At 67.8% G+C, this 227,530-nt stretch carries 210 protein-coding genes, 4 pseudogenes and 1 riboswitch (2 of these 215 only partly in view); of the genes and pseudogenes, 100 read left to right on the top strand and 114 right to left on the bottom strand.

The window, feature by feature from the left end:
- Positions 1-2,265, bottom strand: the 5' portion of a protein-coding gene (locus JWS14_RS09170) for an ATP-binding protein (RefSeq protein WP_206012953.1). Its footprint begins 57 nt before the window's first position; only the first 2,265 of its 2,322 coding nucleotides appear in the window; its start codon is at positions 2,263-2,265; its stop codon lies beyond the left edge, outside the window.
- 278 nt (positions 2,266-2,543) lie between these two features.
- Between JWS14_RS09170 and JWS14_RS09165 the strand changes: the two genes are divergently transcribed.
- The 9 genes from JWS14_RS09165 to JWS14_RS09125 all read left to right on the top strand — a co-directional run bounded on the left by JWS14_RS09165 (position 2,544) and on the right by JWS14_RS09125 (position 11,648).
- On the top strand, positions 2,544-3,455 hold the full coding sequence (locus JWS14_RS09165) for an AraC family transcriptional regulator (RefSeq protein ID WP_241031661.1): 912 nt from the start codon (positions 2,544-2,546) through the stop codon (positions 3,453-3,455).
- 91 nt (positions 3,456-3,546) lie between these two features.
- Entirely contained in the window at positions 3,547-4,971 is a 1,425-nt protein-coding gene (gene pdxR, locus JWS14_RS09160) for a MocR-like pyridoxine biosynthesis transcription factor PdxR (protein WP_241031660.1), read from the top strand.
- A 65-nt stretch (positions 4,972-5,036) separates the two neighbouring features.
- On the top strand, positions 5,037-5,447 hold the full coding sequence (locus tag JWS14_RS09155) for a cupin domain-containing protein (RefSeq protein ID WP_206012952.1): 411 nt from the start codon (positions 5,037-5,039) through the stop codon (positions 5,445-5,447).
- A 53-nt stretch (positions 5,448-5,500) separates the two neighbouring features.
- Positions 5,501-6,454, top strand: coding sequence for an NADP-dependent oxidoreductase (locus JWS14_RS09150; protein ID WP_206012951.1), 954 nt, complete (start codon positions 5,501-5,503; stop codon positions 6,452-6,454).
- Between the two features lie 38 nt (positions 6,455-6,492).
- On the top strand, positions 6,493-7,713 hold the full coding sequence (locus JWS14_RS09145) for an MFS transporter (protein ID WP_206012950.1): 1,221 nt from the start codon (positions 6,493-6,495) through the stop codon (positions 7,711-7,713).
- 55 nt (positions 7,714-7,768) lie between these two features.
- On the top strand, positions 7,769-8,608 hold the full coding sequence (locus JWS14_RS09140) for an NmrA/HSCARG family protein (protein WP_095865889.1): 840 nt from the start codon (positions 7,769-7,771) through the stop codon (positions 8,606-8,608).
- A gap of 106 nt (positions 8,609-8,714) precedes the next feature.
- On the top strand, positions 8,715-9,569 hold the full coding sequence (locus JWS14_RS09135) for a tryptophan 2,3-dioxygenase (RefSeq protein ID WP_072944043.1): 855 nt from the start codon (positions 8,715-8,717) through the stop codon (positions 9,567-9,569).
- On the top strand, positions 9,566-10,801 hold the full coding sequence (locus JWS14_RS09130) for a kynureninase (RefSeq protein ID WP_206012949.1): 1,236 nt from the start codon (positions 9,566-9,568) through the stop codon (positions 10,799-10,801). Before JWS14_RS09135 ends, JWS14_RS09130 begins: the two co-directional genes overlap by 4 nt.
- Positions 10,785-11,648 carry a PaaX family transcriptional regulator gene (locus tag JWS14_RS09125; protein ID WP_072944047.1) on the top strand — a complete coding sequence of 288 codons (864 nt, stop codon included), beginning with the start codon at positions 10,785-10,787 and terminating at the stop codon, positions 11,646-11,648. The genes JWS14_RS09130 and JWS14_RS09125 overlap by 17 nt, the downstream gene beginning before the upstream one ends.
- A 5-nt stretch (positions 11,649-11,653) precedes the next feature.
- Here JWS14_RS09125 and JWS14_RS09120 read toward each other — a convergent pair whose 3' ends face one another.
- From JWS14_RS09120 to JWS14_RS09075, 10 genes are all read right to left on the bottom strand, one after another.
- Entirely contained in the window at positions 11,654-12,103 is a 450-nt protein-coding gene (locus tag JWS14_RS09120; protein WP_072944048.1) for a flavodoxin domain-containing protein, read from the bottom strand.
- 34 nt (positions 12,104-12,137) lie between these two features.
- Complete coding sequence (locus JWS14_RS09115; RefSeq protein WP_206012947.1) at positions 12,138-13,907, bottom strand: sulfite reductase subunit alpha; 1,770 nt, start codon at positions 13,905-13,907, stop codon at positions 12,138-12,140.
- Complete coding sequence (locus JWS14_RS09110; protein ID WP_206012945.1) at positions 13,904-19,396, bottom strand: glutamate synthase-related protein; 5,493 nt, start codon at positions 19,394-19,396, stop codon at positions 13,904-13,906. The genes JWS14_RS09115 and JWS14_RS09110 overlap by 4 nt, the downstream gene beginning before the upstream one ends.
- A gap of 407 nt (positions 19,397-19,803) precedes the next feature.
- On the bottom strand, positions 19,804-20,199 hold the full coding sequence (locus JWS14_RS09105; protein ID WP_206012944.1) for a nitroreductase/quinone reductase family protein: 396 nt from the start codon (positions 20,197-20,199) through the stop codon (positions 19,804-19,806).
- Between the two features lie 42 nt (positions 20,200-20,241).
- On the bottom strand, positions 20,242-21,624 hold the full coding sequence (locus tag JWS14_RS09100) for a dicarboxylate/amino acid:cation symporter (RefSeq protein ID WP_206012943.1): 1,383 nt from the start codon (positions 21,622-21,624) through the stop codon (positions 20,242-20,244).
- Positions 21,625-21,815: 191 nt separating this feature from the next.
- Positions 21,816-22,802, bottom strand: a complete 987-nt coding sequence (locus JWS14_RS09095; protein WP_206012942.1) for an isopenicillin N synthase family dioxygenase — start codon at positions 22,800-22,802, stop codon at positions 21,816-21,818.
- Between the two features lie 31 nt (positions 22,803-22,833).
- Complete coding sequence (locus JWS14_RS09090; RefSeq protein WP_206012941.1) at positions 22,834-23,322, bottom strand: GNAT family N-acetyltransferase; 489 nt, start codon at positions 23,320-23,322, stop codon at positions 22,834-22,836.
- Positions 23,323-23,501: 179 nt separating this feature from the next.
- Complete coding sequence (locus JWS14_RS09085) at positions 23,502-24,995, bottom strand: aldehyde dehydrogenase (protein WP_206012940.1); 1,494 nt, start codon at positions 24,993-24,995, stop codon at positions 23,502-23,504.
- Between the two features lie 27 nt (positions 24,996-25,022).
- On the bottom strand, positions 25,023-25,388 hold the full coding sequence (locus JWS14_RS09080) for a cupin domain-containing protein (RefSeq protein ID WP_072944063.1): 366 nt from the start codon (positions 25,386-25,388) through the stop codon (positions 25,023-25,025).
- An 11-nt stretch (positions 25,389-25,399) separates the two neighbouring features.
- Complete coding sequence (locus JWS14_RS09075; RefSeq protein WP_095865935.1) at positions 25,400-27,517, bottom strand: oxidoreductase; 2,118 nt, start codon at positions 27,515-27,517, stop codon at positions 25,400-25,402.
- Between the two features lie 209 nt (positions 27,518-27,726).
- On the opposite strand from JWS14_RS09075, the gene JWS14_RS09070 reads away from it, so the two are divergent.
- The 3 genes from JWS14_RS09070 to JWS14_RS09060 all read left to right on the top strand — a co-directional run bounded on the left by JWS14_RS09070 (position 27,727) and on the right by JWS14_RS09060 (position 31,099).
- Positions 27,727-28,344 carry a TetR/AcrR family transcriptional regulator gene (locus JWS14_RS09070; RefSeq protein ID WP_072944279.1) on the top strand — a complete coding sequence of 206 codons (618 nt, stop codon included), beginning with the start codon at positions 27,727-27,729 and terminating at the stop codon, positions 28,342-28,344.
- 200 nt (positions 28,345-28,544) lie between these two features.
- Positions 28,545-30,086 carry an APC family permease gene (locus JWS14_RS09065; protein WP_072944065.1) on the top strand — a complete coding sequence of 514 codons (1,542 nt, stop codon included), beginning with the start codon at positions 28,545-28,547 and terminating at the stop codon, positions 30,084-30,086.
- Positions 30,087-30,172: 86 nt separating this feature from the next.
- Entirely contained in the window at positions 30,173-31,099 is a 927-nt protein-coding gene (locus JWS14_RS09060; RefSeq protein ID WP_206012939.1) for a LysR family transcriptional regulator, read from the top strand.
- On the opposite strand, the gene JWS14_RS09055 is transcribed toward JWS14_RS09060, so the two are convergent.
- Positions 31,096-32,301 (bottom strand): enhanced intracellular survival protein Eis, encoded by a 1,206-nt coding sequence (locus tag JWS14_RS09055; protein ID WP_206012938.1) that lies wholly within the window; start codon positions 32,299-32,301, stop codon positions 31,096-31,098. The genes JWS14_RS09060 and JWS14_RS09055 overlap by 4 nt on opposite strands.
- A 119-nt stretch (positions 32,302-32,420) precedes the next feature.
- Here JWS14_RS09055 and JWS14_RS09050 point away from each other — a divergent pair, with 119 nt between their 5' ends.
- Positions 32,421-33,098 (top strand): hypothetical protein, encoded by a 678-nt coding sequence (locus JWS14_RS09050; RefSeq protein WP_072944070.1) that lies wholly within the window; start codon positions 32,421-32,423, stop codon positions 33,096-33,098.
- On the opposite strand, the gene JWS14_RS09045 is transcribed toward JWS14_RS09050, so the two are convergent.
- The gene (locus JWS14_RS09045; RefSeq protein ID WP_095865934.1) at positions 33,056-33,964 is read right to left on the bottom strand and encodes a dienelactone hydrolase family protein; all 909 of its coding nucleotides are present in this window, start codon (positions 33,962-33,964) and stop codon (positions 33,056-33,058) included. The two genes, JWS14_RS09050 and JWS14_RS09045, sit on opposite strands and share 43 nt — an antisense overlap.
- Positions 33,965-34,156: 192 nt before the next feature.
- On the opposite strand from JWS14_RS09045, the gene JWS14_RS09040 reads away from it, so the two are divergent.
- Genes JWS14_RS09040 through JWS14_RS09020 form a run of 5 tightly spaced genes read left to right on the top strand, consistent with a single transcriptional unit; the run spans position 34,157 to position 38,466 of the window.
- Positions 34,157-34,777 carry a flavin reductase family protein gene (locus JWS14_RS09040; protein WP_072944074.1) on the top strand — a complete coding sequence of 207 codons (621 nt, stop codon included), beginning with the start codon at positions 34,157-34,159 and terminating at the stop codon, positions 34,775-34,777.
- The gene (locus tag JWS14_RS09035) at positions 34,774-36,234 is read left to right on the top strand and encodes a 4-hydroxyphenylacetate 3-hydroxylase family protein (protein ID WP_072944075.1); all 1,461 of its coding nucleotides are present in this window, start codon (positions 34,774-34,776) and stop codon (positions 36,232-36,234) included. The genes JWS14_RS09040 and JWS14_RS09035 overlap by 4 nt, the downstream gene beginning before the upstream one ends.
- The gene (locus JWS14_RS09030) at positions 36,231-36,644 is read left to right on the top strand and encodes a RidA family protein (protein WP_072944076.1); all 414 of its coding nucleotides are present in this window, start codon (positions 36,231-36,233) and stop codon (positions 36,642-36,644) included. The genes JWS14_RS09035 and JWS14_RS09030 overlap by 4 nt, the downstream gene beginning before the upstream one ends.
- A complete protein-coding gene (locus tag JWS14_RS09025) occupies positions 36,641-37,312 on the top strand; it encodes a DUF1028 domain-containing protein (protein ID WP_206012937.1) in 672 nt (223 codons plus the stop codon). Before JWS14_RS09030 ends, JWS14_RS09025 begins: the two co-directional genes overlap by 4 nt.
- Positions 37,309-38,466, top strand: coding sequence for a M20 family metallopeptidase (locus tag JWS14_RS09020; RefSeq protein ID WP_206012936.1), 1,158 nt, complete (start codon positions 37,309-37,311; stop codon positions 38,464-38,466). The genes JWS14_RS09025 and JWS14_RS09020 overlap by 4 nt, the downstream gene beginning before the upstream one ends.
- Here the strand turns inward: JWS14_RS09020 and JWS14_RS09015 are convergent.
- Positions 38,463-38,876 (bottom strand): VOC family protein, encoded by a 414-nt coding sequence (locus JWS14_RS09015; RefSeq protein ID WP_072944081.1) that lies wholly within the window; start codon positions 38,874-38,876, stop codon positions 38,463-38,465. The two genes, JWS14_RS09020 and JWS14_RS09015, sit on opposite strands and share 4 nt — an antisense overlap.
- A gap of 273 nt (positions 38,877-39,149) precedes the next feature.
- Between JWS14_RS09015 and JWS14_RS09010 the strand changes: the two genes are divergently transcribed.
- The 3 genes from JWS14_RS09010 (at position 39,150) to JWS14_RS09000 (ending at position 41,207) form a co-directional block, all read left to right on the top strand.
- Entirely contained in the window at positions 39,150-39,893 is a 744-nt protein-coding gene (locus JWS14_RS09010; protein ID WP_072944082.1) for a DUF429 domain-containing protein, read from the top strand.
- 107 nt (positions 39,894-40,000) lie between these two features.
- Positions 40,001-40,645 carry a DNA alkylation repair protein gene (locus tag JWS14_RS09005; protein WP_241031659.1) on the top strand — a complete coding sequence of 215 codons (645 nt, stop codon included), beginning with the start codon at positions 40,001-40,003 and terminating at the stop codon, positions 40,643-40,645.
- 106 nt (positions 40,646-40,751) lie between these two features.
- Complete coding sequence (locus tag JWS14_RS09000) at positions 40,752-41,207, top strand: tellurite resistance TerB family protein (protein ID WP_072944086.1); 456 nt, start codon at positions 40,752-40,754, stop codon at positions 41,205-41,207.
- Between the two features lie 41 nt (positions 41,208-41,248).
- Here JWS14_RS09000 and JWS14_RS08995 read toward each other — a convergent pair whose 3' ends face one another.
- On the bottom strand, positions 41,249-44,521 hold the full coding sequence (locus tag JWS14_RS08995) for an arabinosyltransferase domain-containing protein (RefSeq protein ID WP_206015952.1): 3,273 nt from the start codon (positions 44,519-44,521) through the stop codon (positions 41,249-41,251).
- Between the two features lie 124 nt (positions 44,522-44,645).
- On the opposite strand from JWS14_RS08995, the gene JWS14_RS08990 reads away from it, so the two are divergent.
- On the top strand, positions 44,646-44,816 hold the full coding sequence (locus JWS14_RS08990) for a hypothetical protein (protein WP_167372207.1): 171 nt from the start codon (positions 44,646-44,648) through the stop codon (positions 44,814-44,816).
- A gap of 29 nt (positions 44,817-44,845) precedes the next feature.
- On the opposite strand, the gene JWS14_RS08985 is transcribed toward JWS14_RS08990, so the two are convergent.
- Positions 44,846-45,481 carry a DUF4232 domain-containing protein gene (locus JWS14_RS08985; RefSeq protein ID WP_206012934.1) on the bottom strand — a complete coding sequence of 212 codons (636 nt, stop codon included), beginning with the start codon at positions 45,479-45,481 and terminating at the stop codon, positions 44,846-44,848.
- Positions 45,482-45,643: 162 nt separating this feature from the next.
- On the opposite strand from JWS14_RS08985, the gene JWS14_RS08980 reads away from it, so the two are divergent.
- A complete protein-coding gene (locus JWS14_RS08980) occupies positions 45,644-47,068 on the top strand; it encodes an aldehyde dehydrogenase family protein (RefSeq protein ID WP_206012933.1) in 1,425 nt (474 codons plus the stop codon).
- 161 nt (positions 47,069-47,229) lie between these two features.
- Entirely contained in the window at positions 47,230-48,027 is a 798-nt protein-coding gene (locus JWS14_RS08975; protein ID WP_072944092.1) for an SDR family NAD(P)-dependent oxidoreductase, read from the top strand.
- Here the strand turns inward: JWS14_RS08975 and JWS14_RS08970 are convergent.
- From JWS14_RS08970 to JWS14_RS08960, 3 genes are all read right to left on the bottom strand, one after another.
- Entirely contained in the window at positions 48,021-49,403 is a 1,383-nt protein-coding gene (locus JWS14_RS08970; protein ID WP_206012932.1) for a flavin monoamine oxidase family protein, read from the bottom strand. The genes JWS14_RS08975 and JWS14_RS08970 overlap by 7 nt on opposite strands.
- A 71-nt stretch (positions 49,404-49,474) precedes the next feature.
- Complete coding sequence (locus JWS14_RS08965; RefSeq protein WP_206012931.1) at positions 49,475-50,545, bottom strand: LLM class flavin-dependent oxidoreductase; 1,071 nt, start codon at positions 50,543-50,545, stop codon at positions 49,475-49,477.
- Between the two features lies 1 nt (position 50,546).
- On the bottom strand, positions 50,547-51,845 hold the full coding sequence (locus JWS14_RS08960; protein ID WP_206012930.1) for an O-acetylhomoserine aminocarboxypropyltransferase/cysteine synthase family protein: 1,299 nt from the start codon (positions 51,843-51,845) through the stop codon (positions 50,547-50,549).
- Positions 51,846-52,044: 199 nt separating this feature from the next.
- Between JWS14_RS08960 and JWS14_RS08955 the strand changes: the two genes are divergently transcribed.
- The 8 genes from JWS14_RS08955 to JWS14_RS08920 all read left to right on the top strand — a co-directional run bounded on the left by JWS14_RS08955 (position 52,045) and on the right by JWS14_RS08920 (position 60,875).
- A complete protein-coding gene (locus JWS14_RS08955; protein WP_206012929.1) occupies positions 52,045-52,743 on the top strand; it encodes an alpha/beta hydrolase in 699 nt (232 codons plus the stop codon).
- 43 nt (positions 52,744-52,786) lie between these two features.
- Complete coding sequence (locus tag JWS14_RS08950; protein WP_072944101.1) at positions 52,787-54,151, top strand: aminotransferase class I/II-fold pyridoxal phosphate-dependent enzyme; 1,365 nt, start codon at positions 52,787-52,789, stop codon at positions 54,149-54,151.
- 150 nt (positions 54,152-54,301) lie between these two features.
- Positions 54,302-55,693 (top strand): LLM class flavin-dependent oxidoreductase, encoded by a 1,392-nt coding sequence (locus JWS14_RS08945; RefSeq protein WP_072944102.1) that lies wholly within the window; start codon positions 54,302-54,304, stop codon positions 55,691-55,693.
- A 36-nt stretch (positions 55,694-55,729) separates the two neighbouring features.
- Entirely contained in the window at positions 55,730-57,253 is a 1,524-nt protein-coding gene (locus tag JWS14_RS08940; protein ID WP_072944104.1) for an ABC transporter substrate-binding protein, read from the top strand.
- Positions 57,250-58,275 (top strand): ABC transporter permease, encoded by a 1,026-nt coding sequence (locus tag JWS14_RS08935; protein ID WP_095865869.1) that lies wholly within the window; start codon positions 57,250-57,252, stop codon positions 58,273-58,275. Before JWS14_RS08940 ends, JWS14_RS08935 begins: the two co-directional genes overlap by 4 nt.
- Positions 58,276-58,281: 6 nt before the next feature.
- Complete coding sequence (locus tag JWS14_RS08930; RefSeq protein ID WP_206012928.1) at positions 58,282-59,139, top strand: ABC transporter permease; 858 nt, start codon at positions 58,282-58,284, stop codon at positions 59,137-59,139.
- The gene (locus JWS14_RS08925) at positions 59,129-59,995 is read left to right on the top strand and encodes an ABC transporter ATP-binding protein (protein WP_206012927.1); all 867 of its coding nucleotides are present in this window, start codon (positions 59,129-59,131) and stop codon (positions 59,993-59,995) included. Before JWS14_RS08930 ends, JWS14_RS08925 begins: the two co-directional genes overlap by 11 nt.
- The gene (locus tag JWS14_RS08920) at positions 59,988-60,875 is read left to right on the top strand and encodes an ABC transporter ATP-binding protein (RefSeq protein WP_241031301.1); all 888 of its coding nucleotides are present in this window, start codon (positions 59,988-59,990) and stop codon (positions 60,873-60,875) included. The genes JWS14_RS08925 and JWS14_RS08920 overlap by 8 nt, the downstream gene beginning before the upstream one ends.
- Here JWS14_RS08920 and JWS14_RS08915 read toward each other — a convergent pair.
- From JWS14_RS08915 to JWS14_RS08905, 3 genes are read right to left on the bottom strand one after another with little or no spacing between them, the layout of a single operon-like run.
- Positions 60,808-61,470 carry a methionine ABC transporter permease gene (locus JWS14_RS08915; protein WP_206012926.1) on the bottom strand — a complete coding sequence of 221 codons (663 nt, stop codon included), beginning with the start codon at positions 61,468-61,470 and terminating at the stop codon, positions 60,808-60,810. The genes JWS14_RS08920 and JWS14_RS08915 overlap by 68 nt on opposite strands.
- Positions 61,467-62,489, bottom strand: coding sequence for a methionine ABC transporter ATP-binding protein (locus tag JWS14_RS08910; RefSeq protein WP_072944113.1), 1,023 nt, complete (start codon positions 62,487-62,489; stop codon positions 61,467-61,469). The genes JWS14_RS08915 and JWS14_RS08910 overlap by 4 nt, the downstream gene beginning before the upstream one ends.
- The gene (locus tag JWS14_RS08905) at positions 62,490-63,362 is read right to left on the bottom strand and encodes a MetQ/NlpA family ABC transporter substrate-binding protein (RefSeq protein WP_095865865.1); all 873 of its coding nucleotides are present in this window, start codon (positions 63,360-63,362) and stop codon (positions 62,490-62,492) included. It abuts the gene before it with no gap.
- Between the two features lie 199 nt (positions 63,363-63,561).
- Here JWS14_RS08905 and JWS14_RS08900 point away from each other — a divergent pair, with 199 nt between their 5' ends.
- From JWS14_RS08900 to JWS14_RS08890, 3 genes are read left to right on the top strand one after another with little or no spacing between them, the layout of a single operon-like run.
- Positions 63,562-64,071 (top strand): NADPH-dependent FMN reductase, encoded by a 510-nt coding sequence (locus tag JWS14_RS08900; RefSeq protein ID WP_206012925.1) that lies wholly within the window; start codon positions 63,562-63,564, stop codon positions 64,069-64,071.
- Positions 64,068-64,568, top strand: a complete 501-nt coding sequence (locus JWS14_RS08895; RefSeq protein ID WP_072944120.1) for a flavin reductase family protein — start codon at positions 64,068-64,070, stop codon at positions 64,566-64,568. The genes JWS14_RS08900 and JWS14_RS08895 overlap by 4 nt, the downstream gene beginning before the upstream one ends.
- A 9-nt stretch (positions 64,569-64,577) precedes the next feature.
- Positions 64,578-65,288 (top strand): GNAT family N-acetyltransferase, encoded by a 711-nt coding sequence (locus JWS14_RS08890; RefSeq protein ID WP_095865863.1) that lies wholly within the window; start codon positions 64,578-64,580, stop codon positions 65,286-65,288.
- Between the two features lie 43 nt (positions 65,289-65,331).
- On the opposite strand, the gene JWS14_RS08885 is transcribed toward JWS14_RS08890, so the two are convergent.
- From JWS14_RS08885 to JWS14_RS08860, 6 genes are all read right to left on the bottom strand, one after another.
- Entirely contained in the window at positions 65,332-66,591 is a 1,260-nt protein-coding gene (locus tag JWS14_RS08885) for an NtaA/DmoA family FMN-dependent monooxygenase (RefSeq protein WP_206012924.1), read from the bottom strand.
- A complete protein-coding gene (locus JWS14_RS08880) occupies positions 66,591-67,517 on the bottom strand; it encodes a MetQ/NlpA family ABC transporter substrate-binding protein (RefSeq protein ID WP_206012923.1) in 927 nt (308 codons plus the stop codon). The genes JWS14_RS08885 and JWS14_RS08880 overlap by 1 nt, the downstream gene beginning before the upstream one ends.
- A 36-nt stretch (positions 67,518-67,553) precedes the next feature.
- Entirely contained in the window at positions 67,554-68,243 is a 690-nt protein-coding gene (locus JWS14_RS08875; protein WP_206012922.1) for a methionine ABC transporter permease, read from the bottom strand.
- Positions 68,240-69,256 (bottom strand): methionine ABC transporter ATP-binding protein, encoded by a 1,017-nt coding sequence (locus JWS14_RS08870; RefSeq protein ID WP_206012921.1) that lies wholly within the window; start codon positions 69,254-69,256, stop codon positions 68,240-68,242. The genes JWS14_RS08875 and JWS14_RS08870 overlap by 4 nt, the downstream gene beginning before the upstream one ends.
- A gap of 150 nt (positions 69,257-69,406) precedes the next feature.
- Positions 69,407-70,324 carry an LLM class flavin-dependent oxidoreductase gene (locus JWS14_RS08865; protein ID WP_206012920.1) on the bottom strand — a complete coding sequence of 306 codons (918 nt, stop codon included), beginning with the start codon at positions 70,322-70,324 and terminating at the stop codon, positions 69,407-69,409.
- A 43-nt stretch (positions 70,325-70,367) separates the two neighbouring features.
- Complete coding sequence (locus JWS14_RS08860) at positions 70,368-70,760, bottom strand: DUF3592 domain-containing protein (protein WP_206012919.1); 393 nt, start codon at positions 70,758-70,760, stop codon at positions 70,368-70,370.
- A 216-nt stretch (positions 70,761-70,976) separates the two neighbouring features.
- On the opposite strand from JWS14_RS08860, the gene JWS14_RS08855 reads away from it, so the two are divergent.
- The 7 genes from JWS14_RS08855 to JWS14_RS08825 all read left to right on the top strand — a co-directional run bounded on the left by JWS14_RS08855 (position 70,977) and on the right by JWS14_RS08825 (position 78,405).
- Positions 70,977-71,864, top strand: a complete 888-nt coding sequence (locus JWS14_RS08855; protein WP_095865856.1) for an LLM class flavin-dependent oxidoreductase — start codon at positions 70,977-70,979, stop codon at positions 71,862-71,864.
- A gap of 28 nt (positions 71,865-71,892) precedes the next feature.
- Positions 71,893-73,122 carry an acyl-CoA dehydrogenase family protein gene (locus tag JWS14_RS08850; RefSeq protein WP_206012918.1) on the top strand — a complete coding sequence of 410 codons (1,230 nt, stop codon included), beginning with the start codon at positions 71,893-71,895 and terminating at the stop codon, positions 73,120-73,122.
- A gap of 16 nt (positions 73,123-73,138) precedes the next feature.
- Positions 73,139-74,434, top strand: coding sequence for an LLM class flavin-dependent oxidoreductase (locus JWS14_RS08845; protein ID WP_206012917.1), 1,296 nt, complete (start codon positions 73,139-73,141; stop codon positions 74,432-74,434).
- Between the two features lie 26 nt (positions 74,435-74,460).
- Positions 74,461-75,192 carry an IclR family transcriptional regulator gene (locus tag JWS14_RS08840; RefSeq protein WP_206012916.1) on the top strand — a complete coding sequence of 244 codons (732 nt, stop codon included), beginning with the start codon at positions 74,461-74,463 and terminating at the stop codon, positions 75,190-75,192.
- A 114-nt stretch (positions 75,193-75,306) separates the two neighbouring features.
- The gene (locus JWS14_RS08835; protein ID WP_206012915.1) at positions 75,307-76,263 is read left to right on the top strand and encodes a TauD/TfdA dioxygenase family protein; all 957 of its coding nucleotides are present in this window, start codon (positions 75,307-75,309) and stop codon (positions 76,261-76,263) included.
- A gap of 76 nt (positions 76,264-76,339) precedes the next feature.
- Complete coding sequence (locus tag JWS14_RS08830) at positions 76,340-77,281, top strand: TauD/TfdA dioxygenase family protein (protein WP_072944144.1); 942 nt, start codon at positions 76,340-76,342, stop codon at positions 77,279-77,281.
- Between the two features lie 17 nt (positions 77,282-77,298).
- A complete protein-coding gene (locus tag JWS14_RS08825; protein WP_072944146.1) occupies positions 77,299-78,405 on the top strand; it encodes an ABC transporter substrate-binding protein in 1,107 nt (368 codons plus the stop codon).
- A gap of 51 nt (positions 78,406-78,456) precedes the next feature.
- Here the strand turns inward: JWS14_RS08825 and JWS14_RS08820 are convergent, their stop codons facing one another.
- Positions 78,457-79,284 (bottom strand): alpha/beta fold hydrolase, encoded by an 828-nt coding sequence (locus tag JWS14_RS08820; protein WP_179377900.1) that lies wholly within the window; start codon positions 79,282-79,284, stop codon positions 78,457-78,459.
- A 244-nt stretch (positions 79,285-79,528) separates the two neighbouring features.
- Here JWS14_RS08820 and JWS14_RS08815 point away from each other — a divergent pair, with 244 nt between their 5' ends.
- A complete protein-coding gene (locus tag JWS14_RS08815) occupies positions 79,529-80,122 on the top strand; it encodes a C40 family peptidase (RefSeq protein ID WP_095865853.1) in 594 nt (197 codons plus the stop codon).
- 34 nt (positions 80,123-80,156) lie between these two features.
- Here the strand turns inward: JWS14_RS08815 and JWS14_RS08810 are convergent, their stop codons facing one another.
- Positions 80,157-81,746 carry a GMC family oxidoreductase gene (locus tag JWS14_RS08810; protein WP_206012914.1) on the bottom strand — a complete coding sequence of 530 codons (1,590 nt, stop codon included), beginning with the start codon at positions 81,744-81,746 and terminating at the stop codon, positions 80,157-80,159.
- Positions 81,747-81,794: 48 nt separating this feature from the next.
- Entirely contained in the window at positions 81,795-83,531 is a 1,737-nt protein-coding gene (locus JWS14_RS08805; protein WP_206012913.1) for an aldehyde dehydrogenase family protein, read from the bottom strand.
- Between the two features lie 199 nt (positions 83,532-83,730).
- Here JWS14_RS08805 and JWS14_RS08800 point away from each other — a divergent pair, with 199 nt between their 5' ends.
- On the top strand, positions 83,731-84,912 hold the full coding sequence (locus JWS14_RS08800; RefSeq protein ID WP_206012912.1) for a PucR family transcriptional regulator: 1,182 nt from the start codon (positions 83,731-83,733) through the stop codon (positions 84,910-84,912).
- Positions 84,913-84,934: 22 nt separating this feature from the next.
- Complete coding sequence (locus JWS14_RS08795; RefSeq protein WP_206012911.1) at positions 84,935-86,236, top strand: type I glutamate--ammonia ligase; 1,302 nt, start codon at positions 84,935-84,937, stop codon at positions 86,234-86,236.
- A gap of 8 nt (positions 86,237-86,244) precedes the next feature.
- Here the strand turns inward: JWS14_RS08795 and JWS14_RS08790 are convergent, their stop codons facing one another.
- The 4 genes from JWS14_RS08790 to JWS14_RS08775 all read right to left on the bottom strand — a co-directional run bounded on the left by JWS14_RS08790 (position 86,245) and on the right by JWS14_RS08775 (position 90,097).
- Positions 86,245-87,675: an NAD(P)(+) transhydrogenase (Re/Si-specific) subunit beta gene (locus tag JWS14_RS08790; RefSeq protein ID WP_206012910.1), complete on the bottom strand. Its 1,431-nt coding sequence runs from the start codon at positions 87,673-87,675 to the stop codon at positions 86,245-86,247.
- A complete protein-coding gene (locus JWS14_RS08785; RefSeq protein WP_072944158.1) occupies positions 87,675-87,998 on the bottom strand; it encodes an NAD(P) transhydrogenase subunit alpha part 2 in 324 nt (107 codons plus the stop codon). Before JWS14_RS08785 ends, JWS14_RS08790 begins: the two co-directional genes overlap by 1 nt.
- Positions 87,998-89,146: an NAD(P) transhydrogenase subunit alpha gene (locus JWS14_RS08780; protein WP_206012909.1), complete on the bottom strand. Its 1,149-nt coding sequence runs from the start codon at positions 89,144-89,146 to the stop codon at positions 87,998-88,000. Before JWS14_RS08780 ends, JWS14_RS08785 begins: the two co-directional genes overlap by 1 nt.
- 144 nt (positions 89,147-89,290) lie before the next feature.
- Complete coding sequence (locus JWS14_RS08775) at positions 89,291-90,097, bottom strand: SDR family NAD(P)-dependent oxidoreductase (protein WP_259376073.1); 807 nt, start codon at positions 90,095-90,097, stop codon at positions 89,291-89,293.
- A gap of 401 nt (positions 90,098-90,498) precedes the next feature.
- On the opposite strand from JWS14_RS08775, the gene JWS14_RS08770 reads away from it, so the two are divergent.
- Together JWS14_RS08770 and JWS14_RS08765 are read left to right on the top strand one after the other, a co-directional pair.
- On the top strand, positions 90,499-91,650 hold the full coding sequence (locus JWS14_RS08770; RefSeq protein ID WP_206012907.1) for an ABC transporter substrate-binding protein: 1,152 nt from the start codon (positions 90,499-90,501) through the stop codon (positions 91,648-91,650).
- Between the two features lie 24 nt (positions 91,651-91,674).
- On the top strand, positions 91,675-92,439 hold the full coding sequence (locus JWS14_RS08765; RefSeq protein ID WP_206012906.1) for an SDR family NAD(P)-dependent oxidoreductase: 765 nt from the start codon (positions 91,675-91,677) through the stop codon (positions 92,437-92,439).
- Between the two features lie 62 nt (positions 92,440-92,501).
- Here JWS14_RS08765 and JWS14_RS08760 read toward each other — a convergent pair whose 3' ends face one another.
- From JWS14_RS08760 to JWS14_RS08745, 4 genes are all read right to left on the bottom strand, one after another.
- Positions 92,502-93,440, bottom strand: coding sequence for a PDR/VanB family oxidoreductase (locus tag JWS14_RS08760; protein ID WP_206012905.1), 939 nt, complete (start codon positions 93,438-93,440; stop codon positions 92,502-92,504).
- 66 nt (positions 93,441-93,506) lie between these two features.
- A complete protein-coding gene (locus JWS14_RS08755) occupies positions 93,507-93,707 on the bottom strand; it encodes a ferredoxin (RefSeq protein ID WP_206012904.1) in 201 nt (66 codons plus the stop codon).
- Between the two features lie 83 nt (positions 93,708-93,790).
- On the bottom strand, positions 93,791-94,960 hold the full coding sequence (locus JWS14_RS08750; protein ID WP_241031658.1) for a cytochrome P450: 1,170 nt from the start codon (positions 94,958-94,960) through the stop codon (positions 93,791-93,793).
- 244 nt (positions 94,961-95,204) lie between these two features.
- Positions 95,205-96,425, bottom strand: coding sequence for a fatty acid desaturase family protein (locus JWS14_RS08745; RefSeq protein WP_072944170.1), 1,221 nt, complete (start codon positions 96,423-96,425; stop codon positions 95,205-95,207).
- A 192-nt stretch (positions 96,426-96,617) separates the two neighbouring features.
- Between JWS14_RS08745 and JWS14_RS08740 the strand changes: the two genes are divergently transcribed.
- The 3 genes and pseudogenes from JWS14_RS08740 (at position 96,618) to JWS14_RS08730 (ending at position 100,110) form a co-directional block, all read left to right on the top strand.
- The gene (locus tag JWS14_RS08740; RefSeq protein WP_206015950.1) at positions 96,618-97,022 is read left to right on the top strand and encodes a hypothetical protein; all 405 of its coding nucleotides are present in this window, start codon (positions 96,618-96,620) and stop codon (positions 97,020-97,022) included.
- A pseudogene (locus tag JWS14_RS08735) lies at positions 97,019-99,370 on the top strand (WXG100 family type VII secretion target). Before JWS14_RS08740 ends, JWS14_RS08735 begins: the two are co-directional and overlap by 4 nt.
- Positions 99,367-100,110: a hypothetical protein gene (locus JWS14_RS08730; protein ID WP_206012902.1), complete on the top strand. Its 744-nt coding sequence runs from the start codon at positions 99,367-99,369 to the stop codon at positions 100,108-100,110. The pseudogene JWS14_RS08735 and the gene JWS14_RS08730 overlap by 4 nt, the downstream one beginning before the upstream one ends.
- 457 nt (positions 100,111-100,567) lie before the next feature.
- On the opposite strand, the gene JWS14_RS08725 is transcribed toward JWS14_RS08730, so the two are convergent.
- Positions 100,568-101,647, bottom strand: a complete 1,080-nt coding sequence (locus JWS14_RS08725) for an IS110 family RNA-guided transposase (RefSeq protein WP_241031290.1) — start codon at positions 101,645-101,647, stop codon at positions 100,568-100,570.
- Positions 101,648-101,853: 206 nt separating this feature from the next.
- Between JWS14_RS08725 and JWS14_RS08720 the strand changes: the two genes are divergently transcribed.
- Positions 101,854-102,333 (top strand): MaoC/PaaZ C-terminal domain-containing protein, encoded by a 480-nt coding sequence (locus JWS14_RS08720; RefSeq protein WP_206012901.1) that lies wholly within the window; start codon positions 101,854-101,856, stop codon positions 102,331-102,333.
- Positions 102,334-102,430: 97 nt separating this feature from the next.
- Positions 102,431-102,754: a hypothetical protein gene (locus JWS14_RS08715; RefSeq protein ID WP_095865841.1), complete on the top strand. Its 324-nt coding sequence runs from the start codon at positions 102,431-102,433 to the stop codon at positions 102,752-102,754.
- Positions 102,755-102,909: 155 nt separating this feature from the next.
- On the opposite strand, the gene JWS14_RS08710 is transcribed toward JWS14_RS08715, so the two are convergent.
- On the bottom strand, positions 102,910-103,272 hold the full coding sequence (locus tag JWS14_RS08710) for a VOC family protein (protein ID WP_072944180.1): 363 nt from the start codon (positions 103,270-103,272) through the stop codon (positions 102,910-102,912).
- A gap of 120 nt (positions 103,273-103,392) precedes the next feature.
- On the opposite strand from JWS14_RS08710, the gene JWS14_RS08705 reads away from it, so the two are divergent.
- The 3 genes from JWS14_RS08705 (at position 103,393) to JWS14_RS08695 (ending at position 105,926) form a co-directional block, all read left to right on the top strand.
- Positions 103,393-104,349: an ADP-ribosylglycohydrolase family protein gene (locus JWS14_RS08705; protein ID WP_206012900.1), complete on the top strand. Its 957-nt coding sequence runs from the start codon at positions 103,393-103,395 to the stop codon at positions 104,347-104,349.
- Positions 104,350-104,704: 355 nt separating this feature from the next.
- On the top strand, positions 104,705-105,406 hold the full coding sequence (locus JWS14_RS08700) for an alpha/beta fold hydrolase (protein WP_206012899.1): 702 nt from the start codon (positions 104,705-104,707) through the stop codon (positions 105,404-105,406).
- A gap of 79 nt (positions 105,407-105,485) precedes the next feature.
- Entirely contained in the window at positions 105,486-105,926 is a 441-nt protein-coding gene (locus JWS14_RS08695; protein WP_206012898.1) for an SRPBCC family protein, read from the top strand.
- 47 nt (positions 105,927-105,973) lie between these two features.
- Here JWS14_RS08695 and JWS14_RS08690 read toward each other — a convergent pair whose 3' ends face one another.
- Entirely contained in the window at positions 105,974-107,641 is a 1,668-nt protein-coding gene (locus tag JWS14_RS08690; RefSeq protein ID WP_241031297.1) for a plasmid pRiA4b ORF-3 family protein, read from the bottom strand.
- Between the two features lie 194 nt (positions 107,642-107,835).
- Between JWS14_RS08690 and nhaA the strand changes: the two genes are divergently transcribed.
- Complete coding sequence (nhaA, locus tag JWS14_RS08685; protein WP_206012896.1) at positions 107,836-109,704, top strand: Na+/H+ antiporter NhaA; 1,869 nt, start codon at positions 107,836-107,838, stop codon at positions 109,702-109,704.
- On the opposite strand, the gene JWS14_RS08680 is transcribed toward nhaA, so the two are convergent.
- A complete protein-coding gene (locus JWS14_RS08680) occupies positions 109,705-110,052 on the bottom strand; it encodes a GNAT family N-acetyltransferase (protein ID WP_095865926.1) in 348 nt (115 codons plus the stop codon).
- A gap of 94 nt (positions 110,053-110,146) precedes the next feature.
- On the opposite strand from JWS14_RS08680, the gene JWS14_RS08675 reads away from it, so the two are divergent.
- On the top strand, positions 110,147-111,043 hold the full coding sequence (locus JWS14_RS08675) for an LLM class flavin-dependent oxidoreductase (protein WP_206012895.1): 897 nt from the start codon (positions 110,147-110,149) through the stop codon (positions 111,041-111,043).
- A 35-nt stretch (positions 111,044-111,078) separates the two neighbouring features.
- Here JWS14_RS08675 and JWS14_RS08670 read toward each other — a convergent pair whose 3' ends face one another.
- Complete coding sequence (locus JWS14_RS08670; protein ID WP_206012894.1) at positions 111,079-112,254, bottom strand: serine/threonine-protein kinase; 1,176 nt, start codon at positions 112,252-112,254, stop codon at positions 111,079-111,081.
- A 61-nt stretch (positions 112,255-112,315) separates the two neighbouring features.
- Here JWS14_RS08670 and JWS14_RS08665 point away from each other — a divergent pair, with 61 nt between their 5' ends.
- Positions 112,316-113,713 carry a plasmid pRiA4b ORF-3 family protein gene (locus tag JWS14_RS08665; protein WP_206012893.1) on the top strand — a complete coding sequence of 466 codons (1,398 nt, stop codon included), beginning with the start codon at positions 112,316-112,318 and terminating at the stop codon, positions 113,711-113,713.
- Between the two features lie 23 nt (positions 113,714-113,736).
- Here JWS14_RS08665 and JWS14_RS08660 read toward each other — a convergent pair whose 3' ends face one another.
- From JWS14_RS08660 to JWS14_RS08645, 4 genes are all read right to left on the bottom strand, one after another.
- Positions 113,737-114,213 carry a hypothetical protein gene (locus JWS14_RS08660; protein ID WP_095865833.1) on the bottom strand — a complete coding sequence of 159 codons (477 nt, stop codon included), beginning with the start codon at positions 114,211-114,213 and terminating at the stop codon, positions 113,737-113,739.
- A gap of 78 nt (positions 114,214-114,291) precedes the next feature.
- On the bottom strand, positions 114,292-114,933 hold the full coding sequence (locus JWS14_RS08655; protein WP_095865832.1) for a hypothetical protein: 642 nt from the start codon (positions 114,931-114,933) through the stop codon (positions 114,292-114,294).
- 73 nt (positions 114,934-115,006) lie between these two features.
- Positions 115,007-115,405, bottom strand: coding sequence for a hypothetical protein (locus tag JWS14_RS08650; protein WP_241031296.1), 399 nt, complete (start codon positions 115,403-115,405; stop codon positions 115,007-115,009).
- 234 nt (positions 115,406-115,639) lie between these two features.
- Complete coding sequence (locus JWS14_RS08645; protein ID WP_095865831.1) at positions 115,640-116,257, bottom strand: DUF4352 domain-containing protein; 618 nt, start codon at positions 116,255-116,257, stop codon at positions 115,640-115,642.
- A gap of 205 nt (positions 116,258-116,462) precedes the next feature.
- Between JWS14_RS08645 and JWS14_RS08640 the strand changes: the two genes are divergently transcribed.
- The 5 genes from JWS14_RS08640 to JWS14_RS08620 all read left to right on the top strand — a co-directional run bounded on the left by JWS14_RS08640 (position 116,463) and on the right by JWS14_RS08620 (position 120,351).
- Positions 116,463-117,683: a sensor histidine kinase gene (locus JWS14_RS08640; protein WP_241031295.1), complete on the top strand. Its 1,221-nt coding sequence runs from the start codon at positions 116,463-116,465 to the stop codon at positions 117,681-117,683.
- 60 nt (positions 117,684-117,743) lie between these two features.
- Entirely contained in the window at positions 117,744-118,400 is a 657-nt protein-coding gene (locus JWS14_RS08635; protein ID WP_206012891.1) for a response regulator, read from the top strand.
- Positions 118,401-118,559: 159 nt separating this feature from the next.
- Positions 118,560-119,012, top strand: coding sequence for a hypothetical protein (locus tag JWS14_RS08630; protein WP_206015947.1), 453 nt, complete (start codon positions 118,560-118,562; stop codon positions 119,010-119,012).
- A gap of 37 nt (positions 119,013-119,049) precedes the next feature.
- Positions 119,050-119,238: a hypothetical protein gene (locus JWS14_RS08625; RefSeq protein WP_206012890.1), complete on the top strand. Its 189-nt coding sequence runs from the start codon at positions 119,050-119,052 to the stop codon at positions 119,236-119,238.
- A 69-nt stretch (positions 119,239-119,307) separates the two neighbouring features.
- Positions 119,308-120,351 carry a DNA polymerase IV gene (locus tag JWS14_RS08620; protein WP_206012889.1) on the top strand — a complete coding sequence of 348 codons (1,044 nt, stop codon included), beginning with the start codon at positions 119,308-119,310 and terminating at the stop codon, positions 120,349-120,351.
- Between the two features lie 39 nt (positions 120,352-120,390).
- Here JWS14_RS08620 and JWS14_RS08615 read toward each other — a convergent pair whose 3' ends face one another.
- On the bottom strand, positions 120,391-121,389 hold the full coding sequence (locus JWS14_RS08615; RefSeq protein WP_072944288.1) for an MBL fold metallo-hydrolase: 999 nt from the start codon (positions 121,387-121,389) through the stop codon (positions 120,391-120,393).
- A gap of 230 nt (positions 121,390-121,619) precedes the next feature.
- Between JWS14_RS08615 and JWS14_RS08610 the strand changes: the two genes are divergently transcribed.
- Positions 121,620-122,501: a glycine-rich protein gene (locus JWS14_RS08610; protein ID WP_241031293.1), complete on the top strand. Its 882-nt coding sequence runs from the start codon at positions 121,620-121,622 to the stop codon at positions 122,499-122,501.
- A gap of 101 nt (positions 122,502-122,602) precedes the next feature.
- On the opposite strand, the gene JWS14_RS08605 is transcribed toward JWS14_RS08610, so the two are convergent.
- Positions 122,603-123,115, bottom strand: a complete 513-nt coding sequence (locus tag JWS14_RS08605) for a CarD family transcriptional regulator (RefSeq protein ID WP_072944195.1) — start codon at positions 123,113-123,115, stop codon at positions 122,603-122,605.
- Positions 123,116-123,226: 111 nt separating this feature from the next.
- Here JWS14_RS08605 and JWS14_RS08600 point away from each other — a divergent pair, with 111 nt between their 5' ends.
- Positions 123,227-123,862: a TetR family transcriptional regulator gene (locus JWS14_RS08600; protein ID WP_206012888.1), complete on the top strand. Its 636-nt coding sequence runs from the start codon at positions 123,227-123,229 to the stop codon at positions 123,860-123,862.
- Between the two features lie 25 nt (positions 123,863-123,887).
- On the opposite strand, the gene JWS14_RS08595 is transcribed toward JWS14_RS08600, so the two are convergent.
- From JWS14_RS08595 to JWS14_RS08580, 4 genes are all read right to left on the bottom strand, one after another.
- A complete protein-coding gene (locus JWS14_RS08595) occupies positions 123,888-124,298 on the bottom strand; it encodes a YjbQ family protein (protein ID WP_206012887.1) in 411 nt (136 codons plus the stop codon).
- 69 nt (positions 124,299-124,367) lie between these two features.
- On the bottom strand, positions 124,368-124,664 hold the full coding sequence (locus tag JWS14_RS08590; protein ID WP_206012886.1) for a hypothetical protein: 297 nt from the start codon (positions 124,662-124,664) through the stop codon (positions 124,368-124,370).
- A 699-nt stretch (positions 124,665-125,363) separates the two neighbouring features.
- Complete coding sequence (locus JWS14_RS08585; protein ID WP_095865825.1) at positions 125,364-126,053, bottom strand: TerD family protein; 690 nt, start codon at positions 126,051-126,053, stop codon at positions 125,364-125,366.
- 112 nt (positions 126,054-126,165) lie between these two features.
- Complete coding sequence (locus tag JWS14_RS08580; RefSeq protein ID WP_095865824.1) at positions 126,166-126,585, bottom strand: CoA-binding protein; 420 nt, start codon at positions 126,583-126,585, stop codon at positions 126,166-126,168.
- A gap of 78 nt (positions 126,586-126,663) precedes the next feature.
- On the opposite strand from JWS14_RS08580, the pseudogene JWS14_RS08575 reads away from it, so the two are divergent.
- Positions 126,664-128,280: pseudogene (locus tag JWS14_RS08575) on the top strand (NERD domain-containing protein); the annotation flags it as partial.
- Positions 128,281-128,285: 5 nt separating this feature from the next.
- Here the strand turns inward: JWS14_RS08575 and JWS14_RS51720 are convergent.
- A pseudogene (locus tag JWS14_RS51720) lies at positions 128,286-128,432 on the bottom strand (pyridoxamine 5'-phosphate oxidase); the annotation flags it as partial.
- A 12-nt stretch (positions 128,433-128,444) separates the two neighbouring features.
- On the opposite strand from JWS14_RS51720, the gene JWS14_RS08570 reads away from it, so the two are divergent.
- Positions 128,445-128,588, top strand: a complete 144-nt coding sequence (locus JWS14_RS08570) for a hypothetical protein (RefSeq protein WP_206012885.1) — start codon at positions 128,445-128,447, stop codon at positions 128,586-128,588.
- A 126-nt stretch (positions 128,589-128,714) separates the two neighbouring features.
- Here the strand turns inward: JWS14_RS08570 and JWS14_RS08565 are convergent, their stop codons facing one another.
- Positions 128,715-129,983, bottom strand: coding sequence for an IS110 family RNA-guided transposase (locus JWS14_RS08565; protein WP_206012884.1), 1,269 nt, complete (start codon positions 129,981-129,983; stop codon positions 128,715-128,717).
- A gap of 312 nt (positions 129,984-130,295) precedes the next feature.
- Here JWS14_RS08565 and JWS14_RS08560 point away from each other — a divergent pair, with 312 nt between their 5' ends.
- On the top strand, positions 130,296-131,186 hold the full coding sequence (locus JWS14_RS08560) for an IS982 family transposase (RefSeq protein ID WP_206012883.1): 891 nt from the start codon (positions 130,296-130,298) through the stop codon (positions 131,184-131,186).
- A 273-nt stretch (positions 131,187-131,459) separates the two neighbouring features.
- Here the strand turns inward: JWS14_RS08560 and ribB are convergent.
- The 3 genes and pseudogenes from ribB to JWS14_RS08545 form a co-directional block, all read right to left on the bottom strand.
- Positions 131,460-132,632, bottom strand: a pseudogene (ribB, locus tag JWS14_RS08555) (3,4-dihydroxy-2-butanone-4-phosphate synthase).
- Positions 132,629-133,159 (bottom strand): flavin reductase family protein, encoded by a 531-nt coding sequence (locus JWS14_RS08550; RefSeq protein ID WP_206012882.1) that lies wholly within the window; start codon positions 133,157-133,159, stop codon positions 132,629-132,631. Before JWS14_RS08550 ends, ribB begins: the two are co-directional and overlap by 4 nt.
- A gap of 84 nt (positions 133,160-133,243) precedes the next feature.
- Positions 133,244-133,639: a nuclear transport factor 2 family protein gene (locus tag JWS14_RS08545; RefSeq protein WP_206012881.1), complete on the bottom strand. Its 396-nt coding sequence runs from the start codon at positions 133,637-133,639 to the stop codon at positions 133,244-133,246.
- Positions 133,640-133,962: 323 nt separating this feature from the next.
- Between JWS14_RS08545 and JWS14_RS08540 the strand changes: the two genes are divergently transcribed.
- Positions 133,963-136,632 (top strand): LuxR C-terminal-related transcriptional regulator, encoded by a 2,670-nt coding sequence (locus JWS14_RS08540; protein ID WP_206012880.1) that lies wholly within the window; start codon positions 133,963-133,965, stop codon positions 136,630-136,632.
- A 34-nt stretch (positions 136,633-136,666) separates the two neighbouring features.
- Here JWS14_RS08540 and JWS14_RS08535 read toward each other — a convergent pair whose 3' ends face one another.
- From JWS14_RS08535 to JWS14_RS08520, 4 genes are all read right to left on the bottom strand, one after another.
- Positions 136,667-137,503, bottom strand: a complete 837-nt coding sequence (locus tag JWS14_RS08535; RefSeq protein WP_206012879.1) for a mycofactocin-coupled SDR family oxidoreductase — start codon at positions 137,501-137,503, stop codon at positions 136,667-136,669.
- A 34-nt stretch (positions 137,504-137,537) separates the two neighbouring features.
- The gene (locus tag JWS14_RS08530) at positions 137,538-138,728 is read right to left on the bottom strand and encodes an acyl-CoA dehydrogenase family protein (protein ID WP_206012878.1); all 1,191 of its coding nucleotides are present in this window, start codon (positions 138,726-138,728) and stop codon (positions 137,538-137,540) included.
- A 248-nt stretch (positions 138,729-138,976) separates the two neighbouring features.
- A complete protein-coding gene (locus JWS14_RS08525) occupies positions 138,977-139,528 on the bottom strand; it encodes a hypothetical protein (protein WP_206012877.1) in 552 nt (183 codons plus the stop codon).
- Positions 139,529-139,658: 130 nt separating this feature from the next.
- A complete protein-coding gene (locus tag JWS14_RS08520) occupies positions 139,659-140,195 on the bottom strand; it encodes a hypothetical protein (protein ID WP_206012876.1) in 537 nt (178 codons plus the stop codon).
- Between the two features lie 328 nt (positions 140,196-140,523).
- Between JWS14_RS08520 and JWS14_RS08515 the strand changes: the two genes are divergently transcribed.
- Positions 140,524-140,925 carry a TM2 domain-containing protein gene (locus tag JWS14_RS08515; protein WP_206012875.1) on the top strand — a complete coding sequence of 134 codons (402 nt, stop codon included), beginning with the start codon at positions 140,524-140,526 and terminating at the stop codon, positions 140,923-140,925.
- Positions 140,926-141,089: 164 nt separating this feature from the next.
- Here the strand turns inward: JWS14_RS08515 and JWS14_RS08510 are convergent, their stop codons facing one another.
- The gene (locus JWS14_RS08510; RefSeq protein ID WP_206012874.1) at positions 141,090-141,899 is read right to left on the bottom strand and encodes a HugZ family pyridoxamine 5'-phosphate oxidase; all 810 of its coding nucleotides are present in this window, start codon (positions 141,897-141,899) and stop codon (positions 141,090-141,092) included.
- A gap of 139 nt (positions 141,900-142,038) precedes the next feature.
- Here JWS14_RS08510 and JWS14_RS08505 point away from each other — a divergent pair, with 139 nt between their 5' ends.
- The 3 genes from JWS14_RS08505 to JWS14_RS08495 all read left to right on the top strand — a co-directional run bounded on the left by JWS14_RS08505 (position 142,039) and on the right by JWS14_RS08495 (position 144,439).
- A complete protein-coding gene (locus JWS14_RS08505; RefSeq protein WP_206012873.1) occupies positions 142,039-142,506 on the top strand; it encodes an NfeD family protein in 468 nt (155 codons plus the stop codon).
- Entirely contained in the window at positions 142,503-143,375 is an 873-nt protein-coding gene (locus tag JWS14_RS08500) for a slipin family protein (protein WP_072944252.1), read from the top strand. The genes JWS14_RS08505 and JWS14_RS08500 overlap by 4 nt, the downstream gene beginning before the upstream one ends.
- A gap of 134 nt (positions 143,376-143,509) precedes the next feature.
- The gene (locus JWS14_RS08495) at positions 143,510-144,439 is read left to right on the top strand and encodes a phosphodiesterase (RefSeq protein WP_206012872.1); all 930 of its coding nucleotides are present in this window, start codon (positions 143,510-143,512) and stop codon (positions 144,437-144,439) included.
- Here JWS14_RS08495 and JWS14_RS08490 read toward each other — a convergent pair whose 3' ends face one another.
- Positions 144,440-144,793 (bottom strand): helix-turn-helix domain-containing protein, encoded by a 354-nt coding sequence (locus JWS14_RS08490; RefSeq protein ID WP_206012871.1) that lies wholly within the window; start codon positions 144,791-144,793, stop codon positions 144,440-144,442. It lies immediately after the preceding gene.
- Between the two features lie 57 nt (positions 144,794-144,850).
- Between JWS14_RS08490 and ppk2 the strand changes: the two genes are divergently transcribed.
- Entirely contained in the window at positions 144,851-145,792 is a 942-nt protein-coding gene (ppk2, locus tag JWS14_RS08485) for a polyphosphate kinase 2 (protein ID WP_072944257.1), read from the top strand.
- Here ppk2 and JWS14_RS08480 read toward each other — a convergent pair whose 3' ends face one another.
- The 9 genes from JWS14_RS08480 to JWS14_RS08440 form a co-directional block, all read right to left on the bottom strand.
- A complete protein-coding gene (locus tag JWS14_RS08480) occupies positions 145,793-147,289 on the bottom strand; it encodes a stealth family protein (protein WP_420855134.1) in 1,497 nt (498 codons plus the stop codon).
- Between the two features lie 167 nt (positions 147,290-147,456).
- On the bottom strand, positions 147,457-147,888 hold the full coding sequence (locus JWS14_RS08475; RefSeq protein ID WP_095865795.1) for a hypothetical protein: 432 nt from the start codon (positions 147,886-147,888) through the stop codon (positions 147,457-147,459).
- A gap of 43 nt (positions 147,889-147,931) precedes the next feature.
- The gene (locus JWS14_RS08470; protein WP_206012870.1) at positions 147,932-148,348 is read right to left on the bottom strand and encodes an acyl-CoA thioesterase; all 417 of its coding nucleotides are present in this window, start codon (positions 148,346-148,348) and stop codon (positions 147,932-147,934) included.
- Between the two features lie 10 nt (positions 148,349-148,358).
- Entirely contained in the window at positions 148,359-149,552 is a 1,194-nt protein-coding gene (locus JWS14_RS08465) for a DUF3322 domain-containing protein (RefSeq protein ID WP_206012869.1), read from the bottom strand.
- Positions 149,549-152,836 carry an ATP-binding protein gene (locus JWS14_RS08460; RefSeq protein ID WP_206012868.1) on the bottom strand — a complete coding sequence of 1,096 codons (3,288 nt, stop codon included), beginning with the start codon at positions 152,834-152,836 and terminating at the stop codon, positions 149,549-149,551. The genes JWS14_RS08465 and JWS14_RS08460 overlap by 4 nt, the downstream gene beginning before the upstream one ends.
- Positions 152,833-153,438 carry a DUF4194 domain-containing protein gene (locus JWS14_RS08455; RefSeq protein WP_206012867.1) on the bottom strand — a complete coding sequence of 202 codons (606 nt, stop codon included), beginning with the start codon at positions 153,436-153,438 and terminating at the stop codon, positions 152,833-152,835. Before JWS14_RS08455 ends, JWS14_RS08460 begins: the two co-directional genes overlap by 4 nt.
- The gene (locus JWS14_RS08450; protein ID WP_206012866.1) at positions 153,435-154,931 is read right to left on the bottom strand and encodes a DUF3375 domain-containing protein; all 1,497 of its coding nucleotides are present in this window, start codon (positions 154,929-154,931) and stop codon (positions 153,435-153,437) included. Before JWS14_RS08450 ends, JWS14_RS08455 begins: the two co-directional genes overlap by 4 nt.
- 15 nt (positions 154,932-154,946) lie before the next feature.
- The gene (locus JWS14_RS08445; protein WP_206012865.1) at positions 154,947-156,269 is read right to left on the bottom strand and encodes a DUF2786 domain-containing protein; all 1,323 of its coding nucleotides are present in this window, start codon (positions 156,267-156,269) and stop codon (positions 154,947-154,949) included.
- A 10-nt stretch (positions 156,270-156,279) separates the two neighbouring features.
- Positions 156,280-159,492: a DEAD/DEAH box helicase gene (locus tag JWS14_RS08440; protein WP_206012864.1), complete on the bottom strand. Its 3,213-nt coding sequence runs from the start codon at positions 159,490-159,492 to the stop codon at positions 156,280-156,282.
- 134 nt (positions 159,493-159,626) lie between these two features.
- Between JWS14_RS08440 and mddA the strand changes: the two genes are divergently transcribed.
- Complete coding sequence (gene mddA, locus JWS14_RS08435) at positions 159,627-160,409, top strand: methanethiol S-methyltransferase (protein WP_206012863.1); 783 nt, start codon at positions 159,627-159,629, stop codon at positions 160,407-160,409.
- Here the strand turns inward: mddA and JWS14_RS08430 are convergent, their stop codons facing one another.
- From JWS14_RS08430 to JWS14_RS08420, 3 genes are all read right to left on the bottom strand, one after another.
- Positions 160,410-161,138 carry an SDR family NAD(P)-dependent oxidoreductase gene (locus tag JWS14_RS08430; protein ID WP_072946142.1) on the bottom strand — a complete coding sequence of 243 codons (729 nt, stop codon included), beginning with the start codon at positions 161,136-161,138 and terminating at the stop codon, positions 160,410-160,412. It lies immediately after the preceding gene.
- 27 nt (positions 161,139-161,165) lie between these two features.
- Positions 161,166-161,654, bottom strand: a complete 489-nt coding sequence (locus JWS14_RS08425) for a hypothetical protein (RefSeq protein WP_095865789.1) — start codon at positions 161,652-161,654, stop codon at positions 161,166-161,168.
- A 79-nt stretch (positions 161,655-161,733) separates the two neighbouring features.
- Positions 161,734-163,245, bottom strand: coding sequence for an ATP-dependent DNA ligase (locus tag JWS14_RS08420; protein ID WP_206012862.1), 1,512 nt, complete (start codon positions 163,243-163,245; stop codon positions 161,734-161,736).
- 92 nt (positions 163,246-163,337) lie between these two features.
- Here JWS14_RS08420 and JWS14_RS08415 point away from each other — a divergent pair, with 92 nt between their 5' ends.
- On the top strand, positions 163,338-164,633 hold the full coding sequence (locus JWS14_RS08415; RefSeq protein WP_206012861.1) for an NtaA/DmoA family FMN-dependent monooxygenase: 1,296 nt from the start codon (positions 163,338-163,340) through the stop codon (positions 164,631-164,633).
- A gap of 105 nt (positions 164,634-164,738) precedes the next feature.
- On the top strand, positions 164,739-165,818 hold the full coding sequence (locus tag JWS14_RS08410) for an IS110 family RNA-guided transposase (RefSeq protein ID WP_241031290.1): 1,080 nt from the start codon (positions 164,739-164,741) through the stop codon (positions 165,816-165,818).
- Between the two features lie 457 nt (positions 165,819-166,275).
- Here JWS14_RS08410 and JWS14_RS08405 read toward each other — a convergent pair whose 3' ends face one another.
- Both JWS14_RS08405 and JWS14_RS08400 read right to left on the bottom strand, forming a co-directional pair.
- Positions 166,276-167,058 carry a DUF427 domain-containing protein gene (locus tag JWS14_RS08405; RefSeq protein ID WP_206012859.1) on the bottom strand — a complete coding sequence of 261 codons (783 nt, stop codon included), beginning with the start codon at positions 167,056-167,058 and terminating at the stop codon, positions 166,276-166,278.
- A 45-nt stretch (positions 167,059-167,103) separates the two neighbouring features.
- On the bottom strand, positions 167,104-167,763 hold the full coding sequence (locus JWS14_RS08400) for a DUF998 domain-containing protein (RefSeq protein ID WP_241031657.1): 660 nt from the start codon (positions 167,761-167,763) through the stop codon (positions 167,104-167,106).
- Between the two features lie 130 nt (positions 167,764-167,893).
- Here JWS14_RS08400 and JWS14_RS08395 point away from each other — a divergent pair, with 130 nt between their 5' ends.
- From JWS14_RS08395 to JWS14_RS08375, 5 genes are all read left to right on the top strand, one after another.
- On the top strand, positions 167,894-170,803 hold the full coding sequence (locus JWS14_RS08395; RefSeq protein WP_206012858.1) for an FAD-binding and (Fe-S)-binding domain-containing protein: 2,910 nt from the start codon (positions 167,894-167,896) through the stop codon (positions 170,801-170,803).
- Position 170,804: 1 nt separating this feature from the next.
- Complete coding sequence (locus JWS14_RS08390) at positions 170,805-171,233, top strand: pyridoxamine 5'-phosphate oxidase family protein (RefSeq protein WP_072945856.1); 429 nt, start codon at positions 170,805-170,807, stop codon at positions 171,231-171,233.
- Positions 171,234-171,375: 142 nt separating this feature from the next.
- On the top strand, positions 171,376-172,971 hold the full coding sequence (locus JWS14_RS08385) for an FAD-dependent oxidoreductase (protein WP_206012857.1): 1,596 nt from the start codon (positions 171,376-171,378) through the stop codon (positions 172,969-172,971).
- Positions 172,968-173,306: a 4Fe-4S dicluster domain-containing protein gene (locus JWS14_RS08380; protein WP_072945860.1), complete on the top strand. Its 339-nt coding sequence runs from the start codon at positions 172,968-172,970 to the stop codon at positions 173,304-173,306. Before JWS14_RS08385 ends, JWS14_RS08380 begins: the two co-directional genes overlap by 4 nt.
- A gap of 90 nt (positions 173,307-173,396) precedes the next feature.
- Positions 173,397-174,764, top strand: coding sequence for a bifunctional lysylphosphatidylglycerol flippase/synthetase MprF (locus tag JWS14_RS08375; protein ID WP_206012856.1), 1,368 nt, complete (start codon positions 173,397-173,399; stop codon positions 174,762-174,764).
- Between the two features lie 10 nt (positions 174,765-174,774).
- On the opposite strand, the gene JWS14_RS08370 is transcribed toward JWS14_RS08375, so the two are convergent.
- The 3 genes from JWS14_RS08370 to JWS14_RS08360 all read right to left on the bottom strand — a co-directional run bounded on the left by JWS14_RS08370 (position 174,775) and on the right by JWS14_RS08360 (position 176,907).
- Positions 174,775-174,927, bottom strand: a complete 153-nt coding sequence (locus tag JWS14_RS08370; protein ID WP_167372209.1) for a hypothetical protein — start codon at positions 174,925-174,927, stop codon at positions 174,775-174,777.
- Between the two features lie 128 nt (positions 174,928-175,055).
- Positions 175,056-175,463 (bottom strand): YybH family protein, encoded by a 408-nt coding sequence (locus tag JWS14_RS08365; RefSeq protein ID WP_206012855.1) that lies wholly within the window; start codon positions 175,461-175,463, stop codon positions 175,056-175,058.
- Positions 175,456-176,907: a purine-cytosine permease family protein gene (locus tag JWS14_RS08360; protein ID WP_206012854.1), complete on the bottom strand. Its 1,452-nt coding sequence runs from the start codon at positions 176,905-176,907 to the stop codon at positions 175,456-175,458. Before JWS14_RS08360 ends, JWS14_RS08365 begins: the two co-directional genes overlap by 8 nt.
- A gap of 121 nt (positions 176,908-177,028) precedes the next feature.
- Between JWS14_RS08360 and JWS14_RS08355 the strand changes: the two genes are divergently transcribed.
- Positions 177,029-178,540 (top strand): PucR family transcriptional regulator, encoded by a 1,512-nt coding sequence (locus tag JWS14_RS08355; protein WP_206012853.1) that lies wholly within the window; start codon positions 177,029-177,031, stop codon positions 178,538-178,540.
- A gap of 3 nt (positions 178,541-178,543) precedes the next feature.
- Here the strand turns inward: JWS14_RS08355 and JWS14_RS08350 are convergent, their stop codons facing one another.
- The gene (locus tag JWS14_RS08350; RefSeq protein WP_206012852.1) at positions 178,544-179,599 is read right to left on the bottom strand and encodes a 2,3-butanediol dehydrogenase; all 1,056 of its coding nucleotides are present in this window, start codon (positions 179,597-179,599) and stop codon (positions 178,544-178,546) included.
- 190 nt (positions 179,600-179,789) lie between these two features.
- Here JWS14_RS08350 and JWS14_RS08345 point away from each other — a divergent pair, with 190 nt between their 5' ends.
- Positions 179,790-180,431 (top strand): restriction endonuclease, encoded by a 642-nt coding sequence (locus tag JWS14_RS08345; RefSeq protein WP_072945870.1) that lies wholly within the window; start codon positions 179,790-179,792, stop codon positions 180,429-180,431.
- A gap of 252 nt (positions 180,432-180,683) precedes the next feature.
- Here the strand turns inward: JWS14_RS08345 and JWS14_RS08340 are convergent, their stop codons facing one another.
- A complete protein-coding gene (locus JWS14_RS08340) occupies positions 180,684-181,145 on the bottom strand; it encodes a 6,7-dimethyl-8-ribityllumazine synthase (protein WP_072945872.1) in 462 nt (153 codons plus the stop codon).
- 23 nt (positions 181,146-181,168) lie between these two features.
- Positions 181,169-181,681 (bottom strand): Lrp/AsnC family transcriptional regulator, encoded by a 513-nt coding sequence (locus JWS14_RS08335; RefSeq protein WP_072945874.1) that lies wholly within the window; start codon positions 181,679-181,681, stop codon positions 181,169-181,171.
- Between the two features lie 137 nt (positions 181,682-181,818).
- Here JWS14_RS08335 and JWS14_RS08330 point away from each other — a divergent pair, with 137 nt between their 5' ends.
- Positions 181,819-185,331, top strand: coding sequence for an indolepyruvate ferredoxin oxidoreductase family protein (locus JWS14_RS08330; RefSeq protein ID WP_206012851.1), 3,513 nt, complete (start codon positions 181,819-181,821; stop codon positions 185,329-185,331).
- 6 nt (positions 185,332-185,337) lie between these two features.
- Positions 185,338-186,432 (top strand): Glu/Leu/Phe/Val family dehydrogenase, encoded by a 1,095-nt coding sequence (locus tag JWS14_RS08325; protein WP_206012850.1) that lies wholly within the window; start codon positions 185,338-185,340, stop codon positions 186,430-186,432.
- Positions 186,433-186,500: 68 nt separating this feature from the next.
- Here the strand turns inward: JWS14_RS08325 and JWS14_RS08320 are convergent, their stop codons facing one another.
- The 6 genes from JWS14_RS08320 to JWS14_RS08295 all read right to left on the bottom strand — a co-directional run bounded on the left by JWS14_RS08320 (position 186,501) and on the right by JWS14_RS08295 (position 190,752).
- Positions 186,501-186,914: an ester cyclase gene (locus JWS14_RS08320; protein WP_095865777.1), complete on the bottom strand. Its 414-nt coding sequence runs from the start codon at positions 186,912-186,914 to the stop codon at positions 186,501-186,503.
- 91 nt (positions 186,915-187,005) lie between these two features.
- On the bottom strand, positions 187,006-187,470 hold the full coding sequence (locus JWS14_RS08315) for a winged helix-turn-helix transcriptional regulator (RefSeq protein ID WP_072945886.1): 465 nt from the start codon (positions 187,468-187,470) through the stop codon (positions 187,006-187,008).
- Positions 187,471-187,580: 110 nt separating this feature from the next.
- On the bottom strand, positions 187,581-188,156 hold the full coding sequence (locus JWS14_RS08310) for a TetR/AcrR family transcriptional regulator (protein ID WP_072945888.1): 576 nt from the start codon (positions 188,154-188,156) through the stop codon (positions 187,581-187,583).
- A 40-nt stretch (positions 188,157-188,196) separates the two neighbouring features.
- A complete protein-coding gene (locus JWS14_RS08305) occupies positions 188,197-188,709 on the bottom strand; it encodes an acetyl-CoA C-acetyltransferase (protein ID WP_241031288.1) in 513 nt (170 codons plus the stop codon).
- Positions 188,710-188,777: 68 nt separating this feature from the next.
- Positions 188,778-189,965, bottom strand: coding sequence for an acyl-CoA dehydrogenase family protein (locus JWS14_RS08300; protein WP_072945892.1), 1,188 nt, complete (start codon positions 189,963-189,965; stop codon positions 188,778-188,780).
- A gap of 43 nt (positions 189,966-190,008) precedes the next feature.
- Positions 190,009-190,752 (bottom strand): SDR family NAD(P)-dependent oxidoreductase, encoded by a 744-nt coding sequence (locus JWS14_RS08295; RefSeq protein WP_206012849.1) that lies wholly within the window; start codon positions 190,750-190,752, stop codon positions 190,009-190,011.
- Positions 190,753-191,051: 299 nt separating this feature from the next.
- On the opposite strand from JWS14_RS08295, the gene JWS14_RS08290 reads away from it, so the two are divergent.
- The 3 genes from JWS14_RS08290 (at position 191,052) to JWS14_RS08280 (ending at position 195,178) form a co-directional block, all read left to right on the top strand.
- A complete protein-coding gene (locus tag JWS14_RS08290; RefSeq protein ID WP_206012848.1) occupies positions 191,052-192,341 on the top strand; it encodes an MFS transporter in 1,290 nt (429 codons plus the stop codon).
- The gene (locus JWS14_RS08285; RefSeq protein ID WP_206012847.1) at positions 192,341-193,975 is read left to right on the top strand and encodes an AMP-binding protein; all 1,635 of its coding nucleotides are present in this window, start codon (positions 192,341-192,343) and stop codon (positions 193,973-193,975) included. Before JWS14_RS08290 ends, JWS14_RS08285 begins: the two co-directional genes overlap by 1 nt.
- Positions 193,976-194,056: 81 nt before the next feature.
- Positions 194,057-195,178 (top strand): methyltransferase, encoded by a 1,122-nt coding sequence (locus tag JWS14_RS08280; protein WP_206012846.1) that lies wholly within the window; start codon positions 194,057-194,059, stop codon positions 195,176-195,178.
- A gap of 287 nt (positions 195,179-195,465) precedes the next feature.
- Here JWS14_RS08280 and JWS14_RS08275 read toward each other — a convergent pair whose 3' ends face one another.
- From JWS14_RS08275 to JWS14_RS08260, 5 genes are all read right to left on the bottom strand, one after another.
- A complete protein-coding gene (locus JWS14_RS08275) occupies positions 195,466-195,756 on the bottom strand; it encodes a hypothetical protein (RefSeq protein WP_072945903.1) in 291 nt (96 codons plus the stop codon).
- Between the two features lie 346 nt (positions 195,757-196,102).
- Entirely contained in the window at positions 196,103-196,237 is a 135-nt protein-coding gene (locus JWS14_RS51145; RefSeq protein ID WP_255315001.1) for a hypothetical protein, read from the bottom strand.
- A gap of 95 nt (positions 196,238-196,332) precedes the next feature.
- The gene (locus tag JWS14_RS08270; RefSeq protein ID WP_083395813.1) at positions 196,333-197,691 is read right to left on the bottom strand and encodes a T3SS (YopN, CesT) and YbjN peptide-binding chaperone 1; all 1,359 of its coding nucleotides are present in this window, start codon (positions 197,689-197,691) and stop codon (positions 196,333-196,335) included.
- Between the two features lie 70 nt (positions 197,692-197,761).
- Positions 197,762-198,424 carry an ESX secretion-associated protein EspG gene (locus JWS14_RS08265; RefSeq protein ID WP_206012845.1) on the bottom strand — a complete coding sequence of 221 codons (663 nt, stop codon included), beginning with the start codon at positions 198,422-198,424 and terminating at the stop codon, positions 197,762-197,764.
- Positions 198,425-198,438: 14 nt separating this feature from the next.
- The gene (locus tag JWS14_RS08260) at positions 198,439-199,344 is read right to left on the bottom strand and encodes a PPE domain-containing protein (RefSeq protein WP_206012844.1); all 906 of its coding nucleotides are present in this window, start codon (positions 199,342-199,344) and stop codon (positions 198,439-198,441) included.
- A gap of 123 nt (positions 199,345-199,467) precedes the next feature.
- On the opposite strand from JWS14_RS08260, the gene JWS14_RS08255 reads away from it, so the two are divergent.
- Positions 199,468-200,679 (top strand): MFS transporter, encoded by a 1,212-nt coding sequence (locus JWS14_RS08255; RefSeq protein WP_206012843.1) that lies wholly within the window; start codon positions 199,468-199,470, stop codon positions 200,677-200,679.
- Between the two features lie 3 nt (positions 200,680-200,682).
- Here JWS14_RS08255 and JWS14_RS08250 read toward each other — a convergent pair whose 3' ends face one another.
- A complete protein-coding gene (locus tag JWS14_RS08250) occupies positions 200,683-201,228 on the bottom strand; it encodes a hypothetical protein (protein ID WP_072945910.1) in 546 nt (181 codons plus the stop codon).
- A 303-nt stretch (positions 201,229-201,531) separates the two neighbouring features.
- On the opposite strand from JWS14_RS08250, the gene JWS14_RS08245 reads away from it, so the two are divergent.
- Both JWS14_RS08245 and JWS14_RS08240 read left to right on the top strand, forming a co-directional pair.
- Positions 201,532-203,109 (top strand): FAD-binding protein, encoded by a 1,578-nt coding sequence (locus tag JWS14_RS08245; protein WP_206012842.1) that lies wholly within the window; start codon positions 201,532-201,534, stop codon positions 203,107-203,109.
- Complete coding sequence (locus tag JWS14_RS08240; RefSeq protein WP_095865769.1) at positions 203,106-203,450, top strand: 4Fe-4S dicluster domain-containing protein; 345 nt, start codon at positions 203,106-203,108, stop codon at positions 203,448-203,450. Before JWS14_RS08245 ends, JWS14_RS08240 begins: the two co-directional genes overlap by 4 nt.
- A 10-nt stretch (positions 203,451-203,460) precedes the next feature.
- Here JWS14_RS08240 and JWS14_RS08235 read toward each other — a convergent pair whose 3' ends face one another.
- On the bottom strand, positions 203,461-204,450 hold the full coding sequence (locus JWS14_RS08235; RefSeq protein WP_206012841.1) for an alpha/beta hydrolase: 990 nt from the start codon (positions 204,448-204,450) through the stop codon (positions 203,461-203,463).
- A 178-nt stretch (positions 204,451-204,628) separates the two neighbouring features.
- Between JWS14_RS08235 and JWS14_RS08230 the strand changes: the two genes are divergently transcribed.
- Positions 204,629-205,987 carry a WS/DGAT/MGAT family O-acyltransferase gene (locus JWS14_RS08230; protein WP_095865916.1) on the top strand — a complete coding sequence of 453 codons (1,359 nt, stop codon included), beginning with the start codon at positions 204,629-204,631 and terminating at the stop codon, positions 205,985-205,987.
- Between the two features lie 29 nt (positions 205,988-206,016).
- On the opposite strand, the gene JWS14_RS08225 is transcribed toward JWS14_RS08230, so the two are convergent.
- From JWS14_RS08225 to JWS14_RS08205, 5 genes are all read right to left on the bottom strand, one after another.
- Entirely contained in the window at positions 206,017-206,829 is an 813-nt protein-coding gene (locus JWS14_RS08225; protein ID WP_072945919.1) for an ABC transporter ATP-binding protein, read from the bottom strand.
- Entirely contained in the window at positions 206,822-207,643 is an 822-nt protein-coding gene (locus JWS14_RS08220; RefSeq protein ID WP_072945921.1) for an ABC transporter permease, read from the bottom strand. Before JWS14_RS08220 ends, JWS14_RS08225 begins: the two co-directional genes overlap by 8 nt.
- Positions 207,621-208,661, bottom strand: coding sequence for an ABC transporter substrate-binding protein (locus JWS14_RS08215; RefSeq protein WP_072945923.1), 1,041 nt, complete (start codon positions 208,659-208,661; stop codon positions 207,621-207,623). The genes JWS14_RS08220 and JWS14_RS08215 overlap by 23 nt, the downstream gene beginning before the upstream one ends.
- Complete coding sequence (locus JWS14_RS08210; RefSeq protein WP_206012840.1) at positions 208,646-209,368, bottom strand: TenA family protein; 723 nt, start codon at positions 209,366-209,368, stop codon at positions 208,646-208,648. The genes JWS14_RS08215 and JWS14_RS08210 overlap by 16 nt, the downstream gene beginning before the upstream one ends.
- Positions 209,362-209,457, bottom strand: a riboswitch (TPP riboswitch). (Overlaps the previous gene by 7 nt.)
- A 58-nt stretch (positions 209,458-209,515) precedes the next feature.
- Positions 209,516-210,193, bottom strand: a complete 678-nt coding sequence (locus JWS14_RS08205; protein WP_206012839.1) for an NUDIX hydrolase — start codon at positions 210,191-210,193, stop codon at positions 209,516-209,518.
- A 112-nt stretch (positions 210,194-210,305) separates the two neighbouring features.
- Here JWS14_RS08205 and JWS14_RS08200 point away from each other — a divergent pair, with 112 nt between their 5' ends.
- Positions 210,306-211,859: a carboxylesterase/lipase family protein gene (locus tag JWS14_RS08200; RefSeq protein WP_206012838.1), complete on the top strand. Its 1,554-nt coding sequence runs from the start codon at positions 210,306-210,308 to the stop codon at positions 211,857-211,859.
- On the opposite strand, the gene JWS14_RS08195 is transcribed toward JWS14_RS08200, so the two are convergent.
- From JWS14_RS08195 to JWS14_RS08170, 6 genes are all read right to left on the bottom strand, one after another.
- Positions 211,852-213,093 (bottom strand): MFS transporter, encoded by a 1,242-nt coding sequence (locus JWS14_RS08195; protein WP_206012837.1) that lies wholly within the window; start codon positions 213,091-213,093, stop codon positions 211,852-211,854. The genes JWS14_RS08200 and JWS14_RS08195 overlap by 8 nt on opposite strands.
- Before the next feature lie 83 nt (positions 213,094-213,176).
- On the bottom strand, positions 213,177-213,701 hold the full coding sequence (locus JWS14_RS08190; RefSeq protein ID WP_206012836.1) for a DUF3558 domain-containing protein: 525 nt from the start codon (positions 213,699-213,701) through the stop codon (positions 213,177-213,179).
- The gene (locus JWS14_RS08185; protein WP_072945934.1) at positions 213,698-214,237 is read right to left on the bottom strand and encodes a DUF3558 domain-containing protein; all 540 of its coding nucleotides are present in this window, start codon (positions 214,235-214,237) and stop codon (positions 213,698-213,700) included. The genes JWS14_RS08190 and JWS14_RS08185 overlap by 4 nt, the downstream gene beginning before the upstream one ends.
- Positions 214,221-214,496, bottom strand: a complete 276-nt coding sequence (locus tag JWS14_RS08180; RefSeq protein WP_072945936.1) for a GNAT family N-acetyltransferase — start codon at positions 214,494-214,496, stop codon at positions 214,221-214,223. Before JWS14_RS08180 ends, JWS14_RS08185 begins: the two co-directional genes overlap by 17 nt.
- 64 nt (positions 214,497-214,560) lie before the next feature.
- A complete protein-coding gene (locus JWS14_RS08175) occupies positions 214,561-215,679 on the bottom strand; it encodes a DUF4185 domain-containing protein (protein WP_241031287.1) in 1,119 nt (372 codons plus the stop codon).
- 182 nt (positions 215,680-215,861) lie between these two features.
- Complete coding sequence (locus tag JWS14_RS08170; RefSeq protein WP_206015940.1) at positions 215,862-217,235, bottom strand: FAD-binding oxidoreductase; 1,374 nt, start codon at positions 217,233-217,235, stop codon at positions 215,862-215,864.
- Between the two features lie 513 nt (positions 217,236-217,748).
- Here JWS14_RS08170 and JWS14_RS08165 point away from each other — a divergent pair.
- Positions 217,749-218,078: a hypothetical protein gene (locus JWS14_RS08165; protein ID WP_011594545.1), complete on the top strand. Its 330-nt coding sequence runs from the start codon at positions 217,749-217,751 to the stop codon at positions 218,076-218,078.
- A gap of 29 nt (positions 218,079-218,107) precedes the next feature.
- On the opposite strand, the gene JWS14_RS08160 is transcribed toward JWS14_RS08165, so the two are convergent.
- Complete coding sequence (locus JWS14_RS08160; protein ID WP_072945940.1) at positions 218,108-218,791, bottom strand: Type 1 glutamine amidotransferase-like domain-containing protein; 684 nt, start codon at positions 218,789-218,791, stop codon at positions 218,108-218,110.
- 5 nt (positions 218,792-218,796) lie between these two features.
- Positions 218,797-219,615: a maleylpyruvate isomerase family mycothiol-dependent enzyme gene (locus tag JWS14_RS08155; RefSeq protein ID WP_095865763.1), complete on the bottom strand. Its 819-nt coding sequence runs from the start codon at positions 219,613-219,615 to the stop codon at positions 218,797-218,799.
- A 168-nt stretch (positions 219,616-219,783) separates the two neighbouring features.
- Between JWS14_RS08155 and JWS14_RS08150 the strand changes: the two genes are divergently transcribed.
- Complete coding sequence (locus JWS14_RS08150; RefSeq protein ID WP_206012834.1) at positions 219,784-221,325, top strand: AMP-binding protein; 1,542 nt, start codon at positions 219,784-219,786, stop codon at positions 221,323-221,325.
- 11 nt (positions 221,326-221,336) lie between these two features.
- On the opposite strand, the gene JWS14_RS08145 is transcribed toward JWS14_RS08150, so the two are convergent.
- Positions 221,337-221,501 carry a hypothetical protein gene (locus tag JWS14_RS08145; protein WP_167372210.1) on the bottom strand — a complete coding sequence of 55 codons (165 nt, stop codon included), beginning with the start codon at positions 221,499-221,501 and terminating at the stop codon, positions 221,337-221,339.
- Positions 221,498-221,899: a DUF488 domain-containing protein gene (locus JWS14_RS08140; protein ID WP_072945947.1), complete on the bottom strand. Its 402-nt coding sequence runs from the start codon at positions 221,897-221,899 to the stop codon at positions 221,498-221,500. Before JWS14_RS08140 ends, JWS14_RS08145 begins: the two co-directional genes overlap by 4 nt.
- Positions 221,900-222,170: 271 nt before the next feature.
- Here JWS14_RS08140 and JWS14_RS08135 point away from each other — a divergent pair, with 271 nt between their 5' ends.
- From JWS14_RS08135 to JWS14_RS08125, 3 genes are read left to right on the top strand one after another with little or no spacing between them, the layout of a single operon-like run.
- The gene (locus JWS14_RS08135; RefSeq protein ID WP_095865761.1) at positions 222,171-223,283 is read left to right on the top strand and encodes a Re/Si-specific NAD(P)(+) transhydrogenase subunit alpha; all 1,113 of its coding nucleotides are present in this window, start codon (positions 222,171-222,173) and stop codon (positions 223,281-223,283) included.
- Positions 223,284-223,610: an NAD(P) transhydrogenase subunit alpha part 2 gene (locus JWS14_RS08130; protein ID WP_072945952.1), complete on the top strand. Its 327-nt coding sequence runs from the start codon at positions 223,284-223,286 to the stop codon at positions 223,608-223,610.
- Positions 223,610-225,034, top strand: a complete 1,425-nt coding sequence (locus tag JWS14_RS08125) for an NAD(P)(+) transhydrogenase (Re/Si-specific) subunit beta (protein WP_206012833.1) — start codon at positions 223,610-223,612, stop codon at positions 225,032-225,034. Before JWS14_RS08130 ends, JWS14_RS08125 begins: the two co-directional genes overlap by 1 nt.
- Before the next feature lie 68 nt (positions 225,035-225,102).
- Here JWS14_RS08125 and JWS14_RS08120 read toward each other — a convergent pair whose 3' ends face one another.
- A complete protein-coding gene (locus JWS14_RS08120; protein WP_095865759.1) occupies positions 225,103-225,735 on the bottom strand; it encodes a hypothetical protein in 633 nt (210 codons plus the stop codon).
- Between the two features lie 183 nt (positions 225,736-225,918).
- On the opposite strand from JWS14_RS08120, the gene JWS14_RS08115 reads away from it, so the two are divergent.
- Positions 225,919-227,530, top strand: partial view of a multicopper oxidase family protein gene (locus JWS14_RS08115; RefSeq protein ID WP_206012832.1) — the 5' portion only. The gene runs 176 nt beyond the window's last position; the window shows 1,612 of its 1,788 coding nt (coding positions 1-1,612); it begins with the start codon at positions 225,919-225,921; its stop codon lies off the right edge, out of view.

Below are 227,530 nucleotides of genomic sequence, written 5' to 3'. Positions count from 1 at the left end.
GCGCGTCATGATGTTCTCGATGTGGCTCTCCACGGTGCGCACGGAGATCACCAGAGCCGCCGCGATCTGTGGGCTGGTCAGCCCTTTCGCTATCAAGGCTGCGATCTCTTGCTGCCGACTGGTGAGCGCGGGTGGTTCATCCTCGGGAATCGAATCGACGACCTGTTCCGCCAATGCATAGGCGATGATTCCCGTCGGGGACCGCTTTGAGCCGGCCTGTAGAGCTGTCGACAGCGCCCGGGGTGCCATGGCCTGCTCGAGCAGACCGCGGCAGGCGGAGTTATAGCCCGTGAGTTTCGGCCCGAATGCCACCAATTCCGTACCGGTGCGTCGCCACAGGCTTCGAGAGGCCCCGATCAGTTGTGCCGCGTGCTCGAACTGACCGGTTGATCTCGCTATCCAGGCCAGAAGCTCGGTCATCAGGGCGGTGCCCAGGGACGGATCGAAGACGCGGTGATCACGAAGCGCGTCGAGCGCGGTCGCATGTGCCGCCGTGAAGTCGCCTTGCAGCCAGTGGTCGAGGCCTTGGCTCCACTTCAGGTACGAGCGCGCCCATCGTTCACCGCGCTGCCGGCATACGGCCAGCGCCGACGTGCTGACGGCCGATGCCTCCGCGCTGCGACCGTCGAGGGAAAGTGCGACGGCGTACTCGAACGACGCCATCAGCCATTCGGCGGTCTCGCCGACGTCGGCCAACTCTCGCAGCGCGAGCTCGAGATAGCTCTCGGCCTCGGCAAGGTCGCCGCGAAGCTGTGCGGCGAGTCCCCGCAGCCCGAGGCAGTGGGCAGCCGCATCAGCAAGGTGAAGCTGCGTCGCCGCTGCTTCGCATTCGTCGAGGCGCAGTGCGGCCGCCTCGTGGTCGCCTTGGAGAAGGCACACCCTGGCAGCGACCCAGAGCGCTTTTGCCCGGGCCGGCGTGGGCGCCCGGTCACCGTCGGGTGCGTCGAGCGCTTCATCCGCCCACCTGCGACCCTCGGCAATGTATCCATCGGCGTACCAGCGGTATCGCAGTCCGGCGATCAACTCGAGTTGATAGTTGTCGCCCGGGGCGGCGGTGTCCAGCGCGGCTCGGAGATTTTCCCGCTCGACGCGCATCCACTTGGCCGAGGCGGCTTGGCCGGGCCCGCACCAGGAACGTTCCAGGTCTGTGACCACGTCGAGAAAGTACTGACGGTGGCGGCTGCGGAATCTCTCGGAGTCTCCCGTCAGCGCGAGTATCTCTGCGCCGTACGCCCGGATGGTTTCCAGCATCCGGAAGCGCATCGTCGATTCTTGGTCCTCGACGCCGAGGACGGACTGATTCACCAGGGAACTCAGGAGATCGAGCGTGGTTGTCTTCGGGTGGCCGCCCTCGGCGTTTCCGTCGCCGCACACGCCTTCGGCCGACGTCAGGTCGAAACTGCCTGCGAAAACGGAGAGGCGTGCCCACAGATGACGTTCCGGTTCCGTGCAGAGTGCAAAACTCCAATCGACGAGCGATCGGAGGGTCTGTTGGCGCGGTGCGGCCGATCGACTTCCCATTGTGAGCAACCCGAATCGGTCCGGCAGTCGTTCCAGGATCTGGTCGAGCGAAAGAATGCGCATTCGGGCGACCGCGAGCTCGATTGCGAGCGGAATTCCCTCCAGCTGAATACACAAACGCGCCGCTGCGGCAGCATTGTGCTCGTCGAGGACGAAGCCGGGGGAGGCGGCCTCTGCACGTTCTTGGAGTAGTCGGATCGACTCGAATTGCGGCAAGGATTCAACGCTGACCGGCGCCGCGTCATCGGGAATGGTGAGTGGAGGCACTGGATAAAGGAATTCTTCGGTCACCATCAGCGACGTGCGGGTAGTGACAAGAATTCGCGTCGACGGCGCATATCGCAGAATTTCGCTGACCAGTGCGACGGACCCGGGGAGTACGTGTTCGCAATTGTCGAGGATGAGCAGTATCTCGCGATCGCGAAGATATTCGATCAGCTTCGCTGTGGCGTCACGATTCGACTGATCGACAATTCCCAGTGTGTGAATGACTGCAGCCGGAACGTCGCCTCCGTCCGAGACGGACGCCAATTCGACGAAATACACACCGTCTTCGACAAGGTGGTTCATCTCGTCGGCGACTTGCAACGCCAATCGGGTCTTGCCGACTCCGCCCGGCCCGATCAAGCTCACCAGCCGTCCGCTCGCCAAGCGGTCGCGGATCTCCTTGCGCTGCTGACGCCGACCGACGAAGCTGGTCGCGGTAGACGGAACGTTGCCGCTGCGAGTTCTCGCCTTCGACACGACACCTCCACATTGCGACAGACGCAGTCAGACTATCGCAACCCCGGGCGGAGCGACGTCGGAATGCCGAAACTTTGTTCGAAGACGGCGTCGCCCGTACCCCGCCGAGCCGGGGTCCGCGTCGCACTGTCCTGTCCGCGCTCCCTTCTGGTTCTGCACCGAGTGTGATAGAAGATAGGCACGGACACGTCGCGTGGCGATCCGTTAACCCGAGGTCGATTACATTGCGCGAGAGCTTTTCCGGCACCCAGTCAGGCGGCGAGCACCCCGGGGGTGGCATACGGCACCCCGATTGGGATGCGGCGTCCCATGCCGTATCCGACGCCTATTTTCCGCATGAGCTCATGCCCCTGGTCGCTTCCGGCCCTGCCGCGTCGCCCGGGGTGTCGGCCCTGCACCTCGGCCCGCTGCACATTGTCCGAATCAATTGGGGCGCTGATGTTGCCGTTCACAGTGAGCATCCCGGCGCCGTCGGCATCAACATCCCGCTTCACGGCGAACTCGAGACCCGGATCAGGGGGCGGCTCGTCGTGTCCGCCCCGGGCTTCGCCACGGTCAACCCCGCTGACACGCCGGCCGATATCACGCGGTGGCCCGGTGCCTGCACGATTCTCGGCGTCAAGATCGATCGGGACTTCGTCCAACGCGAGTTGTGGCGCGTGACAGGCCGAGCCGACGCGGTGATCCCCGATCAGATCGATTTGAGCAGGCCCGCTGCTGCCAGCTGGTTTCGACTGCTGAGCAGCATTGTCGATCAGCCCGTCGATGACGCGCTGCTGGCCAATCCGCATGTGGCACAAGGACTGGCGGCATCGCTCACCGATGGATTCCTGCTCGCTGCCGTCCCGGACGAGACCGACGATCGCCACGCTGTCCGACCACGGATCGTCACTCGCGTGATCGATGCCATCAACGCCGAGCCCGACCGGCTGTGGACCGCGGCGGACATGGCCGACGTAGCCGGGGTCAGCGTACGGCGCCTGCAGGAGGGCTTTCGCATCTACCTCGGCAAGACTCCCCGCGAATGCCTGACCGAGATCCGCCTTGCCGGCGTCCGAGCCGAACTCGCCTCGGGCTCGGCCCGTTCGGTGACCGACGTTGCGCTGAAATGGGGGTTCACTCATTTCGGCCGGTTCGCCGCCGCGTTTCGGCAGCGCTACGGTGTGCCACCCTCGTCGTTGTTGCATTGACCCTTCATCCGCGGCGCGATGCCCGCACCGGCGTAAGCTCCTGGTCAGGTCTTCCCGTCAACTGGAGGATGTGCTGAGCGCCGACGAAGGGGTGTCCGCCGACACCACGGACACCGATTCACCACCGGCCCCGAGGGCCGGGTTGGATCTGCACCTCGAGCGGCCCGCCGGCCGGGTCCGCGACAGCGTGATGGACGCTCTGCGTGACGCCATCCGGTCGGGCCGGCTTCCCCCGGGCACTCGGCTGCCGTCGAGTCGCGCGTTCGCCGCGGACCTGGGCATCGCGCGGAACACGGTAGCGCGGGCGTACTCGGAACTCGTAGAGGAAGGTTGGCTGACGTCACAACACGGCTCCGGCACGACGGTGTCCCGCCGTGCCGCGGGGGCCGTGCGGGCCGAAGGGTTTCGCGTGCGGAGGCTGCCGGCGCGCCGCCCGGACCACGATCTGCGACCGGGCCAGCCCGACCTGTCGTCATTCCCGCGCGGGCAGTGGAGTCGCGCCGTCAAGCAGGCGCTCCACACGGTCCCGTCCGAGGCGTTCGGTTACGCGGACCCGTACGGCCGTCCCGAACTGCGCCTGGCGCTTGCCGAGTACCTCGCGCGGGCCCGCGGCGTCGTCTGCAGGCCCGACAACATCATCGTCTGCTGCGGTGCCGCCGAGGGGCTGACGCTGTTGGCCCGCGCGCTGGCCGGTGCCGGGGTTGCCTCCCTGGCGGTCGAGTCCTACGGGTTGCCGACGCACCGCGAAGCACTGCGCACGGCAGGGTTGCACTATCCGCCGCTGGCCGTCGACGCCGGTGGCGCCGACGTCGCCGCGCTCGACGGCATGCAGGAGGTGGGCGGCGTGCTGCTCACCCCGTCACACCAGTTCCCGACCGGCGTACCGCTGCGCTCCGACCGGCGCGCGGCCGTCGTCGACTGGGCACGCAGAACCGGCGGTGTGATCATCGAGGACGACTACGACGGGGAATTCCGCTATGACCGCAGCCCCGTCGGCGCGCTTCAGGGTGTCGACCCGGAACGGGTGGTGTACATGGGCACCGCGAGCAAGTCCCTTGCCCCGGGCCTTCGGCTCGGCTGGCTGGTCCTTCCCGACCGGCTCGTCGAGACGGTGGCCCGCCAGAAGGGCGAGACCGAGGCCACCTGCGGTTTCGTGGACCAGCTGGCGATGGCCGAGTTCATCCGAACCGGGTCCTACGACAAGCACATTCGCGCGATGCGCGCGCAGTACCGCCGCCGGCGGGAGCAACTCGTCGGCGCGGTCGGCCGGTCGTCGCCTGCCAATCGCGTGACCGGTCTGCCTGCGGGCCTGCACGTGCTGCTGCACCTGGCCGGCGGCAACGAGAGCGCCGCCGCGCAAGAACCGGCGTGGCGGAATCTCGCTGTCGAGGGCCTCGCGCTCTACCGCCATCCCGAAGTCGACGTCGATCGCGACGGTCTGGTCGTCGGCTTCGCCGCGCCGGCGCAGAGCGCATGGCCTGCCGCCGTGGAGGCATTGGTTCGGCAACTCCCGTGAGTGGACCCCGAATTCGGTGTGCAAGTGGCCCATGCGGCGGCTCGCTACCGTACTAGCCTCAGAGCATGCTGAATGCCGGAAACGTCAAGGTCACCGATCTTCTCTGCGCCACCCCGCCCGCGATTCCCGAGGGTTCGCACGCGATGACACAACTCGTCGAACTCCCACCGGCCGACCCTGGACTCGCGCCGCATCGCCACTCCGGACCGGTGTTCGGTTACGTACTGGAGGGCAGCATCTTCTTCGAGCTGGAAGGCGAAGAACCCAGGCTGATTGCTGCGGGCGAGGCATTCTGGGAACCCGGCGGTGACGTCGTGCACTACCAGGTCTCCAATCCCGATCCACAGGCTTGGAGCCGGTTCGTCGCCGTGTGCATCTGCGCTCCCGACGTGGACATGATCACCATGCTCGAACCGGAAGAGATCATTGCCCGCGACTATCTGCGCCACCCCAGCGCACGTCAGCACCAGGGCTGAGCACCGCCGCGACGACACGTCGCGCAATCGAAACGAAACGAAGTGAGGTTTTCATGCAAGCGGTCATCGCGTCCGACCACAAATCCGGTGTCAGTGGACTGTCGGTGGCGGAAGTTCCGTACCCTCATGCGGCAGAGAACGACGTCATCGTCCGCGTTCACGCCGCGAGCTTCACACCCGGTGAGCTCGACTGGCCCGGCACCTGGTCCGACCGTGCGGGGCGCGACCGGGCACCATCCATTCCCGGACACGAAGTCTCCGGAGTCGTCGCTGAATTGGGTTATGGCACGACCGGTCTGACAATCGGTCAGCGCGTGTTCGGGGTCGCCGACTGGACCCGTAACGGTACGCTCGCGGAGTACGTCGCGGTCGAGGCCCGAAACCTGGCGCCGCTGTCTAGCGGAGTCGATCACACCGTGGCCGCCGCCCTGCCGATCTCCGGGCTCACCGCGTGGCAGGCGCTGTTCGATCACGGGCGACTCGCCACGGGTCAGACCGTACTGATCCATGGTGCGGCCGGCGCGGTCGGTTCGATGGCAGTGCAACTGGCGCTCGAGGCGGGCGCCCGGGTCATCGGCACCGGTCGTGCTCGGCACGGTGACACGGTTCTCGGTCTCGGCGCCCACGCTTTCGTGGATCTGGATCGGCACAGGCTCGAAGATCTCGACGAGGTCGACGTGGTGCTCGATGTCATCGGCGGCGAAACACTCGACCGTTCAGCGAAACTGGTGCGTCCCGGTGGTGTCCTCGTCACCATCGCGGAGCCCCCTCGGGTGATGCCCGAGCAGGGACGGGCGATATTCTTCGTCGTCGAATCCGATCGTGAGTGCCTGGTCCGCCTCGAGCGCCGGGTCCGTGACGGTCGTCTGCGGCCACCTGCAACAAGCGTGGGGCCTCTCTCCGAAGCTGTCGCTGCCTTCGATTCCCAGCACGGTGCGGGCAAGCCGGTCATCCGGATAGCAGAAGATGATCTGGGGCGCACCGGATCACGGGCAGAAGGACATTGACGGCTATCCGCCTTCCCCCTTTCACGAAGGAACATTCGATGCCCCAGTACCTCGACGGTCGACGCGTCCCATTCGACAGCACCGACCCCAACTCCACAGGACGCGTAGCCGTCATCGTCCTGTTTTCGGCCGTTGTCGCCATGCTCCTTCTCATGGCGCCCGCCGCGGCAAGCCAACTGCAACTGCAGCTCGCACTGAGTCCGTCGCAGACGGGTGATCTGTTCGCTGCCGAGCTCGGTGCGATGAGTATCGCGTCGATTCCCGCGCTGTGGTGGATGAAGAAGTACAACCTCCGCACGATGTCCACGATCTTCGGGACGATGTTCATCATCGGCAATATCGGCTCGGCCTACATCGGCGACTATGGGACTCTTGTTGCGGTTCGATTCCTGACCTCGCTTGCGGGCGGATCGCTGATGGTCCTGTGCATGTCACTCGCAGCCCAGACCAGGGACCGCAACCGTGTCTACGGCCTGTGGCTGATGGGGCAACTCTGCTTCGGTGCGATCGGACTGGCCGTACTCCCGAAGTTCTTCGACACCTTCGGGATCGGCATCGCATATTGGGTTCTCGCCATTCTCATGATGGTCGTCCTCCCACTCGTCCGCTTCCTGCCGCAACGCAACATCTTCGTGGGCCGCGCCGGCGCCGAAGACTCGGTCCCCACACCCAACTACGCTCTCCGTGCGACCCTGGGCCTGATTGCGCTGCTTGCCTTCTACGTCAGCCTCAGCGGCATCTGGACGTTCCTCGGTGGCATCGCGGGCGCGTCGATGATCGACAACGAAACCTCGAGCGTGATCCTGTCGATCGCCACCGTGCTCGGCATCGCAGGATCGGTCGGGGCCACCGTTCTGGGTGCACGCCCGAGCACCCGAATCAATCTCCTCGTGGGCTACCTCGCGATGACCCTGTCGGTCGCTCTGCTGGCGGGAATACCCGGGGTTCTCCGATTCACTCTGGCCGCGTTGCTCTTCAAGTTCACCTGGACCTTCATCCTGCCTTATCTCATGGCCACCCTCTCCGGGTTGGATCGGTCCGGGCAGCTGGTGAACCTGGCCAACCTCGCGATCGGCGGCGGATTCGCACTCGGCCCGTTGATGGGTGGACGCCTCGTCGAAAGCGCCGGAGGGTACGGCACGCTCATCGCGGTCAGCGTCGCAGGACTGGTCCTGTCCCTGGTGCTGATCCTCGTCGCTCAACCCCAGCGCACCGCTGCCGCGAACTCCACGGTCGCGGTGTCCCACATGGTCGAGTAGTCCGAGGGGCGGGCAGGGCCTGCGAGTACGCTGGCGCGGTCGAGAAGGAGAGGTTGTGCCCATGAGTGAGCCGTACGCAGTCGTCGGAGCGACGGGTGGTCAAGGAGGCGCTGTCGTCGACGCGCTGCTCGAGCGAGGGCGTGAGGTCCGAGCGCTCGTCCGTCGAAGCTCCTCTCGCTCAGAGGCGTTGCGCCTGCGAGGCGTCGACATCGCCGTGGCCGACATCACCGACCGGGCGGCGATCGCGTCTGCGGTCGACGGGTGTGCGGGCGTGTTCGCCATGACAACGCCTTTCGAAGACGGCCCGGAGGCGGAGATTGCTCAGGGCGCCGCGCTCGTCGACGCGTTCGGTGATTCCGGTGTTCCCCACGTGGTGTTCTCTTCGGTGGCCGACGCGGACAAGAGCACCGGGGTGCCACATTTCGAGACGAAGGCCGTGACCGAGGCGTTGCTGCGAGAATCATCGGTCTCGTACACGATCGTCGGGCCGACCTACTTCTACGACAACCTGCTCGGCGGCCTCGACGGCATCCGCCACGGCCGGCTCGACCTGCCTCTGCCCGTCGATACCCCGCTGCAGCAGTTGTCGCGCCGAGACCTCGGTCGGTTCGTCGCCCTCGTGTTCGACGATCCGGACCGATTTGCCGGGACGAGAGTCGACCTGGCTTCGGATGATCCGACGCCACGTCGAATGGCCGAGGTGCTCGGTGAGGTGCTGGGCACACAGGTACATGCGCATTCGTCCGACGCGGACGCCATCGCATCGCCGGACATGCGCGCGATGTTCCGCTTCCTCACCGACACGGGGTACGACGCGAACATCGGCGAACTGCGCCGGCTCTACCCCGAGGTGGGCTGGCAGAGCTTCGCCGATTGGGCGGCCGAGTTGGCCTGAGGTCCGCGGCGAGCATCGGCGCGTATTCGACGACTGTGGCGGTCGCCACGATTATGTAATATGGAGGTCGGAGCCCGGTACTCGAACACCAGCAGTGAGGACGGCCATGGGCGTGCAGGCCAACACCAGAGCCATCGAGAAAGAGATCGTCACCGATTTCAGCGAGCGGATGAGTTACGGCTCGTACCTGGACCTCGACACCCTGCTGAGCGCGCAGAAACCGGTGAGCAGGCCCGAGCATCACGACGAACTGCTGTTCATCATCCAGCACCAGACCACCGAACTCTGGCTGAAGCTCGTCCTGCACGAAACCCTCGCGGCCCGGGACGCGTTCGATGCGGACGACATCGGCAGGGCGCTCAAGTGCGTGGCGCGCGTCAAGCACATCCAGAAGACGCTGACCGAGCAGTGGTCGGTGCTGGCCACGCTGACGCCCACCGAGTACTCCGAGTTCCGGCAGTTCCTCGGCAATTCGTCCGGGTTCCAGTCCTATCAGTACCGCGCCGTCGAGTTCGTGCTCGGCAACAAGAACGCCGGAATGCTGAAGGTGTTCGAGGCCGATCCCGCCGCCCACGAACTGCTCGACCGGCTGCTCCGTGAGCCGAGTCTGTACGACGCGTTCTGGCAGTGCCTGTCGCGGCTCGGGTACGACGTGCCGGCGTCCGCGCTGCACCGCGACGTGACCGCCGCCTACAGCCTGAACGACGACCTGATGCCGCTGATCAAGTTCGTGTACGAGAACTCCGAGGAGCACTGGGCCGTCTACGAGGCGTTCGAGGAGTTCGTCGACCTCGAGGAGAACTTTCAGCTGTGGCGCTTCCGCCACATGCGCACGGTGCTGCGGACCATCGGGATGAAGTCCGGAACGGGAGGATCCAGCGGTGTCGGGTTCCTGCAGAAGGCCCTCGAACTGACGTTCTTCCCGGAACTGCTGGCCGTGCGCACCGAGATCGGGCGATGATGACCACGTCGACGGATGTGCTGGCGGCCCGGGCCGGGGAACTCGACGCCGCGGACCCGCTGCGCGCGTACCGCGACCTGTTCATCGGAGCCGACGATCCCTCGGTGCCCGCCTACCTCGACGGGAACTCGCTCGGCAGGCCCACCAAGGCGAGCGCCGAGCGCATCACCGCGTTCGTCACGCAGTCGTGGGGCGGCCGGCTGATCCGCGGGTGGGACGAGGAGTGGTACGAACTGCCGATCACGATCGGTGACACCCTCGCGCGGGTGTCGCTGGGCGCGGCCGCCGGTCAGACCACCATCGGCGACTCGACGACGGTCCTGCTGTACAAACTCGCGCGGGGTGGGCTCGCGTTGCGGCCGGGTCGCACCGAGATCGTCGTGGACCGCGACAACTTTCCGACGGACCGGTACGTGCTCGAATCCGTCGCCGGGGAACTCGGGCTCACGCTCCGGTGGATCGAATCGGATACCCGGGGCGGCGTCACCGTCGACGACCTGCAGTCGGTGGTGTCCGAACACACCGCGCTCGTCGTTCTCAGCCACGTCGCGTACCGCTCGGGTTACCTGGTGGATGCGGCCGGGGCCGCCCGGGTGGTGCACGAAGCGGGCGGGCTCCTGCTGCTCGACCTGTGTCACTCCGTCGGGTCGGTTCCCCTCGAACTCGACGCGTGGGAGGTCGACCTGGCGGTCGGGTGCACGTACAAGTACTTGAACGGCGGACCCGGCTCACCGGCGTTCGCGTACGTCCGGGCCGACCATCAGCAGGACTTCGTGCAGCCGATCTGGGGCTGGATGGGGCGCGACGACCCGTTCGCGATGGCGCAGGGCTACGAGCCGGCGCCGGGCATCCGGCGCGTGATCAGCGGAACGCCGTCGGTCCTCGGCATAATCGCACTCCAGGACACCCTCGCGCTTCTCGACGACGTCGGGATGGACGCCGTGCGGGCCAAGTCGATCGCCCTGACCGAGTACGCACTCGACCTCGTGCGCGAGGTGCTGATTCCGCTGGGCGTGGAGATCGGATCGCCGGAGGATTCCGCCGAGCGGGGTGGTCACGTCATCATCGACCACCCGCGGTTCGAGGCCGTCGTTCAGCGACTGTGGACGAAGGGCGTCATCCCCGATTTCCGTGCCCCGCAGGGGTTGCGTCTCGGCCTGAGCCCACTGAGCACGAGCTTCGGCGAGGTGTGCACCGGGATACTCGCGATCCGTGATGAACTCGCCGACTGAACCGGCGAGCGCGATCCTCGACGACTTCGATTCGCGACCCGGCAGCGCCACGTCGCTGATCCGAACCGTGCTCGGTGCGTACGTGCGCGACGTCGGCGGGTGGGTGGCGATCGCCGATTTCGTGGAAGTGATGCAGGCGGTCGGTATCCCGCCCGAGTCGACGCGGATCGCGGTGGCCCGGCTGAAGAAGAAGGGGGTGCTCCGACCGCGCGCCCGCGACGGCCGCAGCGGGTACGAGGTGACCGAGCAGGCCGAGTCGATGTTCACCCGCGGCGATCCGCGGATCTTCGGTTTCCGTCAGATGGCGGACACCGATCCGTGGCGGCTGATCTCGTTCACCATCCCCGAATCGCAACGGGCGGCGCGGCACCAGTTGCGCAGACGGCTCGGCTGGATCGGGTGCGGAACCGTGTCGCCGGGGCTGTGGATCGCCCCCGAACACCTCGCAACCGAGGTCGGGGACATCGTCGACGCGCTGGGCCTGTCCGAGTACGTGACCACGTTCGTGTCCACGTCGGTGTTCGCCCCCGATTCGATGGGGGACGCGGCGGCCCGGTGGTGGGATCTGGGTGGCATCGCCGCGCGGCACCGCGATTTCCTGGACCACCACCGGGTCGCGCTCTCAGCGCCGGAGGAGGTGTCGCCGCGCGACGCGTTCGTCCGCTTCGTGCCGCTGCTCGACGAATGGCGCATCATCCCGTACATCGACCCGGGCCTGCCGGGCGCAATGCTGCCCGCGGACTGGCCCGGCGCCGACAGCGTTCACCTGTTCGTGTCGGCGCGGGACCGCTACCTCGCCGGGAGCCGCGACTGGGTGCGGAGCGTGCAGTCGCGACTCCCGGTCTGAGGGTGTCAGCCCAGGAATTCCTCGCCGATGTTCTTGGCCCACTCCTCGGCCTGATCCTTCGGGCGGACGGAGCTGGAGCCGTCGTGCCTGCCGTGTTCGCCGACCTGGACCGCGCCGAGGGAGATCAGCTTCTCGGCCATGATCTCGCCGCCGCGGTTGTACGTCTCCTCGTACACCTTGTCGCCGAGACCGAACAGCGCGAACTGCATGCCGGTGAGGTCGGGTTCGTCCTCCTCGAGCCCTTCGAAGAAGGGTTCCGCGCCGGTGGGCAGCTCGCCCTCACCGTACGTGGAGCACACGATGACGTGGAAGTTCTCGGGGTCGAGATCGCCCGCATCGAATTCCATCATGTCGTACAGGGACGTGTCGCCGTAGTCGCCGAGCACGTCGGCGATGTTGTCGGCCACCAGTTCGGAGGTTCCGCCCTCGCTGCCGTACAGAATCACCACTGCCATTGTTCTTGCTCCTCGTGAGTTGCTGCCGACGTGGTCAATACACGTCGCGCAGGTAGCGCTTTTCCTTCTTGAGCTTGGTCACGTAGTCGGCGGCCTGCTCGGTGGAAAGGGTGCCATGGGTGGCGATCACGTCGTGCAGTGCCCGGTCGACGTCCTTCGCCATGCGGGTGGCGTCGCCGCACACGTAGAAGTGGCCGCCGTCCTCGAGCCAGGCGAACAACTCGGCGCCGTTCTCGATCATCCGGTTCTGCACGTAGATCTTCTCCGCCTGGTCGCGGGAGAAGGCGAGGTCGAGGCGGGTGAGCAGACCGCTGTCGCTCATCGCGGCGATCTCCTCCTCGTAGATGTAGTCCGACGCGCGGTGCTGGTCGCCGAAGAACAGCCAGTTGCGTCCCGACGCGCCCCGCGCCTGCCGCTCCTGCAGGAACGCGCGGAACGGCGCGATGCCGGTGCCCGGGCCGACCATGATCATCGGTGCGTCGTCGTCCGCGGGGACCCGGAACGACTTGTTCTTCGACACGAAGATCCCGCCGTTGCCGCCCTCGGCGATCCGATCGGCGAGGAAGGTAGAGCACACGCCGCCGCGGTCGCGTCCGGCCGAGCTGTGGCGGACGCTGGCGACGGTCAGGTGCACGCTGCCCGGGTTGGCCAGCGGGCTGGAGGAGATGGAGTACGCCCGGTGCTGCAACGGCTTCAGCAGTCCGACGAACTCGTCCGCCGTCAGCGTCACCGACGGTTCGAGGAGCAGCAGGTCGAGCACGTCCTTGCCCCACAACCACGCGTCGAGGGCTTCCTTGTCGCCGTGCCGCAGCACGTGACTCAGCTCCTCGTCGCCCGCCCGCTTCTCGATCTCGTCGATGAATTCGTGGCTCGGCGTGGAGATCTCGTACCCGTGCAGCAGCAGGTCGCTGAACGGCCGCTCCTTGCCGGTGACGGCGGCATCGGCCGGGATGCCCAGCCGTGCGACGAGGGCGTCGACGAGGGCGGGATCGTTGATCGGCATCACACCGAGCGCGTCACCGGCCTCGTAGTCGAGACCGCTGTCGGCGAGCGCGAACTCGTAGTGGCGGATCTCCTTCGCGGACGTGTCGCTCGACAGCCGCCGGTTCACGGACAGCGTGGAATTGTAGGGGTTCTTGCGGTTCCACTGCGACCGTGTGCGGGCCGGTTTCGTCACCGGCTCGGCGACGTCGGCGACGGCGGACTCGCCGCGAATGCCCTCGACGGCCGCGAACAGCGGCAGCGTGTCGGCGACCCACGCGGCGGCGGCGTCCTCGTAGTCGACGTCGCAGTCGACGCGCGGCGTCACACGGTGGGCCCCGAGCTGCTCGAGCCTGGTGTCGATCATCTTGCCCGCCTGGCAGTATCCGTCGTACCCGGTGTCGCCGAGCGCGAGGACCGCGAAGTCGGTGGTCTCGAGCCGCGGTGCGGTCTCGGCGGCCAGCGCCTGCCAGAACAGTTCGGCGTTGTCGGGCATCTCGCCCTCACCGTAGGTGGAGGTGACGACGAGGACGCGCTGCATCGCGGCGAGGGCGTCCGTGTCGACGTCGTCGAGGGCGCTCACCACCGGCGCGAAGCCGTGCGAACGTGCCGCGGCGGCAGCGTCTTCCGCGACACCCTCGGCGTTCCCGGTCTGGCTGCCGTACAGCACGTGCATGGCGGGCAGCTGCCCACCGGCCGCCGCGGCGGGCGCGTCGGAGCCGCCGGCGACCAGACGCGAACTCATTCCGGCGAGGAAGCCGGTGAGCCAGACGCGCTGGTCCTCGCTGAACGGGGCGTCCTGGGGGATGTAGGGCAATTTCATGAGGGCACCACGTCTCTCGTGGGGATCAGATCGGGGAGGGCGTGCTGCGCGAACAACTCCTCGAAACCGGGCAGCCGGCCGATCTTGTCGACGTTCTTCGCATCCTGGTGCAGGATCCAGCCGTACGTGCCGGGGGCGTCGATGGACCGGACGTTGCGGCGGCGCAGCGCATCCTTGTAGTCGGCGAGCCGCTTGGCCGCCACCATCACGGCCAGATCCTCGTCGCTGTAGTCCTTCAACGCTTCCCGTGCGTACCGCTGCAACCGCTGCATGAGGAAGAAGTCCTCGGTGAGCAGCAGGTTGCGGACGGCCTTGTCGACGGCCGGGTCGGACGGATCCGTGACACCGGGCAGCTTGGACAGCGCCATCTCCTGCGCCGCGTTCAGCACGGTGTAGTTGTTCAGCAGTGCGAACATCGCCTCGGTGTCGGCCTCGCCGTAGCCGGGCACGGCACCGTCCAGCACGGCGTGACCGTCCCGGTAGTCCAGCTTGAACTTGCGCACCTGGTGCCCGACCAGCGCGGCGGCGAGTTCGTCGGCCAGATCCTTGCGGGGCTTGGCCTTCAGGATCTCGTCGCTGTCCTGGTACTGCAGCAGCGCGCGCGGCATGCCGTACACGAAGTGGTGCTGCTCGGTCTCCCAGTTCGCCAGCAGCCACGCCGCCTTGGCGGAGCCGGTGGCCTCGAGGTGCCACCCGAGCAGCACGTGCACGGCCTGACGGTGCAGCGCGGCGTGCTCGTCGTCGCCGGTGATCGAACCGAGCAGGATCGAGTCGGCGCTGGCCTTGCCGGGCAGCTCGTTCTCGGGATCGTACTGGTAGACGAAGCCGCCGCTCATGCCGTTGCCGAGGCCCTTGCCGAAGCCGCCGAGGTTGAGCACGGCACCGTTGGTCATGTACTCGCAGGCGAAGTCGCCGACACCCTCGACGACCGCGGTGGCACCCGAATTGCGCACGGCGAAGCGGTCACCCGCCTGGCCCTCGACGAACGTGCGGCCACCGGTGGCGCCGAACAGCGCGAAGTTGCCGATCAGCACGTTGCCGCCGTGGCGGTCCGAACCGCCACCGGGGGAGCGCACGACGATGCTGCCGCCGTTCGCGCCCTTACCGACACCGTCGTTGGCGGTGCCGGTGTGGACCAGGGCCATGCCGTCGTTGCAGAACGCGCCGTACGACAGGCCCGCGGACCCGGACGTCGCGATCCGGACGCTGCCGTCGCGCAGGTAGCCGCGGCCGCGCTCGTCGCGGAGCACGGCGGGCAGCGCGACCTCGGTGAGCTCGTGATTGAGCATCCGCTCGATGTCGACCGCCAGCTGGGCGCCGACGCTCTTGTTGCGGTTGCTCAGGTGCACGCCGTCGCCGAGCTCGACGGTGGCCTCGCCCTGCTCGATCAGGGCGGCACGCAGCTGCACGAGCCAGCCGTCGTCGAGCGTGTAGTCCTTCTCCAGGTACACCGGATCGCCGATGGTGACCTCGTCGACCACGGCGAGCATCGCGCGCAGGTCGAGCTGGCCGACGCTGGACGGGTGGTCCAGGAGCTGCAGCAGATCCGAGCGTCCCCGGGCCTCGCGCAACGAAGACATACCCAGCTCGGCCAGCACCTCACGGGTCTCGTGCGCGATGTTGAGCAGGTACTGCGCCATCGCCCGCGGGTCACCGTCGAACAGCTCGGGATTGGTGGTCAGGCCGGCGGGGCACTTGATGTTGCAGTTCTTGGCCATGACGCACTTGAGCATCATCAGGGCGGTGGTGCCGAACTCGAAGCTGTCGGCGCCGAGCAACGCCGACTTCACCACGTCGCTCGCCGTCTGGTGCGCGCCGGAACAGCGGAGCAGCACCTTCTGCCGCAAACCGTTGGCGCACAACGCCTGATGGACCTCGGCGACGCCGATCTCCGCCGAACGTCCGGCGTACTTGAGGCTCGTCACCGCGGCGGCACCGGTGCCACCGGTGTTGCCGGCCACGTTGATGACGTCGGCTCCCGCCTTCGCGACACCCACCGCGATGGTGCCGATGCCCTCCGAGGACACGAGCTTGACGATGACGCGGACCCGCGCCGCCTTGCAGTCGTGGATCAGCTGCGCGAGGTCCTCGATCGAGTACGTGTCGTGATGTGGTGGGGGAGAGACGAGTTCGACGCCGGGGGTGCCGCCGCGCGCGGCCGCGATCTCGACGGTCACCTTGGGTGCGGGCAGCTGCCCGCCCTCGCCGGGCTTGGCGCCCTGCGCGATCTTGATCTCGAGTTCCTCGAGCATCGGGTCGGCGAGGTAGCCGGCCCACACACCGAAGCGGCCGGACGCGAACTGCTTGATCCGCGAGCCGCGGATGGTGCCGTAACGGGAGATGTGCTCGCCGCCCTCACCACTGTTCGACATGCCGCCGACCATGTTGGTGCCGTGCGCGACGGCCTCGTGCGCGTTGGAGTTCAGCGCGCCGTGGCTCATGGCGCCGGACGTGAGGAACGGGGTAATCTCGCTGGCCTTCTGCACCCGGTCGATCGGCAGGCTCGCCGGAGCGGTGCGCAGCAGCGACAGACATCGCAGCGCCTCACCGGACGTGCGCACCACGAGGGCGTCGCCGTCGACGCGGTGCTCGCGGAGGTCGTCGCCGAACCGCATCACCAGCGATTCGCCGAGCGCGACCAGCACTTCGGCCTCGCCCGCGTGCGGTCCGGTGAGCCGGAGCCGGAACTCGTCCTCGCCGATGGCCTCGGAGGCGAGTCCGCGCACCGCGAAGCTGTTGTTGCCCTTGCGGGAGAAGCGGCCCATCTGCTTGCGGAACTCCGCCGCCGTGGTGAGGAACGTGACGTCGGCGGGCAGATCCAGGACGTCGCGCAGCGCTGCGGGACGACGGGTCCGCTCGTCGGCCATCGTCCGCGCGAACGCACGGTAGCCGGGGGTGATCTCGAAGCGGTCGATCGCCTCGTGCGTCAGCTTCTGGAATCCGGCGTTGCGGTAGGCGTCGTCGTCGAGACCGAATGCGTCCTCGAGCCGGTTCAGCGGCAGCAGTCGCAGCGATTCCGTGTGGTCCTGCGTGCCCGCCGTGTCGAACGCGATCGGTTCCTCGGTGAGGTCGACGAAGCCGCGCACGGCCGCCGTGCCGTACGAGTGGCCTGCGCCCTCCGCGCGTTCCTTGAACAGGCCGAGCAGCGGGACGTCCTTCTCCCCGGTGACCGACAGCGCGCGCTGGTGCCAGTCCGCGACGGCCTGCGCGATGACGGCGAACCCGACACCGCCGACCGGCGTCTTCACGTTCGCGAAGTAGCGGCGCAGCACCCGATCGTCCGTGTCGAGGTAGTTCGGTTCGAAGAACTCGCCGCCGATGTAACTCTCGGCGGTGCACAGGCCGACCCGGCCCATCGTCTTCATCAGCGACTTCTCGGCGGCCTTCGCGAACCGCTTGAACGCCTGGTCGGCGTCGTCGGCGAACTTCTCCTCGGCGCGCAGACGGACGGCGAGGGGGTAGATCGCGGCGGCGCCGAAACCGAGGGCGGCGGCCACGTGGTGCGAGGACGAGATCTGACCGCTCTCGGCGACGACGGACACGCGCAGGCGCAGGCCCTCCTCGATCAGCCGCTGGTTGACCGCGGAGATCGCCACGATCATCGGCAGCGCGGCGCGGTCGGTGGCCACGTGACGGTCGGTGAGGATCGCGATGCCGCCCTGCTCGCGGGCGAACGCCTCCACCTCGTCGCAGAGCCCGTCGACCGCGGCCTCGAGCGCCGCCGCGTTGGCGGCCGGGTCACCGTGCACCGGGGTGTACAGCATCGGGAATCGCTGCACCGGCGTCTCGGACTGCTTGCGGATCCGCAGCATGTCCATGTGGGTGAGGATCGGCGAGGGCACCACGATCTGCGGGGCCGACTGCGCGCCACTGTTCGGCTTGGCGCCCAGCGCGACGCGCAGCGTCATGCCGTCGGCCTCACGGATGCTGTCCAGCGACGGGTTGGTCACCTGCGCGAAACGCTGCGAGAAGTACTTGGCGACACCACCCTCCTGATCGGAGAGCGCGTTGATGGCGTTGCCGTAGCCCATCGCGGAGATCTTCTCCTGACCCGACGCGAGCATCGGGTCCATCATGAACTTGAAGCTTTCCTGGTTGTGCGAGTACGCGACGTAGCGCTGGGTGCGCTCCAGGTCGCCGTTGTAGCGCAACGGACCCGGCTCGGCCTCGACCTCGGGCAGCGCCTCGATGGTCCGGCGCGCTTCCGCGACGAGCGTCGGGTAGTCGTTGCGGGCGGCGAGCAGTTCGAGTGCTTCGTCGGTGGAGTATGCGCGGCCCACGCGGTGGTCGAAGTACAGCATGCCGCCGGCCTCGATGCGTCCACGGTGCAGCACGGTGGCGGGGTCGAAGTCGATCTGCCCGGCCTCCGACGTGACGCACAGGTACTCGTCCGTCTCCACCGAACGCAGCGGACGCAGACCGAGCCGGTCGAGCCGGGCGCCGACGACGGTGCCGTCGCCGAAGATCAGCGCGGCCGGGCCGTCGTTCTTCTCCTCGTACAGCGAGAAGTACTCGAGCATCGCCCGCACCTCGGGTGACAGCGTGGAATCGTTCTCCCACGCCGGCGGCATCATCGACACGACCGCGGTCACCAGGTCGAGACCGTCCTCCACGACGCGGCTCTGCAGCGTCTGGTCGAGGCGACAACTGTCGGACTGACCGTGCGGACGGACGATTTCCCGGTTGCGGGCACGGGCCAGCGCCGTCTCGGACAGGCGGTTCTTCTTGTCGGTGTTGAGCTCACCGTTGTGCGCCATCAGACGGAACGGCTGCGCCATCGTCGGATGCGGGTCGGTGTTGGTGGAGAACCGGGTGTGGAAGTACAGCGTGTGGATGGCGTGCGCCGGGTCGACGAGGTCCTGGAAGTAGGGCATCACCTCGTTCGAGTTGAGGCGGCCCTTGAGCACCTGCGTGCGCGCGCTGAGCGACAGCGGGTACAGCCCGGCCAGATCCGGCTGGGTGTACGCGACGGCCTCGATCGCGAGGAGGGCGTCGTGGATGCGGCGGTCGAACTCGGTCTCGTCGGCGCACGCGTCGGGCGCGGTGAACACCCACTGCCGGATCGGCAGCTGGTGCCGGATCGCGGCGGGCCGGAGCACGGTGGCGTCGACGGGCACGTCGCGCTCGAGCAGCACCCGGAACCCCTGCTCGGCGAGAGCCCGCTCGATGACGGCCTCCGCGTCGCCGTGGAACGCGACGTCGGTGGGGAGGAAGAAGTTGCCGACCCCGAAGCGGCCCGCCTCGAGGTCGCCGTCACCGGTCAGGGCCCGGAAGTATGGCACCGACAGGTCGACGCACACGCCGGCGCCGTCGCCGACACCCTCCGCCGACATGCCACCGCGGTGAGGAACGGCACACAGGGCCTCGTGGCCCCGGAGGAGGACGTCGTGGGTCTGAATGCCGTCCTTGCGGGTAATGAAGCCCACGCCGCAGCTGCTCTTGTCGAGCGTCCTGTCGTACAGGCCGGACTCGGTGGCACTCGTGTTCAACCGACTGTCTCCTCGCGATACTCGCCGAATAGGGGTCCGTGCTGGGCGCACGGGTGGCGTCGGCGAGAGGATCACGGCAGAGAACCGGCCCCGTACCGATGCGCCGGTGAGGCAGACGTCGTTGTCTGAAATGCGGACTTTGGCATGTCCACGCGAAACCGCAGATTAGCGGAGGCTAAGTCCGATCTGCAAGCTGCTCGATTCGAGCGCGACGAGCGGTAGCAAATCCGCGCCCGGCGTGGAGGCCGAACGCGTAGTTGCGAACATCACACCTGGCCAGGCCGCAAAACGTGCATACCCGAACGGCCGTTCGGACTGACTGGTCCGTAGATGCACAGCGAGTGGCCGGACGCGGGCGCCATTGCGTCCGCGGATGGCAATTCGGTGGGCGTGTGCGGGGTCGGATCTCAGTCGGTGAGATCGATCCGGACCGTCAGGAGGTCGGTACCGACCGCGCGGACGGCGGTGCTGTTCATCCGGGGCAGCTGGGCCAGCCGCGCCCTCGTGTCGTCGTCGGGCAGCAGTGTCGCCGTGCCGGTATGCCACCGGCCGTGGATCCGCAGGCGAACGGCATTGTTCGCACGGATGTTGCGGATGTAGTTCGACTTCTCCCCGAACTCGGACACCAGCCAGAACTCGGCGCCTGTGCGCCGGCCGCCGATGGGCGTGACGCGGGGCTGCCCGCTCACCCGGCCGGTGGTCTCGAGGAGGGTCTGGCTCGACAGCCGCGCGGTGAGCGGGTTGGCGACGTGCCGCTGGAATTGCATGACGATCCGTCGTTTGATCGTGCTGAGGTCGGCCATGACGAGAGCCTTCCACGGGGGAAGGCTCTCGTCGAGCGTTCGCTACGCGGCGACGACCGTGTCGTCGTCCTGGAACGGGTCGCCGGTGCGCTCGGCGTTGTAGCGGGCTTCGTCGAGGATGCCCTCCCGCTTGGCGACGATGGTGGGGACGAGCGCCTGGCCGGTGACGTTCACCGCGGTGCGGCCCATGTCGACGATCGGCTCGACCGCGAGCAGCAGGCCGACACCGGCGAGGGGAAGCCCCAGCGTCGACAGCGTGAGCGTCAGCATGACCGTGGCTCCGGTGGTGCCCGCGGTGGCGGCGGAACCGATGACCGACACGACGATGATCAGGAGGTAGTCGGTGAACGACAAAGGCGCACCGTAGAACTCGGCGACGAAGATCGCTGCGATCGCGGGATAGATCGCGGCGCAGCCGTCCATCTTGGTGGTCGACCCGAGCGGCACGGCGAACGACGCGTACTCGCGGGGGACGCCGAGATTGCGTTCGGTGACCCGCTCGGTGAGGGGCAGGGTGCCGATCGACGACCGCGACACGAAGCCGAGTTGTGTTGCGGGCCACACGCCGGAGTAGAAGGCGCGCACCGACAGTCCGTGCGCGCGGATCAGGACGGGGTAGACGACGAAGAACACGATGGCCAGGCCGACGTACACGGCGGCGGTGAACCAGCCGAGCGAGCCGATGGCGTCCCAGCCGTACGTGGCGACGGCGTTCGCGATCAGTGCCGCGGTCCCGATCGGTGCGAGACGGATGATCCACCACAGCACCTTCTGCACGATGGCGAGGAGCGATGCGTTGAACTGCAGGAACGGTTCGGCTTTCGCTCCGACCTTCAGGGCGGCGATGCCGATCGCGGCCGCGACGACGAGCAGTTGCAGCACGTTGAAGCTCAGCGACGTGCTGGCCGCGCCCTCGGCGACGGTGGTCTTCGCGTTCAGTCCGAGGAAGTTGCTGGGGACCAGTCCGGTGACGAACGCCCACCACGAACCGGTGGTGCCGGGCGCCTTTTCGGTGGCGGCGCTGACGCCGGTGCGGGCTCCGGGCTGGGTGATCGACCCGACGACGATCCCGATGATCACGGCGATGAACGCGGTGATCGCGAACCACAGCAGTGTCTGGACGGCGAGGCGGGCGGCGTTGGCCACCTCACGCAGGTTGGCGATCGAGCTGACGATGGCCGTGAACACCAGCGGGATCACCGCGACGGTAAGCAGTTTCACGTAACTGGAGCCGATGGTGTGGACGGTTCCGACGAGCCAGTTCTCGTTGCCGTCGGCGGCGACGGGCATGGCGCGGGCGACGAGTCCGAGGATGACGCCGACAACGAGACCGGTGACGATCTGGGGGCCGAACGAGGTGGCCCACTGGGGGAGACGGCGTCGAGAGGTGGTCTCGGCGCGCGTGGACAGCGCGGAACTGGGCATGGGTGTGCCTTTCGCGTGGGGCCGTGGAACGTCGCCCGGTGGGGCGGATACGGCGGGAGAGAGTCCTGAGTGGAGAGGTGCGTCAGCGCGAGCGCGGACAGATCGCGCTCGCCTGCAGGCGGAGGTCGACGTAGCGCCGAGAGGTCAGGAACAACACTGCGGGAACAATACTCCCGGTGGCGGCGGGCGTTTTACTCCGGTTCCGCCTCGCCCGGATACCAGCGCGCGTAGACGTCGGGGTGCGCGCGGGTGCGGCTCTTCCACGCGTTCTCGCCGTACGTGTTGTAGAGCGGGTTCGACGGGTCGTCCTCGATTCCGCGGGCTCGCGCGGCGAGATTCGGTGGCAGGGTGATCACCGGGACCGTGGCGTCGAGAGCGGGATTGAGGAAGTACGGGACCGACAATCGCTCGGGCGCACCGGCGGGCGTGAGCACCCGATGCCGGGTGGCCCGGAGGTAGCCACCGGTCGCGACCTCGAGCAGTTCGCCGATGTTCACGACGAACGAACCCGCCCGCGCGGGCGCGTCGATCCAGTCGCTGTCCTCGGTTTCCACCTGGAGTCCTGACGACCCGGGTTCGAGGAGCAGCATCGTCAGTACGCCCGAATCCTTGTGGGCGCCGACACCCTGCTCGCCGGTGTGGTCGGCGCTCGGGCGTTCCGGATAGCGGACGACCTTGATCAGTGTGGCGGGGGCGTGCGCGAAGGCGTCGTCGAAGATTGCCGGATCGGCGTCGAGTGACGCGGCCCAGTGCCGCAGCAGCCGCATCCCGACGTCGGCGAGCGCGGCGTCGAGGGCCTCGATCGTCTTCTCCAGGTCGGGGAGATCCGCGGGCCACTGATTGGGACCCTGCAGCCGCAGGTAGCCGGCGGCACCGGGGATCGGCTGCCGTTCGGGCCCGATGTCGATCTGTTCCCGCCAGTCGGTCTCACCGTTGGTCAGTTCGCCGCCCACCCGGTTGTAGCCGCGGAAATGGGGACTGTTCAGCATCGCGATCGACTGCTTGGCGTCGTCGGTCAGGGCGAAGAACTCCCGCGCGACGGTGAACACCCGGTCGAGGAGTGCCCGGTCCACGCCGTGCCCGTCGAGGTAGAAGAACCCGACGTGATGGGTGATCTCCCGCAGCCGTTCCCGCCCGGCCGGGGTGTCCAGTTCGGCGAGGTCGATGACGGGGAGCATTCCTCCACGGTATCGCCGGGCGGTCGCGGTGTCAGGTGTCCCGGCGGCGCTCGAGCAGGACGCTGTCGTGCCAGGTGCCGTCGATCTGCGCGAGTCGCTCCCGCACCCCGACCGTCCGGTAGCCGACCGCGTGGTGCAGGGCGATCGACCCGGTGTTGACCGCCAGCACCGAGGCCTGCAGCGTCCACAGTCCCGCGAAGTCGGCCTCGTCGAGGAGCCGCCGCATCAGTGCGGTGCCGACGCCTTCCCCGCGGAACTCCCTGGCGGTGTACACGGAATTCTCGGCGACCCCGCGGAAGCACCGCCGCGAGGATATGGGGGAGAGGGCGGCCCACCCGGCCACCGTCCCCGACACCTCGGCCACCCACCGGTGCCCGTCGAGCCAGCGTGTGTCCAGCTCCGACCTGGTCGGGGTCACCGTCTCGAACGTGGCCCGTCGCGTCGCGATCCCCTCGGAGTAGATCCGGAGCACCGCCTCCCAGTCGGCCGCGGCGAGCCGGCGTACCGTGATCGCCTCCATCGTGGAGGTGTTGCCATGAAGTGCTGTGGCACAACGCAATCGCGGATCTGGTTCCGGAGGGACGAGGGCGAACATGGCGCCAGCTTAGCGGCTCGACGGGCCGGTGTGGGGTGCCACGTTTCGGGGCGAATGTACCTCCGGGCGCCTCGGGTGCGCCGACGGGTACATTCGCCCGCGCGTCACCGCAGCCGGATCCACGTCGTCTTCAGTCCGGTGTACTTGTCCATCGCGTGCAGGGAGAGGTCGCGGCCGAACCCGGACTGTTTGAACCCGCCGAACGGGGTCTGCGCGCTGATGGCGTCGACGGTGTTGACCGAGACGGTTCCCGCCCGCAGCGCGGAGGAGACGCGGTGGGCCCGGTTCAGGTTTTCCGTCCACACCGACGCCGCCAGCCCGTAGATGCTGTCATTGGCCATGCGGATGGCGTCGGACTCGTCGGTGAACGTCTGGACGGTGAGGACCGGTCCGAACACCTCCTGCGTCACGACCTCGGCGGTCGGGGCGACGTCGCCGAGGATCGTCGGTTCGACGAAGCAACCCCGGCCGTCGACGGTGGTCCGGTTGCCGCCCAGCAACACCCGGCTGTCGGGGCGGGCGCGTTCGATGAAACCGGCGACCGTCCGGGTGTGCTTCTCGTCGACGATGGCACCCAGCGTGGACCCGGGGTCGAGCGGGTTGCCCGGCCGGATCGACGACGCCCGGCGGACGAGTGCGTCGGTGACCTGCTCGGCGACCGACTCCTGCACCAGCAACCGGGAGTTGGCGGAGCACACCGCCCCCTGGTTGTAGAAGGCGCCGAACACGGCCTTCTCCACGGCCTCGTCGAGATCGGCGTCGGCGAACACGAGATTCGGGCTCTTGCCGCCGCATTCGAGCCAGACCTGCTTCAGATTCGAGTCCGCCGCGTAGCGGAGGAACCTCTTCCCGGTCTCGGTGGAGCCGGTGAAGGCGACGACGTCGACGTCGGGATGCAGGCCCAGCGCCGCCCCGGCGGTGGCGCCGAGCCCCGGGACGACGCTCAGGACGCCGTCGGGCAGCCCCGCCTCGGTCGCGAGTTCGGCCAGTCGCAGCACCGACAGCGGGGCCTGCTCGGCGGGTTTGAGGACGACGCTGTTGCCCGCTGCGAGGGCCGGCGCCAGCTTCCACACCGCCAGATCGAGCGGAAAGTTCCACGGCACCACGGCGGCGACGACACCGAGCGGTTCGCGGGAGACGAGCGCGAGACTTCCCGGATCGGTGGGCGCGATCTCCCCGCCGATCTTGTCGAGAGCCTCGGCGTAGAACGTGAAAAGTGCGGCGGCCGAGGGGACGTCGACGGTCAGCGCCTCCACCACGAGCTTGCCCATGTCGAGGGAGTCGAGCAGGGCGAGCTCGTGGCGGTGCTCGAGGATCAGCTCGGCGAGCCTGAGCAGGACCCGTTTGCGGTGGGACGCCGGGCTGCGCGACCAGATGCCCGAGTCGAACGCCTCCCTCGCGGACCGGACCGCCGCGTCGACGTCGGGGGCGTCCGCGGCGGACACCCGGGCGAGCAGTTCACCGGTCGCCGGGTTGATCGAATCGAACGTCTCGTCCGATTTCGCGGGACGGAACGCGCCGTCGACGAACAGTTCGCGGCGCGGCGTGATTGCCGCGGCGAGTGCTGTCCAGTCGTCGAGTGTGGTCGGATCAGGCATCGTCATCCTCGTGCTCGAAAGTGATGGTCAGGGAACGTAGATGGCGAACTGCTTGAGCAGCGGTTCGTCGACGCGGTACTCCCCGCGCCACCCCTTGGTCAGGGTGAACGCGTCGCCGGGGCCGAAGGTGTGGGCGACCCCGTCGTCCGCCGTCAAGGTCACGGAGCCCTCCAGGACCCGGGTGTATTCGTCGCCCGGGTAGGACTCGATGAACTCGCGATAGGGCTCGGCGCGCCACGAGCCGACGGTGAACTTCTCGTCGCCGCTGCTCAGGTGGACCATTTCGTGTTCTTGCGGATCGCCCGCCCGGAGCGTCTCCGCGGTGACGTAGGCGCTGGGGGTCATCGCCGCGACGTTCTCGGCGTCGGTGGGGATCGGGTGTACTGCGGTCATGGCGGTGTTCCTCAATTCTGTGCGTTGGCGAACGGGGGGATCGTCAGTGTGCTGACGGGTTCGATCGACAGGCCGGTGACTTCCCGGCGGAAGGCGACGGGGCCCGGCGCGGGCGGTTCGTCGAGTTCCTCGGCGTACCGGTGCCCGGACCAGACGGCCGCTGCGATGGTGGACGGCGCCCAGGCGTCGCCGATGCCGCGGACGCTGCGCAGGTCGGCGGCGGCCCACTCGGATTCGCGCGACTGCAGGTCGTGGAACAGTCCGTCGTGCGGAAGCCGGGCGGTGACCAGGACGACGCCGTCCGCGTCGAAGAACTGTTCGTCGCCGGTGAACGCGCACACCGTGCGGACACCTTCGGGGGTGATCGCGGTGACAGCGCGGTTCACCTGAACGTGGACCCCGGCCTTGATGATTCGCTTGCGTATCCGGACCACTTCCATGGTGTTCGTCGTCCACTGCGACACGTGCGCGGCCGGAGTGATCAGGGTGACGTCGAATCCCTCCTTCGCCAGGAGTTCGGCGACGACCGCCCCGAGGTAGTAGTGGTCGTCGTCGAAGAGCACCACCTTGTTGCCCGCCGGTCGCAGCCCCGCCATCACGTCGTCCGGTGTGAGGACGTCGGCGTGGTCGTCGACGGGAACGGCGTGGGTGTGCCACCGGCCGACGCCGTCGCGGCGCCAACTCGAACCGGTGGCGACGACCACGTGGTGGAAGTCGTTGTCGATGACGTCGTCGGCGGTCATCTCGCTCTCCATGAACACGTCGACGTTGGACAACTTGCGGAGTTGCTGCTGCCGGTAGTCCACCACCCGGATCCAGGCGGACAGTCCGGGCAGCTTCGACTCCCGGGTCACCCGGCCACCGAGTTGCCTGCCGGCCTCGGCGAGGCTCACGGTGTAACCGCGTTGCCCGAGGGCACGCGCGGCCTCGAGGCCGGCGGGACCCGCACCGACCACGAGCACGTTCGACTCGCTCGACCGGACCTTGATCCGCTCCGGGTGCCAGCCGCGACGGAACTCCTCGCCCATCGTCGGGTTCTGGGTGCAGCGGATCGGAGACATCGTGAAGTCACCGGACACGCAGATGTTGCAGCCGATGCATTCGCGGATGTCCTCGAGGTTGCCCTCCTCGATCTTGCGGGGAAGGTACGGGTCGGCGATCGACGGTCGGGCCGCCCCGATGAAGTCGAGGATGCCGCTCTTGACCTGGTGCAGCATCGTGTCGGGCGAGGTGAAACGGCCGACACCGACGACGGGTTTGGTGGTGAGTTGCTTCAGTCCCCGAACGTACGGTTCCTGCTCCGCCTCGGGTCCGAACCGCGAGGTGACGGAGTCGTCCTCCCAGCTGCCGAGCACGAAGTCCCACAGGTCCGGGGTCTCGCCGAGCAGGCCGATCACGTCCTCGATCTCGCTGCGCGTGATGCCCTCGTCGCCGAGGAGTTCGTCGACGGAGATGCGGCACGCGACCGCGGCCTTGCCGTCGGCGACCTCGCGGGAATCCTCGAGGATCTCGCGGAGCAGGCGCACGCGGTTGGTGAGGCTGCCGCCGTACTCGTCCGTCCGGTTGTTGTAGCGACGGGACAGGAAGTGGTGCAGGCCGCCGATCGCGTGCCCGGCGTACACGTAGACGATGTCGTATTCGGCCTTCAACGACCGGCGCACCGCCTCCTTGTGCCAGTGCCGGAGGTCGGCGATGTCCGACTTGGTCATCTCCCTGGCCTGGACGGGGTCGTAGTTCCAGGAGACGACGGGCAGATTCTGCGGGCCGAGCGGGGTTTCGCGGCTGATCAGGTTGGGGCTGTTCAGGCCGTTGTGGGCGAGTTCGATGCCGGCGAGAGAACCGCCTTCGTGGATCTTCTCGGAGATCCTGGTGAGGGCGGGCAGGTCCTGATCGTCCCAGAGGCGCAGTTCGATGAACGGGCCGATGTCCGAGGTGGGGTGGATCTCGACCTGCTCGGTGCAGACGACCGCCCAGCCGCCCTCGGCCTTGACTCGCCGCATGTAGGCCTCGCCGGAGGGGTCGCGGTAGCCCATGCCGTTGCAGTGGGGGACCTGGAAGAACCGGTTGCGGGCGGTGACCGGTCCGATCTTGACCGGTTCGAACAGGATGTCGTATCGCGGATCACGCACGGTGGGTTCCTGACTGGAGACGGAGAGTGGGCTCGCTGTGGTGGCCTGCGCACTCGGCTGGCCGGCCGTTCCACTGTCGCCGAGACGGCGATTCTTTGCGATCTGTCTCAAATAATTGCCGATCGAGTAGTGAAAGTCCAGGCTCGGTGGGAGAAATACCGCCCCGATCGCGACTTGTTTATTGATGAAGTTCATCAATAATGGTGGTCATGGCACGTCCGAAGAGGCAGGGAGTCCGGCGCAGTGAGATGGTCTCGGCGGCCACCACCGCGATCACCAAGCGGGGCATGACCGGGCTGCGCATCAAGGACGTCGCGGAGGAGGCGGGCCTGTCGGCGGGTCTGGTCAGCTACTACTACCCGTCACTCGAGGATCTGCTCGTCGAGGTGCACGAGCACGCGGTCGACCGGTTCTACCGGCGCAGGCACGACGCCGTGCAGGATCTCGCCGATCCGGTCGAGCGGCTGCGCACCACGGTGCGGCTGGGCATCCCCGATGCCGCCGACGATCCGCTGTGCACGGTCCTCTACGAACTGCATCTCCACGCGAGCCGCAACGCGACGCACTCCGCGCTGCTGTCGACGCTGTTCGACCTGGAGGTGTCGCTGTACAGCACGGTGCTCGAGATCGGCCGGTCCCAGGGCGTGTTCACGCCGTCGATGCCCACCGAGGAGATCGCCCGCACCGCGGTGAGCCTCGAGGACGCCTACGGCCTGCACATCATCGCGCGGAACCGGCGCATCGAGCCGTGGACCGCGCGGAACAGCGTCCTCCGCTACCTCGACACCGTGCTGTCGTGCTCGATCGCCGAGTTCACCGCGGACTAGCCGCAGGGATTCACCCGAGTCTTGGCATCTGCAGAACTGATGCACTACCCCGGATCTTTGTGTTGTACAGATTTGCCGGGCGCGGACGAGAGTAGTGACCGGCATCACTGCGATGTTGCCGCCGAAGGCCGACGCCGCGCCGGCCGAAACGCGCTAGCGCGCAAGCACTTTCCTATCGACTCCAGCAACGAGGTGCACCGATGAGCGACAACACCCCGACCGCCCTGGCGGACGAACAGACACGACACCTGAAGAAGTCCCTCGGCCGTTTCGACATCGTCTTCCTCATCGTCGCGGCGGTGGTGTCGGTCGAGGTTCTCGGTCAGGTCTCCACGTTCGGCGCGGAGACCTTCACCTGGGCACTGGTTCTCGCGGTGTTCTTCCTGCTGCCGTACGGTCTGATCTTCGCCGAGATCGGCAGCACGTTCACGGGTGAGGGCGGCGTCTACGTGTGGGTCCGGCGGGCGTTCGGCCGGCCGCTCGCGGCCCTCGCGTCGCTGCTGACGTGGGTGACGCAGCCGGTGTGGGTCGGAGGGTCGATGGCGTTCATCGCCGCCGAGACCTGGAACCACTACGTCACCGCGTTCGAGGAGGGGTCGGTGACGGACTACCTGTTCAAGCTCGTCTTCATCTGGCTGACGGTGCTCGCGGCCGTGGTGAGCCTGGCACGAGGCAAATGGATTCCGACGGTCGGCGCGTTCCTGAAGATCGTCTTCCTGTTGTTCTTCCTCGTCACCACCGGGATCTATGCCGCGAAGAACGGTTTCGCCGGCATCTCGGCGGGCGACTTCAGCCCCACCCTCACCGGGCTCCTCGGGGTGACGCCGCTGCTGCTGTTCTCCTACCTCGGTTTCGAATCCGGGAACAGTGCCGCCGGGGAGATGAAGAACCCCGCCCGCGACGTCCCGATCTCGATCGCCCGCGCCTGCGGCATCGCCGCCGCGTCCTACCTGCTGCCGATCTTCGCGATCCTCCTGGTGGTGCCCGCGGACGACATCACCGGTGTCGGCGGCCTGCTCGAGGCGGTCGCGACCGTGTACAGCGTGTACGGACCCGCCGCACCCGCCATGCTGACCGTGACCGGGGTGATCTTCGCCGTGATCCTGATGACCCAGGGTGCGGCGTGGATGATCATCAGCGACCGCATGCAGGCGATGGCCGCGGCCGACGGCGCCTTCTTCGGCGGGTTCTTCGGCCGATTCCATCCCCGCCTCGGAACGCCGGTGCGCGTCAACTTCCTGTCCGGAGTCGTCGCCACCGTCTTCATGATCGCGGCGATGCAGATCACCGGGTCCGGCGGTTCCATCTTCGCGGTGGTGCTGACGATCTCGATCTCGACGTTCCTGCTCAGCTACCTGATCGTCATCCCGTCCGCGGTCCGGCTGCGCACGCGGTTCCCGGACGTCGCGCGGCCCTTCCGGGTGCCTACCGGGAACGTCGGCTTCCGCGTCCTCGGCTCCCTCTGCTTCGCCTGGGTGCTGCTCGGTTCCTGGGTGGCGGTGTTCCCCGGCACGCTGGAATCGGTGTTCGGCCTGGACTACGACTTCGCGGAGATCTGGGGCGTGAGCCAGGGGACGTTCGAACTGTTCACCCTCGGGACGCTGGCCGTGCTCGCGCTCCTCGGCGCGGTCGGCTACGTGCGGGGCGCGTCGGTGCGGTCCGCGACCGGCCCGCGCACCGCGCGAGAGGACGGCCCCGGGTCGGAGCCGGACCCCGGCCTCGTGAAGGCCGACGTCCGCTGACGGCGTCGCGGCCACAGCGGGTGCCGTGGGTGGCTCCCCGGTCGGAGACCTGCGATCCTGGTGGCCTCAGATCCCGAGGAGAGCGCATGCAACGACGACCCGACGTGACGTTCACCCAGCTCAGGTATTTCGTCGAGGCCGCGAACTTCTCCAGCATGACGAAGGCCGCCGACGAACTGATGGTCGCGCAGTCGGCGGTCTCGTCGGCGATCTCCCAACTCGAGCACCAGATCGGCACCCAGCTGTTCATCCGGCAACGGTCCCGCGGACTCGTTCTCACGGCGGCGGGGGAGGAGATGCTCCGCGACACCCGCAGCGTCCTCGCCCATCTCGGGGAGGTCCTCGACGCGGCGCGCGGCCACGAGGACAACGTCCGGGGAACGGTGCGCCTGGCCTGTTTCGTCACCCTCACCCCGTTCATCCTCCCGACGCTCATCTCGGACCTGCGCGATCAGCACCCCGACCTGGAGGTGGAAGTCGTCGAGACCCAGGCGGAGGCGGTCCGGGCGGCGCTGCGCAACGGCACCGCGGAACTGGCCCTCACCTACGACCTCGCGCTGGGCGAAGACATGGAGACGGAGACGCTGGGCGTCGCCAGGCCGCACGTCGTCCTGCCGCCGGACCACCGGCTGGCCGGCCACGACGCGATCGCGCTCGCCGACCTCGAGGGCGAACCGATGGTGCTGCTGGACCTGCCGAGCAGCCGCGACTACTTCCTCGCCATGCTGTCGGGGTCGGGGGTCACCCCGATGGTCCGCTACCGGTCGGCGAGCTACGAAACGGTGCGTGGGCTCGTCGCCCGCGGCCACGGCTTCTCGATCCTGAACCAGCGGCCCGCCGAGGGCCGGACGTACGACGGCGGGAGGGTCGCGACACTGCCGATCGCCGACGACGTTCCCGGACTCCCCGTCGTCCTCGCCCGGCTCAGAGGGGTCCGGAGTACGGCGAGGGCCCGGGCCGTCGCCGAGCGGGCGCGGGCCGTGTTCGCGAAACAGGCACGGACGGCGGGCTAGAACCCCCAGCCCATCTGGGCGTCGCGGTCGGAGCCGAACGCGTGCTCGAACCGGTCGAGGACGTCGGCGTCGGCGGCCCACAGCCGGTTCGCGGCCGCCAACGTCCGCGCCCGGTGCGCCCCGAGGTACAGGCTGCCGAGCACGTCGAGGTCGAGGGCCACCTGCGGTGCGGCGTCGGTCCGTGTGCACACGGCCTTGCTGTCCCGGACGGTGAGGGCGAATGTGCCACCGGCGTCCAGGAACCCGTCGTCGACCTGGACCACGACGTCGAGGTCGCCGCGGAACGTGCGGGCCTCCAGCGCGGCGGGGACGTCCATGATCCGCACCCACAACTCGTCGTGACGCGAGGCGGTGCGCACGAGCCGGCCGTCGGTGAGCAGATAGGGCAGCGGATCCTCGGGGGTGAGGTTTGCTTCGATGCGGCGCACGAGGTCGAGGCCGAGCATCGCCCGCCACAGCGCAGCGTGGGCGTCGCCGGTGACCGTGCGGATCTCCTCCACCCGGGCGAATGATCCGTTGTCGCCGGAGGCGCGGCGGTACAGCACGTAGCCGCCGTCGTGGACCAGCCCGAACAAGGCTGTGCCGCCACCGCGCTCGCTCTCGCGGTCGGCGAAGATCCGGTTCCACACGATCTCCGGCCGCACCTGCGCACCGGGCGTCACCTGCTGCCAGCGGTGGTAGACGTCCGTGAATGCGGGTCGGGCCTCCGCGGGATGGACCATCCGCACACCGCCGGGGTCCGGCGCCTTCGGGTGCGGGACGGCGAACCGGCGGTCGATGCTCACCGTCGACTCGACGGTCGCGGGTCCGTACCCGAACCGCCCGTAGATGCCGCCCTCGCTGGCGGTGAGAATCGACAGCGGCACGCCCGACGCCCGGATCCGTGCGTGGTGTTCGGTGTACAGCGCGCGGAGAACGCCGCGCCGACGATGGGTGGGCGCGACCGTGACCGCGGTGACGCCCGCCGCCGCGACGCTGCCGCCGCCGGGAACGGTGACGGTCATGGGAATGTCCATCGTCGCGCCGACGACCTCGTCCCCGTCCAGCGCGATCACCGGTGGTTCGCCGCTGACGAGCTGCCTCCAGTGGGCGGTGAATTCCTCCGTCTGCGGTGTCACGAAGCAGATCTCGTTGAGCACGACGATCTTCGGCCAGTCCTGCTCGGTCGCAGTTCTGATCGTGATTCCGCCGATGCTCGTCATGGTTCGACACTGGCACACCCCGCGTGGACTCGCAGCCGAATTTCCGCGCCCGGCCTTGACCGGGCCCGGGTCTTCGGAGAGTCTGAGGACCCGGGCCGACGGGTGAGGGGGACGTCACGATGTCGAAGGACCGCACCTCGTCTTCGCCGCGCCGGGTGCTGCGCCTGCGCCGGGAGTCCTGGGGATTCGTCATCGGCTCCGTCCTGTTCGGACTCGCGGCCACGCGGGTGTACGGCGACGCGGTCGGCCCGGAACTCGACAACATCACCTACTTCGTCGGATCGTTGTTCTTCACCGCCGCCGGATTCATCCAGTTGTCGCTCAGCGGCCGACCGGTGCCCGGGGCGGAATCGCACCGGGTGGAACGCTACGACTGGTGGGCCGCACTGATCCAGTTCGTCGGCACGCTCCTGTTCAACGTGAGTACCGCGGTCGCTCTGATCCAGGGGCTCACCGTCGAACAGGACCGGGTGTGGGGGTGGCGGCCCGACCTCTTCGGGTCGACGGCGTTCCTGGTCGCCAGCGGTCTGGCGGTGGTGGCCACCACCGAAACCGACAAGCTGTGGGATCCGCACGCCCGCAACTGGCGCAGCACCTGGCTGAACATGATCGGGTCGGTGGCGTTCGGGGTGTCCGCGGTCGGCGCGTACATCGTCCCGGGCACGGACGTGTTGAAGAACGCGACGGTCGCGGACCTGGGCACGTTCGTGGGCGCGGTCTGCTTCCTCGTGGCGGCGCTGCTGATGCGCCCGCCTCACCCCAGGTATTCGCCGAACCAGGCGAGGACGCGCTCGTAGGCCTCCGCCGCCGCGGTCGCGTTGTACCGGGGCCCGGTGTCGTTGAAGAACGCGTGATCGGCGCCCGGAACGGTGACGATCTCGTGCGGCAGCCCCGCCTTCGCGAGTGCCGCGGCGGCGGCATCGCGGGAGGCGTTCACCCTCGCGTCCAGCTCCGCGTAGATGGCGAGGACCGCGGCCTTCGACCCGGAGAAGTCCGCGCCCTCGGGTAGGGGACCGTAGAAGGGGACGGCCGCGGCCAGTCGCGGTTCGCCGGATGCGAGGAGTTGCCACACCATCCCACCGCCGAAACAGAACCCGACCGCCGCCGCCTTCTTGTCCGGTACCCGGCGGCCGAGTTCGTCGACCCCGGACTTCATGTCGGCGACGAAGCGTTCCGGCGGCACAGTGGCCAGCGCGGCGGTGGCCTGGGCCTGGTCGGTGAACGTCGCGGTCCCGCCCTCCTCCGACAGCAGGTCGATGGCGAGCGCCGAGTAGCCGGCACCGGCGAATCGGCCCGCCACCGAACGGATGTGGTCGGTGAGGCCCTTGTTCTCGTGGATCACGAGCACCGTTCCGCGGGGCGTGGCCGCTTCGGCCCAGGCGCCCTGCAGGACCCGTCCGTCCGGGCCTGCGAACGTCACGGCCTCGGTGCCCACGGCGTCGGCCGTTCCGGGTGGCGGGGGTGTCGCTCCACCGGGTGTCACCGGCGCCGACGTCGACGACTGCTCGTCGCTGCCGCTCGAGCACGCGGCGAGCAGGGAGGTCGCCGCCGCCACGCCGAGGCCGATGAGTCCGAGCCTGCGCAGCGCCTCCCGGCGCGTCAACAGCCCGTCGGCGTGGTCGATCGCGATCTCTTCGGCTATGTAGCGCTGCAGTGGCGTCATGATCGTCCCCGTCCGCATCGGCTGATGTAGGAATTATCGCTGGTCCGGGCGCCGCGGGTCACCCGTTCGCGCTGCATCGATTTTCATTATGCAGTGCTCCACTTATCTGTGTTGTACAGATTTCGCCGTGGACTTCAAGATTGGTTCCACGGCACGAACTCCTCGCTCACCGCACACAGAAAGGAGCCCGTCATGCCGATCGCCGACCCTCACTCAGCCGTCGAAACGACGGCCCGAACATCGGTGGCCCCACCGGTGCCGGACAACTCGACCGCGAACTTCGTCACGGCCATGGGCGCCGTCGCGACCGGGGTCACCGTCGTCGCGACCGACGGTCCCGGCGGGCGCGCCGCGCAGACCGTGAGCGCGATGTGCTCCGTGTCGGCAGACCCGGCGCTGGTGCTGGTCTGCCTCCACGGACGGAGCCCCGTCAACGACGCGATCTCCGAGAACGGCGTCTTCTGCGTCAATGTGCTTGCCACCCAGCACGATCACGTCGCCGACACGTTCGCGGGCCGTCCGTGGCCCGGTAAGCAGCGGTGGGACTTCACCTGTGGGCACTGGACCGTGGCCGCATCCGGTTCACCCCGCGTGCACGACGCGATCGCGTCGTTCGACTGCGCCGTCCACGAGGTCATCGACGCCGGCACCCACCGCGTCTACATCGGGCGTGTCGCCGCCGTGGAGTCGCACTCCGGGGAACCGCTCGTCTATGCGTCCCGCACCTACAGCAAGCCCGCAGCATTCGAACCTTCCACCTTTCCCGACTACCCGGACGCACACCCCGCGCCCAGGACCAGGAGCACGAAATGATCCGCACCGGTGACGAATACAGGGAGTCCATCAGAGACGGCCGTGAGGTCTGGGTCGACGGGGAACGCGTCAAGGACGTCGCCGACCATCCCATGTTCAAGCCGATCGTCGACGTCCGGGCCCGCATCTACGACCTCGCGCACGCGGAGGCCACGCAGGACGCGATGACCTACGTCGACCCCGACTCCGGTGAACGCAACGCCGTCGCCAACAAGCTGCCCCGCACCCAGCAGGACTGGCTCGACAAGCGCGCCGCCGTCGACCTGGTGCTCGACGACACCCGGGGTGTGGTCACCCGCGTCGGCGACGAGACCATCGGCGAGATGTGGTCGCTGTTCGACGGGCAGGACGTCCTCAACGAGGTGGACCCGCGCTTCTCGGAGAACATCCGCCGCCATCTCGAGCGGTCGATTCGAGAGGATCCGTTCCACGTGTCGGCGAACACCGACCCCAAGGGCGACCGGTCCAAGGCCCCGCAGGATCAGGATCCCGACATGCTGCTGCACGTCGTGAAGGAGACCGACAACGGCATCGTCGTGCGCGGCGCCAAGTACGAGACCGCCGCCGCGTATTCCAACCAGGCATTCACCAAGCCGACCATCGCGAACTGGGGCAACAGCGAACTGTCCGACTACGCCGTCGGATTCGTGCTCGACATGGGTGCGCCGGGGCTGAAGTACATCTCCCGCAACGGGTTCGCCGGCCGCGCACCCGCCGCCGACTACCCGCTCGCCAACCGGGTCGACGAGGTCGAGTCCCTCGTCGTGTTCGACGACGTCGAGATTCCCTGGGAAGATGTGCTGTTCTACCGGCACACCCGGGCCGCGACATTCATCCGCTCCACCCTGCACCGCTACAGCGCGTTCCCGTTCGTGCAGCGCACCCTGCACCTCGCCGACCTCATGATCGGATCGGCGCTGTGGAACGTCAAGCAGAGCGGGCTCGAGAAGCAGCAGGCCGTGCAGGAGAAGCTCGCCCAGCTCGCCTGCTACCGGGAGACGATCAACGCCCACCTCACCGCCGCGATCTCGCTGGCCGAGCCCAGCCCCGGTGGCCTGCTCATGCCCAACCAGTCGCTGCTCTACACCGGCCGGGTGATGGCGCTCAGCCAGCTGCCCGCGATGATGCACATCGCCCGCGAACTGTGCGGCGGCCAGATCTGCATCACCCCGGACGCCGCCACGTTCGCCGACCCGGACGTCGCGCCGTGGCTGGAGAAGTTCTACTCCATCAACGACAACTGGGTGGCCGACGACCGTCGCAAGCTCCTCGCGTTCGCCCGCGACCTGCTCAACAGCGACTACGCCGGACACCGGCTGACGTTCCAGCTCTTCGCCCAGTCGCCGCCCTTCGCGCAGCTCGCCGCCGTGTACCGCAACTTCGACTTCGACGGGCCGCTCGGCCTCGTCAAGGCCGCGGCGGGACTGTCCGACAACGTCGACGGAGATGCCGCATGACCACCCACACCCGCATCCGCCCGTTCAACACCCGCGAGACATACCCGGAACAGAACCTCGACAACGATCTCGCCCAGGCCGTCGTCGCCGGCGGCGTCGTGTACCTGCGCGGGCAGATCGGCCAGGACCTCGACACGAGGGAGTCCGTCGGAATCGGCGACGTCGAGGCCCAGGCCGAGAAGGCGATGGCGAACATCGCGATGCTGCTGAAGGAATCGGGCAGCTGCCTCGAGGACGTCGTCAAGGTCACCATCTACCTGGTCGACGTCCGGTACCGGGAGACCGTCTACCGGGTGGTCGGGCGCTGGCTTAAGGGTGTGCATCCGGTGTCCACCGGCATCGTCGTCGACGCCCTGGCCCGGCCCGAATGGCTCGTCGAGATCGACGCGACGGCAGTGATCAGCTCATGACGTTCTCACTCGTCGCCCGTGATCCCGGGGGCGCGTTCGGGATGGTCGTGTGCTCCTCCAGCCCCGCCGTGGCGTCGCGCTGCCTGCACGTGCGGTCCGGCGTCGGCGTCGTCGCCTCCCAGAACGTCACCAATCCGCAGCTGGGACCGATCGGCCTGGACGCGCTCGCGTCTGGCGATAACGCGGAAGTCGCGCTGAAATCCGTACTCGCGCAGGAGAAGTTCCCGGAATACCGGCAGATCGTCGTCGTGGATGCGGACGGCGGCACCGCGGTGCACTCGGGCGCGCGGACGCTGGGCATCCACAGCAGCGCGCAGGGCGGCGGGGCCGCCGTCGCAGGCAACATGCTCCGCGACGAAGGCGTCATCCGGTCGCTGCTGTTCGGCTACGTGTCGAGCACGGCCCCGACGTTCGAGGGCCGGTTGCTCGACGGTCTCACCGCCGCGGTCACCGCGGGCGGCGAGGCCGGACCCGTGCACTCCGCGGGAATGCAGGTGGTCGAGGACGTGCCGTGGGCCGTCACCGATCTGCGTGTCGACTGGCACGACGACCCGGTCGGCGAACTGCGCCGGCTGTGGACGGTGTGGGAGCCGCAGAAGCGGGACTACCGGGTGCGGGGCGTCGACCCCACGGCCGCCCCGTCCTACGGCGTGCCGGGTGACCTATGAATGCCGACAACGCGATTCGCGACGGAGCCAGGCGCGCCGAAGACCGGATTTTGGCGCTGTCACACGACCTGCACGCCCACCCGGAGGTCGCATGGGAGGAGGCACGCTCGTGCGTCCGGGTCGCCGGGGTGCTCTCGGACGCCGGCTTCGCGGTGGAGCAGCAGTACGTCGGGCTGCCCACCGCGTTCCGCGCGCACGTCGGCACCGGGCCGCTGCACCTCGCGGTCTGCGCAGAATACGACGCGCTCCCCGGCCTCGGCCACGCGTGCGGGCACAACGTCATCTCCGCCATCTCGGTGGGGACGGCGCTGGCCCTCGCGCCGCTCGTCGACGACCTCGGCATCACCCTGTCGGTGCTCGGCACCCCCGCCGAGGAAGGCGGGGGCGGCAAGATCGAGATGCTGAAACGCGGGGCGTTCGAGGGCGTCCACGCCGCCGTCATGGCCCACCCCGGACCCGTCGACGTCGCCCGCGCCGAGCCGTACGCGGTGTCCCACAGCCACATCCGATACGACGGCAAGGCCGCACACGCGGCGGCGTACCCGGAGCGCGGCGTCAACGCGGCCGACGCGTTCACCGTCGCGCAGGTCGCCATCGGGCTGCTCCGGCAGCAGCTTCCGCCGAACACCCGCGTCCACGGGATGATGACCCGCGGGGGAGAAGCGCCCAACGCCATTCCCCAGCGCACCGAAGGCCGCTGGTACGTACGCGCCGAGACCCTGGACGAGCTGGCCCGCATCGAACCCCGGGTCGCCCGCTGCTTCGAGGCCGGCGCCGTCGCCACCGGCTGCGAACTGACCATCGCCCCGGAAAGCGAACCGTACTCGGAGTTCCGCACCGACGAAGCGCTGCTCACGTCGTACGTCCGGCACGCGCAGGGACTGGGCAGGGTGTTCCGCACCGGCCCGGACTCGCTGATGAACCGGGCCTCCACCGACATGGGCAACGTCTCGCAGGTGATTCCCGCGATCCACCCCTACATCGGCATCGACTCGGCACCCGCCGTCAACCATCAGGCCGAGTTCGCTGCGGCCAGCGCCGCACCCGCCGCCGACCGGGCCGCCGTCGACGGCGCCCTCGCGCTGGCCCTGACCCTGCACGACGCCGCCTGCGGCTCCGCCACCCGTGAGTACTTATTAACCGCCCGACGTTAAGAAGTACTCACGGGTGCCGGAGGCGCAAAGAACTCCAGCGCAATGTTGTCGGGGTCGCGGAACGAGATTCCGGACCCGTAGTGCGCCGTCTTGATGCCCCCGTGCTCGATTCCGAGTGCGTCGAGCCGCTCCACCCACCCGGGCAGTGCGTCGGGGGAACACTGGAATGCGATGTGGTCGAGCCCGACCTGCCGTTCGTCGAACCTCGCCGGGGCGCCGCTGTCGGGATGGGTGTGCAGGCCGAAGAGCATGCCCCCGTCGAGGGCGAACACCGTGTGGTGGAACGTGCCCGATTCCTCGTCCTCGTCCAGGACGGGTGCCGAACCGAACAATGCTGTGTACCAGGCGGTGCTGGCCGCCAGGTCGGACACGGTGATCGCGACGTGGGTGAGGCCCGGGAAACTGGACATCTGCGACTACTCTCTGCTCCGGTGAACGCGGGTGTCCTCCGACCCTAAAGGGCCGCCGCGATCCCGCGGTGGACAACGGCGAAACCCTGCCCGAGCGGCCGGGACCGCGATGCGCCAGGAGCAGGTAGACGGGCCCGGGCACCACCAGGCCGGCCTCGCGTTGCATCACTTCCGCAGATTCAGCAGGTCGGAGCGGAAACCGCCGCGAGCAGTAACGCGAATGTAACCGTAATGCCAGGTCAGCACCGATTCCCGGCGGTCTAACCTGGTCCGGTGCGCACCGTGGGAGTCGACCTGGCGGCCGAGCCGAAGAAGACGGCCCTGGCCGTTGTCGACTGGTCCGACGGCGTGGCCCGCGTCGAGTCGATCAGGCTGGGAGTCGGGAACGATGCCATCGCCGAGGCTGTCCTGGCGTGCGACAGGGCCGGTATCGACGCACCGTTCGGCTGGCCCGACGCGTTCGTCCGGATGGTGTCCGAACACCACGCCGGCCGGCTTCCCGCGACCGTCGGTCTCGCGAACCGCGAGGGACGTCGTCCGCTGACCAAGCGGCGCACCGACCTCGTGGTGCAGGCCGCGACGGGAATAGCGCCGCTCAGCGTGTCGGCGGACCTCATCGCACACGTCGCTTTGCGTTGCGCCGGCATCCTCGCCGAACTCGGCGACCTGGGCGTCGACGTCGGCCGCGTCGACGGGCGGGTGGTGGAGGCGTATCCGGCGGCAGCGCTCCGCACCTGGGGGCTGGTGTCACGCGGGTACAAGAGTGTGCAGAACCGGGTGACGTTGGGAGAGTTGGTCGACGCGTTCCTCGTTGCCGCGGATTGGATGGAACTCGGTGCATTCCAGACGATCTGCCGTGAATCGGACGACGCCCTCGACGCCGTGCTGGCCGCCGTCATCGCGCGGGCCGCGGCCCTCGGCTGCACGGCACTACCCGAAGGTGGCGACCGCGACGTCGCCGAGCGGGAGGGGTGGATTCACGTGCCGACTGCAGGCCTGCAGTCGCTGCGTCCTTAGAGGTCACGGAAGACGGTCGACGTAAGCTGGGCGCGATGTCGGGCGGAGAAGTAGAGGAGATCGTTGTGGCGACTCGTGCGGTACCGCAGGCCAGTGTCGGCGACGTGATGGCGGAACTGGCGGCCCTGGAAGATCCGAAGATCCGCGCCGTGAACGAACGCCACGGCGACGATCACGGTGTCAACCTCACCAAGCTGCGCGCAGTCGCGAAGAGTCTGAAGACCCAGCACGACCTCTCCGGTGAGCTGTGGGGGACGGGTGACACCGCGGCCCGTCTCGTTGCGATCCTGATCTGCCGCCCCAAGGCGTACTCCGCGTCCGAGTTGGACGCCATGCTCCGCGAAGCACGCGTCCCCAAGGTGCACGGCTGGCTCGTCAGCTACGTCGTCAAGAAGAGCCCGCACGTCGAAGAACTGCGCGTCGCGTGGTTCGCCGACGCCGACCCTGTCGTCGCCAGCGCGGGGTGGGCGCTGACCAGCGACCGCGTGGCGAAGGACTCCGGCGACCTCGATCTGCCCGAACTCCTCGACCTGATCGAGGCGCACATGAAGGATGCGCCGGACCGCCTGCAGTGGGCGATGAACGAATGCCTCGCCAACATCGGCATCCATCACCCCGAGCTTCGTGCCCGCGCGGTCGGCATCGGCGAACGCCTCGAAATCCTGAAGGACTACCCGACCCCGCCCAACTGCACGTCCCCGTACGCGCCGATCTGGATCAACGAGATCGTCCGCCGCCAGACCCAGAGCTAGCCGCGTGCGACTGCGCTGGTAGACCGACCGCGGCGACGTCCGCCCACGAAACCTGGCAAATTGGACACCACACGCACCGTGCGTGGGCACACGAAGAAGGAGTCCAATGGCTTTCTGGGATCAGCTGAAGGCAAAGGCGTTCGAGATGAACGGCCAGCTCAAGACGAAGACGGCGCAGTTCCAGAACAAGGAGTTCGCCAACGCCTCGATGGCCATGTGCGCCCTCATCGCCGCGGCGGACGGGACCATCGACCCGTCCGAGCGGCAGAAGACTGCGGGGTTGATCACCAGCAACGAGGCGCTCAGTGTGTTCCCCTCGGACGAGCTGAGCCAGAAGTTCGACTGGTACTGCAGCAAGCTGCAGTCCGATTTCGAGTTCGGCAAGATCGAGGCCACCGCCACCATCGCGAAGCTGAAGACCAAGCAGGATCAGGCTCGGGCCGTCATCCAGATCGGCATCGTCATCGGCGGCGCCGACGGCAACTTCGACCAGAACGAGCGAAACGTGGTGCGGGACGCCTGTTTCGCCGTCGGCATCGCGCCGGCCGAATTCGAACTCTGAGGTGAACGGTGACGCGCCCGGTGCGGGCGCGTCACCGACGCTCAGTAGGCGGTGATGATCGGCGCCGGATTCCACAGTCCCGAACGCTGAGTCCGGGTGGTGTCGATCTCCGCGGCCGTCGCACCCGCGTCGAGGGGGGAGTACTGCTCCACTCCGCCCCAGTCGCGGTCCCAGTCGTTCTTCAGATACGACGGTATGGTTCGGCTCGCCCGGGTCATCTCGATCCAGCCGAGGGGGCCGCCGCCGTACCGGTCCTGCCACAGGCTGGTCATGATCGCGCCGGGACGGTCCGGGAGGATCCGGTACTCGGGCGCCTCCGCGACACCGGCCCGGTGATCGAACGGTCGCTGGCACGGAAACGCAAGGCCCACAGCCCAGTCGATCATGACCGGCGATTCGGATCCGATCACGTCGTTCAGTGTCTGCGTCCGCGGAACCCGCGGCGGTGTCACCGCCAGCCACTGCTGCGGATCGCTGTCCGTGTCCGACGCCACCAGCCGGATGACATCCGTATCGGCCGGCAATGAATCGAGCGGAACCCGCAGATTGCGCCACGACGGCGCCGGACCGATGTCGATCGGCGTCACCCGTCCTGCGACCGCGACCGTGCCGTCCTGCTGCGCGGTGCCGTACTCCACCTCGAGGTTCTGGCCGTAGGTGACGACGCCGTCCGCGTCGACGGAGCGGATGCGACCCGCCGCGGCGATGGAGACGAGGTCACCGGCACCGGTATCCGATTCGGCACCGGGCAGCCGGTACCAGCCGGTGGTCAGCGACGCGTCGCCGTCGCTGCCGTCACTGCCGAGGACCGGGCTGCTCGCGGGGTCCAGTCCGAACGGCAATGCCACGGCACTGCCGTTGACACCCACCGCGCCGGCGCCGCCGCCGGTGCCCGCGGCGTTGCTCGACGCCGTCTGCTCGGTGTTGTCGGTCTTGACGGAGTTGGCGACACCCGCATCCGACGATTCCTCGTCGGCGCTCAGGTCTCCGGCGACACCGTTCGGGGTGAAGCCGACGCTGCCGGTGCCCGCGAGGGCGGTCGCCGCGTCACCGGACAGCGGTTGCAGCAGTGACGCGTTGGGATCGGTTTCGAGCAGGACGTCGTTGGCGAGGCCGCACGGTGCGCCGGTGACGGCGTCGACATTGGAGCGTGCGAGGGAGAACGCCGGGTACTGCGCGACCGCGCCCTTCGCCATCGACAGCACCTCGAACAGCACCATCGCGGCGGCCGCCACCGTCAACGGCGGGAGCGCCCACACGCGGCGCTTGCGCACGGAGTCGTTGCGCGCGTAGGGCTCGCGGAAGTAGCACCACGCCGCGATCAGCAGCATCACCAGGGTGGCGCCGAGCAGGATCGTGCCCGCACCGAGTCCGGCGATCGACACCGGCTTGTCCCACCACGGGACGCTGTAACTGGACACGTACCACCACCCGTTGGTGCTGGTGAAACACATCGCCAGCAGGAACAGCACGGCGGCCGCGAACAGGGCGCGGTTGCGTGGCGAGCGCACCACGGAGGCGCTCACCGCCACCGACGCCAGGGCGGCGAGCGACCCGGCGAGTCCCGCGTAGATACCGAAGTGGTGCGTCCACTTGGTGGGCGTGAACATCATCAGGCCCATCGCGGCGAGCGTGATGCCGATGAGCCGCCGCGACGGTCCGGCCGCGGTCCCGGGAATCCGGCCACCCTTGCGCAGCATCACCAGCACCGTCACCGCCAGGGACAGCACCATCACGAACACACCGAACCGGCGCGACAGCGAACCGTCGACGGAGATGTTCAACAGGTACTGGTAGCGGAGGTACTCGTCGAACCAGGGGACGTTGGGGCCGATGGCATGCACGTGCTGCATCTCCATGACGGCGGCGAGGGTCTGGTCGGCGAACACCGCCACCAGGATCACGGTTCCCGACGCGACGAGCGGCGCGAGCAGTGCCAGATAGCCCACGGTCTTGGCCCGCGCGATCACGATCTGCAGGATCGGCCGGGCGCCGGCGACGAGGGCGCCGAAGCAGATCAACCCGGACGGTCCCGCGGTCAGCGTGGCCGCGCCGACCAGGATCGCCACCGCGGCGGGCAGCAGCCGACGGGTCGCGACGGCGCGTTCCACCGAACACCACGTGAGCAGCACGCCCACCGCGACGATCGGTTCGGGCCGCAGACCGTTGTTGTAGGGGAGCCAGAACGCGAGGAACACCAGCCCGCCGGTCCACAGCGCGAGCCGGTTGCCCCGGACGGCGGCGCCGAGTCGCGGTGCCACCTCACGGCTGATCACCAGCCACGCGACGATGCCGGCGAGCAGCGCGGGCAGGCGCACGAACGGGCTGGCCGGTGTGATGTTCGCCAGCACCGCGAGGACGTCGTAATAGGGGGACCCGAACGGCGCCTCGGGGACGCCGTACCAGCGGAAGTAGTTGGCCATGTAGCCCGCGGCCTCGGACGTGCGGGCCATGTTGAACTGGTAGCCGTCGTCGGAGGTGGAGGCGCCGATGAAATGCCACAGCACCAGCGTGCCGATAACGACGGCGTCGACGGCCCCGAACGACCACCAGCGGGTGGGCAGGAATCGTCGTGCCCGGCGACCGTCCACGTTGTCGAGCCGGTGCAGTGCCACCAGGGCCAGAATCGTGGCCAGCGCACCCACCACCATGGCGACGAACTTGATCGTCGACGGCGTCGACGAGAACCGGCTGTCGATCTGCGCGCTCACCTGCAGTCCGTCGGGCACCGGCCCGTCGAGGTCGCTGAAGATGCCCACCATCTGCGGGCGGAGGTCGCCGTCGACGACGGTCGGGGCGTCCTGGCCTGCCGTCACGAATCCGGCGGTGGTCCGCGTCGAATCCGAGGACACCACGAGCGTGCAATCGGCGGGTAGCCCGTCCAGCGGTGACGACAGCAGGACCTGGTTCCGCAGCACCACCTCGACGCCGGCGGGACCGTCCGCGGTCGCCGGATTCACCCTGGCGACCAGTCCGTACCTCCCGGCGTCGGCGGCACCCGCGGGGGCGGTGGAGGTCAGCAGCCCGCCGCGGTCGGCGAGTTCGCCGACCGTCGAACAGGGGATTCGCACGTCGAGGCTCAGTGGCGCGTAGGAGACGAGCGGTGCCTCGACGCTTCCGGTGCTGCCGTTCTGCGGCCAGGTGAGGGTGGCGCTGTCCTGCTCGACCGGAAGGAACGGGAGCGACAAGGTGAGCAGTACACCGAAGAGGGACGCGACGATGGCGAGGAGACGGGCGGAGCGAACCGACTGACCGAGAGGAGACGACTGCGGCGGGGTCCCGATCGGCGACTCGTCCGAGTCGTCTCTGGACACATTCGCCGATTCCAGCCTGCTGTCAGTCACGACGTCGGATAGTACCCATCCGCGCCGATGGTGAGCGAAGGCAAGGAACAGTCCTGGTGGGAGGGATTCTCGCCCCCGAGGATCACATCAGGAGGTGTCTCATGATCCGCCACCGGCGCTCCGGCCGAGTGAGGAGATGATGGTGATGCCGCGGGCCGCGGCGGTGCCGAACCTCGGAATGCACTTCGCGGATGATCTCGAACATGCCTCCGCCCTCCTCCTGCGCGACCACGTCTATCCCGACCGTAGGTCGGGCCCGGGGTGAGCCGATTCACCCGGTGCGGGTGAACAAGGTCACCCCGTGACGGGCTGCACCGACAGCTGCTTCACGCCGGTCTGCGAACAGCCGGTGGTGGGGTAGGGGAGGAACACCGAACCGGTGTCGTTCGGCGGATACACCCGGAAACCCGCGACCGGCGTGGGGCCACACGTGTCGGCGGGATAGTTCTGCACCACCGTCGCACGCACCGCAGCGGTGGCCCGCGCGCCCGGAGCCACCGTCACGGGAGTCTCCGTTCCGCCGTCCCTCTCGGCCGCCGCACCCACCTGCGGGCCGTCCGGGGCCGCGACGTAGGACACCCCGGGGTATCCGTGGAGGATGCAGTCGCGGGTGCCGGTGTTGGTGAAGATGAGCGGGATCTCCTGCGATCCGGCCGCCCCGCTGGGCTGGCCGAGCGTCACCTGCAGTTCGCCGATCAGGCAGCGGTCGGGGTGCGCAGTGGTCGTCCCGGTCGGCGACGGCGCGGTGGTGGTCGTGGTGGTGGCGGCGGTGGTTGTCGTGGTGGCCGCCTCCGAAGTCGTCGAGGTGAGGCCGCCGGGCGAGGGTTCGGCGGTCCCCGACTCGTCCGTCGAGCCACATGCCGAGGCGGTGAGTGCGGCGGCGATACCGAGTACTCCGAGAAGGGTGCGTGCCGGTGACTGCGTGCGCATCTGATCGCTCCTCCTGCTGACTGTGCGGCGTACGTCGATGGTCCGCGATCGGCGGCGTCCCGGTGGGTGGTTCGGGGAGATCGCATTCGCCCCGAACAGGCGGGCTCCGGTCGTAGGCTGCGGGCGCAAGGTTTCCGCGACACTTTCACTGGAGGCAGATCGATGAGCGAAGTTCTGGACCGGACCAAGATCTACATCGACGGATCCTGGGTCGATTCGCAGGGGACGGGCCGGATCGACGTGGTCAACCCGGCCACGGAGGACGTCATCGCGGTGGTCGCCGAGGGCACCCCCGACGACGTCGATCGCGCCGCGACTGCCGCACGAGCCGCCTTCCCCGCATGGTCCGCGCTCAGCGGCACGGAACGCGGCGAGTACCTCCGGAAGGCGGCCGCCCTGATCAAGGAGCGCCTCGACGACTTCACCGCCCTGGTGTCCCGCGACATGGGCATGCCGCTGGGATTCGCGAAGCCCATCCAGATCGGGATGCCCCTCGCGAACCTCGCCGCGTTCGCCGAACTGGCCGCCACCTACGACTTCGACGCCCACGAGGTGGGCAACTCGCTGATCGTGCGCGAACCCATCGGGGTCGTCGGTGCGATCACCCCGTGGAACTTCCCGCTCCACCAGGTGGTGCTGAAGGTCGGCGGTGCGCTGGCCGCGGGCTGCACCGTGGTGCTCAAGCCGACCGAGGTCGCGCCGCTCGCCACCTATGCCCTCGCCGACATCTTCGACGAAATCGGTCTGCCGGCAGGCGTGTTCAACCTCGTCAGCGGATTCGGGCCGGTCGTGGGCGAGGCGATCGCCGGCCACCCCGAGGTGGACATGGTCTCGTTCACCGGCTCCACCCGGGCGGGCAAGAGGGTCGCGGTGGTCGCGGCCGAGACGGTGAAGAAGGTGGCACTCGAACTCGGCGGCAAGTCCGCCAACGTCATCCTCGACGACGCCGACCTGACGACGGCGGTCACCGACGGCGTGGCCAAGTGTTTCCTCAACTCCGGCCAGACCTGTTCGGCGCTCACCCGGATGCTGGTCCCCGCGGACAAGGTGGACGAGGCCTCCGCCATCGCGGCGAAGGTCGCGCAGAACTACTCGGTCGGCGACCCGACGGTCGCCACGTCGGTGCTCGGGCCGCTGGTGAACTCGAACCAGCTGAAGCGGGTCCGCGGCTTCATCGAACAGGGCATCGCGGAAGGCGCGCGCGCCGTCCTCGACGGCCGGGAGACCGGCCAGGATTCCGGCTACTTCGTCGGCCCCACCGTGTTCTCCGGTGTCACCGAGGACATGACCATCGCCAAGGAGGAGATCTTCGGTCCCGTCCTGTCGATCATCGGGTACCAGGACGAGGACGACGCCGTGCGGATCGCCAACGCGACGGAGTACGGGCTCGCCGCCGGCGTGTGGTCCGGAGACCAGGAGCGGGCCGACCGGGTCGCGCGGCAATTGCGCGCCGGCCAGGTCGAGGTGAACGGCGGCGCGTTCAACACCAACGCCCCGTTCGGCGGGTACAAGCAGTCGGGCATCGGTCGCGAGGCGGGCGTCCTCGGCTTCGAGGAGTTCCTCGAGATCAAGTCGATCCAACGGTAGGCGGCTTCGCCGCCCGTGCGCCTTTCTGGTAGTGACTGCTACCAGAAAGGCGCACGGGTGCGGAGCGCAATTGGCCTCACGCTGAACCGAATCCGTGACTCCCCGCCGTCGCGGTCCTACCCTCGAATCGAGGGGTGGACAGCGGAGATGAGGAGAACACAATGGATCTCGGTCTGAGCGGCAAACGGGCCGTCGTCACCGGCGGCAGCCGCGGAATCGGTCTCGCGATCGCGCGCAGCCTCGCGTCGGAGGGGGTCGACGTGGTGCTCGCGGCCAGGGGCGCCGAGGCGCTGGAACTGGCGGCGAAGACGCTGTCGCAGGAGACCGGCCGGAGGGTCATCGGGGTACCCACCGACACCGGCGACGACAAGTCGGTGCGCGCCCTCGTGCAGCGAACGGTGGACGAACTCGGCGGCGTCGACATTCTCGTGAACGCGGCGGCCACACCGTGGAGTGCGGGCAAGCCGAGCGACTTCGCGTCCACCACCGACGACGTGGTCCGCGGCGAACTCGAGATCAAGGTGCTCGGCTATCTGCGGACCGCCCGCGCGGTGGCACCGCACCTCGTCGAGCAGGGGTGGGGACGGATCATCAACATCAGCGGGCTCGGTGCACGCCAGGCCAACTCCATCGCGCAGACCGTCCGGAACGTCGGGGTGTCGGCGCTGACGAAGAACCTCGCCGACGAACTCGGACCGCACGGCGTCAACGTCACCGTGGTGCATCCCGGATTGACGCGGACGGAACGACTCGTCGACCGGCTGACGGAGCAGTCCGAGGCGGAAGGGGTGCCCGTTGCCGAACTGGAGTCGCGGCTGGCGACCAACTCGATCCACCGGTTGATCGACGCGAGCGAGGTCGCGGACGTCGTCACGTTCCTGGCGTCGCCGCGCAGCGTCGGGATCACCGGCGACGCGGTTGCGGTCGGTGGGGGTGCGCCGGGCGCCGTCTACTACTGAGCGTGGGCGGGTGACAGCACGCCGTCGCGCTGGGTGACTTCGCGGGCGGCGCGTTCACCGGAGCGGACGGCGCCGTCGACCCAGCCGCACATCACGGACGAACTCTCCGTGCCCGCCCAGTGGATGCGACCGCACGGCGCGCGGAGGGCGTGGCCGAACTGGGTGAGCACTCCCGTCGGTGCGTGGCTGAGCATGCCGCCGCCGGAGTACCGCTCCAGGCTCCAGTTCTGCTCGATGTAGTCGACGGGGGAGGCCGCTGCGGCTCCGAATCTCGCGGTCAACTCGCCGAGCACCGCCTTCTTCCGCTCCGCTTCCGGCAGCGTCCCCAGCGTGCGGGCGATCGGTCCCTCGACGATCACGCACAGAACGCCGGGACGTCCGGTGTCGGTGCAGGCGTCGATGGTGATCGTCGCGGGGGAGTCGGGGGCCGCCGACTGCCCCGACAATCCGTCGGCGCGCCAGAAGGGTTCGTCGTAAACGACGGCGATCTTCATGACGGCGCCGCTCGGCATCCTCTGGTGCAGGAACGACCGATCCATCGGGAGCAGGGGCTCGTAGAGGATCTGGCTCGCGATGGCGAGAGGCACCGCGACGATCGCTCTCCGCGCCCGCACGGCCAGGTCCCCGGAGCGAACGGTCACGCCGTCGCCGTCCTGCGCGAGGTCCCGGACGGGTTGCGACAGGTGGAGCGCGTCGCCGATCTCGGCTGCCATCGGACGGTAGACGGCCCCCATCCCGCCGACCGGCCGCGCATCCTCGGCCGCGTCCTTCACACCGAGAACGAAACCGGGACCGCCGCCGGACGCCATCTGATACAGCACGAACAGCATCGACACCTCGGATGCGGCGGACGTGTAGCAACCGGCGACGGCGGTCTCGAGAAGGTCGTGGGCAGGCTTGGACAACGTGTTGTCGCCGAGCCATTTCGCGAGACTGATCGCGTCCCACTTGGCGGCCTTCTTCGCCTCCCACGGCGCCTCGAGCGGGATCGTCTTGCACATCTGGCCGAGTTCGAAGAATACGGCGCCGAGATTCGCCGTGGCCCAGGGACTCATCGTCAGGGGAATCGTGCCCTTGTACCGGTACTGCTTGCCGTCGACGACCATCATGGCGTCGCCGTCGGTGTACTGCTTGTAACTCGGGACGCCGAATTCGTCCATCAGGGCGTAGATCCGGTCCTGCCCCGGCCCGATCCACGCGCCGCCGCGGTCGATCCACGAACCGTCGTCGCGGGTCTCGGTGAACGTGCGCCCGCCGATCCGGTCGCGGGCCTCCATCAGTGCAACCGTGTGCCCGGCCTGTTTCAGACGCAGCGCCGCCGTCAGTCCGGCGAATCCGGCTCCTACGACGCAATAGTCGACTTCGATGTCTGCCATGACGAATCCCCTCGCGCTCTTCGATCCTTACTCGCGACGAGGGGTCCGGTCAAGGCCCCCGTGAGTACTTGTTAACCGCCGGTGGTTAACAAGTACTCACGGGTGGGGACGAGCGGGAACACCTGCTCGGCGATGCGCTCGAGTTCCTCGTGCGCGGGGGAGCACTGGATGAGCAGCAGGGTGAGGCCGGCGTCCTGGTAGGCCCGGATCTTCTCCGCGACCTGTTCCGGTGTGCCGACAAGGTCGGGGCGCAGTCCGCGGGTGCCGACGGAGTATTCGCGCTTGGACAGTTCGACGTCGAGTTCGGAGTTCTTCACGAACTCCTCGAACGACGCGTACCCGGGCGAGTGCGGGTCGACGGTGGTGATGCGTTCGAGCTCGGCGCGGGCCTCGGCTTCGGTGTCGCGCACGATGATGTAGGTGGACATGCCGAATTCGGCCATGTCCCGCTGGTGGATTCGCTGCGACCGCGCGTTCATGTCGGCGATCTTGGTGCGCACCTCGTCGACGGTGCCGCCGTGCAGCACGTACGAGTCGGCGAACGTCGCGATCGATTCGCGGCCGCTCTCGCTCTCGCCGCCCGCGAAGACCGGGGGATGGATTGCGGGTTTCGGCGACAGGATCGAGTCGCGCACGCTGAAGTGCTCGCCCTGGTAGGTGAACGGGGTGTGCTCCCAGAGTCCGCGGAGTACGTCGACGAATTCGGTGGCCTGCCGGTACCGGTCGTCGTGCCGGGTGAACGCGCCGCCGTACTGCCGGGCTTCTTCCTCCCACCAGGCGGCGACGACGTTGAGCGCGAACCGTGCCGCACCGGCGTCGGTGGTGCCGGCGATGTCGGTGATGGTGGCCGATTCCTTCGCGGTGACCGCGGGCAGGTGGAATCCGGGTCGCACCGCCGTCATCACCCGGAGCTGTTCGGTGACCGCGAGGATCGCCGACGACAGCGACCAGGCCTCGAGGCTGGGTGCGTCGACGCCCTTGCGGTCGTTGAGGTAGAGCTCGGGGACGAGGGTGGTGTGGTATCCGAGCCGGTCCGCCAGCTGCGACAGCTTTTTGACGTAGTCCCAGGTGGCGGGCATGCCTTCGTCGCCCAGGTTGCGCAGAAACCCGCCGTAGATGGGCGTCCAGTAGCCGAAATGCATGTCATTCCTCCGTGATGGCGTCGAGCGACGCACGCAGATCGTCGACGAGGTCTTCCAGGTTCTCCAGTCCGATGGACAATCGGACGGTGCGGTAGCCGAATCCGGCGTCGCGGAGTTGCGTGTCGTCGAGGTGGCTGTGCGTGGTGGTGGCGGGGTGCACCACCAGCGAGCGGGCGTCGCCGATGTTGGCGACGATGGCGAACAGTTGCAGCGAGTCGACGAACTTCGCCACCTTCGCGTCGTCGACGGCGAGGTCGAACGAGAAGACCGAGCCGGCGCCGCGCGGCAGGTACCGCTGGGCCGCGTCGTGCCACCGGTTCTCCGGCAGTCCGGGGTAATTGACCTTCGCCACCGCGGGATGACCGTCGAGGAACTGTGCGATCGCCAGCGCCGAACCGACTTGCCGCTCCAGCCGCAGGTCCAGCGTCTCCAGCCCTTGAAGCAGCTGGAACGAATTGAACGGGGACAGTGCGGGACCGAGGTCGTGGACGACCTTCGTCTTCGCGTACACGAGGTACGCGCTCCGGTCGCGACCGAACTCGTCCCACAGCACGAGGTCGCCGATCCGCGGATACGGCTCGGTGAACTGGGTCCAGCGCCGCGGCTCCGCGCCGAAGTCGAATGTACCGAGGTCGACGATCACCCCGCCCAGCGACGTTCCGTGCCCGCCGATGAACTTGGTGGCCGAGTACACGGCGATGTCGGCGCCGAAGTCCTTGGGGCGGAGCAGGTACGGGGTGGCGATCGTGTTGTCGACGATCAGCGGTACCCCGGCCTGGTGCGCGATGTCGGCGACGGCCCGGACGTCGAGGACGGAGGCGACGGGGTTGCCGATCGTCTCGGCGAAGAAGGCCCGGGTCTCGGGGCGCGCGGCCGCACGCCAGGCGTCGAGGTCGTCCTGGTCGACGAGCGTGACGTCGATCCCGAAGTCCGCGAACGTGTCCGTGAGCAGGTCGACCGTGCCGCCGTACAGTTGCCGCGCCGCGACGATGTGCTGCCCCGACTTGGCGAGGGTGAGCAGTGCGACTGCGACGGCGGACTGCCCGGACCCGGTGGCCAGCGCGGCGACACCGCCGTCGAGGTCGGCGAGCCGCTGCTCGAGCACGGCCTGGGTGGGGTTCCCGGTGCGGCTGTACAGGTTTCCCTTGCGGCGCAGGGAAAAGATGTCCCGTGCCTGGTCGAAGCTGCCGAAGTCGTAGGCAACCGATTGGTAGATCGGGGGGATCGCGGTGTTCTGCGGCGTGCCGGGCTGATAGCCGGTGCGGACCTGCCGGGTCGCGAACCCTGTGGTCTCGGGCATCGGTGTGCCTGTCCCTTCGTCGATACTCTTGATTGGCCGGGGGTCGATCACAAAACGAATATGTTCGGAACAAAACACGAAGTGTGACGAGAAGACACGCGTTTTGTTCTGCTCGAGCATTACTCTTGTTTCGCCGCGCGCGAGTGAGTCAGGGTGACGCAGTCAATCCTGCGAACAACCACCCCGAGTGAGGTAATCAGTGGACATCGACTGGCTGGAACCCGAAGCGACCGCGCGTGGCTCGGTGATCGTCATCGCCGGCCGAGGTGAGCATGCTCACGTGTACCGCAGGTTCGCCCGCCGGATCGCGTTCGATGGCTACCGCGTCGCGGTGGTGGAGAACGACCCCGCGGCGGCCGCTCGGGTGATCGCCGACGCCGAGTCCGGTCTCCCGCTCACCGTCGTCGGGTCGGACAGTGGCGCCCTCACCGCGCTCGACCTCGCCGCCACCCATCCGGCCGTGTCCGGGGTCGTGGCCGCGGGTCTCCTCGTCGCGGGCACCGACGCCTTCACCGGAGGGTGGGACGGCGAACTCGAGATCCGCTCCGCGTGTCCGGTGCACCGGGGCGTCCTGGCCGCGGACGATGCTCTCGACCGGGGCACGCTCGGCGCGGAAGCGCCGGTCGCCACCGCGGATTCGCTGACCCACGTGCAGGTTCCCGTCCTCGTCGTCCACGGAGGCGCCGACGTCCTCAGCCCGGCGGCGGAGGTCGTCGCCGTCGCGTCCGCGTTGCCGGGCGCCCGCGTGGTCGTCGTGAACGACGGGCGGCACGACATTCTCAACGACGTGTCCCACCGGTCCGTCGCCGCCGAGATCGTGCAGTTCCTCGAGCGTCTGCGACTGCCCGGCACGCCCGACGTCCTCCTCCGCGAACCGGCGGGCGCACTCGCGCAATGACCCGGGGCGGGGCCGGTAGTGGTTGTCGATCGAAGGGGTGTGGATGTCAGCGGTGCTGGAGTCGGAGACGATTGCTCCGGAGTGGTTGCTCGAACGAATCGACGGCCGCACCGCGGAACTCGCCGATGCCGTCGCCGACCTCATCAGGTCGGGTGAGCTGAGCCCCGGCGACCGCCTGCCGACCGTCCGCGCACTCGCGAAGGCGACCGATCTCAGTGTCGGTGCGATCGTCAGCGCGTGGGGCCGGTTGCAGGAGCAAGGTTTCGTGCAGACCCGCCGCCGCGGCGGCACCGTGGTTCTACCGCCGCTCGACAGTGTGCCCGAGCGCGGCATCCCTGACTGGCGTGGCGTCGACCTGGCGCAGAATGCACCGGATCTGGCGCTGCAGCCGTCCCTGTCCGACGCTTTGTTGTCCAGCCTGGACGCCGAGACGTTGAATGTGTTCGGGCGGGAACTGATGACCGAGCGTCTGCGCAATGCCGTCGCTCCGGGGTGGCCGTTCGAACCGGAGGCGTGGGCGACCGCGGGCGGCGGCACCGAGGCGCTGCTGCTGGCGGTGGAGGCGGCGGCGCCGCCCGGGTCCCGGGTGGCGGTCGACGAGCCTCTCGGCCCGGGCGTGCTCGACACCCTCCGCGATCTGGGTCTGGATGCGGTCGGCGTCGGCGCCGACCGCGACGGTCCCCGGCCGGACGCGCTCGACGAGGCCCTGACGGCCGGTGCGGTCGCGTTCGTGTTCCAGCCCGGGGCGCCGTTCGCCGTCGACCACGCGGTCAGCGCGCGGCGCACCCGCGAACTCGCCGACGTGCTGCGACGGCATCCGGCGGTGTGGGTGGTCGAGGACGACTCGATCGGACCGCTCGAACCGGAGCAACCGCCGACGCTGGGCTGTGAACTGCCGCAGCGTGTCGTCCGGATCCGCAGTTACTGCAAGGCGTACGGGATCGACGTGCGGACCTCCGTCCTCGGCGGCTCCCGCGAGCTGATCGAGAAGGCCATGAAGGTGCGCAGTCACGGCGTCGGCTCGAACAGCCGGATCCTGCAGAACACCCTCGCCCACCTGATCGGCAGCGCCGACGCCGAACACGCGGTCACGGCGGCGCACGAACGCTACGCCGCGCGGCGCACGACGCTGCTCGGGGCCCTGATCGACCGCGGTATCGAGGCTTTCGCGGGCCCGCACAGTCTGGTCGTGTGGGTGACGGTGTCGGACGAGACCGCGGCGCTGGTCGCGTTGGCGCGGCAGGGCATCTCCGTGGGGGCGGGATCGCGGTCGTTCGTGCGGTCACCCGCACGGCAACTCCTGCGCCTGTCGGCCACTCAATTGCCCGACGACGCCGAGCTGATCGGGCAGCTCGCCGACGTCGTCGCGGCGGCTGTCGCGGAGTCGTCGCGCGAGTTCTTCGACTGATCGGACTTTGTTCGGCAGCACTGCGGGACATACGAAATATGTTTTGAAACATCGAGAATTTAATACTCTGCACGCGTCTGTTTGCTCCATACACTTCAACGCGGCGTGCCGAGGCAGGTGCCTGACGGCGAACGACGAAGGAGCGAGAACATGACGAGACGGCAACTGAAATTGGGAGCTGTCCTCACCCCCACAGGTGGTCCCGGGCACCCGTACACCTGGCTGGACCCGGAGATCCCCGGCGACGCCAGCGTCGACATCGACTGGTACATCGAGTACGCGCGTCTCGCCGAGCAGGCGCGGTTCGACCTCGTGTTCATCGTCGACAGCCAGTTCATCACCCCCGACTCGCCCCCGCACTACCTGAACCGGCTCGAGCCGCTGACGCTGCTGTCGGCGCTCGCCGTGGCCACCGAGCACATCGGGCTCGTCGGCACCCTGACCACGTCGTTCAACCAGCCGTTCAACCTCGCGCGACGGTTCGCGTCCCTCGACCTGATCAGCCGCGGCCGCGCAGGCTGGAACGTGGTCACCAGCGGCGACTCGGGCACCGCCGGAAACTACAGCCTCGAGGAGCATTACGACTACGCCACCCGCTACGGCCGGGCACTCGAACACGTCGAGGTGGTCAAGGCGCTGTGGGATTCGTACGAGGACGACGCGTTTCCGCGCGACCGGGACGCCCGCCGCTTCCTCGACGCGGACAAGCTGCACACCCTCGACCACCGGGGTGAGCACTTCTCGGTGGTGGGCCCGCTCAACATCGAACGCTCACGGCAGGGCCAGCCGGTGATCTTCCAGGCCGGCGACTCCGACCAGGGCCGCGACCTCGGCGCGCGCATCGCCGACGGGATCTTCACGCATGCCCCGAGTTTCGAAGCGGGAGCGGCGTTCTACGCTGACATCAAGAACCGGGCCGCGGCGTACGGGCGCGCCCCCGAGGACATCGTGATCCTGCCGGGCGTCACCGTCACCGTGGGCGACACCGACGCCGACGCCCGCGAGATCGAACGCACGACCCAGCTGGCGGACAACGACTTCGGTAGGTCCCTGCGGGAACTCGGCCGGCCGTTCGGCTGGCACGACTTCCAGCAGTACGACCTCGACGCGCCGTTCCCCACCGAGGCCTTGCAGCACGCCGAGCGGAGCTTCTACACGCAGGCGAAGAAGATCACCGACCTCGCCGTCGGCCGCGGGCTGACGCTGCGGCAGACCGTCGAGGCGCTCAACGCGCCGAAGACGTCGCCGTTCACCGGCAGCGCCGAGACCGTCGCGAACGAACTGCAGCGCTGGCTGGACGGTCACGCCCTCGACGGCATCAACATCCACATCGGTCACCCGGCGCAGTTCCGCCGCTTCGTCGACGAGGTGCTGCCGATCCTGCGCGAGCGCGGGGTGGTCCGGGAGGATTACGAGCAGGACACCCTGCGCGGCAACCTCGGCCTGCCCTTCGCGGAGAACCGCTACACCCGTGCGCGGCGTGAGGGAATCGACCCCGCCCCGCTGCCCGGCACCACCGCGTCGCTGTCCGCGAGCGTCTGAATCACCACCCCCCCTTTGCATGGTCAGGAGCACCCAGTGAGCAAGAAGAGCCGGCGGATCGCCGGCGCCGTAATATTCGGAGTGATCGTCGGTCTCGTGGCCACCGCGTGCGGCGGTGGCAGCAGTTCGGACGGCGCCGAGGTCAAGTGGGCGTTCAACCTCCCCACCTCGTGGGATCCGGTGACGAGCCGGACCGGAAACGACATCAACACCATCAGCCTCGCGTATGCGTCGCTGACCCGGCTCGACGCCGAGGGCAACGTCGAACCGTCGCTCGCCGAGAGCTGGAAGTACAACGCCGACGGCACCGCGGTGACGTTCAGCCTGCGTGACGGTTTGACGTTCTCCGACGGGACCACCCTCGATTCGCAGGCAGTGAAGGCGTTCTTCGACCGGGGCAAGACCCAGGACGATTCGTTCCTGCGCGATCAGCTCGCCGGCGTCACCGAGGTCACGGCAGACACCGCCACCGACGTCACGCTGCACCTGGCCGACGCCGACTACCAGATCCCGTACCTGGTCGCCGGGCGCACCGGTGCGATCGCCAGCCCGACGGCGGCCGCCGACCCGCAGAAGCTCAGCGTGTGGCCGGTCGGGGCCGGTCCGTTCACGATCACCGATTTCGTCGCCGAGGATCACGCGTACTTCGAGAAGAACCCGAACTACTGGGACGCCGAGAACATTCACATCGACCACTTCGAACTCAGCGTCGCCCCGGACCCGGCCACTCTCGTCGCCGGTGTCCAGTCCGGCTCCATCGACTTCGCGACGCTGCCTGCGTTGCAGTCCAAGGAAGCCGAGGCCGCCGGTCTCGACGTGACCGTGAAGCCGTCGCTCGCAGCGAACGACGTGTCCATCAACCTCAACAAGGCCCCGTTCGACAACCCGAAGATCGTCGAGGCGTTCCGCTACGCATTCGACCGCCAGGCATTCGTCGACGTCATCACGAACGGGCTGGGGAGCACCACCAGCCAGCCGTTCCCCGACGGCTACCTCGCGTTCAACCCGGAGATCGAGAAGCTCTGGAACTACGACCCCGACAAGGCATCTCGTCTCCTCGCCGAGGCGGGCTACGCGCCCGGGCAGTTGTCGATCGAGATCACGGCGCAGTCGGCGGCCACCAACCGTGCGGAACTCGTGCAGTCGCAGCTGAAGAAGATCGGCGTCGAGTCCACGATCAAGGTGGTCCCGCCGGGATCGTCGACGTGGCAGAGCGAGGTCTACATCGCGAAGAACCCGCAGCTGGCCACGGACGGCACCATCGGACGTGAATCCCCGGTGCAGAACCTGCTCGCCGTCTACGGTCCGGAAGGCATCATGAACCTCAGCGGCCCGCACGCGTCGCCGGAGTTCTCCGCCGCACTCGACACCGTGCGCCGCACCCCGCTCGAGGACCCGGAGTACAAGCCGCGGTTGTGGCAGGCCGTCAAGGTCGGTGTCGAGCAGTCGCCGACGAACTACCTCTTCAGCAACCCGTGGATCATCGTGTCCAACCCGGACCTGAAGAACCTGAACATCCTGCCGTCCCAGGTTCGCTGGGAAGGCGTCACGGTCTCGTGACCACCGCAGACATCGAGGCCGCAGGCACCGGGAGGACATTCGCTCTCCCGGTGCCTGCGGGCGCGTTCGGCACGGCGGCGCGGATTGTGCTCGGCACCGTGCTGATCGTGGTCCCGGTCTTCCTGTTCTCCACCCTGATCACGTTTCTGCTCGGTGCGGCCAGCGGGCTGAATCCGGCCGCCGGCATCGCCGGTGACGCCGCGACCCCGGAGACGATCGCCCGGATCAACGCCGAGTTCGGGCTGGACAAGCCGGTCTGGCAGCAGTACGTCGACTGGATGTCGAGCATGCTGAGCGGCGACCTCGGTGTCTCGTGGTTCAGCAAGATCCCGGTCAGCGAGTTGATCGGTGAGCGGCTCGCCGTCAGCGCCTCCATCGCGGGTGTCGCGCTGGTCATCGGACTCGTCCTCGGTGTCGGGCTCGGGGTGCTCGCCGCCGTCTACAAGGGCAGCCTGCTCGACCGGGCGATCACCGCCTACACGTCGGTGGCGTCGACGCTGCCGCCGTTCGTCATCTCCATCGGACTGATCCTCGTCTTCAGCGTCGGGCTGCACTGGCTGCCGTCGGCCGGGTACGTCCCGCCGGACGAGAACTTCGGCCGCTGGCTGTCGTTGATCATCATGCCCGCGATCGCGCTGAGCATGGACGTCGTCGCCGATATCGCGCGGCAACTCCGCACCGGCCTGGTCGCGGAACTGGATCAGAACTACGTCACCGGCGCGGTGGTGCGGGGCATCGGTCCGTCACGGATCCTGTTCGTGCACGCCCTGCGTAACGGCAGCGGTCCCGCCCTGTCGATCCTGGGCATGAAGATCCCCACGCTCATCGGCGGCGCCGTCGTGATGGAGACCATGTTCTCCATGCCCGGCTTCGGTCGCCTCGCCGCCGACTCCGCGCTGCGCGGGGACGTTCCGATCGTCCAGGGAACGCTCGTGGTGGCGATCGTGTTCGTGCTGTTCTGCAACATCGTCGTCAACATCGCCCAGAGCGTCCTGCAGCCGGCCACCAAGCGGAGAGACTGACATCCCATGCTCACAGCAATTCTGCGCTATCACTCCGCTCGCGCCGCGCTGATCGTCCTCGGGCTGATCGTGGTCCTCGCGCTCTTCGGGCCCGTTCTCGCGCCGTTCGACCCGCTCGAGCAGGACACGTCGGCAATCCTGCAGGGCCCGAGCGGAACTCACTGGCTCGGAACGGACAACGTCGGACGGGACGTGTTCAGCCGGCTGCTTGCGGGTTCGACCGTGTCGGTGCTGTCGGCTCTGCAATGCGTCGTGGTCGGATTTCTCCTCGGCGTGATCCCGGGCTTCCTGTCGGTGTATCTGGGGCGCAGCGTGGAATGGTTCACGCTCCGGCTGATGGATGCGCTGATCACGCTGCCGTTCCTCGTGTTCGCCGTCGCGATGACCGCGCTGCTCGGAAACGGGCTGGCGCAGGCGATGTTCGCGGTCGGCATCCTCATCGCGCCCGCGTTCTACCGGGTCACTCGCGCCGCGGCGCTGACCGTTGCCAACTCCCAGTACGTCGAGGCCGCCGAACTGATGGGCGCCGACACGTCCTGGATCATCCGCCGCCACGCGGTGCGCAAGGTGCTGCCCGCGGTCGGGGTGACATTCGCCGCCATGACCGGGGCCAGCCTCGTCATCGTGTCTTCGCTGACCTTCCTCGGGATCGGCGTCGTCCCGCCCGACCCCACCTGGGGCGGACTCCTCGCCAGCGGACTGCAGTACCTCTACCAGGTTCCGTTCGGTCCCGTCGTCCCCGCGCTGCTGATCGTGGCGACCGTGTGGGCGCTCAATGCCATCGCCGACGCACTGCGCGATGCAACCGGCCGCCCCGCACGACGCGCCCCCAGGAAACAGGAGGTCACCTCGGATGTCCACTGACACACTCGATGCCACTTCGGCACCGGACACCACACGCCCCCGCAGGCCGGTGCTCACCGTCAGCGATCTGCGTATCGCTCTCGACGAAGGAACCGAACTGGTCCGCGGCGTCGACTTCTCCCTCGCGCCCGGCGAAGCACTCGGGATCGTCGGCGAATCGGGAAGCGGCAAATCGCTGACCTGCCGCGCCATCCTCGGAATCCTGCCCGGCGGAATCGACGTCACCGCAGGCTCGATCGACTTCGACGGCATCGAACTCACCGACCTCGGGCGCAAGCAGTGGCGACCCCTGCGCGGCACCCGCATCGCCGCCGTGTTCCAGGACCCGGCGTCCTACCTGAACCCGTCCATCCGCGTCGGTGAACAGCTCGCCGAGGCGCTCCGTTCCACGCTCGGACTGTCCCGCGCCGACGCCAAGCGGCGCGGCCTCGAACTGTTCCGGAAGATGGGGCTGACCGACGCGGACACCGTGTACCGCCAGTACCCGCACGAACTGTCCGGGGGCATGCTCCAGCGGGTTCTCATCGCGATCGCGGTGTCCGCGGAACCGGAACTCCTCATCGCGGACGAGGCGACCACCGCCCTGGACGTCACCGTCCAGGCCGAGGTCCTCGACCTGCTCGAGGACCTGCGCGAAGAACTGGGCCTCGCGCTCGTCCTCGTCTCGCACGACCTCGCCGTGGTCGCTCAGGTCTGCGACAGCGTGATCGTGATGCGGGACGGCGCCGTCGTCGAGTCCGGGCGGGCGGACGACCTGCTCACCGCGCCCCGGCACGAATACACCCGCCAACTCGTCGACAACCATCGGGAATACGGGCTCGAGTCGTTCATCGGGAAGGAGGCGGCTCGTGTCTGAACCGTTGCTGCGCATGACCGACGTCCGGGTGGAGCGTGGGCTCCGTGGCGCCCGCAAGCAGATCCTGCACGGCGTCGACCTCACCATCGATGCCGGCGAGAAGGTGGGACTCATCGGTGAAAGCGGCTCCGGGAAAACGACACTGGCCCGGACGATTCTCGGTCTGATCACCCCGACGGCCGGGTCGGTCGAGATCCGCGGGCAGCGCGTCGACGACCTGCCCGCGGCGCAACGCCGGGCGCACCGCCGCACGGGGACCGTCCAGTACGTGTTCCAGGATCCGCTGCTGAGCCTCGACCCGGACATCCCCGTGGGCGAGTCGATCGCCGAGGGTCTGATCGTGCGGGGCGGGCTCCGTGACGCCGTGTGGTCGAAGGTCGCGGCGGTGCTGAGCAGTGTCGGACTCGACGCCGGCATCGCGGCGCGGATTCCGGCCGAACTGTCGGGTGGGCAGCGTCAGCGGATCGCGATCGCGAGGGCCCTCGTCCTGGATCCGGCGCTGCTGCTGCTCGACGAACCGGTGAGCGCCCTCGACTCGGTCAACCGCATCCAGATCCTGAAACTGCTCACCGAACTCGGGCATTCGAGGCAGCTCGCTCAGCTGTTCATCTCGCACGACCTGGGGGCCGTCGCCGCGCTGGTCGACCGGATCGTCGTGCTGTACCGCGGCAACATCGTCGAGGACGGACCCACCCATCAGGTGATCTCCGATCCCCAGCACCCCTACACCGCGCTCCTCGTCGGATCGGCGCCCACCTTGAGTGGTGGCGCCGTGACCCGCGAGCGTCGCCGGGAGTTGAGGCTCACGGGCGCTAGCGGCGCAATGCCTTTCGCGCCAGCCAGTTGCCGAAGAACTGGGAGGCCTGCACGAGCAGGATGATGACGAGGGTGGCGACGAGGGTCACCTGCCAGTTGAAGCGCTGGTAGCCGTAGACGATGGCGAAGTCGCCGAGCCCGCCGCCGCCGATGGTGCCGGCCATCGCGGAGATGTCGACGATGCCGATGAGGACGAACGTGTATCCGAGGATCAACGGGCCCAGGGCTTCCGGGATCAGCAGGGTGACGATGATCCGCAGGGGACCGGCACCCATCGCGCGGGCAGCCTCGATCACACCGGGGTCGACGGTCACCAGATTCTGTTCCACGATGCGCGCGATGGCGAACGACGACGCGATGATCATCACGAAGATCGCGGCCTCGGTGCCGATGGTCCGGCCCACCACTGCGAGGGTGACGGGCCCCAGTGCGGCGAGCAGGATGATGAACGGAATCGGCCGCACGATGTTCACGAGGATGTTCAGGACCGTGTAGGCGGCCGTGTTCTGGAGGATCCCGCCCTTCCGCGTGGCGTACAGCAGCGTCCCCACCGCGAGCCCGATCAGCCCGCCGACCACCAGTGTGATCACCACCATGTAGATGGTGGTGCCGATGGATTCGAACAGTACGGGGCGCAGTTTGTCCCAGTTCGTGGTCATGCCTGTACTTCCTCGACGTCGGTGACGGTCCGCAACCGGCGGATGACGTCGTCGACACCGTCGTCCGGACCGACGAGTTCGAGCGTCAGACTGCCGAACGAGCGGTCCTGCAGGGTGGTGATGCCGCCGTAGACGATCTCGAACCGGACACCGTGCCCACCCGCGTCGGAGAGAACGTCGCCGATCCGGCTGCCGTCCCGCACGTCGGCGGTGACGATCCGGCCACCGAAACGCGCGCGCAGCCGCTCCAGGTCGGCCGGTTCCGGGCGGTTGCGCAGGATCGTGCTCACGAAGCTCTTCGACGCCGGCGCCTGTGGTTCGGAGAAGACGTCGAACACGGTGCCGAGTTCCACGACGCGACCCTCCGCCAGCACGGCGACACGATCCGCGACGGCCCGGACGACGTCCATCTCGTGCGTGATCACCACGATCGTGACCCCGAGTTCCCGGTTCACCTTGCGGAGCAGGCGGAGTACGTCCTGCGTGGTCTCCGGGTCCAGGGCGCTGGTGGACTCGTCGGCGAGCAGCAGGTCCGGCGACGTCGCCAGCGCGCGGGCGATCCCGACCCGCTGCTTCTGCCCGCCGGACAGCTGGTCGGGGTAGGCCCGCGCCTTGTCGGACAGGCCGACGAACGCGAGCAGTTCGGCGACGCGTTCGCGGCGCTTCTGCCGTGGCCAGCCCGCCACGACGAGGGGGTATCCGACATTCCCGGCGACGGTGCGGGAGCGGAACAGGTTGAACTGCTGGAAGATCATGCCGATCTTCGCGCGCACGTGCCGGAGTTTCGATTCCGGCAGCGCGGTGATGTCGACGTCGTCGACGACGACGCGCCCACCGGTGGGGCGTTCCAGGCCGTTGATCAGCCGGACCAGCGTGCTCTTCCCGGCCCCCGAGTAGCCGATGACCCCGAAGATCTCACCTCGTTCGATGGTGAGATCGACGGCGTCGACGGCGGTGAGTGTCTTCTTTCCGGCTTGGAAGGTTTTGGTGACGGATTCGAATCGGACGATCGGTGTCATCTACTTGGCCGAACGAATTCCCTCTTCGACCCGCGACAGGATCTGCTGCAGCTGCGCGCCGTCGCGTTCCACCTCGACCGACGTTCCCTTCGACTCCTCGCGCACGGCGGCCTGGATCTCGGGGTTGTGCCAGATCTTCACGAGTTCGAGGTACGTCGCGTTGTCCTTGTCCTCGGCGCGGGTGACGAACGTATTGATGTACGGCTCGGCGGCGGGGCTCGACGGGTCGTCCTTGTAGAGGGCCGATTCGGGATCGATGCCCGAACGCTCGAGGAAGGTGTTGTTGACGATCGCACCGTCCACGGACGCGAGCGACAGCGCCGTCTGCGCGGCGTCGACCGGCGTCACCTTCACCTTGGACTTACCCGCGTCGATGTCGGCGGGCGTGGGGGACGGGTTGTCGCCGGTCAGGGTGAGCAGGCCGGCGCCCTTCAACACGAACAGCGCACGAGCCTGGTTGCTGGGGTCGTTGGGGATGGCGATCTCCCCGCCCTGCGGAATGTCGGCGACACTCTGGTGCTTCTGCGAGTACAGGCCGAGAGGCACGATCTGGGTGGCGCCGATCGGGGTGAGGTCGTCGTCGGCGCCGGTGTTGTACTCGCCGAGGAACTGCAGGTGCTGGAAGAGGTTGGCGTCGATCTGCCCCTGCGACAGGGCGATGTTCGGCTGCGAGTAGTCGGAGAAGTTCACGACGTCGAGCGTGATACCCGCGTCCTTCGCCTTCTCCTCGAAGATCTCCCACGAAAGGTCGCTGGCCTCGGTGGTTCCGATCCGAACCGTGTCGCCGTCGGCGCCGCCGGATCCACCGGAGCACGCTGTCAGTACCGCCAGGAGAGGAACGGCGGCAAGGGCGAGAGAACGGCTGAACTTCACGAAAAATCCCCACGATCGATCTGCTGACCACGGAGTGTGGCCGCTGACAACGTAGCCCGTCCGCGCGCGGTGCGGAATGGTTTCGATCGCCGTGATTCGAAGGAACGTGCCTCGACTTCCGTTCCTGCCCTGCAGTATTCGACCGGAACCACTGAGTGCTCTAGGGTGGCGGGGTAGGCATGCGAGAGGTGATGAGGCAATGAAGGTAACGGTAGTGGCCGGCAATCCCAAGCCCGGTTCACGGACGCTGGACGCGGCCGGTCTGGTCGCGGCCGCGGTGACAGGCGCCGCCGTGGATTCCACGGTCGACGTGATCGAGCTCGGTCCGGGACTGCTCGGGTGGGGCGACGAGAAGGTCGCGGCGGCCGTGGAGACCGTGGCCTCGTCGGATCTCGTGGTGTTCGCCAGCCCGACGTTCAAGGCGTCGTACACGGGTGTGCTGAAACTGTTCCTCGACCAGTTCGCGACCGGCGACGGCCTGAAGGGCGTCGTGGTGGTGCCGCTGATGCTCGGGGCCGGCCCGGCACACGCCATGGCGCCGGACCTGCTGCTCAAGCCGGTGCTCGTGGAATTGGGCGCGACAGCCCCCGCGCCGGGCCTCTACCTCATCGACACCGCCTACACCACCGACACGCGCATCGCCGACTACGCCGAGCGGTGGGGTTCGATCCTCACCGCGGCGGCCCGGACCCGGACGGAACTCTCATGACGCAGGCAGACGGCACACTGGACAAGACTTCGCTCCGAGAGGCGTTCGGACATTTCCCGAGCGGTGTCGTCGCCGTCTGCGCCGAAGTCGACGGTGAACGGGTCGGGATGGCAGCGAGCACGTTCGTGCCGGTGTCCCTGGAGCCGCCGCTCGTCGCGTTCTGCGTGCAGAACACGTCCACGACGTGGCCGAAGCTCGCGGACCTCGAGCACGTCGGGATCAGTGTGCTCGGTGAGGCGCACGACGCCGCCGCGCGTGTGCTGGCCGCGAAGACCGGTGACCGGTTCGCGGGCCTCGACACCGAAACCACCGACGGCGGCGCGTTGTTCATCGACGGAGCGTCGGTGTGGCTGGACACCACCGTCACCCAGCAGGTGCCCGCGGGCGATCACGCGATCGTGGTCCTGCGGATCAACGAGCTGCGGGTGCAGTCGGAGATCGAGCCGATCGTGTTCCACCGCAGCCGGTTCCGCTGGCTCCGCACCGTCGCGTCGTAACCGAGTGCGATGACCACGGAACTGACGGCCCCGGCCGAGACGGACGTCCATCCTCTGGACGACGCGATTCGCGAATCCCTGCGCGGCGAGCACGCGCATTTCGCCCGGTGGTCGGGCCGGGTGGCGCGGTATCACCCGGACGTCGCGCCGCACGTCGGCCACCCGGACACCCTGGTGGACGAGGACTGGGCGGACCTGGCCGCACTGCTCGGCCCGTCGGCGACGGCCGCGCTCCGCGGATTCGGGCACACGCCGCCGCCGGGCTGGGAGGTTCTGGACTCCTTCGGCCTGGTCCAGATGGACGGCACCGCGCTGGACGTCGTACCGGACCCGGACGCCGAGGTCCTCGGCGCGGACAATGTTCCGGAGATCCTCGATCTGATCGGCCGCACCCGGCCCGGACCGTACCTTCCGCGGACCATCGAGATGGGGACCTACCTCGGGTTTCGGGTCGACGGCGAACTCGTCGCCATGGCGGGAGAGCGGCTGCATCCGCCCGGCTGGACCGAGATCAGCGCGGTCTGCACCGACGAGCGTTTCCGGGGCCGCGGATTCGGTGCCCGGCTCGTCCGCGCCGTCGGAGCCGGTATCCACGCACGCGGGGAGACGCCGTTCCTGCACGCCGCGCAGTCGAACACGACGGCGATCCGGCTGTACGAGAGCCTGGGTTTCACCCTCCGCCGGCAGTCCGCCCTCACCGTGGTCCGGACACCCGCGTAGGCGGCTCCGCCGCCCGTGCGTGGTTAACGAGTCCCTGCACTCGTCAACCACGCACGGGGAGCGGAGCGCCCTCGAAACGTTCGCGGAGTGTCGATTCGGCGTACTCGTGCTGGAAGATCCCCTTCTCGCGGAGTACCGGTACGACGTGGTCGACGAAATCGGTGAGGCCGGAGGGGAATCCGTCCGGCATCAGGTTGAATCCGTCCGCCGCGCCCGCCACGAACCACTCCTCGATGGTGTCGGCGATCTGTTCGGGGGAGCCGACGACGAGCCGGTGGCCGAAGCCGCCTGCCTTGCGCAGAAGTTCGGACACCGAGTACCGGCTCTCCAGTGCCAGTCGCACGACGGCTTCACGGAACCCGAGGGAACCGGAGAACGACGGGTCGACCGGCGCCAGCAGCAGGTCCTCCGGGATCGGCCGGTCCGGGTCGAGTGAGCTGAGGTCGACGCCGAGCATCCCGCCGAGCCGCTCGGCGGCCTTGGACTCCCAATCCTCGTACCGGGCGATCGCCTCGGCCTCGGTGCTGCCTACCACCGTGACGAGGCCGGGCAGGATCTTCACGGACCCGGGGTCGCGACCGGCCGCGCGCGCGACGTCCTTCACCTGCCGGTAGTGCTGCCGACCGGCGTCGAGTGTGAGCTCCGCCGAGAACACCGCGTCGGCGCTGCGTCCGGCCAGCGTGCGGCCCTGCGGGGAACCACCGGCCTGCACTAGCAGCGGGCGGCCCTGCGGCGACGGCGGCACGGGCAGCACACCGTGCACGTGGAAGAACTCCCCGTCGTGGTGCACCGGCACCCGGGTGGCCGCCGATTCCCACAGCGCCGTGACGACGTCCACGAACTCGGAGGCGCGGCGGTACCGCGCCTCGCGGTCGGGGATCCGGGAGAGACCGAAGTTGTGGGCCGTCCCGGCGTGGAACGTGGTCACCACATTCCACGCCACCCGCCCGCCGGACACGACGTCGAGGGACAGGAACCGGTCCGCCAGGTCGAACGGGTCGTTGAACGTCGTCGACGCCGTGCCGATCAGCCCGAGGTGCTCCGTCGCGCTCGCCACCACCCCGAGAACGGTGGTGGGTTCGAGCGCCCGGGTCGGTTTGACGGCGGGATCCTCGCGGAGCGCGGGACCGTCCGCGAGGAACAGCGCGTCCAGGGTGCCGCGCTCCGCGATCTTCGCGACCTCGGCGTAGTAGTCGGGGTCGATGAACGACGTCGGGTGCAGATCGGGGGCCCGCCACGCGGACGGGTGGAAACCCACGTCCAGCACGTTGACGTTGAGGATGACCTCTCGTTGCGCGGGCATCAGCCGGCGGGCTTCGCGGCGGCGCCGTCGACGTTCGTCTGGCTCCGGTCGGTGGCCCGCGCCGACTCGATGCTCTGCGCCACCCGGGAGAAGAACGGGTCGCTGTCGATCAGCTGACCGATCCGCGGATCGTGGTACGTGTCGAGCAGCGGCGCAAAGTCGGGGTTGTCCTTGTTCTTCTCGTTGATGACGACCTCGATCCAATACAGCTCGTAGGCGGGGGCGTTGAAGACGATCTTGTCGTCCGGGACGTCGGCGAGATCGAAGTTGGAACGCCAGCCCAGCGCCAGGTCGACGTCGGGGAGCGTGCGCGGCAACTGCGCCAGCGCGGCCTCGGTGAATTCGAACGACTTCGGGTTGTCCTTGACGTCGCGGATCGTCACGCGGGACGGGTCGACTCCGTCCTTCAGCGTCAACTGGCCGAGGTCCTGCAGGGTCTGCAGGGCCTGCGCCTGGTTCGACGGGTCGTCGGGGATGGCGACCTTGGCGCCCTTGGGGAGATCCTCGAGCTTGTCGAACTTCTCGGAATAGCCCGAGAACTTCAGGACGTACCAGTCGCCGGCCGCATATAGTCCGAAGTTGCCGTCCTCATTCTGCACCCGCATCCACTCCTGATGCTGGCTGTGGTTGGCGTCGATGTCGCCCTGGGAGACCGCGAGGTTCTTGAGCTTCGAATCCTCGATCTGCACCGGTTCGACGGTGATGCCGTGGTCGGGTGCGAGTTTCGCGACCTCCTTGGCGAGCTTCTCGTCGAGGATCGATCCGGCGGTGTACCCGATCTTGAACGTGGTCTGCGGACCGTCGCCCTCGGTGCGGTCGTTGCCACCTCCCGCGCCGCACGCGGTCAGGAGGAGTAGCAGTGTGGCCGTCAGTCCGCCTGCCGCGACAGCGCGGGCGCGCGTCACCGAGCGGGGTCGAGTCGTCATGGGTGTAGTCCTCTGATCTGGGTGGGAGTGAAAGGCTCAGCGTCGGTTGGTGAGGCGGGCTGCCAGGTCGCCGACGAGTTGGATGACCTGGACCAGCACCACGAGCGCGATGACCGTCGTGATCATCACGGTGTTGTCGAATCGGTTGTAGCCGTAGGCGATGGCGAGGTTGCCGATGCCGCCGGCTCCCACGGCGCCTGCGATCGCCGACATGTCGAGGATGCCGATCAACGCGATCGTCAGGGCACCGATGATGCTCGGGACCGCTTCGTGGAGTTGCACTTTGCGGATGATCTGGAAGTTCGAGCCGGCCGACGCGCGTCCCACTTCCACCACTTCGGGCGGAACGTCGCGCAGCGAGTTCTCGATCAGGCGCGCGACGTACGGGGTTGCGGCCAGCGTCATCGGTACGGCCGCCGCCTGCACCCCGAGCGACGTGCCGACGACGAAGCGGGTGAACGGGATGATGGCGGCCATCAGCACCAGGAATGGCAGCGATCGTCCGAGATTGACCACCCAACCGGCGACCGCGTTGACCGCCGGGTTGGGAAACAGCCCGCGGGGAGCGGTGTTGTGCAGGATGACCGCCAGCGGAGTGCCCAGCAGGATCGCCAGGATCACCGTGATCCCGACCATCTGCACGGTCTGTTGCAGGGCGGGCAGGAACAATTCGGGAAGTTCCTCGACGGGGGTCGAGATGGCCAGGACGACGCTGTCGGCGCTCATGCGGCCGCCTCCTCGGTGGCCGGGGCGGACGCGCTGTCGTCGACCCGTGTCCCGTGCAGGCCCCACGAGGACAGAAGCTCCCCGACCGACGGATGGTCACCGGCGACCGAGATGGTGACCCGGCCCGCCGGGCGTCCGCCGACCGACTCCACGGTCCCGGAGAGCACCCCGATCGACCGGCCGGTCGCCGTGCCGAGACGCTCGATCCAGTTGGTGGGGACGGTGTCGGAGCCGTAGGTGACGTGCCACAGCACGTCCCGGTCCTCCGCGGTGATGTGGGAACGGTCGGGGAGCAGCCCGACGCCGAGTTCGGAACGGGGGTCGCGCAGGAGGTCGATCACCGGTCCCGATTCCACGACCCGTCCCGCGTCGAGGACGGTGACCACGTCGGCGACCTGGCGGACGACGTCCATCTCGTGGGTGATCAGCACGATCGTCAGCCCGAGGTCGTCGCGCAGTTCGCGTAGCAACGCGAGGATGGATCGGGTGGTGGCGGGGTCCAGTCCGGACGTCGCCTCGTCGGACACCAGGACCTTGGGCGCCAGTGCCAGCGAGCGGGCGATCCCCACGCGTTGCCGCTGCCCGCCCGACAGTTGCCGGGGGTAGAGGTCGGCCTTGTCGGACAGTCCCACCCGCTCGAGCAGCTCCGCCACCCGTGCCCGTCGCTCGGTGCGGCCGATGCCGGCGAATTCCAGCGGCAGCGCCACGTTCTCGGCGGCGGTCCGGCGGGCGAGGAGGCTCGACGCCTGGAAGATCGTGCCGATCGCGCGGCGCTGCTCCCGCAATCGCCGCTCGGACAGCCCGGAGACGTCCGTCCCGTCGAGGAGGATGCGACCCTCGGACGGACGCTCGAGCAGGCTGATGATGCGCGACAGCGTGGTCTTGCCCGCCCCGCTCTGGCCGATCACCGCGGCGATCTGGCCGGTGCCGACGGTGAAGTCGATGTCGTGGAGCACCTCGACGGAACGGGCTCTCTTCCCGAATCGTTTCGTGACGGAACGGACTTCGATCATGCTGCACCACCTGTATCGGATGACGGCACCGCGGGTCGGCCGCCGGGAGGGAGTCCTGGCCTGTGGGTGGGCCAGTGGGCTCCCGAAACGATAGGCGTGGGTAAACGGAAAGTCATGTGTAAGAATCGACTTGATCAGAAGGTGCGCTCGCTACCCGGGATACACCGGACGGCGGTGGGCCGGGGCAGCCGCCGGATCGGGTAGCCGCAGCGTCGCCCGGAGCGACCGCTGCCGGTACCCGCGGGGCCGAGGCGGTCGCGCCCATGCGGAGAAGCCGGCGTCGAGGTCGGTGACGGTCGCGATGTGACCGTCCACGCCGGTGGCGTCGGGATCGTCGACGACGAACAGCAGGGCGCGCTCACGCACGGCCGTGCCGTGCCGGTCGACGTCGCCGCCGGACAGCACGACGATATCGGAAACCTCGGCGGCGGAGACGATGTCGTCGCCCTCCTCCGCCCACCATGCGACGGGAATCTTCTGCTGCGGCGGTGTCGGGACGTTGAGGGGGCCGGCGATGTCGAAGACCCCCTGGTGGTCGGCGTAGACGATGCGGTCGGAATCGGCGAACCGCACGTCGCCGGGGCGTCCACGGATCGTGTCGGCCGGCCAGCTCTCCCACAGTGTGCGGGAGGCGTGGATCGCGTCCGTCGTCACCGCGGGACTCGGCCCGGGCTCGATCCATACCCCCGCCGAGGCCAGGTTGCCCGGCGCCGACCGGTCCTCCACCCCGGTGAGCCAGCCGACGCGGCCGCGGCTGGTGTGGTCCAGCGAGGCCAGGCGGCGAGCCAGGTTGTACGGGTGGTCGAGGTGGGGGACGGCGGTGACGAACACACCGACGTCGGCGGTGGCGGCGATCAGCGCCGCGGCGGACACGCTGGGGGACAGGGCCGCGGTGGGGCGGGGAGCGGTCCGCGACACCCGTTCGACACCGACGAGGACGAAGTCCGCCCCGGTTCGGTCGACGAACGCGGCGAGTTCGTCGACCCGGCCGCGGCGGATGGCATCGACGAGCAGGTGCTCACCGAGCGCGAGTCCGTAGAAGGTCCTGCTGCGCTGGATCACACTCATCCGAGGTCTCCCGGTGTCGGTTCGAGGGTCTGCTGTCGTGATGTCAAGGGGCATCTCCTGAGAAGAGGGTGGATGTCGCGAGGGCGAGGGACGTCAGCCCCAGGGCGACCAGCAACATCGATACGGACGCACTGCGCCGGAGGACGCTGGACCGCGGATCCTGCGGGTCGTACCACAGCCAGAGGACCTGTCCGGCAACGAATTCGTTCCTGCCGGCACCGGACGCGGCGGCACCGGATCCCGGACCGGGATCGAATGTCTCTCGCCGGCCGGTGAACTCGTCGCCCCCGACCCGGTACGCGTAGGTGACCGCGGGTCGTACGTCGACGACCGAGCATTCGGACCCGGTCCACGACCGGGACCGCCACAGCGCGACGACGCCCGGAACCCCACGGAACAGGAGGAACGCACCCGCGATGATCCAGACGGTGACCACACGGGCGACGTTACGGCGGCGACGGTGGGGTCGTACAGCCTTCCCCGCAGCGTGAGCGGAACACCGCTATGCGACACCTGGACCGAGCGCAGGTGAGTACCGCTGTGGAGCAGAATGTTTCGATTGCTCACGACTCACAATCAGACTGAGCGCAATGCTCGTCCCGGGCGCGACGCTCTGGGAAGGTAAAAGGCAATCGCGGAGAGGGGAACCGTCATGAGCCGACATTCCGTCGTCGGGCTGCACCTCGATGCCGCCGTCGTCACGCACGTGCTCGACCCGAGGCAGCAGGCGCGGCGAGAAGACTTCGGGCGCAGCATCGACGAGTCGGGAATCGACTTCCTCATTCTCGGTGGTGACCACAAGAACGAGGTGGAGCCGAGGATCGATGCGACGGTGGCCGCCACCGTCCTGGCCCGGCACACGAGCACGGTGGGACTGGTGGTGGCCGGCGCCGTCGTCCGCGATCACCCGTTCAATCTCGCGCGCCGGCTCGGTTCCCTCGACCACGGATCCCACGGCAGGGCCGGCTGGCTGATCGGGTCGGGCCCGGTGAACGCGGCCGTCGATGCCGTGTCGGTCGTCCGGAAGTTGTGGGAGAGCTGGCCCGGCGACAGCATCGTCGACGACGCCGAGCGCGGCATCTTCGCGGACTCCGAACGGATCGTCCACATCGATCACTCGGGGATCTTCTCCGTCTCCGGCCCACTCAATGTTCCCGAACCGCCGCAACGCAAGCCGCCCGTCTTCTGGCACCCCGCGACCGAGGCCGAACAGGTCGCGGCGCGGCGCACCGCCGACGCGGTGATCCTTCCGGACGAGGACTCGGTGCGCCGGTACCGGGCGCACTTCGACCCGGACGCCGCCCGGGACCAGGCGCTGCTCATCGACCTGCAGTGGACACCAGGCAGCATCCCACCTGCGACGGAAGCCGACGGCGTGATCGTCCGAGGGTTCACCGCGACCGATCTGCCCGCCCTGCTCGACGCGGTTCGGCGCGACCCGTCACTCCACGACCCGCGGCCCACCCTGCGTGACCGATTGGGTCTGCAGACGGCGGAGACCGTGCTGTCCGGCGGCCGCAGCGCGTTCCCGGTCAGCTGACCATTTCACCGAAGACAGGAGATTCACCATGACAGCGGTATCCGAGGCACCCGCGCCGGAGGCGGTGCGCCCGCCCGCACGCGGCTCCGCCGAACTGGCGGCCGTGATCGCCGAGATCGCCGACGACGCCGCGCGGCGGCGTGCCGGTGGCGGGACCGAAGGACCGCACCGCGCCGTCGAGTTGATCCGCGAGCACCGCCTCGGGGCCGTGCGCGTGCCCCGCGAACAGGGCGGCGGCGGGTACACCCTGCAGGATCTGTTCGACCTGGTGATCGACCTCGCCGAGGCCGATCCCGATGTTCCGCACATCATCCGCGTCCACTACGCCTTCGTCGAGGAACTGCTGCGGGTCCCGCGCACCGAACGCAAGGACGCATGGTTGCCGGAGGTCCTGTCGGGCAAGCTGTTCGGCGGCGCGTCCTCGGAACTGAGCACCCGCGCCGTCGGCTCCTACAGTTTCGAATCCACGCTGACTCCGCAGTCCGGCGGGTACCGCCTCGACGGGGTGAAGTTCTACAGCACCGGCTCGCTGTACTCCGATTTCATCCGGGTCTCCGCCAACGTCCCGGATGGAAAGGCACTCAGCGCCATCGTGCCCGCCGACCGCGCGGGGATCGTCCACGAGGACGACTGGGACGGAATCGGCCAGCGTCACACCGGCAGCGGGACGACCGTGTTCGAGAACGTCGCCGTCGCCGAGTCCGAGACCCTTCCGTTCCGGGGTGGCGACGAGGAGACCCGGCCGCGTCAGGCGCTTCCTCAGCTGTACCTGCACGCGATCGCGGCGGGCATCCTCCGCACCGTCACGACCGAGTCCGCCGCGCTGATCCGCGGCCGCAAGCGCAGTTTCGTGTTCGCCGCCGCCGAGGAACCACGGCACGACCCGCAGTTGCTCGAGGTCGTCGGAACGCTGTCGGCGGCGGCCTTCGCGGCGGAGTCGGTGGTCCGCGCGGCCGCCGCAGCCCAGGATGTGGCCGCGGACGCCGCCCGCACGTCCGGCGTCGACGCCCGGCTCGAGCAGGACGCCGCGGTCCTGGCCGCCAAGGTGAAGGTGTCCATCGAGGACGTCGCGCTCCGGGCCGCCACCCGGTTGTTCGAGGTGGGCGGTGCCTCGGCCACCCGGGAGTCCGCGCACCTGGACCGGCACTGGCGGAACCTGCGAACCCTGTTCTCCCACAACCCGACGGTGTACAAGGCGCGGGTGATCGGCGACCTCGTGGTCAACGAGACACCGCTCCCCGACACCGGATTCTTCTGATTCGGAAGGCAAAGCCGTGAGTAGCTCCCGACGCCAACTGGTGCTCAACGTGAACGTGCTCGACGTGGGCATCGCCCCCGGGGCGTGGACGCTCGACGACGTGCACGCCCACTCGTTCGTCGATCTCGACCACTTCACCAGGGTCGCGCGGATCGCTGAGCGCGGCACCCTCGACGCGTTCTTCCTCGCCGACGGTCCCGGCTTCTGGGAGAACCCCCGGGTCAAGCCGACCCGGGCGCTCGAACCGTCGGTGATCCTGGCGGCCGTCGCGACAGCCACCGAGAATCTGGGGCTGATCGGGACCGCCTCCACCACGTTCAACGACCCGCGCGATCTCGCCGAACGCTTCCTCTCCCTCGACTACCTCAGCGGTGGCCGGGTGGGGTGGAACGTGGTCACCACGTATTCACCGACGGCGGCAGCCAATTTCGGCTTCGACCAGATCCCGGACCGCGACTACCGCTACCGCCGTGCCGAGGCGTTCGTCGGTGTGGTCACCGCGCTGTGGGAGAGCGCTCGCAGCGGTGTCCCGGTGTCGCACCACAGCGAGTTCTTCGACGTCGACGGCGTGCTGCGGGCTCCGGCGTCGGAGCAGGGGCAGCCGCCGCTCGTGCAGGCGGGTGGATCACCCGCCGGGCGCGAGCTCGCCGGACGCACCGCTCACGGCGTATTCTCCGCGGAACTGACGCTCGACTCCGCGCGCAGGCACTACAAGCACGTCAAGGACGTGGCGCGGGCGGCAGGCCGCAACCCGGACGACGTGAAGATCCTGCCCGGGCTGATCACCGTCATCGGCTCGACGGAAGCGGAGGCGATCGCTCGACACGAGCAGCTCCGCGAACACGTCCCCGCCCGGTTCGGCTGGGACCGGCTGGGTCTGACGCTCGGTGTCCCGCTCGCGGAACTCGACCTCGACCAGCCGATCCCGCAGTCGCTGCTGGACGGGCCGCCCGACCCGGCGACGTTCTCGGGTTCCCTCGGATTCCGCGAATCGGTGGTCGGGCTGGCGCGTGAGCGGAACCTGACCGTCGCCCAGCTCCTGCGCGAGCTGAAAGGCGGCGGCGGCCACCGAGCCGTCATCGGCACCCCGGAACAGGTGGCCGACACCATCGAGGCGTGGTTCCGCGCCGAGGCGGCCGACGGATTCAACCTCATGCCCGACGCGTTCCCGTCCGGCCTCGACACCTTCGTCGACGAAGTGGTGCCCCTGCTCCGCAAGCGGGGACTGTTCCGCCACGAATACGCGGAGAAGACCCTGCGCGACCGCTTCGCGGTGCCGCTTCCCGAGTACGGAGCCGCGCGGTCGGCCTGACTGCGTCCAGACGGTAAGGAGGCCTGGTGAATTCACCGCGGTCGGGGTCGCAGGCGGTCGAGCGGGCGATCGCGGTCCTCGCCTGCTTCGAGGGCGGAGCCACCGACCTGACGGTCAGCGCGCTCGCCGCCCGCACCGGATTGGCCGTCAGCACCGCGTACCGCATCGTGCAGGCCCTCGTCCGCGGCGGATTGCTCGAACGCGACGAGCACACCGACTGCTATCGGGTGGGGCCGAGCCTGATCTCCCTCGCCGTGCCGTCGCTGGGGCGGCACGACGCCGAAGCGTTCGCGCCGCACCTGTATTCGCTCGCCGCGCGGGTGAAACTGACCGCCAGCCTCGGCGTCGCGAAGGACGATGTCGCGGTCACCGTCTTCTCCGCGCGCCCACCCGAACGGTTCTGCACGCATCAGCTGCCCGGGGCGCGTCAGCCACTGCAGACCAGCGCGATGGGCATGGCGATTCTGGCGTTCGGCACGGCGTCCGCCCGGCGAGGCAGTTCGGTGCCGGTGCCCTCGGACCTCGAACGGGTCCGGCGGCGGGGGTACGCCGCAGCCTTCTCCGTCGAGAACCGGGACGTGCTCGCCGTCGCGGTTCCCGTTCTCGACGCCGACGGACGGCCCCGCGGCGCGCTCGGAGTCCAGGCGCTCCGCCGGCGACTCACCGACGATCTCGTGCGGGAGATCGTGCCGCTGATGCGGGGCGTCGCGGCGCGGATCGGTGCGGGCGCCGGAACCGCATTTCCCGCGTTCCGGTAGGGAAAAACTCAGGGTGAACCTTTTTCGCATTGTGAAAAAAGCGTTGTAGCAACGTGGTTCGGGATTCGATGATGATCGCGACGTATCGATTCAGCCCGAAACCCAGGAGTACCCATGACCGTCACCACCGCAGCGCCCACCGACTCGGATCGGTCCGCCGACACCGCGCTCGAGGTCCGTCCCGTCGCCGGGCACATCGGCGCCGAGATCTCCGGTATCGACCTCCGGAAAGAACTGGCCGACAACGAGGTAACACAGGTTCGCGACGCCCTGCATCGCTACAAGGTGCTGTTCTTCCGCGACCAGGAGATCGGGCACGCCGAACAGATCGCGTTCTCCCGCAAGTTCGGTGACGTGACGCCGTCGCACCCGTACGACGACGAAGCACCCGAGGGCTTCCCGCAGATCCTCGCCGTCGACAGCCGCAAGTACGAGAAGCGTTTCGGGCGCAAGAAGTACAGCTACGACAACAAGTGGCACACCGACGTCACCGCGCTGATCAACCCGCCGGCAGGCACTATCCTGCGCGCGCACCTCGTCCCGGAGCAGGGTGGCGACACCCAGTGGACCAACCTCGTCGCCGCCTACGAGGGTCTGCCGGACTCACTGAAGCGCCTCGTCGACGGCCTCCGCGCCGAGCACCGGTTCGGCGGCAGGCACCCGCAGTGGGCCGAGGACAGCAGCTACGCCCAGAAGACGCGGGAGAACCCGCTCGTCACCGAACACCCGGTGGTCCGGGTTCACCCGGTGACGGGGGAGCGTGCCCTGTTCGTGACGCCCGGGTTCACCGCCCGGATCGTCGGGGTGTCGCCGTCCCAGAGCGACCGCCTGCTGGACCTCCTGTTCGCCGAGGTGACGAACCCCGCCTACACGGTGCGCTTCCGCTGGGCGCCGGGCAGCCTCGCGTTCTGGGACAACCGTGCCACCGCCCACCTCGCGCCCACCGACCTCGACCACCTCGACGTCACCCGGGTCCTGTACCGCACCACCCTCGAGGGCGACGTTCCCGTCGGCCCCGACGGCAAGGAATCCACGTCCATCGCCGGCGCGGCGTTCCGCGGCGAGAAGTAGGCGGCTTCGCCGCCCGTGCGCCTTTCTGGTAGCTGGCGCTACCAGAAAGGCGCACGAGTCCATAAAGGAGACGAAAATGACAGTTATCGACGACCGTCCCGGTGTCGCCACCGAGCTCCGGATCGCTCCCATTGCCGGCTATATCGGCGCCGAGGTCAGCGGTGTGGATCTCGCGGGTGACCTGGACGAGGCCACCGCCGCACGACTGCGGCAGGCGTTGCTTGACCACAAGGTGCTGTTCTTCCGCGACCAGCCCCTCGACCACGCGGCGCAGATCCGGTTCTCCCGGCACTTCGGGAAGGTGACGCCGGCCCACCCCTACGACTACAACGCCCCCGAGGGCTACCCGGAAATCCTGGAGGTGGACAGCCGCAAGTACGCGGCCCGCGGCGGTGCCCGCAAGTACAGCTACGCGAACTTCTGGCATACCGACGTCTCGGCGCTGGTGAACCCGCCGGCGATCACGTTCCTGCGGTCGGAACTGGTGCCGGACGTCGGGGGCGACACCACCTGGACCAATCTCGCGGCGGCGTACGCGAATCTGCCGGAATCGTTGAAGTCGTTCGTGGACGGCCTGCGCGCCGAACACCGGTTCGGGGGACGGCAGAAGCGCTGGGAGGCGGGCAGTGACGCCGAACAGAACGTCACGACGAAACCGATCGTGACGGAGCATCCGGTGGTCCGCGTGCATCCGGAGACCGGTGAGCGGGGGCTGTTCGTCACTCCCGGCTTCACGAGCCGCATCCTCGGCGTCTCCCCGGCACAGAGCGACCGGATCCTCGACCTGCTGTTCGAGGAGGTCACGAACCCGGCGTACACGGTTCGAGTTCGCTGGCAGAACAACAGCATCGGGGTGTGGGACAACCGCATCACCGCGCACCTCGCGCCGGCGGATCTCGATCATCTCGACGTCGTGCGGGTGCTGTACCGCACCACGGTCGAAGGTGATGTTCCGGTCGGCGTCGACGGTCAGCCGTCGCGGTCGGTGGCCGGCACCGCGTTCCACGGCTCCGACTGAGCCAGGGGGACGACGACATGAGGGCTGAGTCGCCGATCGGGTTGCGCCGTAACAGATCGTTCGCCGCCGCGGTGCTGGTCACGGCCGTGGCGCTGGTGGTCGCGGCATGTGGTGGGTCGTCCTCGGGCGGCGGGACGACGGAGGACGGCAAGACGGTGCTGCGGTACGAGGGCAGCCCGGCCAGTGTCACCTTCCCCGAGCTTGCGGAGGATCTCGGGTTCTTCGAGAAGGTGCAACTGGAGTGGTTGGGGGACACGACGAGTGGGCCGCAGAGCATTCAGTCCGCGGCCACCGGGGAGACCGACTTCGGGGCGGCCTTCAATGGCGCCATCGCCAAACTCGTCGATGCCGGGGCACCGCTGACCGGGGTCGTGTCGGTATACGGATCGGACGGCGACACCGAGGCCGACAGTTTCAACGGCTACTACGTCCTCGACGGCAGTCCCATCCGGACGGCCCGCGATCTGATCGGGAAGAAGGTGGGAATCAACACCCTCGGCGCCTACCACGAGTACGTCATCAAGGAATGGCTGTTCCGTGCCGGCCTGACCAACGACGAGATCAACCAGGTGGAGCTGACCGTGGTGCCGCCGAACAACACGGAACAGGCACTGCGGTCGGGGCAGATCGACGTGGGGAATCTCGGGGGGATCGTCAAGGATGCCGCGCTCGGCCGGGGCGGGTTGACGCCGCTGTTCACGGATGTCGATCTCACCGGCCCGCTGGGGATCGGGGCGGTGGTGTTCCGGAACGATTTCATCTCGAAGAACGAGGACGCTGTCCGCGACTTCGTGCAGGGCGTCGCGCGCGCCGTGCGGTGGACGCAGACGGTGCCGAAGGAGGAGGTGGTCGATCGTTTCGTGAAGATCGTCGAGGGTCGTGGGCGTAACGAGTCGACGGAGTTCGTCCGGCAGTGGAAGAGTGCCGGCGTGCCCGCGGCCGGGGGAGTGATCGATCCCGGGGAGTTCCAGATCTGGATCGACCAGGGCGTGCGGTTGGGGGTGCTGAAACCGGGCGGGACGACGGCGGAGGGCCTGTTCACCAACGACTACAACCCGTACGCGAACGGCACGTATCCGCCCGGCAGTGACGCCGACGGAAATCCGGTGGTCGCTGCAGGCTGAGCGGCTCCGCCGCCCGTGCGTGGTGAGCGAGTCCCTACACTCGCCGACCACTCACGGGCGGTGGAGTGCCCGGCGGACGGCGTCGGCGAAAGAGGTGGGGTCGTGGATCAGCCAGCCGTGGTTGCCTGTCACGGTAATGACGCGAGGATTGCGTAGCGCCTTCCTCATCGACTCGAAGCTGGCGAGGGGAATTGTCCGGTCCCCGCGACCCCACAGGAGGGACACCGGTAGGCCACGGTCGGCGAGGACGCCGAGTTCGTGGCGCAGATCCGCCCGTCTGGCCAGGTGTGCCGTTCGCCAGACCGCACCCGGATCCCGTAGCGCGTTGGGCAGAAAACCGTTGACGAGCGATGCCGTCGTGTGCGCGATGGTCCGGATCGACAGCGCCTCACCCAGGGCCGAGGCGCCCCAGTCCCACAGTGGTCGCTCGTCGATGGGCCGGGTGTGCCAGCCGTCGGACGACCAGGCGCCGCCGCCGACGGAGTTGACCAGGACCAGGCGCGCGACCCGCTCCGGAAGGTCGTGGGCAGCCTGGATGGCGACGCCGCCGCCGAACGAGTGGCCGACCAGGGTGACCGGTTCACTGATTCCCGCGTCGTCGAGGAACCGTCCGAGCCAGGCCGCGTAACCGGCGAAGGTGCGGTCCTCGGGCGCGTGATCGGGGGTGCCGCCGAAGCCGGGGAGCGTCGGCGTGACGACGCGATGCCCGTGTTGAGCGAGCATCGCGAGGCTGCGGTCGTACACCCGCGGGGTGAGTCCCCATCCGTGCAGGAAGACGACGGGCGAGCCTGCACCCACGACGGTGAGGGTCGTGGCGTCCGCATCTGCGGGTTCCCCGAAGATCTCGGGTTCTGAGTTCTGGGTCAGTGACACGCACACAGCGTGGACGACGGGGATGCCGTCGGTAACGGGCCGATTTACCCGAACGCATACCTGTTTCTGGTGTTTCGTGCCGGACCGGTCGGTTCGATATCGAATCGTTATCTACCTGTATTGCAAAAACAGGTATGTGTATGGGCCGATCGGCCGTTGTCCGCTGAGTCCGTGACCGGGATGTTATCTAACGTCTCGTCCGAACGGCACGGAAGTCGCCGGACTCTCAAAAATTGAAGGACTCAGCTCAATGGCCAAGCATAGATTGCGTCGGGGCAATCGTCTGCAGTTTTCGACCGGCGGTCTTCTGATCGCCGCCGGTGTGGGAGTGGGAGCGTTCCTGCTTCCCGTCGCTCCCGCTGCAGCGGAGCCGATCACCATCCCAGGAATTGGGACATTCGAGGTACCGGGTGTACCGCCAGTGCCTCCGGTTCCATCCGCTCCGGCTCCGAACCCCGGGCCACTGCCGGGACCGGTCCCGGCCCCGCCGGCGATGCCGGCCACCCACGGCGCTCAGGCTCTCGCCGCCGCCGAGTCGAAGATCGGCTCGCCGTACGTCTGGGGCGCCACCGGGCCGAACTCCTTCGATTGCTCGGGCCTGGTGCAGTGGGCGTACAAGCAGGTGGGCATCTCGGTGCCCCGTACCACCTACGACCAGTTGAACGGGGGATCGCCCGTCGACAAGGGCAGCCTGCAACCGGGTGACCTGGTCCTGTTCAACGGGGCGGAGCACGTCGGGCTCTACGCCGGGAACGGCACGGTCGTCCACGCGCCCACCGCCGGGCAGCCCGTCAAGCAGTCGCCGCTCGATTCGATGCCGTTCTACGCGGCGCGCCGCTACTAGGCGGCTCCGCCGCCCGCACGGGGCGCGAAGCGCCCTACGAGTTGCGGATCAGATCCGACGCCCGCTCACCGATGAGGACCGACGGTGCGTGGGTGTGCCCGCGGATGATGGCGGGCATGATCGACGCGTCCGCGACGCGCAGTTTGTCGACCCCACGAACCCGCAGGTCGGGTGTGACGACACTCGCGTCGTCGTTGCCCATGCGGCACGTCCCGACCGGGTGGTAGAGCGTGTGCGCGTTCTCCTGGAGTGCCCGCTCGAGGATCTCGTCGATCGGGGTGCTCGGTTCCACTGCCGGGCGAATCAGATTGCCGAGCCGCGACTTCAGCGCGGGCGCGGACGCGAGCGCGTCGCACAGGCGCAGTCCTTCGAGCATCGCCCGTCGGTCGACTCCGCCGCTGTCGCTGAGATAGCGGGGATCGATGATCGGCTTGGCGAGGGGATTCGCCGACTTCAGCGAGATCTCGCCGCGACTCTCGGGTTTGACGAGGATGGTGCCGATCACCGCGGCGTGCCCGGTCGCAGGGATGAGGCCCTCGTCGAAGAACGGCGCCGGCCCGAAGATCATCTCGAGATCGGGCAGTGCCAGATCGTCCCGGCTGCGCGTGAAACCGTACGCCTCGGCCACATTCGACGTCAGCATGCCGCGGCGGCGGGTCAGGTAGTTGAGCAGTTCCGGGATCTTCTCCGCGGCGAACAGCGAGTCCGAGTCGACGCTGTAGCCGAGGAACGACACCAGGTGGTCGAGCAGATTCTTCCCGACCTCCGGCAGGTGCTGCTGCACCGCGACGCCGTGCGCCCGCAACTGCGCCTCGTCGCCGATGCCCGACAGCATGAGGAGTTGCGGCGAGTTGATCGCCCCGCCGGCGAGGATCACTTCCTTCGCGGCGCGGACGGTGCGTCGCACCCCGTCCTTCTCGTACTCGACGCCGACGGCGGCGGAGCCCTCGAACAGCACCCGGGTGGCCTGGGCGCCGGTGAGGACGGTCAGGTTCTTCCGCTTCAGTGCCGGCCGCAGGTAGGCGTCGGCCGTACTCCACCGCGCGCCCCGTTTCTGCGTGACCATGGTCTGTGAGAAGCCTTCGGGCCGAGTGGCGTTCGCCCGTTCGACGGGGTAGCCGGTCTCCTCGGCGGCCGCGAGGAACGACGCGGTGAGGGCGCGGGGGCTCCGCTGGTGCGAGACGACGATCGGTCCGCCCGTGCCGCTGTCGGCGTCCGACGCGTCCTGCACGTTCTCGATGCGGCGGAAGTATTTGACCACTTCCCTGAACGACCACGTGTCGTCGGCGAGTTCGGCCCACTCGTCGTAGTCGGCGGCGAATCCGCGCACCCACATCATCGCGTTCATCGACGACGAGCCGCCGAGCATCTTGCCGCGCGGCCAGTAGATCGTGCGCCCGCCGAGCCCGGGTTGCGGCTCCGTCAGGTAGTCCCAATCCAGTTCACTGCGAAACAGTTTCGAGAAGGCGGCGGGGATGTGCGCGAACTTGTCCTTGTCCTCACCGCCGGCCTCGAGGACCACGACCTCGCTGCCGGAGTCGGCGCTGAGCCGGTCGGCGAGCACCGCACCTGCCGAACCCGACCCCACGATCACGTAGTCGGCCACAGACAGTTCCTGATTCATCGTTCATCTCCACTTCGACGGGGGTGACGGGACGAGGACTCGCAGCCCTCACCCACGCAGCGCGGACGCGAAGATCGCCAGCAGGCGGGTCCATGAGGGTGCACCGGCAAATCCTGTCAGCAATCGGCCCGTCGTGGCGGCGGTTCGGTTGGTGACGAACCACGGGGGTTTGGGCGAGATGGACATCTCGCGGTTCAGGATGGACCGCGGCGACGGCCGGAACGGGCCGCGGACGACGGTGCGTTCCGGCCGGTCGATGAGGAGCGCGTTGTGCACCACGCCGATGCCGCTCTGCACGTCGTTCAGGGTGTGGCCGGGGAAGGCTCCCCAGGTGGCGGTGGCGGTGAGGTAGCCGACGCCGGTCCACGCGTTGACTGCGATGGTCCCGTAGCGGAGGCTCTCGAGCAGCGAGTCGAACTCCGCACCCATCTCGTGGATGGTGTGCGGCGCCGCGACGATGTTGATCCCGAGTGTTCCGACGAAGTCCGCGTTGACGAGGTCGGCGGCGTGGGCCGCGAACTCGGCGCCGCCGTGGGGAAGGTCGATCACGCCGAGCACCGGCGCGAAGTACTCGGTCTGCAGGAGCGGGGCGTAGGCGCCGGGCTCGAGATCGCTGACCAGGACGCGTCCGCCGTTCTCGCCCAGCCGGGCCGCGGTGGGGAACGACGCGACGGCGCCGGCGACCCGGGCGTCGCTGCCGGGGTAGTACGCGGTGCGTTCCGGTGCCTTGTCGAGCGCCTCCTTCAGGGCGGCCACGAACTCGTCGCGCTGCTTCCACTCGGACGACACGACCACAGCCTGCGCCGCGACGCAGTTGTAGCCGCCGTTGTGCAGTCGTTGCGTCGCAATGTGTTCGGCCTGGAACTTGATGTCGGCGCGGCTCCATTCGCCGGGCAGCACGATGGTGGGGGACACGCCGCCGAGTTCGCTGGAGATGGCCTTGCCGAGGAGGGGTTCGTTCGCCGCCTTGCGCCGCGCACCGTCCTCGCCGGTCCCGAACACGATCGCGTCGTGGGTGAGCGCGCTGCCCGTCATGTGCACGTGGTCGACCAGGTCGTGGTGCACCAGGTACGTTCCGACGTCCGCGCCGCCGGTCAGCAACCGGACCGCGCCGATCGAGATGAGCGGTTCGAGGACCCGCGTCAGCACGGGCAGCAGGCGGTCGGTGACGGGGTTGAGCTTGAGGGCGACGACGCGGTTGTGCGCGATCAGTTCGTACAGGGTATCGAGCGGGGCGATCGAGGTGATGTTGCCGGCGCCCAGGACCACGCCGACGCCCTGCGTCCGCGACGGGTCGCGCTGGGCGAGGCCGGCGTCACGCTGTGCCGTCGCACGATCGATTCCCGGCTGCAGCCACACGTCCGCGCTGAATCCGCTGAGCAGCAACTTGTCGAAGATGTTCAGGGGCAACGCCTTGACCGTGGTGCGGCCGCCCGGCGCGGTGCCGAACGTGGCGCCGTCCAGTGGGCTGGTGCCGGCGTCGAGCTTTGCCAGACTCGCGGACAGTGCCGCGGTGCCGGTGGCCAGCGGGTACGGTCCGGACATCCATTCCTCGCCGACCAGCGGCGACTTCGGGTCCAGGCCCTTGATCGCGACCGCGGCGTCCACCCAGTCGGCGGCATGCTGCACGGTGAGGTCGTGCACCTTGTCGAGGAGTGTCCCGCGGTCGGTGAGGGAGAGGTCGGCCCAGGTCTTCTCGCCCTCGGCGAGGTCGGCGAGGGCCGCGTCGACCTCCTGGTGCGGCGAGGTGGTGTTGGAGGTGACCTCGGGTTCTGAAGTGCTCACGGTGGACAGCTCCGCTCGGGTCGAGTACATGGTGGGCCGCGCCACAGAATTGGAAGATTTCTGTGGCGTAGAACACCGATTCTCGTCCCCGTTGCGGGCGCCGCGCCATAGGCAGCGGCTGTGAATGTAGCCCACCGGGGCTATGCCGTCGCACAAAAGGGGGATGGCGCCGATTTCATCCGGTGGATAGTCTTGCCGGATGACTGTCAGCCCGGATGTCGCGCCTTCGCCCACCGATCTTCTGGGCTCGATGCTGGAGTCGGTGGACGAGTTGTCCGAGGAACTCGTCTCGCGCATCCTGTCGGCCGAGCACGGCTACGTGGAGGCGACACTCCTCACCCCGGAGCAGTTGTACGCGGCGTGCGTCGACAACCTCACGGCGATGCTGGGCAACCTCGCGGGCAGTGCGCCGATCCGGCTGGAGGCGGCGCGTGCGGCCGGACAGTTGAAGGCCGAACAGGGGGTGCCGCTCGCGGCGCTGCTCCACGCGTTCCGGCTCGGTGGTCGCCTGATCTGGGACGAACTGATGAACCGCTCGGACGGCCGCGCCACCAATGCGCTGCTCGACATGGCCGCCCAGGTGTGGGCGCTGGTGGACGTCTACTCGGACAGCGCCGCGGAGGCCTACCGGGAGACCGCCGACCTGCGCGCCCGCGAGGACGCCGAGTCGCGGGGCCGGCTGATCCGCACCCTCTTCGGTGACCATGCCGCCAACCCGGCCGGCGCCGCCGACGCGCTCCGCACGTTCCGGATTCCGGAGAACAGCACGTTCCTCGTCGTGTCCGTCGAGGCGGCGGCGTCCACGTCCGCAGCGGACGTCGTCCAGTCGGACCTTCGCGGTGCGGGGGTCGACTCGGTGTGGGACTCGGAGGTCGACGGCCGGGTCGGGCTGCTGTGGGCCGCCACCGCCGAGGTCCTCGATTCGGCGCTGGACATCCTCGGCCGCACCGGTCACGGACGGATCGGCGTCAGCTCGGCGTTCGGACGTCCGGGTGGGACGAGCCGGGCCGTGGAGCAGGCGCGGATCGCCCGCCGCTGCGCGGGGCGCGGCGGGTGCACCGTCACCCGCTACGAGTCGGTGCCGGTGTCGCTGCTGCTGGTCAGTGTTCCCGACGCCGGGAAGCTCGCGTCGAACCAGATACTCGGACCGGTGCTGGCCCTGCCCGCGGAGGAACAGGAAAGCCTGCTCGCCACTCTCGACGCCTGGTTCTCCTGCCGCGGCTCCACGACGGCGGCGGCCACCCAATTGCACTACCACCGCAACACCGTCCTGTACCGGCTGCGCCGAATTCACACCCTCACGGGACGCGATTTCTCCGACCCCATCGACGCCGCCGAACTGTACGTCGGTCTGCGGGCGCACCAGCTGCTCGGTTCGTGACAGGGGCGGTGGCGAGGCACTGATGCGCGGCGCAGGGAACGACTTCGCCCCCACCGACCGCATCGTCGGCTCGATCGTCGACATGGCCGGGGTCTCCCGGGCGAAGATGCTGCCCATCGCGAGGCTGTCCACGTTCGTCGACGCCGGTGCGGGCGCCTCGCCGAGCTGGAGTGTGTTCTGCGTCGACGACCACCTCGCGTTCACGCCGGCCTTCTCCGTGGTGGGCGACCTTCGGCTGCGGATCGACGCCGACGACGTGAGAAATCTGGGCGACGGCACGTACTGGGCGCCGGCGTGCCTCACCGAGCAGGACGGAACGCCGTCGCTCGCCTGCACCCGGGATGCGCTGCGGCGGGTGACGGCGCGGCTGGAGGAATCCGGGCTGAGCGCGCGGACCGGCCACGAGATCGAGTTCACGCTGTTCGACGCGGCGACGGCCGACGAATGGTCCGCGTACGGACTGAACGCCGTTCTCGCGCACGATGAATTCTTCGCACGACTGCTCGCCGCGGCAGCGACGGCCGGGCTGCCTGTCGAACAGGTCCACGCCGAGGCCGGGCTCAACCAGTTCGAGGTGTCGCTCGCCCCCGCCGACCCCGTCACGGCCGCCGACGACGTGGTGCTGGCTCGCGCACTGATCAGCCGGACCGCGCGTGCCCAGGGGATGCGGGCGTCGTTCTCGCCCATGCCCGTTGCGGGCGGTGCGGGAAACGGCGCCCACCAGCACGTGTCGTTCGCCGAGGACGATCGGCCGATCCTGTCCGGAGGTCCGGGCCCGCACGGGCTGACGGCCGCCGGTGGCGCCGCGGTCGCCGGGATCCTGCGGGCGCTACCCGAGTTCACGGCGGTTCTCGCCGGGTCGGCGCTGTCGCATCTGCGGTTGCGCCCGGGGATGTGGTCGGGGGTGTCGCGCTGCTGGGGGCTGGAGAACCGCGAGGCAGCGGTCCGCCTGTGCACGGACACCGCCGGGAACCCGCACGGCGCGAACCTCGAGATCAAACCCGTCGACCCCTCCGCGAACCCGTACCTGAGCGGCGCCGCCATTCTCGGCGCCGCCCACGACGGGATCGTCGGTGCGTTTCCACTACCGGACGAGGTGTCGGTCGACCCGGCGAACCTGGCAGGCGCGCACGCCGTCGACCTCCTCCCGACCCTGCCGTCCGACGTGCTCGGGGCATTCGAGTCCTCGGCACTCGCGCGGGACCTGTTCGGTCCGCTCATCGTGGAAGCGCTGGCGGCGGTCAAGCGCTACGAGCACGCCGAGTACCGGGACAAACCGGTCGACGAGGTCGCGCAACGCTTCCGGTACGCGTGGACGTCCTAGGTCGAGCGCTACAGCGCCTTGAGTTCTTCGGTCACTTCGGCGACCGACTTCTTGGCATCACCGAAGAGCATCGACGTGCCCTCGGCGAAGAAGAGCGGGTTCTCGATACCGGCGAAACCGGAGTTCATCGAACGCTTGAGCACGACGACGGACTTTGACTGGTCGACGTTGAGGATCGGCATCCCGTGAATCGGTGAACTCGGATCGTTGCGCGCTGCCGGGTTGGTGACGTCGTTCGCGCCGATCACCAGGGTGACATCGGTGCGAGCGAACTCGTCGTTGATGTCGTCCATTTCCTTCATCGCGTCGTACGAGACATCTGCCTCGGCGAGAAGAACGTTCATGTGACCGGGCATACGCCCGGCGACGGGGTGAATGGCGTATTTGACGTCGACGCCCCTCGTTTCGAGCAACTTCGCCATGTCCTTGACGGCGTGCTGGGCCTGCGCGACAGCCAATCCGTATCCGGGTACGACGATGACCTGGTTGGCGTAGGCCATCTGGATTGCGGCGTCGGCGGCCGACGTCGCCTTGGCCGTGCGCACGACGCCGTCCGATGCTGCCACGTCACCGCCGCCGCCACCGAATCCACCGGCGACGATGGCGGGGATGGACCGGTTCATGGCCTTGGCCATGAGGTTGGTCAGGATGGTGCCCGAAGCGCCGACGATCATGCCGGCGACGATCATCGCCTGGTTGTTCAGTGCCAAACCTGCTGCAGCGGCCGATAACCCGGTCAGCGCATTGAGCAGAGAGATGACGACGGGCATGTCGGCGCCGCCGATGGGCAGAACGACCATCAGGCCGAGGATGCCCGAGAGCACCAGAACCCCCACGATCCACAGGGAGCCGGTCGGGCCTTCCGGCGAAATCGCCCTGATCCCGATGACTACCGAGAACGCGACTGCGGTGATGAGCAGCAGAGCATTGAGCGGCTGCTGGAGCCTTCCGATTCCGATCGGGCGACCGGGCAGGGTCTCCTGCAGTTTCAGGAACGCGATCACACTGCCCCAGAACGAGATCGAGCCGATCACCGCGGCGAAGAGCGAGGCGACGACGATGTGGACCGTCGGCGATTCGCCGTGCTGAAATGCGGTGAACCCGTCCGAGTCCAGGAATTCCGCGTACGCGATCAACGCGACCGTGCCGCCGCCGACACCGTTGAACAGTGCGACCAACTGCGGCATCGCCGTCATCTTCGTGCGCAGCGCCGGCGGAACACCCAGACAGACACCGATCAGGAGGCCGGAGGCGATCAGGATCCAGTTCCCCATCTGCGCATCGCGAATGGAGATCAGCGTCGCGACGACAGCGACGACCATGCCGACCGCGGCGATCTGGTTGCCGCGCACCGCGGTCTTCGGGCCCGTCAGGCCCATGAGACCGTAGATGAACATCGCGAACGCGACGATGTACAAACCATTGACCAGGTATTCCATTACCGGTCACCATCCTTCGACACAGACGCGGCGGCCGGCTTGGCCTTGAACATCGCCAACATGCGGTCGGTGACCACGAAGCCACCGACAACGTTCACGGTTCCGAAGACGAGCGCGACGAACAAGATGATCTGCAACCCGAGCGACGGATCGTGCACCTTGCCCAGGACGACCAACGCACCCAGCACGACGATGCCGTGGATGGCGTTCGTACCCGACATCAGCGGAGTGTGCAGGGTGTTCGGAACCTTGGAGATCACAGCGAAACCGACGAACCCGGACAGCACCAGGATCGCGATGTTCGCCAGAAGCGATGTGTACATCAGGCGCCCTTCTCTTCACGGGTGACGCACGCGCCGGCCAGAACCTCATCGGAGAAGTCCGGAGCCAGGACGGCGACCTTCCCCGTTCCTTCGCCGGCACCGCCGTCGAGGAGCATCAATTCGATCAGCGCGGAAATGTTCTTCGCGTACAACTCGGACCCGTGCTCGGGCATGGACGCCGGCAGATTCAGCGGCGAGCAGATGGTCACGCCGTGTTTGACGACGGTCTGACCCGGTTCGGTGAGCTCGCAGTTGCCACCGGTTTCACCCGCGAGGTCGACGACGACACTGCCGGGCGTCATTCCTTCGACGGCGGCAGCAGTCACCAGACGCGGGGCAGGACGACCCGGCACCAGGGCCGTGGTGATCACGACGTCGAAGCCTTTGATTGCATCTTCGAGAGCCCGTTGCTGCTTCGCGCGCTCGTCCTCGGTCAGCTCGCGGGCGTATCCACCCTCACCGGCCGCGTCGATTCCGAGGTCGAGCCATTGCGCGCCCACCGACCGCACCTGGTCCGCGACCTCGGGACGCACGTCGTATCCGGTTGCGCGGCCACCGAGACGCTTCGCCGTCGCCAACGCCTGCAGGCCTGCGACACCGACACCGAGCACCAGCACCGTCGCAGGCTTCACCGTGCCCGCAGCCGTGGTGAGCATCGGGAAGAACCGTGTCGACTCCGACGCCGCCAGCAGCACCGACTTGTAGCCGGACACGTTGGCCTGCGACGACAGCGCGTCCATCACCTGGGCGCGCGAAATACGTGGAATCGCCTCCATGGCGTATGCCTCGATTCCGGCGGCCTCGAGCTCGGCAATCCGATTATCCGCACTGCGCGGATTCAAGAAGCCGATCAGCCTCGTCCCCGCGCTGATCCGGCTGATCTCGTCCGTGGACGGGGGTGCAACCTTCACCACTACATCAGCGGTCCACGGATCGCCGATCTTCGCCCCGGCAGCGGTGTACAGCTCGTCGGGAATCAACGCCCCCATACCGGCCCCGGACTCGACTACCACATCGACGCCCTTGCCGATCAGAGCGGACACAATTTTCGGCACCAGAGCCACCCGGCGCTCACCGTCACTCGATTCTCGAGGGACACCGACCAGGCACCTCTGACTATTGCCGCTCGATACTTCATTCGATTTCAAATCTGCACCTCGATAGGTCTGGAAAGCTGACTGGGAAAACTGGTTTCGCTCGGCCTCGGTCGAGGCAGTGGAATCGGGTGCACCGCCGTCGACGTGACGTCGACGACGGTGCACTTGGTTGAAGTGGTTATGCTGCTGTCGATTTCACTCGCGCCGAGCGAACCCGAGCGGGTCTCGGGAGGTCGCACCGCCCTCGACCGGAATCAGGCTGCCGGTGATGTAACCGGCCGCCGGGGACAGCAGGAATCCGATGGCGCCTGCCACCTCGTACGCCTGCCCCAAGCGCTCGAGCAGAGCCTGGTTGACGATCGATTCTGCTGCTGTCCGGCCGATCCGGTCGAGCGTCTCGACCATGCGGGCGGTCAGGAAGAACCCCGGGGTAACGCCGTTGACTCGGACGCCCGCCGGACCGTATGCGGCCGCGAGTTGCTTGATCCAGGTGTTCAGCGCCGCCTTTGCGGGACCGTAACCGGGGGCGGCCGGGCTGGCGTACTGGGACCACGAGCTGGAGACGAAGACAATGGATCCGCCGCCGCTGCGGGCGATCAGCGGACAAAGCGCTTGCCCGAGAAGAAACGCGTGCCGGGTATTGACACGGAAGTCGTCTTCCCAGTCGGCCAAGGTGAACTCCGCCAACGGCTTCGGAGTCGTCCTGCCGACGACGTCGACAAATCCGTGGATCTCCCCGACTTCGTCTTCGATGAACTTCACGAGTTCCGCGACGCCGGACTCGGACGTCACGTCGGCACAGAGTGAAGGGCAGTTCAGGGTTCGGCTGATCGACTCCGCGCCCGCGGGGTCGACGTCGACGCATACCAATTCGGCGCCCATGGAGGCCAACATGCGACTGGTGTGTTCCCCGATGCCACTTCCGGCCCCGAGTACGACAATCCGATGTCCGTTCAACCGGAGAAGTCGGCCGTACTCGACATCGGCGGCGGCGACAGGCACATTGGATCTCAGTGCTTGGTGCAATGTCAGTTCCTTTACGGATCAGTTCGGGGGAGCGGAGGCAACTGTGCGCGAACTATCGGGTCCGACGAAGAAGGCGCATGAAACTCCGAGTTGGATGCCGTTGCAACACAGAATCTCTCATGAGGTGAGAATCGCATCCCGGGGGTATACGAGCAACCGAAAATGTCTATCGGGGTGATAGTTCCCGGGTATGTCGATCGACCTTGACACCTCGGTGCGCTGCTGGTCCACTAGTGGCCAGCCGATTTGGGTGAGTGAACGTCCTGTGATATCGCGTGCGGGAACTTCTGTGGTTTGTACGATTCGGGATCGGCTGTCCACTTTCAGGCGAAACGATCGATTTTGCCTGCCCTGATGTTGTGAGCTTAGGGAGAGCGATGAGCAAGGATTTCCACCGTGTCGAATCCGCCGGGCGAATTCGCGGAGCGGCGCCCGGGTCTGCAATCAGCCGGCGCAATGTGTTCAAGTTTGCCGGCGCTGGAGCGCTGGCCGTCGGTGTCGGTTCCGTACTCGCCGCATGCGGCGGAGGCGGCGGAGCAGCCGGAACGCAGGGACCGAAAGCAGCTGGTGCGCTCGCGAGGCCGACTCCATTCGTCGTGGGATCGTCATCCGGCGACAACTTCCTGATCGATGCGATCAATGTCGCTCAAAACCAGTTCTCCCTCTTCAACCTGGAAGTTCCCAAGCTCATCTACCCCCAGAGCGGTGTGCAAGGTTTGCAGATGGTCAGTGCGGGCGCGATCGATGGCGCTGCGATGGACACGATGGGCGCAATGCTCGCCTTCGCCAAGAGTCAGAACGGCAAACGGCCGGTGATTGTCGGTATGCGCATGCCGGTCAACACCTACAACCTGATCGTGGGGCCGGGTAACTGGCCCGGTGAGAACGCCTCTTTCGTCGAAAAGATGGCTTCCTTGAAGGGGAAGACGATTGGTGTCACCGCGATCGGTGCAGGTACCGACAACATTCTGAATCTGGCGCTCGAGGCGGCTGGGATGGAACGCGATGACATTACTGTCCTCGGGGTTGGGCAGCTGTCGGCGGCCATCGCCCAGATGAAGAACGATCGGCTCGATGCCTATGTGGGATTCACGTTCGGCGCGGGTCTGTCTGTTGCCACGCAAGTCGGTGGCCGGATGCTGATCGATTTCAGTGCCGCCGGTACCCCGCAGCTGTTGAGTGATCTGCAGGTTTGTCCCTTGGTCATGCGTGAAGACAAGGTCGAAGCGAATCAGGACACTGCCGACGCGTGGCTTGCTGCGCAGTGGGAGGCCAAGACATGGATTACTGACAATCGGGCTGCTGCGGCACAACTCCTCAACGAGGGAACCTTCAACAACGAGGCACCGGAAGACGCGGCCAGGACAATCGATTTCATGGTCGATCGTGTCTTCCCGAAGGTCGGTCCCAACTGGAAGGTCACTCGTAGCGGGATCGAGCATGCTGCCGAGGTGATGGACCGGCTGGGCATGCTCGAGAAGGGCGCGGTGCACTACGAAGACATCGTCCCGCCCTTCGCACGCGTCTGATCTAGGTAGCAGAGGGATTCTCGCATGATCAATCAGATAGCAGGTAAGAGTGACGCATTCGATCTGTCGAACAAGGTTGCGGTCGTCACCGGGGCAGGACGAGGGATCGGCCGTGCGTGCGCACTCCACCTTGCAGGCGCGGGCGCCGACATCGTCCTGGCCTCTCGAACTTCAGCGGAGCTGGACGCTGTCGCACATGAGGTGGAGGCGCTCGGCGCGAAGGCGCTGGTCGTACCGTGCGATGTCGCCGACTTCGACGCGTGCGATGCCGCGATCCGTGAAGCCGTCGATGTGTTCGGTGACGTCGATGTTCTCGTCAACAGTGCCGGTGCGGGGGCTCCCTGCGCGGTGATCGACGCCGATCCCGCCGACTGGGCCCGTGTGGTCACACTGAACTTGATAGGCACGTTCAATATTGCGCGAGCCGTTCTCCCCTTCATGATCGAGGCGGGCGGCGGCCGGATCATCCTGATCGGGTCGGGTCACGGGCATTCCACGACGGCTGGATTTTCGGCCTACGGTGCGTCCAAGGCGGGAGTCAGTCATCTCACGAAGACCTTGGCCGAAGAAGTCTGGGAGCATGGTATCGACGTGAACGAAGTGATTCCCGGGCCAGTAGCGACACAGCTCACTCGAGGTCTGGTCGCAGTGGGTGAAGCCCCTGACGGCTTGCCGAGTGAGCGTGTGAAGTTGCCGCATGAAGTCGCAGAACTGGTCGGGTGGCTGGCCCAGCAGCGCGTCGGCGGTCCCACCGGGCAGGTCTTCAGCCTGGCACGTAGAGCGTTGTAGATCGTCATGCCCTGGCCGAAAAGGTAGAGCCCTTGCCCCCGTGGGGGCAAGGGCTCTACCGGTCAGAGGTCGATGGCGAGACGCGTACTCAGTGCACGCGAGACGCAGATCATCATCGTCTTGCCGGCCTCGCGTTCACGCTCGTCGAGAACGGAATCCCGATGGTCCGGGACGCCGTCCAGAACCGCGACCTCACACGAGGCACACGTACCCTCCATGCACGACGAGAGGACCGGAACACCCGACTGTTCGACGGCGTCGAGAATGCTCTGACCGGGATTCACGGTAATTGTCTTCCCACTCTGCACCAGTTCTACTTCGAACGCAGTCTCGGCTGCGTGCTCGTCGATGGCTCGCGGGGAGAAGCGTTCCACACACAGAGAATCCGAAGGCCAGGTCGGCCGGCACTGGTCCTCGACCGCGGCGAGAAGCGGTTCAGGTCCACAACAGTAGACCAAGGTCTCGGGATCGGGATCTGCCAGTGCTGAACCGAGATCGATGAACCCGACCTCGTCCTGCGGATAGAGATGAACGCCGGCGTGGTCGAATTCCAACAGCTGATCGACGAAAGCCATCGACTTGCGTGAGCGGCCACCGTAGTGAATCGCCCATCGGGCACCCGATTTCGCCGCAGCGTAAATCATTGGCAGCATCGGGGTGATACCGATCCCGCCCGCAATGAAGAGGTAGTTACGTGACGGCCGGAGTGGGAACAGGTTGCGTGGCCCCCGTGCCGTCACGAACGACTTCTCCTGCAGTTCATCATGAATTCGTTGCGATCCGCCCCGGCCCGAGACGTCCCGGAGCACCGCGATCTTCCAACTGCCACGGTCGGCGGGATCTCCGCACAGCGAATACTGGCGAACCATGGATTCCGACAGGATCAACTCGATATGCGACCCCGGATCCCACGCCGGAAGATCCGATCCGTCTTCGTTTCGTAACTCGAGTTGGATGATGTCATCGGTGAGGACCGTCCGTTGTTCGACCACGAGTCTCACTTCGGTTCCGTTGAACGAATTGCGCACTGTGAAGCCTGCTTTCCACCCATCGATCGGGCACCGTGATCAATCCGTGTGCACCACAATGGCTCCGGATGGACAGATACGTTCCGATTCGATCACCCCCTCTTGCTCGCTGGGGAGGACGTTCTCCCGAAGAACGAACACCAGACCGTCGTCGTCGTTCTGATCGAAGATGCCCGGCTCACGCCCGACGCAGAGTCCCGCCGCAATACACTTCGTGTTGTCTACCGACACCCGAATCACAACCGCTCCTTGCCATCGAACTTCCTCACGGGCCCACCCGGCAGGTGAAGCCCGCACCATGAGTTGTCTGTGTGGTTCGTTCGCTACCAGGTAACCGGGAATTCGTGGACCCCGTAGAACGCTGAATCATCCTTGAATCTGAGCTGTTCGATCGGCTGTGCCGACCGGAGACTGGGAATGACGTCGAACACGGCCTCGATCACAACTTCGAGTTCCATGCGCGCGAGAGCCTGCCCGAGGCACTGATGAACGCCGTACCCGAAGGCCATGTGCTGGCGGGCTTCCGGCCGGCCGACATCGAGTACCTCCGGATTCGGGAAGATGGACTCGTCCCAGTTCGCCGCGGACACCGCCGCAATGAAGCCGTCGCCCGCCGGAATCGTTCGACCGCCGACCTCGATGTCTTCGAGCGCCAGGCGCATCGCATTGCTGTGCGTGACCGACGTGATGCGGAGAAGTTCCTCGATGGCGTTGGTGACGGTGACCTCGCCGGAGGTGATTCGCGCCAGCTGGTCTGGATTCTCGAGTAGCGCCATCGTTCCCAGGGTGATCACGTTGGCGGTGGTTTCATGGCCGCCGAGGAGGAGGAGATTCGCGTCCATCAACGCATCTTCGCGGGTCAGATCACCGTTGGACACATGGTCCGCCAAGAAGGTCATGACGTCGTCGCGGGGCTCGACACGGCGCGCGTCGAGCAGTCCGCCGAGGTAGTCGAGCAGTTCGTCGGTGGCCTCCGTGATTTCGGTGGGGGTGGCTGTGCGTGAGATCCGTATCGCACTCTTCTCCTGGAAGAATTCGTGATCCTGATAGGGGACGCCGAGTAGTTCGCATGCGACTGTCGACGGCACGACCAGGGAGAACTCGGTGAAGAAGTCGACAGGCGGAGTCTTGGTGACCAGGTTCTCCAGGAGTTCCCGTACCAACTTCGTCACAGTCGGCCGCAATGCCTCGATCCGATGAACGGTGAAGAAGGGGATCAGTAGTCGGCGCCGTCGGCTGTGCTCTGGTCCGTCCATCCGTTGGAGGGATTCGTCCTGCATCTTGGCTGCCTGATCGGACGCGGACAGGAAGGGAAAGTTGGGTCTTCTCGTCTGCGAACTGATCGAGGATGACCGCAGGATCGAACGGATGTCGTCGTAGCGCGTCAATAACCAGGCCGAACGGCCATCCCAAAGGTTCACCTGCGCAACCGGTTGAGTATCTCGCAGTTCGCGGTACCCGGCAGGCGCGGAGAACGGGCAAGTCCTGCGCATAGGGAATTCGGGAGTGGGAACAGGTGACGCCATAGGTTACCTCCACACATCAAGGGATTTGTGACGACGGTCTCACTGATCCTGGTGTCGGCGCACGGCAGCGTCAAGGAACTTCTCCGGCTCAGCGGCTATCGCCGCGATAGCCGTTTCTTGCTTGTGTTGCGGTGGTGGGAACCGTTGCTGCCCAGGTGATCCTGTTCGATCAGATCCGGTGCAACGCTTCCGGTACGCGCGGGCGTCCGGGTCAGTTGCGGATCATCGCCAGCGCCGTGCGCAGCCCGCGCCGCTTACCGGTCGCAGGGTCGACCCCGAACACTTCCTTCATCCCACCCCGGATGCGGAAGCGCAGTTCCGACGCCGTCTCCGGTGCGTCGTCCGCGGACGCCGACAGGAAGCGGTTCGGCAGGGCGAGTTTGAAGATGGTGCGCAGGGTGAGTCCGTACTGGTGGGGGAGGGAACCCGTCGTGTACGGGAGGTCGTACTTGTCGCACAGTGCCCGCATTTTCACGCCGATCTCGGCGTAGCGGTTGCTGGGGAGATCCGGGAACGCGTGGTGCTCGATCTGGTAGCAGAGATTGCCGCTCATGAACGCGAGCACCGGGCCCGCGTGGAAGTTCGCCGAGCCCAGCATCTGGCGCAGATACCACTCGGCCTTCGTCTCCTGGTCGAACTCCTCCTCGGTGAACTTCTCGGCACCGTCCGGGAAGTGGCCGCAGAAGATGACACCGTAGGCCCACAGGTTCCGGATCACGTTGGCCGTGATGTTCGCCGTGAGGGTGCTCTTCCACGCCGGGCCGGTCAGCGCCGGGAACACCACGTAGTCCTTGCCGACCTGCCGCGCGATCTTCCGTCCCACCTCCTTCGCGTTGCGAAGGGTTTCGGCGCGGTCGTAGTCGCCGCGCCGGATACTCTCCACGTCCAGGTGGTGCAGCGCGACACCCCACTCGAACAGCAACGCCAGCAGCACGTTGTAGAACGGCTGCGCCAGGTACACCGGCGACCACTTCTGGTCGCGGGTCATCCGCAGAATCCCGTAGCCGACGTCGCTGTCGAGTCCCACGATATTGGTGAACTTGTGGTGCACGTAGTTGTGGGAGTGCTTCCACCCCGAGGACGGGCATGTGTTGTCCCACTCCCAATTCGACGAGTGGATCTCGGGGTCGTTCATCCAATCCCATTGGCCGTGAATGACATTGTGGCCGAGTTCCATGTTCTCGATGATCTTCGCCGCACCCATCAGGGCGGTACCCAGGAGCCACGCCGGTCTCTTCCGGCTGCCGAACAGGACAACCCTGCCCGCAATCGCCAGTGACCGCTGCAGCTTGATCGCCCGATCGATGTACCGCGCGTCGCGGGCGCCGCGGGACTCCTCGATGTCGGCGCGGATCGCATCGAGTTCCGCGCCCAGCGCCTCCACGTCCGCCTCGGTGAGGTGGCTGTACTCCTTGATATCTGTAATGGCCATCTCGTCTCGGTACCCGGTTCGTGCCATTCCCAATCCGCGTATCCGCCCAACCGATGCACAACCGTGTCGTGGTCACACGTCCGTGTGAGGGTGGTCCGCTATTCTCTCCACGGTCGCCGAGCATTCGGTGGCCCGGGTCCAGGGGTGGACCTCGATGCAGATAACAGGGGGAAGTCGATGTCAGAGGGCGATATGACGTGGCCGGACAGTGTCATCGGTTCACTGGACGGAACAGGCGCGATGCAGCCTCCGCTGGCGAGCGTCCCAGGATTGCCGCCGGTGCTCGGCGGACCGGACGTCACGGTCGTCAAGGTCGACCCCGACATGCTCCGTGCGATGTCCGGTTCGCTCGGCGCCATCGCCCGTGAGGTCGAGGCGCTGGGCGGCCGGCGGAGCTTCGACGACGCGGGCCGGGCCGTCGAGGGGTCCGACACCGCCGCCGCGTGCCGGGACGCCGGCGACATTCTCGCGTCCGCGCTCGGCGTGGCAGCCAGTCGCATCGACGAGATGGCGTTCATCGCGGGTGACGGGGACGAGAACTACGACGTCACCGACACGGCGTTCGCTTCGCAGCTGTCGGCGATGGGGGAGATGTGATTCCGCCGAGGTCGCAACTGCACGTCTGGAACCCGCAGGACCTGAGGTCAGCGGGCGAGGAAATCGGTCGGACCGCCGAAGACACGCGAAGCCGGGCCGAGGACGTCTATCGGGTCGTCGCGGATCTAGGCCTCCACGACGACTGGCGCGGCCCGTCGCAGGCGGCCGCCGAGCAGCGGGCGAACACCGAGCGGACGGAATTCCGTCGGCTCGCAGACGATCTGGAGGATCTGTCGACCGCCCTGGTGGGCGGGGCCGATCGCCTCGGTCATGCACGGGACTACGTCGCCGCCGTGATCGACAAAGCGGCGACCGACGGATGCACCGTCTCCGACGACTGGCAGATCGTCAGTCGGCCGAAGACGATGAGTGACGCCGAAGCCGCCGAGCACGCCGACCTGATGGAATACTGGCGCAGCCAACTCGATGGGGCACTGACGGAACTCGACAACGCCGATCGGGACATGGCGACGGCGATCCGGGACGCCCTCGGGGCCGTCGCGGCGAGCGCCCCCGCGTCGGCGGGCCTGTCGGGGCACGAGGGCACCGAGTTGGGCGAGCTGGTCGCGCGAGGCGGTTCCGACATTCCGCAGGACGTCCGTGACCGCGTTGCGCGGGAGATCGCGGCCGCCGGGCTCACCCCAGCACAAGTGAAGACGCTGGCCGACGGCGGCAAGGTCACCGACATTCCGCAGGGAACTATGGATTTCCTCCAGCAGTTCTACACCGCAGCCGGCAAGGACGGCTTCCTCGCACTCTCAGAGCAGTACAGCGAGAACGGTCGCACGGAGGCCGCGAGCGCGCTGTCCAACGGCCTCGCCGTCGTGTCGAACTACAACGTCGGCAGTGCAGCCGGTGACGTCGGCGGACAGAGTCACATCCCGGAAAGTCTTCGTGGGCTGTTCGAGGGACCGGTGACGTCGACCGGCAACCTCGCGAAGGGCGCACACGACGCCCCGCAGCAGTCGATGGTCGTCAACAACGGCCACGACCTGGCACGATTCACCAAGGCGTTCGGACTCGCGGACCCTGCCGTCCAGCAGGGCAGTGAGCTGAGCGAGAATCTCCTCTCCCGTGCCGGCGAGATCGCGTCGGCCACCAACGACAAGAGTCTGCTGATCGGCGACTCCTTCGACCACAACGTCCTGGGCCGCGACGGCGTCGACACACTCCTGCAGGACATGATCGGGGTCGGTGGCCGCGATCACGTCGCCGTCCACAACATCCTGTCCGGTGAAGGCATGCCGACCGGCTACAACCGCGACGACGTCGTCATGCCGCTGCTCCAGCGCGATTGGGCCGAGGGCGGCGAACAGAACGTCGCCGGGATGTTCGACTGGATCGCCGGCGACGCCAGACCCTCCGATCCGTCGGACCCCGGAGAGATGTTCCGGTCGCAGCAAGCCGGCGAATCGGCCTTCGGGCTGGCACAGATCCTCGCGGCCAAAGACGCCGAACTCCTCGACATCCCCGGGATGAAAGGCCAGGCCATCGGCGAGGTAAACCCCGAAATCACCCAGGCTTTGGGCACATCACTCGCACCCTACATCGGCAATATGGTGGGGGTGCCCGAGTCCTTTACCGGAACCAATGCCTTCAGCGGCGAATCGGGACATGCGCACTTGCGGCTGGAGGAAGTGCCGCGAATCTTCTCTGTGATCGACTCCAACGCCGACGCGGCGGGCTACTTCAACGCGCAGGCCCTGGGAGTGTCGGCGCAACTGGAACAGGCATGGGCTGTCGACGGCCAGACACATCAGAATCCCCACTACCAGTACGGGGGATGGGCGGGCAATCTTCAGGGCGTGGTGGACAAGGGGTTCGATCTCGAGTTCGCCGACCGACTCGGCGACGAAACCTCCTAGAACGCAGCCGGTTTCGAGAGCAAGGGGGTTGCCTACGACACGATCAGGACAGTTATCAGCAAGGGCGTCGAATTCATTCCCGTCGCAGGCCCTCTGATTTCGAGCGGAATCGATCTCGCCGACCCGACGTTCAAGAGCGCGGTCATGGGCTCCATACCGGACAGCACACTTCAGGCGAACACTGACTTCGCCGACAACGCCTTGCTGGCAAATCAGTACTACCAGATTGCGTTGGGTTTGCAGGCGGCGAACGGTGGGGCCCTGGAACCGTACGAGGGGCTCGATCTGTTTCGCGATGGCGAGAATGGCCCACTGCTTTCATACGACGAGATTGGCGCTGAAAATCCTTACCAGAGACTCCCTCTGCTGCAGTCCGGCTTGGTCGGATACATGACGGACTCGGGCATCACGGGACTGGGCAATTTCATTGACGCATTGAACGCGGGCCGTGATCAGGTGAAGGACTTGAGGTACGGGCAGTGAGGCGGCTGGGCATCCATACGATCGCTGCAATTCTCTTGTTGTCGGCGTGCGGATCCGAGCCGACACGAGAACCAGTCGTGTCGCCGGCAGTTGACTCTGCTACGTATTCCATTCCCGACAACATCGACTACAACTACCGTTGGTCGGCGGATCCCGGCATCGACTTGTTCACCCCCGCGGCGACAGTTGTCAGGGCGTACGTGGAGTCGTACTACCTGACAGTCAGGGCCCTTACCTCGGGCGCGGGATATCCGGGGTTCTCGAAAGCTGTGGACGAGAGTCTCCGGACCGACTACGGCAACCCCCACGATCTGGCGAGGCGAAACTTTGTCGGTACGCAGTTTCAACATCTGCTTTGGATGACACCGACCGAACACGGTTGGTTTGCGACCGTGTGCACAGGCGACTACTCGGTGATGCGCGAGGGCGACGACGGAAGATTCTTCAACGTCGGAACGACAAATATCGTGGCGGAAACGGTGGAGATTTCGATGAAAGACTCGAGCACCGGCATCCAATCGGCGAAAGGTCCTGAACGTGCTCCGATCGCCGATGTATTCGGCGAGGCGAGAGTAGTTGACCACGTAAAGAGCGCACGAAATCAAGATGCGTTCCTCGAATGCCTGAACCGGATGCCGGACGGGCCGTCGAATCGGCCCACGAAGTGGGACCTCCCGCACGACGCCCCATACCCGACGCTTGCTCCGTATCCGGGCTGGCCGCGGTACGACGAGAACTGATATGGACGCAGATTTGTCAAGAGGGCAGCAGGAGGCGGACGTCCAGGACCGTCGTCGAGGGACGTCCGCCTCGGGTGGCCCCGGATGAATCTGTTGGTTGGTGGCGAGCGTGTCGGTTGTCGACGCGTTGTCGAAGTCTGATATGCGCGGGTTGGCTACCGCAAAGACAGTTGTTCGGCTGGAGTGGATCGCTGGTCTAACCTCGAGCGTGATCCCAACGTGCAGTTGAGGATTGCTCATAGTTCTCTCGCGGGTCACTCCCAGGCGCTGTTGTCACCAACCGTGTATCATCCGGGACGTTCGTGGGGGCCTTCGGCCCCCGGTCCGTGCCCCCATCGGTCGTCGCCGAGGGAGCGGGGGCAAGGTGGAGTCCCCGCAGCGCAAGCGAGGAGAACCGACCTTGCCGCCCGACGAGCAAACGACCAGAATGGCCCGCGACGGGGGAAGGCCCCATGGGTCAGTCGTCGAGCACGGCCAACGACCAGCACCACCCGGCGAGCTCGCGGGCGATGGCGGTGTTCGCCAGCACGGGACGCTTGCGGCGGGCGTCGAACCCGGCCCAGCGCTCGTGCAGGCGCCGGTTGCCTCGTTGCCCGCGGGCTCGGGCCGCCGGTGAGGCCTTGTCCCAGCGGCGCCGCAGATCCACCCCGGCACGATAGGGCTGCCGGTGATGCCAGGCGGCCTCGATCAGCAATCGGCGCGCGTGCCCGTTGCCGGTCTTGGTGATCGCCCCCTGCGAGCGGGAGGCGCCCGAGGACGACTCGGTGGGCACCAGTCCCAGGTACGCGCCGATCGAGCGGCCGGTCAGCCGGTGCCAGTCCCCGATCTCGACCGCCAGCCCGAACGCGGTCAACGTGGACACCCCCCGCAGGCACCCGAGCCGGGTCACCACCGGGGTGTAGGCGCTGTCGGCGGCCATCCGGGTGATCGCGGCATCCAAACGGTCGCGCCGGCCGACGGCGGCGAGCATGGTGTCGTACGCGGTCTCGTACGCCAACTGCAGACCGGGTTCATCGAAGTGCTGGCTGCGCAGCCAGGTGTCGTGCACCTGCGTCCACGCGTGCCCTCCGCAGTAGACGATCCCCTGCCGCAGAAGAAGTTTCGACAGCCTGTGCCGGGCCGCCATCAGATCCCGGCGGACGTCCTCACGCGCGCGCACCAGATCCCGGGCGGCCTCCTGCGCCACGCTCGGCACCGTGACCGAGGTGATCTGATCGAGGTGCAGCAATCTCGCCAGATGCCGTGCATCTCGCGCGTCGGTCTTGACCCGATCTCCGGACGGGCGCTGCAGCTTCGAGGGCGCGGCCACCAGACACTCGATGCCGACCGTGTCCAGGAAACGGGCCAGCCCGAACCCGGTGGGCCCGGCCTCGTACGTCGCCTTCACCGGATCCGGCAACGACCGGATCCACTCGAGTATGTCGCGATGATCGGGCGTCAATCGGCGCTCGAACAGCTCACCGGTCCGCCCGTCGAGGCCGCACGCGACGACCGATCGTGCGTGCACATCCAATCCGACACTCGTACGCTGATTCATTGCTGGGGCCTCCCACATCTTGTGGCTCTACCGGCCAGGACCCGTTTCCTGTCGGCAACCCACGTTCACATGTGGAGTGGGCCCCAGCCCATACCCTCATACTGTCTAACGATCGTCTTCTGCGGCCGGCGGCAGGGCGCTGTCGCTGCAGCCGTCGTGCGGTCATATCCTCGACGGAGTCTCCGTGTTGGTGGAGGCGCGAGCGAATGATCGGACGGTTTGTGGTGGACAGCAAGCTTGACGTCGTCTATGCGGACGACCTCAGGGTCGGCGAGAGGTTCGAGCTGGGCTCGTACACGGTGACCGAGGAGGAGGTGCTCGAGTTCGCGGGGCAGTGGGATCCGCAGTCGTTCCACATCGACCGTGAATCCGCAGACGAGGGCTATTTCGGTGGGCTCATCGCGAGTGGTGTCCACACGATTGCGGTGTGTCAGCGACTGTCGGCGACCACTCTCTACGCGCGCTGGAGCGTCATCGCAGGGAGCCGGATGCGCGACGTCAACTTCCTCCGGCCGGTGCGGCCGGGTGACGTGCTGACCGGGAACCTGCTGATCGAGGACGTGAAGCAGGACGGTCGTGGGCGGGCGTTGGTGACCGTAGCGACTGAGATTCTCAACGGGTCAGGCAAGCAGGTGCTGACGTCGGTGACCGAGATGTACGTGCGCTGCCGCCCCGAAACCGACTGATCGTCGAATTTTCTGGACGAAACACCCTCGTCGAGGATTGTTTTTCGGGTTTCTGGGTATCGCAGCCTGGGAGGCCATGAAACCAACGGAGGCAATCATGAGAATGGGTAGGAGGGTCGCCGCGGTGGCAGTGTTCGCGGCTTCGATCGGATTGGGAGCGTCCGGTGTCGCCTGGGGCGGCAGTCTCGACTCGGCGGTGCCGGTGCGCAGGCCGGATGTCATTCAGCCGATGCCACCCGGGTTCCCGCAGAATGGTCCGATCGGGTGCGACGACTGGGCGGAACCGTACGAGAACAACGTCCCGGCGTGGGGCACCGATCCGTACAACCAATTCGACAACTGGTGCGACGGCCCCGACGACGGTCTTTCCGCGCAGCAGCCGCCGGTCAACGACGATCAAGGCCGGACGGTCAATCCCTGATTCGGCGGTGATCGTTCACACGAGGCAGTGGGCCGTCGTGTAGCTCGGTCGTGAACTGAGACCGGGGTGACGAGGGCGGGGGCGACTCACCGAACGAGCCGTAACCGATCGATCCGAATCAGCGCGTCCGGGAACCTCGTTCCGGGCGCGCTGATTCAGTTGCCGGAGGGTGGTTCGTGCAGACCGAAGGCGGACCCCTGGTCGTCGTGGCAGAGCTTGAATCGCCCGAATTTTGCTACCGACTCGGGATCGTCACCCAGATCCACGGCGTCGATTGTGCCGCCGAGTGCCAGAACGTGCTCGACTGCGGCGTCGAGGTCCGGCACCCGGAAGAAGACGTAGGGGCCGGCGCCCTCGTCGCCGCCGTGGATCCCGCCCGGCACGTTCGGGGTGGCGATCGAATATCCCGATCCGCCGGGTCCCGATTCGAATTCCCAGCCGAACAACGCCGAGTAGAACTTTCGGCCCTGCTCCGTGTTGGCCACACCCAGTTCGAAGAACGACAGTTCGCCCGACATGAGCACTCCTCCGTCGACAGTGTTTACGTGACGCTACGCCGACGTGCCGACACGCAGAAGTCTTGCATGTTAGATCGATAGTGCTCTAATATTGGAGCGAATTCGATCTAAGGGGGATTTGTGAAGTTGACCGAACGCCAGACCGACCGAGCCGCAGGCGTATTGATTGCCACCGCCGCGGGCGACGCGCTCGGGGCGGGATACGAGTTCACCACCCCGGCGGCCGATGCGGTGATCGACATGGTCGGGGGCGGCATGTTCGACTGGGCGCCGGGGGAGTGGACCGACGACACATCGATGGCCGTAGCCGTCGCGGAGGTGGCAGCGTCCGGAGTGGATATCGGCCGGGATGACGGACTGGATGCCGTTGCTGCACAGTTCGTTCGGTGGATCGATTCGAACCCGCCCGACGTCGGCAATCAGACGCGCGCCGTGCTGTCGGCCCGCGACGGCTCGGCCGCGGCCATGCAGGAGCGGGCACGCAGCATCACGGGGAGGAAGGGCGGCAACGGTTCGCTGATGCGGACGGCCCCGGTCGCGCTGGCGTATCTCGACGACGCCGAGGCGTGCACCGAGGCCGCGTACCAGATCGGTGCCCTCACCCACGACGATCAGCGCGCCGGAGAGGCGTGCCGGCTGTGGTCCCACGCGATCCGGCACGCGGTGCTGTTCGGGACGTTCGACGGGGTGCGGGGATACCTGCAGGTGGTGCCCGCTGAGGTCGGCGAGTTCTGGGGACCGCTGCTCGACCGGGCGGAACGCGGCACACCCGCCGACTTCCCGAAGAACGGCTGGGTGGTTCACGCCCTGCAGACGGCGTGGTGGGCGATCAGCGGCGCCGACGATTCGGGGCCGCATCACCTTCGGCTGGCCCTCGAGCGGGCCGTCCGGGCGGGCAACGACACCGACACCACCGCGGCGATCGCGGGTGGGTTGCTCGGTGCCCGGTGGGGTGCGTCGGCGGTCCCGGACCGGTGGCGCCGGATGCTGCACGGCTGGCCGGGATACTCCGCGGACGATCTCGAGAGGCTGGCGATGGCTGCCGTGCGGAGGGGTGAACCGGCCGACCGGTGCTGAGCATGAACGCGATTCGTACGTGAGCGGCGCGGTGTGCCGGGGTGCGCGGCGCCACTCACGTACGGGGGAACTGCGTCAGGCCGCCAACTCGTCGGCGATCTCGATGTCGATTTCCTCATCGGTCATTCCGCCGAAGAGATGGTTGGTGAACATGTCAGCTCGGTTCTCGTCGTGTGTGGTGGTTCCCGGCACGATCGGAGCGACTCGTCCGATCTATGGTGTGTATCGCCGCCGACTGCGCTGCCGTTTCACTCCCACAGGTGAGTGGCAAAGTGTCCTCGGACGCGCATTCCCGCTCACGTAGCGCTTAGGCTCATCTCGACCGTTCGTGTCCCGGAACAGGAGATGAGTCGAGATGCCCGCAACCTTCGTTCTGCTGCCCGGCGCCGGCTCCGACTCGTGGTACTGGCACCGCGTCGCGCCGATCCTGGAGGGGAGCGGGCACTCGGTGATCGCCGTCGACCTCCCGTACGGGGACGACGACGCGGGCCAGTACGAGTTCGCCGACGTCGTCGTCGATGCGGTCGAGGACGTCGAGGGGACGATCGTGCTGGTCGCGCAGTCCATGTCCGCGTTCACCGCGGCGATCGTCTGTCAGCGCGGCGAGGTCGACGTCGACCTGCTGGTTCTGGTGGCACCGATGCTGCCCGCGCCGGGGGAGGCGCCGGGGCGGTGGTGGGAGACCACCGGTCAGCCGGCGGCGAAGCGGGCGTTCGACCTATCGGAGGGCCGCGACCCGGACGCACCCGACGACCTGCGGGCGCTGTTCTTCCACGACGTGCCCGACGACGTCACCGAGGAGGCGTTCAGCCACGAGGAGCCGGTCATGTCGGACACCCCGTTCGGGACGGTGTGGCAGGCGGAGGCGTGGCCATTCGTGAAGACGCGGGTCGTCGCCGGCAGTCGTGATCGGCTGTTTCCGCTCGACTTCATGCAGCGGATCGTCCGGGAGCGGCTGGGTATCGCACCGGAGGTCATCGACTCGGGCCATCTCGCGGCACTCGCGCGCCCCGGGGAACTTGCTGCCATGCTGGAGCGCTACGCGTCCGAACTGTAGGCCAGGTGAGTGGCAAAGCGTGCTGGAGGACGCATCGCCACTCACGTAGGCACCCGGAAACGAGGAGGAGAAGCACCAGATGGCGTTGTCGGTATCAGGCGAGTTCGAGATCGAGGCGAGCCCTGAACAGGTCATGGCCGCGCTGGTGGACGTCGAACGCATCCCCGAGTGGTCGGCGGTGCACAAGAAGGTGGTCGTTGAGTCCCGGTTCGACGACGGACGCCCTCGCACCGTGCGGATGACGCTCGCCGTTCTCGGCGTCTCGGACACTCAGCTCGCCGAGCACAAGTGGATCGGGGACGAGCACATGTCGTGGACGCTCCTCGAGAGCGAGAAGCAGAAGTGCCAGGAAGGGGAGTACCGACTGGTCCCCACCACGCGCGGGACGTCGGTTCAGCTCACGATGGCGGTGGAACCGAAGGTGTGGGTGCCTAAGTCCGTGCTGCGTCAGGGGCAGAAGCAGGCCGTGCGCCTGATCCGCAAGGGATTCACCCAGTTCGTTCTCGAGAACTACGTCTGAGTCGGTGTCCGCCCGTGATGCGCGGACACCGACGCGGGTGGCTCCCTTTACACGAACAACGTCTCCAAGGCTTTGTTCACCCGGGCTCGATCGAACGATGTCGGATCGAGTTGCTGACCTGGGCGAAGGCCGAGCCACTCCCGAATCTCGGAGTGTTCCTCGTGATGCGGGTCAGCGCTGGCTTCGATCTTGTTCGCCCAGCCCCACGGCCCGCCGGAATCTTCGTAGGGCGCCATATTGTGTCCATCGAGGCAGAGCGCGGCAGGGGAGTCGGGTGCAGGGTTGTCGACCGACTCGACCTCGATGTGGTGGATCCAGTCGTCACCGAAGTCGTACAGGTAGGTGAGACAGTCGCCGACCGAGCTGAGCAACAAACCGATCGCGACCTCCTCCTCCGGGACGGCAGTACCCACGACATCACGGTGCGCGATGTCGGCCGCGGGAATGAACACTTCGCCGCCCGAGTACGCCGGTCCGGCGGAGAACTCGTGGAGATGAGAGTCTTCCCACCCGAACGCCGACTGGACAATGTCATGGAGAGCGGCGAGCGGAAGCGCGGCATCGAGTCGAATGCGACGCCAGACAGGAATGTGCGTGCCTTCCAGCGAGATCCGCACGGTAATGTGTGAATCCAGCCCTCCGGATGCCGCGTACTCGTTTTCTGCATTCGCGAGTTGGACGGCACGAAGGACTGCAGGCTGCAGCGCGGCTGGAACTCGGTACGCGTCATCCCTGGTCAGCCATTTCTGTTCCACCAGCGTGTCCAAACGGTCGTAGACGAAGTCATCCATCAGCGATTGCTCGTCATCGAACGGCGCGTCTTCCGAGCTGGCAGTGGGCTCCTCTGTCATCCCCGCCAAGATCACCTGGATCACCACGATATCGGTGAGATGCGTGGGGTCGAGTGGATGACGTTGACCCGTGACGAGTTGCCTGCGGACGTATTCGGTGACAGCTGCCCGAATCAGCGGCAGCGCGCGGGTCGTGCGGTCGGTGATCAGCTCTGCGTTCGGTCCGGGGACCGCTCGCGTGGAGTTGACGGTGATGAGACCGACCTCTTTCGCGGTTTCCCAATACTCCAACATTTCGGGTACGTCGCGCATCGAGCGGATTTTCCGCGCACGCGGAAACCCCTCGGAGTCGACGGCGAGATCGATACCCAATGCGCGAGCGAGATCGGGAAGCGAGACGGGTTTGGGGACCTTGGTGGAGGTGACGGGCGCGCCCGTGCCGACCCACTCGACGAGTGCGGCAAGGGTCGTGATCACCGGAAGCGAGGCGAGTGCGCGAAGCTCGTCTCCTTCGTCGACGGCGCGAAGTGCGATGTCGTCGGGAAGGAGGACGGATGGTTGCGGCTCGAGGAATTCGATGAGGTCCTCGATGCAATGAATGAGGTTGTCCTCGGTGCCGGTCCACAGCCGGTTTTCGTCGAGATAGTTGAGGAAGGTCAGGGCCGAGGCGACGATCGCCATGGCGACGTCCTCGACGTCGTCGGCAGCTTCTGCGGATACTTGGTCGGCGACATCGAGCAGGTTGTGCGCGTCCGCGGGGAGCCAGCCGGTGGCGCGGAATCCGCGGCGGCCGCGTGCGAGGTTGGTAAGTGTCGACTCGACGAGGTGCGCGAAGAGATCCGTGTCCACGGGGAGATCGCCCGTATGCAGCCACTGGACGAAGTTGTCGATAAGCGCCGGGTCGACGGCGGGAGTGGGAAACATCGGCACAATCGTCGAGCGGTTCCTCCGCTGGCGTGCCTGCTGTTTTGCTGCCCGCTTCTGGCCCGGATTCCTACCCCGCTTCGATCCCATGCCGGGATGATATCGCGGCCGGATCGGGGTTCTTCGGACAGCTGGGCGGCTCGAGCGTCGCGGCGTTAGGCTGACCAGCGGTCGAGAATGTGAGTGAGGACCAGATGACGGTCGAGCAGAGCAGCCCCACCACACTTCGACGATTGTCGGCGCGGCTGGCCCTGATCCGCGACGACACCGACGACGACAAGTTGTCGGCCGGCTTCCTCCTCGTCGCCACGATTCTCGCGTTGGTGTGGGCCAACATCGGTGATTCGTACGAGTCGTTCTGGCACACCCCGGTGACCATCCAGATCGGCGACTACAGCATCGGTCTCGACCTGAAGCACTGGGTCAACGACGGGTTGATGACGCTGTTCTTCTTCGTCGTCGGGCTGGAGGTGAAACGCGAGCTGACGATCGGCGAGCTCACCGACCGCGCCCGCGCCGCCGTGCCGCTGCTCGCCGCGATCGCGGGTCTGGCGCTACCCGCCGTCCTGTTCCTGCTCCTCAACCCGACCGGGGACGAGGCCAGTGCGTGGGGTGTCGTCGTCTCCACCGACACGGCGTTCGTGCTCGGCGCACTCGCCCTCGTCGGACCCCGATGCCCCGCCCGGCTGCGCGTGTTCATCCTGACACTGGCGGTGGCCGACGACATCGGCGCCCTGGCCATCATCGCCTTCTTCTACACCGACAACCTGCGGCTCGGACCGCTGCTCCTCGGGTGCGTCGGGCTGCTGCTGATCGTCCAGTTGCGCAAGCTCGAGGTGTGGCGCGGTGTCGCCTACTTCGTCGTCGCGGCGGGGACGTGGGTCGCGTTCTACGAGTCCGGCGTCCACCCCACCCTGGTCGGCGTGCTGATCGCGCTGATCCTGCCCGTGTACCCGCCGCGGCGCAGCGAGGTGGAGCGGGCAGGTGAGCTCACGCGGGCATTCCGGCAGTCACCGAACTCCGACTACGCGCGCGCCGCCCAGCTCGGGGTGCTGCGCGCGGTGTCCGTCAACGAGCGGCTGCTGCGCTTCTACCAGCCCTACACCGCGTTCCTCGTGGTCCCGATCTTCGCGCTCGCCAATGCCGGCGTGGTCATCACCGGGCAGACGCTCGCGGACGCGGCCCGGTCTCCGCTGGCGTGGGGCATCGTGCTCGGCCTGGTGGTCGGCAAGCTCGTCGGCATCACCGCGGCCACCGCCCTGTTCTCGAAGCTGCGGCCCGGCAGTCTGCCGCCCGGGCTGAGTCTGTCGCAGATCGCCGGCGGCAGCGCGCTGGCCGGCATCGGTTTCACGATCTCGCTGTTCATCGTCGACCTGGCCATCGACTCGCCCGAACTGGCCAACGACGCCCGGGTCGGCGTCCTGACGGCGGCCGTCATCGCCACCGTGCTCGGCTGGGCGCTGTTCCGGATCTCGGATTGGGTGCACCCGCCGACGGAGGTCGTCGGGCTCACCCTGCTCCGGCCCGTCGCCACCGGCCGCGATCACGTGCGCGGGCCGGTGGATGCGCCACTCACCCTCGTCGAGTACGGCGATTTCGAATGCCCGTTCTGCAGCAAGGCCACCGGCAGCATCCGGGACGTGCGAGCGCAGTTCGGGGACGAACTCCGCTACGTCTTCCGGCATCTCCCGCTCGACGCCGTCCACCCGCACGCCCGGTTCGCCGCCCAGGCGAGTGAGGCGGCGGCCGCCCAGGGCCGGTTCTGGGAGATGCACGACCACCTGTTCGCCAACAGCGACGCCCTCGCCGAGGACGAGATCTTTGGTTACGCGGCCGAGTTGGGGCTCGACATGGACCGGTTCGAGGAAGACATCCGCAAAGGCACGTATGGTCACCGCATCGACGACGACGAACTCGACGCCGAGTCGAGCGATTTCCGGGGGACCCCCACGTTCTACCTCGGTGCGACGGGCACCGACCTCACCCGGCACACCGGGCCGTACGACGCCGCGACCCTCATCCGGCAGCTCGAGGAGGCTCGCGGCGCCGACGGCGCACCCTGATCAGCGCTCCCGGTGCCGCACCGCCTCGATCGCGTCCGGGGTGACCGGGTCGACGTCGTTGGCGAAGTCGTCGTGCTTCTCGAGGTAGCGGGCGACGAACGGGCAGATCGGCACAATCCGTTTGCCGCCCCCGACGGTCTCCGTCAGCGCGCTGCGGATCAGCGTGCTGGCCAGGCCGCGGCCCGCGAACTGCTCGCCGATCTCGGTGTGGAAGAAGATCCGCTGATTCTCGTGGTCCAGGTATTCGGTGAACCCGGCCAGCTCATCGTCGACACGGATTTCGAAGCGGTGGTGTTCGGGCGCGTCCCGGACGTCGGGTGCGGGAGCGTCTTTCGTGTCGTCTGTCATGAACCCACTATGCCGCGCGGCGAACCGGGTGTTCCCGGCGGCCACGGTGTTGGATGATCGAGGGGAGTCCAGCGATCCGAGAAGGGACGCCACCATGACCGACTACGGCAGGACCCCGCAGTTCGGGGTGTTCGTCACCCCGACGGTGGAGTTGCTGGCCAACACGTTCGAACTCGCCGCGCTCGCCGACGAGACCGGACTCGACCTGATCGGCGTCCAGGATCACCCGTACCAGGCGAAATTCCTCGACTGCTGGTCGCTGATGGGCATGCTGCTGGCGCGGACCGAACGGGTGCGGGTGTTTCCCGATGTCGCGTGCCTGCCGCTCCGCCCGCCGGCGACGATGGCGAAGGCCGCGGCCAGCCTCGACGTGATGTCGGGAGGCCGGTTCGAGGTGGCGTTGGGTGCGGGTGCGTTCTGGGAAGCGATCGGCGCGATGGGCGGTGACGTGCGCACGCCCGGGCAGGCCGCGACGGCGGTGGAGGAAGCGGTCGAGGTGATCCGCCTGATGTGGTCCGGTGAGCGTGCCGTGTACTCCGGCGGTGAGCACTACCGCCTCGAGGGCGTGCACCCCGGACCGGTCCCGGCGCACAGTATCGGGATCTGGCTGGGCGTCGGTGGCCCCCGAATGCTGCGGGCGCTGGGACGCTCGGCCGACGGGTGGGTGCCGTCGAGTTCCTATTTCCCGCCGGAGATTCTGCCGGGCATGCACGCGAAGATCGACGCGGGTGCTGCGGACGCCGGCCGCGATCCGGCTTCGATCGTCCGCGTCTACAACGTGTTCGGCCGGGTGAGCGACAGTCGGTCGGACACGCTGTTCCACGGCACCCCTGAGCAATGGGTGAGCCAACTGACGGACCTCGTGGTGGAGACGGGAATGGACACATTCGTCTTCGGCACCGACGGCGACGACCTCGACCAGGTCAGGAAGTTCGCGACCGACGTCGCGCCCGCGGTCCGGGCCGCGGTGGACGCGCGTCGCGGCTCCTGATGGGCGCATGCCCCACCGCGGCAATCCCGATCAGGTCAGTTGCCGTCCTTGTCTTTGTCCTTGTCCTTGGTCTTGCCGTTCCCGTTGTTGCCGTTGCTGTTTCCCGGACCGGTCTTCGGGGCGTCGACCGGCGGCGCCGGTGCGACGGGTTCGACGTCGACGGTGCCGCTCGGCGGAGACACGGGCGCCGGGGGCGGGGCGACGGCGGTGGTGCTCGGGCCGGGACCGACGGTGCCGTTCTGATTCTGCGACGCGATGGCCAGTGCCGCCACGGCGGCGGCCACCAGCAGAGCGGCGACGGCGGCGATGATCACGCCGGTCCTCCCGGGTCGCCGATGCTGGGGTGCCGGCCGGTGAACGGATGTGGTGGGCGTGAATGCCCTCGTCGGCGGCGGGTGTGCGACGGGCGTTCCGAGAACGGCGGCCCGCATCGACTGGGCGTCGGCGTGCCGCTGCCGCGGATCGCGGGACATCGCCCGTTCGATCGTGTGCACGAGGTTCGGGTCGGCGTCCGGACGCACCTCGTGGAGGGGTCGGGCCGCCCCGTCGGTGATGGCCCGGGCGAGCGACAGGATGTTGTCGCCGGCGAACGGCCGGTGCCCGGCGAGGGCCTCGTAGCCGACGACGCCGACCGCGTACAGGTCGTCGTCGGTCGTGGCGGGTGTGCCCAGGATGCGATCCGGACTGAGATAGGCCACGGTGCCCAGCACCTGTCCCGTCGCCGTGTGGTCGGACGCCGCGCTCTTCGCGATGCCGAAGTCGGCGACCTTCACCGTGCCCGACGCGGTGAACAGCACGTTCCCCGGTTTGATGTCGCGGTGCAGGATCCCGGCACCGTGAGCGGCGCCGACGGCGGCGAGCACGTCGGCAAGGATCGATCGCACCCGCGCGTCGGGTAGGGGTCCGGTGGCGATCTCGTCGGCGAGGGTTCGCCCGGGCAGGCTTTCCATCACGATGTAGGCCACTCCCGCGTCCTCGCCGCAGTCGTGCACCGCGACCACGTTCGGGTGGTTCAACGTCGCGGCCAGCCGGGCCTCGGCCTCGAACCGCCGGCGGGTGTCGGGGACGGACGCGAGTTCGGGGCGCAGCACCTTGATCGCGACCGGGCGCTCGAGGCGCAGGTCCCACCCGTCGTGGACGTCGGCCATCCCGCCTCGGCCCAGCACTCCCCGCAGTTGGTACCGACCTGCGAGAAGTGCGGACACAGACATGCCTTCACGCTATCGTCACCACTTGTGCCGGACACTTCTGCCTCCCGCCTACCATGACGCCATGACCGCTTCGGGTAAACGCCGACACCTGTCCGTCGTTCCTGACGTGCCGGTGATCGTCCGGCCGTCCGAACGGCGGGGCCGACGCCGCGTCGCGGGCTACCACCTGCGTATCGAACTCGACGAGGTGTCGCCGCCGATCTGGCGCCAATTCGTGGTGCCGTCGAACCTGCGGCTGCACGAGTTGCATCCGATCGTGCAGACGATCATGGGCTGGCAGGACAGCCACCTGCATTCGTGGGTCGGCGGTGAGCCGCCCGCGTCGGAGCGCTACGACATGCGCGAGAGCATCGAGGAGGGTTTCGCCGACGAGGACGACGAGTTGTGCGAGGACGCGGTGCGGCTCGATCAGGTGCTCGCCGAACCGGGGGAGCAGCTGTCCTATCTGTACGACTTCGGCGACGGCTGGGAGCACACGATCGTGCTCGAACGGATCGACACCGACGCCTCGGAGCCGACCGTCACCTGCCTCGCCGGCGCCCGCGCGTGCCCGCCCGAGGATTGCGGCGGACCGGGCGGATACGACGACCTGCTGAAGGTCCTCGCGACGCCGTCGCACCCCGGTCATCACGACGCCGGGGCGTGGGTCGGGCCGGGCTTCGCACCCGAATCGTTCGGCGTCGACACCGTGAACCGTGGCCTGCGGATCGAAGCGGTCATCCGTGACCACGGGCCGGTGACGGATTCGAAGTTCGCGGCACTGCTGCGACGGATCCCCCATCAAGCTGCCCCGCAAGTCTTTTCGCTTCTCGAGCGCGCCCACCTCACCGACCGGCTGGGCGACATCCACGAAACGATCGAAGCGGCGACATTCCACCTGCGGTGGTTCCTGAACCGCATCGGTCCCGACGGCATCACACTGACCCAGGCGGGCTACCTGCCACCGGCCGTGGTGGCGGAGATGCGGCGGGAACTGCCGGGCTTCGACGACTGGCCCGCCACCAGCAACCGCGAGTCGGATCAGCGGCCGGTCCACCTGCTCCGCGAATACGCCAAGACCCTGGGACTGGTGCGCAAATACAAGGGCAAACTGATTCGCACCAATCTCGGCTCCGCGACGGCAAGCGATGCACGTCGGCTGTGGGCACACCTTCTCGACCGGCTGCCACTGGCGGACGAGCCCATCGAGCGGGAGGCCGGATACCTCGTGCTCCTCACCCTCGCCGCCGGCACCACGTCGGACGAACGCCGGGACGTCATCGCCGAAGGCCTCGCCGCCCTCGGCTGGCAGACGAGCGACGGGACCATCGTCGGCCGGGAAGAACTCTTCTGGATCGCCCGCCCCACGATTTCGTTCCTCGAACTCACCGGCGCCATGGTCGAGGGCTGGGTCCAGCGCGACCAGCCGATGGACCCCGTCTGGGGTCGCCTCTTCGCGCAGATGGTGCTGTCGATGTAGGTGGACTGTTCGTTTTGTCCGGGCTAACTGCCCGACGATCCTGCCATCAACAGCACACCGAGAATGGACGGCATCGCAGCGGACCCCACAGCCGCCGAACCGATACCCGCGCCGAGTCCGAGGGTCGTCATGTTGCGGTAGTCGACGGCTTCGATGGGCGGAAGCCCGGGAATCGGGTTGGGAACAGGGTCCGCTCGACGCCAGCCTCCGCACCGGTGGGTGGTGAATTTCGCGTCGCCCGGCTTGATCTCGATGGTTTGTGAACCCTCGCCGAAGGAATTTTCGAGAATCGAACTGTCGGATGCGGTGCGCGACCAGTAACAGCTGCTGCCACCCGACGACGACCACAAGCCGGGTTGTAGGTCTTGCGGGCCGTAACCGACTCGGTACGTGCCGTCGCCGCTCAGGTAAGTGCCCGCGTTGGCCACGCCAGCGCCGGACACCGCTATTGCTACCGCCGACGACGCGCACAGCATCGCCCCCACGAACTTGTGCTTCACTAAATCTCCCTTGTGATGTGTCGACCGGTCTTGTGCGCGGTCATGATGGAGTGGGCTGAGTTCTGGGCCGCTGCGTGGTTAGCCAGTCTTCGTCCACGTCCCGCAGTCTTGGCTCTTGAACGCGGCGTCCGACGACGAGATCGTGACGACGGACGGACCGCTGGGTACGTCGTTGGCAATCAGGTCGTCGAATTCACCTGACGTGCCGGACAAGCGTTCCCAGTAGCAGTACGGACCGCCGGTGGTGCGGTAGGTGCCCGGATTGATGTCGACGCCCACTCGGTGGAGTCCACTGCCGAACGTCGATCGGGCAGCGTCGGCTTCGCGGGGGACGAGTCGTTGCTCCCGGCTGTCCAGTTGTTGCTTCCGCTCGTCGAGTTGAGCGTTCACGGTGACCGCATGCTGGTTTGCTGCCACCTGCGTTTCCTGTGCCTTCTTCATGGCCGCTTCCGCGTCGCCTGCCGCCTTCTCGGCGTCGGCAGCCTTCCCCGCGACTTCAGCGCTTTGCGCAGCCAGGGCCTCGCGCTCACCGGCGAGCGCGGCGTCGATCTTGGCCTGGTTCTCTGCCTCGCTGGGGGTGGTCGAGAGGCCGATTCCCACACCGGCCGCAAGGGCGACGACGACACCGAAGATCCATGGCCAGCGCCGAAGTCGCTTGGTCTGGGGCGCATCTCCGGGAACCGGCTCAGCGACGGGGTCGAGGTAGAGGGGTTCGGTCACAGTGATCTGCCTCTGATAGTTCGGGAGCGCCCCCACCGCGGGTGCTTGTGGGGGCGATCTGCTGGGGCTGTGGTCAGGAACCGAAGATCGACGGTGCCGGTGCCGGTGCCGGTGCGGCGGGCGCCGGCCGGGCCTGGGGTTGGGCGGCGGGAGCGGGCGTCCATGTTCCGCAGTCCGTGGAGGAGAAGACCATGTCGGTCGGCTTGATGGTGACGATCACCTTCGGTGAGTGGGTGTAGTCCATGGCGATGATGTCTTCGTACTCACCGCTGGTGCCCGACAGGCGCTCCCAGTAGCACCCCATGATGTCGTCGACGGTGCCGCTGCCGACGTACGTGCCCGGGGCGATGTCGACCCCCACGATGTAATCACCGGCGCCGAACGAGGTAGCGGGTGCCGCATTCGCGATCCCGGATCCGAGGCCGGCGATTGCGAGAGTGATTGCAGCGGTGAGTGAAACCTTGCGGAACATGTAGATGATCAGCCTTTGCTCAGGATTTGCGAACCTGCGGTCGGTTCGTTGAAACGGAAAGTATCAGGCCCGTCCGACAAGTGCGCCCGGCAGGGGTCTTGAGCACAGTTTCCGGTTCCCGTTGTCATTTGAATGGCATATTGACTTGTCGGAGAATGGAATATGGGGACGGAGCACGAACAGCGGTATCGGCACGCTTCGTGCCCCGCCCCCAGACGTTTGCCCATGCGGGATCTACAGAGTGTTGATCCAGGCTAGGCGGTCGGTGGACAGCGAGAAGGTGTCCTCGAAGAGCACGACATAGGTTCCGGGGCCGGAGCCCTGGCGGGCGTCGAAGCAGACGCTGCCGGTGGCCTGACCGCCGGGCGCAATCTTCCCTGAGTTCAGCAGTTCGCGGTCAGGCGCGAACGTCGCGTCGCGAATGGCGCCGCCGGCATCCTGAAGGCTCCAATCCACATATCCGTTGAAGTCGTTCTGCTTGTCGCCGACGTTCTTGATGGTCACGGTGCTGCACAAGTACTCGCCGATCATGCTGCTCACCGGTTCGAGCGCGGCGACGGTGTAGGCGAGCCCGTCGCGAGTGATCGTGTCGCCGCCGGCCGCGGAGGTGTCTTCCTCGAGCTTGCCGGGGAAGGCGGGCCCGCTGTCGGCGGGAGCCTCCCCGTCGCCGGAACCTGCTGTGACGGTGGTGCCCTCGTCGCTCCCCGTGCTCGACGCGATGGCGATCGAGCATGCACCGAAGAGCAGGATCGGAACGCCGACCACAATCCACGGCCAGAGGCGACGCTTCTTCTTCGGCGGCTGCGGGGCAGGGTAGGGCTGGTTCTGATAGGGCTGACCGGGGTTCGTCATCTCGGATCCTCCTGTGAGTGGGTCATGCGGGTGAGGTTGCGGGCCGCAGGCCGTGGCTGCGATCGCGCTCAATGGAGAGTTCACCCGACGGGGCGCCCATCGCGGATCGTCCGAAGAGCCGGATCGATTCCTACTTTCGGTCGGAAGTCAGTTCGGGCCCCTACTTTCGGCCGATCGCGAACGTGTCGGTCCGATGCGTAGCCTCATGGCCGTGACTGCAACATCCGCTGAAATCATCCGTCGCCGCGTCTGGACCACCGGCGCGGTGACGCTCAGCGTGTTCTGTTCGCTGATGACGGTCGGTCTGTCCGGCGATTCCGCGACCGTCGCGGTGTGGAACATAGCGATCGGACTGGTGCTGAATCTGGGTGCCGCGGTCGCGTTGGTATGGCGGCACGAACGGCCGTGGCTGGTTCTGGGCGTGGCCCTGGTGGGTCCGCTGTTCTTCTCGACCGACGCCACTGCCGCCTTGATCGCGCTCTACGCACTCGCCCGGACGGAGCGGGGGCAGCAGCTGGTCGCGGCAGCGACAGCGGTGTTCCTGGCATGCGGCGTCTCGCTCACCTACGATGCGTTCCGCACCCGCGACAATTCGGTTCTGACGATGGGTTCGACACGACCGGAGGTCGGTGGGCCGAAGCCGGACTGGGATATCGCACTGTGGATTCCCTGGCTCGTTGCGGCGACGCTGGTGGCGATCGTGGTTTCGATCGCGGTGCTGAAGCACACCCGCACAGAACTGGCTCAGGCCGAGCGCAGTCGCGACCGCGCGACGGAGCAGACGCATGCGATGCGAGACGAGATGATCCGCACCGAGGAACGCACTCGCATCGCGAGGGATATGCACGACACTCTCGCCGCGAGCCTGAGCCGAATCTCCCTGTTCGCCGGGGCCTTGCAGGTCGGCGGTGCGGGCAATCCGGAGAAGATCGCGAACACCGCGTCGATGATACGCAGCACCGCGCACGAGGCGCTCGACGAACTCAAGAACATCGTCGGTGTGTTGCGGGGGTCCGGCGGGGCGAGTCGAGCGAGCGGTCACCAGGGCATCGACGGTGTCGCCGACCTGGTCCAGTCCGCCCGCGCGGCCGGTCTGCACGCCACCTATTTCGCAGACCTGCGGCCCGGCGACGTCGGCACCGTGTCCGGACACGTCACCTACCGGGTCGTGCAGGAATCGCTCACCAACGCCCAGAAGTACGCGAGCGATCAAACGATTCGCATCTCGATCAGCGGCGCCAGCGAGAACGGTATCCGAATCGACATCCGTAACAGCCTCAGTTTCCAGCCCCCGACAGTCCCGGGTGGTTCGCGCGCCGGTCTTCGCGGACTCGCCGAGCAGGCCCGTGACATCGGCGGAAAGCTCGAGGCAGGCAGGCTCGGTGGGGAGTTCGTCGTCGACTGCTGGCTCCCGTGGTTCGCCTGAGCCACATCGCCCAGACCGCGAGGCGGTGCTGTCGGTCCGGGGTAATACCCTGTGGTCACCATGACCGGAACCAACGCCATCACCGTTCTGATCGCTGACGACGATCCCTTCGTCCGGCGAGGTGTCTCCGACATCTTCGCTGCCACCACGGATATCGCCGTCGTCACAGATGTCGACGACGGGGACCGGGTGCCGGCCGCGGTCCATGCGTATCGACCGCACGTGGTGCTGATGGACCTGAAGATGCGCCGGGTCGGTGGACTCGATGCCACCCGTCACCTGATGACCCTGCAACACCCACCCCGGGTGATTGCGATGACGGCGATGGACGTCGACGACCTCGTGCTTCAGGCGGTTTCGGCCGGAGCCCACAGCTTCCTCAGCAAGGACGAACCGCCGGAGACGTTCCACCAGTCCGTTCGCGCCGTCGCGGCCGGCAACACACTGTTCAGTGAGGAGTCGCTGCGGCGGATCGTCGCGGCGAACCGGCCGCCCACCGCAGATCCCGATCGGGCGGTCCTTGCCGCGCTCAGTGCCAGGGAACGCGACGTCCTGCGGTCCCTCGCATCCGGCGCGTCGAATGCCGACATCGCTGGTCAGCTCTTCCTCAGCGAAACGACCGTCAAGACCCACATTTCGGCAGTCTTCGCCAAGCTGGGCACGCGTAACCGAGTCGAAGCGGCGCTGACCGCATTCCGGGCAGGTCTCGTCACCTGAGGGTCCTGAGACGCGAGGACCCTCACTCCGTCCGAGGACGAAGTGAGGGTGCGAGCGATTTCGCGCCGCATGTGTCGGGACCTTCTGCTTTGATACGACGCAAGGGGAGGCTTTCGACGATCCCCTGTCGTGGTTGGTCGCGAGCAAGGGAAGGTGATGATGGTCGATTCCACCGAGTTGCCCGAGGTTTCGTGGGCGGGGATGGTCGAGTGGTTGACGGGTTCGCTGGTCGATCAACCGGTCGCGCTCATCGTCGAGATCGGCCCGAATAGTTACGTCAGTGAGGACGACGATGGAGAGGTCGTCTGCGCGCAGATTCAGGTACTGGCCGGCGGTGTGTTAATGCTTCGCCGATCACGCGTCGAACTCGGGCACCTCCTGCTCGCCGACTATTCCACCGAGCACCTGCCACTCGACATCTGGCAGTTCGACGGCCATTTCGAGGACTGCACCGACGGCTATCTCTTCAGTCGCGACGCAAACCTGGTCGCGAACACGTGCGTGGCCTGGTTCCGGGACAATTGGGGCACCCGGTCAACCAGTGAACTCGGATGCTCCTATCGGTTCCCCGACGAATTGCTACCGCCCGCCGACGGCACCGATGTATTCTGAACTCTTCGCTCCGCGCGGAGTCATCATCGGAGGCGGCATGCCTACCCACCACCCCTCACGCACCTACCGCGGTTGCGCACTCTGCTCTCCGCGCAAGCGTCGCGGCATCGGTGTCGCAGCCCGCGAGACCATCCCGACGCTCCGCAAGCTCGGCAAGTCACGCAGGCTCAACCGCCGCGACCTCGGTGATCACGCCGACGACCTGTGGGAACGCAACGAACGGTGACCGCGCCCCCGTCCGGGATCTCCGTAGATTCCGGGGTTCCCGGACGGATGGGTCGGGCACACTGGTCCCATGAGTACTCCGCCGCGTCACCGGTGGGTGCTGCATGTCGATCTCGATCAGTTCATCGCCGCGGTCGAGGTGCTGCGGCACCCCGAGCTGCGGGGACGTCCGGTCGTCGTGGGTGGTCGTGGGGATCCGACCGAGCGTGCGGTGGTGTCGACGGCGTCGTACGAGGCGCGGGAGTTCGGTGTGGGTTCCGGGATGCCGATGCGGATAGCGGCACGGAAGATTCCCGACGCCGTATTCCTGCCCGTCGACGCCGAGGCGTACATGGAGGTGTCGGCGGTCGTGATGGACACCCTGCGGAAGCTGGACGTTGTCGTCGAGGTGATGGGCTGGGACGAAGCGTTTCTCGGTGTCGAGACCGATGATCCGGAGGCGTTCGCCCGCACCATCCACGACGCCGTCCTCGAGGCGACGGGGCTGCACTGTTCAGTCGGCATCGGCGACAACAAGTTACGGGCCAAGATCGCGACGGACTTCGGCAAACCGCAGGGCATCTACCGACTCACCGAGGAGAACTGGTTCGCCGTCATGGGGGAGCGCCCCACCGATGCGCTGTGGGGGATCGGTAAGAAGACCTCGAAAAAGCTTGCCGCGCTCGGTATCAATACGGTGCGCGAACTCGCCGATGCCTCGGGTCAGGAGTTGGGTGCGACTCTCGGGCCAACTATGGGTCCGTGGTACGCCAGGATCGGTCGCGGAATCGATCTCTCCCCGGTGTCCGCGGAACCGTGGGTGGCGCGGTCGCACAGCCGGGAGACGACGTTTCAGCAGAACCTCGCCGGCCGGGAGACCGTCACCGAGGAGATCCGTCGCCTCGCCGCCCGGGTCCGGGAGGACATCCTCGCGGAGAACCGCAAGGCGGTGCGAGTGGCGTTGAAGGTGCGCTACGCCCCGTTCGACACCCACACGACGAGCAAACCACTACCCGAGCCGACGTTCGATCCCGACGTGATCGCCGACGCGGCAGCAGCATTGGTCGACCGCCTCGACCACGAGCGGGAAGTCCGACTCCTCGGGGTGCGATTGGAGATGACCCCACCCACGTGAGTGGCAAAGCGTGCCCGAGGACGCTTTGCCGCTCACGTGTCAGCGGCGGGCGAAGACGGCGGGTTCGCTGTCCGGTACCTGGGCGACGAGGTCGCGGGCGACGAGGTGCCGAAGGTGTGCCGCTGCCTCGGACAGTGCCATGCCCTTGCCCATGGGGGAGATGTCGGCCCACGGCTTGTACCACTTCATGCGCTCGGCGACCTGCCACACCGTGATCTGGTCGTCGCCGAAAGCCTTGTACAGGTGGTCGAGTCGCTCTTCGTGGTGCTCGATGAGTTCGCCGGCGCGGCCCGCGACGTCGTCGATGGGGATGCCGTGCGCGCCGAGACCCCGGGTGATGTTCATCGTCTGGACGCGGCGCAGCGAGTCCATGAACTCGGCGAGGGCGTCGCGTTCCTCGAGCGGGTAGACGAAGTTGCCGACGTGCGGCGTCGTCTTCTGCAGGACGTGGTCGCCGGTGAACATCACGTCGGCGTCTTCCAGATAGAAGCAGATGTGGCCCGGGGTGTGGCCGGGGGTGTAGACGGCGCGCAGGCCGCGACCGGTGAGGGCGATGAGTTCGTCGTCGACGAGGACACGGTCGGGGGCTGAATCTGGACCCGCAGGCGGTTTCCCCGACGCGGACTTCTCGAACGCCTCCAGATCGGCCGGGGCCGCGCCGGCCCGTGTCATGTTGGCCTTCTGGAAGTCCAGCCACTCGGGGCCGTGGCCGGTCGACATGTGCTCGAACATCTCGTGATCGGATTCGTGCATCGCAATCCAGGCCCCGGAGGCCTCCCGAACGCGACCGCACAGACCTGTGTGGTCGGGGTGGAAGTGAGTGAGGACGACGCCTTCGACATCCTTGACCGAGTGCCCGATGGCCTCGAGCCCGGAGGTGAGGCCTGCCCACGCATTGTCGTCGTCCCAGCCGGCGTCGACGAGGATCAGGCCGCCGGGCGATTCCATCGCGTAGACGAGTGTGTGACCAAGGGGATTGTCGGTAATCGGGACCGGAATCTGGAAGATCCCGTCACCGATGGGCGCTGCGTCGCTCATGTGCATACCTCGTTGCCTAGAGGAACAAATTAGTTCTACTTACCTTCATAGTGACCTTTCAGCGCGGATTGCGATACCGCGGGTCCCGATTAGCGGTCCGGCATGCCCGTGACCTGGCGCTTTTGCGCGAAAGCCGACCCGGAGACCGGAATACCCACTGGAAGCCGGATGCTGTGGAATGCTCCACTCGGACCAGCTTTCACATGCTCGCGTTGCGACAGGAGACTGCTTTGACCACAAACCTCGTTCGATCACGGCGCCGGTGGTACACGACCGGAATGTGTGGACTCGCCGTAGTCGGCGCCTCGGGGCTGCTCGCCCCCAGCCTGGCGGTTGCCGCGCCGGCCGCGCTGCCTGCCGGCTGCGTGCAAGGCACCGGAACCCAGGTGACCTGCACATTCACTTCAACCGGCAGTGCGCAGTCGTTCACGGTCCCCGACGGCATTACCAGCTTGGCGGTGACGGCAACGGGCGGACGTGGTGGAAACGGTGGTCAGATCCTCGGCGGTGCCGCGGCTGTCGCGACCGGGCGGTTGACGGTCGCCGCAGGTGACGCGCTGTACATCCAGGTCGGCGGGAACGGCGGTGACGGCACCGGGCTGGCCGGATACAACGGCGGCGGAGCCGGTGGCACCGGTGCCGGTGGGGGAGGCGGGGCGTCCGACGTTCGCACCGGCTCGGGTGAGCTGGCGGATCGCCAGATCGTCGCGGCAGGCGGCGGCGGCGCGGGCGACACCTATATCGGTGGCGCAGGGAACCTGACCCCGACCGGCCCCGACGGCCAAGCGGGCGGCGGCGGGGGAGGCGGCGGCGGTGCGACCGGCGTCGCTGGTGGCGTCGGAGGCAACGGTGGCAGTGACCCGCACGGTTCGCCGGGTGAAGCCGGAATCGGAGGCGCCGCGGCAGGTGCGAGTGGCGGCGGTGGCGGCGGCTGGTTCGGCGGTGGCGGCGGCGCCGACAACTACGGCGGTGGCGGAGGCGGCGGTGGCTCGTCCTACGCGCCGGGCGGAACACTCGCGACCGCAGCGGCGGACGCAGCACCGACTGTCATCATCACCTATGGGCAGGGCTCGGGAACCGGATCACTCGGAAACCTTTTCGGCAGCAGCTGATCTCGACTCCTGTGCTGGAGACGTGAGAGATCGCAAGCCGACTCGACGACATCGGCGGCAGCCCGGAACTCTCGTCCGGGCTGCCGCCGATTTTCGTGTCGTCAGACTGCAGCGACCGCCGCGGGAGAGTCGGCGGATTCGTAGATAGCTTCGATGCGGCGCCGAGTCTCGTCCGGGTCGGACTTCATCGCGAGGACGAGTTCGGAAATGACGAGCTGCATCGCGTGCTCGAGCTGCCGCTTCTCGCCGGCCGAGAGGGGCTTTTCCTGTGAACGGGTCATCAGATCGCGGATGACTTCGCTCACCGTGAAGATTCCACCCACGGTCAGCTTTTCCTGATTGGCCTTGAACCGACGAGACCAGTTCGACGGGTCGTCCACCGTCGGCCCGCGCAGGATGTCGAAGACTCGACCAACTTCATCGTTGTTGATCGCGTTCCGAACGCCGATGGCCTCGGCTTTCGCGACCGGGATCTCGATGGACAGCCCGTTTTGAGCGACTTCGAATTGCACGTAATCAGTGGGTAGATCGTTGAACATCCGGGTCGTGAGCTTTGTGACTGTCACGGACCCATGGTGCGGGTACAGGAAAATATCACCGATATTGAGATTCATTGATTACCTACCCTTCGCATACATTATGACACACGCTGCCATGTTGACAACGGATGTCCGGATGTGAACGATCGACGCGTGGGGTTCTCCTACCGATAACGAAGGCCGTTGATGACCAGAATCGAAGTGTTCCCCGTGCCGTCTGACCTGCCCGTCGGCCCGCTGGGGTTGCGGGAGCGGCGACGTGAGCAGACGAACGTGGAGATCAGTGAGACTTCGCTCACACTGTTCGAGCGCAAGGGCGTCGAGGCCACAACCGTCGGGGAGATCGCGCAAGCAGCGGGCGTGTCTCAGCGCACATTCTTTCGATACTTCGCCACGAAGGAAGAGGCCGCGCTCCGGGACCACTGGGCCTTCGAGGTGGTCGTGGCATCACGGCTCGACCAACTCGACTCGACCCTCTCACCGAGGCTCGCGTTGGAGACGTCCTTCGCGGACGCATTGGTGACGTACGCGGACAGTTCGTCGACGCCCTGCCGGCGATTGCTGCGGGTGAACAGGCTCATCAAGAAAGAGCCTGCGCTGCGTGCTGTGCTGGCGCGCGAGAGTGTGCGGCGGACGGCGGCCCTGGTCGATGCGGTGTCGAAGAGATTCGACTGCTCCGACCTACAGATTCGCCTGGCGGTCGACGTGTCGGTCGCCGTGCTCCGGGCGGCGTTGGAGACGTGGGTGGATCGGTCTTCCACCGACGAGACGGCGAGCCTTCCTGAGATCTATTCCTCGGCAAGAGGACTCGCGCGCGCGTGATCGGACGCGTCCCGCCGGTGCTGGCTCAGGCGGCGAGGAAGCTGAATCGGACGTGCCGCACCGGGTTGTCGACATTGGTGTCGACGAGGCAGACGGACTGCCAGGTGCCCGTCGCGAGCGCGCCGTCGAAGACAGGAAGGGACGCGTATGGCGGCAGGAATGCCGGCAGCACGTGGTCGCGACCGTGTCCATGGCTGCCGTGACGATGGATCCACCGGTCGTCGCGCGGAAGCAGGTCGTCGATCGCGCGCAGCAGGTCGTCGTCGCTCCCCGCGCCGGTCTCGATGACCACGAGTCCCGCCGTGGCGTGCGGCACCCAGACATGCAGCAGCCCATCGCCGGCGCCGGCCGACGCGAGGAACTTCTCGATCTCACGGGTCAGGTCGTACACCACCGGCTCGGCGCCGGTGCGCACCTCGATCTCGGTACTGAACATAGTCACGACGGTAGCGCGATCGCGCGTGACAATCGATCGATGCGTATGCGGCCTGGTGTGTGTCGGTGGCTACCCGAAGACCGCACCGACAATGTGACCTATCCCTGCCACGATCGGAATCGCCAGCAACGCACAGAGCGGTGTCAGCAACCCGATGAGTACTCCACACGCGATGCGCCGATGGATCTGTCCCACAATGAAGAACGCAACCATTGTGACAATGCCGAGCATGAGAGCGACCCATGCCCAGGCCGGGGTGCCCGAATCAGTCGACGGATTCACGATTCCGATGACAACGAGCACGACGGTAATTGCCATGGAAAGGTAGGTGGCGGCACCGAACCAGGTGTCAGCTTTCTCGGTCACGGCGCCACCGCATACTTCGCATCGATATTGATCGCGAAGTGGATTGCCGCGAACTCCAATCCCACTAACGCAGCAGTGACAATTCCCAACGCGAACCCGCCCGATTAGCCTCGCTCGCTGTGCAATTCGTGGGTTGCACGTTCGTTGCACTCGCCAGCCCATCGAGGAGGCGCGGGCGTCGCAGCCGGGTACGAAACGACCTTCGAGGTTATCGATCACTCGAGCGACCTCGTGCACAGGCGATGCGAGCACTCACAGATCCGCTCGATCGACAGTCAGGACTCCCCCCACCCCACGCTATTTGGATCCCTCGATCCGAATACGCACTGCCACGAGAAGTGTATTTGAAACTCCTCGCCGCGTCGGCAGTGGCATGCCAAGCCCAGGACGCGGCGATGCGTGACGGTGTGTGAGGGCGCGCGTGGCTGCGGTCTCAGGATGGAAATCGTGCGTGGCGGAACGGGTTATGCTGAGTTCGCACTGTTGGTTCCTTTCGGTGTGGGGCCCGGTCCCAGCGTTCCCTTTGGCGGAGGGGGGACCGGGCATTCCGAAAATTGAGCCCACTACCCCAGGGCCACTCGGGAGCTGTGCGGGATTCCATCGGACGCCTGGCGGTCACGTGCTTGGCCGTGCCATGACGTTTGGCTCATCCATTCGTGTGGGTCGACGCGTCGAGGCATTCGCTATCGCAGGACGCTGCTACTTGCGGCCGGCGGCCCACTTCATGCCCCAGCTGTAGGTCTTGTCGAGATCGGCCTGGCTGCCTTCGACGTACTTCACTTCACGGGTCACGGTGATGCCCTGCCCGGTGTTCTGCAAGATCGCGATGGCGCAGATGCGAGCGGAGCTGTTCGCCGAGTCCAGGCGCACCTCCACCTCGGGGCCGCTGGTGGGGTAGAGGGTGACGACGCCGTCGACGGCTGCCCAGTTGGGTGCGCCGTCGTAGATCATCGCGAAGATGAGGATGCGCTTGAACATTTCCGGCCGGTCGAGGTTGATATGCATGTTTTCGCCGCCGGTCACTGTGCCGGTGCGGTCGTCGGCGTCGAGCTGGATGAACGGCGCAGCCTGCAGCGATCCGAAGCTGTTGCCGAGTGCCTGGACAACACCCTTCGATCCGTCGGCCAATTCGTAGAGACAGCCGAGGTCCAGATCGATGCCGTTGCTGCCGCCCGCGGCGGCCGCAAGTTTCGCGAAGAAGCCGGCCTTCTTGGGCTGCGGCGCCGCCCCCGTCGACCAGTTGAGGTTGACCCGCATCGCGCCCTGCCGCTCACCGGACTTCGTGAGGCTGACCGACGGCGCGGCCTTCGACAGCGTGACCTTGCTCAGATTGACTCCGCCCTGCGGTGCGGCAGGAGTGGAGGGGCGTCGGGTGTAGTCGATGGCCACAGGTGGGAACCTTCCGATTGGCTGAGCGGATCGCGTCAGAACGTTGTCCGATTTGCACGATTTCGGTCCAGGGTAGCCGTAGTCGCGTGGTCGGACTTCAGCCCGGCCACGGTCACGCTGATTCCCGCGCACTCCACTCGATCGCCGGGCAGGTGTCCATCACCATCGCGACGCCCTTTGCGGTCGTCCGCTGGAACGCGGCCTCGTCGATGACGCCCAGTTGGAACCAAACGCCTTTCGCGCCCACCGCGACGGCCTGGTCCGCGAACTCGCCGGCGGCCTCGGACTGACGGAAGACGTCGACGACGTCAATCGGAAACGGAACGTCCGCGAGTGTGGCGTATCCCTGCTCGCCGAGCACGGTCGGTGCGGTGGGATGGATGGGGACGATTCGTTTTCCTCGGCGCTGCAGCAACTCCGCAATGCGGAACGCCGTTCGGTCGGGATTGCCGGAGAGCCCGACGATCGCCCACGTTTCCCAGTCGTCGAGCATCGACGAGACGGCACTGGGGTCCTGCCACGAAGTGTCCACACCGCAAAACTACTACTCACCGCGGACTTCAGCCGGGATCGCAGAGCTGAACTGAACCGTCCGTGCGAAAGTATCCGCATGGTGATCCGTATCCCCGAGAATCCGCGCCTGGTGAATGGTTCCGAGGAATCGGTGTGGAATGCGCTGTTGGGTCAGCTCGGTGATGGTGACCTCGTGGTGGCAAACCAGCGGGTCACCGACCGACTCAAGGACCACGAGATCGATTTCGTGGTGGCGCTCGAGGGGTACGGGATCGTCTGCCTGGAGGTGAAGGGCGGGCAGATCTGGCACGACGGCAGCGATTGGTACCAAGAGCAGCGAAAAGGGCCGACGGTGATTCACCCGGTTCGGCAAGCACGGGACGCGCTGTATGCCCTGCGGAGCTACGTGGAAGCCGACCCGCGCTGGAGTCACGGGCGGCTGCGATGGGACCACGTGGTGGTCTTCCCCAACACAGAACTCACCGACGACTTCGCACTGCCGGAATGCCCACGGTGGAAGGTGATCGATCGCAGCGACCTGGACGACGTGGTGTCGCGACTGCAGAAGGTGCTGTCCGGCCAGCAGCTGGATCGGCCGGCGCTGCCCGAGGACGGGGTCGATCAGCTCACAACGGTCCTCTCCGGACGCGGACTGCCGCAACGCGACGTGGTTGCGCGAGCGATCGCGCACGAAGACGCGGCCGATGCGCTCACCGCCCAGCAGTCGGCGATACTCGACGCGATCCGGCTGTTGCACCGGGTCGAGGTGCGGGGTGGCGCCGGAAGCGGCAAGACGTTCCTCGCGGTCGAGAAGGCGCGGCGGTTGGCGAAGCAGGGGCAGCGCGTCGCACTCATCTGCTACTCGCACGGGTTGGCGTCGTATCTCGAGCGATTGACCGCCACCTGGTCCCGCAAGGAGCGTCCCGCGTACGTGGGTGAGTTCCACGCGCTGGGGCAACTGTGGGGAGCGCCCGAGGGCCCGGACGAGAGCATCCGCAACACCGACACCGTGCAGTTCTGGGAACACGACCTGCCGCGGCACATGGCGGAGTTGGCGTCGGCACTGCCGTTGCGCGACCGGTTCGACGCGGTGGTCGTGGACGAGGCACAAGACTTCGCCGACGACTGGTGGGGTCCGCTGCTGGCGGCGCTGCGTGACGACGAAGCCGGGGGCATCTACGTATTCAGCGACGAGGGGCAGCGGGTATTCGACAGGCAGGGCGTTCCGCCGATTCAACTGGTCCCGCTGGTGCTCGATCACAATCTGCGAAACACCCGTCAGATTGCGGACTCGTTCACACCGCTGGTGGGACAGCGGATGCGCCTGCTCGGCGGGGAGGGCCCCGACGTACTTTTCGTGCCCTGCGCGGCGGAGGACGCGCTGACGATTGCCGACGACCAGATCGATTCCTTGATGGACGAGGGGTGGCGTCCCGAGGATCTGGCCTTGCTTGCCACGGGCAGCCGTCACCCGGAGCAGGTGAGCCGGCAGACGGAGGGCAACGCGGCGTATTGGGACAGCTTCTGGGATACCGAGCAGGTGTTCTACGGGCACGTCCTGGGATTCAAGGGACTCGAACGGCGTGCCGTCGTGCTGGCGCTCAACGAGAAGGTGGTGCAGGAGCGTTCGCGTGAGCGGTTGTACGTCGGTCTGTCGCGGGCGCGGGATCAGCTAGTGGTGTGCGGGGATCCGGACTTCATCAGGGAGGTAGGGTTCACGTCGGGGAAGCCGCCGAGCGCCTGGGCCATGGCGAGGAGGGCGTCGGCGTGGTCGGCGTTGAGGCCTTCGATCGCCGGGCCGGCATGCGGGGTAACGGGGTCGGCGGTGGCGGCGGCGTTGGACTCATCGGTCGCGGAGTCCATTCGTGCAGACCGTAGGTGACGAACGACGCCTACGGGTCGCCGTCCCTGGCCAGGCTCGCGAGGGTGCCCACATTGGTGGTGGCGGCGGGGCGTCACCGGGAATCGGCGTCGGTCATCGAGTCCGTCAACACGGTCGTCAATGAGGGCGGGTTTCAGTAGGCTACCCACCTGATCCAGGTGCCACTAATCCGAAAATGAGGTGACCTTGCTCGTGGTGCCGGCACGCGGGTTGTCCCGGCGGAGCGCAGCGGAGCCGGGAAGGTCGTGGTGGTGTTGTTGTGCGGGTCAGGCGGCCGGGGTGAGGGTGACGGTGTAGCCGAGGGCTTCGAGTTGACGGATGTGGTTGCGTTTCTTGGTGTCCGGGTTGATATGGCGGGTGTAGTGGTCGGGGCCGAGGTCGTGGAAGGTGGTGTGGTCGTCGGAGAACAGGTGCCAGACGATGACCAGGATGGAGCGACCGACGGCGACGATGGCCCGTTTCTTACCGCGTCGTCTGGCGATGCGCCGGTACCGGGCGCCGAGGAAGGTGTCGGTGCGGCCGGCCACGACGGCGACCTCACCGAGGGCCCGGGCGAGGTAGCGGTTGCCGTGCCCGGTGGCACCGTTGCCCTTGGACTTGCCGGCCGAGGAGCTGATTCCGGGCGAGAATTTCGCCCACGAACACAGGTGCCCAGCGGTCGGGAACCGGGACATGTCCACCCCCACCTCGGCGAGAATGGCGGCGGCGGCGACGGGACCGATGCCGGGGATCTCATCCAGGCGTGCCGCCGCCGATCCGAAAGGGGCCAGCTGCGCCTCGATCTGCTCGTCGACCGCGGCGATGTCGGCGTCGATCGCGTCGATCCGGCCCAGCATCCGGGCCAGCAGGAAGGCATGGTGGTCGTCGAAGTGCCCGTTGAACGCCTCCTCGAGCCGGGCGATCTTCACCCGCATCCTCGACCGCGCCAGCTGGGCGAGGACCTTCGGGTCCCGTTCGCCGGCGATCAACGCGTCCATCATCGCGCGTCCAGATACCCCGAAGATGTCCGAGGCCACGACGGAGAGTTTGATGCAGGCGCTCTCGAGGAGTTTTTCGACCCGGTTCTTCTCTGCCGTGCGCGCCCCGACCAGATCGGTGCGGTAGCGGGTCAGGTCCCGCAGCCGGCGGATCGGCCAGGGCGGCACGAAGCTGGGTCGTAGCATCTGCCGTTCGGCGACCTTGCACAACCAGACAGCGTCGAGGACATCGGTTTTGGGCCTACCGGGCAGGTGTTTGACGTCGCGGGCATTGACCAGCCACGGATCGAGGCCGTGCGCCTCCAGAAGATAGAACACCGGTTTCCAATAATCCGACGTCGCCTCCATCACCACCCGCTCGACACCCAACTCGACCAGATGATTCGCCAGCTCGGTCAACGCCCGGGTCATCGTCGAGTGCGTGGACACCTCCTGCAACCGTTTCTTCCGTCCAGCCTCTGCCGGGATCCGGACGCAGCACACCACCTCCGCCTTGCCGATATCCAGGGCCGCGACCCGGGCGATGATCTGTTCCTCGTCGTGCGATTCCACCAGCATCGTCGTCCTCTCCTCACCGGCGCACACACCGATTGATCAGGCGTGGTCACCCGTGGGGATCACCGGGGTGAAACGGAATCTAATCCTCGTGCTCGACAACGACGGCAACAGTGAAGGGCCCACGGCGTGATCCCCAACGCCCGGCTAGATGACGGCCTCGAAGAACCATAGGGGGACGGCGTCGACGGGCGACCACCACACCATTTTCAGCCTGGAACGGGCGTCCCACCAGGGACAATTTGGCTAGATGGTTGATTCCTTGAAGGTGTGTCACTGCGGGGGTGGTAGGCGGAGGGTTTCCAAGATCAAAGCGTGACCAAAGAACTGGAAACCCTCCTGACCGAACTGTATGTGCTCATCGACGATCATGTCGTCGAACCCCGCACCGGTCGGGGTCGGCGGCCCGTGCTCAGCGATGCCGAACTGCTCACCCTGGCCGTGGCACAGATGCTGCTCGGGTTCGATTGTGAACGCCGGTGGATCCGGCACGCCCACCACAGCGTCGAGTTGCGTGCCCTGTTTCCCTACATTCCCGGACAGTCGGACTACAACAAACGTGTCAGGGCGGCACGAGGGTTGCTGTGCAAGGCAATTCAGACGCTGGCGCGGATCTCACCATCCTGGTTCGACGACCTGTGGATCACCGACGCCACCCCTGTGCCCTGCGGGATGTCTCGTGAAACGGTGAAGCGATCGGACCTGGCCGGACACGCCGGGTACGGCTATTGCGCTTCCCATTCGCGCTTCTACTGGGGGCTGAAGCTGTATCTGGTCTGTGCGGGCGACGGGATGCCGATCATGTGGTGCCTGGCGAATCCGAAGCTCGGTGAGCGTGAGGTGGTGACCGCGCTGCTCGAACGCGATCATCACCTGATTCGGTCGGGGCAGATCTTGCTCGCCGACAAAGGCTTTTCCGGCGCACAGTTCGCCGATACCACCGCCGCGATGGGTCTGAAGCTGCTACGCCCGGACCGTAAGGACGAAACGTACAAGAACGGGAATCTCGGCGGGGTGCGGCAGTGGATCGAATCGGTCAACCACACGTTGAAAGGGCAGCTTGGCCTGGAGGAACACGGTGGCCGTACCACGCACGGGGTGTTCGCCCGCGTCGCCCAGCGTGTGCTGGCGATGGCCGCCGGCATCTGGCACAACTGGAACATCGGCGCCACTGCCAAGCGATCATTGATCGCCTACGACCACTGATCCGTTCAAGGAATCAATCATCTAGATCCAGCCCTTCAGTAGCGTCGCTGTGCCGGGGCGTTGCGGCTCGGAGCCAAGCGGCGCCCCATTTCAGCGAGGACCTGTTCGGTGGCGGAGTCAAGACGTCCCTTTTTGAGGAGGCCTTGGCGGTGCAGGTCGTTACGATGTAGGCAATCTAGCCGATGGTGATTTCGAAATTGGTCGGCGTGCAGGGTCCGCGACGACATGGTCCACGACCGTGTCGAATTCTCTGAATACCAATCTGAAATGTACTCAGAGGGGTGCGACAGCCAGCGCCGTCTGCATCAGGTTGTGTCCGAGGCTGTTCCGCTTCGTCACGAGGTACTGAGTGTTGTGGTCGTTCGGTGCGGATTCAAGGGGTGTTGTGCCGGCGATCGTGATGCCGGCCGCGGTGAGGCCCGTGGCCTTGGCGGGGTTGTTGCTGAGCAGGTTGATGCGATCGATCCGGAGGTCGCGGAGGATTGCTGCGGCGTCGGTGTAGTCGCGGGCGTCGACGGGCAATTGGAGTTGGTAGGCGGCGATATTCGCGGCGAGTCCGATGCCGCGGCCTTCGTGCCCGCGGAGGTACAGCAGGACGCCGCATCAGGCGTCGGCGATGCGTTCGAGTGCGGCGGAGCGTTGTGCGCCGCAGTCGCAGCGCCGTGAGCCGAGGACGTCGCCGGTGAGGTATTCGCTGTGGACGCGGGTGAGGGCGGTGGTGCCGGCCGGTTCGCCGAACACCATGGCCAGGTGCTCGATTCCGCTGGTGGAGCGGTAGACGATGGCGGTGAAGGTGCCGTGGTCGGTGGGGATTTCGGCGTCGGCGCAGCGTTCGATGGTCGCGGTGCGGCGCCGGTAGTTCACCACTTCCTCGATGGTGACGACGGGCAGGTTCTGGCTTGCGGCGAAGGAGTGCACGTTTTCGCCGCGGAGCATGTCGCGCTTGTCTGCGGTGGTGACCGCGCAGATCAGCCCGACGGGGGACAGACCGGCGAGGGTGCACAGGTCGACGGCTGCTTCGGTGTGGCCGGGCCGAGTGAGGACTCCGCCGTCGCGGGCGCGCAGCGGGAGGACGTGGCCGGGCCTGGTGAGGTCGGTGTCGACGGTCTCGCGGTCGGCGAGCAGGCGGATAGTACGGGCCCGGTCGGCGGCGCTGATGCCGGTGGAGGTGCCTGTGGCGGCGTCGACGCTGACGGTGAACGCGGTGCCCAGCGGGTTGTCGGGATCCCCGACCATCAGGGGGAGACCGAGAGCGCGCGTTCGTTCGGCGGGCATCGCGACGCAGAAGAAGCCGGACGTGTGCCGCAGGAAGTAGGCGGCGTCTTGGGTGGTGACGAACTGTGCGGCCATCACGAGATCGGCTTCGTTCTGACGGTTTTCGTCGTCGAGGACGAGGATCGGCTTCCCGGCGCGCAGCTGCTCGAGGCACTGTTCGACGGTGTTCATGCCGGGCTCGCGGGGGTGAGCTGATGGAACGTGGACGTGTAGAACAGCAGCGGGTCGGGGGTGTCGGTGGCGCCGAGTTCGACGACACGGGCGACGACGAGGTCGTGGTCGCCGACAGCTTGGACGAGGTCGATGTGGCAGTCGACCCAGGCGTGCGCGCCGGTGAGGCGGGGAGAACCGGTGGTGGCGGGGGTCCAGTCGATTCCGTGGAATTTGTCGGTGCCGCTGCGGGCGAAGGCGCGGCCGAGTTCGTGTTGGTCGGCGGCGAGGATGTTGGCGCAGAAGCGGCCGGAGGCGGCGACCTTGGGGAAGGTGGTGGAATGCCGGCCGACGAAGAAGGCGACGAGGGCGGGGTCGAGGGAGACGGAGCTGAAGGAGCCGACGGTCAGTCCGACGGGGTTGCCGGTGTCGTCGAGTGCGGTGACGGCGACGACGCCGGTGCAGAACTTTCCGAGGACGGTGCGGTAGGCGTCCCGGATGTGTTCGGGGGTGGTGGCGGTGATGTGCGGTGAGGTGGGGGTTCGCATCGGTACCTACTTCAGGCTGTCGAAGTGAATGGTGTGGGGGAGAAGTGCCAGCCGCCGCGCTGCCACGGCGGCTGGAACGCAGAGCTACACCGAGAGCCCCGTCTTGGCCCAGAACTCCTCGAACGTCGCCGAGCACATGTCGGTGCCGCGGGTGACCTTGCCGTCCTCGAAGCGGTGCGTCATCACGATCGTGGTGTCGAGTTCGAGTTCGCCGAGGCGGCGGTACGCCCGGACGTTGGCGGTCACCAAGTCGTCACCGACGACGTCGACGGAGACGACCTCGTTGCGGGATTCGTCGAGCTTGGCCAGGACGCCGAAGGCCTCGAGGAACTCCGCCTTGGTGTAGAGGCGGAGGGTTCCCTCGAGCGTGAAACCGGCCCACGTCATCTCGTCCGAGTACAGCTCCACGAGCGGAACCGGGTTCCCCTCGTCTGCGGCGGCGAAAGCTGTCTTCAGGGCTGCGGCATTGCTGTTGGTCATGCGGACTCCATCGTCGCTTCGGATATGTCGGCACCACGTGTCGTTCCTGTGGTGTGCATCACCCTGCCCGTGCGCGGAGCCTGGCGGAACCGTCCAGCTACGTGGTTCGCTACGGTCACACCAATCCGAACCCGGTGACCCGAATCTGCGCAGTTAAACGCCACTTTCTCGGCTCGGGCCCGGGTGTGAGTACGAAAGGCCACGGTCACGATGACACATCTTGACCCCCGAAAGTTGACAGGAGGTGCGACCAGCGACCAGGGTGATCCAGATCTCAATCACCGGGAGGTCGACCGACCGGTTACGAGTCCAGAAGGGGCCTTGTGAACGCTGACGAGTGGGATGAGATTCGCCGACTCCACCGGCAAGGATCCCCCATCAAGCACATCGCTGTGCAGCTCGGAATGTCGCGCAACACGGTGCGCCGCGCGCTGACTCTCGACCACCCGCCCACCGACCACCGAAGCCGACGCGGCTCCGTCGCCGACCCCGTCGATTCGGCCATTCGGGAGCTGATCGCCGACGACCCCGGCATCGCGATCGCGGAGATCGCGCGCCGGATCCAATGGGCCAAGTCGAGGACCACGCTGGCCCGCAGGGTCACGAGCATCCGTGCGGAACGGTCGACCGGCGAACCTCACGACAGCCCCGCCGACACGGTGCCCGCGGCTCCGTCGGTCCCGGTCTACGGATCGAGTTTCGTGGGCCGTCGCACCGAACTGCTCGAACTGCGAAAACTGCTCGGTGACCACCGGCTCGTGACGATCACCGGCCCGGGCGGAATGGGCAAGACCCGCTTCGCGATCCATGCCGCCGGCGAGTACCGCCGCGCGTTTCCGGACGGTGTGCGCGTGATCGAACTCGCCGCGCTGCGCAGCCCCGACCTCCTGACCCAGACCGTCGTGGACGGGCTCGCCCTCGCCAACCGCGACATGCATGCCAGCCCGACGGAGAACACCATCATCGAGTATCTCCGGACGCGGCGGATGCTCCTGATCCTCGACAACTGCGAGCACCTCCTCGACGAATGCGCGCAACTGGTGTCGGTGCTGCTGCGCTCCACGACCGAACTGCGCATCATCACCACCAGCCGCGAGATACTCTCGGTTCCCGACGAATTCGTCTTCCCGCTCTCCCCGCTGCCCACGGTCAACGGAACGGCGTCGGCCTCGCCGGCCCGCGGGACGGGAAGCGCGGTGGAACTGTTCGTGAACCGGGCCGCCGCCGTCCTCTCGAAATTCGAGCTCACCGAGGACAACCGCGACGCGGTAATGCGCGTCTGCGATCGCCTCGACGGCCTGCCTCTCGCCATCGAATTGGCCTGCGCGCGACTGCCGGTGCTGTCGGTGTACGAACTGGCGGATCGGCTCGATCACCGGCTCAATCTCCTCACCACCGGCAACCGCACCGGGCCGCAGCGGCACCGCAGCCTGCAGGCGACGATGGACTGGAGCTACGAACTCTGCACGCGCGAACAGCAACTCCTCTGGTCACGCGCCTCGGTGTTCGCGGGCGGATTCGACCTCGGCATGGCCGAAGAGGTGTGTAGCGACGACGACGTCCCGGCGGACACCGTGCTCGACGGCATCTCGGCGCTGGTCGGCAAATCGATCCTGCACCGCGAAGAGGGCGGCACGCACGTGCGGTTCCGGATGCTCGAGTCGATCCGCGAATACGGGAACAGCAAGCTGACCGCCGCGGAGATGGACACCCTGACGCTGCGGCACCTGCGCTGGTGTACGCGGCTGGTGACCACGACGGCCGACAGTTGGTTCAGTGCCGACCAACGCGCCGGAAGCGAGAAACTGCGTCGCAACCATGCCAATATCCGGTCGGCGTTGCACGCGGCTCTGCTGGATTCGTCCGACGACGACGAAGTGCGGATGGCCGCGGACATGGTCTCGCGCGCCTGGTTCCTCTGGTCGTGCGGGTTCTCGGTGCGCGAGCATCGGATGTGGCTGAACCGCATTCTCGAACGGGAGACGGCGCCGACGGCCACCAGGGGGCGGATGCTCGTCAACCTCGGCCTCGTCCAGACCCTGCAGGGCGACCGCGAATCCGCCGACTCGGCGCTCATCGAGGCCAACGCCGTCAACCTGACCGCCGCCGACGCCATCACCGGCGCGTTCACGGCGGACGTCATGGGGCTGAAGGCCTTCTTCGCCGGCGATTTCGAGGAGGCGGAACGGCGGCTCACGGCGGCGCTGGAAATGTATGAAGAGATCCCGGACCGTGAGGATCTCGCCCACACGCTGCGCGTCCACCTCGGGATGCTGTACTGCTTCACCGACGAGACGGCGCGTGCCACCGAACTCTTCGAGACGGTGAACGAGCGTGCCCTCGCGGTCGGGGAGTCGTGGCTGCGTTCCTACGCCGTCTACGGGCTCGGGCTGGTGGCATTGATGAACGAGGAGTTCGAGGACGCACTCCGGCTCGGCTCCGAAAGCCTGCGCCTGCGGCGTGACTTCGACGACGTCGTCGGAACCACCCTGGTCACCGACCTTCTGGGATGGGCCGAAGCCGAGGCAGGGTCGGCGGAGCGGTCGGCCGTGCTCCTCGGTGCCGCCTCCTCGATGTGGGAGTCGTTCGGCATGCAGCTGTACGGCTCGAGCCACTGGGTCGAGCAACGCGCACGCTTCGAGAAGCAGGCGCGAAAGTCTCTGGGAAACGATCAGTTCGAGAAGTGCCACACCGGCGGGGCCGCGATGTCGGTCTCCGAGATCACCGGATTCGTCCTGGGGGAGTCGGTACCGTCCGGGGATCCGGCTCCCGGGGGTGGCACGCGCCCGGAAGACCTCCTCTCCCCGAGGGAGCAGGAGGTGGCGACGCACGTCGCCGCCGGCATGACCAACAAGGAGATCGCCGCCAAGCTGGTGCTGTCGCCGCGCACGGTGGAAGGGCACGTCGAACATATTCTGGAAAAGCTCGGGATGAGCAGGCGCCACGAGATCGCCGCCGCGTTAGCGCACGCGGGGCGGGGCACGCCGAGCTAGTTCCGCGTGCCCCGCACTCGCAGGGATGTGCTGGTCAGACCTTGTTGAGGGCACCCGCGTCGACGGGCATCGCGATGCCGGTGACGTAGCGTGCCGCATCCGACGCCAGCCACACCACGGCGTTGCTGACATCCACCGGCTCGATCCACGGAGTCGGCAGCACGTTCATCGCCGTCTCGCACGCCTCACGGAAATCCTCGTGCGTGGGCGCCTCCAGATCGGGACGGAACAGGCGGTACATGTCCTCGTTGTCGATCATGTCCGTCAACACCGACGTGGGATGGATGGAGTTGCACCGAATCCGATGGGCGCCCAGCTCATTGGCGGCGGTCCGGGCGAGTCCGGTGACCCCGTGCTTCGCGGCGACGTAATGGGCGAAGTTGGGGAAACCCTGCAAACCGCCGGTGGAGCTGATCAGGACGATCGACCCGCCCTCACCCTGCTCGATCAGGTGGGGAACGGTGGCCCGCATGGTCTTCCACACACCCGACAGGTTGATGTCGACCATTTCGTCCCACTGCTCTTCGGTGAGCTCGTGCAGCGGTGCGGACGAGAAGATGCCGGCGTTCGCGACCACGGTGTCGAGTCGTCCGAGCTTCGCGACACCCTCGGTGACCACATCCTGGAGCTGACCGAGCGACCGCACGTCGGCGACCGCGACGTGGGCACGCTGCCCGAACTTCTCGATGTGCCGGGCCGTTTCCTGGAGTTCGTCCTCCGTCGCACCGCGGTACTTCGTCGTGGCCGGCTTGGCGCAGAGGTCGACGATGATGACGTCGGCGCCCTCTTCCGCGAGCCGGATGGCATGCGAGCGTCCCTGCCCGCGTGCGGCTCCCGTGACCAGTGCGACCTTGCCTTCAAGCTGTCCCATCAGGGGTCCTTCCGTTGTAAATGTGTGGGGGTCTTCAGACGGCGTATGCGCGCATGATCGGTGTGGCGGCGTCCACGAGGGTGATCTGATCGACCAGCATGTGCTGCGTCGCGACAGCGGCGTCGCGCACGCACCGGCCGAGCGCGCTGGGGTTACGGATCGACTGGCTGCCGGCCCAGCGGTGCGCGAAACCGACGATCTCACCCGCGACTTCCTGCGACCAGGTGATGACCTGGCGCAACCGGGCGCGCTGCTCCTCGGTGATCTCCACACCGGCGCGCGCACTGGCCTCGGCGTCCTCGTGGGCGGCGTACACGTACAGGCGAGTCGCCTGGTAGAGCGCCTCGTACTTGCTGAATTCGCGGCGGAACAGTTCCGACTCGCCGACGACCGTGGCGTAGCCGGGGCGTGCCTTGTTCGCGACGATCCGGACGATCTCTTCGAGCGCCCGCTTCGCGAGACCGAGTGCCACGGGGGCATGCCCGCCGACGCCGATGCCGAGCAGCCCCAGCCGGTACACGGCCTCGGGGCGGACGGGGGTGGTGGAGAACGTCTCCATCGTGAACTTGTCCGGGATGAAGCGGTCGTGGACGGCGTAGTCGTAGCTGCCGGTGCCGACCAGTCCCATCACGTTCCAGTTTCCGAGGAATTCGACGTCGGCGCGAGGGAGGAAGCCGACGCGGCAGTCGGGGGTGCCGGCTTCGTCCACGATGGGGTTCCCGTTGTCGTCGTGGACGACGAATCCCGCGCCGATCCAGGTGGCGTGCGCGGATCCGCTCGCGAACTGGTAGCGGCCGGTGACGCGGTAACCGCCCTCGACGCGGACGGCTTTGCCGGTAGGCATGATCATGCCGGCGGTGATTCCGCGGTCCGGGCCGCCGAACATCTCGCGGGCGCCCTCGTCGTTCATGAATCCGGCGGCGATGCCGGTGCTGAAGGAGTTGGCCATCAGCGCCCAGCCCGTCGACGCGTCGGCCCGCGAGATCTCCTCGATCACCTCGAGTGCCTGCACGATGCCCAGCCCGCCGCCACCGAACTCCGTCGGGACGAGGGTCCAGAACAGCTCCGCCTCGGCGAGGGCCTCGTACACCGGCCTGGTGATCGTCGCGTCACGCTCGATCGCATCCGCCTCCTGCTCGACGATGCGAGCGACCGCCTTCGCCCGGGCGAGATAGTCGACAGGCTCGGCGGAAACGGACACTGCTCGATCAACGGTTTGCGTCATGGAAATGACCTTCCTGGTATGCAACTCGGCTCGTCGTCACCGCACTCTTCGGTGGGGACGAGATCGCGGTATGACCTGAATCACAATGGTCTGTTCGCGCGTTGCACACAGGCGGGTGACCACGTGGTCCACTACGTGGTCACCCGGTCGGGTAATGCGGCGAGTGTGAAGCTCGCCGGTCGACTGTCGTGGGTTGCCGCGTTCACACGGCGTGAGAATCGCCGTGTTGGCGACGGGTCACCTGCTTCTCAGGTCCGCCCGCGGGCCCACCGCGGTGGCGGCCACGCCCCTGGTTGACTCGACATCTGCCTGCCGAACTCGATGGCGGCGGAAACAGCCTGGCCACCGGACATTGCCATTCGCTCGTCACTGCGTGGCGGAAGCAACTCGACCGAACTTCCGTAGGTCAGCACGGAACAGACCCCGTCCTTTTCGAGGACCAGAATTCCCGGGTAGAGCTCGCAGACCAGAGTCCGCGACCCGGGTGCGGTCGTGAAGTGTGTGGCCCTCACCTCGAGCAGGGGCCGTCCCGCGACAACGCACGCGGTCCAGGCCGGCCGCGCCCAGGCACCAGGAGGCGGTATGTTTCGGATCCTGCGCGGCCCGTCGAAGTAGCGGCTGAGCGCAACGAAATCGACCAGGTCGCCGAATCGGTCGGCAGCACTCTGAGCGTGTGCCCCGGGAATGGTGAATGCCTCATGCATGTCATCCGGTAGCGGTTCGACCTCGTCGCCGAATGACAGCATCGTCTGGACGCGGCCCCCTTCGACGACGAGGACGCCCTGGTACAGCTCGCACACGAGCCCTGTTCCCCGTGCTGTTCGATGTGTGTCGCCCCGACCTGCATCCATCCGTCGGTCTCGCGGCATTCGCCCGGGGAGCATGCGATTTTGTACCGCATCACCTGTTCCCACAAGGGCCGCGAGCGTGTCATCTGTCCCCGAAGCGCGGCGCCCAGAACGGCAGGTTGCGAAAGTAGTCGATGTCCTGGTCTTGATCGTCGAACGCGAATTCGATGAGGTCGTCCCACTCGGGTCGCAGGTTGCGGGCGACCGGCCACACCGTGTCCTGGCTGGTGTACAAGTAGTACCGCCGCGGCAGGGGAGCGGTGTCCTCCCACTCCACGGTTACCGAGCAGCCGTCGCCTGGGTTGCCGGCGATGACACCGCGCAGAGAGAAGTCCATCACGGACACCGAATTATCGCGGCGATCGAACGGCACATCGTCAGTCACGTTCTTCCGCGTTCGCACGATGATGCGTTCGCCCACTCGCATGTCGACGACCTTGGGCTCGTACCGAGGATCGGGATCCATCCGCCACTCGCCGGACGCCAGGAAGTCCTTCACCTGGTTGCGGCCCGACCGCTTGCTGCCGCATCCCACGATCCAGTAGCACTCGTCGTCATCGAGCAGAGCAATGTCGTCCTCCGTGTGCGCCGCGCTCTCTGCCGCATCCGTGTTGCTCATGCGAACACAGTAGAGCCAACGGCGGACGTGTTCTGTAGGTCGCCCGATGCAACTCCGATAAGCCGCAAAGGGGACGCGCCGGCACCGTGTTTCGCGATGGCGATTGCCTACGCATACCGCCCGCGAGGAGCGATGGATCCGAATGCGTGCCTGTGTACGGCAGATACGGTCACGCGACCGATACCGGACGAGCTTGGGTCCGTGTTACCTAGTGACCGTTGAGTGGATTGCAAAGCGCCGCAGTAGTAATGCTGCGACGCGGATCGGTGTGGTCGACTCAGTACGTCGTCAAATTTCGTGCTTCTTACATCTCCGAAGGACACCGCCGATGACCCAGCCTCAGCCTCCCTACGGTGAACAACCGCAACAGCCGTCTGGAGTGCAGCCATACGGGCAGCAGCCCTTCGCGCATCCCGCCCAGAACTTCGGCCAGGGATCGGGACTGCAACAGCCCGCGGCGTACGGCTACCACCCGGTGACGGGATTGCCGTACTCGCACAAGACGAAGCTCGCCGCCGGCTTGCTGAGCATCTTCTTCGGGTACTTCGGCGCGGGACGGTTCTACGCCGGCCACACAGGCCTCGGATTCGCGATGCTGATCGTGAACATCGTGCTCACCGTCGTCTCCCTCGGTATGTGGCTCTTCGTCGCGTGGATTTGGCCCGTCATCGACGGAATCGTCCTCCTCGCAGGCGAGCCGAAGGGCAAGAACGGACTCCCCTTGAGGTAGCGGCGAAGCCGGGCGGATCCCGAGGAAGTGGCTGCGCGACCGGAGGTTGCCTCGAGGCATGCGTGGTCACCCAGTCGGGTAATGCGCGAGAGCGGCGAGCACGAAGCTCGCCGCTCTCAGCCGGGCAGGTCGGTCGGGGAGGGAGTCACCCCCGGGTCACGCGCTCAACGCCCGGTCAGTGCCCGGGCCTGCTCTGTCAAAGCAACTGTCGCCGCGCGTAACTGGTCGACGGAGTCGAGAGGCTCTGCGTACCCGACGCGGGTGACGGCGACGCCGCGGGGTGTGGTGACGCGCAGGTCCAACCCGTAGCGGTCGGCGCCCTCGCAGGTGACCGTCTTCGCGTCGGGGAAGCCGCCGAGAGCCTGTGCCATCGCGCGGAGGGCGTCGGCGTGGTCGGCGTTGAGGTGCTCGATCGCCCGGCCGGCATGCGGGGTGACGGGGTCTGCTGTCGCCGCGGCGTAGGACTCTTCGCTCGCCGAGTCCATTCGCCCGTAGCCGCCGACCCACCGCACACGCTGGACCCGCAGCACCCAGAGCGAGAAGTCGCTGAAGTCGATGTAGACGTGCGCCGCCGGGATGGCCGCCAGGTGCGCCTCGCGCGCGGCGGCGAGTTCGTCGCCTTCCGGGCGGTAGACGTACCCGGCGAGGGTGATGCGGGTGCTGGCCAGCGGATCGGACGGCGGGTTCGGTGCGACGATCGCGATGCTGGCGCGGGGATCGTGCGCGAGGTTGCGGCCGTGCTCGGCCATCTGCGACACACACAGCACGGGGGAGCCGTCGAGCAGACCGTAGGTGACGAACGACGCCCACGGGTCGCCGTCCCTGGTCAGGCTCGCGAGGGTGCCCACATTGGTGGTGGCCGCGACGGTCCGGGCCTCCTCGGCCGCGGACGGGCGGGCGGGATTGGCGACCTCCTCCAACGGCGGCGGCACGGTCGGGGCGTCACCGGGATCTCCGTGATCTAGGTTGGTCATTCGTTGAACGGTACCCCGCCGGAAATTGCCGGTGGCATTGCCGTCGACCTGCGCTTACCGTTGAACTGAGGGCTCGATCGTCGAGTGGCTATGCGAGTGCGACCGGGTCCTCGCGAAGCGTGATCGTGGGTGATGCGAGATGACCGCGTTGGGCGTGCTGGCGCTGGTGCTGGGTGTGCTGTTGATCGTCGTCGAGGCACACGCACCGACCGCGGGCGTGCTCGGCGGGCTCGGGGCACTGTTCGTCGGGGCCGGGGTGTGGCTGCTGTTCACGTCCAGCGACACCGCGCAGATGATCGCCATCCCGGCGGCCGCCGGAGTTGCGGTGGTCGGAGTGGGTCTCGCCGTGGTGGGCGGCCGGAAGGCGCTCGCCGCCGGGCACGCGCCCGTGCGCACCGGAATGCAATCCCTCATCGGATCCGACGCCACCGTCCGCAACTGGAAAGGCAGGCAGGGTCAGGTCGAGGCCGCCGGCAGCCTGTGGAGGGCGCAGACCCTGTTCGGGGACGACGAGACACCGACCGCGGGCGATTCCGTCGTCGTCGAGCAGATCCGCGGACTCACCCTCACCGTGCGCCGCCGCGAACCATGGGAGCTCGAGCTATGACCACCATCATCGTCATCCTGTGCGTCGTCATCACCCTCCTCGCCGTCGTGGCAAGCAGCTCGATCCGGGTGCTGCGGGAGTACGAGCGGGCCGTCGTGTTCCGGCTCGGCCGGTTGGTCGACCTGAAGGGCCCGGGACTGGTGCTGCTGATCCCGGCGATCGACCGGATGGAACGGGTCAGCCTGCGGACCGTGACCCTGAAGATCCCCGTCCAGGAAGTGATCACCCACGACAACGTGCCGGCCAAGGTCACCGCCGTCGCCTACTTCCGGGTGGTCGACGCCGACCGGGCAATCGTCGAGGTCGAGGACTTCCTCGCCGCCACCCTGCAGATCGCCCAGACGACCCTGCGCTCGATCCTCGGCAAGGCCGACCTCGACGCCCTGCTGGGCGAGCGGGAACGCCTCAACGAGGACCTGCAGAAGGTCATCGACCAGCAGACCGAACCGTGGGGCGTGAAGGTCACCACCGTGGAGATCAAGGACGTCGAGATCCCCGCGAACATGCAACGGGCCATCGCCCGGCAGGCCGAAGCGGAACGCGAGCGTCGCGCCAAGATCATCAACGCCGAAGCCGAGTTCCAAGCCTCCGCGAAACTCGCCGAGGCCGCCGACGTCATCAGCCGCAACCCCACCACCCTGCAGCTGCGTTACCTGCAGACCCTCAGCGCCATGGGCGGCGAGAACAACTCCACCGTCGTCTTCCCGATGCCCCTCGACCTGGTCCGCCCGTTCCTCGCGGCGGCCAAGGACGCGGCAGCCACGGACGACGGAGACGAGCGCGCCCGGTTCGAGGCCCAGGCCAACCTCGCCGCGATGATCCCGCCCGCCGGCCCGGAGACGCGCACCCCGCACCACGCACGAAACTGACGTGCCCCACCGTTCACCGTCCGGACACCGCGCGTACCCCGGGCGGTGACCGCAGTGCGCTTGGCTAGGGTTGGACAACCAGCAGGAGTCCACCCGGGCACCTGCCCGTCGGGGCGAGCGGAAGCGAGAGACCGATGAGCGGCACCGAGGCAGCCGACATACGGACGGCCGAGTATCCGCGACCGTCGCACTTCGTGCTGCACCTCAGCGACACCCATCTGGTCGACGACGACCTGCTGTACGGGGCCGTCGACAGCGAGGCCACGCTGAGGCAGATCTTCACCGAGATCGAGGCTTCGCACGCCCGACCGGACGCCCTGGTGTTCACCGGCGACCTCACCGACCGCGGCCAGCCCGGCGCCTACGAGAAGCTGCGGGCGATCGTCGAACCGGTGGCCGCGTCGCTCGGTGCGCAGGTGATCTGGGCGATGGGCAACCACGACGACCGCGGCAACTTCCGGGCCGAACTGCTCGGGCAGGAACCATCGTACGAGCCGATCGATGACGTCCACGACGTCGACGGGCTGCGCATCATCACGCTCGACACGACGGTCCCCGGGCGCCACCACGGGGAGATCTCCGAGAGCCAATTGATTTGGCTGGCACAGCAGCTCGCGGTCCCGGCGCCGCACGGGACTATCCTGGCGCTGCACCATCCGCCGGTGCCGTGTGTCCTCGACCTGGCGGTGCTGGTGGAATTGCGCGATCAGCCGCGCCTCGCCGACGTGCTCCGCGGGAGCGACGTCCGGTCGATCCTCGCGGGGCATCTGCACTACTCGACGACGGCGACGTTCGCGGGCATCCCGGTTTCCGTCGCGTCGGCTACCTGCTACACCCAGGACCTCAACGTCCCGGCCGGGGCGTTGCGCGGACGCGACGGCGCCCAGGGCTACAACCTGGTGCACGTGTACCCGGAGACGATCGTGCATTCGGTGGTCCCGATGGGCAGCTACGACACCGTCGGCGAATACGTCACCGCCGAGGAAACCGGGCAGCGGCTCGCGGCCGAGGGCGTGCGGATCCCCGACGCCGGCGAGCAGGCCGTCAAGCCCGTCCGGGTCTGATCAGTTGCTGCGCGGGAACTGTTCCCGGTAGGCCATGACGTCGGACAGCCGGAACCGGCGGTGGGTGCCGCGCATCTCGATGGGCAGCGCGCCGGAGTCGGCGAGCCGGCGGACATAGGTGTCGGAGACGCCGAGGATCTCCGCGGCCTGCGATGTGGTGAGCAGGTCGGCCACCGCACCGAGCGCCACGCTCTGACCGTCGGCGAGGAGAGTGAGCAGTTCGAGGACGGCGTCCCGCGCGGGCTCGGGCAGCACCATTCCGTCGAGGGTGACGACCGGCGACGCGTCGAGGGCGGTCCGAAGCTCGGTCGCGGCCGTCGAGCCGAGCGCGGAAACGATGTGGTCGATGCTCATGCCGTTTACGATCTCATGGGCCTGCCGGGCGACGGCGCAGAGCGGTAGCCTTTGCAGATGGACGAGTTGCGCGATCCCACAGCCTTCGAACTCGCACGCGCCGACCAGATCGACGTGACCCCGGAGATAGACGAAATCGGGGAGCTGCTGCGCAAGTCCGGCCGCAAACACGCGGCCGACGAGGACGAGCCCTGGCGGCACGGCTACCCCTACGACACGAAGATGACGCGGCGGCAGTACGAGAACCGCAAGCGGAAACTGCAGATCGAACTGCTCAAGTTCCAGGCCTGGGTGAAGGAGAACGGCGAGAAGGTCGTCATCATCTTCGAGGGCCGCGACGCCGCAGGCAAGGGTGGCGCGATCAAGCGCTTCACCGAACACCTCAACCCTCGTGGCGCGCGGGTGGTGGCGCTGGAGAAGCCCACCGAACGCGAACGCACCCAGTGGTACTTCCAGCGGTACGTGCAGCACCTGCCCGCGGGCGGGGAGATCGTGATGATGGACCGCTCCTGGTACAACCGGGCCGGCGTCGAACGCGTCATGGGCTACTGCACCCCCAACGAGTACCTCGAGTTCACCCGGTCAGCGCCGGAGTTCGAGCGGATGCTGGTGCAGTCGGGCATCCACATCGTGAAGTTCTGGTTCTCTGTGGGCCGGGAGGAGCAGCACGCCCGGTTCGTCTCCCGCAGCACCGACCCCGTCAAGCAGTGGAAACTCTCACCCACCGACCTCGCGAGCCTCGACAAGTGGGACGCCTACACCGAGGCGAAAGAGGCCATGCTGTTCTACACCGACACCCCGCACGCGCCGTGGACCGTCGTGAAATCGAACGACAAGAAACGGGCCCGGCTCGAGGCGATCCGCTGGATCCTGCACCGCTTCGATTACACCGGCAAGGACGCACGCGTCGTCGGCAAACCCGACTCGCTCCTCATCGGTTCTCCCGCAACGGTCTACGACGAGGGTGAGCGCCCGGCCGACGCGTTCCCCAGCGTCTGATCAGATCCCGGTCTCCCACGGCGCCGGGATCGGGAAGTAGTTCTCCAGGAACTGTGTCACCTTCCGGGTCCGCAGCTCCAGGTCGATCTCGGGTGCGCTGCCGTCGTTGAGGCAGAAGAAGTCCATCGACCGCTTCGCGAGCAGCGAATCCATGTCGCGGAGCCCCGACTTCATGGTGGTGTCGACGTACTTCACCCGCGCCGCCGTCTGCACCACCGCGCGGCCGCTCATCAGCGCGTAGTAGTGATACAGCGAGTTCGTCACCGAAATGTTGGTGCTGGCCCGGAAAGTGCTTGCGGCCGTGGCGGCGAACTCGTCGGGGAACTCCTTCTCCATCTCCTCCATGACGCTCTTGCGGAGCGGGGTGGCGGCGTGCTCGAGGTGCCGGGTGGTCATCAGCCCGAACCGGTCCTGCAACAGCCGGCGGTTGACGCGGGCCGCGTTCTCGAAGCCGCTGCGCTCGTCGTCGTTGTGGCCCAGCCCGATTCGGGTGGTCGCCTCGATGAACATGGTGATCCCGCCGGGGGAGAAGAACATCTGCGGGCCCACCGAGCGGCCGAAGAACATGTCGTCGTTCGAATACAGGAAGTGCTCAGCGAGCCCGGGGATGTGGTGCAACTGGCATTCCACGGCCTGCGAGTTGTGGGTGGGCAGCACCGACGGGTCGGCGAAGAACTCCTCGCTCGGCATGAACGTGACCCGCGGGTCGTCGGCCAGCCACGCCGGACGGTCGGAGTCGGTGGCCACGAAGATGCGGCGGACCCACGGCGCATACATGTGCACCGAACGCAACGCGTACTTGAGTTCGTCGATCTGCCGGAACCGGGCGGCGGAGTCGTCACCCTCACCGACCACGTAGTTCTGCATCCGCTTCGCGCGCTGCGCCTGGAACTCCGCCGACGAGCCGTCCACCCAGGAGAACACCAGGTCGACGTCGAAATTGATGTCCGACGCGTGGTCGGCGAACATGTTCTCGATGGTCGGCCACACCCGGCCGAACCGCTCCACGGTGCCGCGGACCGCCTCCTCCGACCGCACCACACGGCGGGTCAGTGAATTCTCCATCGGCAGCACGATCTCGTCGTCGCTGATCGACCACAGCTCGATCTGCACGCCCGTCGACGCCCCGTAACTCAGGCCGCTGGCCAGGTGCACGCGCGGCCGGAACAACCGGAAGATGCGGGCCTTCGACGTCGCGGACAGGCTGCCGTCGGAGACGAGGACCGCGGGGCCCTTGGCGTCGACCGTCTTGGAGTAGAACGGGCGGTCCTCGCACGCGGCGACGAGCGCCGCACGCAACGCCTTGCGCTGCGCCCAGTTGATCGCAATCACCGGGCGTTCGTCGTTGCCCCGCACCAGCAGGTACTCGATGCCGGCCGCGTCGAGGACGTCGCGGACGAACAACAGGTCCTCGACCATCGCCTCGTGCGGCGTCGTGTGCGTGATCGGCAGCGCGAACCGGCCCTTGAACCGCACCACGTCGGGACGGTCCCGCAACCGCGACGACGCGGCGGCGGAGGCATGCGCGACAGCGTCGGCGGTCTCCTGCTCCGGAGGAACCAGGTACACGTCGTGCGGAGCAGAAGAATGAGTAATGTCGGGCCTTTCGGTGACGGTCGCGAGTGCGAACAGTGCCAGTGTAGGCCCAGGTTGCGGGGCGACGGTCAGTCGAGGACCGTGAAGAACGAGTCGCCGTCCTCGGCGGACCCGTCGATCTGACCGCGATCGGTGCGCGAGTCCTCCACGATGACGCCCTCGACGACGGCGGCGTGCTTGGTGCCGAACACCGGAATGTCGATCTCCTCGTCGTCGATGACGCGGTCGACGTCCTCGGTCAGCTCGTCGTCGGGCAGATCCCGCAACGACACCTCCTGCTGCTGCTCCAGCGGGGTATCGGGCTCCTCCTCGGACAACTTCTCGTCGAGCGACTCACCCTCGCGCTCCTCACGCAGCGTGGTACCGAACCGGTCGGCCTCACTCCAGCCGTCGGGCGGATCGACGACGTCGTCGCCGTCGTTGTTGCGCACGTCGTCGGAGTCCAGGCTCTCGCTGGGGCTCAGCGTGTCACCGGGCCCGTCTTCGATACTCATAACCATCAAATGCCCAGATCAGGCGTGGTTGAAACTTCGATGGTCGAGGTCAGGCGACAGCTCGAGCGTCGCGCAACGCTTCGAACGCGGCGATCTGTTCCGGCGACCACCGCGTCGAGTTCACCCGGCTCGAATCGAGGTGCACGAGTATGACGGTCAGCTCCGCGGCCTGCACGCCGTCCTGGTGGAGGGTGATCAGGAAGGTCAGCGAGGTGGTGCCGATCCGGTCGAGGGTGACGTCGACGTCCGCGGCGCCGGTGAACAGTTCGCGTCCGAAGTTGCTGACGACGTTCACGACGGCGGTCTGCGTGACCGGGTCGAGCAGGTCGCCGCATGCCTCGACGAGCGCCCGCTTCCACGCCACGGCGGCCGCCTCGTGCACGCAGTAGAACGGCACATGGCGGCTCACGGACGCCGGCGCGTCCGGCGTGGCGTTGTTCCGCAGGGGGAGCGTGTAACGAGGCATGGATCGGACATTACTTGCTGCCCGGACGGGCGTCGCAGCCGGAGGACGGCGATGACAGGTCCGGACCGAAGGCGGCGTTCAGTTGCTCGAGCACGTACGGCCAGGGGATCCGCTCCTGCTCCAGTCGGAGATCACCCTCGCGCAAGGATCCCAGGGCGGCGGCTTCGGACCCGGTCAGGTGGGACACTTCATTGAACGTCGGTGACTGCTCCCGGACCGCGAGTCCCCGCCACCGATCCAGGGTGGCCTGATCCATCAGCAGACTCCGCACGTGCGGAAGGTGCCGGCGCAGGCGGTCGAGGATGGCGAACCCGTGACTGTCGAGGTCGCCCCAGTACCAGACTTCCGAGCCGACCACCCACGGGACTTCGGCCAGTTCGTGGACCGTGTAGCCGCTGCCGTGCACCGCAACGGTGTCTGCCAGTGGCGGGAGCGCGTACAGGCCCTCCTTGTTCTCGAGAATCAGCGTGCGCGCCGGGTTCAGCGGCAACGTGGTGAGTTCCTCCAGGGAGGTGGCGAAGCGTCGCGGACTGCCGGCCAGCAGACCGGGATCGCACAATGCGAGATCGCGCAGGTGGGGAAGGCTTCGGATGCCGAGGTCCCGGCTGCCGCGAACGCCGTCGAGTAGCGTCTCCACCACGCCGCGGTGACGCGCGAGCCATTTCGTGTCGACCCCCGGAACGGGAAGCTGACGAACGAAATACCCGGAGTTCGGTTGGTCGCTCAACCACCGCGCGATGGTGGTCAGCCTGCCGAAGTCGTCGTCGTCCAGTTCGAGCCATTTCGCCGCGGTCGCGGCAACCGCGGCCGACAACTCCGGGGTGCCGGGACCGAGACGGTCGACGAGTGTGTCACGGCGCATCACCAGGGCGCGCCATTCGGTTGCGCGGCCACCCGCGGACGCGATCCGGCCGGCCCCGGCCAGCGTCAGCCGCACCGGCACGTCCTGGGTGCCGAAGCTCGGCCACCGCCGCGTCGCCCACTCCACCCGGCCGTCGCCGGCGTAGCCGCGCCAGGCGCGTACCCACGCGACGACCGTGTCGGGGTCCCCGGCAATCTGCTGCTCGGACGGCGGATGCAGCGCCACGGTCAGCGAATCCTGATCGGCGAAAACGGAGTCGGCCAGCCAGCGTCGTCGGCGACTGTTGTAGGCGGCCAGTGCCTTCGCGGCGGCTACGGGCGGCAGAACGCATCGTGTGCTCATGCACTGCCCACGTCGTCGAACTCGATGAGGCTGAGTTCGGTGTGCATGCGGTCGCGGATACTCACGGTCACCGCACCGCCGATGTACTCCTCGAGGGTGCCGAGCAACTTCAGCGGCGTCGCCAGCACCATGTGGAAACCGAACTGCGCGAACACGTCCAACGCCCGGCGTGTGTAGGCGGAGTCGGCGCGGTCGAACGCCTCGTCCAGGATGACCGTGCCGTAACGGGGAAGGTCTGCGCCGTCGGGTGCGAGCTGATACCGCAATGCCGCTGCCAGACAGAAGAACACGAGTTTCTGTGCCTGACCGCCGGACAGTCCGGAGCTCGAATCGTGGTAGTTGCGAGCCTCTCCGGCGCCATCGATCTCGACGCCGATGAATCCCACGTGCAGGCGAGTGTCCAGGACCTGCCGCTGCCAGCGCTGATCTGCGGGTTCTTTCGAGGCCAGACGCTCCAGCACCGCCGCCATCCGCTCGAATCGCTCCTCGGCCGCGGGGCGCTGCTCGACGTCCCAACCACCGCTCGTGATCCGGGTCAGGTCGTCCAGCAGGTCGGCCGCCGCCGGCGAACGTCGCTCGCGGACGTCGATGCGCAACCACCGGTCGGTGTCGAACGCGGAGCGGCGCAATGAGTCGTTCACCGGGTCGATCCGGGAACGGATCTCCGCCGGCGCCTTGCGGATCGTGCGAGCGAGTTCGCCGATGTTGCGGTGCGACTGGTCGTGCAGCAGCTGGAAGAACCGATCTTCGTACCGGGGGAGACCGTCGGAGCGCAGCCGTTGGAGAATCGCCAGGGCGTCGTCGACGTATTCGGCGTCGACCCTCAACTCACCGCCGCGGGACTCCCACCGCGCCAGGTACTGCGACAGGATCCGGACGATCGACGCGCCGGCGGCAGACACCGCGTTCTGCGCCTCACCCCTGTCTTTGCCGATGCCCTGGCCGACCTCGAACAGCGCCCTGTCGATATTGTCCGATGTGACCCGGCGCGCGAACTTCTGAAACCGCTCCTTGATCCGGGCAGCCACCGCATCGGGGGCCGTCTCGCCCGCGTCGAGTCCGGCCTGCGCGATCCTCGCTTCGAGTTCCGTGAGCGCAGTCCGGTGCACCGACAAAGCTGTGTCCGCCTGACGCCGGGCCGCGTCGGCCTCGTTCTCCGCCTTCTTCGCGAGCTCGAGGTCAGCCGACACCGCGGAATGCTCCGGGTTGTCCTGCTGCCAGGAGTCGAGGCGGCCGTCCACCGCGTCGACGGCAGCCTGCGCCGCGCTGACGTCGACATCCGCCCACTGCGCATCGAGGATTGTCTGTGCTGCGCGATTCTGCCGGGCGATCCGCTGATCCTCACGGTCCAGCGCGTCGAGTCGGCTCGTGACACCCGCGATCGTGACGTCGAGATCCGCGATTCGACGGCGAATGTCCTCGAGTTTGGTTTCGTTGTCGAAACCGAGAACCCACCGCCGCCGGTCGTCGATGCGGCTGCGGTCATCCTTCTCGTGCCGCTCCGTGGAGTGTTTGACCTGCCCGGCACGTGTCACGGCGCGGGCGTGATCCGCGAAGCCGGCCGCGGTGTCGACACATGCGTAGTCGTAGCGGTCCGCGAGATGGTGGTGGATCCACGGGGCGAGCGGACCGTCCGAGACCTCTACTCGGCGCACCAGCGACAGCGCCCCGGTCTTCGGCACCGTCGTCGGCGTGGCGCCGACCCGCACCCGGCGATACACGAGCCGCGCGCCGAGGTGGGTGGCATCGACGGCCGCCGCGACCGCCGGATACACCTCCTCCGGGACGAGAAGGGTGCGCCCGAGGCCGCCGAGGACCCGCTCGATGGGGCCGGTCCACTCGGAGTGCTCGTCCCGGACCGCGATCAACTCGCCCGCGAACGGCACGGCGTCATCGGGGACGCCCGCGGCGGAACAGATCGACTCCCGGGCGCGCAGCAGTCCCGGATCGATGTTGGAGCGTCTTCGGGCGATGATCTCCCGATCGGTGATCAGCGCGGCGCGCTCCTTCTGCGCGGTGCCGCGCTGTTCGGCGAGGGGATAGCGGTCACCGAACCGCTCCTCGTGGGTGGTGGACGCCTGGCGCAACTGATCCTCGAGTTGCCCGCGCAACCGCGCGAACTCTTCGGCGGTCTCGGGAACGGTTCCCTCCCAGGCCGACACCGCCTCTGCGATCCGATCCCGCCTGGCACGCACCCGGGCCAACGTCTTCAGTTCTGCGTCTCGCTGCGCGTGGAGGGTGGCCAGCCGGCCGCCCTCGATGCCCTCGAGTTTCACGGTCAGATCGAGGGTTTCCTGGCGGGCGCGTTCGGCCGCTGCCGTGGCCTCGGCCGCGCCCGACTCCAGCAGGGGAGTCAGGGCGCGGCGTTCGGTGCGATCACCGCACAGCAGCGACAGCGTCATCTCGGCGTGAACCGCCCCGAGATGCGCGTTCTCCTCCTCCGTGTCCCGCAAGGACTCGAGGCCGCGGCGCCGCGTGTCGGCCAGGTCGACGAGCGGTGTGAGCATCTCGACCTGAAGCCGTGCGTCGACGACGACGCGGTGGGCCTCCTGCAGATCGTGGAACTGGTTGACCGCGCGCTCGGCCATCGCGAACGTGCTCGGGGTGTCGAGCATGTAGTCGCGGAACAACTGGTCGAGGCTGCCGAGGCTTTTCGCGGACAACGTGCGGTGCAGCAGTCGCTGCGCGCCTTCCGTCGAGATGCCCAGACGGGAGCGGAAACTGCGGGCGAACGGCGCGTAAGTCGGGTTGACCGCCGCCTCCGGCCACCGCTTACGGATTCCCCTCGTGTCGATACCGCGGGCCATGAACGCGCTGAAATCCGTCAGGTCCAGTTCGTGATCGAGAATGAGATGGAGGTGGCTGACATCGCCCGCCGCGTTCTGCCCCCGCCCGAGATGCATGAGCTTGACGAGGGTGATCGGCGGATCGTCGGTGCCCGCGCGGTAGGTCAGGGCGATGCCGCTCCACGTCGCACCGGTCCGCAGGTACGAGGCGACCAGCCCCTCCGTGTCCGCGCCCGCCTCCCGCCGCCACGCACCCCGGATGTACGTGACGAAGTTGCGTCCCGAGTTCGTGGCCTCCTGCGCGGCCGCGTTGAACCGCAGCTGATTACCCGGGACCAGAACCGCCGAGATGGCATCGATGAGCGTGGACTTGCCGGAGCCGGAATTGCCGGTGATCAGGAAACCCTTGCGGGCCACCGCGAGATCGTGGTGGCCGTGCAACGTCCCCCAGTTGACGACCTGCACGCGCGCGAGTCTGCGTTGACCGGGATGGATCACGATGTGCCCTCCTCCAGAATCCGCCGGAACTCCGCCTCGACGAGAGCGACCTGTTCGGCGTCGAACAGCTGCCGCAACACCGGGGAGACCTCCATCCGATCGTCGGTCGACGTCTTTGTGAGCAGCGAATACTTGTCGAGTTTCTTCCACGACGCGTTGATGCGCTTCGCGTAGCCGGCGGGGTCGGTGTCGCTCGCCGCGCGATACATCTCGAGCTGTTCGCGCAGTTCGTCGAGATCGACGATCACCCGTTCACCCGGTTGCGCGCGCAGCAGACGTTGGCGCAACGCGAGCAGCATGACCGTGTCCATGAAGGTCAGACGCTCGGTGCGCAGCACCGTGGGAGTACCGGCGTCGCCGGTGTCGGCGGGGCGGGTGAACGCCAGCTCGTTCTCGTCGTCGATGACGAGAACGAGAAACACGTCGGCGAGCCGGGACCGGAGGAGGCGCTCGTCCCGGATCACCGCGCGCCACACCTCGGGATGCTTGGCCGCGGTGACGAGCGGGCCCTTGAGCAGCTGCACGAAGGCGCGCCGCGTCTCCACATCCAGTTCGCCGGTGTCTCCGGGGTACTGGCCGCGGGTCGTCGGCTCGTCGGTCATGTCGGGCTCCCCGTGGGTTCGTATGCCTGCCGGGTGGTGAACTCGTCGGCGGCCGGATCGAACAGGCGACGTCGAATCGTCGCCCGGCGTGCGACGCCGGCTCCCGACACCCACTGAATGTCCTCGGTGCCGTCGATCGCGTGCCCGTGGTGGGTGGCAAGGACCATCAATCCCACCGCGCTCGCGAGCCCCTGAGTGGCGGGGTAGTCGCGCAGGACGTCACCGATCGTGGCGCGACCGTGCGCCCGCAGAGTGGCCGCGACGTTGTCGGACAATTCGTCCATATCGATCTCGGATTCTCGGACGAGCCTTCGGAGTTCGTCGAGATCGACGGTGCCGGCGTCGTGGGTGAGCACCGGTTCGGTGACGAGGTTGTCGGCGGGATTGTGCAGGCGAAGAGCTGCGACCGATTCGATGGTCATACCCACACGCACCAGATCGAGGTCGAGCAGGTCGTAGGGCCTACGACGTTTGGCCACGGCGACGGCACTCTGCTGCGCGGTGCGCAGCAACCGCTGCAGCCGGCGGTGTTCCTCGTAGTGACGTGACTGGACGAAATGACGCAACGACCGGGACAGTGAGGTCATCGTCGAATGCACCTCGGAGCCTGCCGTTTCCATCTCCGTCAGCAACGTCCGGAACCGTAATCTCTGATCGGTGGTCAGCATCGCGGCGAACGGCCGCTGCAGCACCGCGTCGATCCACTCGTCGATCTGCGACGACCGGGCCGGATCGAGAATCATGTCGTAGAACGCGGTGAAGCTGCGGCCGGCATCGGAGTCCCCGATCAGGTCGACGCCGCGGAACACATCTCCCAAAGTGTCGCCGCGGTCACCGTCGTCGTCGAGGATGCGCGCCCGCAGATCACGGTTGAGTTCCTCGAGTTCGGCGCGGACCCGGGCGAAGTCCGCAGGGACCTCCGAGGCCAGCGCGAGAATCTCCGCGGAACGCTCGACGGCACGATCGCCGTCGAGGACCGGGAAAACCCCCGACTCCACCGCCGCGATCTGCTGATCGATCGCCGCCCGTTCGGTCAGCAGCGCGGTGAGGCGAGTTTCCGTGCGCGGATCGGAATCCCGGGCCAGAGCCTGCAACTGGGTGGAGAGCGTGGTCAGGCGGGATTCGGTGGCCGAACTCGCCTGACTGGTGAAATTCGCGACGAACGCCATCGCGGCGAACGCGCCCTCGGTCGGTTCCAGAGTCTCTTCACGGGTACCGGCCGCCGCTCGGCGGAGCAGATAACCGGACCGCACCCACTCGGTGCAGTACGCCTGACCGGTGCGCGGGAAGTCGAGGCCCTCGTCGCGCATCGTCTGAAGGTCGGAGTCCAAGCGGGCGAACAGTTCCGGAGCCGGGAGGCGTCGGGTCCCGCGATCGAAGTGCCGGCCCAGCAGCGCCAGAATCGCCGGCGCCGTGTCGGCCCGCAGCAGCGTCCACGCGGCGTGGTCCTGGCGCAGGCGAAGAAGCCGATGGACGTCGGCGGTGATGGACATCGGACTCCTCTCGGTTCAGCCGGTGATGCGTTCCCGGCCGCCGGTCAGGTCGGCCAGCTCGGCGGCCACACGCCCCGCCTGCCAGCCGTGCTCATTGGTGATCGAATGCGACGTCGTGACGACCGAGGGGAACTGCTCCTCGAACACCGAACCCACCGCCTCGCTGCGCTCGGCCATGATCGGCACCAGTTCCTTGCCGTACTGACTGGACGCGTCGCGGCCGGCCTGTTCCCGGGCGATCGTGAGCCGTTCCCCGATCCGGGTGGCAAACGCGAGGAGGAACGAGCGACGGAAGCTGGGTGAGCGTTTCACCCGATCACCGCCCGCCTCGCTCAACGCGTGGGACGCCTGAACGAGCAGCGAGGTGAATAGCATTTCGCTGAGATCCAGATCGACGGGCATCCCGACCATGCTGACGAGGCCGAATCGTTGGTGCCAGAGCACGCGCACATTGTTGGTCTTCGCCACACAATGCAGCAACTGCACCTTCGCTTCGGGGTACGGATTGTCGACGAGCAACCGGCGGGTGACCACCTGATCGGTCAGTGAGGTGTGTGCATGCGCGTCGATCACAGCGCTGTCGATCGCATACCGGGTCATCAGATCCTGCGCCTTCGCCGAAAGGGTCTCCGCTTCCTCGGCGAACGTGGTCGCTTCGGCCTTGGCCAGCAGGCCGCGGATGCGGGAGAGCACCTTGGGTTCGGGCCCGCGTGGAGCAGAGGACGAGGCGACCGTTCCCTCGCCCCAGTTCGCCGGGGTCGCGAGCAGCGGGGTCAGGGGTATCAGGTAACTGCAGTAGCCGAGGAACGACAGGATCGCCGTCCACGTTTCGGTGGGGTCGGCATTCTCCGAGGCACACCACGCGGACAGGTAGCCACGGGCGGGTGCGCTGTCCGGAGCGATACCCAACTCGTCGAGCTGCTCCCGCCACTGAACCGGCGCGGTCTTGCGCGCCGAGGTGCGGCTCGCGTGCGCGCCGATCACGGTGACCGTCAGCCGAGCCGTGCGCGCACCGAATTCCCGGCGCACCGCGTGAACGAATTCCGTCGGCTGCCACCCCGTGCCGAACACGTGGTCCATCGACCCGTCGAGGATCCGGGACACCCAGTCGAGAACAGTGTCCGCACACCGGGAACCGTCGAGATCGGCCAGCTGACGGACCGTCCGCTGCAGCGACTCGGGATTCGCCGAGGGCCCGTACGCGAACTCGATTCCGGCGAACACCAGGGATTCGGCACCCTCGACCTCGGGACGGGGCGGACGCTGCTCCCTGGCATGGCCACGTTGCTGCTTCTTGCGTTTGCGTGCAGCGCGGTTCTGCTGACTGTTCCGGCTCAATGTGCACTCCTCACTCGAACAGGCTGCGGATGTCGTCGGCGTCGAGGGTGGAGCTGAGCAGGGAGTCGGCGTCCATCACACTCGCGAACAACGCCGACTTCTTCGCCTTCAGCGCCATCACCTTGTCTTCGATCGTGTCCTTCGCGATCAGGCGATACACCATCACGTTGCGGGTCTGCCCGATCCGGTGCGCCCGGTCCACGGCCTGGGCCTCCGTTGCCGGGTTCCACCACGGGTCGAGGATGAAGCAGTAATCGGCCTCCGTGAGGTTCAGCCCGAAGCCGCCGGCCTTGAGGCTGATGAGGAACACCGGGGCGGCGCCCTCCTTGAACTCGCGGAGAACGTCGCCGCGACGACGGGTGCTGCCGTCGAGGTAGCTGTGCGCGACGCCGGCGTCCGCGAGTCGGTCGCGGATCTTGCCGAGGAACCCGGTGAACTGGCTGAACACCAGCGCCCGGTGACCGCCCGCGACGACGTCGGTGAGCTGCTCGAGCAGGGCGTCCACCTTCGCGGACGGGACGTCGTGGTATTCGTCGTCCACCAGACCGGCGTCAAGGCTCAGCTGCCGCAGCAGCGTGAGCGACTGCAGGATCGTGAAGCGGTTCTTGTCGACGTCGGCGAGCAGACCCAGGATCTTCTGCCGCTCACGCTGCAGATGGGTGTCGTAGACCTTGCGGTGCCGCGGGTGCAGCTCGACGTCGAGCACCTGCTCCTGCTTCGCCGGAAGATCCTTCACCACTTGCTCTTTGGTGCGGCGCAGCATCAGCGGCTTCACGCGGCGGCGCAGCTGTGCCAGAAGCTCCGTATCGCCCTGCTTCTCGATCGGTTTGCGGTAGTAGTCGGTGAACCGGGCCGGATTCGGGAACAGCCCCGGGGCGGTGATCGACAGGAGCGACCACAGCTCCATCAGGTTGTTCTCCATCGGCGTGCCGGTGATCGCCAGCTTGAACGGAGTCTCGAGTCGGCGGACGCACTGGTAGATCTTGGACTGATGGTTCTTGGTGAACTGCGCCTCGTCGAGGATCAACCCCGACCACGCCGACTCCGCATAGGCGTCGAACTCGAGGCGGAATAGGGTGTACGACGTGACGACGATGTCGGCACCCCGGACCAGTTCGTTCAGCGGAACCTTGCGTCGTGTCAGGGTGTCGGAGATCGCGACGACGGTCGCGCCGGGGGCGAAGCGGGCCGATTCGGACTCCCAGTTCGACACGACACTGGTGGGGGCGATGATGAGGAACGACGGCGCGTCCGGATTCGACTGCCGCGCATGGCAGATCAATGCCAGTGCCTGCAGCGTCTTGCCGAGTCCCATGTCGTCGGCGAGGATGCCGCCGAGCCCGTGCTCCCACAGGAAGCTCAGCCAGCGGAACCCCTCCAGCTGGTACGGGCGCAGCCGGGCGTCGAGCGTGCTCGGAACGTCCGCGGGCCCGACGGTGGTCGGGGCCATCAGTCCGTCCACCTGCTGCCGCCACTGCGTCGACTGCTTCTCGACGGTGCCGAGCGCGGCGAACTCGTCCCACAGGCTCGCCTGGAAACGGCTCAACCGCAACGACCCGTCCGCGCGTTCGCGGAGAGCCCGCGCCTCGTCGATCAGCTTGCGCAGCGTGTGGAGCTCGGGTTTGTCGAGGGAGAAGTAGGCGCCGTCGGGCAGCAGTAGTTCGGTCTTCCCAGCGGTCAGCGCCGAGAAGACCTGGTCGAACGGAACGTCCCGGCCCTCCACTGAGAGGGTCACGCCGAGGTCGAACCAGTCGGTGCCGCCCTCGGATTCGGTGACGGACACCCCGATGACCAGGGAGTCGCCGGCCTCCCGGTAGTCGGCCGCTTCGCCCGACACATCGATCGACACGTCGGACTTGCCGTGGAGCAGAGGCAGGACCTCGGTGGTGAACCGCATCGTGTCGAGTCCGCGCAACGCCGTCGACTCCGGGCCGCTCGACCCCAACCCGTACCTGTCCCAGGCGATGTCGAGTTCGTCGAGCAGTATGCGTTCGCGGGCGTCGTCCCGATACTCGTCGCCGGGGGTCCGGGCCGAGAGCGGCGTGCGATGCTCGTCGTCCCCGACGGTGTACAGCCACTCCCAATCGACGGTGACCTCATGGTCGGAGAGATACGACGCCCGCATCACCAGGGTGGGCTCGGAGATCTCGGGTGGGACGAACGAGCCGTCCGAGGAGATGACCGTGGCGAGGTTGCGCAACTTCGGCAGGAAGTCCGTCAGGAAACGGGACTGCTCGGCGGCGGGAACCTCGATGGGTATGCGGCGGCGCACCAGGTCCTGCAGGGGAGCGGGGACGGTCGCGTCGAGCCGGGCGAGATGTATGCGGTCGTCCGCGTCGACGTAGAACAGGCCGTGGGCCCGGACGCCAATGAAGCCGACGGTCGCTGCGTCGACGGGTCGACCGTCGATCCGGACCACCGGCTGCACCACGAGAGAGCCCGTGGCCTCGTCGCGGGTGGCGTCGAGGCAGACCTCGGCCGTGCGGTAGGGGCCGAGCGCGCCCAGACGCTTGGAGGAGTGGATGAGCTCGACACCAACCCGGGCCGCCTCGTCGAGCAGCGACCACAGCTGGCGGCTGGCGAAGACCCCGAGGTCGAGATCGGTGTAGTTCTGGCGGCGATAGGTCAGACCCCCGTCGGCCAGCAGGTGGATCTCGTGCAGCACCCGGATCTGCTCGGCGGGATGCTGGAACTGGCTGCCCAGCTTGTTCCACGCCAGCCCGCCGACGATCCAGCCCCTGCTGCCCGGCTGGACGGGCCGTACCAGCAACCGAGGTGCCGCGCCGGCAGCCGACGCCTGCACCCGGAACTGGATGGCGAGCGGCGAGCGTCCGCCGGAGTCGCCGAACGGATCGGCGGTGAGGAGGGAACCGAGGGAGCGTTCCCAGGTGGGCGCGACCGCCGCCTGGGCCTCGGACCTCGCCTGCATCATCGCGGTGATCAGCAGGGCGGCGACGTGCTTGCAGTTCATGCCGACCGGACACGTGCAGATCCCGTACCGGTACACGGTGCGGCCACCGCTGGAGACGACGAACGCCGACGCGGAGTACGGCTCCCTCGCCGTGCCCGCCACCTCGCCCCACAGCTCCTTGGCCGCCAGATCCCACGACATCTCGATGACCGCGTGGTCGCGGGCGTACTGCTCGCCGCGGCGGTACGTGGTGGTGCCGAGGACCGCCTTGATCGACGCCATATCGATGTCGCGCAAGTCCCCGGGAAGCATGGCCACAGAGTAGTCAACCGCTCCGACAGGTCCCCGGGGTGCGGTGAGTCCCACCCCAGGGTTACTGGTCGCGCCCGTCGCGCGGCCGGAGACTTCGGTGCGTCGGGGGAAACCCATGGATCGGAGAGAACATCATGGCCGAGATGGTCGAAGCACCGCAGAAACACCGCACCGGCGGCGTCGCCAGAACACTGATCACCGTGTACGGAACGGTCGTGTACGTCACGTTCCTGGTCGTGTTCCTCTACGCGATGGGATGGGTCGAGGGCCTCGTCGTGCCCCACACGATCAACGACGGACCCGCCGCCCCCGTCGCGGTCGCGGTGGTCGTCGACGTGGTGCTACTCATGATTTTCGCCATGCAGCATTCGGTGATGGCCAGGCCCTGGTTCAAGAAGCGCTGGACGAAGATCGTCCCGGAACCGATGGAGCGCTCGACCTACGTACTGTTCGCCACGGCCGCTTTGGCGCTGATGATGTGGCAATGGCGTCCGCTGCCCGACCAGATCTGGCACGTGGAGACGAGCTGGGTCCGCGTCGCGATCTTCGCCGTGTCGCTCGGCGGATGGGCCCTCGTGCTGGCCGCGACGTTCGCCATCGACCACTTCGATCTGTTCGGGGTGCGTCAGGTGCTGCGAAATCAGAGCGGGAAGTCGGCTCTGCCCAGCCACTTTCGGACACCCGTGCTGTACCGGGTGATCCGGCACCCGCTGTACGCCGGTTTCATCATCGCGTTCTGGGTCGCGCCGACCATGACCTGGGGCCGGCTGCTGTTCGCCGTCGGGACCACCGGCTTCATCCTGGTCGCTGTGCGTTTCGAGGAACACGACCTGATCGACACGTTCGGCGACGACTATCGCACCTACCGCACGCGGGTGCCGATGCTCGTCCCGAGGTGCGGCGTAAAGCCGAGGTAGTCACAGACCGCCGGCGACGGCGATGGTCGTGGCGGTGACGTAGGACGCCTGGTGGGACAGGGCCCACAGCACCGCCTCGGCGATCTCCTCGGGTGTCGCGACCCGGCCGAGGGGGATCCGACCGGCGACCCGTTCGGGTCGCCCCGGGTCGCCCGCGGCCGCGTGGATGTCGGTGTCGGTGGTGCCGGGAGCGACGCCGACGACCCGGATGTTCGCGCTCGCCAGTTCCCGCCCGAGCCCCGTGGTGAGACTGTCGACGGCCGCCTTCGAGGCCGCGTAGCCGACGTATTCGCCGGGTGCCCCGGTTCCCGCCGCGACCGAACTGAGGTTGACGAGCACGCCGGGGCGCCCCTCCCGGACCCAGTGTTCGGCCGCCGCGCGGGCGTAATTGATCGTCCCGAACACGTTGACGTCGAACACCTCCCGCAGCGACGCGTCCGTGGTGGTGAGGAAGGTGCCGAGCGGACCGGTGGTCCCCGCATTGTTGACCACCGCGGTCAGTTGCCCGCGCTCGTCGGCCGCGCCCACCACGGCCGCGGCCAGTGCGGCGTCGCGCACATCGGCACGCACGGCGGTGGCGCGGATCCCGCACTGGTGCACGAGGTGGGCGGCGGCCTCGTCGTCGTTCTGATAGGTGAACGTCACCTGATAGCCGCGATGGACGGCCAGGCGCACGACGGCGGCGCCGATGCCGCGCGACCCACCGGTGACGAGGATGTGTTCGCTCACCATACGAGCGTATCCGGGTGGGCGCGGTCAGCGCGCGGGCCTGCCGAACGTGATGCTCGGCGCCGTCACCGTGATCGACGCGATGCGGACCGTGAGACCGGGGGCGGGCGGCGGTTCGGCGTCGATGACGGTGGGGTGATAGTCGACCTGCTCGGGCACCGGACGGGCCGGTGAGAAGACACTCCGGACCACCCCCATCGGCGTGCGGGCGATCGCGTCGGCCGACTGCTGGATCTGCTCGAGCGTCCGGAACATCGTGTCGACATTGTCGGACTGCCTGCCCGTGCTCACGGCCTCGACCACCGGCCGCATCGTCCGCAGCAGGAACACGACCTCTTCGAGCAGTTCCTCGGTGAGCCGGAGGATGCGGAACGACGTCTTTCCGACCTCGATCGGCACGGTGACCGTACACACGGCGACGCGGACGGGACCCTCCGCCGCCTCGGCCGCCCTCCGGTACGCGTCCTCGACCACCGGGGCGACACACGACGGCACGAAGCGGGAAACGAATGTCACTGGTCGACTCCCTCGCGGCACGGCGACTTGCTGTGCCGGGGAGGCTACCGCCCCGGCGGGCGCCACGCAGGACGAGCGCTCACCCCGGAAGCAGGGCGCGGACGGCGTCGATGGTGTCGGCGTCGGCGGCCGCCTTGTCGGGGCGATACCGCAGCACGCGCGCGAACCGCAGGGCGAGCCCGCCGGGGTAGCGGGAACTGACCTGGACGCCGTCGAGTTCGATCTCCACGACGAGGTCGGGGTGCAGGTACACGGTGTGGTCGTCGCGGCGGCGTTCGTGGCGAGGGAATTCGTCCGTCTGCCACTGCAGCAGCGCGTCGGTGAGGCCCTTGAACGTCTTGCCCACCATGATCGGTGAGCCGCCGTCCGGGTCGCGCGCCCCGAGGTGCAGATTGGACAGGTATCCGGTGCGCCGCCCGTACCCCCACTCCGCGCCGAGCACCACCAGATCGAGGGTGTGCTCCGGTTTCACCTTCTGCCAGGCGCGGCCACGTCGTCCCGCCGCATACGGGGCGGTGAGCGACTTGACCATCACACCCTCGTGCCCGGCGGCGAGTGCGTCGTCGAAATGGGTTGCGGCCCCCTCGCTGTCGGGGCGGATCAGGCCGGGGATGCGGTGTTGCGGCGCGACCCGTTCCAGCGCGTCCAACCGCTGCTCGAGCGGAGCGTCCAGCAGGTCGACGCCGTCGAGATGCAGGCAGTCGAAGAAGTACGGGTGCAGCAGCAGGTCGCGGGAAGACTCGGCGCCGAAGCGGCTCATCGTCTCCTGGAACGGCCGGGGCCTGCCGCTGTCGGTGAGCGCCAGCGTCTCCCCGTCGAACACCGCCGACGTACACGGCAGGCCCGCGACGAGTTCGACCAGTTCCGGCACGCTGCCGGTGATCTCACGCAGGGTGCGAGTGAAGATGTGCACCTCGTCGCCGTTGCGGTGCACCTGGATGCGGGCCCCGTCGAGTTTGTATTCGACGCTGACATCACCGCCGAGTTCGGTCCACGCGTCGGTGAGTGATTCGGCGGGGGAGGCCAGCATGGGCCGGATCGGACGACCCGCCTCCAGCCGGAACGCGGTGAGCGCGTCCACGCCACCGTCGAACGCCGCGACCGCCGTTGCGGGCAGCCGTCCCGACAACATGAACGCCCGGCGCACCGGTTCGACGGGAAGATCGGCGGCCGCCGCGATCGCGTCCGTCATCACGCCCTCCAGTGCGCCCTGGCGGAGGTCGCCGGTGACCAGCCGGATCAGGAAATCCCGCTCGTCGGTGGTGGTGCGGGAGAACAGGTCCGCGAGCAGTTCACGCCTGCGTGCCGCCGACCCGGAGCCGGTGACCTCGGCGACGGCGGAGACGGTCCCGTCGACCTCGGACACCGTGACGGACCCGACGTCGACGGGCGTCGCCTGAATGTCCGCGACTGTCCGCCAGCCGATTCCGATGCGGCCCTGCCTGAGTTCCCCGGACAGCCACGCGACCACCGGTTCCACCTCGGACGGCTCCAGCCGGGTGAGGACCTCGCGGAGCGCCCCGACCTTCACCTTCCGCGACCGGGTGGCACCCACGTCCCGGGACGTCGCGACGATCTGCGAGAACAGCACACCCCGACGGTAGCGGGACGGTGTCGTGGGCGGTCAGAATCCGGCTGATCCGAACGCTGGGCCGACCGGCCCGCCGTCCCTAGGCTGGGCGAATGAGTACTGCGCGACGCCGCCCACTGAAGACGGTGACGGGAGTCAGCGGCGCCGTCAGCACCTATGCGGCGGCGATCGACCCGCAGCAGTCGACCGTCGCCTCCTCGATCGAGATCGCGAAGATCGCGGAGGCAAACAAGTTCGACGCGCTGTTCGCCGCAGACCTCCTCAGTTTCGGGGCGCAGGGCGCGATCGGCGCGCAGGAACCGCTGATCTTCCTGTCCGCGCTGAGCGCCGTGACCTCGCACGTCGGGCTGATTGCGACGGTGACCACCACGTTCCACCACCCGTACAACCTCGCGCGGCTGTTCGGCACCCTCGACCACGTGAGCAACGGTCGCGCGGCGTGGAACGCCGTGACGTCGTCGCTGGGTGAGGAGAACTACAGCGACCTCGACCTCCCCAGCCCCGAGGAGCGGTACGCCCGCGCGACGGAATCCCTCGAAGTGATCAACGCACTGTTCGACAGCTGGGAACCCGGGGCGCTCACGTCCGACGGAGCCGGAGGTACCGCGCTGGACGCCGACCGGGTGCGGCCGATCGACCACGCGGGCACCTATTTCACGGTGCAGGGTCCGCTCAACATCCCGCCGCTGCCGCAGCGCCGGCCCGTGCAGTTCCAGGCCGGCCAATCCACGGCCGGCGTGGAGCTCGGTGCCCGCTTCGCCGAGGTGGTGTTCACGTCGCTGCCCACCCTCGAGGACGCCGTCACCTATACCAAGAGCATCCGGGCGCGGGCCACGGAACTCGGCCGCGCCGACGGACTGCCCCTGATCATGAGCTCGTTCCACGCCACCTACGGCGCGTCCGAGGACGAGGTGCGCCGGCTCGTCCGGGAGCAGGAGGAGGCCACCGACCTCGACGCGGGCCGGATCCGGCTCGAGGACATGTTCGGTGGCGACATCGACCTGTCCGGGTTGCCGCTCGACAAGCCGATCCCGGCCGACGTCCTGCCCGACGTCCACTCGGTGAACCGTCGCCGCGGCCGGGTCGAGATCTTCAGCCGTCTCGCCGCGTCCGGGCGGACGCTGCGTGAGCTGATCATCGCGTCCAAGGACACCGGCCACTGGGCGGTCGCGGGAACACCCGAGCAACTCGTCGACGCCGTACAGGAACGCTACGACGCCGGTGTTCTCGACGTCATCTCCCTCGGCGGGCTCGCCGACGACCGAACCCGGGACTTCGTCGTCAACGGGTTGCTGCCCGAACTGCGGCGACGCGGAATCGTCGGCGACGACTACGTGGGCGGCACGTTCCGGGACAACCTCGAACTGCCGCCGCTGCCGGCCCGCTAGACAGTATGAGGGTATGGGCTGGGGCCCACTCCACATGTGAACGTGGGTTGCCGACAGGAAACGGGTCCTGGCCGGTAGAGCCACAAGATGTGGGAGGCCCCAGCAATGAATCAGCGTACGAGTGTCGGATTGGATGTGCACGCACGATCGGTCGTCGCGTGCGGCCTCGACGGGCGGACCGGTGAGCTGTTCGAGCGCCGATTGACGCCCGATCATCGCGACATACTCGAGTGGATCCGGTCGTTGCCGGATCCGGTGAAGGCGACGTACGAGGCCGGGCCCACCGGGTTCGGGCTGGCCCGTTTCCTGGACACGGTCGGCATCGAGTGTCTGGTGGCCGCGCCCTCGAAGCTGCAGCGCCCGTCCGGAGATCGGGTCAAGACCGACGCGCGAGATGCACGGCATCTGGCGAGATTGCTGCACCTCGATCAGATCACCTCGGTCACGGTGCCGAGCGTGGCGCAGGAGGCCGCCCGGGATCTGGTGCGCGCGCGTGAGGACGTCCGCCGGGATCTAATGGCGGCCCGGCACAGGCTGTCGAAACTTCTTCTGCGGCAGGGGATCGTCTACTGCGGAGGGCACGCGTGGACGCAGGTGCACGACACCTGGCTGCGCAGCCAGCACTTCGATGAACCCGGTCTGCAGTTGGCGTACGAGACCGCGTACGACACCATGCTCGCCGCCGTCGGCCGGCGCGACCGTTTGGATGCCGCGATCACCCGGATGGCCGCCGACAGCGCCTACACCCCGGTGGTGACCCGGCTCGGGTGCCTGCGGGGGGTGTCCACGTTGACCGCGTTCGGGCTGGCGGTCGAGATCGGGGACTGGCACCGGCTGACCGGCCGCTCGATCGGCGCGTACCTGGGACTGGTGCCCACCGAGTCGTCCTCGGGCGCCTCCCGCTCGCAGGGGGCGATCACCAAGACCGGCAACGGGCACGCGCGCCGATTGCTGATCGAGGCCGCCTGGCATCACCGGCAGCCCTATCGTGCCGGGGTGGATCTGCGGCGCCGCTGGGACAAGGCCTCACCGGCGGCCCGAGCCCGCGGGCAACGAGGCAACCGGCGCCTGCACGAGCGCTGGGCCGGGTTCGACGCCCGCCGCAAGCGTCCCGTGCTGGCGAACACCGCCATCGCCCGCGAGCTCGCCGGGTGGTGCTGGTCGTTGGCCGTGCTCGACGACTGACCCATGGGGCCTTCCCCCGTCGCGGGCCATTCTGGTCGTTTGCTCGTCGGGCGGCAAGGTCGGTTCTCCTCGCTTGCGCTGCGGGGACTCCACCTTGCCCCCGCTCCCTCGGCGACGACCGATGGGGGCACGGACCGGGGGCCGAAGGCCCCCACGAACGTCCCGGATGATACACGGTTGGTGACAACAGCGCCTGGGAGTGACCCGCGAGAGAACTATGAGCAATCCTCAACTGCACGTTGGGATCACGCTCGAGGTTAGACCAGCGATCCACTCCAGCCGAACAACTGTCTTTGCGGTAGCCAACCCGCGCATATCAGACTTCGACAACGCGTCGACAACCGACACGCTCGCCACCAACCAACAGATTCATCCGGGGCCACCCGAGGCGGACGTCCCTCGACGACGGTCCTGGACGTCCGCCTCCTGCTGCCCTCTTGACAAATCTGCGTCCATATCAGTTCTCCACCGGTGTGCCGTCGACGACGATCCGCACACGGTCCGGGTAGAACGAGACGTGGTCGCCGATGCCCGACGCCTCCGCGGTGGTGAACGGGTAGAACCAGGCGGCGTCCTCCACCGGATCGGTGCTCTCGGTCCCGGTGAACGACAGATACGACGCCGTCCCCTTGTACGGGCAGGACGTCCTGGTATCGGAGGCGGTGAAGAACTCGGACCGCACGTCGATGCGGGGAATGTAGTAGCGCACCGGCAGCGACGTCTCGAACAGCAGTCGCGGGCGGACCGTGTCGGCGACCAGGGTGTCGCCGACGAAGACCTCCACGTGCCGGGACGACGGCAGCACATCCACCCGGACGTACGGGTCGCGGGCGTGGACGAACACCTGCTGATCCTCCTCGTACCAGGCGTCCATCCGGTGCCAGTAGAACGCGACGTACGCGCTGAGGTCGAGGGAATCCGCGAGTTTCTCGTCGTAACCCCACACCGACTGCTCGGCACGACGGTCGCCGACGACGAGATCCCAGTACCGCGCCTTGCCCTTCCACGGGCAGGTGGTGGTCGCGTCGACGGGCTGGAGGACGTCGAAGTTCACGTCGTCGCGGGGGATGTAGTAGACGGGCAGGTGTCCCTTCTCGAACAGGTACACCGACCGGGTGGTGTCGGCGACCGCCTGACCGCCGAAGAACACCCGGAGGCGCTTGCGATTGGGTTCGATCGAGATGCGGCCGTTCTCCGCGACCTGCTGAGAAGCGGCGGCATGCGTGAGGGCTGTGGACATCACTCCATGGTGGCACCTTCGGCGCCCCGTGCGCCTTTTTGGTAGTCAGAGCAACCAGAACGGCGCACGGGCGCGAAGCGCACTGAACCCGGCGGTCACGACCCACACCGTGAACGGGTAGAGCGCGAGGCGTTCGGTGATTCCGAACGGTCCCTCGCGGAGGAGGATCGCCGCCATCCCGACGATCCCGACCAGGCAGCACAGGCCGGTCCACAGTGCGAAGAGGCGCCACCGCCCGTACAGCCCGATCGCGACGACGATCATGGCGGCGTTGCGCGCGACGAACGTCGGGGTCGCGACGACCTGGTGGAGGTGGGCGTCCACGTCGATCGGAACCACGCCGGTCAGCGCGGCGCTGACAGCGGCGATACCGAACAGGGCCAGCGCGGTGCGGCGGAGGATGCCGGGCGGGAGGAAGTCGCGCAGGCACACCGCCCCCACGAGGATGAACACCCCGGTCAGCACGAACGCACTGTTGATCACCGCGTGCAGCGGCGAGCACAGTCGGACGGCCGCGACCTGGGCCGCCGACCCGTCGCAGCCCGTGACACCCAGATTGCTGACGGAACTCGTCCGCACCCGGTACGGCCGCGGCCAGGCGCGCGCGGTCACGACCTCCGCGAGGAAATACAGCGCGATCAGCACCCACGCAGCGCCGCCCACCCGCACGGCCAGCTGTCGCCGGGCGGGTGCAGACGTTCGCACGACGCTCACCCCTCCGTACCGTACCGGCTCACGGAGTGGATTGTTGACAATCTTCGGGGGCGGCTCGACGATGTAGCCATGGCCCCGCTGACGACGATTCCGGTTGCTGACTCCGAGGGCAGGGCTGCGCGTGGCTGAGCTGACGCGCCCCGCCGCCGAACTGCATGCCGAGCTCGCCGAGCTGGGCATCGACCTCGACACCGGAACGCGCCGGCGCGCCGAATACTCCTTCGACGCCTCCAATTACCGGGTGCCGCCGCTGGCCGTGGCGTTTCCGCACAGGCCCGCCGACGTGGTGGCGATCGTGCGGGCCTGCACCGACCGCGGCATCCCCGTCACCAGCCGCGGCGGCGGGACCTCGCTCGCCGGCAACGCGATCGGCAGGGGAGTGGTGCTCGACTTCTCCCGGCACATGAACCGGGTGCGGGCCGTCGACGCGTCCGCCCGCACCGCCGTCGTCGAACCCGGCATCGTGCTGACGGATCTGCAGAAGGACGTGCAACTGGCGACGGACGGCGCGTTCACCTTCGCGCCGGACCCGTCCAGCAAGTCCCGCGCGACGGTCGGCGGCGCCATCGGCAACGATGCCTGCGGCAACCACTCCGTCCGCTACGGCCGCACGTCCGATCACGTCGTCGCACTCGACGTGGTGACCGCGAGCGGGCACCGGCTGACCGCCACCCGCGACGGGCTGCGGGCCACCGATCCCGACGACACGCCCGCGGTGGGCGAGGCCGCGCGGATCACCGCCGGACTCGACGAACTGACGCAGGAGCATCTCGGCGACTTCCGGCTCGAGCTCGGCCGCATCCCACGCCAGGTATCCGGCTTTCACCTGGCGAACCTGTTGCCCGAGAACGGCTTCGACGTGGCCCGCGCGCTGGTGGGAAGCGAGGGGACGTGCGCGGTGATCGTGGCCGCGACCGTCGCGCTGGTGCCGGTGCCGTCCGCGGCGATGCTGCTGTGCCTCGGATACCACGACCTGGTGGACGCGGCCCGCGACAACGCGATCATCCTCGACTATTCGCCCGCCGCCATCGAGGGCATCGACTCGGCGATCGTCGACACCATGCGGCACCTCCGCGGCGCCGACTCCGTGGTCGGGCTGCCCGACGGTCAGGCCTGGCTGTACGTCGACCTCGACGGCGAGGACCTCGCGGAGGTCGAACTCCGCGGGGCAGAACTGGTCTCGAAGCTGCGTGCGGCCGGACGCCTCGTCGACTCGCGCGTCGTCGGGGACCCGGCGGAACGTGCGTCGCTGTGGAGGGTCCGCGAGGACGGCGCCGGACTGTCCGCCCGGCTCGTCGAGGGCGGCGAATCCTGGACGGGCTGGGAGGATTCCGCCGTCGCACCCGATCAGCTGGCCGACTACCTCGTCGACATCAAGGCGCTGCTCGCCGAATTCGACCTCACCGGGGTGATGTACGGGCACTTCGGCGCCGGCTGCATGCACATCCGCATCAACTTCGACCAGCGCACCGACGAGGGCCGGGACGTGATGTCGCGGTTCATCCACCGTGCCGCCGAACTCTGTGTGCGGTTCGGCGGATCGATGTCCGGTGAGCACGGCGACGGCCGCGCCCGGTCGGCGCTGCTGCCGATGATGTACACGCCCACCATGATGGCGGCGTTCGCCACGTTCAAACGCCTGTGGGATCCGGCGGCCGTGCTGAACCCCGGCAGCATCGTCGAGCCCGAACCGCTGCTCGGCAGCCTCGCCCTCGACGGCGTGAACCCGCGGGCCTGGCAGACCACCTTCGACCTCACCCCCACCAGCGACGTCCCCGTCGCACCGTTCGTCCACGCCGTCCAGGGCTGCATCGGGGTGGGCCGCTGCCGCGCGTCGACCGGCGGGGTGATGTGCCCCAGCTACCGCGCCACCGGGGACGAGAAGGACTCCACCCGGGGCCGGGCCCGCGCCCTGCAGGAGATGGTCCGCAACTCGCCGACCGTCGCTGACGGCTGGCGGTCCGAGGACGTCAAGGAATCCCTCGACCTCTGCCTGTCCTGCAAGGCCTGCTCCACCGACTGCCCCGTCGGCGTCGACATGGCCACGTACAAATCCGAGTTCCTCGACCACCACTACCGTGGCCGGGTGCGGCCGCTGTCGCACTACTCCCTCGGCTGGCTGCCGGTGTGGCTGAAGATCGCGGAACGCTCGGCGCCCGTGGTGAATCGGCTCACCGCCGGCCGGCTCGCGAAGGTCGCGGCCAGGCTGGGTGGTCTCACCCCGCACCGGTCGATGCCGGAGTTCGCGTCCCGCAAGCAGATCCGCCGCGAGGTCGGAGAGACGTCGCGGGCCGGCACCGCGGACGTCGTGATACTCGCCGACACGTTCACGCGTGGGTTCCGTCCCGAGGTGGTCGGGGCCGCGTCGCGGGTGCTCGCCGACGCGGGCCTGAGTTCGCAGTGCCGCAGCGACGTGTGCTGCGGGCTCACCTGGATCTCCACCGGACAGCTGAAGCAGGCCACCAAGACCCTCACCAGGGCCGCCGAACTCCTCGACGACGGCACCGACCGGCCCATCGTCGTCCTCGAACCGAGCTGCGCCGCCGCATTCCGGAAGGACCTGCCCGAACTCGTCCACACCGACGCCGCACGACGCGTCGCCGCCCGCATCCGCAGCTTCGCCGGTGCGGTGCTCGAACGCACCGAGTCCGGATGGAGCCCGAGTGTGCCGGTGCCCGAAGACGTCACCGTGCAGACGCACTGCCATGAATACGCGGTGTTCGGCGCGGCGGCCCAGCGGAAGGCACTGCAGGCCGTCGGGGTGCCGCGCGTGCGGGAAGCCACCGGATGCTGCGGCGTCGCAGGTAACTTCGGATTCGAGGCCGACCACTACGACCTCAGCATGCAGGTCGCGGAGCAGGCACTCGCCCCCGCGCTGCGCGAGAGTCCCGAAGATGCAGTAATACTGACGGACGGGTTCAGCTGCCACATGCAGGTGCGGCAACTCGATCCGAACCGATCGTCGAAACACCTCGCCCAACTGCTCGACCCCGCACCACCGTCGAAACCCGATCACCAGAGCGGAGACTGAAATGTCGCAGTTGTCGATGACCAGTGACGAACGTCAGAAGTTCCTCGCCGACGTGCACGTGGGGGTGATCGCCGTCGACCGCGACGGACGCGCCCCACTTGCGGTGCCCATCTGGTACGGCTACGAACCCGGCGGCCAACCGTACGTCTGGACCGGGCGCGGCTCGCTGAAGGAGCGGCTGATCCGCGCCTCCGGCCGCTTCAGCCTCGTCGCCCAGCACGAGAAGCCGCCGTACCGGTACGTCAGCGTCGAAGGTCCGGCGGAGTTCGACGAAGCACCCACCGCCGACATCGTCCGTGGACTCGCCGCTCGTTACCTCCCCGCCGACGAGGTCGACCCGTTCGTGGAGCAGGCGTACGACGACAACGCGATCATCATCCGGATGCGGCCGGAGCACTGGCTGAGCGTCGACTACGGTCAGGGCGCATAGCGCCCGTGCGCCTTTCTGGTAGCTGGAACAACCAGAAAGGCGCACGGGCGATTCGGTTCACGATGATTCTGACGATGGCGGGGACGCCCGAAGTGCGGAAGCGTCGAAGGGCAGTTGTTCCGCCTCGACAGGAGCGCCCTTCATGACCGAACTTCTCGACCTGAGCACCGACGTCCTCGTCATCGGCGGCGGCCCCGCCGGAACGTGGGCCGCCCTCCGCGCACGCCAAGCCGGGGCGGACGTAGTCCTCGTCGACAAGGGGTACTGCGGAACCAGCGGCGCCACCGCGCCTTCGGGCACCGGCGTCTGGTACGTCGACCCCGACCCGTCCGCGCGGGCGAAGGCCAAGGCCAGCCGCGAAGCACTCGGCGGACATCTCGCCGATCACCACTGGATGGACCGCGTCCTCGACCAGACGTACGCGACCATGAATCTGCTCGCCGAGGAGGGCCGGTACCCGTTCCCGGTCGACCCCGACACCGGGAAGCAGATCCGCACCGGACTGCAAGGGCCCGAATACATGCGACGCATGCGCGCGTGGGTGAAGAAGGCGGGCGTCCGGATTCTCGACCACTCGCCGGCCCTCGAACTGCTCGTCGACACCGACGGCCGGGTGCGCGGCGCGGCGGGCTACCAGCGCCACGACGACCGCGACTACCGGATCGGCGCGGGCGCCGTCGTGATCGCGAGCGGCGGTTGCGCGTTCCTGTCCCGCGCGCTCGGCACGAACGTCGACACCGGCGACGGTGCGCTGATGGCCGCCGAGGTGGGGGCCACGTTCTCCGGCATGGAATTCTCCAACGCCTACGCGATCGTTCCCGCCAACTCCACCATCACCAAGACCGCCTACTACGGCTACGCCACGTTCTTCCACGCCGACGGCAGCGTCCTCGAGGGCGCCGGCTCCACCAAGGGGCGGTCGGTGATCGCGAAAACACTGCTGTCCGAACCGGTGTTCGCCCAGCTCGACCGCGCCGACGACGAGGTGCAGCGCCAGATGCGGCTCGGCCAGCCGAACTTCTTCCTGCAGTTCGACCGTCGCGGGATCAACCCGTTCACCGACCGCTTCGAGGTCAGCATGCTCGCCGAGGGCACGGTCCGCGGAACCGGTGGCATCGAGGTGGTCGACGACACCTGCGCCACCTCGGTGCCCGGGCTGTTCGCGGCCGGGGACGCCGCGACCCGTGAACGCATCTGCGGCGGCTTCACCGGCGGCGGCAGCCACAACTCGGCGTGGGCGATGTCGTCCGGCAGCTGGGCCGGAACCGGGGCCGCTAGGTTTGCGCGAACCGAACGTCGGGTCGCTGCGGGCGAACTGCGTCCCGCCGGCGGGGCCGGGCTGCGGCCGACGGGGCGGCCGGGGCTGGAGGCGTCCGCCGTCGTCGCGGCCGCGCAGGCCGAACTCATCCCGTACGAGAAGAACTACCTGCGGGACGGGACGCGGGTGCAGGGCGCGCTCGGCGAACTGGAGTCGCTGTGGACGGCACTGTCCGCCGGCCTCGGCGGCGACTCCGGCGACGAGCGGGTGCGTGCCCGGCAGGCCGCCGCGATCACCGCGGTGGGCCGGTGGATGTACCACTCGACGCTGGCGCGGACGGAGACCCGCGGAATGAGCAAGCGCGCCGACTATCCCGACCTCGACCCCACCCAGCACCACCACATCCTCACCGGTGGGCTCGACGACGTCTGGACCTCGACCGCCGCGGTGCACGACGGGCTGTTGCGGGTGGCGTCGTGATCGAGGTTCTGCTGGCCGAGGCGTGCATCGGCTGCGACAAATGCGTCGACGCGTGCCCCACCAACGTGTTCGACCGCACCGACACCGGGATCCCCGTGATCGCGCGGCAATCGGACTGCCAGACGTGCTTCATGTGCGAGGCGTACTGCCCGGTCGACGCGCTGTACGTCGACCCGCAGTCCACTCCGCTCGTCGACGGTCAGCGCATCCCGGAGGACCACATCGGCCGGTACCGCGAGAAACTCGGCTGGGGCAAGGGGCGTGCCGCCGGCTCGCTCACCGCGGTCGGGCCGTCCCTGCCGCACGGTGCGCCGCCACCACGGCTTCGCTCGTGAGTGCGTAACGAGTCCAGGGACTCCTTACCCACTCACGGGCGGCGGAGCCGCTAGATTGGAGGTACGGAACAGTCGTTTCCGGGTGCAGGGGTGCGCGTGCAGAATTCGAAATCGACACCGACGACCGTGCCTGGGCTGCGGGTCTACCGGCCCGAATCGCCCGCGGCGCGGATGGCGCTCGTCGGCGCCACTGTCGTGGTCGGCCTCGTGCTCATGTGGATGGCCGGACGGTCGGGTCCCGTCCGCACGTGGATGGTGGCGTCCGGAATCGCCGTCCTGCTCGTGGCCCGGGGACTGCACCTGCGACGGCCCGTCACCGTCACGCATGCGGCCGCGGCGGTGCTGATGGTGGCGGTCGCGGATGTGGCCTATTCGAGCGCACATTCGACCCCGGGGTTCCTGCTCCTCGTGGCCACCGGACCCGTCCTGATGCTTCCGGTGCGCAGCGTGCCGCAGCCCGAGGACCGTGCCCGCGTCTTCTCGCTGATCCAGCGGACCACGGACGATCCACTGTCGCCGTTCGCCCTCAATTCGGCGAAGTCGTACTACTTCAACGCGTCCGGCACCGCGGCGATCGCCTACCGGGCGCGGTCCGGGATCGCCGTCGTCTCCGGCGATCCCATCGGAGACCCGCGGGGGCTCGCGGCGCTCCTCGACGCGTTCGACGAGTTCGCGGCCGAACGCGGGTGGCGCGTCGCGGTGCTCGGCGCGGGGGAGCGGGTCACCCGGCTGTGGGAGATCGGCGGCGACACCCGAAAACCGTTGACGGCGGTCCCGATCGGCCGCGACGTGGTGATCGACGTCGGATCCTTCACCCTGCACGGCAGGAAGTTCCGGAACCTCCGGCAGGCGGTGCAGCGCACCCGCAACGCCGGGCTCACCACCGAGATCGTCCCCGAAGCCGCGCTCGACGAACCGACACGCCGGGAACTCATCGGCATCGTCGACGACGCCCGCGCCGGACATCAGCGCCGCGGATTCTCGATGATCCTCGATCACCTGCTGGACGGCACGCTTCCCGGTGTTCTCCTCGTGGTCGCCCGCGACTGCACCGGTCGCGCCGTCGCCTTCCAGCGGTACGGCACCGCCGATTCCGCCCGCGAGCTGAGCCTCGACGTGCCGTGGCGCGGTGACGGCGCCCCGAACGGCACCGACGAACGCATGACCGTCGACGTCATCCGGTACGCCGAGCGGACCGGTGCGCGCTACGTCTCGCTGTCGTTCGCGGCGTTTCCCGAACTCCTCGACCCCGACGCACCCGGTGCCGGCGCCCGGCTCTTCCGCCGCGTCCTGCACCTGGGCGACGCGCTGATCGCGCTGGAGTCGCTGTACCGCTACCTCGGCAAGTTCCATGCGACGGGGAACCGGCGCTACGTGCTCCTGCGTTTCCGCTACCTGCTGCCCGTGGCGTTCGCGTGCCTGACGTTCGAATTCGTGCCGCACCGGGAACGGGACTGACGCTCGGGTTTCAGAAGTCGAAGTTCTTCTCGTTCGTCGCCGTCAGCGCGTCGACGACGGCCGCGAGATCGGTCTTGGAGACGTCCGCGGTCTCTTCTTTCGGCGTCGATCGCGTCGCCTTGTCCGGTCGGGTCTGGTTCTTGGCGGGCCGTTCGTCCGTCATCTGTGCACCTTCGCGATAGGCCGAGCCGGGCAGGGTTACTCACCAGTACACCGTCGGGAGCCTGACTCCGCAACCCGACGGGGTCCTGATGTGACGTGGTGCACGTCGAGCCAGCTATCTGACAGCTATCAGTCTGTGTTCGACTGGGGCGACAAGTGCTCGTGGACGGCGATCCAGCCCGAGCCTTCGCGACGCCGGAACAGGATCGTCTCCCGCTCGTCGAGTTCGACAGTTCCCGTCGAATCCCGCACCGTGGTGCCGACCCGATGCGTCAGCACCGCGACATCCGGGGCCGGGAACGTGACGTTCTGCTCGCTGGAGCGGCACGCCAGGACGAGGAAACCGTCCGACTCCCACTCGGTCCACAGTTCTCGGTAGGCCTCGCGACTCGGCAGCGGCACCGGGTGGGTGTAGAAGACGAACGTCGCGTCCGGGCTGAACGCCTCGAAGTAGGCGGTCGTGTCGTGCTCGCCGAATGCCCGGATCAGCGCGTCGATCGCGTCCTGGACGTCTGCTGTCGTCGCCGTGTCAGCCATGAGCGGGTGTCTCCTCGACTGCCAGTGCGGCTTCGCTGTCTTCGATGAACCGTTCCTCGGTGTCGAGGTCGAGCGACCGGGACAGGAACCAGTACACGATCCCGGACACGGCGAGGCCGACCGCGAACGCGACGTCGACGTCACCGAGCGCCGCGGCGATCGGTCCGACGTAGAACGGCAGCACCATGAACGGAACGGACGCGACGATGCCGGCGAAGAAGGCGGTCATGCCCCGCCACGACCACATTCCGTACAACCCGTCCGGCGTGAACAGGTCGGTGATGGCGTAGTGCCCGCGGCGCACGAAGAAGAAGTCGGTGAGATTGACGGCGGTCCACGGCACGAGGAGGTACAGCATGATCAGCAGCGTCGTGTTCAGGACGGTCGTCGAATCGGTGAACAGCAGACTCAGCACCAGCCAGACCGCCGCCAGCGCGAGGACGGTCACCACCCGGATCCGGCGGGAGGGGGTGACCTTCCGGAAGGAGTCGATGCCGGTGATCACGGTGAGCATGCCGCTGTACGCGTTCAGGCCCATGGTGGCCACCAGTACGAGCGTCGCGACGAGGGCGAGCACGCTGCCGAGGAACGGGACCACCGAGTTGCCGGCGTCGTGGATGCCGGCGAGCGCATCCGTCGCTCCGAGTCGGGTGGCCATCCACGCGCCCACCGGGATCAGCCAGACCGGCGACGCGGAGGCGCCGAGGAACACGGCCGACACGATCGCCGACGTCCGCGTGTTGCGCGGCAGGTACCGCGAGTAGTCCGACACGTACGGCGCGTACGTGATGTTGTAGGAGGCCGCGACACTGAACTGGGCGATGAACGCCAGCAGCGTGAACCCGCCCGTCGTGGCGCCCGCGTTGCCGCCGGCGTGCCCGAATACGACGCCCCACGTGAGGATGGCCCACAGCGGCAGCGACAGCCAGAACAGCACGCGGAACGACAGATGCAGCAGGTCGTGGCCGTAGATGGCGAGGAGCGTCGCGACGGCGGTGATGACGACGGCGATGACGGCCGCGTTCCACCCGAAGATGCTGTGCAGGCCCGACTTGATGATGACGACGTCCACCACGTTGAACCCGACGTACGTGAACAAGGTCCCGATCAGCGCGAGGACGACACCGCGGTAGCCGAACTGCGCGCGGGACTGCACCATCTGCGGGAGTCCGAGGACCGGTCCCTGCGACGCGTGGAACGCCATGAACAACGTTCCGAAGAAGATGCCGAGAATGCCCGCGACGACCGTCCAGCCCAGCGACAGGCCGAGGGCGGGACCGACGAAGCCGATGGCCACCGTGAAGGGCTGGAAGTTTCCGACGAACCAGAAGGGGCCCTGGTCGCGGACCTTCCCGTGACGTTCGTCCTCGGGGACGTAGTCGATCGAGCGGGTCTCGATGGTGCCACCGAGGGTCGCGGCGGTGTCGCCGGAGTGATCTGTCACTGAAACTCCTAGGAGGTGCTGTGGCTCTGATCACTACTCTGCGCAGTGCGCCGCTCCGGCACCAGAGGCGAGATGTACAGTTCGTCTATTACGGTTGGGCAATTCGTACAAGGGGATGCCGGTGATCACCGTCCAGGACGTGCTGTCCGCTCCCACGCTCCGGCTCACGTCGATGAGCGGCACGGCCGGGGTGAACAACCCCATCACCGCAGCGCACGTGTCCGAACTGACGCGCCCGCGGGATTGGCTGCAGGGCGGGGAGTTGCTGATGACCGTCGGTCTCATGCTTCCCATGACCGAGTCCGGGTGCCGCGACTACGTCCGGGACTGCGTCGCGGGCGGGGTCGCCGCGCTGTGCCTGGGGCTGGGGCACGGGCTGCCCTATCAGGCACCACCGGCGCCGCTCGTCGAGGCGGCGCGTGAATTCGGCGTCCCGCTGCTCATCGCCCCCGATTCGGTGCCGTTCATCGCCATCACCAAGTGGATTTTCTCCCGGATAGCCGAGGAGGAGAAACGTGCGCTCGAGGACGCCATCGAATTGAGCTATCGGCTCACGGCGGTCGCGGCCGGACCGTCGCCGCTGAGCGGACTGCTCGACACGTGGCGTTCCGTCAGCGGCTCACTCTGCGCGGTGCTGGACGCGTCGGGCGGGGTCGTCCAACTCTCCGACGGGGTCGATGCGGCGTTCCTGCAGGACGCTGAGGATCAGGTGGGTCGCTACACCACCCGCGCCAGGGGCTGGACGGCGTTCGGCGGCGCCGGACGGCGGGAACTCGAACTGCACCCCGTTCGCATCGAGAACCCGCTCGCGTTCGTCGTGCTCGAGAGGTCGGCGGACAGCGCGCTGCGTCACGCGTCCAATGTTCTCGTCTCGCTCCTGTCGCTCGAACTCGAACGCCGTCACGTGGCCGGCGAACCCGAGCGGCAGCGGCGGGCGGCGGCGCTGGCGCAGTTGCTCCGGCCCGGACTTCGGCGGGAACGCGCGCATCAGATCGCCGCCGGCATCGGGCTGTCCCGCGACCCACTGCAGATCGCTGTCGTGCGCTCCGCTCCCGACGCGGTGGCCGATCTGACCGTCCGGATCGGTTCGGCCCTCCCGGATGCCGTCCTGCGGCAGCGTAATTGGGACATCGAGATCGCGCACCCCGAGTCCGCCGGGCTCGCGGACCTGCTGTCCGGGGTCGCGGAGGGATGCGCGATCGGGATCGGCGCGCTGGTTCCCGTGGACGCGCTGGCCGTGTCGGCGATGCAGGCGCGGTCCCTCGTCGCGGTCAGTGCCCGGCTGGGCCGCGCCGTCGACGCCAAGGAGGGGGAGACCGTCCAGTTGCTGCTGCGCCTCGGCTCGGCCGACGTGCTCAGCGGCTTCTCGACCGCCGTCCTCGCACCCCTCGATCAGCTCGAGCCGCGCGAACGCGTCGAACTCCAGCGAACACTCGAGGAATGGCTGCGCGCCAACGGGGCATGGGACCCCGCGGCGGCCGCCCTCTCTGTGCACCGCAACACCGTCCGGAACCGGATCGACAAGATCGCTGCGCTGACCGGACGGAACCTCGACCAGGCCGACGACCGCATGGAGTTGTGGCTGGCACTCAAGGCCAGGGCGGTGACGCCGTCGACGGACGAACCCGACTGACGGTCACGCCCGGACCAGGATCTTCACCGCCGTGTCGTTGTGCTCGATCAACGTGGTGAGTCCCTCGGAGACCAGGTTGTCGAGTTCGATCCGGCCCGTGATGAACGGGGCCAGGTCGATCACCCCGCTGCGGACCATCTCGATCACCGCCTCGTGGTCGCGGACGTAGGCGATGGTGCCGCGCAGGTCGATCTCCTTGAGGACGAGTTTCTGCATGTCGACCGTCGCGGGCTTGCCCCAGATCGACACGTTCACCACCACGGCCGCGGGACGGACGGCGTCGAGGATGGTGTCGAGGACGGCGTTCACCCCCGCGCACTCGAACCCGAGATCGGCGCCGACGCCGCCGGTCAGCTCGAGCACCCGGGCCTTCACGTCCTCCGAGGACGGGTCGACGACGTGATCGGCGACCCCACTGGACAGCGCCTTCTGCTTCCGGGCGTCACTGAGTTCGGTGACGATCGTGGTGACACCCAGACCCTTCAGGACCGCGGCGACCAGGAGTCCGATCGGCCCGGCACCGCCGACCAGCGCGACGTCGCCGGCCTCGGCCCCGCTGCGGACGACCGCATGATGCGCGACGCTGAGCGGTTCGATCAGGGCCGCCTCGTCGAGCGGGATGTCGCCGATCTTGTGCACCCACCGGCGGTCGACCACCACCTTCTCACTGAGTCCGCCTCCGCCACCGGCCAATCCGATGAACCCCATCTTCGTACACAGGTGATAATTGCCCGCCGTGCAGGACGCGCACTCGTTGCACACGAAGTACGGCTCCACCACCACGTTGTCGCCCACCGCGACATCGGTGACGCCCTCACCGACCTCCTCCACCGTCCCGGAGAACTCGTGGCCCATCGTCACCGGCGCGTTCTCGTGCGACAGCGGATGCGGATGTCCCGGCGGGGAGATGAAGATCGGGCCCTCCAGGTACTCGTGCAGGTCGGTGCCGCAGATGCCGCACCACCCGACCCGGAGTTTCACGGCGCCGGGCCGTAGTTCCGGTTCGGGGATGTCGTCGATCCGGATGTCGCGTCGTCCGTGGAAGCGCGCTGCTCTCATGAATCCGCCCTCACCTCGTTGTGAACCTGCTGATGGGCCGAACGGTACGACGCCGGCACGCGGCCGGGAAGGGTTGCAGTGCGTTGCAATCCGACGACGACTGTGTGACGTTCACCGGCGGATAGCTGGTTTGGCCGGATCTGCGGGTACCTTCGAAGGGAAAGACTGGTTCGATCTGGGGGAGTGAGGCATGGCACGCATACGCACGGCGGCTGAAGCTGAAATCAATGCCGCCGAGCAGATGCAGAAGCTCGGTTACGGCGACGCGACAGCGCTACTCGGCGGCACGGACGGCGGCATCGACGTCTACTCGTCACGCGCGTACGCGCAGGTGAAGTGGCGCGGCGGCAGCGCAGGCAAATCGGATCTCGCGAACCTCTACGGCACCCGCGGAACCAGCCACGCCCGGAAACTGCTGTACTTCTCCGGCCCCGGATACACCGACGAGGCCGTCGACTACGCGGACGCCGTCGGCATCGCCCTGTTCCGGTGCGAACCCGACGGCGAAACCCCGCCGCTCGGCGCCCACGCCCCGAAACTGGTGGCCGCCGCTCGTAACTCGACGGTTGCGGTGACCCCGTCCCCGCCGCCCCCACCCGAGCCCGAGTCGCCGGCGCGCATCGTCGCCCGCAACGCATGGGCGATGATCGCGGGCTTCTTCGGCGCGCACTGGCAACTGCTCGGCGCCGTCGTCTGCACGATCGTCCTCATGATCGCCCCCTTCGGTGAGGGGAACGTCGGGCTCCGCGTGTTCGCGACCATCCTCGCCGTCGTCGGCGCGCCGGTGTTCTGGCTCCTCTTCGTCCAGCACCGGCACGCGAGGGCCGGATAGTTCGACCCCGTAACGATCTCGCTCGCGCCGACGACAGCCAGCGTGACTGTCGACATTCGAGTGGAATCGCGGAGATGAATATGGGCTTGATGAACGGCCTGATGGGTAATGCGGGAAAGATCGACCCGGCTGCGGTGCAGGCGATTCTGTCGCATTTCGTCGCCGGGTAGCGCACCCGACCCCGGAAATACGAGAACACCACCGCCGGTACGTACCGGCGGTGGTGTTCTCGTTGCGGATTCGGGAGGCGCGTCAGTTCGCGGTCGGCAGCGACTTCAGCGATGTGACGGTGGCGACGCAGGCCCGCGCGGCCTCGGCGCCCTTCTTGACGAAGTGCTCGCCGAAGTAGGTGAGGTGCTCGTCGTGCTCGTGGAAGTGGTGCGGGGTCAGCACAACCGAGAACACCGGCACGTCCGTGTCGAGTTGCACCCGCATGAGGCCGTCGATCACCGCGGTCGCGACGAACTCGTGCCGGTAGATGCCGCCGTCGACGACGAGCGCGGCCGCGACGACGGCGTCGTAACGCCCCGTGAGGGCGAGGCGGCGTGCGTGTAGCGGGATCTCGAACGCGCCCGGCACCTCGAAGAAGTCCAGATCGTCCTTCGAATAGCCCAGCGTGGTCACCTCGTCGGTGAAGCCGTCGCGTGCGCGGTCGACGATGCTGCGGTGCCACGTGGCCTGGATGAACGCGATTCGTCCCTGACTCTCACTCATGGTCTGAAACTACTGCACCGGTCCTAGCGGTGTGAACGGGGCAGTGCCGTCGACCGGCCCCACCCGGAGTCGTCGGTGAGGTGCTCGAGCAGCGGCTGAATCCGGTACGGCAGCGGGCTCGTCAGCGCGATGGTGGTCGTCGAATGCGTGATGCCGGGCAGGTTCGCGATCTTCTCCAGCAACTTCTGCAGCTCCGCGTGCGTGGACGTCGCCACCCGCACCAGCAGGTCCTCCCGGCCGGTGGTCGCGTGGATCTCGATGACCTCCGGCAGGTCGACGAGACGGTTGCCGACGGCGGTCAGCTTGCCCTGTTCGAGTTCCAGCCCGACGAACGCCTGGATGGGAATGCCGACCTCGGCGAGGTCGAGGTTTGGGCGGAAGCCGGTGAGCAGCCCGCTGGTCTCCATGCGCTTCATCCGGGACTGCACCGTGTTGCGGGCGACGCCCAGCGAGTTGGCGAGTTCGGCCACGCTCATGCGTGAGTCCTGGCCGAGCAGTCCGAGCAACTGCACGTCGAGCTTGTCGATGCTGAGCACTTTGGGTACCTCCGGGAAGTGACCACCGTCACCTGTTGCGTGAACTGATCAGTTGATCCGATTTGCGTTGACCAAATCATAGAGCAGATACAGGATCAAGCTCACGAAATGCTCAACGCGACGGATCGGGAATCGCAATGACTCAGCTAGACGACGCTCGCACCAGTGCAGCATCCTTTGATCTCGCCGACCGATACCGGGCCGACTCGGGTCCGGTGTTGATGACCGGTGTCCAGGCCATCGCCCGCCAGCTGGTGGAGCAGCACGAACGCGACCGCCGCGCGGGCCTGAACGTCGCGACGTTCGTCTCCGGCTACCAGGGCAGCCCCCTCGCCGGCCTCGACCGCACCATCGCCGCCATCCCCACGCTGAGCACCGACCACGACGTGAAATTCGTGCCCGGCATGAACGAGGAACTCGCCGCGACGTCCGTCTGGGGCAGCCAGGTGGACCTCCCGCAGGGCGAGCGCACCCACGACGGCGTCGTCGGCGTCTGGTACGGCAAGGGTCCCGGCCTCGACCGCGCCAGCGACTCCATCCGGCACGCCGCGATGTACGGCGCCAACGCGCGCGGCGGCGTCCTCGTCCTCGTGGGCGACGACCCCAACGCCAAGTCCTCCACCATCCCCTGCGCCAGCGAACGGTCCATGGCCGCGATGGGCATGCCCGTCTTCTTCCCGCGCAACGCAGAGGAGGTCATCACGTTCGGCCTCTACGGGGTGGCGCTGTCGCGGATCTCCGGCTGCTGGTCGGGCATGAAGATCGTCGCCGACGTCGCCGACGGACTCTGGACCCTCGACCGCGACTTCGCCGGCCTCGACATCGTGCTCCCCGAGATCGAGTGGAACGGCAAGCCGTGGTCGTACCGGCAGCGCGTGCTCGCGTCCCCGCCCGACAGCGTCTACGCCGAGGCCGACCTCTACGGCCCGCGCTGGGCGATGGTCGAGGCGTTCAACGCCGCCAATGACATCGACGCGATCGAGGTCAACCCGCGCACCGCGTGGCTGGGCATCGCCGCCGTCGGCACCGCGTACGACTCGCTGCGCCAGGCCCTGCTCGACCTCGGGCTCGGCGACTCCCAGCTCGAGGACGCCGGCATCCGCATCCTCCGGGTCGGCATGCCCTACCCGCTGGGCGCCGACAAGGTTCGAGAACTCGCCGACGGCGTCGAGCAGGTCCTCGTCGTCGAGGAGAAGATGCCGTTCGTCGAGTCCCAGCTCAAGGACATCCTGTACGGCGGCGCCAGTGCACCCGCCGTGCTGGGCAAGAAGAACGCGCAGGGCAAGAACCTGATCCCCGTCGACGGCGAACTGACCGCCGCCCGGCTCACCGGACCGCTGCGCCGCGTCCTGAAGGACCGGGTCGCGCTGACCCCGGCCCCGCCGCCGCGCCTCGAACTGACCGTCCTCCCGACGTCGCGCACCCCGTACTTCTGCTCCGGCTGCCCGCACAACCGCTCCACCGCGGTGCCCGAGGGATCGATCGCGGGCGGCGGCATCGGCTGCCACACCCTGGTCACCATGTCCGGCCGCACCGACAGTGCCGTCACGATGCTCACCCAGATGGGCGGCGAGGGCGCGCAGTGGATCGGGCAGGCCCCGTTCAGCGACGTCAAGCACATGTTCCAGAACGTCGGCGACGGCACCTACTTCCACTCCGGCCAGCTCGCCGTGCAGGCGTGCGTCGCGGCCGGCGTCAACATCACGTACAAGGTGCTCTACAACTCCGCCGTCGCGATGACCGGCGCCCAGGACGCCGAGGCCGGGCTGACCGTGCCGCAGCTGACCCACAAGCTGGCGTCCGAGGGCGTCAAGCAGATCATCGTCTGCGCCGAGGACCCGAAGCGGCACAAGGGCGCCCACTTCGCCGCCAACACGCTGCTGTGGGACCGCACCCGGCTCGACGAGGCGCAGCGCGTCCTGCGCGACATCGAGGGCGTCACCGTCCTCATCTTCGATCAGCAGTGCGCCGCCGAGGCCCGCCGCAAGCGCAAGCGCGGCAAGCTGCCCGCCCGCCGCACCCGCGTCGTCATCAACGAGGCCGTCTGCGAGGGCTGCGGCGACTGCGGCGTCAAGTCGAACTGCCTGTCCGTGCAGCCCGTCGACACCGAGTTCGGCCGCAAGACCAAGATCGACCAGACCAGCTGCAACACCGACTACTCCTGCCTCGAGGGCGACTGCCCGTCGTTCGTGACGGTCGAACTGCCCGAGGAGGGCGCGCCGAAGACGTTGCGCGAGATCCCGGTTCCGCCGGAGATCGGCGACCCCGATCCCGCCGTGTGGACCGGAACCCACAACCTGTTCATGGCCGGTGTCGGTGGTACCGGCATCGTCACCGTCAACCAGGTGCTGGGCATGGCCGCGCTGCGCGCCGGGCTGCACGTCGAGGGACTCGACCAGACCGGTCTCAGCCAGAAGGCCGGACCCGTCACGTCGCACCTGCGGCTGAGCGACCAGAAGACGCGTGCGGGGAGCTCGGCGCCGTCCAACCGGATCAGCCCCGCGACCGCCGACTGCGTCCTCGCGTTCGACCTGCTGACCGCCGCCGACGCCAAGTACGCCGGCTTCGGCAGCTCCGACCGCACCATCACGGTCGCATCGACGAGCCAGACCCCGACCGGCGACATGGTCTACGACCCCGCCGTCCGCTACCCGGACGAGGACAAGCTGCTCGAGCGTCTCGACGTCTCGGCCCGCGAACTGACCGCGATCGACGGCCTCGCCGCCGCCACCGCGCTGTTCGGCAGCACCGCCGCCGCCAACTTCCTGCTGGTCGGCGCCGCCTACCAGGCCGGCGGGCTGCCCGTCCCCGCCCGGTTCATCGAGGAAGCCCTCGAGATCAACGGGGTGGCCGTCGAGTCCAACAAGGCCGCGTTCCACTGGGGACGCGTCGCCGTCGCCGACCGGGCGGCCTTCCTCGACGCCACCAGCTCGGCCGCCGTGCCGCAGCGCAGCGACACCGTCGTCCCGGCCCACCTGTTCGCCGGGTCCACCCTCGACGGCGCGACCCGCGAGCTCACCGAACGCCGGGCCGCGAACCTGGTCGCCTTCCAGGGTGACCGCGTCGCCGCCCGCTACATCGCCCTGGTGCAGCAGGCGTGGAACGCCGAGCGCGCACTGGGCAGCCGGACCGAGTTCAGCGAGGCCGTCGCCGCCGGGCTGCACAAGCTCACCGCCTACAAGGACGAGTACGAAGTGGCCCGGATGCTCACCGACCAGGCCTTCCTCGACGCGGCCGCCGGCGAGGTCCCCGGCGCCGGAAAGCTCACCTACAAGCTGCACCCGCCGGTCCTCAAGGCCATGGGCCGCAAGACCAAGATCGGATTCGGCCCCCGCTCCCACGTCGCGCTCAAGACCCTCGCCAAGGCGAAGTTCCTGCGCGGCACCGCGTTCGACCCGTTCGGCTACGCCAAGGTCCGTCGTCTCGAGCGTCAACTGCTCGCGCACTACGAGGCCACGGTCGCCGGCCTGATCGCCGACCTCACCGCCGACACCTACGACACCGCCACGCTGATCGCCGCGACTCCCGACCTCGTCCGGGGCTACGAGGACGTCAAGCTGCGCAACGTCACCGTCTACCTCCAGCGTCTCGCCGAACTCGGCGTCGACACCTCCACCATCACCATCGCCACCCCTTCGGAAAGGTCCTGAGAAGACATGACTCTCACCGCGGAACGTCACGCCACCGCACCGCTCCAGAACGCCGGAGTGTTCGAACGGACCGATTTCCCCACCGACACCGCGCACGAGCAGGTGACGTTCTTCCAGGACCCCGCCACCGGACTCAAGGCGATCGTCGCGATCCACGACACCACCCTCGGACCGGCGCTCGGCGGCACCCGGTTCTACCCCTACGCCGACGAGGCCGCCGCCCTCAAGGACGTCCTGCGGCTGTCGCGGGGCATGACCTACAAGTCGGCGATCGCCGGAGTCGACCTCGGCGGCGGCAAGGCCGTCATCATCGGCGACCCGGCCACCGGAAAGTCGGAGGCGCTGCTCGAGGCGTACGCCCGCTTCGTCCAGACGCTCGGCGGGCGCTACATCACCGCCGGTGACGTCGGCACCAACTCCGACGACCTCGACGTGATGGGCCGCGCCACCGAGTACGTCGTCGGACGCAACACGTCCGCCGGCGGATCCGGTGACAGCGCCCCGATGACCGCCCTCGGCGTCTTCCAGGGCATGCGCGCCGGCGCGCAGGAGAAGTGGGGCACCCCGAGCCTCGCCGGACGCGTCGTCGGGGTCGAGGGCATCGGCAAGGTCGGCTACCAGCTGATCAAGCTGCTGCTCGCCGACGGTGCGTCGGTGGTCGCCACCGACGTCAACGCAGCCGCACTCGATCGGGTGGCCCGCGACTTCCCCGAGGTGAAGATCGCCTCCAGCGTCATCGACCTGGAACTCGACGTCTACGCACCCTGCGCGATGGGCGCCACCCTCACCGACGAATCCGTCGCCGCGATCACCGCCCAGGTGATCTGCGGGGCCGCGAACAACCAGCTCGCCCACCCGATCGTCGAGCACGATCTCGGTGACCGCGGCATCACGTGGGTCCCCGACTACGTCGCCAACGGCGGCGGACTCATCCAGGTCGCCGGCGAGCGGCTCGGCACGTCCGCCGACGACGTCCGCGCGCAGGTCGAGAAGATCTTCGCCACCGTCGTGCAGATCCTCGACATCGCGAAGCGGGACGGCATCCTCGCCGGCGCCGCAGCCGACGCCGTCGCCGAGGCCCGGATCGCGGCAGCGAAGTAGGCGGCTCCGCCGCCCGTGCGCCTTTTTGGTTGCTCCCACAACCAGAAAGGCGCACGGGCGCGAAGCGCCTAGGCCGTCAGCCGCCGGTGCAGCTCCCAGGCATTGCGCTCCACGCGGTTGGATTCGAGCATCCCGTCGGCGCGCACGTTCCACACGGCGGTGCCGATCAGGTGGATGGGCTGCCCGTCGGGTTCGGTGCCCATGAATCCGCGATTGCGGCCGGTCATCTCCCACAGCGACGCGACGCGGGAGCCGTCCGCGTTCTGGAACGTTTCGACGGGGATGAACTCCAGATCCTCGACGGTGGACTGGAACTTCAGCACCCATTCCTTGAAGTCGGCCCGGCCGCGGATCGTCTCTCCGCCGCTGACGATGACGAAGTTTTCGACCACGAGTTCGTCGATCGCGTGGGGATCCTGGGGTGACTGCCACACCCGGGCCCAGAAATTCTCGACTGCGTGAACTCCGTGTTGATGGGACATGCGTTCTTGCCTCTCTCTGGCTTGGATTTTCCAAGTTAGCATGGGTATGACGAGGTCGAGCCGTCGTTTTCTCACGATGTGGCCGGCTTCGTCAGTCGCCCGTGGGCGCCGGTTCTCCTCGCTGCACGTGCAGAGTCGATGCGGACACGCGTCGGCCGTCGTCGGTGACAAAGGCCAGGGACACGGCCTCGCCGGTGGTCTCGTCCGAGTATTCGGGGGAGGTGCTCCCCGGACGCGGCAGGTGGTCGCGACCGAACTGGCCCAGCGCCCCGATCACGACATGCAACTGCCTGCCCTTCTCGGTCAGCACATACTCCTGACGTTCCCGCGACCCCGCCTGGCGATACGCGCGGCGCTCGAGAATTCCCTCGTCGACGAGCAACGCCAGCCGGGCGGTGAGCACATCGGACGCCACACCGAGACTGCGCGTGAACTCCGAGAATCGGCTGTGACCCCAGAACGCGTCACGGACGATGAGCAGCGTCCACCGGTCGCCCAGGACCTCGAGCGCACGCGCGATGGAACAGCGGGCAGGCGTGGCCGGGGACGGGCTCATACGACGAGAATAGTCGCGCCAGGCTTGGCGGGTCCAAGTCAGCAGCTGCGCCGCCCGTGCGCGGCGAACGAGTGCAGGGACTCGCTAACCACGCACGGGCGCGGAGCGCCTCACGCCCGCATCCCGATGATGACGGCGTCGAGGAACTCGTCCGCGATCTCCTCGGGCGTCTCCGCGCCCGCGGGGGTGATCCACAGGTAGCTGTAGTTGAACATGCCCAGCAGGCCCTTCACCATCAGCCGCGGGAGCACGCGGAAATGCCCGTCGCGAATGCCCTGTTCCAACGCGTTCCGCCAATGCGATTCGTAGCGTTCACGTTCGACGATGATGCGATCACGACGCTCGTCCGTCAGCGCGTGGTACTCGCGGAAGAAGACCGTCCACTCCGCGCGGTGTTCGGCGATGTTGCGCATCAGCGCCCGGGCGAGGCCGCGCAGTCGCTTCTCCGGATCGGCCTCCGACAGCGCGAGTTCGTCGGCGACCGTGTTCATCTGGGCGAGTTGCCTGCTGCTGATCTCGTAGAGGACGGCCTCTTTGCTGCCGATGTAGTGGTACAGCGCCCCGCGGCCGAGCCCGACCGCCGTGCCCAGGTCGGCGATGCCGGTGCCGTGGTACCCCGATTTCGCGAACAATTCGGCGGCCACCTGCAGGACCCGGTCCCGGTTGGCGTCGTACTTGTCGCTCATCGAAGGGCCCCTTTGTCTCCCGGCGGTCGAAGGTGTGAGTCTAGACGGCCCGGATCACGGGTTCGGCGCGGCCGGGTCTGTGATCCGAGTGCGTGCGACGTGCACGATCAGGGCCTGCCCCTGGCTGCCGCCCCGCACAGCGCCGCCGCGCCGATGCCGCCCTCACCCGATCCGAGTGGACGCCGAGGCGGACGGCCGTCGACTTCCGCGTGACCACGACGGCGCAGGCACCGTCGGCCCAGCCGTCCTGAGCCTCCCGCGTGATGCCGTACCCGGGATTTCCGGCCTCGGTCAGCGCCCCCATCGACAACCCGGTGAAGGCATCGCGGAGGCCGTCGAACGCGAGGTGATCGATCAGGACCGCGTCGCCGCACGCGATCATTCGGTGCGCCGGCGTGATCGCGTCGATTCCCGACAGGCACATCCGGACTGCAGCGCACCGCCGATCGTGTCGCCGCCCAGTTCCTCGGCGGTGAGACCCGACAGATCCCATGAAGCGTCCGAACGGGGTTCGTGCCCCCGCCACGAGGACGGTGGGGTCTGAGTTCGTCATTGTCATCTCCTTCGAGGGCGGCGCCGACCCGCAGCCGAGCCCCGGCTGCAGGTCGGCGGATGGCCGGGTCAGGGTCGACGCGAGGTCTCGAATGCGTCGGAGAACGCGTACCCGTCGAGCAGTCGTCCCGCCGCCACCAGATACTGGATCGTCGGCGTGCCCTCCTCGAGCCAGTTGAGGCGGGCGTCCCGGTACAGGCGCTCGATCGGATGCGCACGCGTGTAACCGATGCCGCCATGGACGAGCAGCGCCCGGTCGGTCACCCGCCCGACCGCCTCGAGGCCGAACAGCTTGCACATACTGGCCTCGGCCGGAATCCGTTCGCCCGCATCCCACTTCCTCGCCGCGTCCGCCAGGATGCCGCGCAGGGCGTAGACGTCGGTGGCCATCTCCGCCAGGTACCGCTGGACCGCCTGCCGCGTGCCGATCGGCTTGCCGAACGTGACGCGGCTCTTGGCGTGGGCGATCGACAGTTCGAGGGCGCGCTCGGAGGTACCGAGCGAACTTGCCGCGATGAAGACCCGGCTGATCTCCAGGGCGCGTTCGAGATGCTCGTTGCCCTGCCCCTCGGCGCCGACGAGTGCGGTGGCGGGAACCCGGACGGAGTCGAGGGTGACGTGTCCGTGCTCGGTGCCCTTGCAGCCCATCGTCTCGGGCAGTGCCGCGATCGACAGGCCTTCGGTGTCGCGGGGAACGAGGAACGCGGAGACTTCGCGGTCGGTCGTCTTCGCGAACACGATGAAGTGAGACGCGATGTCCGAGTTGGTGATCAACCATTTCTCGCCGGTGATGACGTAGTCGTCGCCGTCTCGTACCGCGGTCGAGCCGAGGTCGGCTCCGGTCCCGAATCCCGGCTCCGTGAGCGCGAACGCGACCGAATTCCGGCCCGTCGCCGCGCCCGGAAGCACCGCCGCCTTCTGCTGCTCGTTCCCGATTTCGGAGAGCGCGTGGGCGAACGAGTTGTGCACGTGCACGATGACCCGCAGGCCGCCCTGCACCTTGGCGAACTCGGCGATGATCGGCAGGTACTGGGCGATCGAGAGTCCGCTGCCGCCGTACTCGCGGGGGACCAGCAGGCCGAGCGCGCCGATCCGGGTGAGGATCGGCATGACGATGTCGTGCGGAACCTGCTCGTCGTCCTCGATCAGCTGTTCCAGCGGATCGAGTTCGGACCAGATCGCTTCGAAGATGCGGTCCCGGAGGGTCAGGTACTCCGACTCCGGAATTCCGGCCGAATGCGTGAGTGTCGCGGTCATGGTGTTTCTTCCCTTCGTTGTGGGTCGTCACAGTCGTGGTGTGTCACAGCGCCCAGCCTCCGTCGACGGTGAGAACGGAGCCGGTGCAGAACGTGGCGTCTTCGCTGAGGAAGACTGCGGCCTTGGCGATTTCGTCGACGGTGCCGAATCGGCCCAGGACGGTGTCCTGTTCGATGCGCCTGCGCGCGGATGCGGGCACCGCGTCGGTCATGTCGGTGGCGACGAAGCCGGGGGCCAGGATGTTGACCCGGATGCCGTCACGGGCGACCTCCTTCGCGAGCGATCGCCCGAAGCCGACCATCGCCGATTTCGCGCTCGCGTAGGCGGTGTCGCCGGGGTGACCGATCACGCCGACGACCGACGACACCAGAACGATGCTCGGTGACGTGCCGTTCGCGAGGTGGGGTAGCGCGGCCCGGGCGAGGGCGACGGTGCCGCGGAGGTTCGTCTCGATCACGCTCCACCAGGCGTCCGGTTTCGTCGCGTTGAGCCGTCCGCCCGACCACTGACCCGCATTCAGGATCAGCGAATCGAGGCGTCCCCAATGGGAGACGACGTGCTCCACCGCGGAGGTCGCCGTGGTGTCGTCGTGCAGGTCGAAGTGGATCGGTAGTACCTGTTCAGGGGCGTTCGCGGTGAGCTTCTCGGCTTCGTCACGGCCGGTTCGGTACGTGCAACCCACCCGGCAGCCGCGCTGGGTCAGGCCGATGGTGACGGCGGCCCCGATGCCGCGGGAGCCGCCGGACACCAGTGCGACGCGGAGATCTTCGTTGTCGTTCTCGTTCATGCCAGAAATGTACTGACCGATCCAAAAATAGTCCAGAGCCGTCGAGAAATTTGATGTAAACGCACTTAATGATCGACTAACGCGAATGCCTTGAGGCTGGATCAATCGGTACAAAAATGCTTGCGGTCGACGCGGCGGCTGTGTTAAACCTGTGACTGCGGCCACACGGGGCGACGTCGCGGACGCGAGGTCCGATCGGCGAACTCCGGACGAGGCCCGACCGCTCGATCACAACCGCGGTGGCACCGGGCCGACAGGCAACCGCACCGCCCGACATCAGCAGCGATGGGAGATTCGATATGAGAGTCATCGACGACCTGGAGGTCACCCGGGTCGAACCCCGGAAGGTCGCGTTCGCGTCCTTCGTCGGAACCGCGATCGAGTGGTACGACTTCTTCATCTTCGGGACCGCGGCCGCCCTGATCTTCGGGAAGGCGTTCTTCCCGTCACTCAGTCCGCTGTCGGGGACACTCGCCGCGTTCGCGACGTTCGGCGTCGCGTTCGTGTCCCGTCCCGCCGGAGCCATCGTCTTCGGGCACTTCGGAGACCGCATCGGCCGCAAGAAGATGCTGGTGTTCTCCCTGGTGCTGATGGGGTCGTCGACCGTCGCCATCGGTCTGATCCCCACCTACGGCGCCATCGGTCTCGCGGCGCCCGTGCTGCTCGTCCTCGCGCGCCTTGCCCAGGGCTTCGCGGTCGGCGGAGAATGGGGCGGCGCGGTACTGATGGCGGTCGAACACGCACCGCGCGAGAAACGCGCGTTCTACGGCAGCTGGCCGCAAGCCGGCGTTCCCGCCGGACTCGTGCTCGCCACACTCGCGTTTCTCCTCGTCGAGCAGCTTCCGGAGGACCAGGTGCAGGCGTGGGGTTGGCGGCTTCCGTTCCTGGCCAGCGCCGGGCTGGTCGCGGTCGGCATGTACGTGCGGTTGAAGGTCGTCGAATCGCCGGAATTCGAGAACGTCAAGCGCGACAAGAAGATTGCCGACTTCCCGATCCTCGCGGTGCTGCGGGGTGAGAAGCGCGCACTCGGCGTCGGCATACTCACCCAGGCCGCCTCACTCGTGCCCTTCTACCTCGTCACCGTCTTCGTGCTGTCGTACGGCCCGAAGGAACTCGGCATCTCGCGGCAGACGATTCTGCTCAGCATCCTCGTCGCGTGCGTCCTCGACATCGTGTCCGTGCCCTACGCGTCGATGATCGCGGACCGGATCGGGACTCGGAAGATGCTGATCTACGGCTCCGTCTACATGGCCGCGATCGCGTACCCGTTCTTCTGGTTGCTGTCCACCGGCACGGGTGCCGCGGTGCTGCTGGCGATGATTCTGATCATCACCATCGGCCACGCCGTCACCTACTCCGCGGTCGCCGGATACGTCACCGGTCTGTTCCCTGCCGAGGTCCGGTACACGGGCGCGTCCGTCGCCTATCAGTTCGGCGGCGTCGTGTTCAGCGCGCCGGCACCGTTCATCGCGGTGGCGATCGCGGCCGAGACGGACGGTGCGTGGGCACTGGCCGCATACATCGCCGCGGCGTGCGCGATCACCGTCCTCGTTCTGACCCTGACGAAAACTGCAAAGGTGAACCACTGATGTCTCTCGACGGACCCGCGTCGCCCGCACTCGCCGCTGCCTGGCAGGACATCGAATCCCTGCTGGACCGCGACCCGTTCGGCGGCGACTTCAACACGGCACACGAGATCTGCACCCGCTACACCGCCGACCCGAATCGGGTGGCGCTGACCGTCCGGCACGAAGACGGGTCGGCCGACCGCTGGACGTACTTCGAACTCGACCGTCTCGCCGCCAAGGCGGCACGGGTGTTCGCCCGAGCGGGCCTGAAGCGGGGAGACCGCGTCGGCGGACTGCTGTCCCGACAGGTCGAGAGTTGGATCACCGCGCTGGCGGTATGGCGATCCGGGCTGGTGTACGTGCCGTTGTTCGGCGGTTTCGCCCCGGATGCGATCGGTCTTCGGCTCGACGCGGCAGGAGTCCGCGCGATCGTGGTCGATCGGCGGTACCGGCCGGCGCTCGCGGAGGCGCAGGCGACCCACGGACTCGACCCGGCCGTGTTCGTCGTCGGAGACGGCGCGGCCGGCGGGACCGACAAGTCGTTCTGGACCGAGGTCGACCTGGCCGCCGCCGACGGTCCGCTCGAGAAGACCGCACTGGGCGACACCGCCACCCTGCTGTTCACCAGCGGAACATCCGGAACACCGAAGGCGTGCACCATGACCCACGCCACGTTCGTCTCGGTCATGCCCTACGCGAAGACCGTTCTCGGGGCCACCCGCGACAGCATCGTCTTCTCCACCTCGGACCCGGCGTGGGCGTTCGGACTGTTCAGCACCGGCGCCGCCGTCATGGCGCTGGGCGTGCCGCGGGTCATGTACTCGGGCAAGTTCGTCCCCGAGGCCTGGCATCGCGTCATCAGGGAGGAGAAGGCGACGATCCTCACCACCGCGCCTGCCGCACTGCGGCGACTGACGGCGACGTTCGCGCAGGAAGGGGTACCGGCGTCGCTCCGCACCGTCGCCGCTGCCGGTGAACCGCTGACCGCAGCGGTCGCCGCAGACTGGGCCGGCACCGGTGCACCCGCCGTGCGCAACGGATACGGACTGTCCGAGGTCGGCATGCTGCTCGGCGACACCCAGGGCACCGAAACGCGGTCCGTTCCCGGCTGGATGTCCGCCGGGATCCCGGGTTTCGACACCTTCCTCGCCGACCGGGACGGCGAACCGGTGGCCGAGGGCCTGCCGGGATTGATCGCGGTACGGCAGCCCCGCCACCAGATGTCCAGCGGGTACGAGAACGCCCCCGAACTGTGGGCCGACCGCTGGCGCGGCGACGTGTTCCTCACCGAGGACCGCGCCGTCACAGACTCCGAAGGGCGGTGGCAGATACTGGGCCGGGACGACGACATGATCATCGCGTCGGGACACAACATCAGCCCGGTGGAGGTCGAGAACGCGCTGCTGCAGCACCCGGCGGTCGCGGACGCGGCGGCAGTCGCGTACGAAGATCCGGTCCGCGGCGGAGTGGTCCGGGCGGTCGTCGTCCGCGCGGACACCCCGGGTGACGACAGCGACCTCGTCACGCAACTGAAGCAACTCGTCGCGCAGCGCGTCGGGCCCTACGCGGCGCCGAAGGTCGTCGACTTCCGGCCCGACCTCCCACGCACCGAAGTCGGCAAGCTCCGCCGGGCGGCGGTCCGCGCACTCCCGTAGGGCGGCTCCGCCGCCCGTGAGTGGTTAAGGAGTCCCTGCACTCGTTAACCACTCACGGGCCGTAGGCCTAGGCTCTCCCTCATGGAAACCGAGTTCGTCCGCTGGACCGAGGACGGCACCGAGCATTCGGCGGTGTGGCGGTCCACCAGCGGGGCGGCGCCCCCGAAGAAGATCAGGGTCGCCGACGACTCGATGACCGCCGACGAGGCCTACCGTCTGGCGTGCGAGGGGACGGCGCTGCTGTGGCGCGGTGATTTCCACAACGCCCGCCAGCTCGGCACGGCCGTCGCCGCCCGCACCGACCGCAAGGCCCGCAAGACGTCCACGGACCCGGCCACCGCGTTCCATCTGCACCGGCAGACACAGTCGCGGCGGGCAGGCATCCTCGGGATGCTGCTGGTGCCGTTCGACGCCGACCAGACCGTTCCGTTGCGCCGCGCCCCCGACGTGCGGCAGGCGGTGCTCGCGGCATACGGACCGACCGACCAGCCGACGGTCACCACGCTGCGGGATCTGCTCGGCGCGATCGGCGCCCACGAGTGGCAGAAAAAGGGCGTCGAGATCCCCGCCCTCGGTGCGCGCATCCACCCCGGCTACGGCGTGTTCTCACCGATTCGCGGCGAATACGTCGACCTCGTCGCCGATACCCCGCTGCCTTCGCTCGCGACAGCGTTCGACATCGGCACCGGCACCGGCGTGCTGGCGGCCGTCCTTGCGCACCGCGGTGTCGAGAAGGTGATCGCGACCGAACTCGACGCGAACGCGCTGGCATGCGCGCGGGCGAATCTGGACCGGCTCGACTACGCCGGTCGGGTGCAGGTCGTGGAAACGGATCTGTTCCCCGACGGCCGGGCGCCGTTGGTCGTGTGCAACCCGCCGTGGATCCCGGCCCGGCCCACCTCGCCCATCGAGTACGCGATCTACGACCCGGACAGCCGGATGCTCCGCGGATTCCTCGCCGGCCTGGCCGAGCACCTCGAACCCGGGGGAGAGGGCTGGCTCATCCTGTCCGACATCGCCGAGCACCTCGGACTGCGAACCCGCGAGGAATTGCTGACCCTGATCGACGACGCCGGCCTCACCGTTCTCGGGCGGCGGGACGTGGCGCCCCGGCACGGCAAGGTCGCCGACCGCTCGGATGCGCTGCACGCCGCCCGCAAGCGGGAAGTGACGTCGCTGTGGCGGCTCGGCGCGCAGGACTGATGACCGCGACTGCGTGGTGTTCGGGCCGTACGACTCCGGCGTGACCCGCGGCGTCGACACGAGATCCGGGATCGTCCACAACGGTTCGCCGTCGCGCGATCGTAGGCGCCGTCACCGAGCAGCACCGGGAGGTGAGGGACACCGTCGTCACGCTCGTCGTCAGCCCGACCCGCGGCCGACGCGCCGCGATGCATCCGATGCACGTACGGCGCCTGGCCCCGGGCGAACCCTGACCGTTGAAAACACGTCGGTGCGACCAGTCAGCATGTCCGCCATGACGATCAGCGTCAACGAACCCATTTCCACGGCTTGTCCCAGAGTCCGGGCGGCGGCACGAAGGGTAGCTGGCCCAACTGTCCCGGCGGTGGGAAGAATGGCAGTTGGCCCAACTGTCCCGGCGGTGGGAAGAATGGCTGCTTCGCCGGTTGTCCGGGCGGTGGACCCAAGTCGGGTACCGAGATGCCGGGTAGCGGCGGTGGCCACGGATCAGCATTTGCCGGAACGGCGCCGAGTCCCAGCGTGGTGAAGCCCAGCGCACCGGCGACCAGGGCACGCGCCGCACTCGTTTTCAGATTCATCGTGACTCCTTCTGCGTCTGCTCGACCACTGGCTGTGGTGGGCAGACCACCGGTATGCACGCTTTTAGTGTGCGCCTGTGCGCATTTTTGTGGGTTACGGATGGGATTGCTGCGAAGTGGCGGCACTACCGCGTTTCAGGGGCCTCAGCCGAGCGCGAAACCGTCGACAGCTGCCGCTGCCTACCGAAGCATAAGGCCCCCAGATGCTTGCACGGTGCGGTGGAGCCTGGTCTGGCGGTCGTGGGAATGGTGACTTCCGTGTTGCCGTCGAGCGTGGGAAGTGGGTAGAGCGGGCAGGCTTGTGCGCCTTTGTGGTTGCTGCAGCTACCAGAAAGGCGCACGGGCGCTAGCGCTTCTTGACGTGCGTGACGATTTCCGGATCGCTCTGTCCGTTCGTCTTCATCTTCTTGTCGGCGCGCTTCTCCTTCAGCGACTTGCCGGATTTCTTCGACATGGAATTGCGGGGCGATTTGTCAGCCATGGACCATCCCTGAATGCGGAACCTGGACGGCTCCGATAGAGCCGACAGTACGCCATATCCCGGGAAACCCGGACCGATCGTCGAAACGGTCGCTTCTAGGACGACGGATCGTCGAACAGCGTCTGCTCCTCGGGGTTGTTGAACAGTCCCATCTGCTCGGGCCGCGGCTTGGTGTCGGGAGCGTTCTCCGTCGGCGGCAGTACGACGGTCCGGAGGGCGTTGCGCAGGGTGCGGACGACGCGCTCCCAGTGCTCCACCGACGCGTCGTCCGTGTCACGCAGACGGGACACCCACGCGGTGCCGGTGTCGAGGAGGGCGAGGATCCGGTCGCGGTCGTGACCGCACACGTCGGCGACGACGGCCGGATCGGTGTCGCCACCGCACCCGGGATCGAGATGGAACAGCGTCTGGAGTTCCTTCGGCAGATCGGTCGTCGACGTCCCGTTCCCGGTGTGGGGTGCCGACACAGGTTCGGGTTCCTCGTCGGGGCCGGAGTCCCGGTTGAAGAACAGTTCGCCGCCGAACCGCGCCGCGAAGTCGCTGTCGACGGTGCGCAGGAAATCGGCGAACGACTTGCAGCTGTCCGTAAGGTGCTGCGGGACGAACGGGTTGCCCGACACCTCCAGGAACGCCGACAAACGGTCGTCGACCAGCACGAACTTGATCCGTGACCAGGTGCGGTTGAGGTCGGCGGTGACCTCGGCCGCCCGGGTGCGGTCGCTGATGTCGTGCACCAGCGGCGCGAACAGTTGCACGTCGACGGTGTCGGCGAGCGGCCCGACGAACAGGATGGTGTTGCCCATCCGGATCGGGACGTCGCCGTCCGGGTCGCGTTCGGGCAGCAGCCCGAGCATCGGCACCAGCGAGAGCGTGATCAGTTCGTGCAGGTGCTCGACGTCCCGCGGGACCACGGCGGCCGCGGGGTCGAGTTGCGCGACCAGCGGCGGCCGCACCGCAATCGGGTCGAACGTGGCCTCGGGATCGGTGCTCGACGTCTCGGTACTCAGGAACGCGGGATGCGTGATTCCCCAGACGTCGCGGAACGCGGCCACCGCCATCGCGGCCAGCTGATCTGACCACGACAGCTTCTTGTCCACGTAGAACGCGGGGGAGCCGTCGTCCGGGTCGTCGTCTGGGCCGCGGGTCGGACGGTTCCAGCCCAGCTCGGTGAGGTACGTCTGCTCGGCCTCGGTCAGCGCGCGGTCGGGGTGCAGGTAGTGGTTCGACGGCACCTCGCAGCGCACTGTGTCGCCGTCCCACACCACGAACTGGATGCACGGCATCAGCCCCTGGGATTCGTCGAGTTCCTCGAATCCCGATTCGAGCACCAGTAGGTCCTCGTCCTGCATCGCCGCCAGATAGTCCGCGAGGCGCCGCTGGAACTCCGCCCAGTCGCGGTTCACGCTCGAATCCAGATCGAAGTCCTGCATGTCTGCTCCGTCCGGGTCGGCCACAGGTCACCTACTTCCGCTGTATACGGTAGCGGCGATCGCTGACACCGCAGCGCAGGAGGGGGTGCGGGGCTCAGACGGGGTGACCGGCCGCGATCCGTCCGGTCAGCCGGGTGACCGCGTCGAGGAGGTCCCACGACGTGCCCGGTTCCACCGCCACCGCCGTGTCGCCCCACACGAGATATCTGCCGTCGCTGTCGATGTCACGCCACGCCAGACCGCCGACCGGGCGCGGCGAGTGCCGCGCGCCGCGGACGACGGTGACGACCCCCTGACCCGTCGACGGGCGGTCGAGGATCCGGGCGACCTCCGCCTGCCGGTGCGCGGCATCCGCCCGGTCGACCACGACGCCGCGACGCGTGCCCGCGTCGGTGTCGGGCAGCTGCGCGATCAGCTGCCTGCCGACGTCGTACGGTTCACAGCTGCGGATCACCACCTCGCCGCCCGGATGCTGCACCGCCGCGATTCCGTGCCCGCGCGCGAGCGCCCCGATCAGGCGGATCGGCGTGCCGCCTTCGGAGCCGGAGATCTCGATCCGGAGGTCGGGTTCGGCGAGCACCAGCAGCGCCGACGCGAGCGGGTCGTGTTCCGGTCCGGAGAAGTCGGCGCGGATCCGGCGCTGCTCGGCCTCGTACTCGTCGGCGGTGGCCAGCGCGCTCGTGACCGTGAACGGATACGGGATGCGGTCCTGGCCGGTCCGCGCCCACGACGCCGAGAACTGCGGACCGCTCAACACCCAGTGCCCCACGACTATTCGCCGATCACCGCGGGCGTGACGAGGGGTAGTTTCCCGACGAGTTCGCTTCCCTCGTCGATGCTTTCGAGGTAGGTCGGTGGTTCCTCCTCGTCTTCGCGTGCGGCGGGCAGGGCCAGACTGCCGGGCCGTTCGGGGGCCGGCGCCCGGTGCGCGGCCACGATGCCGTGCGCGTACTGCGCCACCCCGCCGCCGACGGCCCCGGCCAGCGCCGCACCGGCGATCGAACCGGGAGCGGCCTGCGTGGCCTGGGGCTGGACCTGGTCACTCTCGCGAGGCTCGGAGTCCGCGCCGGGTTCAGGTTCGGGTTCGGCCACCTGCTGATCGCTGGGTACGCCGTGCACGCCGTTCGGTCCGATGTCGAAGCCCACCGGCCGCCCGTGTTCCGTCGCCGCACCGTGGGTCGCGGCGAGACCGTCGGTGGGGAGTCGATCGTCGGCAACCCGATACGCCGACGCGTACAGGGTATCCATGGTCGCCTTCGCGTCCTGTTCCGCGGCATCGGCGTCGGCTTCCGCGGTCCAGTTGCCGGGTAGCACCCGGGTCCAGTCGGTCGGGTGGTCCCCGGGCGGGCCGACCGCACCGCGTACCGCTTCGGCGCCGGCGCTCGCGTGCCGCAATGCCTCTCCCACGTCGGCGAAACGGCCGCCGACCTGCCCGGCCCGGGCGGCGTAGTCGTCGAGTGCCGACACCACCGCGGTCGCCGACCGTCCGCGCCAGCCGGTGCCGACCGCGGCCCGGGTCGTTTCGTGGAACGCGGCCACGGACTCCTGAAATTTTCGTCCGAGGTCGTCCCAGGACGCGGCGACCGCCTCGGACTCGGCGGGTCTCAGGGCGTCGACAGCACTGCTGATGGCGCGGTGATCCCAGGCGCCCGATCGAAAATTCTCCCCGCCATTCATCCCCGACCTCCGCTGCTGGACACTCTCGGTCCCGGAGTGGACCCCCCAATCCGGCGGGAAGCCACCTTACCGACTGCTGGACGGGGCTTGTCACCGCTCCCGATCTCCGAAAGGCTCGGATCCATGCCTTCGTTCTCGCCCGCAGTGTCCGGAACCCGCACCCGGCGGTCGTCCGCCCTCGCGGTCGGGGCCACGTCGTTCGCGTTCCTCGTCACGATGATGGGAACGACACTTCCCACCCCGCTCTATTCCATCTATGCGCAGGAACTGGCGTTCAGCGCCCTCACCGTCACGATCCTGTTCGCCGTGTACGCGGTCGGGGTCGTGGTCGCGCTCGCCCTGTTCGGGCGGCTGTCCGACGACCTCGGACGGCGTCCGGTGCTCTTTCTCGCGGTCACCCTCGCCGCGGTGAGTGCCGTGCTGTTCTTGTTGCCGTCCACGCTTCCGGTGTTCGTGGTGGCCCGGGTGATCTCCGGGCTGTCCGCAGGCCTCATGACCGGCACGGGCACGGCCGCGGTGATCGATCTGTTCCCGCCCGACCGCAAGGCCGCAGCCGGAATGCTCGCGATCGCGGTGAACACCGGCGGACTCGGATTGGGCACGCTCAGCGCGGGGGTGATCGCCGACCTCACCTCGAGTCCGCTGACCATTCCCTATGTGGTGAATCTCGTGCTCGCCGTCCTCGCGGGCGCCGCGTTGTGGCTGTTCGCGCCGGCACCGGCCACCCGCCCGACGTGGCGCATCCGACCTCGCCGCCTGCAGGTTCCGGCGTCGATCCGCGGCGCCTTCGTCACCGCCGTGCTCGCCGCCGGAACCGCATTCGCGGTGACCGGTGTGCTCACCGCCGTGTCGGCGCTGTTCCTGACCGAATATCTGGGGTCGAGGAGCCACACGATGGCCGGTCTCGTCGTGTTCCTGACGTTCCTGTTCATGGCCTTCGGTCAGCTCCTCGCACGCCGGATGTCGACGGCCGCCGCGATGCTCGTCGGGTGCCTCGCGTTGATCCCGTCAGCCGGCCTGCTGGCGCTCGCGCTGGCGAACATCGTGCTCGCGCCGCTGCTCGCGTCCGCGGTGGTGCTCGGCGTCGCCGGGGGCCTGTGCCTCAATGCCTCGATCGCCACCACCGTCGAACGGGTCGAGCAGCAGTTCCGCGGCGGGGTGTCGTCGGCGTTCTTCGCGGGGATCTACGTGATGCTGGCCGTCCCCGCGGTCGGTGTCGGCGTGCTCGCGCGGTTCACCGACCTTCGGGCCGCCGGGATCGTCTTCAGCGCGCTGGTCGCCGCGCTGGGTGCGGGGGTGGCCGTCGCGCAACTGATCGCGCGCAGACGGGCCTGAGCGTCAGCCTCGTGGCCTGGTGGTGACCGGCGGGATCGTGATCACCGGACGCGTCGTCGTGGTGGTGGTCGGCGCCAGTGTCGGTGCCACGGCGGCCTGCGGCGGAACGGTCGCCTCGGTCGTCGTGACGATCGGGGGCCGGGTCACCGGCGTGGTGACCGGGGCGAGGCTGATCGTCGGCGGAGGGGGAGGCGGAGGCGGCGCGAGCGTCGTCCGGACCGGCGGCGGGGGAGGCGGTGCGGGGGTCGTCGAGGGCGCGGGCGGCGGCGCGGTGGTCACCGGCGCCGGTTCGGTGGGGAGGGTGACGACCCGCGGGGTGGTCAGCTCCGCCATCTGCCAGGTGGGGGTCGGCGGGACGAACACCTGGAACGTCGCCGGTTCCGCGCTGTACGGCCCCGCGGCCTGCAGACCTTCCGACGACAGCGGTGGTGGCACGACTGTCGGTCCGCGACTGCCGAACGCGCCGCCTGCGGCGCCGATCATCAGCCCGGAGACCGCTGAAACGGTGGCAATCGCAAGCGCCCCGATCGCTACAGTCCTGTCGTCCATGCTTTACCCGTCGTCGGCGTGCAAATGCGTCCACCATAGAGGGCGTTGCCCCCGGCTGGTGCACGTGTCCGCAATCGAGTTGCCCGGGAGGGGTTCGCTCGAAGGTTGCCGGGCGGCCGCCGGGGTTCGGCGCACGCTGACGAGAACCCTTGCCCGGACGGGGTCGCGAGCCGACGATCGAGCGGTGTCCATACCGCTCCGACCGGGGGTAACGATGTCTCTGCTCGACAGATTGTTCCGCCGCCGCCCGCTGTCCGAACGAGCCGGGGCGGCCGTCGCCGCGTCGGCGATGCTGTTCGCTTCGTGAGCGCACTCGAGATCGTCGCCGACGTCCTCGTCCTCGGCGGCGGACCCGCCGCCACCTGGGCGGCACTGTCCGCGGCCCGGGAGGGCGCCCGGGTGGTGCTCGCCGACAAGGGGTACTGCGGAACCAGCGGTCCCACCGCGTCGGGTGGCAACAACCTGTGGAACATCCCGCCCGGCCCCGCCCGCGAACGGTCGGTGCAGGCCCGCTTCGAGGACGGCGGCCGGCTGTCCGAACCGGCCTGGATGTACCGGGTGCTCGAGGAGACCCACCGCCGGGTGGACGAACTGGCCGATTCCGGCTACCGGTTTCCGTCCGGCGACGACGGCCGGGAGGTGCGCACCAGCCTGCAGGGGCCGGAGTACATGCGCCGGATGCGCAGGCGCGTGCACCGGGCCGGGGTCACCATTCTCGACCACAGCCCCGCCCTGGAACTGCTCACCACCGGCGACGGCGTCGTGTCCGGCGCCGCCGGTCTGCAACGGCAGAACGGATACGCGCCGTGGTCGGTGCGCGCCGGGGCCGTGGTCGTGGCGACCGGCGGCTGCGCGTTCCTGTCGGGAAGTTTCGGAACGAACGTCGACACCGGCGACGGACTCCTGATGGCCGCCGAGGTCGGGGCGTCGTTCTCGGGCATGGAATTCTCGACCGCCTACGCGCTGGCCCCGGCGTGGAGCGGGCACACCAAGGGCTTGATGATGCAGTTCGCCACGTACTACGACGCGGACGGCCAGCCGCTCGGGGACGGCGGCTTCTCCGCACGCGGCGCCGCGATGGCGCACCTCGCCACCGGCCGCCCGGTGTATGCGCGGCTGGATCGGGCCCGGCCCGACATCCGCGCGGTCATGCGCACGTCGCAACCGAATTACTTTTTGCCGCTGGACAAGGCTGGCATCGACCCGTTCACGCAGAAGTATCCCGTGCGCGCGGTGCTGGAGGGGACGGTGCGTGGGACCGGAGGCATCCGGATCACCGGCACCGACTGCGCCAGTGACGTTCCCGGCCTGTTCGCAGCCGGCGACGCCGCCACCCGCGAGTTGATCACCGGCGGCCGCAGCGGCGGCGGCAGTCACAACGGGGCCTGGGCGATCTCCTCGGGAACATGGGCGGGCGCGGGCGCCGCCCGGTTCGCGCGGGGGCGTCCCGTCCCCGACGGAGTGCGCGGCGCGGGAACGGCCGGTCTGCGCGGCCCGTCCGCCCGGCGGCAAGCGTCGCGCGCCATCGTCGGACTGGTTCAGGAGCACACCCTGCCGCTGCGGCGCAGCTACCGGCGCAGCGCGACGAGCCTGCAGGACAGCGTGACCGCGCTCGACGAAGCCTGGTCGGGTGCCGCCGATCTGCTCGGCGGGAGCGAACGGGAACTGCTGCAGGCACGTTCGGCCGCCGCGATGCTCGCCGCGGCCCGGTGGGCGACCCACTCGGCGCTGGCGCGGACCGAGACCCGGGGCATGCACGTGCGCACCGACCTGCCCGACACCGATCCGTCGCAGACCCGTCGCCTGCTGTCGGGCGGAATGGGCGAAGTGTGGGTGCGGCCGGAACACGGCGCCGCCGAAAACAGGACGGTGGCGTCGTGATCGAGGTCGTCCTCGCCGACAGGTGCGTGCAGTGCGACATCTGCATCAAGGTCTGCCCGACGGACGTCTTCCGGCGCGGCGAGGACGGGGTTCCCGTCGTCGCGCACCAGGAGGACTGCCAGACGTGCTTCATGTGTGAGGCGAACTGTCCCACCGACGCGCTGTACGTCGCGCCGTTCGACACCCCGGTTCCCGAGGACTCCACCCACACCGACGCCGACGCGCTGGCGGAGTCCGGGGCGCTCGGCGCCTACCGCGCCGTGATCGGGTGGGGTGGCGGGCGCACGCCGGGTTCCACGCTCGACCGGAACCACCTGTTCGCACCCGTGAGTACTTCGTAACCGCCGGACGTTAACAAGCACTCACGGGGGTGGCCCTGCGGATGAACCGGCCGATCTCGCGGATGGCGCGGGTGCCTTCGGGGAGCAGTCCGGCGGCGGCCTGGAAGACGTGCACCTGCCGCTCCCACACCTGCAGTTCGCACGGCACACCGGCCTGGGACAGCCGCTCGGACATCAGTTCCGCGTCGACGTACACCATTTCCTGCGAGCCGGTCTGGATCAGGGCAGGCGGCATGGAGGCGAGGGAGCCGTCCACGGGGGACGTGGACGGCTCGTGCCCGCCCCGGGTGTCCAGGCGTTCGATCAGCCTGGACAGGGCACCGACCGCGCGTTTGGGGAAGACGGCGCAGAGGTCGGCGTTGGGATGGGCCAGCTTGTTCACCGGGTCGAGGTCGGTCAGCGGCGACAGCGCGACGTCGGCGGCGGGACGCGGCAGCCCCTGGCGCAGCGCTTCGAGCGTCACCATGAACGTCAGGAATCCGCCCGCCGAGTCGCCGGCGATGACGAGGCGGTCCGCGGTGTACCCGTGCGCGAGCAGCCACCGGTACCCGTCGACACCGTCCGCGACGGCCGCCCGGATGGGGTTCCGCGGGATCATCCGGTACGCGACGTTCAGCGTCGACGCCTGGGACTCCGCCGAGATCCGCGACACCATCTGGCGGTGCGAGTTGATCCCGCAGCACAGGAACGCCCCGCCGTGGAGGTAGAGGATCGCCCGGTCGCCGAGCTCACCCGGAGGCCGGATCCATTCGGCGCGGCAGTGCGGCAGCCGGACGGGCCTGCGCTGGGTTCCGCGGATGGGGCCGAGCGAGTACCCGAACAGGTCGACGACTCCGGTGGGCCACGGCAGTTCGGGGTAGCGCGCCCACCCGTCGAGGAACGGCCGGACCGTGCGGCGGAGGGTATGTGCGAGGGCCGCCGACTGCAGGCTGGTCCCGGCGAACTCCCGCCGCGTCACCGGGAGCGGTGACGGGCAGAATTCGTAAGTCGCAGTGCTCATTGCCTGCCTCCGTTCCGGCCTCGGTGCCCTTCGACGTGCTGCCTTCAGGTTTGCCACCTCTTTGCGCCGTACGGTCTACATCGAAGTAGGTCGCACGGACGCTACGCCCGACGTAGCATCCAGGCGGAAGTCGTAATGGGATAGTGACCGAGCGGGGGTGAACGTCCAGGTGGGGATCATGCCGGTTACCGATTCGATATTCCTTCTCGGCGAATCGCGAGAGCATCCGATGCATGTCGGATCGCTCGAATTGTTCACACCGCCGGAGGATGCCGGACCGGACTACGTGAAGTCGATGCACGAAACACTGCTGAAGCACACGGACGTGGACCCCACGTTCCGCAAGAAGCCGGCGGGCCCGGTCGGCAGTCTCGGGAACCTGTGGTGGGCCGACGAGTCGGACGTCGATCTCGAATACCACGTGCGTCATTCGGCCCTGCCTGCGCCGTACCGGGTCCGCGAATTGCTGACGCTGACGTCCCGGTTGCACGGCACGCTCCTGGACCGTCATCGCCCGCTGTGGGAGATGTATCTGATCGAGGGCCTCTCCGACGGCCGGTTCGCGATCTACACCAAGCTGCACCACTCGCTGATGGACGGGGTCTCCGGGCTGCGGCTGCTGATGCGGACGCTGTCGACCGACCCGGACGTGCGCGACGCGCCGCCGCCGTGGAACCTGCCGCGCTCGGGGTCGGCGAACGGAGCCGCCGCCCCCGACCTCTGGTCGGTGGTGAACGGGGTCCGCCGCACGGTCGGCGACGTCGCCGGTCTCGCGCCGGCGTCGCTGCGGATCGCCCGCACCGCGATGGGTCAGCACGACATGAGGTTTCCGTACGAGGCGCCCCGCACCATGCTCAACGTCCCGATCGGTGGCGCGCGCCGGTTCGCCGCGCAGTCCTGGCCGCTCGACCGGATCCATGCCGTGCGGAAAGCGGCAGGCGTCAGTGTCAACGACGTCGTGATGGCCATGTGCGCCGGGGGGCTGCGGGGCTACCTCGAGGAACAGAACGCGCTGCCGGACGAACCGCTGATCGCGATGGTTCCGGTGTCGCTGCGCGACGAGCAGAAGGCCGACTCCGGCGGCAACGCGGTGGGGGTGACGTTGTGCAACCTGGCGACGGACGTCGACGACCCGGCGGAGCGTCTGACGGCGATCTCCGCGTCCATGTCGCAGGGAAAGGAATTGTTCGGCAGCCTCACCTCGTTGCAGGCGCTGGCGTGGTCCGCGGTCAACATGTCACCGATCGCCCTGACGCCGGTGCCGGGGTTCGTCCGCTTCACGCCGCCGCCGTTCAACGTGATCATCTCCAACGTCCCGGGACCGCGGAAGACCATGTACTGGAACGGGTCCCGGCTGGACGGCATCTACCCGACGTCGGTGGTGCTGGACGGGCAGGCGCTGAACATCACGCTCACCACCAACGGCGGCAACCTCGATTTCGGTGTCATCGGGTGCCGCCGCTCGGTGCCGAGCCTGCAACGCATCCTCCACTACCTGGAGGCTGCCCTCGGCGAACTGGAGGCGGCACTACTCTGAGACGCTACTGCTTGGAGGCGCCGCGGGTTTCAGCGTCTGCCCGACTCCTGCTCGACGAGGGCCCGCCGCGATTCCTCGTGCAGCACGCCGAGCAGTTCGTGTTCGACGTCCGCGAATTCGGGTGACGTCATCATCGACAGTTCGCGGGGGCGGGGCAGGCCCACCGTCACCTCGCGCCGCACGGTGGCGGGCCGGGCGGACAGCACGACCACCCGGTCCGACAGGTAGACGGCCTCCCGGATGTCGTGGGTGATCATCAGGACGGTCCACCGGTAGCGCTGCCACACGTCCTGCAACCAGGTCTGCATCTCGGTGCGGGTCAACGAATCCAGGGCGCCGAACGGCTCGTCGAGCAGCAGCACGGGCCGGTCCTGGACGACGGTCCGCAGCATCGCGGCGCGCTGTCGCATGCCGCCGGACAGCTGGCTGGGGCGGGCGTCCTCGAACCCGCCGAGACCGAAGACGGAAAACAGTTCCCGGGCTTTGTCCCGCGCCTGTTTCCGGGGCACGCCCTGCACCTCGAGTCCGAGGGTGGTGTTGTCGAGGACGCTGCGCCACGGGAACAGCAGGTCCTTCTGCGGCATGTACGCGCAGTTCGACGGGCCACTGCCCGCGGGACGCACGGGCTCGCCGCCGATCGTGACGGTGCCGGCGTCCGGTTGGTCGAGTCCGGCGAGCATGGCGAACGCGGTGCTCTTCCCGCACCCGCTGGGGCCGATCACCGACACGAACTCGCCCGGTTCGACGGTGAACGAGACGTTGTCGAGGACGGGACGGATGCCGCCGCGGACGGGGAATCCCTTGCTCAGTCCGGACAGTGCGACGCGCGCGGTCTCACTCATGCCGGGCTCTCTCGTTCTTGATCCAGGGGGCGACGACGCGCTCCACCGCGAACGTGAGCAGGTAGAGGCTGACGCTGATCACGGCGGTGACGAGCACCGCCGCCAGCACGAGGTCGGTGCGGAAGGAGTTCTTCTGCGTGGCCATGTAGATGCCGAGACCGGACGTGGCCCCGACGTATTCGGCGAACACGGCACCCACGACGGCGTACGTGATGCCGATGCGCAGGGCGGTGAAGAACCGGGGGATGGCCGAGGGCAGCCGCACGTAGCGGAATTCCTGCCACCGGGAGGCGCCCATGCTGCGCAACAGCGCACCCGCCTCCCGGTCGGCGGCGGCGAAACCCTCGATCAGGCCGATCGTCATGGGGAAGAACGTGGCGAGGGCGATCACGAGGACCTTCGGCAGCAGACCGAATCCGAACCAGATGATCATCAGCGGCGCGATCGCGATGATCGGCAGCGTCTGCGACACGACGAACAGCGGAACGAATGCGCGTCGCAGCCACGGCGAGAAGTCCACGAGCACGGCGAGAGCCCACGCGCAGAGCAGGGACACGGCGAACCCGATCAGCGTCACCTGCAGTGTCGCGGAGGCGTGACCGGAGATGGCGTCCCGCGCCCGCCAACCCTGCTGGACGACCCGCAGCGGCGACGGCAGCACCTGCGGCCGGATACCGCTGACCGTCACGTACACCTGCCACGCGACGACCAGCAGCGCCACGACCACGACCGCGGGCAGTACCCGCCGCAGCAGCGGGGACGTGCCCGGGGCCGGGGTCCGGAGGGTCGGGTCAGGGCTGAGCGAGGTACTCATTGGTGAAATACGTCGACCAGTCGGGTTCCGTGGTCAGCGGTGCCCCGTCGGGGCCAGTGAGCAGGCCGTGCTGGAACAGGAAACCGGAGTACCCCGCCCACTGCTCGGCCGTCTGTGTCCCGACCTTTCCGGAAGCGTCCTTCATGTACTCGGAGGACAGCATCTGCTGGCTCTCCCGCACGAGGGACTCGTCCGTGAAGGCGCCGGGGTTGGCGTCGATCAACATCTGCGCGGCCTCGTCCGGCCGGTCGGCGGCGAACTGGTAGCCGCGCTGCAGGGCCTGGACGAACTTGCGGGCCTGCTCGGGATGCTCGTCCATCCACTGCTCGTTGCCCTCGATGACGAGTGCGTACGCGTCCGGGAAGCCGTAGTCGGTGTAGTGGAAGTAGCGCATCGGGGTGCCCCGGTGCTCGGCCTCGATGCCCTCCCAGCCGAAGAACGACACGGTGAAGTCGGCGGTGCCGGAGTACACGGCCTCGTAGGCCGACGTGCCGAGCGTGACGGTGGTGAATTCGCCCTTGCCGCCGTCGTTCCGGATGATCTGCTTCAGCGTCTCCTCGCCGTCGGGGTCCGCGAAACCGGCGTAGATCTTGCCGTCGAGATCCCGGGGGCGGGTGATGTCGGCGCGATCCGCCTTCACCGCGATGCCCGTCGCCCAGTGCTGCAGCGGGGCCATGACCGACGTGGTCTGGGCGCCCGCGGCCTTCGAGAACGTCGCGGAACTCTGGAAGCTCACGCCGAACTCCGCGTTGCCGGCGTCGACGAGGGTGTCGGGTGAGGTGTCGTTGTACGGCAGAACCTGCACGTCGAGTCCGGCGTCCGCGAACCAGCCCTCCTGCTGGGCGACGAACAGTCCGGTGTGGTTGGTGTTCGGCGTCCAGTCGAGTGCGAACCGGATGGTGTCGTCGGACTGTGAGTCGCCGGCGCAGCCGGTGAGCATCGACAGGGCCGAGACGAGGATGACGGCTGCGGTGGCAGCGCGCTTGGTACGGGAGAAAAGTGTCACGACGCCGGCCATTCCTGCTTGTTGAGTGCGGTGTCCCAGAACATGAGTTCGTAGCGGCTGGCGATCGTGAACGCCTCCACCATCGCCTCGCGCTGGGCGTCGGTCGCGGCCTCCGCGGCGGCGTCCACGAGTTCGCGGGCCTTCGCGACGGCGGCGTGGAACTCCTCCGCGTCGTACGTGGTCACCCACTGTGCGTACGGGTGCGTCGGGTCGGCGGCCAGCACGTCCCGGGCGCTCGCCGCCAGCCGGCGTCCCACGTCGGCGTAGATCCAGAAGCACGGCAGCACCGCGGCGGCGGACACCGCGTACGGCTCGGTGGCGGCGACCGCCGTCAGGTAGGAGATGTACCCGAGGCAGGCCTGCGAATGCTGCGGTTCGGCGTCCGACGCGGGGAGCCGTCCGCTGGTCAGCAGATTCTGGTGCAATGTCGCCTCGACCGTGGCGGCCTCGGCTGCCGAGCCGGCCCAGAAGCCGGCCTCGACGGGGCCCGGCGCATGCGCGGCGACCAGGGACAGGGCCTTCGCGTATCCGGTCAGGTACAGGAAATCCTGCTCGATGTACGTGCGGAACACGTCCAGCGGCAGTGTTCCGTCGCCGAGGCGGCGGAGGAACTCGAGTTCGTCGATCGCTTCGCGCAGCACCTTGGTCCGGTCCCACAAGTGGTCCGTGAATCGGGCGTGCTGGCCTGCGCCCGCAGCACCTTGGACAGAGCTATTCACAACGTTGACATCCCTTCGTCAGCATTACCTGAGCAGGTTCCCGGGTGTGTTCTCAGCCCCGCCCGTGCGGAGCACCCCGTGTCAGAACAAGCCGACCCTAGCACCGGCCGTGCCGCGAACGGAAAGGCCCCGGGTGGGTGGACGGGCTCAGCCTGCGAGGAACGCGGCCGCTCCCGGCGGGAGGGGCGCGGGGCCGCGCGTGTAGATCTCGGCGGGCCTGCCGGTCCCGACGACGGCCATGTCGCCGGTGTGCTCGAGGGCGGGCATCATGTGCCGGCGGAACGAGTCCTTCGGGAGGGGACGGCCGAACACCACCTCGTAGACCCGGCGGAGTTCGAGCACCGTGAACGTGTCGCCGGCCAGCCCCGACGGGTCGACGGACCGCGCGTACCGCTCGCGCAGGTCGGCGACGGCGAGGGTGACGACGTCCGCGTGGTCGAACGCGAGGTCCTGCGTCACCCGGTCGCCGTCGACGGGGATCAGCAGGGCGTCGCGGGGGAGTGCCGTGCGCGGCAGCGCCGCACCGTGCGTCATCGACAGCACCCACCCGCGGTCGTCGCGGGCGGGGTCGTCGAACATCGCCAACTGGTGGAACTCGGCACCCGCCAGTCCGGCCTTGATCCGCAGGCACCGCTCGGCGGCGTCCCGCAGCCGCTCGCCCTTGTGGAGGAAGGTGCCCGGAAGCGCGAGCCGGCCCGAACGGTGCGGAACCACAAGCACTTTCAGCTCGGCGCCGTCGACGGTGAGGACGGCGACGTCGACCGCCACGGACGGCCGCGGGTAGTCGAGGAGACTCTTGCCCTCGGGATCGGTCGATGCGGCCACGGAGCACATGTTAGCGCGCGGTTGATCTATATCGCGTTCGAACGGTCCTGCCTGCGCATCGTTGGTAGTTTGGCGAGAGATTCCCGTACGCGCTGCGTGAGGAGATTCGGCCGTGGATGTCGAGAAGTCAGGCGACACACTCGTCGTCCGCGCCCGGGACGGCGACGTGCGCGGCTATCCCGAAGGCGACGTCTACGCGTGGAAGGGCATCCCGTTCGCCGCCGCCACCGTCGGCGATCTGCGGTTCCGGGCGCCGGCCCCGCCCGCACCGTGGGACGGCGTGCGCGACTGCGTCGACTTCGGCCCGATGGCCCCGCAGGGCCACGGCACCGCCGTCCCGATCGACGCCGGACTCGAGATGGACGAGGACTGCCTGTCGGTCAACGTGTGGGCACCCAGGCCCGACGGCATCCCGCGGCCGGTGATGGTGTGGATCCACGGCGGCGCCTACTGCCTGGGAACCGCGGCCCAGGGCATCTACAACGGGCGGATCCTGTCCACTCTCGGCGACGTCGTGCTGGTCTCGTTCAACTACCGGGTCGGGGCGCTCGGCTTCCTCGACCTGTCGTCGTTCTCGACGGCGGAGCGGGTGTTCGAGACCAACTGCGGGCTGCGCGACCAGGTCGCCGCCCTCGAATGGGTGCGCGAGAACATCGCGTCGTTCGGCGGTGACCCGGACGAGGTGACGGTGTTCGGGGAGTCGTCGGGAGCCGGGTCGATCACCACCCTGATGACGTGCCCGAGTGCGGACGGGTTGTTCCACCGCGCGATCGCCCAGAGCCCACCCGCCACGTCGGTGTACGGCAGCGAGCGGGCGGCCACGGTCGCGAAGCAGTTCCTCGACATCCTCGACGTGGAACCCGCCCGGATCGACACGTTGCTGCGCCTCCCGTACCGCACGGTCATCGAGGCCAGCGACACCCTCGTCAACGAGGTGCCGACGAAGATCCCGGGCACACTCGCCATGGCGCCCGTGGTGGACCGCGACTTCCTGCCCCGCTACCCGGTGGCCGCGTTCCAGAAGGGCTACTCCCACCGGATCCCCCTCATCATCGGTTCCAACAAGGACGAGTCGTCGATCTTCAAGTTCATGAAATCGCCTCTGCTGCCGGTCACTTCGGATTCGGTGCAGGAGATGCTGCGGGCGATCGCGACCGATCACCCGGAACTGCCCGCGGCCCGCCTCGCCGACATCCTGTCTGTGTACCCGGACCGCGGCAAACCGAAGGGCGCACTCGCGATGTCCCGCGACGCCGCGTTCCGGATGCCCGCCCTGTGGGTGGCCGACGCCCACAGCAGGCACTCGCCGACGTGGATGTACCGGTTCGACCAGGCCACCCCGATGCTCAAGGCCGCGCGCATCGGAGCCGGGCACGCCACCGAACTCCCGTACGTCTTCGGCAATTTCGACACCCTCAACATCGACCCGACGTTCTGGCTCGGCGGCCGGAAGACGGCACTCGAGGTGTCGGGCCGCATCCAGCGCCGGTGGCTCGCGTTCGCGCGGCACGGTGTCCCCGCCGCCCTGGACGCGTCCAAGCACTGGGCCCCCTACGACGAGGAGGACCGCGCCACGTTGCTGATCGACGGCGCGGACACGCTGGTGAAGGACCCGGACCACGAGATGCGGGTCGCCTGGGGCAACGACGTCATGGGGTTCAACTGACCGGCACCTTATCGTCCAGTTCCTTCAGCACGGGCAGCGCGAAGCACGCCAGCCCGATGATCAGGACCGGGATCGCGAGCACGAAGAACGTCGGCTGGATACCCCACTTGTCGAGGATCGGACCGGCCAGCAGGTAGCCCAGCGGACCCGCCGCATACGCCGTGGACGTCATGACCCCGGTGACCCGGCCGCGCATGTGCTCCGGACTGCGAGTCTGCATGGCGTAGTTGGCGATCGGGCCGACCGGACCGAACACCAGACCCTGCAGGAGAGCCAGCGCCAGAATCGCCCACAGCGGCGGCAGGAACGCCATCGCGACCATCGCTGCGCCCAGCACCGTCACCGCCACCACCATCAGCATCCGGCGCGACACGAACGGCGCGAGCGGTCCGTAGGCGAGGGCGCCCACCACGCCGCCGATGCTGAGCGCCATCAGGACCGAACCGAGTTGCGCAGGTTTGTCGAGTTCGGTGAAGTACACCGGGAACACCACTGACTCGACCGGCATGTACAGCGCGACCACCGCCATGTCCACGAGCGCGATCGTGCGCAGGAGCCGGTTGTGCCACACGAACTTCAATCCCTCGAGCGTGCCGTGCCAAATGGACGTCGGGCGCGTGGCGGTGTCCGGTCTGCCGGCGTGCTCGAGACGCAGGAACGCGATCGTCGCAACGGACAGCACGAACCCGGCGGCGGCGACCCACAACGTGTTCACCGCACCCACGGTGGCGATGAGGACGCCGCCGATGCCCGGGCCGACGAGATACGCCACGTTGTAGTTGGCCTCGTAGAGACTGTTCATCCGGTCGAGTGACCACCCCGCGGACTTCGTGGCGGCGGGCAGCATCGACTCCCTGGCCGCGATGCCGGCCGGATCGAACGCGGCGCCGATCGCGGCGAGGACGGCGATCACCGTGACGGTGAGGCCCGTCGTGGTCGCGATCACCGGGATGGCCGCCACGGACAGGGCCGACAGGCAGTCGGAGATCAGCGACGTGCGGCGTCGTCCGAACAGGTCGACGAACGTGCCCGCGAACAGGCTCGACAGCAACAGCGGGAGGGTGGCCGCGCCCGCGACGATCGCGGCGTCCGATGCGCGACCGGTCTGCTCGAGCACGAGCCACGGCAGCACGACGATCACGATGCCGTTGCCCGTGGAGGAGAACAGGGTCGCGACGTTCAGGAGGATCAGGGGCCCGAACCGGCGAGTCACAGCCGTCTCGGTGGCGGTCACGGCAAGGTCCTCTGGTCGGCTCGGTCGGTGGTCCTTCGACGCTAACAGCGAGGTCGTGGCCACCGCGAGCGAATTTTCGGCCGCTACTGGTTGCGTTGCAGAGTCAACTCGGCGAGCGTGCGCGCACCGTCGCACGGGTCGCCCGTCCCGGACCGTTGCTGCACCCACCACGTGATGACACCGGAGTAGGCGGCGGTGATCCCACACGTCGCCGAATCACCCGGCCGCCGGGCGCTGAACGCCGACGTGCCCGCGATCGTCGTGGTCTCCACCTGATAGCCCAGCTGGTCCGCCACCGCCCGCTCCCGCTGCAACGAGTTGTTCTCGAACCAGCCGAACGTGACGTCGATCGATCCGGCGGCGGACGACACCGTCCACATGCACACTGCACCGTAGAAGTACTGGTCGATGCCTGCGCCGTGCAGTGTCTCCACGATCTTGTCGTTGGGGACGGCGTCGCATTCGCGCAGGAGCTTGTCGAACTGCGGCGAGCCGTCGTCGGAGGAGGCGGCACCCTCGGGCAGGGGAGTGCCCGTGACGGACGTGCCGCAGCCGGCCAGCACCATCGCCGACGCGACCGCCGCGGCGAGTCGCCGGCGGCCGGTCATTTGGCCTTCTCCAGCGTCAGCCGGCCGAGCGCGGTCGGTGCCTCGCACGGATCGGAGGGTGCACTGCCCGTTCCGTAGCGGACCAGCCAGTGCACGAAGTCGGAACCGGTGCCGAGCGCGACCTCGCAGAACCCGACGTTCTGCGACGAAAACCCGCGATGCCCGGCGATCTCGAGGTCGTGGACCTCGTGACCGATGCCCTTGGCCACCGACCGCTCCCGGTCGATGGGGCTGCCGCGGTACCAGGTGAACATCACGTACCGTTCGCCGCCGTCCGCTTCCCACCGGCACTTGATGCCGTTCCGCGACACCGGGGTGAGCCCCGCGATCCGCGCCCGCTCGTACACTTCGGCGTCGGTCAGCGAGCCGCATTCACCCACGAACGGGCCGGGCTGCACGGCCACCGAGGTGGTCGGCGCGGATGCCGGATCGGTGTCCGAACCGCCGCCGGAACCGCAACCGGCCAGCACGACCGTCGCCGCGAGAAGACACGTCGCGCGGACGGCCGGGCGGAGCGGATCAGACGAGCTCCGCATAGCTCGGATTCTCGGCGATGTACTTCTCCACGTAGGAGCACGACGGGATCACGGCGAGCCCACTGGACTTCGTGTCGTCGAGGGCGGCCTTCACCACCACCGCCGCCAGACCCTGCCCGCGGAACTGCGGGTACGTCACGGTGTGGTGGAAGTCGCGGGCGCCGTTCCGCTCGAAGTAGTCGGCGTATCCGGCCAGCTGGCCGTCGAGGTAGATCTCGAACCGGGATTCCGACACGTCGTGTTCCACCGTGGCCGCCACAGATCGCTCCTCTGCTCGTGTGGCGTGCGCGCTGTCCCGCGCACGCTGTCACTCGCAGATTACGTCAGTCCGCGAGGTTGGTGCGCAGCAGCATGACGTTGTAGTCCGACCAGGTGGTGGCCAGGAAATACAGGTCGGATCCCTTCGACCACGGGTGCATGTACGCGCCGTACAGCTCGGGCACGTCCCGGCTGCTCACGAGCACTTCGGGTTCGCTCCAGCCGGATTCGAGGTGGTCGGAACGGCGCATCACCACCGAGTTGCCGGCATCGGTGTACATCGCCACGAACTGACCGAGGTATTCGTTGAACTGCACGGACAACTCGCTGACCGGTCCGGGGATCACCGGTGTGGCGACGGTGGCGTTGGCCTTCACCCACGCCTTGCCGTCCCAGTACTCGTACAGCGTGAGGTTCCGGATGTCCGCCTCCTTCACCCGCGACAACCGGGCGTCGCCGGAACGCCCCGAGGGGGTGCCGAATGCGTAGACGAATCCGTCGTGCTTGACGTACGAGCCCATCTGGAAGTTCTCGGCGCCCGTGCCCGGCACGTTGGGCCGCAGCGTCAGGGGATCGGTGACCCAGTTCTCGCCGTTGTCCACGGAGTACGCGATGCCGGACGCGTTGGTGTCCCACTCGCCCGGGGCGCCCCAGCTGCGCACCGACATGTAATTGATGTACTGCGTCGCGGCCGGGCCCTCGCCGACCGAGATGCCGGTGGTGGGGATGACGGTCTGCTCCACGCCCGGGATCTTCTGGCTCTGGATGATCTCCTTGGAATGGTTCGGCAGATCGACCGGGGAATTGTCGATGCCCATCCCGTCGGTGAGGTCCTTGTCGGAGCTGCGCAGCAGGATGTTGCTGCGCCAGTCGCCGACCAGACCGCACAGCGGGTTGTCGCTCAGCCCGACGGTGTCACCGAACGCCGTGAGGATCTCGCCTCCGCCGTTGTCCCACATGATGCCGAGGTCGGTGCCGAGTACCCGGAACCTGCCGATCGTGTCGTTGGGGCTGCGAGGCCCGGTGATGTGCGCGATTGCCTGAGTTTTGCCACGCAGCTCGGGAAGGCGGCCGTCACTGCCGTTGAGCCAGGGGATGGGATTGATGCCCTGGCCCGAGCCGCTCGATCCGAGGCTGCCGGTTCCGCCGAGGCACGGCGCCGCCGTCGCAACAGGGGGCGCCATCGTGAAAAACGTGCAGGTGGAAGCGAGTAAGGCGGGCATCGCCAGGGAGGCGACACGGCGGAGTCTGGTCACGAGCGCACCTCTCTGCGACGAGTCGAGTTCGGTCCGGTCACGCTAGCAATACCTCACCTGTCACACCAGTCCCTTGGGTAACCATTGGATATCGCACCCGCCCTGGGTAGCTACAGGATCGCTCCGGGGTTGAGTATCCCCATCGGGTCGAGTGCCGTCTTGATCCGCTGCGTCAATTCCATGACGTCCGGGCCCAACTGGTCGGGCAGCCAGGCCTTCTTCAAGCGGCCGACACCGTGCTCGCCGGTGATCGTGCCGCCGAGAGCGATTGCGAGGTCCATGATCTCGCCGAAAGCGAGGTGGGCGCGCTCGGCCATCGCGGCATCCTCGGGGTCGAACACGATGAGCGGGTGCGTGTTTCCGTCGCCGGCATGGGCGATCACCGCGACCATCACGTCACGTTCGCGGGAGATGGCCGCGATTCCCTCCACCAGCGCAGGCAGTTTCGGCAGCGGGACCCCGACGTCCTCGAGGAGCAGGGTGCCCAGTCTCTCGACCGCGGGGATCGCGAATCGTCTTGCCGCGGCGAACGCTTCGCCCTCGTCGGGGTCGTCGGTGGTGAAGACTTCGGTCGCGCCGTTTGCCGTGCAGGCGTCGGACATGACGGAAATCTCTTCGGCCGCAATCGAACCGGGGGCGTCCGACCGGGCGATGAGCATCGCCTCCGCCGTCCGGTCCAGGCCCATCTTCAATGCGTCCTCGACGGCGCCGATCGAGGCGCGGTCCATGAACTCGAGCATCGACGGTCGCAGCGTGCGGGTGATGGCCAGCACGGTGTCGGCGGCCGCCTGCACGGAGGCGAACGACGCGACGAGGGTGCTCGCAGGTGGCTGGGCCGGGATCAGCCGCAGCGTCGCCTCCGTGACGATGCCGAGTGTTCCCTCGCTCCCGACGAACAGCTTGGTCAGCGACAGGCCGGCCACGTCCTTCAGCCGCGGGCCGCCGAGGCGCACGTCCGTCCCGTCCGCGAGAACCACCCGCAGCGCGAGGACGTAGTCGGTGGTGACGCCGTACTTGACGCAGCACAGCCCGCCCGCGTTGGTCGCGACGTTGCCGCCGATCGAGCACATCTCGAACGACGACGGATCGGGCGGGTACCAGAGGCCGTGTTCGGCGGCCGCGGCCTTGACCTCGGCGTTGAGCAGCCCCGGTTCGACGACGGCGATCCGCGTCACCGGGTCCACCTCGATCCGGCGCATGCGCTCGGTGCTGACCACCACGCTGCCCGCCACGGCGGTGGCGCCGCCACTGAGCCCGGAGCCGGCGCCGCGCGGGATCACGGGGACGCGGTGCTCGGTCGCCCAGCGCATCACCACCTGGACTTCCTCGGTGGTCGCGGGGCGGGCGACGGCGAGGGGGAGGACGGCGTCGGGATCGCGCGCCCAGTCCTGGCGGTAGGACGCCAGGACGTCCGGATCGGTGACGAGGCAGCCCCGGGGGAGCGCGCTCGTGAGCGCCGCGAGTGCGTCGTCGGTGACCGTCATCGTGACTCCTGGAATGCGGGTGTCGGGGACCTCGACGGTAGCCCGGCGAACGGCGAGTGTCCGCGAATTGGTCATTCGTCCAACTGAACCGATTCCGACCGTGTTTCCCGGATATCGCTCCAACCTGGACGTTCGGTGCAGAAGCGACCCCCCAATAGCCCATCTGTTAGTTACTTACGCGTAGGAGTCTCACGATGTGGGATCAGGGGGGTGAATTTTTTCGGGGGGTCCACCGATGGGGTATGCAACCGTGCCCGGAGGGGAAAATGCTGGTAGAGGCGTCCCGCGAACCGGGCGGACCCGGACAAATCGGGTGTAACACAGGTCACATTCGCCACTCTGTTACCGGATCGTATCGACCAGGCAATGCAAAAACCCACTTCTACGGGTTAGCGTCTTGCATCGTCAAACACCGGCGAGGCGTTACACCCAAACGGAGATTCTCACGAAATGTGAGCCAGAACACCGTTGGGGCCGGGTTTTGCCGCACCGACCCTGGAAGGACCCGCACCGATGAATGCACTCCACCGAGATCCCAGCAGCTACATCTCCGCGATGTTCTCGTACGAGTTCCTCGATGGTGGTATCGACTACGACTCCATCGAGCAGATCCACCGTGGCGAGTTCGACGAATGGATCTTCGCACTCGCCGGTTCGGGATTGTTCACCAACGAGGAAGTTCGGTCGATGGTCCAGGAATGGCGCCTGAACCCGAAGACCCTCCTGAACACGCTCCTCGCCGACGCGGACGAAGTCACCGCCAAGCGCTGCGAGGTCACCTGGGCCGCACTCGACCGCGTCGCCCCCTTCACGCCGTCCGTGCCGGTCGCCGTCTTCGGCTGAAGGCCTTCCCGCCGCAGGGCTCGCCGTCGTCAGACGAGTTCGGTTCGATCTCCGTTCACGACGATCGCCTGATCGTCCGTCAAGGTGCGGTACTCGATGCCGGCGAGCCTCAGGGCGTCGATCGTGCGCCGAACGGCGGCCACGTCCTCCAAGGGCACCGCGTTCTCGGCCCCTGGAAGCTCCGCAGGCGGGTGATGCGGCACGATCGCGAAGCCCACCATCCCCAGTCCGTCCCAGCGCGGCTCCACGCCACACGTCGCGACCACCTCCGCCGGGTCATCGGAGGAGTCGAGACCGTGCAGCGTCGGAGTCATCACGCACGCCCCCGCGCTGTAGCCGGCGTACACGAGCGAATCACTCGCCAACAGTTCCGGGATCACCCGATCCGCCCCACTCCGGGCCATCTGCGCGCGCAGCACGAACGTGTTCCCGCCGCGCACCCACACCATGCCGAACCCGTCGAGCCGCTGCCTCAGTGCGGCCGCACGCGGCTGCCCGTCGTCGCCGATGTAGTCGCGTAGATCCACCTCCTCCGCGGTGAAGCCCAGGCGCGTCAGCGGCATCACGTCACTCACGACCGCGGACGTCCGCGCCGTCCGCGGCCACGCATCCGCCGCAGCCGCGATCACCCCGACGCGCCCCGGACGGCCGACGAGCGACATCAGCGGCGCGGGATCCGCGCCGAACCGGTACGAGGACAGGAACAGGCGCACCGCGGTCAGATCGTGAACGCGAGGTTGTCGACGATCCGCTTGCCCGCGTCGGTGTCGCCGCGCAACGCGATCTCGTCGCGGTGGTCCGCGGCCGTCGTCCTGCCGCCTGCCAGCCGGGTGAACAGCCGGGAGTCGAGAGTCACCGTCGTGGTGGCCTCCGACGGCAGTTCGTCGACCACCGCGGCCCTGCCGTCGACGGCGATGTGGATGTTCCGCGCGAGCGGTCCCGTCAGCTCGAGCGTGATCCTCGACCCGTCCGGAGCCTTGCCGCGCTTGCCGACGAGGAATGCGACGGCGCCTGCGATCTCCGCGAACGCCGTCTCCCCGCGCAGGCCGCCCTCGTCGCCGGGCAGCCCGAGTGCGTCCCGTAGGTCGAGCTCGTGCATCCAGCAGTCGAACACGCGGATGCGCATGAACCGGAGATAGGGCGCCGGCCCGACCGGCGTGGTGGTCTCGGCCGCGAACATCTCGTCGGTCATCTCGCCCAGCTCCGACCGCCTGCGGGCGACGATCATCCGGAAACGCTCGAGCATTTCGGTGCCGGAGCACCCCCGCAGTCCCTCCACCCACTGTTCGTTGAACGCACCGATCTCGTTGCGCACGTGGGCGAGGCCGCGGACGTCGATGGTGGTGTGCGGCGCGGAGATTCCGGCGAGCAGCGACTCCGTGCCGATGAGATGCGCGGTCACGTCGTGCACCGTCCACCCGGGCAGGGCGGTGGGCGTGAACCACGCGTCGCCGGACAACGAGGACAGCACGTCGTCGAGTACGTCCCATTCCTCGAACAACGCGTCGAGGATCGATTCCTTCTGTAGGGCATTCACGGGTCGTACGCCTCCTTTTGCCTCAACTCTAGGACCTTCCGCCCGACAGGCCGAGCATTTTCGCCGCGGGTGGGCGAATGTGCCGGTGAGAGCGTCGAAGGCCTCCCCGTCCAGGGGTTCGGTGTGGTAGACCGAGGGTGAGAATCTCCATTAACAAAAGGAGTGCGGATGTTCCCTGGAAACTTCGTGGCGACCACCCCGGACAAGCCCGCCGTCATACGTCCCTCGACGGGGGAGCGGCTGACCTACCGGGAGTTGGACGAGCGGTCCACCCGCCTCGCACGGCACCTGCGCTCGCTCGGCCTGAAGGTCGGCGACCACCTGGCGCTCGTGTCGAGCAACGACCTCCGGGTCCTCGAGGTGTACTGGGCGGCGCTGCGATCCGGGCTGTACATCACCGTGGTGAACTGGCACCTCACCCCGGAGGAAGCCGGTTACGTCGTCGACGACTGCGGAGCCGAGGTGCTCATCGTGTCCGCCGACGCGGGCGGCGCTGTGCCCCGCGACCGGAGTCAGCTGCCCCGCGTCCGCCACCGGCTCGTGTACGGCGGTGCGCTGGACGGATTCGACAGCTACGAGGACGCCGTGGCGGCGCAGTCGGCCGAACCGCTCGATTCGCAGCCCCGCGGGCAGGACATGCTGTACTCGTCGGGCACCACCGGCAGGCCCAAGGGGATCAAACCCGCACTCCCCGAGGGGGAAGTGGACACGACGACGGACCCGTACACCGCGGTGTTCGCCCCGATGTACGGATTCGATTCCGGCACCGTCTATCTGTGCCCGGCACCGCTGTATCACGCCGCGCCGCTGCGCTTCTGCGGCACCATCACCTCCGTCGGCGGCACGATCGTGCTGATGGACCGTTTCGACGCCGAGGAATCACTGCGGCTCATCGAGGAGTACCGGGTGACCCACAGTCAGTGGGTTCCGACGATGTTCGTCCGGATGCTCAAGCTGCCGAAGGACGTTCGCGACAAGTTCGACGTGTCGAGTCTGAAGGTTGCGATCCACGCGGCGGCGCCGTGCCCGCCCGACGTGAAGCGGTCGATGATCGACTGGTGGGGTCCGGTCGTCCACGAGTACTACGCCTCCACGGAGGGCGCCGGTGCCACGTTCATCGACAGCGCACAGGCACTCGCCAAGCCCGGGTCGGTGGGCCACGACGGGGTCATGGGCACCGTCCACATCTGCGACGACACCGGCGCGGACGTCCCCGTCGGCGACATCGGAACCGTCTACTGGGAACGGGAGGAGCGACCGTTCGAGTATCATAACGACCCCGCGAAGACCGACTCCGCGACGCACCCCGACCACCCGACGTGGACGACGAGCGGCGACATCGGGTACATCGACTCCGACCGCTTCCTCTACCTCACGGACCGGGCCGCGTTCATGATCATCTCGGGCGGAGTGAACATCTACCCGCAGGAGTCGGAGAACGTTCTCACCATGCATCCCAAGGTATTCGACGTCGCGGTGATCGGCGTACCCGACGAGGAGATGGGCGAACAAGTCAAAGCCGTCGTGCAACTCGTCGCCGGGGTGGAACCGTCGGACGCCGTCGCCCGCGAGCTACTCGACTACGTGCGGGAGCGGGTCAGTCACTACAAGGCTCCCCGCAGCATCGACTTCTCCGACGACCTGCCGCGCACCCCCACCGGCAAACTCGTCAAGCACAAACTCCGCGCGCGGTACCTGAACGCCGGCTGAACCCCCGACCGTCACCTGTCCCGTGCCGCACCGCAGCGCGGGCAGGTGCTCGCGGTCCGGTCGGTGAGGAACAACCCGCAGTCGGGGCACACGCGGTCGAGCCAGCAGACCGGATCGCCGCCGACGTCGCCGTCCGGCTCGGTGATGGGCACGGCCTCGTCGCCGGGAAACGTCACAACCGATCCAGCATGTATTCGGCGAGGACCTCGGCATGACTGTGACTGACGTCCTTCGTCGCGGTGAGCAGAACGATCGGCCGCCCCTGCGCCAGTTCCTGCACCCGTGCGACCGCCTTCCGGCCGGTCGGTGAATCGAGCTCGTGGACGTACCGCTCGCGGAACTCGCTGAACGCGGCAACGTCGTGCGAGTACCAGTGACGCAACTCCGTCGACGGCGCCAGGTCCTTGGCCCAGTCGTCGAAATGGAACGCGTCCTTGCGCAGCCCCCGCGGCCACAGCCGGTCCACGAACAGTCGCAGTCCATCGCCCTCGGTCGGATGGTCGTAGACCCGCTCGACGATCACCGGCGGATCCGCGGTGACGTCCTCCGCGCTCCGTTCCTTCGGTTTGCTCATGGCCGAACCTCCGCTTCCTTGCGGCTGTCTACCGTCAGACTACGACGAATCGCCCTGTGATCGGGTTCACAATCGAGCAGAAAGATCTGTGAGAACGACTGTTCGGACTCGATTCAGACGCGTACGCACGGACTTCTCTGTTCCCTACGTCACGCGTTCTCTGGCTACTATCAGCTAACTCAGTCGAATCGGGGGAATTTTTTTCCCGCTCGTCATCGGTTGATCGCCGCTCGTCGCGGCACACACACCATCTACCGCAGGAAGTCGATACATGGATACATCGCAGAGCGCGTCCACCGCGCGCCCGACGATCGGTGTCGTTCGGGAGTCGAACGACGGTGAGCGTCGGGTGGCGTTGGTGCCGAAGATCGTGGCGTCGTTGATCGCCAAGGGCGTCGACGTGGTGGTCGAGTCGGGTGCCGGATTGGGCGCGCTGATCCCGGACGAGTTGTACACCGGGGCGGGGGCGAAGATCGCCGACCCGTGGTCGGCGGACGTGATCGTGAAGGTCGCGCCGCCGTCGGACGAGGAAGTGGGCCGGTTGCATGCCGGGCAGACCCTGATCGGGTTCCTCGCCCCCCGCAACCAGGACAATCAGGTCGCCGCGCTGAAGGCGGCCGGGGTGGCGGCGTTCGCCGTCGAGGCGATCCCGCGGATCTCCCGCGCCCAGGTGATGGACGCGCTGTCGTCGCAGGCGAACGTGTCCGGCTACAAGTCGGTGCTGTTGGCGGCGTCGGAGTCGACGCGGTTCTTCCCGATGCTCACCACCGCGGCGGGCACGGTCAAGCCGGCGACGGTGCTGGTCCTCGGGGTCGGTGTCGCCGGCCTGCAGGCCCTGGCGACGGCGAAGCGGCTCGGCGGCCGGGCCACCGGCTACGACGTGCGCCCGGAGGTCGCCGACCAGGTCCGCTCGGTCGGTGCCCAGTGGCTCGATCTGGGGATTGACGCCGCCGGTGAGGGCGGCTACGCCCGCGAGCTCACCGAGGCGGAGCGGGCGCAGCAGCAGCAGGCCCTCGAGGACGCGATCAAGGGCTTCGACGTGGTCATCACCACCGCCCTGGTCCCGGGCCGCCCGGCACCCCGGTTGGTGACCGCGGCCGCGGTGGAGGGCATGAAGCCCGGCTCCGTGGTGGTCGACCTGGCCGGCGAGACGGGCGGCAACTGCGAGCTCACCGAACCGGGTCAGACCGTCGTCAAGCACGGGGTGACGATCTGCTCGCCGCTGAACCTGCCCGCCAGCATGCCCGAGCACGCCTCGGAGCTGTACTCGAAGAACATCTCCGCGCTGCTCGAGCTGATGCTCGTCGACGGGGCGCTGGCCCCGGATTTCTCGGACGAGGTCCTGGCCGCGTCCTGCGTCACCCGTGAGGAGGGTGTGTCCTAGATGTATACCGAATTGTTGGCGAACATCGCGATCCTGGTGTTGTCCGGGTTCGTGGGGTTCGCGGTGATCTCCAAGGTCCCGAACACGTTGCACACCCCGCTGATGTCGGGCACGAACGCCATCCACGGCATCGTCGTCCTCGGCGCCCTGGTGGTGCTCGGCAAGGTCGAGGACCCGCCGTGGGGGCTGCAGGTGATCCTGTTCGTCGCGCTGGTCTTCGGAACGATCAACGTGGTCGGTGGTTTCGTGGTCACCGACCGGATGCTCGCGATGTTCAAGTCCAAGCCCACCGCGCCTGTTGCTGCTGAGAAGGGTGGGGACAAGTAATGGAGTACTTGGTCAACGTGTTGTACATCGTGGCGTTCGCGATGTTCATCTACGGTCTGATGGGTCTGACCGGCCCGAAGACCGCGGTCCGCGGTAACCAGATCGCCGCGGTCGGCATGGGTGTCGCCGTGGTGGCCACCCTGATCGCGATCCGGGACACCTCCAACTGGGTGCTGATCGTGTCCGGTCTGGTGATCGGTGTGGTGTTGGGTGTGCCGCCGGCGCTCAAGACGAAGATGACCGCGATGCCGCAGCTGGTGGCGTTGTTCAACGGTGTCGGTGGCGGCACCGTCGCGCTGATCGCGTATGCGGAGTTCCTGGACTCGGACGGGTTCACCGCCTTCGCGCACGGTGAGTCGCCGACGGTGCACATCGTCATCGCGTCGCTGTTCGCGGCGATCATCGGGTCGATCTCCTTCTGGGGTTCGGTGATCGCGTTCCTCAAGCTGCAGGAAACGCTGCCGGGCCGGCCGATCGGCATCGGCCGGTTGCAGCAGCCGCTCAATGCGGTGCTGCTGGTCGGGGCGGTCGCGTTGGCGGTGGCGATCGGGGTCAAGGCGATCGACCCGACCGGTCCGACGTCGCAGTGGTGGATCGTCGGGGTGCTGGTGCTGGCGGCGGTGTTGGGGTTGATGGTGGTGCTGCCGATCGGCGGCGCCGACATGCCCGTCGTGATCTCCCTGCTCAACGCGCTCACCGGTCTGTCCGCCGCGGCCGCCGGTCTCGCGCTCAATAATCAGGCGATGATCGTGGCCGGCATGATCGTCGGCGCGTCGGGTTCGATCCTGACGAACCTGATGGCGAAGGCGATGAACCGGTCCATCCCGGCGATCGTGGCCGGCGGGTTCGGTGGCGGCGGCGTCGCCGCGGCGGTCGGGGACGGCACCGCGAAGACGGCGAAGTCCACCTCGGCGGCGGACGCGGCGATCCAGATGGCATACGCCAACCAGGTCATCGTGGTTCCCGGCTACGGGTTGGCCGTCGCGCAGGCCCAGCACGCGGTCAAGGACATGGCCAAGATGCTCGAGTCGAAGGGGGTGGAGGTCAAGTACGCCATTCACCCGGTCGCGGGCCGGATGCCCGGGCACATGAACGTGCTGCTGGCGGAGGCGGACGTCGAGTACGACGCGATGAAGGAGATGGACGACATCAACGACGAGTTCTCGCGGACCGATGTCACCCTGGTGATCGGCGCGAACGATGTCACCAACCCGGCCGCCCGCAATGATCCGTCCAGCCCGATCCACGGGATGCCGATCCTGAATGTGGATCAGTCGAAGTCGGTGATCGTGCTGAAGCGGTCGATGAACTCCGGCTTCGCCGGCATCGACAACCCGCTGTTCTTCGCCGACACCACCTCGATGCTGTTCGGGGATGCGAAGAAGTCGGTCTCCGAGGTCACCGAGGAGCTCAAAGCCCTCTAGGCCCTCCGGGCCCGTGCGCCTTTTTGGTAGCTCCCGCTACCAGAAAGGCGCACGGGCGGCGAAGCCGCCTACAGCCGGAGACTGCCGCGGTGCCGCGAGAAGGCGATGGCCGCGGTGTCGGGCCGGCGCTCTTCGCGCTCGGCCGCGACGGGGGAGTACAGCATCAGGGTGGACGCCAGCGCCCACCAGATCGCGAAGATGATCAGACTGGCCGCGAGGCCGAAGATGCCGGTGGACTCGACGAGCGCAGCGGCCCCCGCGACACCGAGGACGACGGCGAAACCCAGGCCCGCGATGACGGGCCGGAACCGGGGCGCCGACACCAGCAGCGCCGAACCGTACAGGGCGGTGACGGCGACGACGTGCCCGCTCGGCAGCAGCACGGACGGCGCATCCGATTCCCAGGCCCGCACGGCGGCGCTGGTGAGATTCGCGCCGATACAGAGCAGCAGTACCGCGCCCATGCCGTACGAGAGTTTTCGCATCGCCGCGACGATGGCGAGAACGACGGCCGCTGCGAGGACCGTCGTGACGTCGATCGCCTGGATCACGGGTTCGGCGACGGGTCGGAGTGCCTCCGGGAGGACGAGACCCGACGATTCGGGGCGGATGAGGTACAGCGCGCACAGTGCCACCACACCCGCCGCGGCGAAGGCGAGGCGACGAACACTGTGACGAAGCCTGCTAGTCGATTCGGTCACGACACACAGTGTGCCAACCGACGCTGAGTGATCCATGAGCGGCCGCTGTGAGGTCGGTGAACGGTCGCCGTCGTGCGACGAGCGCGCGTCCGGATCTCGGGTGGGTGCCGCACCCGTCGGAGTAACGTCGTCGTCGACCGATCTCGAATCGTCTTTCCGCGTGACACGCACGAAGTGACCGATATGAGTGAACGGATCTCGCGCCGATCGTTCCTGCGGGCGGTGGCGCTGGGCGGTGGGCTGGGCGGTTGGCTGGGCGCGGTGTCGGCCGGTTCGGCGAGCGCGTTCCCTTTCGACATCGATCCGCTGCGACCGTTGATGTTCTCGTCGCCGCCGATCCAGCCGTATCGTGATCGGCTGCCGATCCTGCCGACGACGTCCGGGACGAGCGTCGACGTGCAGGCGAGCAGCACGCTGCATCAGTTCCACGCCGACCTGGCGCCCTCGCCGGCGTTGGCATACAGCGGCGCGGACTATCTCGGCGCGACGATCGAGGCGCACGTCGATCAGCCGACGATGATGGCGTTCCGGAACGCCGTCACCGTCCACCCGTTCGCGGTCGACTTCGACACGTCGCTGCACGGGCTGAGCGAACGGGACCGCACCCAGGTGCCCACAGCGACGCATCTGCACGGCGGGGTGAACCCGCCCCAGTTCGACGGGCACCCGGAGCAGGTGTTCCGGCCGGGCGAGGAGTACCTGCACCATCTTCCGAACCGGCAGGACGCGGCCGGACTCTGGTACCACGACCACGCCATGGGGGTGACGAGGCTCAACATCTACGCGGGCCTGGTCGGGCTGTACCTGCTGCGGGACGACTTCGACACCGGACACGCCGACAACCCGCTGGGTCTGCCTGCGGGGGAGTTCGAGGTGCCGCTCGTGCTGCAGGAGAAGATGTTCACCGCCGACGGCAGGCAGCGGATCCGTTCGACGCCCACCGTGCCGCAGGGGAGTTGGGAAGGGGGCGCGGTCGGCGACGTCGGGGTCGTGAACGGCAAGGTGTGGCCGGAACTCGACGTGGCCCGCGGCCTGTACCGATTGCGACTGGTCAACGCGGGTTCGCTGAGCGTGTGGAATCTGTATTTCGGCAACCGCATGCCGTTCTGGGTCATCGGCGGCGACAACGGGTTGCTCGACGCACCGGTCGCGGTGACGCGGGTGCGGTTGAGCCCCGCCGAGCGGGCCGACCTGCTCGTCGATTTCGGCGCGCTGGAACCGGGGTCGACGGTGGAACTCTGCAACGACGAGCCACCGCCGTTCCAGGCCGCGCTGATCGGCGAGCGCACGATGCCGAGGTTCTGCCGGTTCCGGGTGGGCACGGCCCGCGGATACTCCGGCGCGCCGCCTGCGACGTTGCGCGGGGGACCCGGGCAGCCGGAGTTGCTGCCGCCGATCCCGCGACCTCAGGTCTTCCGGGACGTCACCCTCAGCCAGCCGAGCGACGTGCGCCTGCCGCCGTCGATCATGTCCCTGAACAACCTCCGGTATTCGACCGAGGACATCGAGTTGCCGCGCCAGGGGACGGTGGAGCAGTGGAACATCGTCAACGCGACCAACGATCCGCATCCCGTGCATCTTCATCTCGCGAACTTCCGGGTGCTGGGGCGTCAAGTCATCGAGACGCTGCGTCTCGCGTTCGCCGCCCCGCAGCCGCCGCTCGGAATCCGGTGGACGCCATCCGCCGACGCGTTCACCATCTCGCCGCTCCTTCCCGCGGAACCGTGGGAGCGGGGATTCAAGGACACGGTGCTGGCGAACGCCAATTCCGTCACCAGGATCGTCGTTCGGTTCC

This window comes from Rhodococcus koreensis, from assembly GCF_017068375.1.
In the GTDB taxonomy this organism is placed as follows: domain Bacteria; phylum Actinomycetota; class Actinomycetes; order Mycobacteriales; family Mycobacteriaceae; genus Rhodococcus_F; species Rhodococcus_F koreensis.
This window is presented reverse-complemented; position numbering and strand designations above follow the sequence as displayed.

Bases quoted from the DNA above. Each gene is read 5' to 3' on its own strand.
- JWS14_RS09155 (WP_206012952.1), top strand. From the start codon at position 5,037: ATGCTGAATGCCGGAAACGTCAAGGTCACCGATCTTCTCTGCGCCACC.
- JWS14_RS09150 (WP_206012951.1), top strand. From the start codon at position 5,501: ATGCAAGCGGTCATCGCGTCCGACCACAAATCCGGTGTCAGTGGACTG.
- JWS14_RS09145 (WP_206012950.1), top strand. From the start codon at position 6,493: ATGCCCCAGTACCTCGACGGTCGACGCGTCCCATTCGACAGCACCGAC.
- JWS14_RS09135 (WP_072944043.1), top strand. From the start codon at position 8,715: ATGGGCGTGCAGGCCAACACCAGAGCCATCGAGAAAGAGATCGTCACC.
- JWS14_RS09130 (WP_206012949.1), top strand. From the start codon at position 9,566: ATGATGACCACGTCGACGGATGTGCTGGCGGCCCGGGCCGGGGAACTC.
- JWS14_RS09125 (WP_072944047.1), top strand. From the start codon at position 10,785: ATGAACTCGCCGACTGAACCGGCGAGCGCGATCCTCGACGACTTCGAT.
- JWS14_RS09120 (WP_072944048.1), bottom strand. From the start codon at position 12,103: ATGGCAGTGGTGATTCTGTACGGCAGCGAGGGCGGAACCTCCGAACTG.
- JWS14_RS09115 (WP_206012947.1), bottom strand. From the start codon at position 13,907: ATGAAATTGCCCTACATCCCCCAGGACGCCCCGTTCAGCGAGGACCAG.
- JWS14_RS09105 (WP_206012944.1), bottom strand. From the start codon at position 20,199: ATGGCCGACCTCAGCACGATCAAACGACGGATCGTCATGCAATTCCAG.
- JWS14_RS09100 (WP_206012943.1), bottom strand. From the start codon at position 21,624: ATGCCCAGTTCCGCGCTGTCCACGCGCGCCGAGACCACCTCTCGACGC.
- JWS14_RS09095 (WP_206012942.1), bottom strand. From the start codon at position 22,802: ATGCTCCCCGTCATCGACCTCGCCGAACTGGACACCCCGGCCGGGCGG.
- JWS14_RS09090 (WP_206012941.1), bottom strand. From the start codon at position 23,322: ATGGAGGCGATCACGGTACGCCGGCTCGCCGCGGCCGACTGGGAGGCG.
- JWS14_RS09085 (WP_206012940.1), bottom strand. From the start codon at position 24,995: ATGCCTGATCCGACCACACTCGACGACTGGACAGCACTCGCCGCGGCA.
- JWS14_RS09080 (WP_072944063.1), bottom strand. From the start codon at position 25,388: ATGACCGCAGTACACCCGATCCCCACCGACGCCGAGAACGTCGCGGCG.
- JWS14_RS09070 (WP_072944279.1), top strand. From the start codon at position 27,727: ATGGCACGTCCGAAGAGGCAGGGAGTCCGGCGCAGTGAGATGGTCTCG.
- JWS14_RS09065 (WP_072944065.1), top strand. From the start codon at position 28,545: ATGAGCGACAACACCCCGACCGCCCTGGCGGACGAACAGACACGACAC.
- JWS14_RS09060 (WP_206012939.1), top strand. From the start codon at position 30,173: ATGCAACGACGACCCGACGTGACGTTCACCCAGCTCAGGTATTTCGTC.
- JWS14_RS09055 (WP_206012938.1), bottom strand. From the start codon at position 32,301: ATGACGAGCATCGGCGGAATCACGATCAGAACTGCGACCGAGCAGGAC.
- JWS14_RS09050 (WP_072944070.1), top strand. From the start codon at position 32,421: ATGTCGAAGGACCGCACCTCGTCTTCGCCGCGCCGGGTGCTGCGCCTG.
- JWS14_RS09045 (WP_095865934.1), bottom strand. From the start codon at position 33,964: ATGACGCCACTGCAGCGCTACATAGCCGAAGAGATCGCGATCGACCAC.
- JWS14_RS09040 (WP_072944074.1), top strand. From the start codon at position 34,157: ATGCCGATCGCCGACCCTCACTCAGCCGTCGAAACGACGGCCCGAACA.
- JWS14_RS09035 (WP_072944075.1), top strand. From the start codon at position 34,774: ATGATCCGCACCGGTGACGAATACAGGGAGTCCATCAGAGACGGCCGT.
- JWS14_RS09030 (WP_072944076.1), top strand. From the start codon at position 36,231: ATGACCACCCACACCCGCATCCGCCCGTTCAACACCCGCGAGACATAC.
- JWS14_RS09025 (WP_206012937.1), top strand. From the start codon at position 36,641: ATGACGTTCTCACTCGTCGCCCGTGATCCCGGGGGCGCGTTCGGGATG.
- JWS14_RS09020 (WP_206012936.1), top strand. From the start codon at position 37,309: ATGAATGCCGACAACGCGATTCGCGACGGAGCCAGGCGCGCCGAAGAC.
- JWS14_RS09015 (WP_072944081.1), bottom strand. From the start codon at position 38,876: ATGTCCAGTTTCCCGGGCCTCACCCACGTCGCGATCACCGTGTCCGAC.
- JWS14_RS09005 (WP_241031659.1), top strand. From the start codon at position 40,001: ATGGCGGAACTGGCGGCCCTGGAAGATCCGAAGATCCGCGCCGTGAAC.
- JWS14_RS09000 (WP_072944086.1), top strand. From the start codon at position 40,752: ATGGCTTTCTGGGATCAGCTGAAGGCAAAGGCGTTCGAGATGAACGGC.
- JWS14_RS08985 (WP_206012934.1), bottom strand. From the start codon at position 45,481: ATGCGCACGCAGTCACCGGCACGCACCCTTCTCGGAGTACTCGGTATC.
- JWS14_RS08980 (WP_206012933.1), top strand. From the start codon at position 45,644: ATGAGCGAAGTTCTGGACCGGACCAAGATCTACATCGACGGATCCTGG.
- JWS14_RS08975 (WP_072944092.1), top strand. From the start codon at position 47,230: ATGGATCTCGGTCTGAGCGGCAAACGGGCCGTCGTCACCGGCGGCAGC.
- JWS14_RS08970 (WP_206012932.1), bottom strand. From the start codon at position 49,403: ATGGCAGACATCGAAGTCGACTATTGCGTCGTAGGAGCCGGATTCGCC.
- JWS14_RS08965 (WP_206012931.1), bottom strand. From the start codon at position 50,545: ATGCATTTCGGCTACTGGACGCCCATCTACGGCGGGTTTCTGCGCAAC.
- JWS14_RS08960 (WP_206012930.1), bottom strand. From the start codon at position 51,845: ATGCCCGAGACCACAGGGTTCGCGACCCGGCAGGTCCGCACCGGCTAT.
- JWS14_RS08950 (WP_072944101.1), top strand. From the start codon at position 52,787: ATGTCAGCGGTGCTGGAGTCGGAGACGATTGCTCCGGAGTGGTTGCTC.
- JWS14_RS08945 (WP_072944102.1), top strand. From the start codon at position 54,302: ATGACGAGACGGCAACTGAAATTGGGAGCTGTCCTCACCCCCACAGGT.
- JWS14_RS08930 (WP_206012928.1), top strand. From the start codon at position 58,282: ATGCTCACAGCAATTCTGCGCTATCACTCCGCTCGCGCCGCGCTGATC.
- JWS14_RS08925 (WP_206012927.1), top strand. From the start codon at position 59,129: ATGTCCACTGACACACTCGATGCCACTTCGGCACCGGACACCACACGC.
- JWS14_RS08915 (WP_206012926.1), bottom strand. From the start codon at position 61,470: ATGACCACGAACTGGGACAAACTGCGCCCCGTACTGTTCGAATCCATC.
- JWS14_RS08910 (WP_072944113.1), bottom strand. From the start codon at position 62,489: ATGACACCGATCGTCCGATTCGAATCCGTCACCAAAACCTTCCAAGCC.
- JWS14_RS08900 (WP_206012925.1), top strand. From the start codon at position 63,562: ATGAAGGTAACGGTAGTGGCCGGCAATCCCAAGCCCGGTTCACGGACG.
- JWS14_RS08895 (WP_072944120.1), top strand. From the start codon at position 64,068: ATGACGCAGGCAGACGGCACACTGGACAAGACTTCGCTCCGAGAGGCG.
- JWS14_RS08890 (WP_095865863.1), top strand. From the start codon at position 64,578: ATGACCACGGAACTGACGGCCCCGGCCGAGACGGACGTCCATCCTCTG.
- JWS14_RS08885 (WP_206012924.1), bottom strand. From the start codon at position 66,591: ATGCCCGCGCAACGAGAGGTCATCCTCAACGTCAACGTGCTGGACGTG.
- JWS14_RS08880 (WP_206012923.1), bottom strand. From the start codon at position 67,517: ATGACGACTCGACCCCGCTCGGTGACGCGCGCCCGCGCTGTCGCGGCA.
- JWS14_RS08875 (WP_206012922.1), bottom strand. From the start codon at position 68,243: ATGAGCGCCGACAGCGTCGTCCTGGCCATCTCGACCCCCGTCGAGGAA.
- JWS14_RS08870 (WP_206012921.1), bottom strand. From the start codon at position 69,256: ATGATCGAAGTCCGTTCCGTCACGAAACGATTCGGGAAGAGAGCCCGT.
- JWS14_RS08865 (WP_206012920.1), bottom strand. From the start codon at position 70,324: ATGAGTGTGATCCAGCGCAGCAGGACCTTCTACGGACTCGCGCTCGGT.
- JWS14_RS08855 (WP_095865856.1), top strand. From the start codon at position 70,977: ATGAGCCGACATTCCGTCGTCGGGCTGCACCTCGATGCCGCCGTCGTC.
- JWS14_RS08850 (WP_206012918.1), top strand. From the start codon at position 71,893: ATGACAGCGGTATCCGAGGCACCCGCGCCGGAGGCGGTGCGCCCGCCC.
- JWS14_RS08835 (WP_206012915.1), top strand. From the start codon at position 75,307: ATGACCGTCACCACCGCAGCGCCCACCGACTCGGATCGGTCCGCCGAC.
- JWS14_RS08830 (WP_072944144.1), top strand. From the start codon at position 76,340: ATGACAGTTATCGACGACCGTCCCGGTGTCGCCACCGAGCTCCGGATC.
- JWS14_RS08825 (WP_072944146.1), top strand. From the start codon at position 77,299: ATGAGGGCTGAGTCGCCGATCGGGTTGCGCCGTAACAGATCGTTCGCC.
- JWS14_RS08815 (WP_095865853.1), top strand. From the start codon at position 79,529: ATGGCCAAGCATAGATTGCGTCGGGGCAATCGTCTGCAGTTTTCGACC.
- JWS14_RS08810 (WP_206012914.1), bottom strand. From the start codon at position 81,746: ATGAATCAGGAACTGTCTGTGGCCGACTACGTGATCGTGGGGTCGGGT.
- JWS14_RS08800 (WP_206012912.1), top strand. From the start codon at position 83,731: ATGACTGTCAGCCCGGATGTCGCGCCTTCGCCCACCGATCTTCTGGGC.
- JWS14_RS08795 (WP_206012911.1), top strand. From the start codon at position 84,935: ATGCGCGGCGCAGGGAACGACTTCGCCCCCACCGACCGCATCGTCGGC.
- JWS14_RS08790 (WP_206012910.1), bottom strand. From the start codon at position 87,675: ATGGAATACCTGGTCAATGGTTTGTACATCGTCGCGTTCGCGATGTTC.
- JWS14_RS08785 (WP_072944158.1), bottom strand. From the start codon at position 87,998: ATGTACACATCGCTTCTGGCGAACATCGCGATCCTGGTGCTGTCCGGG.
- JWS14_RS08770 (WP_206012907.1), top strand. From the start codon at position 90,499: ATGAGCAAGGATTTCCACCGTGTCGAATCCGCCGGGCGAATTCGCGGA.
- JWS14_RS08765 (WP_206012906.1), top strand. From the start codon at position 91,675: ATGATCAATCAGATAGCAGGTAAGAGTGACGCATTCGATCTGTCGAAC.
- JWS14_RS08750 (WP_241031658.1), bottom strand. From the start codon at position 94,960: ATGCGCAGGACTTGCCCGTTCTCCGCGCCTGCCGGGTACCGCGAACTG.
- JWS14_RS08745 (WP_072944170.1), bottom strand. From the start codon at position 96,425: ATGGCCATTACAGATATCAAGGAGTACAGCCACCTCACCGAGGCGGAC.
- JWS14_RS08740 (WP_206015950.1), top strand. From the start codon at position 96,618: ATGACGTGGCCGGACAGTGTCATCGGTTCACTGGACGGAACAGGCGCG.
- JWS14_RS08725 (WP_241031290.1), bottom strand. From the start codon at position 101,647: ATGAATCAGCGTACGAGTGTCGGATTGGATGTGCACGCACGATCGGTC.
- JWS14_RS08720 (WP_206012901.1), top strand. From the start codon at position 101,854: ATGATCGGACGGTTTGTGGTGGACAGCAAGCTTGACGTCGTCTATGCG.
- JWS14_RS08715 (WP_095865841.1), top strand. From the start codon at position 102,431: ATGAGAATGGGTAGGAGGGTCGCCGCGGTGGCAGTGTTCGCGGCTTCG.
- JWS14_RS08710 (WP_072944180.1), bottom strand. From the start codon at position 103,272: ATGTCGGGCGAACTGTCGTTCTTCGAACTGGGTGTGGCCAACACGGAG.
- JWS14_RS08700 (WP_206012899.1), top strand. From the start codon at position 104,705: ATGCCCGCAACCTTCGTTCTGCTGCCCGGCGCCGGCTCCGACTCGTGG.
- JWS14_RS08695 (WP_206012898.1), top strand. From the start codon at position 105,486: ATGGCGTTGTCGGTATCAGGCGAGTTCGAGATCGAGGCGAGCCCTGAA.
- JWS14_RS08690 (WP_241031297.1), bottom strand. From the start codon at position 107,641: ATGTTTCCCACTCCCGCCGTCGACCCGGCGCTTATCGACAACTTCGTC.
- nhaA (WP_206012896.1), top strand. From the start codon at position 107,836: ATGACGGTCGAGCAGAGCAGCCCCACCACACTTCGACGATTGTCGGCG.
- JWS14_RS08680 (WP_095865926.1), bottom strand. From the start codon at position 110,052: ATGACAGACGACACGAAAGACGCTCCCGCACCCGACGTCCGGGACGCG.
- JWS14_RS08675 (WP_206012895.1), top strand. From the start codon at position 110,147: ATGACCGACTACGGCAGGACCCCGCAGTTCGGGGTGTTCGTCACCCCG.
- JWS14_RS08670 (WP_206012894.1), bottom strand. From the start codon at position 112,254: ATGTCTGTGTCCGCACTTCTCGCAGGTCGGTACCAACTGCGGGGAGTG.
- JWS14_RS08665 (WP_206012893.1), top strand. From the start codon at position 112,316: ATGACCGCTTCGGGTAAACGCCGACACCTGTCCGTCGTTCCTGACGTG.
- JWS14_RS08650 (WP_241031296.1), bottom strand. From the start codon at position 115,405: ATGTTCCGCAAGGTTTCACTCACCGCTGCAATCACTCTCGCAATCGCC.
- JWS14_RS08645 (WP_095865831.1), bottom strand. From the start codon at position 116,257: ATGACGAACCCCGGTCAGCCCTATCAGAACCAGCCCTACCCTGCCCCG.
- JWS14_RS08640 (WP_241031295.1), top strand. From the start codon at position 116,463: ATGGCCGTGACTGCAACATCCGCTGAAATCATCCGTCGCCGCGTCTGG.
- JWS14_RS08635 (WP_206012891.1), top strand. From the start codon at position 117,744: ATGACCGGAACCAACGCCATCACCGTTCTGATCGCTGACGACGATCCC.
- JWS14_RS08630 (WP_206015947.1), top strand. From the start codon at position 118,560: ATGGTCGATTCCACCGAGTTGCCCGAGGTTTCGTGGGCGGGGATGGTC.
- JWS14_RS08625 (WP_206012890.1), top strand. From the start codon at position 119,050: ATGCCTACCCACCACCCCTCACGCACCTACCGCGGTTGCGCACTCTGC.
- JWS14_RS08620 (WP_206012889.1), top strand. From the start codon at position 119,308: ATGAGTACTCCGCCGCGTCACCGGTGGGTGCTGCATGTCGATCTCGAT.
- JWS14_RS08615 (WP_072944288.1), bottom strand. From the start codon at position 121,389: ATGAGCGACGCAGCGCCCATCGGTGACGGGATCTTCCAGATTCCGGTC.
- JWS14_RS08605 (WP_072944195.1), bottom strand. From the start codon at position 123,115: ATGAATCTCAATATCGGTGATATTTTCCTGTACCCGCACCATGGGTCC.
- JWS14_RS08600 (WP_206012888.1), top strand. From the start codon at position 123,227: ATGACCAGAATCGAAGTGTTCCCCGTGCCGTCTGACCTGCCCGTCGGC.
- JWS14_RS08595 (WP_206012887.1), bottom strand. From the start codon at position 124,298: ATGTTCAGTACCGAGATCGAGGTGCGCACCGGCGCCGAGCCGGTGGTG.
- JWS14_RS08565 (WP_206012884.1), bottom strand. From the start codon at position 129,983: ATGCTGGTGGAATCGCACGACGAGGAACAGATCATCGCCCGGGTCGCG.
- JWS14_RS08550 (WP_206012882.1), bottom strand. From the start codon at position 133,159: ATGCGAACCCCCACCTCACCGCACATCACCGCCACCACCCCCGAACAC.
- JWS14_RS08545 (WP_206012881.1), bottom strand. From the start codon at position 133,639: ATGACCAACAGCAATGCCGCAGCCCTGAAGACAGCTTTCGCCGCCGCA.
- JWS14_RS08535 (WP_206012879.1), bottom strand. From the start codon at position 137,503: ATGGGACAGCTTGAAGGCAAGGTCGCACTGGTCACGGGAGCCGCACGC.
- JWS14_RS08530 (WP_206012878.1), bottom strand. From the start codon at position 138,728: ATGACGCAAACCGTTGATCGAGCAGTGTCCGTTTCCGCCGAGCCTGTC.
- JWS14_RS08520 (WP_206012876.1), bottom strand. From the start codon at position 140,195: ATGAGCAACACGGATGCGGCAGAGAGCGCGGCGCACACGGAGGACGAC.
- JWS14_RS08515 (WP_206012875.1), top strand. From the start codon at position 140,524: ATGACCCAGCCTCAGCCTCCCTACGGTGAACAACCGCAACAGCCGTCT.
- JWS14_RS08510 (WP_206012874.1), bottom strand. From the start codon at position 141,899: ATGACCAACCTAGATCACGGAGATCCCGGTGACGCCCCGACCGTGCCG.
- JWS14_RS08505 (WP_206012873.1), top strand. From the start codon at position 142,039: ATGACCGCGTTGGGCGTGCTGGCGCTGGTGCTGGGTGTGCTGTTGATC.
- JWS14_RS08500 (WP_072944252.1), top strand. From the start codon at position 142,503: ATGACCACCATCATCGTCATCCTGTGCGTCGTCATCACCCTCCTCGCC.
- JWS14_RS08495 (WP_206012872.1), top strand. From the start codon at position 143,510: ATGAGCGGCACCGAGGCAGCCGACATACGGACGGCCGAGTATCCGCGA.
- JWS14_RS08490 (WP_206012871.1), bottom strand. From the start codon at position 144,793: ATGAGCATCGACCACATCGTTTCCGCGCTCGGCTCGACGGCCGCGACC.
- ppk2 (WP_072944257.1), top strand. From the start codon at position 144,851: ATGGACGAGTTGCGCGATCCCACAGCCTTCGAACTCGCACGCGCCGAC.
- JWS14_RS08475 (WP_095865795.1), bottom strand. From the start codon at position 147,888: ATGGTTATGAGTATCGAAGACGGGCCCGGTGACACGCTGAGCCCCAGC.
- JWS14_RS08470 (WP_206012870.1), bottom strand. From the start codon at position 148,348: ATGCCTCGTTACACGCTCCCCCTGCGGAACAACGCCACGCCGGACGCG.
- JWS14_RS08465 (WP_206012869.1), bottom strand. From the start codon at position 149,552: ATGAGCACACGATGCGTTCTGCCGCCCGTAGCCGCCGCGAAGGCACTG.
- JWS14_RS08455 (WP_206012867.1), bottom strand. From the start codon at position 153,438: ATGACCGACGAGCCGACGACCCGCGGCCAGTACCCCGGAGACACCGGC.
- JWS14_RS08450 (WP_206012866.1), bottom strand. From the start codon at position 154,931: ATGTCCATCACCGCCGACGTCCATCGGCTTCTTCGCCTGCGCCAGGAC.
- JWS14_RS08440 (WP_206012864.1), bottom strand. From the start codon at position 159,492: ATGCTTCCCGGGGACTTGCGCGACATCGATATGGCGTCGATCAAGGCG.
- mddA (WP_206012863.1), top strand. From the start codon at position 159,627: ATGGCCGAGATGGTCGAAGCACCGCAGAAACACCGCACCGGCGGCGTC.
- JWS14_RS08415 (WP_206012861.1), top strand. From the start codon at position 163,338: ATGAGTACTGCGCGACGCCGCCCACTGAAGACGGTGACGGGAGTCAGC.
- JWS14_RS08410 (WP_241031290.1), top strand. From the start codon at position 164,739: ATGAATCAGCGTACGAGTGTCGGATTGGATGTGCACGCACGATCGGTC.
- JWS14_RS08405 (WP_206012859.1), bottom strand. From the start codon at position 167,058: ATGTCCACAGCCCTCACGCATGCCGCCGCTTCTCAGCAGGTCGCGGAG.
- JWS14_RS08390 (WP_072945856.1), top strand. From the start codon at position 170,805: ATGTCGCAGTTGTCGATGACCAGTGACGAACGTCAGAAGTTCCTCGCC.
- JWS14_RS08385 (WP_206012857.1), top strand. From the start codon at position 171,376: ATGACCGAACTTCTCGACCTGAGCACCGACGTCCTCGTCATCGGCGGC.
- JWS14_RS08370 (WP_167372209.1), bottom strand. From the start codon at position 174,927: ATGACGGACGAACGGCCCGCCAAGAACCAGACCCGACCGGACAAGGCG.
- JWS14_RS08365 (WP_206012855.1), bottom strand. From the start codon at position 175,463: ATGGCTGACACGGCGACGACAGCAGACGTCCAGGACGCGATCGACGCG.
- JWS14_RS08350 (WP_206012852.1), bottom strand. From the start codon at position 179,599: ATGAGAGCAGCGCGCTTCCACGGACGACGCGACATCCGGATCGACGAC.
- JWS14_RS08345 (WP_072945870.1), top strand. From the start codon at position 179,790: ATGGCACGCATACGCACGGCGGCTGAAGCTGAAATCAATGCCGCCGAG.
- JWS14_RS08340 (WP_072945872.1), bottom strand. From the start codon at position 181,145: ATGAGTGAGAGTCAGGGACGAATCGCGTTCATCCAGGCCACGTGGCAC.
- JWS14_RS08330 (WP_206012851.1), top strand. From the start codon at position 181,819: ATGACTCAGCTAGACGACGCTCGCACCAGTGCAGCATCCTTTGATCTC.
- JWS14_RS08325 (WP_206012850.1), top strand. From the start codon at position 185,338: ATGACTCTCACCGCGGAACGTCACGCCACCGCACCGCTCCAGAACGCC.
- JWS14_RS08320 (WP_095865777.1), bottom strand. From the start codon at position 186,914: ATGTCCCATCAACACGGAGTTCACGCAGTCGAGAATTTCTGGGCCCGG.
- JWS14_RS08315 (WP_072945886.1), bottom strand. From the start codon at position 187,470: ATGAGCCCGTCCCCGGCCACGCCTGCCCGCTGTTCCATCGCGCGTGCG.
- JWS14_RS08310 (WP_072945888.1), bottom strand. From the start codon at position 188,156: ATGAGCGACAAGTACGACGCCAACCGGGACCGGGTCCTGCAGGTGGCC.
- JWS14_RS08305 (WP_241031288.1), bottom strand. From the start codon at position 188,709: ATGACGAACTCAGACCCCACCGTCCTCGTGGCGGGGGCACGAACCCCG.
- JWS14_RS08300 (WP_072945892.1), bottom strand. From the start codon at position 189,965: ATGACCGCGACACTCACGCATTCGGCCGGAATTCCGGAGTCGGAGTAC.
- JWS14_RS08295 (WP_206012849.1), bottom strand. From the start codon at position 190,752: ATGAACGAGAACGACAACGAAGATCTCCGCGTCGCACTGGTGTCCGGC.
- JWS14_RS08290 (WP_206012848.1), top strand. From the start codon at position 191,052: ATGAGAGTCATCGACGACCTGGAGGTCACCCGGGTCGAACCCCGGAAG.
- JWS14_RS08285 (WP_206012847.1), top strand. From the start codon at position 192,341: ATGTCTCTCGACGGACCCGCGTCGCCCGCACTCGCCGCTGCCTGGCAG.
- JWS14_RS08280 (WP_206012846.1), top strand. From the start codon at position 194,057: ATGGAAACCGAGTTCGTCCGCTGGACCGAGGACGGCACCGAGCATTCG.
- JWS14_RS08275 (WP_072945903.1), bottom strand. From the start codon at position 195,756: ATGAATCTGAAAACGAGTGCGGCGCGTGCCCTGGTCGCCGGTGCGCTG.
- JWS14_RS51145 (WP_255315001.1), bottom strand. From the start codon at position 196,237: ATGGCTGACAAATCGCCCCGCAATTCCATGTCGAAGAAATCCGGCAAG.
- JWS14_RS08260 (WP_206012844.1), bottom strand. From the start codon at position 199,344: ATGAATGGCGGGGAGAATTTTCGATCGGGCGCCTGGGATCACCGCGCC.
- JWS14_RS08255 (WP_206012843.1), top strand. From the start codon at position 199,468: ATGCCTTCGTTCTCGCCCGCAGTGTCCGGAACCCGCACCCGGCGGTCG.
- JWS14_RS08250 (WP_072945910.1), bottom strand. From the start codon at position 201,228: ATGGACGACAGGACTGTAGCGATCGGGGCGCTTGCGATTGCCACCGTT.
- JWS14_RS08235 (WP_206012841.1), bottom strand. From the start codon at position 204,450: ATGAGCACTGCGACTTACGAATTCTGCCCGTCACCGCTCCCGGTGACG.
- JWS14_RS08230 (WP_095865916.1), top strand. From the start codon at position 204,629: ATGCCGGTTACCGATTCGATATTCCTTCTCGGCGAATCGCGAGAGCAT.
- JWS14_RS08225 (WP_072945919.1), bottom strand. From the start codon at position 206,829: ATGAGTGAGACCGCGCGCGTCGCACTGTCCGGACTGAGCAAGGGATTC.
- JWS14_RS08220 (WP_072945921.1), bottom strand. From the start codon at position 207,643: ATGAGTACCTCGCTCAGCCCTGACCCGACCCTCCGGACCCCGGCCCCG.
- JWS14_RS08215 (WP_072945923.1), bottom strand. From the start codon at position 208,661: ATGGCCGGCGTCGTGACACTTTTCTCCCGTACCAAGCGCGCTGCCACC.
- JWS14_RS08190 (WP_206012836.1), bottom strand. From the start codon at position 213,701: ATGACCGGCCGCCGGCGACTCGCCGCGGCGGTCGCGTCGGCGATGGTG.
- JWS14_RS08185 (WP_072945934.1), bottom strand. From the start codon at position 214,237: ATGCGGAGCTCGTCTGATCCGCTCCGCCCGGCCGTCCGCGCGACGTGT.
- JWS14_RS08175 (WP_241031287.1), bottom strand. From the start codon at position 215,679: ATGGCGCCCCCTGTTGCGACGGCGGCGCCGTGCCTCGGCGGAACCGGC.
- JWS14_RS08170 (WP_206015940.1), bottom strand. From the start codon at position 217,235: ATGACGGTCACCGACGACGCACTCGCGGCGCTCACGAGCGCGCTCCCC.
- JWS14_RS08165 (WP_011594545.1), top strand. From the start codon at position 217,749: ATGAATGCACTCCACCGAGATCCCAGCAGCTACATCTCCGCGATGTTC.
- JWS14_RS08150 (WP_206012834.1), top strand. From the start codon at position 219,784: ATGTTCCCTGGAAACTTCGTGGCGACCACCCCGGACAAGCCCGCCGTC.
- JWS14_RS08140 (WP_072945947.1), bottom strand. From the start codon at position 221,899: ATGAGCAAACCGAAGGAACGGAGCGCGGAGGACGTCACCGCGGATCCG.
- JWS14_RS08135 (WP_095865761.1), top strand. From the start codon at position 222,171: ATGGATACATCGCAGAGCGCGTCCACCGCGCGCCCGACGATCGGTGTC.
- JWS14_RS08130 (WP_072945952.1), top strand. From the start codon at position 223,284: ATGTATACCGAATTGTTGGCGAACATCGCGATCCTGGTGTTGTCCGGG.
- JWS14_RS08125 (WP_206012833.1), top strand. From the start codon at position 223,610: ATGGAGTACTTGGTCAACGTGTTGTACATCGTGGCGTTCGCGATGTTC.